The organism is Oceanidesulfovibrio marinus, from assembly GCF_013085545.1.
Classification (GTDB): Bacteria; Desulfobacterota; Desulfovibrionia; order Desulfovibrionales; family Desulfovibrionaceae; genus Oceanidesulfovibrio; species Oceanidesulfovibrio marinus.
The window spans coordinates 3,723,084-3,953,769 of record NZ_CP039543.1 but is presented as its reverse complement, the minus strand read 5'-3'; the positions used below and the strand labels follow the sequence as shown (position 1 = coordinate 3,953,769).

The 230,686-nt window shown below is 63.1% G+C and carries 188 protein-coding genes, 9 tRNA genes, 3 rRNA genes, 1 pseudogene and 1 riboswitch (1 of these 202 running past the window's edge); of the genes and pseudogenes, 89 read left to right on the top strand and 112 right to left on the bottom strand.

The genetic code is table 11. The features are described 5' to 3' along the window. Together E8L03_RS17405 and E8L03_RS17400 are read left to right on the top strand one after the other, a co-directional pair. Positions 1 to 90, top strand: the 3' portion of a protein-coding gene (locus tag E8L03_RS17405; RefSeq protein WP_171268038.1) for a 4Fe-4S binding protein. 1,938 nt of this gene lie to the left of the window's left edge; 90 of the gene's 2,028 nt are visible here — the last part of the coding sequence; its start codon lies beyond the left edge, outside the window; the stop codon is at positions 88 to 90. An 83-nt stretch (positions 91 to 173) separates the two neighbouring features. Further along, the gene (locus E8L03_RS17400; RefSeq protein WP_171268037.1) at positions 174 to 2,552 is read left to right on the top strand and encodes a tetratricopeptide repeat-containing diguanylate cyclase; all 2,379 of its coding nucleotides are present in this window, start codon (positions 174 to 176) and stop codon (positions 2,550 to 2,552) included. A gap of 364 nt (positions 2,553 to 2,916) precedes the next feature. On the opposite strand, the gene E8L03_RS17395 is transcribed toward E8L03_RS17400, so the two are convergent. From E8L03_RS17395 to E8L03_RS17360, 8 genes are all read right to left on the bottom strand, one after another. Then, entirely contained in the window at positions 2,917 to 3,255 is a 339-nt protein-coding gene (locus E8L03_RS17395) for a thioredoxin family protein (RefSeq protein WP_144305195.1), read from the bottom strand. 225 nt (positions 3,256 to 3,480) lie between these two features. Next, positions 3,481 to 5,193 (bottom strand): sigma-54 dependent transcriptional regulator, encoded by a 1,713-nt coding sequence (locus E8L03_RS17390; protein ID WP_171268036.1) that lies wholly within the window; start codon positions 5,191 to 5,193, stop codon positions 3,481 to 3,483. A gap of 20 nt (positions 5,194 to 5,213) precedes the next feature. Next, complete coding sequence (locus E8L03_RS17385) at positions 5,214 to 5,720, bottom strand: hypothetical protein (protein ID WP_144305197.1); 507 nt, start codon at positions 5,718 to 5,720, stop codon at positions 5,214 to 5,216. A 90-nt stretch (positions 5,721 to 5,810) separates the two neighbouring features. Beyond that, complete coding sequence (locus E8L03_RS17380; RefSeq protein ID WP_171268035.1) at positions 5,811 to 6,944, bottom strand: MFS transporter; 1,134 nt, start codon at positions 6,942 to 6,944, stop codon at positions 5,811 to 5,813. A 36-nt stretch (positions 6,945 to 6,980) separates the two neighbouring features. Then, the gene (gene amrA / locus E8L03_RS17375) at positions 6,981 to 7,547 is read right to left on the bottom strand and encodes an AmmeMemoRadiSam system protein A (protein ID WP_171268034.1); all 567 of its coding nucleotides are present in this window, start codon (positions 7,545 to 7,547) and stop codon (positions 6,981 to 6,983) included. A 159-nt stretch (positions 7,548 to 7,706) separates the two neighbouring features. Next, positions 7,707 to 8,387: a phosphoribosylglycinamide formyltransferase gene (gene purN / locus E8L03_RS17370; protein ID WP_144305199.1), complete on the bottom strand. Its 681-nt coding sequence runs from the start codon at positions 8,385 to 8,387 to the stop codon at positions 7,707 to 7,709. A gap of 16 nt (positions 8,388 to 8,403) precedes the next feature. Then, a complete protein-coding gene (gene cobA, locus E8L03_RS17365; RefSeq protein WP_171268033.1) occupies positions 8,404 to 9,921 on the bottom strand; it encodes a uroporphyrinogen-III C-methyltransferase in 1,518 nt (505 codons plus the stop codon). 8 nt (positions 9,922 to 9,929) lie between these two features. After that, a complete protein-coding gene (locus E8L03_RS17360) occupies positions 9,930 to 12,620 on the bottom strand; it encodes a valine--tRNA ligase (RefSeq protein WP_171268032.1) in 2,691 nt (896 codons plus the stop codon). Positions 12,621 to 12,760: 140 nt separating this feature from the next. On the opposite strand from E8L03_RS17360, the gene E8L03_RS17355 reads away from it, so the two are divergent. The 4 genes from E8L03_RS17355 to E8L03_RS17340 all read left to right on the top strand — a co-directional run bounded on the left by E8L03_RS17355 (position 12,761) and on the right by E8L03_RS17340 (position 18,545). Next, on the top strand, positions 12,761 to 14,032 hold the full coding sequence (locus E8L03_RS17355; RefSeq protein ID WP_171268031.1) for a BPL-N domain-containing protein: 1,272 nt from the start codon (positions 12,761 to 12,763) through the stop codon (positions 14,030 to 14,032). A gap of 11 nt (positions 14,033 to 14,043) precedes the next feature. After that, positions 14,044 to 15,138 carry a hypothetical protein gene (locus tag E8L03_RS17350; protein WP_171268030.1) on the top strand — a complete coding sequence of 365 codons (1,095 nt, stop codon included), beginning with the start codon at positions 14,044 to 14,046 and terminating at the stop codon, positions 15,136 to 15,138. Between the two features lie 144 nt (positions 15,139 to 15,282). Beyond that, complete coding sequence (gene tgt, locus E8L03_RS17345) at positions 15,283 to 16,428, top strand: tRNA guanosine(34) transglycosylase Tgt (RefSeq protein ID WP_171268029.1); 1,146 nt, start codon at positions 15,283 to 15,285, stop codon at positions 16,426 to 16,428. 26 nt (positions 16,429 to 16,454) lie between these two features. Beyond that, complete coding sequence (locus E8L03_RS17340) at positions 16,455 to 18,545, top strand: thioredoxin domain-containing protein (protein WP_171268028.1); 2,091 nt, start codon at positions 16,455 to 16,457, stop codon at positions 18,543 to 18,545. Between the two features lie 173 nt (positions 18,546 to 18,718). On the opposite strand, the gene E8L03_RS17335 is transcribed toward E8L03_RS17340, so the two are convergent. Continuing rightward, positions 18,719 to 18,934 (bottom strand): Trm112 family protein, encoded by a 216-nt coding sequence (locus E8L03_RS17335; protein ID WP_144305206.1) that lies wholly within the window; start codon positions 18,932 to 18,934, stop codon positions 18,719 to 18,721. A 131-nt stretch (positions 18,935 to 19,065) separates the two neighbouring features. Between E8L03_RS17335 and E8L03_RS17330 the strand changes: the two genes are divergently transcribed. After that, complete coding sequence (locus E8L03_RS17330; RefSeq protein ID WP_144305207.1) at positions 19,066 to 19,950, top strand: PHP domain-containing protein; 885 nt, start codon at positions 19,066 to 19,068, stop codon at positions 19,948 to 19,950. After that, positions 19,947 to 21,206, top strand: a complete 1,260-nt coding sequence (locus E8L03_RS17325; RefSeq protein ID WP_244963558.1) for a peptidase U32 family protein — start codon at positions 19,947 to 19,949, stop codon at positions 21,204 to 21,206. Before E8L03_RS17330 ends, E8L03_RS17325 begins: the two co-directional genes overlap by 4 nt. Before the next feature lie 190 nt (positions 21,207 to 21,396). On the opposite strand, the gene larC is transcribed toward E8L03_RS17325, so the two are convergent. Both larC and E8L03_RS17315 read right to left on the bottom strand, forming a co-directional pair. Then, entirely contained in the window at positions 21,397 to 22,542 is a 1,146-nt protein-coding gene (larC, locus tag E8L03_RS17320; protein WP_244963556.1) for a nickel pincer cofactor biosynthesis protein LarC, read from the bottom strand. Then, positions 22,542 to 23,399, bottom strand: coding sequence for a YitT family protein (locus E8L03_RS17315; protein ID WP_171268027.1), 858 nt, complete (start codon positions 23,397 to 23,399; stop codon positions 22,542 to 22,544). The genes larC and E8L03_RS17315 overlap by 1 nt, the downstream gene beginning before the upstream one ends. A gap of 172 nt (positions 23,400 to 23,571) precedes the next feature. On the opposite strand from E8L03_RS17315, the gene E8L03_RS17310 reads away from it, so the two are divergent. After that, a complete protein-coding gene (locus E8L03_RS17310; protein ID WP_144305209.1) occupies positions 23,572 to 24,246 on the top strand; it encodes a CBS and ACT domain-containing protein in 675 nt (224 codons plus the stop codon). A gap of 102 nt (positions 24,247 to 24,348) precedes the next feature. Here E8L03_RS17310 and E8L03_RS17305 read toward each other — a convergent pair whose 3' ends face one another. The 8 genes from E8L03_RS17305 to alr all read right to left on the bottom strand — a co-directional run bounded on the left by E8L03_RS17305 (position 24,349) and on the right by alr (position 31,480). Then, a complete protein-coding gene (locus tag E8L03_RS17305; RefSeq protein ID WP_144305210.1) occupies positions 24,349 to 25,113 on the bottom strand; it encodes an RNA methyltransferase in 765 nt (254 codons plus the stop codon). 179 nt (positions 25,114 to 25,292) lie between these two features. Next, positions 25,293 to 25,799 carry a DUF456 domain-containing protein gene (locus E8L03_RS17300; protein WP_171268026.1) on the bottom strand — a complete coding sequence of 169 codons (507 nt, stop codon included), beginning with the start codon at positions 25,797 to 25,799 and terminating at the stop codon, positions 25,293 to 25,295. Between the two features lie 105 nt (positions 25,800 to 25,904). Continuing rightward, positions 25,905 to 27,206, bottom strand: a complete 1,302-nt coding sequence (locus tag E8L03_RS17295; protein ID WP_171268025.1) for a phenylacetate--CoA ligase family protein — start codon at positions 27,204 to 27,206, stop codon at positions 25,905 to 25,907. Positions 27,207 to 27,259: 53 nt separating this feature from the next. Then, on the bottom strand, positions 27,260 to 28,693 hold the full coding sequence (gene dnaB, locus E8L03_RS17290; protein WP_144305213.1) for a replicative DNA helicase: 1,434 nt from the start codon (positions 28,691 to 28,693) through the stop codon (positions 27,260 to 27,262). Positions 28,694 to 28,964: 271 nt separating this feature from the next. After that, positions 28,965 to 29,615, bottom strand: coding sequence for a 50S ribosomal protein L9 (gene rplI, locus E8L03_RS17285; RefSeq protein WP_171268024.1), 651 nt, complete (start codon positions 29,613 to 29,615; stop codon positions 28,965 to 28,967). An 11-nt stretch (positions 29,616 to 29,626) separates the two neighbouring features. Then, on the bottom strand, positions 29,627 to 29,890 hold the full coding sequence (gene rpsR, locus E8L03_RS17280) for a 30S ribosomal protein S18 (protein WP_144305215.1): 264 nt from the start codon (positions 29,888 to 29,890) through the stop codon (positions 29,627 to 29,629). Between the two features lies 1 nt (position 29,891). Beyond that, positions 29,892 to 30,209, bottom strand: a complete 318-nt coding sequence (rpsF, locus tag E8L03_RS17275) for a 30S ribosomal protein S6 (protein WP_144305216.1) — start codon at positions 30,207 to 30,209, stop codon at positions 29,892 to 29,894. An 80-nt stretch (positions 30,210 to 30,289) separates the two neighbouring features. Then, complete coding sequence (gene alr, locus E8L03_RS17270) at positions 30,290 to 31,480, bottom strand: alanine racemase (protein WP_171268023.1); 1,191 nt, start codon at positions 31,478 to 31,480, stop codon at positions 30,290 to 30,292. A gap of 139 nt (positions 31,481 to 31,619) precedes the next feature. Here alr and E8L03_RS17265 point away from each other — a divergent pair, with 139 nt between their 5' ends. Both E8L03_RS17265 and E8L03_RS17260 read left to right on the top strand, forming a co-directional pair. Continuing rightward, a complete protein-coding gene (locus E8L03_RS17265; RefSeq protein WP_171268022.1) occupies positions 31,620 to 34,733 on the top strand; it encodes an NAD-glutamate dehydrogenase domain-containing protein in 3,114 nt (1,037 codons plus the stop codon). Between the two features lie 55 nt (positions 34,734 to 34,788). After that, complete coding sequence (locus E8L03_RS17260) at positions 34,789 to 35,868, top strand: VOC family protein (protein WP_171268021.1); 1,080 nt, start codon at positions 34,789 to 34,791, stop codon at positions 35,866 to 35,868. Between the two features lie 118 nt (positions 35,869 to 35,986). On the opposite strand, the gene E8L03_RS17255 is transcribed toward E8L03_RS17260, so the two are convergent. From E8L03_RS17255 to E8L03_RS17235, 5 genes are all read right to left on the bottom strand, one after another. Continuing rightward, the gene (locus tag E8L03_RS17255) at positions 35,987 to 38,647 is read right to left on the bottom strand and encodes a sensor histidine kinase (protein ID WP_171268020.1); all 2,661 of its coding nucleotides are present in this window, start codon (positions 38,645 to 38,647) and stop codon (positions 35,987 to 35,989) included. Between the two features lie 276 nt (positions 38,648 to 38,923). Then, the gene (locus E8L03_RS17250; protein WP_171268019.1) at positions 38,924 to 42,061 is read right to left on the bottom strand and encodes an efflux RND transporter permease subunit; all 3,138 of its coding nucleotides are present in this window, start codon (positions 42,059 to 42,061) and stop codon (positions 38,924 to 38,926) included. Between the two features lie 10 nt (positions 42,062 to 42,071). Further along, the gene (locus E8L03_RS17245) at positions 42,072 to 43,514 is read right to left on the bottom strand and encodes an efflux RND transporter periplasmic adaptor subunit (protein ID WP_171268018.1); all 1,443 of its coding nucleotides are present in this window, start codon (positions 43,512 to 43,514) and stop codon (positions 42,072 to 42,074) included. A 168-nt stretch (positions 43,515 to 43,682) separates the two neighbouring features. After that, entirely contained in the window at positions 43,683 to 44,528 is an 846-nt protein-coding gene (locus E8L03_RS17240; protein WP_171268017.1) for a hypothetical protein, read from the bottom strand. A 33-nt stretch (positions 44,529 to 44,561) separates the two neighbouring features. Beyond that, positions 44,562 to 45,407, bottom strand: a complete 846-nt coding sequence (locus E8L03_RS17235) for an MBL fold metallo-hydrolase (protein WP_144305224.1) — start codon at positions 45,405 to 45,407, stop codon at positions 44,562 to 44,564. 304 nt (positions 45,408 to 45,711) lie between these two features. Between E8L03_RS17235 and E8L03_RS17230 the strand changes: the two genes are divergently transcribed. From E8L03_RS17230 to E8L03_RS17220, 3 genes are all read left to right on the top strand, one after another. Next, positions 45,712 to 46,974 (top strand): OmpA family protein, encoded by a 1,263-nt coding sequence (locus E8L03_RS17230; RefSeq protein ID WP_171268016.1) that lies wholly within the window; start codon positions 45,712 to 45,714, stop codon positions 46,972 to 46,974. Positions 46,975 to 47,291: 317 nt separating this feature from the next. Continuing rightward, complete coding sequence (locus tag E8L03_RS17225; RefSeq protein WP_171268015.1) at positions 47,292 to 48,062, top strand: OmpA/MotB family protein; 771 nt, start codon at positions 47,292 to 47,294, stop codon at positions 48,060 to 48,062. A 167-nt stretch (positions 48,063 to 48,229) separates the two neighbouring features. After that, positions 48,230 to 49,456 (top strand): aminopeptidase, encoded by a 1,227-nt coding sequence (locus tag E8L03_RS17220; RefSeq protein WP_235896583.1) that lies wholly within the window; start codon positions 48,230 to 48,232, stop codon positions 49,454 to 49,456. Between the two features lie 137 nt (positions 49,457 to 49,593). Here the strand turns inward: E8L03_RS17220 and mutM are convergent, their stop codons facing one another. The 4 genes from mutM to E8L03_RS17200 all read right to left on the bottom strand — a co-directional run bounded on the left by mutM (position 49,594) and on the right by E8L03_RS17200 (position 54,531). Beyond that, positions 49,594 to 50,424: a bifunctional DNA-formamidopyrimidine glycosylase/DNA-(apurinic or apyrimidinic site) lyase gene (gene mutM, locus E8L03_RS17215; RefSeq protein WP_171268014.1), complete on the bottom strand. Its 831-nt coding sequence runs from the start codon at positions 50,422 to 50,424 to the stop codon at positions 49,594 to 49,596. A 72-nt stretch (positions 50,425 to 50,496) separates the two neighbouring features. Next, positions 50,497 to 51,786 carry a ChaN family lipoprotein gene (locus E8L03_RS17210; protein ID WP_171268013.1) on the bottom strand — a complete coding sequence of 430 codons (1,290 nt, stop codon included), beginning with the start codon at positions 51,784 to 51,786 and terminating at the stop codon, positions 50,497 to 50,499. Between the two features lie 183 nt (positions 51,787 to 51,969). Beyond that, positions 51,970 to 53,235 (bottom strand): phenylacetate--CoA ligase family protein, encoded by a 1,266-nt coding sequence (locus tag E8L03_RS17205; protein ID WP_144305229.1) that lies wholly within the window; start codon positions 53,233 to 53,235, stop codon positions 51,970 to 51,972. A 357-nt stretch (positions 53,236 to 53,592) separates the two neighbouring features. Further along, positions 53,593 to 54,531 (bottom strand): tRNA (adenine-N1)-methyltransferase, encoded by a 939-nt coding sequence (locus tag E8L03_RS17200; protein ID WP_144305230.1) that lies wholly within the window; start codon positions 54,529 to 54,531, stop codon positions 53,593 to 53,595. Positions 54,532 to 54,731: 200 nt separating this feature from the next. Here E8L03_RS17200 and E8L03_RS17195 point away from each other — a divergent pair, with 200 nt between their 5' ends. The 4 genes from E8L03_RS17195 to hemW all read left to right on the top strand — a co-directional run bounded on the left by E8L03_RS17195 (position 54,732) and on the right by hemW (position 59,076). Further along, on the top strand, positions 54,732 to 55,721 hold the full coding sequence (locus E8L03_RS17195) for a radical SAM protein (RefSeq protein ID WP_171268012.1): 990 nt from the start codon (positions 54,732 to 54,734) through the stop codon (positions 55,719 to 55,721). A gap of 80 nt (positions 55,722 to 55,801) precedes the next feature. Then, positions 55,802 to 57,265, top strand: a complete 1,464-nt coding sequence (locus E8L03_RS17190; RefSeq protein WP_171268011.1) for an Rne/Rng family ribonuclease — start codon at positions 55,802 to 55,804, stop codon at positions 57,263 to 57,265. Positions 57,266 to 57,277: 12 nt separating this feature from the next. After that, positions 57,278 to 57,841: an epoxyqueuosine reductase QueH gene (locus E8L03_RS17185; RefSeq protein ID WP_144305233.1), complete on the top strand. Its 564-nt coding sequence runs from the start codon at positions 57,278 to 57,280 to the stop codon at positions 57,839 to 57,841. Positions 57,842 to 57,903: 62 nt separating this feature from the next. Then, on the top strand, positions 57,904 to 59,076 hold the full coding sequence (gene hemW / locus E8L03_RS17180) for a radical SAM family heme chaperone HemW (protein WP_171268010.1): 1,173 nt from the start codon (positions 57,904 to 57,906) through the stop codon (positions 59,074 to 59,076). Between the two features lie 220 nt (positions 59,077 to 59,296). Here hemW and E8L03_RS17175 read toward each other — a convergent pair whose 3' ends face one another. The 38 genes from E8L03_RS17175 to rpmE all read right to left on the bottom strand — a co-directional run bounded on the left by E8L03_RS17175 (position 59,297) and on the right by rpmE (position 102,511). Continuing rightward, on the bottom strand, positions 59,297 to 60,340 hold the full coding sequence (locus tag E8L03_RS17175) for an IS481 family transposase (RefSeq protein WP_171268009.1): 1,044 nt from the start codon (positions 60,338 to 60,340) through the stop codon (positions 59,297 to 59,299). A gap of 674 nt (positions 60,341 to 61,014) precedes the next feature. Next, the gene (locus E8L03_RS17170; RefSeq protein WP_171268008.1) at positions 61,015 to 63,291 is read right to left on the bottom strand and encodes a methyl-accepting chemotaxis protein; all 2,277 of its coding nucleotides are present in this window, start codon (positions 63,289 to 63,291) and stop codon (positions 61,015 to 61,017) included. Between the two features lie 450 nt (positions 63,292 to 63,741). Next, positions 63,742 to 65,211 carry a signal recognition particle-docking protein FtsY gene (gene ftsY / locus E8L03_RS17165; protein ID WP_171268007.1) on the bottom strand — a complete coding sequence of 490 codons (1,470 nt, stop codon included), beginning with the start codon at positions 65,209 to 65,211 and terminating at the stop codon, positions 63,742 to 63,744. Between the two features lie 14 nt (positions 65,212 to 65,225). Continuing rightward, the gene (locus tag E8L03_RS17160; protein WP_171268006.1) at positions 65,226 to 66,071 is read right to left on the bottom strand and encodes a TatD family hydrolase; all 846 of its coding nucleotides are present in this window, start codon (positions 66,069 to 66,071) and stop codon (positions 65,226 to 65,228) included. Positions 66,072 to 66,089: 18 nt separating this feature from the next. Further along, positions 66,090 to 67,148 (bottom strand): glycosyltransferase, encoded by a 1,059-nt coding sequence (locus E8L03_RS17155; protein ID WP_171268005.1) that lies wholly within the window; start codon positions 67,146 to 67,148, stop codon positions 66,090 to 66,092. A 302-nt stretch (positions 67,149 to 67,450) separates the two neighbouring features. Continuing rightward, positions 67,451 to 68,062 (bottom strand): recombination mediator RecR, encoded by a 612-nt coding sequence (gene recR / locus E8L03_RS17150; protein ID WP_144305239.1) that lies wholly within the window; start codon positions 68,060 to 68,062, stop codon positions 67,451 to 67,453. Beyond that, on the bottom strand, positions 68,063 to 68,374 hold the full coding sequence (locus E8L03_RS17145) for a YbaB/EbfC family nucleoid-associated protein (RefSeq protein WP_144305240.1): 312 nt from the start codon (positions 68,372 to 68,374) through the stop codon (positions 68,063 to 68,065). Between the two features lie 37 nt (positions 68,375 to 68,411). Then, positions 68,412 to 70,520 carry a DNA polymerase III subunit gamma/tau gene (gene dnaX, locus E8L03_RS17140; protein ID WP_171268004.1) on the bottom strand — a complete coding sequence of 703 codons (2,109 nt, stop codon included), beginning with the start codon at positions 70,518 to 70,520 and terminating at the stop codon, positions 68,412 to 68,414. A gap of 337 nt (positions 70,521 to 70,857) precedes the next feature. After that, complete coding sequence (locus tag E8L03_RS17135; protein WP_144305242.1) at positions 70,858 to 71,778, bottom strand: branched-chain amino acid transaminase; 921 nt, start codon at positions 71,776 to 71,778, stop codon at positions 70,858 to 70,860. 110 nt (positions 71,779 to 71,888) lie between these two features. Beyond that, positions 71,889 to 73,334 (bottom strand): ribosome biogenesis GTPase Der, encoded by a 1,446-nt coding sequence (der, locus tag E8L03_RS17130; RefSeq protein ID WP_171268003.1) that lies wholly within the window; start codon positions 73,332 to 73,334, stop codon positions 71,889 to 71,891. A gap of 220 nt (positions 73,335 to 73,554) precedes the next feature. After that, positions 73,555 to 74,613 carry an S-methyl-5-thioribose-1-phosphate isomerase gene (gene mtnA, locus E8L03_RS17125; RefSeq protein WP_144305244.1) on the bottom strand — a complete coding sequence of 353 codons (1,059 nt, stop codon included), beginning with the start codon at positions 74,611 to 74,613 and terminating at the stop codon, positions 73,555 to 73,557. 346 nt (positions 74,614 to 74,959) lie between these two features. After that, positions 74,960 to 76,822: a carbamoyltransferase family protein gene (locus E8L03_RS17120; protein ID WP_171268002.1), complete on the bottom strand. Its 1,863-nt coding sequence runs from the start codon at positions 76,820 to 76,822 to the stop codon at positions 74,960 to 74,962. A 12-nt stretch (positions 76,823 to 76,834) separates the two neighbouring features. Continuing rightward, a complete protein-coding gene (locus tag E8L03_RS17115; RefSeq protein WP_167512438.1) occupies positions 76,835 to 76,984 on the bottom strand; it encodes a DUF5989 family protein in 150 nt (49 codons plus the stop codon). A 247-nt stretch (positions 76,985 to 77,231) separates the two neighbouring features. Beyond that, entirely contained in the window at positions 77,232 to 77,627 is a 396-nt protein-coding gene (locus E8L03_RS17110; protein WP_171268001.1) for an SxtJ family membrane protein, read from the bottom strand. 30 nt (positions 77,628 to 77,657) lie between these two features. Beyond that, positions 77,658 to 79,091 (bottom strand): Asp-tRNA(Asn)/Glu-tRNA(Gln) amidotransferase subunit GatB, encoded by a 1,434-nt coding sequence (gatB, locus tag E8L03_RS17105; protein ID WP_144305247.1) that lies wholly within the window; start codon positions 79,089 to 79,091, stop codon positions 77,658 to 77,660. A gap of 355 nt (positions 79,092 to 79,446) precedes the next feature. Further along, positions 79,447 to 81,204, bottom strand: coding sequence for an ARMT1-like domain-containing protein (locus E8L03_RS17100; RefSeq protein ID WP_144305248.1), 1,758 nt, complete (start codon positions 81,202 to 81,204; stop codon positions 79,447 to 79,449). Then, a complete protein-coding gene (locus tag E8L03_RS17095; protein ID WP_144305249.1) occupies positions 81,194 to 82,195 on the bottom strand; it encodes an NAD(+)/NADH kinase in 1,002 nt (333 codons plus the stop codon). The genes E8L03_RS17100 and E8L03_RS17095 overlap by 11 nt, the downstream gene beginning before the upstream one ends. 66 nt (positions 82,196 to 82,261) lie before the next feature. Further along, a complete protein-coding gene (locus E8L03_RS17090) occupies positions 82,262 to 83,641 on the bottom strand; it encodes an HD domain-containing phosphohydrolase (RefSeq protein ID WP_144305250.1) in 1,380 nt (459 codons plus the stop codon). A 186-nt stretch (positions 83,642 to 83,827) separates the two neighbouring features. Continuing rightward, positions 83,828 to 84,769 (bottom strand): TIGR01777 family oxidoreductase, encoded by a 942-nt coding sequence (locus E8L03_RS17085; RefSeq protein ID WP_171268000.1) that lies wholly within the window; start codon positions 84,767 to 84,769, stop codon positions 83,828 to 83,830. Between the two features lie 336 nt (positions 84,770 to 85,105). Continuing rightward, on the bottom strand, positions 85,106 to 89,260 hold the full coding sequence (rpoC, locus tag E8L03_RS17080; RefSeq protein ID WP_144305252.1) for a DNA-directed RNA polymerase subunit beta': 4,155 nt from the start codon (positions 89,258 to 89,260) through the stop codon (positions 85,106 to 85,108). Positions 89,261 to 89,320: 60 nt separating this feature from the next. Beyond that, positions 89,321 to 93,424 (bottom strand): DNA-directed RNA polymerase subunit beta, encoded by a 4,104-nt coding sequence (gene rpoB / locus E8L03_RS17075; protein ID WP_171267999.1) that lies wholly within the window; start codon positions 93,422 to 93,424, stop codon positions 89,321 to 89,323. A 315-nt stretch (positions 93,425 to 93,739) separates the two neighbouring features. Next, the gene (rplL, locus tag E8L03_RS17070; RefSeq protein ID WP_144305254.1) at positions 93,740 to 94,132 is read right to left on the bottom strand and encodes a 50S ribosomal protein L7/L12; all 393 of its coding nucleotides are present in this window, start codon (positions 94,130 to 94,132) and stop codon (positions 93,740 to 93,742) included. A 45-nt stretch (positions 94,133 to 94,177) separates the two neighbouring features. Continuing rightward, on the bottom strand, positions 94,178 to 94,699 hold the full coding sequence (rplJ, locus tag E8L03_RS17065; RefSeq protein ID WP_171267998.1) for a 50S ribosomal protein L10: 522 nt from the start codon (positions 94,697 to 94,699) through the stop codon (positions 94,178 to 94,180). A 205-nt stretch (positions 94,700 to 94,904) separates the two neighbouring features. Beyond that, on the bottom strand, positions 94,905 to 95,609 hold the full coding sequence (gene rplA / locus E8L03_RS17060) for a 50S ribosomal protein L1 (protein WP_144305256.1): 705 nt from the start codon (positions 95,607 to 95,609) through the stop codon (positions 94,905 to 94,907). Positions 95,610 to 95,627: 18 nt separating this feature from the next. Continuing rightward, positions 95,628 to 96,053, bottom strand: coding sequence for a 50S ribosomal protein L11 (rplK, locus tag E8L03_RS17055; RefSeq protein ID WP_144305257.1), 426 nt, complete (start codon positions 96,051 to 96,053; stop codon positions 95,628 to 95,630). Between the two features lie 64 nt (positions 96,054 to 96,117). Continuing rightward, on the bottom strand, positions 96,118 to 96,717 hold the full coding sequence (gene nusG / locus E8L03_RS17050; RefSeq protein WP_144305258.1) for a transcription termination/antitermination protein NusG: 600 nt from the start codon (positions 96,715 to 96,717) through the stop codon (positions 96,118 to 96,120). Positions 96,718 to 96,759: 42 nt separating this feature from the next. Beyond that, the gene (gene secE, locus E8L03_RS21160; RefSeq protein WP_144305259.1) at positions 96,760 to 97,092 is read right to left on the bottom strand and encodes a preprotein translocase subunit SecE; all 333 of its coding nucleotides are present in this window, start codon (positions 97,090 to 97,092) and stop codon (positions 96,760 to 96,762) included. Between the two features lie 22 nt (positions 97,093 to 97,114). Further along, positions 97,115 to 97,191, bottom strand: a tRNA-Trp gene (locus E8L03_RS17040). An 18-nt stretch (positions 97,192 to 97,209) separates the two neighbouring features. Continuing rightward, positions 97,210 to 97,359: a 50S ribosomal protein L33 gene (rpmG, locus tag E8L03_RS17035; protein ID WP_144302207.1), complete on the bottom strand. Its 150-nt coding sequence runs from the start codon at positions 97,357 to 97,359 to the stop codon at positions 97,210 to 97,212. 3 nt (positions 97,360 to 97,362) lie between these two features. After that, complete coding sequence (gene tuf / locus E8L03_RS17030; protein ID WP_171266355.1) at positions 97,363 to 98,556, bottom strand: elongation factor Tu; 1,194 nt, start codon at positions 98,554 to 98,556, stop codon at positions 97,363 to 97,365. Between the two features lie 126 nt (positions 98,557 to 98,682). After that, positions 98,683 to 98,758, bottom strand: a tRNA-Thr gene (locus E8L03_RS17025). Between the two features lie 47 nt (positions 98,759 to 98,805). Next, positions 98,806 to 98,882, bottom strand: a tRNA-Gly gene (locus E8L03_RS17020). A 60-nt stretch (positions 98,883 to 98,942) separates the two neighbouring features. Next, a tRNA-Tyr gene (locus tag E8L03_RS17015) sits at positions 98,943 to 99,028 on the bottom strand. A 10-nt stretch (positions 99,029 to 99,038) separates the two neighbouring features. Continuing rightward, positions 99,039 to 99,114, bottom strand: a tRNA-Thr gene (locus tag E8L03_RS17010). 92 nt (positions 99,115 to 99,206) lie between these two features. Continuing rightward, positions 99,207 to 100,103: a peptide chain release factor N(5)-glutamine methyltransferase gene (gene prmC / locus E8L03_RS17005; RefSeq protein ID WP_171267997.1), complete on the bottom strand. Its 897-nt coding sequence runs from the start codon at positions 100,101 to 100,103 to the stop codon at positions 99,207 to 99,209. A 34-nt stretch (positions 100,104 to 100,137) separates the two neighbouring features. Further along, positions 100,138 to 101,211: a peptide chain release factor 1 gene (gene prfA, locus E8L03_RS17000; protein ID WP_171267996.1), complete on the bottom strand. Its 1,074-nt coding sequence runs from the start codon at positions 101,209 to 101,211 to the stop codon at positions 100,138 to 100,140. A gap of 3 nt (positions 101,212 to 101,214) precedes the next feature. Further along, positions 101,215 to 102,279, bottom strand: a complete 1,065-nt coding sequence (locus E8L03_RS16995; protein WP_235896765.1) for a DUF1385 domain-containing protein — start codon at positions 102,277 to 102,279, stop codon at positions 101,215 to 101,217. A 7-nt stretch (positions 102,280 to 102,286) separates the two neighbouring features. Beyond that, complete coding sequence (rpmE, locus tag E8L03_RS16990) at positions 102,287 to 102,511, bottom strand: 50S ribosomal protein L31 (protein ID WP_144307502.1); 225 nt, start codon at positions 102,509 to 102,511, stop codon at positions 102,287 to 102,289. Between the two features lie 239 nt (positions 102,512 to 102,750). Here rpmE and thiC point away from each other — a divergent pair, with 239 nt between their 5' ends. The 4 genes from thiC to E8L03_RS16970 all read left to right on the top strand — a co-directional run bounded on the left by thiC (position 102,751) and on the right by E8L03_RS16970 (position 107,087). Next, positions 102,751 to 104,028 (top strand): phosphomethylpyrimidine synthase ThiC, encoded by a 1,278-nt coding sequence (thiC, locus tag E8L03_RS16985; RefSeq protein WP_171267995.1) that lies wholly within the window; start codon positions 102,751 to 102,753, stop codon positions 104,026 to 104,028. Between the two features lie 40 nt (positions 104,029 to 104,068). Further along, positions 104,069 to 104,812: a 2,3-diphosphoglycerate-dependent phosphoglycerate mutase gene (gene gpmA, locus E8L03_RS16980; RefSeq protein WP_144307500.1), complete on the top strand. Its 744-nt coding sequence runs from the start codon at positions 104,069 to 104,071 to the stop codon at positions 104,810 to 104,812. Positions 104,813 to 104,839: 27 nt separating this feature from the next. Further along, entirely contained in the window at positions 104,840 to 105,769 is a 930-nt protein-coding gene (locus E8L03_RS16975) for a mechanosensitive ion channel family protein (protein ID WP_171267994.1), read from the top strand. Between the two features lie 166 nt (positions 105,770 to 105,935). Then, the gene (locus E8L03_RS16970; protein ID WP_171267993.1) at positions 105,936 to 107,087 is read left to right on the top strand and encodes a mechanosensitive ion channel family protein; all 1,152 of its coding nucleotides are present in this window, start codon (positions 105,936 to 105,938) and stop codon (positions 107,085 to 107,087) included. 41 nt (positions 107,088 to 107,128) lie between these two features. Here the strand turns inward: E8L03_RS16970 and E8L03_RS16965 are convergent, their stop codons facing one another. From E8L03_RS16965 to flgB, 11 genes are all read right to left on the bottom strand, one after another. Beyond that, positions 107,129 to 108,604: a helicase HerA-like domain-containing protein gene (locus E8L03_RS16965; RefSeq protein WP_171267992.1), complete on the bottom strand. Its 1,476-nt coding sequence runs from the start codon at positions 108,602 to 108,604 to the stop codon at positions 107,129 to 107,131. A gap of 189 nt (positions 108,605 to 108,793) precedes the next feature. Then, positions 108,794 to 110,248, bottom strand: coding sequence for a cytochrome B6 (locus tag E8L03_RS16960; protein WP_235896761.1), 1,455 nt, complete (start codon positions 110,246 to 110,248; stop codon positions 108,794 to 108,796). A 358-nt stretch (positions 110,249 to 110,606) separates the two neighbouring features. Beyond that, positions 110,607 to 111,275 carry a thioredoxin-dependent peroxiredoxin gene (gene prxU, locus E8L03_RS21030; protein ID WP_171268521.1) on the bottom strand — a complete coding sequence of 223 codons (669 nt, stop codon included), beginning with the start codon at positions 111,273 to 111,275 and terminating at the stop codon, positions 110,607 to 110,609. A 351-nt stretch (positions 111,276 to 111,626) separates the two neighbouring features. Beyond that, positions 111,627 to 112,085 (bottom strand): EF-hand domain-containing protein, encoded by a 459-nt coding sequence (locus tag E8L03_RS16950; RefSeq protein ID WP_144307486.1) that lies wholly within the window; start codon positions 112,083 to 112,085, stop codon positions 111,627 to 111,629. A gap of 231 nt (positions 112,086 to 112,316) precedes the next feature. Beyond that, entirely contained in the window at positions 112,317 to 113,636 is a 1,320-nt protein-coding gene (locus tag E8L03_RS16945) for a FliI/YscN family ATPase (protein ID WP_144307474.1), read from the bottom strand. Beyond that, positions 113,633 to 114,607, bottom strand: coding sequence for a FliH/SctL family protein (locus tag E8L03_RS16940; RefSeq protein WP_171267991.1), 975 nt, complete (start codon positions 114,605 to 114,607; stop codon positions 113,633 to 113,635). Before E8L03_RS16940 ends, E8L03_RS16945 begins: the two co-directional genes overlap by 4 nt. Then, positions 114,594 to 115,553 (bottom strand): flagellar motor switch protein FliG, encoded by a 960-nt coding sequence (gene fliG, locus E8L03_RS16935; protein ID WP_235896763.1) that lies wholly within the window; start codon positions 115,551 to 115,553, stop codon positions 114,594 to 114,596. Before fliG ends, E8L03_RS16940 begins: the two co-directional genes overlap by 14 nt. A 34-nt stretch (positions 115,554 to 115,587) precedes the next feature. Further along, positions 115,588 to 117,204 carry a flagellar basal-body MS-ring/collar protein FliF gene (fliF, locus tag E8L03_RS16930; protein WP_144307477.1) on the bottom strand — a complete coding sequence of 539 codons (1,617 nt, stop codon included), beginning with the start codon at positions 117,202 to 117,204 and terminating at the stop codon, positions 115,588 to 115,590. A gap of 67 nt (positions 117,205 to 117,271) precedes the next feature. Further along, positions 117,272 to 117,601: a flagellar hook-basal body complex protein FliE gene (gene fliE, locus E8L03_RS16925; protein ID WP_144307478.1), complete on the bottom strand. Its 330-nt coding sequence runs from the start codon at positions 117,599 to 117,601 to the stop codon at positions 117,272 to 117,274. Positions 117,602 to 117,619: 18 nt separating this feature from the next. Beyond that, complete coding sequence (gene flgC / locus E8L03_RS16920) at positions 117,620 to 118,057, bottom strand: flagellar basal body rod protein FlgC (RefSeq protein ID WP_144307479.1); 438 nt, start codon at positions 118,055 to 118,057, stop codon at positions 117,620 to 117,622. Beyond that, positions 118,057 to 118,467 carry a flagellar basal body rod protein FlgB gene (gene flgB, locus E8L03_RS16915; RefSeq protein ID WP_144307480.1) on the bottom strand — a complete coding sequence of 137 codons (411 nt, stop codon included), beginning with the start codon at positions 118,465 to 118,467 and terminating at the stop codon, positions 118,057 to 118,059. Before flgB ends, flgC begins: the two co-directional genes overlap by 1 nt. Positions 118,468 to 118,915: 448 nt before the next feature. On the opposite strand from flgB, the gene E8L03_RS16910 reads away from it, so the two are divergent. The 4 genes from E8L03_RS16910 (at position 118,916) to E8L03_RS16895 (ending at position 123,602) form a co-directional block, all read left to right on the top strand. After that, positions 118,916 to 119,482: a tetratricopeptide repeat protein gene (locus E8L03_RS16910; RefSeq protein WP_144307481.1), complete on the top strand. Its 567-nt coding sequence runs from the start codon at positions 118,916 to 118,918 to the stop codon at positions 119,480 to 119,482. A 451-nt stretch (positions 119,483 to 119,933) separates the two neighbouring features. Further along, positions 119,934 to 120,530 carry an IMP cyclohydrolase gene (locus tag E8L03_RS16905; RefSeq protein ID WP_144307482.1) on the top strand — a complete coding sequence of 199 codons (597 nt, stop codon included), beginning with the start codon at positions 119,934 to 119,936 and terminating at the stop codon, positions 120,528 to 120,530. Positions 120,531 to 120,719: 189 nt separating this feature from the next. Further along, positions 120,720 to 122,429 (top strand): GTPase HflX, encoded by a 1,710-nt coding sequence (gene hflX / locus E8L03_RS16900; RefSeq protein WP_244963737.1) that lies wholly within the window; start codon positions 120,720 to 120,722, stop codon positions 122,427 to 122,429. A gap of 129 nt (positions 122,430 to 122,558) precedes the next feature. Continuing rightward, positions 122,559 to 123,602 carry an IS481 family transposase gene (locus E8L03_RS16895; protein ID WP_171266993.1) on the top strand — a complete coding sequence of 348 codons (1,044 nt, stop codon included), beginning with the start codon at positions 122,559 to 122,561 and terminating at the stop codon, positions 123,600 to 123,602. A gap of 135 nt (positions 123,603 to 123,737) precedes the next feature. On the opposite strand, the gene E8L03_RS16890 is transcribed toward E8L03_RS16895, so the two are convergent. The 3 genes from E8L03_RS16890 to E8L03_RS16880 all read right to left on the bottom strand — a co-directional run bounded on the left by E8L03_RS16890 (position 123,738) and on the right by E8L03_RS16880 (position 126,201). Continuing rightward, on the bottom strand, positions 123,738 to 124,307 hold the full coding sequence (locus tag E8L03_RS16890; RefSeq protein WP_144307514.1) for a hypothetical protein: 570 nt from the start codon (positions 124,305 to 124,307) through the stop codon (positions 123,738 to 123,740). A 144-nt stretch (positions 124,308 to 124,451) separates the two neighbouring features. Next, positions 124,452 to 125,462 (bottom strand): aldo/keto reductase, encoded by a 1,011-nt coding sequence (locus tag E8L03_RS16885; RefSeq protein ID WP_144307515.1) that lies wholly within the window; start codon positions 125,460 to 125,462, stop codon positions 124,452 to 124,454. A 301-nt stretch (positions 125,463 to 125,763) separates the two neighbouring features. Further along, the gene (locus tag E8L03_RS16880; protein ID WP_171267990.1) at positions 125,764 to 126,201 is read right to left on the bottom strand and encodes a lysozyme inhibitor LprI family protein; all 438 of its coding nucleotides are present in this window, start codon (positions 126,199 to 126,201) and stop codon (positions 125,764 to 125,766) included. Between the two features lie 397 nt (positions 126,202 to 126,598). Here E8L03_RS16880 and asnS point away from each other — a divergent pair, with 397 nt between their 5' ends. Both asnS and E8L03_RS16870 read left to right on the top strand, forming a co-directional pair. Beyond that, positions 126,599 to 127,987 carry an asparagine--tRNA ligase gene (asnS, locus tag E8L03_RS16875; protein WP_144307517.1) on the top strand — a complete coding sequence of 463 codons (1,389 nt, stop codon included), beginning with the start codon at positions 126,599 to 126,601 and terminating at the stop codon, positions 127,985 to 127,987. Between the two features lie 118 nt (positions 127,988 to 128,105). Further along, the gene (locus E8L03_RS16870; protein WP_144307518.1) at positions 128,106 to 128,666 is read left to right on the top strand and encodes a cysteine hydrolase family protein; all 561 of its coding nucleotides are present in this window, start codon (positions 128,106 to 128,108) and stop codon (positions 128,664 to 128,666) included. A 72-nt stretch (positions 128,667 to 128,738) separates the two neighbouring features. Here the strand turns inward: E8L03_RS16870 and E8L03_RS16865 are convergent, their stop codons facing one another. After that, a complete protein-coding gene (locus tag E8L03_RS16865; RefSeq protein WP_171267989.1) occupies positions 128,739 to 129,200 on the bottom strand; it encodes an AraC family transcriptional regulator in 462 nt (153 codons plus the stop codon). 733 nt (positions 129,201 to 129,933) lie between these two features. Between E8L03_RS16865 and E8L03_RS16860 the strand changes: the two genes are divergently transcribed. From E8L03_RS16860 to E8L03_RS16835, 6 genes are all read left to right on the top strand, one after another. Continuing rightward, a 16S ribosomal RNA gene (locus E8L03_RS16860) occupies positions 129,934 to 131,484 on the top strand. A gap of 152 nt (positions 131,485 to 131,636) precedes the next feature. Beyond that, a tRNA-Ile gene (locus E8L03_RS16855) sits at positions 131,637 to 131,713 on the top strand. A 37-nt stretch (positions 131,714 to 131,750) separates the two neighbouring features. Then, positions 131,751 to 131,826: transfer RNA gene (locus E8L03_RS16850), tRNA-Ala, on the top strand. A 165-nt stretch (positions 131,827 to 131,991) separates the two neighbouring features. Beyond that, positions 131,992 to 134,906, top strand: a 23S ribosomal RNA gene (locus E8L03_RS16845). A gap of 49 nt (positions 134,907 to 134,955) precedes the next feature. Further along, a 5S ribosomal RNA gene (gene rrf / locus E8L03_RS16840) occupies positions 134,956 to 135,070 on the top strand. Together the 16S, 23S and 5S rRNA genes with 2 tRNA genes alongside form the textbook arrangement of a ribosomal RNA operon. 257 nt (positions 135,071 to 135,327) lie before the next feature. Continuing rightward, on the top strand, positions 135,328 to 136,134 hold the full coding sequence (locus E8L03_RS16835) for a hypothetical protein (RefSeq protein WP_171267988.1): 807 nt from the start codon (positions 135,328 to 135,330) through the stop codon (positions 136,132 to 136,134). 62 nt (positions 136,135 to 136,196) lie between these two features. On the opposite strand, the gene E8L03_RS16830 is transcribed toward E8L03_RS16835, so the two are convergent. The 5 genes from E8L03_RS16830 to E8L03_RS16810 form a co-directional block, all read right to left on the bottom strand. Beyond that, positions 136,197 to 137,390: an FAD-dependent oxidoreductase gene (locus tag E8L03_RS16830; protein WP_171267987.1), complete on the bottom strand. Its 1,194-nt coding sequence runs from the start codon at positions 137,388 to 137,390 to the stop codon at positions 136,197 to 136,199. 35 nt (positions 137,391 to 137,425) lie between these two features. After that, a complete protein-coding gene (locus E8L03_RS16825; protein WP_171267986.1) occupies positions 137,426 to 138,337 on the bottom strand; it encodes a DNA-3-methyladenine glycosylase family protein in 912 nt (303 codons plus the stop codon). A 5-nt stretch (positions 138,338 to 138,342) separates the two neighbouring features. Continuing rightward, the gene (locus tag E8L03_RS16820) at positions 138,343 to 138,951 is read right to left on the bottom strand and encodes a DNA polymerase ligase N-terminal domain-containing protein (RefSeq protein ID WP_144307415.1); all 609 of its coding nucleotides are present in this window, start codon (positions 138,949 to 138,951) and stop codon (positions 138,343 to 138,345) included. Positions 138,952 to 139,162: 211 nt separating this feature from the next. After that, the gene (locus E8L03_RS16815; protein ID WP_171267985.1) at positions 139,163 to 139,480 is read right to left on the bottom strand and encodes a cupin domain-containing protein; all 318 of its coding nucleotides are present in this window, start codon (positions 139,478 to 139,480) and stop codon (positions 139,163 to 139,165) included. A 252-nt stretch (positions 139,481 to 139,732) separates the two neighbouring features. Next, entirely contained in the window at positions 139,733 to 140,722 is a 990-nt protein-coding gene (locus E8L03_RS16810; protein ID WP_244963736.1) for an acyltransferase family protein, read from the bottom strand. Here E8L03_RS16810 and E8L03_RS21025 point away from each other — a divergent pair. Next, complete coding sequence (locus E8L03_RS21025; protein WP_235896759.1) at positions 140,654 to 140,836, top strand: hypothetical protein; 183 nt, start codon at positions 140,654 to 140,656, stop codon at positions 140,834 to 140,836. The genes E8L03_RS16810 and E8L03_RS21025 overlap by 69 nt on opposite strands. Before the next feature lie 63 nt (positions 140,837 to 140,899). On the opposite strand, the gene E8L03_RS16805 is transcribed toward E8L03_RS21025, so the two are convergent. Next, on the bottom strand, positions 140,900 to 142,366 hold the full coding sequence (locus E8L03_RS16805) for an alpha/beta hydrolase family protein (RefSeq protein ID WP_171267983.1): 1,467 nt from the start codon (positions 142,364 to 142,366) through the stop codon (positions 140,900 to 140,902). A 653-nt stretch (positions 142,367 to 143,019) separates the two neighbouring features. On the opposite strand from E8L03_RS16805, the gene E8L03_RS16800 reads away from it, so the two are divergent. The 3 genes from E8L03_RS16800 to E8L03_RS20910 all read left to right on the top strand — a co-directional run bounded on the left by E8L03_RS16800 (position 143,020) and on the right by E8L03_RS20910 (position 145,211). Further along, on the top strand, positions 143,020 to 144,123 hold the full coding sequence (locus E8L03_RS16800) for a sulfite exporter TauE/SafE family protein (RefSeq protein WP_235896755.1): 1,104 nt from the start codon (positions 143,020 to 143,022) through the stop codon (positions 144,121 to 144,123). Between the two features lie 99 nt (positions 144,124 to 144,222). Next, positions 144,223 to 144,843 carry a hypothetical protein gene (locus E8L03_RS16795; RefSeq protein ID WP_144307420.1) on the top strand — a complete coding sequence of 207 codons (621 nt, stop codon included), beginning with the start codon at positions 144,223 to 144,225 and terminating at the stop codon, positions 144,841 to 144,843. A 185-nt stretch (positions 144,844 to 145,028) separates the two neighbouring features. Further along, positions 145,029 to 145,211 (top strand): hypothetical protein, encoded by a 183-nt coding sequence (locus tag E8L03_RS20910; RefSeq protein WP_216367911.1) that lies wholly within the window; start codon positions 145,029 to 145,031, stop codon positions 145,209 to 145,211. Positions 145,212 to 145,222: 11 nt separating this feature from the next. Here E8L03_RS20910 and E8L03_RS16790 read toward each other — a convergent pair whose 3' ends face one another. Continuing rightward, positions 145,223 to 145,765, bottom strand: coding sequence for a PH domain-containing protein (locus tag E8L03_RS16790; protein ID WP_144307422.1), 543 nt, complete (start codon positions 145,763 to 145,765; stop codon positions 145,223 to 145,225). A gap of 159 nt (positions 145,766 to 145,924) precedes the next feature. Here E8L03_RS16790 and E8L03_RS16785 point away from each other — a divergent pair, with 159 nt between their 5' ends. The 9 genes from E8L03_RS16785 to E8L03_RS16745 all read left to right on the top strand — a co-directional run bounded on the left by E8L03_RS16785 (position 145,925) and on the right by E8L03_RS16745 (position 157,224). After that, complete coding sequence (locus E8L03_RS16785) at positions 145,925 to 146,899, top strand: phosphate/phosphite/phosphonate ABC transporter substrate-binding protein (RefSeq protein ID WP_425325947.1); 975 nt, start codon at positions 145,925 to 145,927, stop codon at positions 146,897 to 146,899. Position 146,900: 1 nt separating this feature from the next. Further along, positions 146,901 to 149,087: a PAS domain-containing protein gene (locus E8L03_RS16780; protein WP_171267982.1), complete on the top strand. Its 2,187-nt coding sequence runs from the start codon at positions 146,901 to 146,903 to the stop codon at positions 149,085 to 149,087. A gap of 25 nt (positions 149,088 to 149,112) precedes the next feature. Next, entirely contained in the window at positions 149,113 to 149,472 is a 360-nt protein-coding gene (locus E8L03_RS16775) for a response regulator (RefSeq protein WP_144307423.1), read from the top strand. A gap of 51 nt (positions 149,473 to 149,523) precedes the next feature. Further along, positions 149,524 to 152,055 (top strand): PEP/pyruvate-binding domain-containing protein, encoded by a 2,532-nt coding sequence (locus E8L03_RS16770; RefSeq protein ID WP_171267981.1) that lies wholly within the window; start codon positions 149,524 to 149,526, stop codon positions 152,053 to 152,055. A gap of 8 nt (positions 152,056 to 152,063) precedes the next feature. Further along, positions 152,064 to 153,140: a protein-tyrosine phosphatase family protein gene (locus E8L03_RS16765; protein ID WP_144307425.1), complete on the top strand. Its 1,077-nt coding sequence runs from the start codon at positions 152,064 to 152,066 to the stop codon at positions 153,138 to 153,140. Positions 153,141 to 153,276: 136 nt separating this feature from the next. Then, positions 153,277 to 154,524 carry an APC family permease gene (locus E8L03_RS16760; RefSeq protein ID WP_171267980.1) on the top strand — a complete coding sequence of 416 codons (1,248 nt, stop codon included), beginning with the start codon at positions 153,277 to 153,279 and terminating at the stop codon, positions 154,522 to 154,524. Between the two features lie 81 nt (positions 154,525 to 154,605). Beyond that, complete coding sequence (locus E8L03_RS16755) at positions 154,606 to 155,010, top strand: rhodanese-related (seleno)protein (RefSeq protein ID WP_483406967.1); 405 nt, start codon at positions 154,606 to 154,608, stop codon at positions 155,008 to 155,010. 88 nt (positions 155,011 to 155,098) lie between these two features. Beyond that, a complete protein-coding gene (locus E8L03_RS16750) occupies positions 155,099 to 156,529 on the top strand; it encodes a response regulator (protein WP_171267979.1) in 1,431 nt (476 codons plus the stop codon). Further along, positions 156,526 to 157,224 carry a phosphoadenosine phosphosulfate reductase family protein gene (locus tag E8L03_RS16745; protein ID WP_171267978.1) on the top strand — a complete coding sequence of 233 codons (699 nt, stop codon included), beginning with the start codon at positions 156,526 to 156,528 and terminating at the stop codon, positions 157,222 to 157,224. Before E8L03_RS16750 ends, E8L03_RS16745 begins: the two co-directional genes overlap by 4 nt. 241 nt (positions 157,225 to 157,465) lie before the next feature. Here the strand turns inward: E8L03_RS16745 and E8L03_RS16740 are convergent, their stop codons facing one another. Then, entirely contained in the window at positions 157,466 to 159,118 is a 1,653-nt protein-coding gene (locus E8L03_RS16740) for an AMP-binding protein (protein ID WP_171267977.1), read from the bottom strand. Positions 159,119 to 159,128: 10 nt separating this feature from the next. Further along, positions 159,129 to 159,728, bottom strand: coding sequence for an XRE family transcriptional regulator (locus E8L03_RS16735; RefSeq protein WP_144307431.1), 600 nt, complete (start codon positions 159,726 to 159,728; stop codon positions 159,129 to 159,131). A 311-nt stretch (positions 159,729 to 160,039) separates the two neighbouring features. Here E8L03_RS16735 and E8L03_RS16730 point away from each other — a divergent pair, with 311 nt between their 5' ends. The 8 genes and pseudogenes from E8L03_RS16730 to E8L03_RS16700 all read left to right on the top strand — a co-directional run bounded on the left by E8L03_RS16730 (position 160,040) and on the right by E8L03_RS16700 (position 169,024). Next, entirely contained in the window at positions 160,040 to 160,597 is a 558-nt protein-coding gene (locus tag E8L03_RS16730; protein WP_235896756.1) for a helix-turn-helix domain-containing protein, read from the top strand. Positions 160,598 to 160,608: 11 nt separating this feature from the next. Beyond that, entirely contained in the window at positions 160,609 to 162,285 is a 1,677-nt protein-coding gene (locus E8L03_RS16725; protein WP_244963553.1) for an AMP-binding protein, read from the top strand. A gap of 182 nt (positions 162,286 to 162,467) precedes the next feature. Beyond that, positions 162,468 to 163,007, top strand: coding sequence for a YbhB/YbcL family Raf kinase inhibitor-like protein (locus E8L03_RS16720; protein ID WP_144307433.1), 540 nt, complete (start codon positions 162,468 to 162,470; stop codon positions 163,005 to 163,007). A 167-nt stretch (positions 163,008 to 163,174) separates the two neighbouring features. Then, positions 163,175 to 164,218: an IS481 family transposase gene (locus E8L03_RS16715; RefSeq protein WP_171267976.1), complete on the top strand. Its 1,044-nt coding sequence runs from the start codon at positions 163,175 to 163,177 to the stop codon at positions 164,216 to 164,218. A 375-nt stretch (positions 164,219 to 164,593) separates the two neighbouring features. Next, a riboswitch (FMN riboswitch) is annotated at positions 164,594 to 164,744 on the top strand. Positions 164,745 to 164,875: 131 nt separating this feature from the next. Continuing rightward, positions 164,876 to 165,562, top strand: a complete 687-nt coding sequence (gene ribB / locus E8L03_RS16710; protein WP_144307238.1) for a 3,4-dihydroxy-2-butanone-4-phosphate synthase — start codon at positions 164,876 to 164,878, stop codon at positions 165,560 to 165,562. Between the two features lie 387 nt (positions 165,563 to 165,949). After that, a pseudogene (locus E8L03_RS21215) lies at positions 165,950 to 166,528 on the top strand (PAS domain-containing protein); the annotation flags it as partial. 24 nt (positions 166,529 to 166,552) lie between these two features. Further along, positions 166,553 to 167,491, top strand: coding sequence for a methyl-accepting chemotaxis protein (locus E8L03_RS21210; RefSeq protein ID WP_412973815.1), 939 nt, complete (start codon positions 166,553 to 166,555; stop codon positions 167,489 to 167,491). Between the two features lie 195 nt (positions 167,492 to 167,686). Beyond that, positions 167,687 to 169,024 carry a bifunctional DedA family/phosphatase PAP2 family protein gene (locus E8L03_RS16700; protein ID WP_171267975.1) on the top strand — a complete coding sequence of 446 codons (1,338 nt, stop codon included), beginning with the start codon at positions 167,687 to 167,689 and terminating at the stop codon, positions 169,022 to 169,024. 133 nt (positions 169,025 to 169,157) lie between these two features. Here the strand turns inward: E8L03_RS16700 and E8L03_RS16695 are convergent, their stop codons facing one another. Continuing rightward, entirely contained in the window at positions 169,158 to 169,769 is a 612-nt protein-coding gene (locus E8L03_RS16695) for a methyltransferase domain-containing protein (protein ID WP_171267974.1), read from the bottom strand. Between the two features lie 217 nt (positions 169,770 to 169,986). Further along, positions 169,987 to 170,062 (bottom strand) — tRNA-Asn (locus E8L03_RS16690). Positions 170,063 to 170,342: 280 nt separating this feature from the next. Here E8L03_RS16690 and lysS point away from each other — a divergent pair. The 7 genes from lysS to E8L03_RS16655 all read left to right on the top strand — a co-directional run bounded on the left by lysS (position 170,343) and on the right by E8L03_RS16655 (position 178,533). Then, complete coding sequence (lysS, locus tag E8L03_RS16685; protein ID WP_171268517.1) at positions 170,343 to 171,854, top strand: lysine--tRNA ligase; 1,512 nt, start codon at positions 170,343 to 170,345, stop codon at positions 171,852 to 171,854. A 10-nt stretch (positions 171,855 to 171,864) separates the two neighbouring features. Then, positions 171,865 to 173,097, top strand: coding sequence for an ABC transporter permease (locus E8L03_RS16680; RefSeq protein WP_171267973.1), 1,233 nt, complete (start codon positions 171,865 to 171,867; stop codon positions 173,095 to 173,097). 55 nt (positions 173,098 to 173,152) lie between these two features. Further along, positions 173,153 to 173,842, top strand: a complete 690-nt coding sequence (locus E8L03_RS16675) for an ABC transporter ATP-binding protein (protein WP_412973814.1) — start codon at positions 173,153 to 173,155, stop codon at positions 173,840 to 173,842. Beyond that, positions 173,832 to 176,510 carry an outer membrane protein assembly factor BamA gene (gene bamA, locus E8L03_RS16670; RefSeq protein WP_144307232.1) on the top strand — a complete coding sequence of 893 codons (2,679 nt, stop codon included), beginning with the start codon at positions 173,832 to 173,834 and terminating at the stop codon, positions 176,508 to 176,510. The genes E8L03_RS16675 and bamA overlap by 11 nt, the downstream gene beginning before the upstream one ends. Positions 176,511 to 176,702: 192 nt before the next feature. After that, complete coding sequence (locus tag E8L03_RS16665) at positions 176,703 to 177,212, top strand: OmpH/Skp family outer membrane protein (protein ID WP_144307231.1); 510 nt, start codon at positions 176,703 to 176,705, stop codon at positions 177,210 to 177,212. Between the two features lie 203 nt (positions 177,213 to 177,415). Beyond that, complete coding sequence (gene fabZ / locus E8L03_RS16660) at positions 177,416 to 177,892, top strand: 3-hydroxyacyl-ACP dehydratase FabZ (RefSeq protein ID WP_144307230.1); 477 nt, start codon at positions 177,416 to 177,418, stop codon at positions 177,890 to 177,892. 20 nt (positions 177,893 to 177,912) lie between these two features. Next, positions 177,913 to 178,533, top strand: coding sequence for a hypothetical protein (locus E8L03_RS16655; protein WP_171267972.1), 621 nt, complete (start codon positions 177,913 to 177,915; stop codon positions 178,531 to 178,533). Here E8L03_RS16655 and E8L03_RS16650 read toward each other — a convergent pair. Further along, on the bottom strand, positions 178,530 to 179,627 hold the full coding sequence (locus E8L03_RS16650) for a DUF1786 domain-containing protein (protein WP_244963551.1): 1,098 nt from the start codon (positions 179,625 to 179,627) through the stop codon (positions 178,530 to 178,532). The genes E8L03_RS16655 and E8L03_RS16650 overlap by 4 nt on opposite strands. Positions 179,628 to 179,788: 161 nt before the next feature. On the opposite strand from E8L03_RS16650, the gene E8L03_RS16645 reads away from it, so the two are divergent. From E8L03_RS16645 to E8L03_RS16630, 4 genes are all read left to right on the top strand, one after another. Then, the gene (locus tag E8L03_RS16645) at positions 179,789 to 181,390 is read left to right on the top strand and encodes a hybrid sensor histidine kinase/response regulator (protein WP_167512646.1); all 1,602 of its coding nucleotides are present in this window, start codon (positions 179,789 to 179,791) and stop codon (positions 181,388 to 181,390) included. A 36-nt stretch (positions 181,391 to 181,426) separates the two neighbouring features. Further along, positions 181,427 to 184,138, top strand: coding sequence for a PAS domain S-box protein (locus E8L03_RS16640; protein ID WP_171267970.1), 2,712 nt, complete (start codon positions 181,427 to 181,429; stop codon positions 184,136 to 184,138). A gap of 19 nt (positions 184,139 to 184,157) precedes the next feature. Beyond that, positions 184,158 to 185,630 (top strand): sigma-54-dependent transcriptional regulator, encoded by a 1,473-nt coding sequence (locus tag E8L03_RS16635; RefSeq protein WP_144307226.1) that lies wholly within the window; start codon positions 184,158 to 184,160, stop codon positions 185,628 to 185,630. A gap of 186 nt (positions 185,631 to 185,816) precedes the next feature. Next, on the top strand, positions 185,817 to 186,215 hold the full coding sequence (locus E8L03_RS16630) for a response regulator (protein WP_144307225.1): 399 nt from the start codon (positions 185,817 to 185,819) through the stop codon (positions 186,213 to 186,215). A 391-nt stretch (positions 186,216 to 186,606) separates the two neighbouring features. On the opposite strand, the gene E8L03_RS16625 is transcribed toward E8L03_RS16630, so the two are convergent. The 5 genes from E8L03_RS16625 to E8L03_RS16605 all read right to left on the bottom strand — a co-directional run bounded on the left by E8L03_RS16625 (position 186,607) and on the right by E8L03_RS16605 (position 190,367). Continuing rightward, positions 186,607 to 187,494: a lytic murein transglycosylase gene (locus E8L03_RS16625; RefSeq protein WP_171267969.1), complete on the bottom strand. Its 888-nt coding sequence runs from the start codon at positions 187,492 to 187,494 to the stop codon at positions 186,607 to 186,609. 92 nt (positions 187,495 to 187,586) lie between these two features. Next, positions 187,587 to 188,321 carry a ComFC family protein gene (locus E8L03_RS16620; protein ID WP_144307223.1) on the bottom strand — a complete coding sequence of 245 codons (735 nt, stop codon included), beginning with the start codon at positions 188,319 to 188,321 and terminating at the stop codon, positions 187,587 to 187,589. A 10-nt stretch (positions 188,322 to 188,331) separates the two neighbouring features. Beyond that, on the bottom strand, positions 188,332 to 188,931 hold the full coding sequence (locus tag E8L03_RS16615) for a flavodoxin family protein (RefSeq protein WP_144307222.1): 600 nt from the start codon (positions 188,929 to 188,931) through the stop codon (positions 188,332 to 188,334). 264 nt (positions 188,932 to 189,195) lie between these two features. Further along, positions 189,196 to 189,822 carry an MBL fold metallo-hydrolase gene (locus E8L03_RS16610; RefSeq protein ID WP_171268516.1) on the bottom strand — a complete coding sequence of 209 codons (627 nt, stop codon included), beginning with the start codon at positions 189,820 to 189,822 and terminating at the stop codon, positions 189,196 to 189,198. 20 nt (positions 189,823 to 189,842) lie between these two features. Continuing rightward, on the bottom strand, positions 189,843 to 190,367 hold the full coding sequence (locus tag E8L03_RS16605; protein ID WP_171267968.1) for a nitroreductase family protein: 525 nt from the start codon (positions 190,365 to 190,367) through the stop codon (positions 189,843 to 189,845). Between the two features lie 198 nt (positions 190,368 to 190,565). Here E8L03_RS16605 and E8L03_RS16600 point away from each other — a divergent pair, with 198 nt between their 5' ends. Continuing rightward, positions 190,566 to 191,285, top strand: coding sequence for a molybdopterin-dependent oxidoreductase (locus E8L03_RS16600; RefSeq protein ID WP_171267967.1), 720 nt, complete (start codon positions 190,566 to 190,568; stop codon positions 191,283 to 191,285). A gap of 29 nt (positions 191,286 to 191,314) precedes the next feature. On the opposite strand, the gene E8L03_RS16595 is transcribed toward E8L03_RS16600, so the two are convergent. Then, positions 191,315 to 191,992 carry an SOS response-associated peptidase gene (locus tag E8L03_RS16595; protein WP_171267966.1) on the bottom strand — a complete coding sequence of 226 codons (678 nt, stop codon included), beginning with the start codon at positions 191,990 to 191,992 and terminating at the stop codon, positions 191,315 to 191,317. A gap of 194 nt (positions 191,993 to 192,186) precedes the next feature. Between E8L03_RS16595 and E8L03_RS16590 the strand changes: the two genes are divergently transcribed. Beyond that, on the top strand, positions 192,187 to 193,032 hold the full coding sequence (locus tag E8L03_RS16590) for a ribonuclease H-like domain-containing protein (protein ID WP_171267965.1): 846 nt from the start codon (positions 192,187 to 192,189) through the stop codon (positions 193,030 to 193,032). A 56-nt stretch (positions 193,033 to 193,088) separates the two neighbouring features. On the opposite strand, the gene E8L03_RS16585 is transcribed toward E8L03_RS16590, so the two are convergent. The 4 genes from E8L03_RS16585 to E8L03_RS16570 all read right to left on the bottom strand — a co-directional run bounded on the left by E8L03_RS16585 (position 193,089) and on the right by E8L03_RS16570 (position 195,675). Continuing rightward, entirely contained in the window at positions 193,089 to 194,111 is a 1,023-nt protein-coding gene (locus E8L03_RS16585; RefSeq protein WP_171267964.1) for a glycosyltransferase, read from the bottom strand. Continuing rightward, the gene (locus E8L03_RS16580) at positions 194,108 to 195,019 is read right to left on the bottom strand and encodes a TIGR00269 family protein (protein WP_144307217.1); all 912 of its coding nucleotides are present in this window, start codon (positions 195,017 to 195,019) and stop codon (positions 194,108 to 194,110) included. Before E8L03_RS16580 ends, E8L03_RS16585 begins: the two co-directional genes overlap by 4 nt. A 99-nt stretch (positions 195,020 to 195,118) precedes the next feature. Continuing rightward, entirely contained in the window at positions 195,119 to 195,379 is a 261-nt protein-coding gene (locus tag E8L03_RS16575) for a hypothetical protein (RefSeq protein WP_244963550.1), read from the bottom strand. Beyond that, entirely contained in the window at positions 195,376 to 195,675 is a 300-nt protein-coding gene (locus E8L03_RS16570) for an Hpt domain-containing protein (RefSeq protein ID WP_167512644.1), read from the bottom strand. Before E8L03_RS16570 ends, E8L03_RS16575 begins: the two co-directional genes overlap by 4 nt. A 325-nt stretch (positions 195,676 to 196,000) precedes the next feature. Here E8L03_RS16570 and E8L03_RS16565 point away from each other — a divergent pair, with 325 nt between their 5' ends. The 3 genes from E8L03_RS16565 (at position 196,001) to trpS (ending at position 198,184) form a co-directional block, all read left to right on the top strand. Next, complete coding sequence (locus E8L03_RS16565; RefSeq protein WP_144307215.1) at positions 196,001 to 196,378, top strand: response regulator; 378 nt, start codon at positions 196,001 to 196,003, stop codon at positions 196,376 to 196,378. Positions 196,379 to 196,479: 101 nt separating this feature from the next. Further along, the gene (locus E8L03_RS16560; RefSeq protein WP_144307214.1) at positions 196,480 to 197,151 is read left to right on the top strand and encodes a site-2 protease family protein; all 672 of its coding nucleotides are present in this window, start codon (positions 196,480 to 196,482) and stop codon (positions 197,149 to 197,151) included. A 40-nt stretch (positions 197,152 to 197,191) separates the two neighbouring features. Further along, positions 197,192 to 198,184 (top strand): tryptophan--tRNA ligase, encoded by a 993-nt coding sequence (gene trpS, locus E8L03_RS16555; RefSeq protein ID WP_144307213.1) that lies wholly within the window; start codon positions 197,192 to 197,194, stop codon positions 198,182 to 198,184. A gap of 100 nt (positions 198,185 to 198,284) precedes the next feature. Here the strand turns inward: trpS and E8L03_RS16550 are convergent, their stop codons facing one another. Then, positions 198,285 to 200,843 (bottom strand): DNA internalization-related competence protein ComEC/Rec2, encoded by a 2,559-nt coding sequence (locus E8L03_RS16550; protein WP_171267963.1) that lies wholly within the window; start codon positions 200,841 to 200,843, stop codon positions 198,285 to 198,287. Between the two features lie 24 nt (positions 200,844 to 200,867). Beyond that, on the bottom strand, positions 200,868 to 202,130 hold the full coding sequence (murA, locus tag E8L03_RS16545) for a UDP-N-acetylglucosamine 1-carboxyvinyltransferase (RefSeq protein ID WP_171267962.1): 1,263 nt from the start codon (positions 202,128 to 202,130) through the stop codon (positions 200,868 to 200,870). A 105-nt stretch (positions 202,131 to 202,235) separates the two neighbouring features. Here murA and E8L03_RS16540 point away from each other — a divergent pair. After that, positions 202,236 to 202,311, top strand: a tRNA-His gene (locus E8L03_RS16540). A gap of 105 nt (positions 202,312 to 202,416) precedes the next feature. On the opposite strand, the gene murJ is transcribed toward E8L03_RS16540, so the two are convergent. Further along, entirely contained in the window at positions 202,417 to 204,033 is a 1,617-nt protein-coding gene (gene murJ, locus E8L03_RS16535) for a murein biosynthesis integral membrane protein MurJ (protein WP_171267961.1), read from the bottom strand. Between the two features lie 58 nt (positions 204,034 to 204,091). On the opposite strand from murJ, the gene E8L03_RS16530 reads away from it, so the two are divergent. Next, a complete protein-coding gene (locus E8L03_RS16530; RefSeq protein WP_144307209.1) occupies positions 204,092 to 204,427 on the top strand; it encodes a hypothetical protein in 336 nt (111 codons plus the stop codon). Positions 204,428 to 204,514: 87 nt separating this feature from the next. Here the strand turns inward: E8L03_RS16530 and E8L03_RS16525 are convergent, their stop codons facing one another. Continuing rightward, on the bottom strand, positions 204,515 to 208,816 hold the full coding sequence (locus E8L03_RS16525; RefSeq protein ID WP_144307208.1) for an acyl-CoA dehydratase activase: 4,302 nt from the start codon (positions 208,814 to 208,816) through the stop codon (positions 204,515 to 204,517). A gap of 339 nt (positions 208,817 to 209,155) precedes the next feature. Between E8L03_RS16525 and E8L03_RS16520 the strand changes: the two genes are divergently transcribed. The 6 genes from E8L03_RS16520 to E8L03_RS16495 all read left to right on the top strand — a co-directional run bounded on the left by E8L03_RS16520 (position 209,156) and on the right by E8L03_RS16495 (position 214,806). Continuing rightward, positions 209,156 to 209,578, top strand: coding sequence for a hypothetical protein (locus tag E8L03_RS16520; protein ID WP_235896740.1), 423 nt, complete (start codon positions 209,156 to 209,158; stop codon positions 209,576 to 209,578). 326 nt (positions 209,579 to 209,904) lie between these two features. Beyond that, positions 209,905 to 210,156 (top strand): DUF6812 domain-containing protein, encoded by a 252-nt coding sequence (locus tag E8L03_RS16515; RefSeq protein ID WP_144307207.1) that lies wholly within the window; start codon positions 209,905 to 209,907, stop codon positions 210,154 to 210,156. Positions 210,157 to 210,317: 161 nt separating this feature from the next. Next, positions 210,318 to 211,388 carry an aminoglycoside phosphotransferase family protein gene (locus E8L03_RS16510; protein WP_171267960.1) on the top strand — a complete coding sequence of 357 codons (1,071 nt, stop codon included), beginning with the start codon at positions 210,318 to 210,320 and terminating at the stop codon, positions 211,386 to 211,388. Positions 211,389 to 211,601: 213 nt separating this feature from the next. Next, a complete protein-coding gene (locus E8L03_RS16505; protein ID WP_171267959.1) occupies positions 211,602 to 212,321 on the top strand; it encodes a superoxide dismutase in 720 nt (239 codons plus the stop codon). A gap of 205 nt (positions 212,322 to 212,526) precedes the next feature. Continuing rightward, positions 212,527 to 213,246, top strand: a complete 720-nt coding sequence (locus E8L03_RS16500; protein WP_171267958.1) for a structural protein — start codon at positions 212,527 to 212,529, stop codon at positions 213,244 to 213,246. Between the two features lie 1,101 nt (positions 213,247 to 214,347). Further along, on the top strand, positions 214,348 to 214,806 hold the full coding sequence (locus E8L03_RS16495; protein WP_144307203.1) for a response regulator: 459 nt from the start codon (positions 214,348 to 214,350) through the stop codon (positions 214,804 to 214,806). 6 nt (positions 214,807 to 214,812) lie between these two features. Here the strand turns inward: E8L03_RS16495 and E8L03_RS16490 are convergent, their stop codons facing one another. Together E8L03_RS16490 and E8L03_RS20905 are read right to left on the bottom strand one after the other, a co-directional pair. Beyond that, complete coding sequence (locus E8L03_RS16490; protein ID WP_171267957.1) at positions 214,813 to 215,613, bottom strand: glutaminyl-peptide cyclotransferase; 801 nt, start codon at positions 215,611 to 215,613, stop codon at positions 214,813 to 214,815. A gap of 36 nt (positions 215,614 to 215,649) precedes the next feature. Further along, a complete protein-coding gene (locus E8L03_RS20905) occupies positions 215,650 to 216,132 on the bottom strand; it encodes an ArsR/SmtB family transcription factor (RefSeq protein WP_208738286.1) in 483 nt (160 codons plus the stop codon). 282 nt (positions 216,133 to 216,414) lie between these two features. On the opposite strand from E8L03_RS20905, the gene E8L03_RS16480 reads away from it, so the two are divergent. The 3 genes from E8L03_RS16480 (at position 216,415) to E8L03_RS16470 (ending at position 217,642) form a co-directional block, all read left to right on the top strand. Then, a complete protein-coding gene (locus E8L03_RS16480; protein WP_171267956.1) occupies positions 216,415 to 216,816 on the top strand; it encodes an SH3 domain-containing protein in 402 nt (133 codons plus the stop codon). A gap of 165 nt (positions 216,817 to 216,981) precedes the next feature. Next, positions 216,982 to 217,326, top strand: coding sequence for a hypothetical protein (locus tag E8L03_RS16475; protein WP_171267955.1), 345 nt, complete (start codon positions 216,982 to 216,984; stop codon positions 217,324 to 217,326). 13 nt (positions 217,327 to 217,339) lie between these two features. Continuing rightward, entirely contained in the window at positions 217,340 to 217,642 is a 303-nt protein-coding gene (locus E8L03_RS16470) for a hypothetical protein (RefSeq protein ID WP_144307199.1), read from the top strand. Between the two features lie 138 nt (positions 217,643 to 217,780). On the opposite strand, the gene E8L03_RS16465 is transcribed toward E8L03_RS16470, so the two are convergent. Further along, on the bottom strand, positions 217,781 to 218,479 hold the full coding sequence (locus tag E8L03_RS16465; protein ID WP_171267954.1) for a metallophosphoesterase family protein: 699 nt from the start codon (positions 218,477 to 218,479) through the stop codon (positions 217,781 to 217,783). Between the two features lie 134 nt (positions 218,480 to 218,613). Here E8L03_RS16465 and E8L03_RS16460 point away from each other — a divergent pair, with 134 nt between their 5' ends. The 4 genes from E8L03_RS16460 (at position 218,614) to E8L03_RS16445 (ending at position 222,638) form a co-directional block, all read left to right on the top strand. After that, positions 218,614 to 219,243: a 5-formyltetrahydrofolate cyclo-ligase gene (locus tag E8L03_RS16460; protein ID WP_171267953.1), complete on the top strand. Its 630-nt coding sequence runs from the start codon at positions 218,614 to 218,616 to the stop codon at positions 219,241 to 219,243. Next, complete coding sequence (locus tag E8L03_RS16455) at positions 219,234 to 219,980, top strand: purine nucleoside phosphorylase YfiH/LACC1 family protein (RefSeq protein ID WP_171267952.1); 747 nt, start codon at positions 219,234 to 219,236, stop codon at positions 219,978 to 219,980. The genes E8L03_RS16460 and E8L03_RS16455 overlap by 10 nt, the downstream gene beginning before the upstream one ends. Before the next feature lie 131 nt (positions 219,981 to 220,111). After that, positions 220,112 to 221,281: an alcohol dehydrogenase-like regulatory protein ErcA gene (ercA, locus tag E8L03_RS16450; RefSeq protein WP_144307195.1), complete on the top strand. Its 1,170-nt coding sequence runs from the start codon at positions 220,112 to 220,114 to the stop codon at positions 221,279 to 221,281. Continuing rightward, entirely contained in the window at positions 221,265 to 222,638 is a 1,374-nt protein-coding gene (locus E8L03_RS16445; RefSeq protein ID WP_171267951.1) for a PAS domain-containing sensor histidine kinase, read from the top strand. Before ercA ends, E8L03_RS16445 begins: the two co-directional genes overlap by 17 nt. Positions 222,639 to 222,923: 285 nt before the next feature. Here the strand turns inward: E8L03_RS16445 and purF are convergent, their stop codons facing one another. Then, entirely contained in the window at positions 222,924 to 224,327 is a 1,404-nt protein-coding gene (gene purF / locus E8L03_RS16440) for an amidophosphoribosyltransferase (RefSeq protein WP_144307193.1), read from the bottom strand. 22 nt (positions 224,328 to 224,349) lie between these two features. Next, complete coding sequence (carB, locus tag E8L03_RS16435; RefSeq protein ID WP_171267950.1) at positions 224,350 to 227,637, bottom strand: carbamoyl-phosphate synthase large subunit; 3,288 nt, start codon at positions 227,635 to 227,637, stop codon at positions 224,350 to 224,352. A 274-nt stretch (positions 227,638 to 227,911) separates the two neighbouring features. Here carB and E8L03_RS16430 point away from each other — a divergent pair, with 274 nt between their 5' ends. From E8L03_RS16430 to E8L03_RS16420, 3 genes are all read left to right on the top strand, one after another. Beyond that, entirely contained in the window at positions 227,912 to 228,223 is a 312-nt protein-coding gene (locus E8L03_RS16430) for a hypothetical protein (protein ID WP_144307191.1), read from the top strand. Then, positions 228,220 to 229,068, top strand: coding sequence for a prepilin peptidase (locus E8L03_RS16425; protein ID WP_171267949.1), 849 nt, complete (start codon positions 228,220 to 228,222; stop codon positions 229,066 to 229,068). Before E8L03_RS16430 ends, E8L03_RS16425 begins: the two co-directional genes overlap by 4 nt. Positions 229,069 to 229,194: 126 nt before the next feature. Continuing rightward, positions 229,195 to 230,241 carry an IS481 family transposase gene (locus E8L03_RS16420; RefSeq protein ID WP_171267948.1) on the top strand — a complete coding sequence of 349 codons (1,047 nt, stop codon included), beginning with the start codon at positions 229,195 to 229,197 and terminating at the stop codon, positions 230,239 to 230,241. The last annotated feature ends 445 nt before the right edge of the window (positions 230,242 to 230,686 follow it).

The window sequence follows — 230,686 nt, the reverse complement described above, 5'->3', positions numbered from 1 at the left end:
GCACCGCCGCAGCCCCGTGGCGGCAGAGCCCCCGCCCCGTCCGGCTCCGGCAGCAATCTGCCTCCCGGATTCTCGGAGCCTAGCTCCTGAGCTGGTCCGCAACGTATTTCTTTGCGGCAAGCCATCTTAGAAATTATTGAGAGATTTTCTAATATGTGGTAACCGCGAGTTCCATGAACCACGTTTTCCCATGCACATGCCCGACCGCGGCCCGGCTCTCACGTCACGACCTTGTGGAAAACGAGGTCTTCGTGCGGGAATCCTTCGCCACCCTGCTCGCCTTCAAGTCCTCCTCCCTGTACTTCCCGCAGGCCATTCCTGCCGGGATGTCGCCAGAGGACGGCGGCAAGGCGCTGCACCTGCCGGACGAGCGCAAGCTGCTGGTGCCGCTGATCCACCAGGACGAGTTCCTGGGGGTCTTCGTGGCGCGTGGGGTGCGCTTCAAGGCGCCCAAGACCATGCTCGCCAAGGCGCCGGCCATTGCCGGCCTGGTGCTGGAAACGTTGCATCTGCGCAAGCTTTCCATGTGCGACCCGCTCACCGGGCTGCTGGAGCCGCACCACTTCTACGCCGCCCTGGAGCGCGAGGTGGACGCCGTGGTCTGCTCGCTCAAGCCGGAGTGCGGGGCCGGACGCCAGCTCAATGGCGACAATCACCGCGCCGGCCTGGGCGTGGTCACCATCCGGCTCACGGGCATGCGCCGGATCATCAGCCGGTTTGGCCACATCTTTGCCGACAAGCTGACCGCCGCGGCAGGCGAGGCCATACACGCCGCCGCGCCGCAGACATCCATAGCCTCGCGCACCGCACCATACGATTTTTCCATCCTCGTGCCGGAAGGCGGGTTCGGCGCCTGCCGCTCCCTGGCTGAAACGCTCATGGCCGATATCCGGGCGCAGGAGCTCACCCACGAGCTGACGGACACGGCCGTCTCCCCCACGGTCCGCGCAGGGTTCGCCCTCTTCCCGCAGGATATGGACGGGGCCGTGTTTGAGCGCGAGACCGCCGAGCAGGCGCGCATCCTTCAGGCAAAGGCTGCACGCGCCGCGCGTACCGCCATCCAGCTGGAGAGCGACGAGCCCATGCCCTTCAGCCGCATCCTGGAGCAAGGCGGCTGGGTCATGCACACCATGACCATGAACCGCCTCGTGGTCAGCCTGGGCCAGTCCGTGGGCGTCAAGGAGGGCCAGCGCTACCTGGCGTGGTCTGCGCCGCAGGACGGCAGCCAGCCCCGCTACAAGGGCGAGATCATCATCATGGAGGCGTCGCCCGAGGAGTCCCTGGCCGAGATCATGCACCAGGGCGACCCGAGCTGGGGCATCGAGCCCGGCGACCGGCTCACCCTGCTCAAGGGGCAGAACGCCGGCACAGGCGACGGCGACGAGGCCGGCGGCGAGAAGGACACCATCACCGGTCTCTACATGTATCGCGATTTCCTGCAGCGCATGCGCGCGGCCAGCGAGCGTCTCTCGCAGTTCAGCGTGGCGCTCGTGCGGCTCTCCGCCGTGGAGGATCAGGGCTCCGAGGCGTTCCACACCCACGCCGAGCAGGTGGTGGGCGAGGCCGCCGGCCTGGCGCGCGAGCTCTTCGGTCCGGAGGTCATCGGCGGCCGGTTCAGCATGAACAGCCTGGTCTTCTTCATCCCGGAACGCAGCGTGGAGCAGTCGCTGCCGCTCTTCCGCTCCTTCCACAAGCAGCTGGCGGACGCGCACGGCCTGGAAGCCGCTGTGGGCATCGCCGGCTACCCGTTCCTGACCTACCACAAGTCCGACATCGTGGAGAACAGCCGCAAGGCGCTGGACTTTGCGCTGCTGCTGGATGCGCCGCGGCTGGGCACCTTCGGCTCCCTGGCACTGACCATTGCCGCGGACAAGCTCTTCAGCAACGGCGATCTGTACGGCGCGCTGGAGGAGTACAAGCTGGCGCTCCTGGCCGACGAGTCCAACACGCTGGCGCTCAACTCCCTGGGTGTGTGCGAGGCGCGCATAGGCCGCCTGGCCGAGGCGCGGGACCGCTTCGACACGGTGCTGGCCCGCGAGCGCGGCAACCTCATGGCGCGCTACAACCTGGGCTACGTCTGCCAGAAGATGGGCGCGCTGGAAGCGGCCAAGGACGCCTACCGCCGCTGCCTGAAGAAAGACCCAAAGCACCTCTTCAGCCTGGTGCGACTGGGCCAGGTGGCCGAGGCCGAAGGCAAGCTGGGGCTGGCCAGGCGCTACTACAACCGCGCCACCCTGCTGGACGGCGGACGCGGCGTGACCCGCCGCCATCTGGCCCGGCTCTCCTTCAAGCAGAACCGGCTGGAGGAAGCGCGGGAGCTGTTGCACGAGGCGCTGGTGCACGACCCAAAAGACGCCTTCTCCCTGCACCTCATGGCGCGGCTCTACCTGGACAGCGGCGAGGACCCCGAGATCGCCAAGGTGCTGGCGAGTCAGAGCGTGGCCCTGCGACCGGACAAGAAGCCCTATTGGGTAGAGCTGGCGCGCGCCTTCGACAGCCTGGGCAAAACGCACGAGGCGCAGCGCTCCATGGCCCACGCCGCCAATCTGTAGGCCGTACCCACCCCATACACGCAATGAAGGCGCTCCGAATCCAGGGCGCCTTTTCTTTTGCATTATCGGGAGGCGGAGCACCGCAGCCAATTGCCGCCCCACGGAGTCCAGCCGACTCCATTCATGACCGGCAGGCCAGGCGTTGCCTCGATTTTCTCAGGTTTTCCACAGGAAGCGGCCTGCGCATCAAAAAAAGCCCGGAGACTTGGTCCCCGGGCTATCCAAAAAAAGAGCGGCCCATCATGAATCCCTGGCTTATCTGGGGGGCAATCCAAAGGAAAACGTGAGCCGCTCAATATCTACCGGAGAGTCTCCGGAAATGATGACGATGTGTATACTTAGTCTGGTCAGTCTACCTCGGCTGTCAGTCCAGGTTTCTGGAAACAAACTCCAGGAGCCCTTCGCAGCTCAGCTTGCCGAGCACTCTGTCCTTCTCGGCGCCGTTCTTGAACAGCAGGTACGTCGGAGTTCCCATAACACGGTGCTGCACATGAAATTTATCCTGTCCGTGGTCATCGAGAATCCAGACCTTGAGCTGCCCATCATACTGTCTGGCCACCTCGCGGAGCGAGTCTTCCTGGTCCCGCATCTCGTGCTCCTGACGGAGACAGGCAAGCAGAACGAATCCTGCTTCCCGCTTCAGGGCGACCTCGAAGCCGCTCCCCGTGAAATGCTCGAACGCTGACTCGACTTTCATACTCATTGACGACTCGCATACGCGCCGGCAGCGACATGGTTAGTGATAAGGCACATGAACTACAAATTCAAGTATCAAACTTCATACCAACAGCAAGAATCCACATGTTTTATTATTTAAGCCATCATTTTCGACTGTTATACACTATTTGCGCAGCAAAACGCACAACAAAAACTGTCACATGTCACGCCGGTGTGACGTAACAGTGACACTTTTTGCGCCACTAAAACGTTACGCGATCTCGAACTCGCGTATCTTTCTGTAAATGGTCTGCCTGCTGACACCCAGAATACGGGCCGCCTTGGCCTTGTTGCCGCCGGAGCGCTCCAGGGCGTTCTGCAGCGCAGCGCGGTCTACGCTGCGTTCGCCCGGGGATGCCACGCGGGAAAGGATGTCCAGGGGATGGAAGACCTCCGCCGGCAGGTGGTTGACCTCCAGGGTCTGGCCGCGGCAGAGGACAAAGGCGTGTTCGATGGCGTGTTTGAGCTCGCGGATGTTGCCCGGCCAGGGGTAGTTCATCAGGGCCGAGCGCGCTTCCTCGGTAAGGCCGCTGACGTGCCGGCCCATCTCCAGATTGAAGGCGCGCACAAAGTGGTCGATGAGCAGCGGGATGTCGTCGCGCCTTTCGCGCAGCGGCGGCAGCTGTATCTCCACCACCTTGAGCCGGTAGAAGAGGTCTTCGCGGAACTCCCCCAGCATGACTTTTTCGCGCAGATTCTGGTTGGTGGCGGCCACCACGCGCACGTCCACCTTCATGGTGGCGGTGTCGCCCACGCGCTCGATCTCCTTTTCCTGCAGCACCCGCAGAAGCTTGAGCTGGATGCGCGAGGAGATGTCGCCGATCTCGTCGAGGAAGATGGTGCCGCCGTGGGCCAGGCGGAACCGGCCGACCTTGTCGCGCACGGCTCCGGTGAAGGCGCCGCGAACATGGCCGAAGAGCTCGCTTTCAAGCAGATTTTCCGACAGGGCTGAGCAGTTGACCCGCACCATGGGTTTGCCAGCGCGGGGGCCGGAGTAGTGCAGCGCCTCGGCCACCAGCTCCTTGCCGGTACCAGAGTCGCCTGTCACGAGCACGGTGGTGTCCGTGCGGGAAAGGTCCTCCATCAGGGCGAAGATCTCGCGCATGCGGCTGCTCTTGCCCACGATGTTGCTGTAGCTGCGGCGCTGTTTCAGCTCGCGCTCCAGGCCGGCCATGCGGGAGATGTCGCGCACAACCAGGACCACGCCCAGGAAGTTGTCATCGCTGTCCACCAGGGGTGAGGCGTCGAGCACGGCCGTGCGTGGGTCCCCGCCGCCGTCCCGGAACTCGATGCGGAACTCCCGCACGTGCTTGCGCAGGCGCAGGGTCTCGCCCACCAGATGGGTGAAAGCCTCGTGGAAATGGCCGAGGGATTCCTTGTAGTCCGTACCCTCAAGCTCATCAGGTTGGAGATCGAAGACGTCGACAGTGCCGCGGTTGGCCTGGATGATCTTGCCCTGCAGATTGAGGGTGATGATCGCTTCCGGTACGGAGCGGAACACCGCTTCCAGATGGAGGCGCAGGGAGGTGCGCTCGGCCTGCAAGGCGCGCTTCTCGTCCTGCAGCTTCTTGAGCCGCAGCGCCTGCCGGGTCACATGCAGCAGGGATACCTTGTTGACCGGCTTCTGGAGGTAGTCGTAGGCGCCCAGACGCAGGGCCTGGGTCGCGGTTTCCAGGCTGGGCTCCCCGGTTACCAGGACCACAAGGCACAGCAGACCGCGGTCGCGGATATACCTGAGAATCTCCATGCCCGACAGGGAGTCGAGCAGGATGTCCACGAAGACGAGGTCGGGCTCTGCGTCCAGCAGGCTCAGGGCATCGTCATAGCCCCGGGCCATGAGCACCGTATGGCCTTCACGTTCCAGAAACGCGCTGAACGTGAGGCGTATGGATTCCTCGTCGTCAATGACCAGAATCTTGGACATACGATCCGCAACCGTCGAGTTTATTCAAAGAGATAGGAGTAGCGCGCGCCCACTTTCTCCGTGGCCGCGGCAATGGCTTCCGCCGTGCTCTCCAGCTCGCCCTCGTTGATCAGACCGATCTGCGTATCGAGAAAGTACTTCAGCGTGGCCTCACTCTCGGAGTACACCCAGACCAGGGAGTAAATGGAGCTGGAGTTGGGCCGTCCCTCGAACTCGCGCATGGTCTTGATGATGACCTTGAGCTTCTTCTCGTCCTTGTCGCTCACATCGAACAGCGAGGAGCTGTTCAACGTTTCCTTGAGCTTGAGGGCAAGACGCGCGCCCAGCTCGTCCTCGCCGTCATGCTGCACGGTAACCGGCGTGCCGCGCCGCGAGGTCTTGGTGGGGGCAGGCTTTTCCGTACCCTTGGAGGGTTGCTGTTGTGGTTCCAAGGGCTTGATCTCCTGCGCAAAAGCAGGCGCCGTGAACACGACGGCCGCGACGCAGAAGAAACCGAGGGCCAGGAGCAGGGAAAAATGGTAGCGCATATCCGTCCAGGGGCTATACGTTTATCCGATGTGACTGCTTGTAAGCGAAACGCATTCCGTGTTCAAGCACGCCTTGAAAACCTTCATTGATCACGTTTCCGATTCGGAGAACGGCTTTCCGTCCGCACCTGTGAGCTGCGCCAGGCAGAGCGAGACCACGGAGAGACAGGCCGCGCCGATGAACACCCAGCGGTAGTGGGTGAGCCACAGTATGCCGCCCAACACCGGGATGAGCACCGCTGCGATGTGGTTGATGGTGAAGCCCACGGCCATGGACGGCGCGATGTCCGCCGGGTCCGCGATCTTCTGGAAGTACGTGCGGATGGCCATGGAGAAGTTGAAGAGCAAGTGGTCCGCCACGTACATGGCCCCGGCCAGGATGGCGCTGTCAGTGAAGGCGTAGACCAGGAAGATCACGACCAGGCCGGAGTATTCGATGGTCAGCATCCGGCGTTCGCCGAAGCGGGATACCCAGCGGCCGATGGCCGGGCCGGCCCACATGAGCACCGCGTTGTTGATGAAAAACAGCGCCGTGACCCACTGCACCGAGTAATGGAACTTCTGCACCAGCAGGAACACCGCAAAGGCCGTGAATATCTGCCGCCGCGCGCCGGCAAAGAGGGTCAGCGCGTAGAACAGCCAGTAGCGCTTTTTGAAGACCATGGTCTTGCGCTGCGGCGTCAGCCCCTCGATGGTCGGGTTGAGCCGCAGGCAGTACAGGCCGATGGCGATGGCCACGCAGCCGATGGCCATGAAGAGCCAGGTAAAGTCCAGCATGTCCGCGAGCACGAAGATGACCGCGCCCACCACGAGGTTGCAGACTGAGGCCACGCCACGCAGCCGGCCGAACACCACCGCGGCCTTGGCCGGGCCGAAGTACTGCAGCGTCAGGGACTGGTTCAGGGTCTCGGCGATATGGAAGCCAATGGACATGACTGTCGTGGCCACGATGATGCCGGAGAACGACGGCATGTACCCCGTGGATACCACTCCAATGCCCAGAACAACCGCGGCGTAGGCCGCCAGCCTGTGCTCCCGGAAGAGGATGAGCAGGTAGATGACGAGCAGCGACAGGAAGCCCGGTATCTCGCGTATGGACTGCACCAGGCCGAACTGGAAGCCGTTCAGCCCCACTGTGTCCACGGCGAAGTTGTTGATGAGGGTGCGCCAACCTTGCAGACCTACCGCGCCGGCCACCGTAAGCAGCAGCAGGTAGAGATACATGGGCCGATTGGCGGCCCCTTTTTCCACGGACACTGATCAGTCGCCGAAAATAGCCGCTTCGAACCAGAAAATCCGGGTCTGCGGGTCGCGCCAGCAAGTGGCGGGCATGCCCGCCTTGCCGCAGGTTTGGGCCAAAAACTGCTCCCGGGTCCAGCCCCACTCCACAGGCACCTGGGGCAGCAGCAGGCCCTGATGCATGCCCTGCTGCATCAAAAGGCCGTGGCGTCCCACCACGATCTGCTCCGGATCGGGACACGGCGTCAGCTCGCTGAGCACGGAGATCTCAATGGACAACTCACGGTACTCGGACTCCGCAAGCGATGGAAAGCGCGGGTCCTCGAAGGCCGCCGAGTGGGCCATGCGGTAGATGGTCTCGTTGAGCGGCGCATCGCCGACGATGTGGCCGATGCAGCCACGCAGGGAGTTGCGCTTCTTCAGCGTCACGAAGGCGCCGAACTTCTCGGTAAGCCGCGCGCTGGGCGGCTCCGGAAGCCCCGCCCCCTGCTCCATGCCCAGGGAACGGCGGATGGACAGCCGGGCGACGTCAAGCAGGTACTGCTTCTCGTCGTCGCTGAGCTCGAAGGTAAAATGGCTATCAGTCATGGCAATTCCACTCCTTGCCAGTATCTCTTTACAGCAGTCGGGCGCACTACGCCCATGCGGCGAACAGGCCGCGGATGGACAGACTGGTCCGGCGCTCGGCCGGACAGTCTTCGCCAACACGTGCTTCATTCTACCACAGGCGCAGGCCGAACTGAACTCTTATGCAGCGAAGTCGTCTTCCAGGGGCGGGTTCACCAGATACGGCCCCACGCCGTCCGTATCGCACACCGGAACGCCGGAGCCCTCTATGTGCACGATGCGGCCGTCCAGCCGGATGCGGTCCTGCGCCATCCAGGCCAGGGCCTGCGGGTAGACGCGGTGCTCCAGCCGCAGAATCTGCCCGGCCAGGTCGTCGCCGGCGATTCCCGGCGTAACGGGCAGTGCTGCCTGGATGACCACCGGGCCGTGGTCCATCTTTTCATCCACAAAATGGACCGTGCAACCGGCCAGGCGCACGCCGAACGTCGCGGCGTCGTGCTGCCCGTGCGTTCCGGGAAAGCTGGGCAGCAGCGCGGGATGGATGTTGAGCACGCGCATGGGAAAGGCGTTCAGAAACACCGGCGTGAGCATGCGCATGAACCCGGCCAGGGCTACGGTGTCCGCGCCATGCTCCTGGAGCGCGCGGACCATGGCGGCGTCGAACGCCTCGCGGTCGGTGAACTCGGTGTGCTGGATCACGGCCGTGGGGATGCCGTGATTTCTGGCGCGGGTCAGGCCGTAGGCGTCCTCTTTGTTGGAAAAGACCACGGCGATCTCGGCCGCGATATGGCCGGCCTCCACATGGTCGATGATGGACTGGAGGTTCGACCCCGAGCCCGATACGAGCACTGCGAGCTTCATGACGTTCCTGAGTTCGTTATTTCTTGGGGCCGAGGGCCTGGGCCACGGCGTCCACCAGCGCGGGAATGGTGTAGTCCTCGGGCTGGATGTCGGGGGTGAAGCCGTATCCGGCCAGCGTCTTGGCCGTTACCGGGCCAATGCAGGCCAGCTTCACGCCGCCTTCGTACTTTTGCAGCGCTTCGGGCTTCACCAGCTTGAAGAAGTTGTCCACCGTGCTGCTGGAGGCGAAGGTGACGCAGTGAATGTCGCCGGCCTCCATGGCCTCCTCGATCTCCTCGGAGCCGCTTTCGGCCAGCACGGTCTCGTATACGGGCAGAATCTCCACCTCGGCGCCGGCCTTGCGCAGCTCATCCGGCAGCACCTCGCGCGCCTCTTTGGCGCGGGGAATGAGAATCTTCTTGCCGGCCGCGCCGCGGGCCAGCATGCCCTCCACCACGGACTCGGCCACGTACTTGTCGGGCACGAAGTCCGGGATAACGCCATACTCCTCCAGCGCCTCGGCCGTGGCCGGGCCGATGGCCGCCACCTGCACGCCGCCCAGGGCGCGGGTGTCCTTGTCCATGGCGTTGAGCTCGGCAAAGAAGTTCCAGACTCCGTTGACCGAGGTGAAAATGAGCCAGTCGTACTCGGGCAGCTTCTCGATGGCCGCCACCACGTGGGTCATGTCGGCCAGGGGCTCGATGGCGATGGTCGGGAACTCGTACACGCACGCGCCCAGCTCGGCCAGGTCCTCGGCAATGGAGCTGGCCTGGTGACGCGCGCGGGTAACCACCACGCCCTTGCCCAGCAGCGGCTTGCGCTCAAAGGTGTTCAGGGTGTCGCGGAGCTGGACCACCTCGCCCACCACGATGAGCGACGGCGCTTTGAACTGATGGGTCACGGCGTCCTCGGCCACAGTCTCCAGCGTGCTCACCAGGGAGCGGTGCCTGCAGGTGGTGCCCCAATGGACCAGGGCCACGGGCATGTCGGAGCGCATGCCCGCCGCGATGAGATTCCTGGAGATCATGGGCAGGTTCTTCATGCCCATGAAAAAGACCAGGGTGGACGCGGACTTGGCCAGCGCGTCCCAGTTCAGGGCGCTCTCGGCCTTGGTGGGGTCCTCGTGGCCGGTGATGAAGCTGACGGACGAGGCGTACTTGCGGTGGGTGATGGGAATGCCCGCGTAGGCCGGGCCGGCCACCGCCGAGGTCACGCCGGGCACGACCTCGAAGTCCACGCCTGCTTCCAACAGCTCCTCGGCCTCTTCCGCGCCGCGGCCAAAGACGTAGGGATCGCCGCCCTTGAGCCGGGCCACGATCTTGCCTTCTTTGGCCTTCTGTACCAGCAGCTCGTTGATCTTGTCCTGCGGCAGGGTGTGGTCGCCCCCCTTCTTGCCCACGTACAGAATCTCCGCATCCGGACGGCAGAGATCCAGCAGCTTGGGGCTCGCCAGATAGTCGTAGACAACCACGTCCGCCGTGGCGAGCACATCCTCGGCCTTGCGGGTCAGAAGGCCGGGATCGCCCGGGCCTGCTCCCAAGAGGTAGACCTTCATCGATACTCCTATTCCTGGCTGGCGGCGGCGAGCCGCTCCTTGAGATCAATAAGCTTGTCGCGCTTGTCGGAAAGGGTCTCGACCTTTTCCTTTTCCTTGGCGACCACCTCGGCCGGGGCCTTGGAAACAAAGCCCTCGTTGGCCAGCTTCTTGGCGCCCACGGCGAGCTCCTTTTCTATCTTGCCAAGCTCCTTGTCCAGTCGGGCCAGCTCGTCCTCGAAGTCGATGGCGCCGGCCAGGGGCACGTAGCACTCCGAGCCACGGACGACGGCCGAGGCCACGGCCTTGGGCGGCGTAATGTCCGCGTCCACGGTGAGGGAATCGAGACGCGCCAGGGTGGAGATCATGGAGCGGTTCTCCTCCAGAATCCGGGCGGCGTCCGCATCCGATGGCCGGACCATGAGCGCCAGCCCCTTGGACGGGGCGATGTTCAGCTCGCCGCGGATATTGCGCACGGCCACGATGGTCTCCTGCACCAGGACCATGGCCTTCTCGGCGGCCTCGTTCTTGGCGCCGGGGCGCGGGGCCGGGTACGGCGCATGGACGATGTCGTCGCCGGCCGTATCCGGCAGCACGGCCCAGATCTCGGCCGTAACGAACGGCATGATGGGGTGCAGCAGCACCAGGACCTCGGTAAAGGCGGTCCACACGGCCACCTGCGCGGCCTCGCGGGCGTTGTCGTCCTCGCCGTTGAACTCCGGCTTGAGCATCTCCAGGTACCAGTCGCAGAACTCGTGCCAGATGAACTGGTACAGGGCCTGGGCCGCGTCGTTGAAACGGTACTCGGTCAGGGCGGAGGCCACATCCTCCTTGACCTGCTCCAGCCGGTGGAAGATCCACTGATGGTGCACGCCCGGGGTCTTCTCCACCTCGCGCTCAGCGGCGTCGGCCGGCATGGACTCGGGCAGGTTCATCATCACGAAGCGCGCCGCGTTCCACAGCTTGTTCACGAAGTGGCGGTAGCCCTCGATGCGCTCCTCGGAGAGCTTGATGTCCCGGCCCATGGCGGCAAAAGCCGTGAGCGTGAAGCGCAGGGCGTCGCAGCCGTACTTGTCGATCATGATCAAGGGGTCGATGACGTTGCCCACGGACTTGGACATCTTCTTGCCCTCGGCGTCGCGCACCAGGGCGTGGATGTAGACGTCGGAGAACGGCGCCTTGCCCATGAAGTGGATGCCCATCATCATCATGCGGGCGACCCAGAAGAAGAGGATGTCGAAGGCGGTGACCAGCACGGACGTGGGGTAGAACACCTCCAGGTCCTTGGTCTTTTCCGGCCAGCCCATGGTGGAGAACGGCCACAGGGCCGAAGAGAACCAGGTATCCAGCACATCCTCGTCCTGCACCAGCTTAGCCGAGCCGCAGTGGGCGCAGGCCATGGGGTCCTCGCGGGAGACGGTCAGCTCGCCGCACTCCTCGCAGGTCCACGCCGGGATGCGGTGCCCCCACCAGAGCTGGCGGGAGATGCACCAGTCGCGGATGTTGTCCAGCCAGTTGTAGTAGACCTTGACCCACTGGTCCGGAAGAATTTTGGTCTCGCCGTCGGCCACGGCGGCGCGCGCCGCTTTGGCCAGGGGGCCCACCTTGACGAACCACTGGGTGGAGACGTGGGGCTCGATGACCGACTTGCAGCGGTAACACTGGCCCACGTTGTGGTCGTAGTCCTGGACCTCCACGAGGAAGCCGCGGGCCTTGAGCTCGGCCACAACCTTCTTGCGCGCCTCCTGGGTGGTCAGGCCGGCGAACTCCGGCCCGGCCGCATCGCTCATGATGCCGCGGGAAGTGATGACCTGGAGCGCCTCCAGGCCGTGCTTGCGGCCGATCTCGAAGTCGTTGGGATCGTGCGCCGGAGTGATCTTCAGACAGCCCGTGCCGAACTCCATGTCTACGTAGGAATCGCCGATCACCGGGATGGTCCGGTTCGTCAGCGGCAGGGCCACCTCCATACCGATGGCGTCCTTGTAGCGCTCATCCTCGGGGTTCACGGCCACGGCCGTGTCGCCCAGCATGGTCTCGGGCCGTGTGGTGGCCACCACCAGATCGGGCAGCCGCTCGCCGGAGCCGCCCTTGGCGGAGTATGGATAGCGGATGAGGTACAGCTTGCCGGCCTTGGCCGCGTACTCCACCTCGTCGTCGGCCAGGGCGGTGTGGCAGCGATTGCACCAGTTGATGATGTAGTCGCCCTTGTAGATCAGCCCTTCTTCGTAGAGCTGGACAAAGACCTCGCGCACGGCTTTGGAAAGATGCTCGTCGTAGGTGAAACGCTCGCGGGTCCAGTCCACGGAAGCGCCCAGCCGGCGAATCTGCTGCAGAATCGCGCCGCCGTACTCTTCCTTCCATTGCCAGACGCGCTCCACGAACTTCTCGCGGCCCAGGTCCTCGCGGCTCACACCTTCCGCTGCAAGCTGGCGCTCCACCACGTTCTGGGTGGCGATGCCGGCGTGGTCCATACCCGGCACCCAGAGCACGTTCTTGCCCTGCTGCCTGTTGAAACGGCAGAGGATGTCCTGCATGGTCATGTTCAGGGCATGGCCGATGTGCAGCTTGCCCGTCACGTTGGGCGGGGGGATCACGATGGAGTACGACTCTCGCTCGGGATCGGCCTCCGGGGTGAAGGCTTTGGTTTCTTCCCAGTGCTGATACCAGCGTTTCTCTACATCCGCGGGCTCGTAGCCCTTGGGCAGTGTCTTTTCTGCCATGATCTATTCTCCGAATCGAAGGAAATGGGCCGCGCGGCCACACGCGCCCTTTGCAAATCGAGTGTGTATTGCTAGGAAAAAAGTTTGCGATCCGCGTTCACGCGGTTCGGCTGACCATTACTCACAACCGGGACGACTCGATGGCCGAGTGTTACATTCTCTGGGATGAATCCTACCTCTGGGGTCTGCTCGCATGGCGAGCCGTGGACTCGTTCGGGATTCCATACCGGCTGGTCAAGGCGCAAGACATAGCCCAAGGGCTCTTATCAAGCAACCCGCCTGCCGTGCTTCTCGTACCGGGAGGCGTGGCCAGACGCAAGGCCGAACGTCTCGGAAAAACCGGCATGGCCGAGGTCCGCAACTACATTGAGAGCGGCGGCACGTACATCGGTTTTTGCGGCGGCTCCGGCCTTGGGCTCACGGGCCGCTACGGCCTGGGCATCTGCCCCTGGACGCGCGCGGCCATGCGTGACCGCATGCTGCACCTCATCAGCGGGCACATCCACGTTTCCCTGAGCAACGATGGCGCCGGCCTGTGCCACGGCGCTTTCGCCGACCTCATCCCGGCCGACCTGCCCGAGGAGCCCCTGCTGCCCGTGTGGTGGCCGGCGCGCTTCGCCAGCGAGCCTGCCACGAATGTGGGCGTGCTGGCCCACTACGACAAGCCCGGCGACGACTTCTGGATCGCCGATCTGCCCATCGCCTCCCTGCCCTCCGGCACGTTCCAGGACTGGGAGCAGGTCTACGGCCTCACGCTCAAGCCGGACTTCATCCGCGGCCAGCCGTGCATCGTGGCCGGCACCTTCGGCAAGGGCCGCTACGTGCTCAGCTACGCGCACCTAGAGACACCGGCCTCGCCTCAGGCCAACGGGTGGCTCGCGCACATCCTGGCCACGCTCACGGGCGAGACGCCCCTGGTCCGCGAGGTGCCGCCGTGGAACTTGTGCTCCATGCCGGCGCAGTGGGAGCATCCCCTGCTGGACAGAGCCGGAGCCGTAATGCGCGAGCTGCTGGACCTGGGCCGCGACCACTTTCTGCTCTTTGACCGCAACGACTGGCTCCTGGGCTGGCGAGCGGGCATTCCGGGCTCGCACCTCAACCACCTCTGCGCCATGCTCCAGCAGTGCCGGGCCATGGAGCCCTCGGACGAGGCCATCCGGGTGCTGGAGGAAGAGGCCACGGCCTTCGAACGCGCACTCACCGGCTTCCACGACGAGGTCTCCTCCTATCTGCTGGCGGAGCGCCTGGCCATGACCCTCTCGCGCACCTACCCGGACGCCGTGTCGCAAAAAGCGCTGCAGGAACGGCGCGAGGCCATCTTCGGCCAGGCCATGGAGCAAAGCGGCCTCTACGCCGACCTGCTGTCCACCCTGGACCGCGTGCTCTGGCGGCAGATGCGCACCGGGAGCTGACGACTCTTCTTATGGATACGACTCACGAACGGACCATGCTGCCGCTGGACGTGCCCCTGCTGCCGGACACGGAGTACTGCCGTCTGGTGCGCAACCTGGGCGATCGCATCGCCTCGGTTCACTTCAGCCTCTTTGACCCGGCCATCCCGGACGCGCGGCACGAGTCCCTCCACATCTCGGTGGACGAGCTCATCGGCTGGCTCGCATCCCTGCCCGGTGTGCGGCGCCTCGCCCTGCTGAACAGCCGCTTCCACGCGCCGGACGCCTACGCCCCCGAGGGGCTGGGCAACCTCATCGCCCGGCTGGGCCGTCTGACCGACGCCGGCGTGGTGGACGGCATTGTCTATGCCGACGTCTACATGCTCTTCGCCCTGGCCGAGGCCGCGCCGGAGCTCTGCGCCAGGCTGGAGGCCGTGCCCAGCGTGAACACCTGCATCGACTCCGCCGATAAGGCCTTCGCCCATTTCGACGCCATTGATGCGGCTGGTTTCCGCCAGCCGGGTCGGCTGGTGCTGGACCGTTCCCTGAACCGCCGGCTGCCCAAGCTGCGACGCACCGTGGCCGCCCTGCGCCAGGTCCGGCCCCGGCTCTCCATCGTGCTCATGGCCAACGAGGGCTGCCTGTACCAGTGCCCGTTCAAGCCGGCGCACGACGCGCATATCGCCCACGCGCGCATGGCCCCGGAGGCAGCCTCCGCCTTTGGCCGCAACGTGAAGCTGGGGTGCCAGCGGCTCTTCCACGACGATCCCGGCCGGCTGCTGGCCTCGCCCTTTATCCGGCCCGAGGACCAGAGCGGCTACGTGGGCCTGGCCGACGTAATCAAGCTCTGCGGCCGCAGCCGCGGCCCCGGCGTGATGCGCCGCATCGTGGAGGCTTACGCCCGCGGCTCGTTCTCCGGGAACCTGCTGCTGCTCAACGACTCCATGGAGCCCCTGGCCGGGGTGCTGCGCCTGCCCAACGAGGACATCCCGAGCGACTTCCTGCGCCGCGTGACCACCTGCGCCAAGGACTGCGCCCGTTGCGGCTGGTGCAGCGAGCTGGCCGAGTCGCTCCTCGTGCGCACCGGCCCGCAGATCGCGCCATTGGGACGGATGGAAGAGCCGTAGAACGCGCCGCCCACTCGCAACAAAACGCGCGTCCCGAACCCGGCCGCGCATCCCTTTCAGCGCCCCCGGAAATCCCCCTGCAACCGGCACGCGAAACCGTGTTTGCGCTTTGCCAAGATCGGGTAATCTGCGTATTCTGGGCGGATGACACGCCCCGGAACATTTCAAATCCTCGCACGCGACGGCGCCGCCCGCCGCGGCACACTGGAAACGGCTCACGGCACGGTGCAGACCCCGGTTTTCATGCCCGTGGGCACGCAAGCTTCAGTCAAGTCCATCGACCCACGCGATCTTGATGAAATCCGCGCGCAGATCGTGCTCGGCAACACATACCACCTCTACATGCGGCCCGGCGACGAGCTCGTGGCCCAAATGGGCGGCCTGCACGGCTTCGCGGCCTGGGACCGGCCCGTGCTCACCGACTCCGGCGGCTTCCAGGTCTTCAGCCTGGCCGGCCTGCGCGAGATCACCGAGAACGGCGTCACCTTCCGCTCGCACATCGACGGCTCCAGCCACATCTTCACCCCGGAGAAGGCCATCGCCATCCAGCAGAACCTCGGCTCGGACATCATGATGGTCCTGGACGAGTGCGTGGCCTACGGCACGGAGTATGACTACACGGCCAAGTCCCTGGAGATGACCACCCGCTGGGCGCAGCGCTGCCGCGACGCCCACCCCGAGGGCCAGAACGGCCGCCTCGTGTTCGGCATCGTCCAGGGCGGCTTCTTCGAGGACCTGCGCACCAGGTCCGCCCAGCAGCTCATGGAGATTCCCTTCGAAGGCTTCGCCATCGGCGGCCTGTCCGTGGGTGAATCGCCGGACGAGATGCGCCAGCTCCTGGCCCATACCGCGCCGCTGCTGCCCGACCAGAAGCCCCGCTACCTCATGGGCGTGGGCACGCCCATGGACATTCTGGACGGCGTGGCCCTGGGCGTGGACATGTTCGACTGCGTGCTGCCCACGCGCAACGCCCGCAACGGCACGTTGTTCACCTCTTTCGGCAAGATCAACATCAAGCAGGCCCGGTTCCGCGACGATCCCGAGCCCCTGGACCCGGAGTGCGACTGCTACGCCTGCCGCACCTTCAGCCGCGCCTACCTGCGCCACCTCTATATGGCGCGGGAGCTGCTCTCCTACCGCCTCAACACCCTGCACAACCTGCGCTTCTATTTGCGGATGATGGAAGAGGTCCGCGACGCCATCGGGCAGGGAACCTTCGAGCAGCTGCGCGCCAGATACCGCGCCGCCTACGAGCAATCCGAATCCGCAGCGGAGAACTGCCGCCCCTGAACCCCTTAGCCCACAGCGAGGCCGACATGACGCATGAGAACCGACTCGCCCGCGAGAAGAGCCCCTACCTGCTCCAGCACAAAAACAACCCGGTGGACTGGTGGCCGTGGTGCGAAGAGGCCTTCGAGACCGCCCGCCGCGAAAACAGGCCCGTGTTCCTCTCCATCGGCTACTCCACGTGCCACTGGTGCCATGTGATGGAAAAGGAGTCCTTCGAGGACGAGGCCGTGGCCGCGCTGATGAACGACACCTTCGTGTCCATAAAAGTAGACAGGGAAGAACGGCCGGACCTGGACAACCTCTACATGACGGTCTGCCACCTGATGACCGGCCAGGGCGGCTGGCCGCTCACGGTGCTGCTCACCCCGGAGAAGAAGCCCTTCTTCGCCGGCACGTACATCCCCAAGGAAACGCGGTACGGCCGCGCCGGCATGCTGGACCTGGTGCCCAAGGTCAATCTGATGTGGCAGGCCCAGCGCGCCGAGCTGGACAAGTCCGCCGAGCACGTCACCGCCCATCTCCAGGCGTTCATGACCGGGCAGATGGCCCGAGAGGCCGAAGGCGAAATCGGCGAGGCCGAAATGGAAAAGGCGTACGCCTCCCTGGCCGAGCGCTTCGACAACCACTGGGGCGGGTTCGGCGAAGCGCCCAAGTTCCCCACCCCGCACATCCTGCTTTTCCTGCTGCGCATGTGGGCGCGCCACGGCAAGGCGGACGGTCTGGCCATGGTGGAAAAGACCCTCATTGCCATGCGCGCCGGCGGCATGTTCGACCACGTGGGCTTCGGCTTCCACCGCTACTCCACGGATCGCGAGTGGCTGGTGCCCCACTTCGAGAAGATGCTCTACGACCAGGCCCTGCTCTCGCTGGTCTACACCGAGGCGTACCAGATCACCGGCAACCCGGCATTTCGCGGCACGGTCAAGGAGGTGCTCACCTACGTGCTGCGCGACATGCGCTCCGACACGGGCGGGTTCTACTCTGCCGAAGACGCCGACAGCGAAGGCGAGGAAGGCAAGTTCTACGTCTTCACCACGGCCGAGGTGGAGGAGATACTGGGGCCGGAGAACGCCGCCGTAGTCCAGAAGGCGTACGGCATGACGGCCGAGGGCAACTTCCTGGAGGAGGCCACGGGCAATCGCACCGGCGCCAACATCCTCCATCTGCCCAAGGGATTGGACGACGTGGCCGCCGAGCTTGGCATCGACGAGAAGTACTTGGCCGAGACCCTGCTGCATGCGCGCCAGCAGCTCTTTGCTGCGCGGAACCAGCGGGGGCGCCCCCTGCTGGACGACAAGATCCTCACCGACTGGAACGGGCTGATGATCGCGGCGTTGGCGCGCGCCGGCCGCGCTCTGGACCAGCCCGACTACACCCACGCCGCCGAGGCCGCCGCGAACTTCATCCTGCACGAGATGCGCGACGAGGACGGCCGCCTGCTGCACCGCTACCGCGAGGGCGAGGCCGGCCTTTCCGCCCATGCCGAGGACTACGCCTTCTTCCTGTGGGGGCTGGTGGAGCTCTACGAAGCCACATTCGACTCCACCTGGCTGGAGGCGGCCGCAGCCCTGGCCGGGGATTTTCTGGACCGCTTCCGCGACGCCGAGCGCGGCGGCTTCTACTTCACCGCGTCGGACGCGGAACAGCTGCTGGCCCGCTCCAAGGAAGGCCAGGACGCCGCCATCCCCTCGGCCAACTCTGTGGCCATGCTCGTGTTCACCAAGCTGGCCCGCCTCCTGGGCGTGCCGGATTACGAGGGCTATGCCGAGGAGGTCGCCCGCGCCTTCTATCCGGATGCCTCACAGCACCCGGCCGGCTATACGTTCATGCTTTGCGCCGTGGATCTGGCGCGCGGAAAATCCATGGAGATCGTCATTGCCGGGGAGGAGCGCGACGAAACGTGGCAGGCCATGCGCCGCGCCGTGGACTCCCGCTATCTGCCAGGAGCCGTGGCCCTTGCCACCCGGCCCGGCCTGGAGAAGATCGCGCCGTGGACGGCGCCTTTGACGCCAAAGGACGGACGCACCACGGCCTACGTCTGCGAAGAACGCGCGTGTAAAAGCCCGGTCACCGACACTGCGGCGCTGGAGTCCTTGCTGAAAGGATCGGCCTCGTAAGGGACCGCGCTGGAGAGATGTCGAAGAGCTCTCCCACGGCAGGCTGTTCAAAAATCACGCTGGCACGGCGCAAGAAAAGCTCAAAGGCAACGCGTAGATGCGACATGCGCGGCTTTGAACTCTGTACCGCAATGCAGCCAGCCGCAGGCCTTCAACAGCCTGTTCAAGCCGGGCTAGACCGCGCCGCGCTTGATGGCCTCGCGCTTGCCGCGCTGCCATTCGTCGAAGGAGACTGCCTCCTCCACGAGCATGATCGGAATGCCGTCCCGGATGGGGTAGACCATCCGTTCCTGCTCGCAGTACAGGCCCTCGCCGTCTTCGGTGGGGACCACGGGCGCCTTGGTCTTGGGGCTTACGAGTATGTCGAGAAGTTCTTTGTCGATTGCCATGCCCGCTCTGTATCCCCTTCCCGCGCGTCATTCAAGCACCTTTCGCCGCGCCCGATCACACCATCCGCCATTCGTTGACAGAACCACCCCCCTCCTCTAGCACTCACGGCAGAAGGAGCACGAGACAAACCATGCCTGAAATTGATCTGCATACCCATTCCTCCATCTCGGACGGCAGCATGAGCCCGGAGGAGCTCATGGCCGCGGCCAAGACCGCCGGGCTCAAAGCCATCGCCCTGACCGACCATGACACCCTGGACGGCCTGGAACGCGCCGCAACGGCCGCGAAGGAAATCGGGCTGGAGTTCATCCCCGGCTGCGAGCTCACCGTGACGCACGAGACCCTGCGCTTCCACATGCTGGCCCTGTGGCTGCCCCTCGATGCGCCGGACATCCAGAGCGCCCTGGACGAGATCATCCGCCACCGCAACGAGCGCAACCACATCATCATCCAGAAACTCAACGACCTGGGCATCAACCTCTCTTATGACGACGTGCTGGCCAAGGCTGGCGACGGCGCCGTGGGCCGGCCCCACTTTGCCGCCGCCATGATGGAAAAGGGCTTCGTCACTTCGGCGCAGGACGCCTTTGACCGCTACCTGGGCGCCAACGGCAAGGCCTACGAGCCCAAGAAGGTGCTCACCGCGGCGCACTCCCTGGAGCTGCTGCAGCGCCACGGCGCCACCCCGGTGCTGGCCCACCCCTGCCAGATCGGCCTGGGCAAGGACGAACTCGCCTCGCTCATCCTCACGCTCAAGGGCATGGGGCTCGACGCCATCGAGGCGTACTACAGCGACCACAGCCCGTCGCAGACGCGCTCTTTCCTGGAGCTGGCCAGACGGCTGGACCTCGGCGTAGCCGGCGGCTCGGACTTCCACGGTCCCATCAAGCCGGACATCAGGCTGGGCACAGGCCGCGGCAGGCTGGACATCCCCTACTCCGTGCTCGAAGACCTCAAAAAGCGCCGCCGGGACAAGGGCCTGCCCACCGAGACGACGCCTACCGTGCTCTTTTGATACCGGACGCCCCGCATATTCCCGAGCTGCTGGCCCCGGCCGGCACACCGGACAAACTGGCCACGGCCCTGCGCTACGGCGCAGACGCCGTGTACCTTGGCGGGCCAGACCTCTCCCTGCGCGCCAAGGCCGCCGGCTTCGATATCCCGGCCCTGAAAGACGCATGCACGTGTGCGCATACATTCGGGGCCCGCGTCTACTACACGCTCAACATTCTGCCGCGCGAGTCCGGTCTGCACGGCGTGCGCGAGCGGCTGGAAGCGCTGAACGACCTCGATCCCGCGGCCTCGCCCCACGCGCTCATCGTGGCCGACCCCGGCGTGGTCCGCCTGGCGCAACGCATCGCCCCGCGCTATCCCCTGCACCTCTCCACCCAGGCCAACACCTCCAACAGCGAGGCCCTGGCCTTCTGGGCCGATCAGGGCGTTGCGCGCGTCAACCTGGCGCGGGAGCTCACCGGCCCAGACATCGCCGCCATGGCCGCGGCCGGCCGTGAGCACGGCGTGGAGGTGGAGTGCTTTGTCCACGGCGCGCAGTGTCTGGCCATCTCCGGCCGCTGTCTGCTCGGCGCGGCCATCAACCGCCGCTCCGCCAACTTGGGCCTCTGCACCCAGCCCTGCCGCTTCGAGTACGCCGTTCGCGAGAGCATTGACCTCGAAGAAAAGACGCGCCCCGGCCACACCACTTGGCGCGCCGCCTGCGCCGACGGTTTTGGCGCCCTCTTCGCCCCGGAGGACCTCTGTCTGGTCCACCATCTCGGCTGGTTCGGCCGCGTCGGCGTGGCCGCCCTCAAGATCGAAGGTCGCATGCGCTCGGAGCAGGCCATTGCCCAGACCGTGGACGCCTACCGCGCCGCCCTGGACGGCCTCTGCGATGGTCGCATGCCCGGCCAAGCCGTCATGGACGAGCTGCGCCACGCCGCGGCCCGGCCCCTCGGCACCGGTTTTTTCTGCGAAACCCCGCGCCTCCTGTACGATCCCGAGGCCTCGCCCTTCATCCGCCGCCCCATGGCCGGCAAAATTATCGCCCCCGCCGGAGACCACCGCTGGAGCGTGGCCGTCAAAGGACGCTGGGACACTGCCGCAGCCATCGACATCCTCGTGCCCGGTCTGCAGCGTCCGCGCCTCGCGCCTGGCGACTATGCCCTGGAAAATGCGGCCGGCGAACGCATCACCCTCGCCCACTCCGGCATGGACGCCGTCCTTGTCTGCGATCATCCGGATTTGTCGGCCGGCTTTTTCCTGCGCTTGGCCTGATGCCGAGGGGCGCCGCCCCTCGGACACCCCCGCAAAGGGTCTTGAGGGCTTTGCCCTCAAACTCCCACCAGGGAGCTAAGCTCCCTGGACCCATATCTGGGGTCCAGGGGAATTGAATTCCCCTGGCAGGGGGTTTTGGGGGACAGCGTCCCCAAAAATCGTCCAAACTATCCTTAATAAATCAAGCCATTTATTTCGACATCAGCAGCCGGCGCAGGGCGGCGGTGGAGTGTCCGGTCTGGATAGCGAGCTCGGCCAGGGCGTCGTCCTCGGGCGCGATGAAGGTCTGTCCGGCCAGGGTGTACGCCTTGGCGCGGATATCGCCCCAGGGCGTGTGCATGGTGGTGGCAGTGCGAGGCAGGATGGTGCGTTCGGTGCGGGTGCGGCGGATGCCGAGGGTGAGGGTCTGAGCGAAAAACGCGGTCTCCACGGCCTGCAGGTGGGCGTCGTCGCAGACCACGCGCAGGGCCACGGCCGGGCGATTTTTCTTCATGATGCCGTGCAGGGCGAGCACGTCCAGAGCGCCGGCCGCCATGATGCCCTCGAAGGCCCGGCCCAGCTCCTCGCCGGAGAGGTGGTCGATGTGGCTTTCCAGAACCCAGACCGTATCGCTGGACGCGGGCTCCTCCTCCAGCAGGTAGAGACGCAGACCGCCGCCGGTGTCGCACATGCCGTAGCCCAGGCCGGCGGCGTGCAATCTGCCGCTGGGACCGGCCGCGCCATCGTGGTCAAAGCCGTCCACCAGCGTGTCCAGAAGCAGCGCGCCGGTGGGCGTGACCATCTCGCGGGTGAAGGACGAGGGCCGCACGGGCTTGTCCTCCAGCAGCCGGAGCACGGCCGGAGCCGGCAGGGAGATCTCGCCGTGGGCGCAGGTCACGGTGCCTGTAAACCAGGGAATGGCCGAGGCGCGCGCCTCGGTGACGCCCAGGACGTCGAACCCCCAGATCGCGCCCACCACGTCCACCAGGGTATCCACGGCGCCGACCTCGTGGAAGTGGATGGAGGCGACCTCGCAGCCGTGGACCGCGGCCTCGACCTCGGCCAGCCGGCGGAAGGCGTCCCTGCTGCGCTCGCGCACGCGGTCATTCAGGGGCAGGCGATCCAGCACGGCCTGGATGTCGGCCAGGGTGCGCAGGGGTTGGTCTTCGGCCTGCTCCAGAATGAGCCGTTTGCCGGCGATGCCTCTACGCGTTTCGGCCACGGCGGCCACGGCCGCGGTCAGTCCTGCTTCCTGAAACATTTCCTCAAGGGGAGCCAGGTCGAGCCCGGCGTCGGCCAGGGCGGCCAGGAGCATGTCCCCGCCGATGCCGTAGGAAAGATCGAGATAGAGCCGCATCAGTACACTTTCCTTCTGGAGAAGCCCTCGCCGAGGACGTTGAAGGTGTTTTCCACGATAACGAAGGCGTTGGGGTCCACGCTGAACACCGTTTCCTCCAGCCGCTTGAGCTGATAGTTGTTGACCACGACCATGAGCACCTGCTTGCGCTTGCCGGAGTAGATGCCCGTGCCTTCCAGAAAAGTGCCGCCGCGCTGGATGGTCTTGACCACGGTGCGGGCGATGGTCTCGGCCGAATCGGAAATGATGAAGGCGACTTTGCGCTGGTTGAACATGGAGAGCACGTAGTCGCAGACCGAGGCCGAGACAAAGACCATGGCCACGGAGTAGAGGATGAGGTCGTTCTCCATGGAGACAAAGGCCGTGGCGAAGATGAGCATGTTGGCGACAAAGCTCACTTGGCCCACGCGGATGTTCCACTTCTGGAACAGGATGATGGAGATGATGTCCAGGCCGCCGCAGCTGCCCAGAGAGCGCAGCACAATGCCCGAGCCGGCGCCGTAGAGCACGCCGCCCGTTACGGCGGCGAGCATTTTGTCGTGGATGGGAAACGTGGTGGTAATGAGCTCCGCGGCCAGGAAGATCGCGGCCACGCCGAACAGGGAGTAAATAAAAAACCGCCGGCTGACGAAGAACCAGCCGAGCAGGAAGATTGGCACGTTGATGATGGCGTACCAGATGCCCGGGGAGAGCCAGCCCGTTACGTACTTGAGGTACAGGCACAGGCCGAAGAGGCCGCCCACAAGAAAGTGGTGCGGCTGGGCCACGGCCACAGCCCCATACATGCACACCACAGACCCGAGGGCGATGAGAAAGACATTCCAGGGCACCCCCATGGTGGTCGAACGCCAAGTCATAATCGCAACTCCAGCCCCGCGCGATGGTGCGGGATGTTCACAAGCTTACGTATTTCGAGTACACGCCGACAAACGGATTGCCGGCTCTTTCCGGCGTCTCGTGGAAAAACGCAACGGATAGTAGCTCTGTTTTCAAGATTACGATATCATACCAACAAATCAGGAGGATGCCATGCTCGTACGCGACTGGATGACTTCCAACGTCATCACCGTTACTCAGGACACCCCCATGCCCGAGGCGTCCAAGATCATGAAGGAAAACAAGATAAGCCAACTCCCCGTGGTGGACAAGGGCGGCCGTCTCGTGGGCATCGTTTCAGACCGCGATATCAGGGCGGCCTCGCCCTCCAAGGCCACCACCCTCGACGTCCACGAGTTGTACTACCTCATCGCCTCCATCAAGATCAAAGACATCATGAGCTCCCCGGCGTTCAGCATCGCGCCGACGGACACGGTCGAATCAGCGGCTTTGTTCCTGGAGGAGAAGAACATCGGCTCGTTGCCCGTAACCGATGAAGACGGAAAAGTTGTGGGCATCATCTCGGACTCGGACATCTTCAAAGTCCTCATCGCCATCACCGGCGCCAAGTACGGCGGCGTGCAAATGGGCTTCGACCTGCCCACGGAATCCGGCTCTCTGCGCACCATTCTGGATGATCTCCGCGGCAAGGGCGCCCGCGTGGTCTCCATCCTCACCACCATGGAGCACTCCGATGAAGGCCGCCGCGAGGTCTACATCCGCCTCCAGCCCATGGACCGTTCCGACGAGAACACCATTGTCGAAGCCCTCAAGGTCAAATACAACATGGTCTACTGGGCGCGCGAGCGCGTTCATCCGCTGGTCTGATTCCAGCGCGCAATACCAGTCTGCACAGGCCGCGGCGTTTCGCTGCGGCCTTTTTTTCGTCAATGGGAGGACCGTCGCCGGGAAGCAGTGGCAGGACGGCGGCTACTCCGCGTCCTTCTCGTCCCGGTGCGGAGCCAGCCCCCGCTGCGAGCACATCCAGCGCACCTGCCGGCAGATGCCCATGAGCAGGTTGAACTCGCTCTTGCGCAGCTTGATGCGCGCCAGGAAGCGCCGCACCGGCAGCATCCAGTAGGAGGGGTTGTCGTCCTTGAGAAAGTCGATGGCCAGGAGGGTCTCCTGCAGCGTGGCGAAGAGCGACTCCTGCTCCGAATGCGTGGCCAGGCGCGAGGTGGGGGGGCCGGAAGGACGGAACGGCGCGCCCGGCGCGGAGGCGAACCACTGGTAGAGGACAACGAGCACGGCCTGGGCCAGGTTCAGCGAGCTGGCGTCGTCCACCGTGGGGATGGTCAGCAGCCGGCTGGCTATCTCCACCTCCTCGTTGGTCAGGCCGCGATCCTCCGGCCCGAAGACCACCGCGATCTTGCCTTCGCCCATGAACTCGTGCGCCTCGGCCGCCGCCTGGGCCGGGGTCTGGATGCCCTTGCGCCATCCACCGGTCCGCGCCGTGGTGGCGTAGACCTTCACGTAGTCGGCCAGGGCCGTTTCCAGATTGTCCACAACACGCGCCGTACGCACGATGGGCGCGCCCTTGGGCGTGGCCAGAGCCAACGCGCGATCCTCGTCCCAGCTCTGCGGCGAAACCAGCACGAGCTCGGATGCGCCCATGTTGGCCATGGCCCGGGCCGCGCTGCCTACATTTTCAGGAAACTTGGTTTTGACCAGAACAATGGCAAGATTTGAGAGCATGGAAGACTCGATAGTCTATTTTAACTGGGGGACGCTGTCCCCCACTGTGTGGCTTCAGACTGGCTCATCTGGGGGACTCTGTCCCCCAGGCCCTCTGCCGGGGAGCAATGTTCCCTGGCGGGTTCCAAGGGCAGAGCCCTTGGGCCAGAAAAACAAACATCGACTAAAAATATGGACAGTTAGCCCGGCCAGATGCGCGGCACGGTGAGCACCAGCATGGTGATGCCCAGGCCCAGCTTGGCCACTAGGCCGGCGAAGTTGCCCAGCATGGCGCCCATGGCCGCCTTGCGCGCCTCGGGCCAGCTGCGGTCCTGGCCCAGCTCGATGATCAGACAGCCGGCGTATGCGCCCAGGAGTGCACCCACCACGGCGCCGAAGCCGAAAAAGAACGGCGCGCCGGTGATGGCTCCGATGATGGCCCCGATGATGCCGCCCCAGCCGCCCTTCCTGGTGCCGCCGTACTTCTTGGTCCCGTAGTACTTGAACAGAAACTCGGCCAGCTCGCCCAGCAGGCAGATGCCCACGAGCAGCAGCATGAACGACAGCGAAATGGCCAGCTCCGGATGCGTCCAACGCCACACGAAGATGAGCCCCAGCGCCACCCAGTTCACCGGCAGGGCCAGCATGTGCAACGGCATCAGCGCCGCCAGCAGCACGATGAACAGTATAATCCACACGTGTTCCATGGAAATGATCCTGGTTGTGATTCTCGTATGTTGCCCAAGGGCTCTGCCCTTGGAACCCGCCAGGGCCTGGGGGACAGCGTTCCCCAGACAAAAACCAGGCCGTGCCTAGTCCTTGGTTTCGCGCAGGTCCACCACGCGGGAGGCTTTGCCTTCGCTGGTGGGCAGGCTTTTGGCTTCGACAAGCTCCACGCGCGGGGTGACGAGAAGCTCGTTGCGCAGGAGCCCGGCGATGCGTTTCTGAATGCCGCCGAGCACGCGCATGTCTTCGATAAAGAACTCTTCCTTGATCTCGACGCGCACCTTGATCTGGTCGATGTAGCCTTCGCGTTCCAGCACGATCTGGTAGTTCTGGGCCACCTCGGGCACGGCCAGGAGAATCTTCTCGATCTGCATGGGGTAGATGTTCACGCCCTTGATGATGAGCATGTCGTCGGCGCGGCCGGTAATACGGTCGATGCGGCGGTGCAACCGGCCGCAGGCGCACTCGCCGGGCAGGAACCGCGTGAGGTCGCGTGTGCGGTAGCGCAGCAGCGGCATGGCCTCGCGCGTCAGGGTGGTCATCACGAGCTCACCCACCTCGCCTTCGGCCACGGGCTCCTGAGTCTGGGGGTCCAGGATCTCGGCGATGTAGGAGTCCTCCCAGAGGTGCATGCCGTTCTGGTGCTCGCACTCGAAGGCCACGCCAGGCCCGTTCATTTCCGAGAGGCCGTAGGAGTTGTACGCCTTGAGCCCGAGCATCTCCTCGATGCGGCGGCGGGCCTCCTCGGAGTGCGGCTCGGCTCCGATCAGCGCGATGCGCGGCGGCAAGTCTCGCGGGTCGAGCCCCTGCTCGGCCACCACGCCGGCCAGATAGAGGGCGTACGAGGGAATGATGTGCACGGCCGAGACGTTGAAGTCGCGCAGCAGCTTGATCTGCCGGGCCGTGTTGCCGGCGCCGGCCGGGATGGTCAGGCAGCCCAGGCGCTCTGCGCCGTAGTGGATGCCGAGGCCGCCGGTGAACAGGCCGTAGCCAGCGATGTTCTGGAACACGTCTTCCTTGCGCATGCCGGCCATGTGCATGCAGCGCGCCATGAGGTCGGCCCAGGTCCGCAGGTCCTTTTCCGTGTGGTAGACCACGGTGGGTGCGCCGGTGGTGCCGCTGGAGGCGTGCAACCGTACGAGCTCGCGGTGCTCGTCGGCCAGCATGCCGAAGGGGTAGCTGGCGCGCAGGTCGTCTTTTGTGGTCAGGGGCAGCCGGGTCAGGTCATCCAGGCTGGTGATGGACTCGGGATCGACGCCCATCTCGTCCAGCTTGGCCTTGTAGAACGGCGACCTGGCGGCGCGTTTCACGACGCGTGCAAGCCGCCGCGTCTGCACGGCAGCTATTTCGTCGCGGCTCAGAATCTCTGCGGGGTGAAAGATTTCCATGCGTGTCCTCGAAAAAGTGAGTGATGGCGGGGAGGCGTGTGGTCCGGGATTACTCAGGCGGGAACGCCGCCCAACTCCATGGGCGGGGCGTAGTCCGTGAGCTCTTCAAAGGCGGTGCAGTAGCCCAGGTAGGCCAGGTGCACCTCGCCGGTGGGGCCGTTGCGCTGCTTGCCGATGATGATGTCCGCGGTGCCCTTTTTCGGGTTGTCGTCCTTCTTGTTGTAGACCTCATCGCGGTAGATGAAGATGATCACGTCGGCGTCCTGCTCGATGGCGCCGGACTCGCGCAGGTCGGAGAGCACCGGCTTCTTGTCGCTACGCTCCTCCACCTTGCGGTTGAGCTGCGAAAGCGCGATGACCGGCAGGTCCAGCTCTTTGGCCAGGGCCTTGAGGGAGCGGGAAATTTCCGAGATCTCCTGCTCGCGGGAGTCGATGTTCCGGCCGGCGCGCATGAGCTGCAGGTAGTCCACCACCACGAGGCCGAGGTTGTGCTCCATCTTGAGCCGCCGCGAGCGGCCGCGGATCTCCACCGTGGAGAGGGACGGCGTGTCGTCGATGAAGATGGGCGCGCGGGAGAGGTGGTCGGCCGCATCGTAGAGCCGCGACCAGTCGTCGTCGTTGATGTAGCCGCGCCGCAGACCGGCCAGGTCCACCTTGCCCCAGGCGCAGAGCATGCGCTGCATGAGCTGCTCCTTGGACATCTCCAGGGAGTAGATGGCCGTGGGCGTATCGTCCATGACGGCGGCGCGCATGGCCACGTTCAAGGCAAAGGCCGTCTTACCCATGGAAGGCCGCGCGGCAACGATGATGAGGTCCGAGGGCTGGAACCCGGCGGTCATCTCGTTGAGCTTCTGGTAGCCGGTGGGCACGCCGGTGACGAGCTCCTTGCGTTCCACGCGGGCCTGCAGGTCCTTGAAGACGTTGTCCACAAGCTGCTTGGACTGCGCGAACACCGAGCCGGAGGTGCGCTCCGCGATCTTGAAGACCGACTGCTCGGCCTCTTCCAGAATGGCCTCCACTTCCTTGCCGCCTTCAAAGCAGGAAGCAACGATGCCGGTGCCGGCCTCGATGAGTTCGCGCTGCACGGCTTTATCGCGCACGATCTTGGCGTGGTACTCTGCGTTGGACGCGGAGATGACGGACTGGGCCAGCTCGGCCAGGTACGGCGCGCCGCCGACCTGCTCCAGCTCGCTACGGCCCTTCAAGTACTCGGCCACGGTGACCAGGTCGATGGGCACGGACTTGGAGTAGAGATCGAGAAAAGCGCGATAAACGGCCTGGTGGGCGGGATAGTAGAAATCCTCTTCCGCCAGGATGTCTACCAGGGAGTGGAAGACGCTGGATTTGATGAAGATGCCGCCGAGGACTGCCTGCTCCGCCTCCAGGCTGTGGGGCGGAACCTTGCGCAACAGATCGGCGGTGCCGGCGTCCGAACGCTTGGACGGACGGCCGGACGGTCCGGCGGCGTTGTAGGACTGATCGCTCATGGCGTCGGAGCTTACCTTCTTCGCCCGCTAGTGGCAAAGGATGTGTGGAGCGGAACGGAATCGCGCCACCCGCTGAAATATAAGAAAAAGCGGGCCGGAACCGGACATTGCCGGCGCCGACCCGCAGACTGTTGAAACTCTCCCGCTGGTGGCGTTGCCGGGAAAAGTTCAAACCCTTACGTATTGCAGCTACGTATCGCTCTTGAACTTTTCCTGCGCCTTGCCAGCGTGATCTATGAACAGCCCTGGAGGTTGCTGTTGAAACAGCCTCTTAGGCGTTCTCGTCCGACTCTTCGGCGGCTTCCGGTGCGGCAGCTTCGGGAGCAGCGGCCTCGGCCGGAGCTTCCTCGCCTTCGGCGGCGGCTTCTTCGGCCACAGCCTCTTCCTCGCCGGCGGCGGCCAGAGTCTCACCGGCCTCTTCAGCGCGGCGCTGGGCTTCCAGCTCCTCGACTTCCTCCACGGTGCCGCCGTGGCGGATGACCTTGACGGTCACGGTCTCTTCCACGCCGGGGTACGGGCGGAAGGGAATCTCGTAGAAGCCGAGAGCGCGAATGGCCTCGTCCAGCAACAGCTTGCGGCGATCGATCTTCTCGTCCTCGATGCCGGCAGCCTTGGCGATGGCCGTTGCGATGTCGTTGGCGGTGACCGAACCGTAGAGACGGTTGTTCTCGCCCACGCGCACTTCGATGATGATGTCCGCGCCGGCGGCCTTGGTGGCGATGTCCTGGGCCTCGGCCTTGGCGGAGTCCATCTTGGCCTGCAGCTTCCTGCGCTCCAGCTCGAACACCTTGAGGTTCGCGTCGGACGCCGGCATGGCAAGGCCCTGGGGAATCAAGTAGTTGCGGCCATATCCGGGCTTCACCGTGACGATATCGCCAAGGGCGCCCAGGTTGTCCACATCGGCTCTGAGTATGAGCTTCATGGCATATCCTCCTACAGTCCCGTCTTCTTGAGCACCTCGCTCGAGTGCGTGGCCGTGTAGTACAGGAGGGCCATTTGCCGGGCGCGCTTGATTTCTGTGGTAAGCTGGCGCTGATGCTTCGCGCAGGTGCCTGTAATACGACGGGCAATGATCTTGCCCCGCTCCGTGGTGAAATCCTTCAGGATATCAGGACGCTTGTAGTCCAGAGGCAGCTCGGGATTCGCACAGAAGCGGCAGAACTTACGCCGGGGTGCAAAACGTTTCTTGAATGCCATGTTACGCTGCCTCCTCGCTGCTGGGCTCGTAGTTCGCATCGAGCTGTACGGTGACGAACTTGAAGATGCCCTCGGTGATCCGAATGATACGCTCCAGCTCCTGCACGGTCGCGCCGGGAGCAGCGTACTCCAGGCGAATGTAGTGGCCGCGCATGACCTTGCGCACGGGGTACGCGAGCTCGCGCATGCCCCAGTCGTCCTCGACGATCACGGAGCCGCCCTCGCGGTCGATCACGCCCTTGAGGGTGTCCATGACAGCCTGCATCTCCTCGCTCGAAAGCTCTGGGCTCAAGAGGAGGAGGGTCTCGTACTTACGCATGAATGCCTCCTTGCGGTCTATGGCCCTCCGCTCGCCCAGGCTGGGAAGGTACGGCGGAGAGCAAGGTGGAAACGCGTCTTTTAGTATGAGTCCTGGTGCATGTCAAGCCCTTGTGCGGCCTTGCCCACGTAGGTGCGCCGATTCATGCCCAGCAGGCAGAACGCCTCGTAGGTAATGGTGCCCCACCACGCGGCCAGCTCCTCGGCCGTTATGGCCTGCTCGCCGTCGCCGCCCAGCAGGCAGGCGTACTGGCCGGGCTCTACGCCAGGGATGCCGGTCACGTCCACGGCCGTCATCTGCATGCAGACCCGGCCCACGATGGGCGCGCGCTTGCCCAATATCTGCACCTGGGCCTTGTTGGAAAGCCCGCGGGAGTAGCCGTCCGCATAGCCAACGCCCAGCACGGCTACGGTCATGTCCTTGGGCGCGGTGAATGTCCGGCCGTAGCTGATGGACTCGCCGCGCTTGAGCGCGTGCACCTGGTACACCGGCGCTTCCACGCGCATCACCTGCTTGAGCCCGGCGCCCTTCTCCTCCCAACTCGTCCCGAGGAAGGGGTTGGCCCCGTACAGGGCGATGCCCACGCGCACGCCGTCCAGGGCGAACTCCGGGTAGCCCAGCATGCCGGCCGAGTTGGCCATGGTGGCGTAGACCTTGTGGCCGCAGGCGTGCAGCTTGGCCACGTTGTCTGCGAAACGCTCGGCCTGCTCGCGCACAAAGGGCTCGTCGTCCGGCGCATCGGCCGTGGCCAGGTGGGTCACGGCCCACACCGCCTCCACCCGGGGGCGGCTGTCCAGCGTTTTGCACAGGTCGGGGATGTCCGCGTCGGTCAGGCCCAGGCGCGCCATGCCGGTGTCGAACTTGATGGCGATGTCCACGCTTGTACCGACGATTTCCGCCGCCGCGGCCAGGGGCGAAATCTGCGCCACGCGCGAGAGCACCGGGGTCAGCCCGTGCTCCAGGCACAGCGTCGTATCCTCAGGGTTTTGAATGCCCAGCAGAAGCAGGATGCGCCCCGTGACGCCGGCCCGGCGCAGGTTCGCTCCCTCCTCGGCCGTGCCCACGGCGTACATGACGGGCTCGCCGCCCTCTTTTCCCTGGAGCGACTCCAGGGCATGAGCGCATGCTTCCAGACCGTGACCATAGGCGTCGGCCTTGACCACGGCAATAACTTGACTTGTTTCAGGAACCCGCGACCGCAGCAGCGTGTAGTTGTCGCACAACGCGTCCAGATCGATGATGCAGCGCAGGTGATTGTACTCGATGGTCATTTGCACAAACCTCCAGCTCTCCGACCTACCCCTGGCAGGCGTTGCCTGCAAGCGCCGAAATTACCGCGTGGCGTTGACCCGGCCGCCCGTCCGATGCACACTGTGTAATCGTCCGCCCTCCCAAGAAAAAGGAGCACGCATGCCCGACGACGCATCGACCTCGTCCCCCCGGCTTACACCGGACCTTGCCCTGGACCGCGTCAACGATTCCCTGGGCCGGGAGGCCGCGGCTGTGGTGCCGTGGTTCCTGGAGAACATGCCGCCCTACTACTTCCGCAGCCACTCCCAGGCCGAGGTGGTCCGCCACCTCATGGCCCTGGCCTCTGGCCGGATGCTCTACGAGACGCCGGAGAACCAGGCCGAGAGCGCCTTCGAGGCCATGACCCGCCGCGCCAGAAAAGGGCACGGCATCGCCCTGCACGACACGCGGCGCAACCTGGTCACGCACATCTCGCCCTCCACACCAGACAGCCTGGCCGCGGTCCTGGCCCGGCACGACGACGCCCAGCTCCACACGGCGCGGCTTTACGAGAGCCTGGACGGCGCCATCCGCCTGGACACGCTGCTCATGGCCCCGCAGGAGCAGAGCGACGCGGAGAACGCGGAGTTCGCCGCGGCCATGGAGTCCATGCGCGAGCGCGTGGCCGGCGATCCGGAAGGCGCCGGCATTCCGGCGGCCTATGCCACGGACTGGGAGGATCGCTTCCGGCGGATGCTGGCCGGCGCAAGCTGCGACTATGTGCAAAAGTTCGACCCGGAACGCGCCCTGCGCCACTTCACGGCCGCGCTCATCCTGGCCGATACCGACCTGGAAGGCGCGTTCACCCGCTGCCAGGAGCTGCCGGAGGACGGCGAGAGCCGGATCATGGTGGCCATGGCCGACCCGCCATCCACGGCCCTACTCTCCATGCTGGCGCGGGTGCTGCAACGCTTTGGCGCGGACATCCACCGCGGCTACCTGGACCACTTCGCAGCGGCCGGACCGGACTTCGAGCCTGTTCCTGGCCGCCGCGGCTTTGCCGCCATGAGCTTCTACGTGTGCAAGGACGGCGAGCCCTTCCCGGCATCGGGCGCGGAGTGGGACAAGCTCTCGGCCGAGCTGGCCAGCCTGAAGTGGCACGCGCCCCACGGTCTGGAAGCGCTGGCCGACGAGGACGGCTGGGATCTCGGGCAGGTCACGCTGCTCATGGCCGGGTGCGAGCTGGCCCACCAGTTCCTCATCGCCGAGAACCTCTGGGCCTTCACCGCGGACAACATCGTGGAGAGCGTGCTGCGCTGCCGTTCCGAGGCGCAGCTTGTGGTGCACTACTTCGAGGCGCGGTTCGACCCCAGCCACGCTGACGCGCCATTGCACGTGCAGGACGAGGCCGCGGCAGAGGCCCGCGAGGCCATCGCCCAACTGGACGACGAGGTGGGCCGCCGCACCCTGGAGACAATGCTCGACTTCTTCGCCTACACCCTGCGCACCAACTACTACCTGCCCGGCCACCACTGCCTGGCTTTCCGGTTCGATCCCCGGTTCCTGCGCGGCGTGGGGGCCGTGGCCGACAATCACGACCTGCCCTACGGCGTGTACTTCGTGCACGGACCGTACAGCCTGGGCTTCCACGTGCGCCACCGCATCACGGCGCGCGGCGGCCTGCGCATCGTGCCCACACGCAAGCAGGAGCAGTTCGAGCTGGAGTCGAACCGGCTGTACAACGAGGCCGCCTCCCTGGCCCGGGCCCAGCAGTTCAAGAACAAGGACATCCCGGAAGGCGGGGCCAAGGCCGTGGTTCTGCTGGGTCCCAAGGCGGACATGGACCTCTGCCTGCGCGGTTTTGTGGACGGCCTGCTGGACCTCATCGTGCACGAGCCGGACTCCGGCCGGCAGACCCTGCCCCAGGTGCGCGACTACATGGACCCGGAGCGCGAGGAGATCCTCTACATCGGGCCGGACGAGCACATTGCCGAGCACCACATCGTCTGGGCCGTGGACCGCGCCAAGAAGCGCGGCTACCCCTGGCCCCAGGCGTTCATGAGCTCCAAGCCCGGCGCCGGCATCAACCACAAGGAGTACGGCGTCACCAGCCTGGGAGTGGTGGTCTACGCCCACGAGATCTTGCGCGCGCTGGGCATCGATCCGGCCAGGGACGTATTCCGCGTCAAGCTCACTGGCGGGCCGGCCGGCGACGTGGCCGGCAACGCCATCCGGATTCTGACGCGGGACTACCCGGACACCGCACGCATTGTTGCCGTGTCCGACGGCCATGGCGCAGCCTTCGACCCGGACGGCCTGGACCACGCCGAGCTGCTGCGGCTGGTGGAGGAGGAGCTCTCCATCCCGGCCTTTGATTCTTCGAAGCTCAAGGGCGAGGGCGCATACGTTGCCGACACGAGCACGCCGGAGGGTCTGCGGGCTCGCAACACCCTGTTTGCCACGGCAGAGGCCGAGATGTTCATACCAGGCGGCGGCCGGCCCGACACCCTGAACGCCAAGAACTGGCGAATGTTCCTCAACGATCAGGGCAAGCCCACGGCGCGGGCCATTGTGGAGGGAGCCAACCTCTTCCTCTCGGCCGAGGCGCGCTCCCGGCTGGAGGGCTTCGGTGTGCTTGTGGCCCCCGGTCCCTCGGCCAACAAGACCGGCGTCATCTGCTCGTCCTACGAGATTCTGGGCGGCCTGGTGATGGACGAGGAGGAGTTTGTCGAAAACAAGAAGCGCTACGCCGCCGAGGTGCTGGAGATTCTGCAGGTCCGCGCACGGGACGAGGCCAGGCTGCTCCTGCGGGAGCGCCGGGCCTGCGGCGAGTGCATACCCATGTCCGAGCTCTCCTCGCGGCTTTCCATCGAGATCAATAACGCGAGCGACGCCCTGGACCACGCCCTGGTGGAAGGAGCGTTGCCCATCGAGGACGTGATGGAGGACTCGGCCTGGGCCCGGCTTCTGCGCGGCTACTGCCCGCCCCTGCTGGTGGAGAAGTTCGCCGACCGCATTCTGCAGCGGGTGCCGCGACGGCATCTGGTGGCGCTGCTGGCAGCGGCTGCGGCCTCGCGCATTGTCTACGCCGAGGGGCTTGGCTGGCTCTCCGGCCATGCGGAGCTCAGGGAGGTCGCCCGGCTGGCCGAGGCGTATCTGCAGCAGGAGGCGCGGCTTTCCGCCATCGTGGACCATCTGCGGCCCTGTGACGTGACCGAGAAGGAGACCATGCTGCGCATCCTGCAACGCAGCGGCCGCAAGGACCTGACAGACGAGGTTCTCGGACTTATCTGAGACAAAGGACGCCTGCGGGCGAAGCGCCCGACACTTCGAACGAGGAGCAGACGACATGACGTTTCGCAACGAGGACGCGCGGCTTCTGGAGCGCGTGGAGCAGAAGGCCAGGGAACGCAGCGACGCCGGGCTGGACGGCCTGGTGGGCGGGCTGGAATCGGTGGTCATCAACGTGGAGCCGGACCACCTGAAGCCCGCGGTGGAGGAGCTCTTGCGCTACACCGGGCTCGACTTCGCCGAGGCCTTCGAGACCCCGGAGCGGACCACCTGCGTGCTGGGCATCGAAGGCGGGGCCGACTTCCTGCTGACCAGCCGCAAGGCCGGGGAGAATCCCTTCCTCCCCTTCAACGACCGGCCCAAGTCCCACGACATGCCCAACGCGCGGCTGGAGACCTTCGTTTACAAGTGCCGCGACCTCGCCCGTTACGTGGATATCCAGAAAAGACGCGGCATCCGCTTCATGACCGAGGAGCCGGTGCGCACCTCCGAGTACCTGTTCATCCAGACGGCGCCGTCGCCGTACACGGGTAACTCCCTGGGCTTCGTGCAGTGGCTGCACGAGGAGGGCTCCTACTGCATGGAGCACGCGAAACCGCTGGAGTGGTTCTTCCAGAAGCCGGACCTTGCGCACCTGAAGAACATCTTCGAGCTGGACCACACGGCTACCCGCGTGAAGGCGGAGCACCGCGACGACGCCATCCTGGAGTTCATGGACCTGACCGACTACGACTTCGACTTCGCCGTGTACGTGAAGAGCCTCAACTCCATCACCAACGTGGCGCGGATGAGCCAGGAGGACTACGCCCAGGTCTTCACCTCTGGCATTGAGCCCTTTGTGGACCCGGCCTCCTCCGGCCCCACGGAGAAGTTCATCTACAACTACGGCCTGCGCGTGCACCACATGGCCTTCCGCACCGAGGACATCGACGCCACCTACAAGGCCCTGGGCGACGACGGCATGGAGTTTCTGGTGGAGCTTGTGGGCTCGCGCGAGGACGGGCTCAAGCAGACCTTCACCGTGGCCTCGCCCCACACCTACCTCGTCAACGAGTACATCCACCGCTACGGCGGCTTTGACGGCTTCTTCACCAAGTCCAACGTCACGGACCTGACGCGGGCCACCGACAAGCAGTAGGCGTTCGCAATCCGCAAAGAGAAAGGCCGGGATGGGCAAACCGTCCCGGCCTTTGTTGCGTTGTCGCGTTGTCGCGATATGTGTGGCGCCGCCTGGCCCGACCGAGCCGACCGGGCGCTTATTCCGAAGCCAGCTTGCGGAGCTCTTTCTCCGCCTCCACCGTGGGCAGACGCACGATAAAGGTGGAGCCCTTGCCGTTCTCCGACTCCACCCAGATGCGGCCGCCGTAGCGCTCCACGATGCGGCGGCAGATGGTCAGGCCGAGCCCCGTGCCAAGGGGCTTTTCCGAGAGGGAATCCAGGGACTGGGTCTGGTAGAACTTGTCGAAGATGGACTCCATCTCATCCTTGGCGATGCCCATGCCCGAGTCCTCCACGCGGATCTCCAGGATTCCGGTCACCTGCTCCTTTGCGCTGAGCACGATCTTGCCCTGGTGGGTGAACTTCACGGCGTTGTCCAGGAGGTTGTAGAGCAACTGGAAGAGGCGCAGGCGGTCCATGCGCACCGGGCTGAGCCTCCGCTGGTACGACGACACCAGGTGCACGAGCTCCTTCTTTGCCAGGGCGGGGGTTATGGCCTTGGCCGCCTCATCCAGCACGTCGGCCGGGTTGAACACCTCGTCGCGCCAGGCCATGGAGCCGGACTCGATGTTGTTCAGGTCCAGCAGGTCGTCGATGATCTGGGTCAGCCGCCTTCCTTCACGCTCGATGGTGGTGAAGTTGGTCTCCACCTCCTGAACGATGTGCTCCAGCTCTTCCTTGTGCTTGGCCAGGGGCCAGAAGTGGCGGCGGAGAGTCCTCTTAAGCAGCTTGGCGTAGCCCAGCACCGAGGTAAGTGGGGTGCGCAGCTCGTGGGAGGCCGAGGAAAGAAACGCCGACTTGAGCTGATCCATCTCCTTGAGCTCTTCCACGGCGTCGCGCAGATCCTTGGTGCGCAAGGACACTGTCTCTTCCAGCTCCTGCTGGATGGTGCGCAGGGCCTTCTCGGTCTGCTGCTGCTCGGTCAGGTCCTGCAGGGAGATGACACAGACATTGACGCCGGGAAGCTTCGCCAGCAGAGCGCGCACGTACCGTTCCTCCCCGGCCACGGTGCGGAAGGTGAGCATGGCGTGCTGGGCCCGTCCTTCCCGCTGGGCAACCTCCTGCAAGGCGAGCAATGCGCGCTGCGTTTCCTGCGGGAAGAAGTCCATCCAGAAGTAGCGCAGCTCCACCTCCTCGGCCTTGACCCCGGCCAGAACCTCGAACTGCTCGTTGGCCATGGTGATCATGCCGGCCATGTCCACAATGATGCTGGCGGCGCCGGTGTTGCGGAAGACGGTCCGGTACATCTCCTCGGAAAGCTTCAGGGCGTTTTCGGCGTCGCGGATATCTGTGATGTCGATGAAGGTTTCCAGCAACAGATCCTTGCCGTTGCGCTGCACCCGGTTCACGGACTTGAGGATGGGGATGGTGCGGCCGCCGGCGGCTATGAGCTCGCGCACGGAGTGATCCATCCTGTCGCCGAGATCCACCACCGGGCAGCGTCCGGCCTCGGCCGGGCAGACAACGCCGTGGCAGCGCATTCCGACAACCTCTTCGCGCGTACGCCCCATCAGGGTCAGGGCGAAGCTGTTGACGTCCTGGATGGTGAACTCCACCGGGTCCACCAGCATGATGCCGGCCTTGACCGCATCGAAGACCTGGGAGAGGAACAGCTCGCCGGAACGACGGGCGTCGAGCTCCCTGTACATGCTGTCCCTGGCCTCGGCGATCTTGTCGAGCATGGAGTTGATACCGCCGGCCAGCTCGGTGAGCTCGTCGTTGGAATCCAGCTGGATGCGGGTCTGCAGGTTCGGATTGGCGCTGAGCTTACCCACCTGGCGGTTCAGGCTGGCCATGCGCGAGAGCACGCGCGTCTCGATGAAGAGCAGCACAAGCGCGCTGAACAGCAGCATAGCCCCCACCATGGTGATGACGAAGTAGCGGATAGTGCGGTGGCTCTGCAGATGGATGTCGCGGTCAAGGAGCAGCTCGATGACAAGCCCCGGATTGCCGTAGAGATCCTTGATCTCCACATACCCTTTGGCCGCGTGGTGATCTGTGGTGTCCAGAATGGTGAGCGCGGGCGACTGCACAAGGGCCTTTGCCCAGGAAGGCATCTCCCTGTCCGGCCGGTAGACCGCCAGCGGAAGGCCCAGGCTCTCTTCCAAGCCGGCCGCTGTCTCCTGATTGACGAACTTGCCCATGACGAGCAAGCCGGCGGCCGGTCCTTCCCCGCTGCTTTTGACAATGGGACGGACCGCCACCAGGAACGGCCCTCCTTCGAGCAGCAACAGCCCCTTGACCGGTTGGAGCTCTCCGTCCTGCTCGGCCGGATACAGGATGCGACCCGGCTCCAGCTTCGCGAGCAGTCCTTCCGGGGACGGTGCCAGCTCCCCGGTGTCCGGGTCCACGCCCACGGCGTAGACCGGCGCGCCATCCAACGTGAACACGCCGATGAAGTCGAGACCCTGCTCCTCGAATGTGGCCGGAATGATGTTCTGATCGATGAACTTCTGATTATGGCTGGACACGAAGTCGTAGGCCGCGTCCCAGGCTGACCAGTCGAGAACGAGGGTGTCGATGCCGTCCACCTCGTTGTGCAGCAGCCGCACCGCGCGCTGGAGGTTCTGCTCGTCCCGTTCGACCTCGAGCTCGTCGAAGCCGGAGCCGATAATGAGCTCCGACGCCGCGGCCAGGATCAGCGCCAAGGCGACAATGGAGCCGATGAGCATCAGAATGGTGGCTTTTCTCAATCGCACTGTTCGGTTCCCGCTTTGATAACGCGCATCTGGACGCTCTTCCGGGATACGTGGAACCGGCCATGAGGGCAAGACCGACCACGGGGCTCGATTTCTATCCAATCGCGCAGACAAGCACAACAAAGAAGGGCGAGACCAGATTGCGGCCGGCCGGACTGCGGGCGTGGAAGGCCATTATGCCGTTACTGGACGCTCCCTGAACGGGCCCGCAGCCTGGCGGCACGACATCATGGCCGCCGTTGCCGGATAGCCGGGGGCTCCATGCGACACGCCCGGTTAGGGATCGGTGCGCGGCGTGGACGAGGCGGCGACGGCCCGCTCCGTGGTGGTCTTGCCCGTAACCATATAGGCAAGATCGTCCAGCACGGCGTACAGGCAGGGCACAATGAAGAGGGTGATGACTGTGGAGGACATGAGTCCGAAGAAGATGGCGATGGCCATGGGCGAGAGGAACCGGGCCTGGCCCGAGGCGAAGAAGGCCAGGAAGAACAGGCCGCCCATGGTGGTAACGGATGTGAGCACGATGGGCCGCAGCCGGACCATGCCCGCCTCCACCAGAGAGCTGCGGCGGGCCGAGCCCTCGCGCCGGCGCTGGTTCACGAAGTCCACGAGCACCAGGGAGTCGTTGACCACGATGCCCGACAGCGCAACAAGGCCGATCATGGAGAGCAGGCCCAGGTCCTGCCCCATGACGATGTGGCCCAGGAGCACGCCGTCTATGCCGAAGGGGATGGCGGCCATGACCACAAAGGGTTGCAGGTAGCTTTTGAACTGCGTGCCCAGGATAAAGTAGATGAGCAGCAGCCCGAGCATGAAGGCGCTGCCCAGCGCGGCCATGGACTCGTTGATGTCCTCCACCTCGCCGCGCTCGGTTTCGATGCTGTAGCCGGGGTAGCGCTGCGGAATGTTGGAGAACTTCTCCTTTACCGCCGCGGAGAGCACCTTGGACGTGGTGATGTCCTGGTTCAGCTCGCCGGTGATGATCACGGCGCGTTTCCTGTTCTCGCGCGTGATGGAGGAGATGCCCTTGGTCTTGGCCACGTTCGCGATCTCGGAAAGCTGCACCTTGCGGCCCGTCGGCAGCGTGACCTTGAAGTGCATCAGGGAGTCGAGTTGGCTGGCGCTGCTCTCTGGCAGCTTCACGCGGACATCGATGTCCTCGCGCGAGGTCTGGAACTTGGAGCTTTCCGAGCCGATAAAGGCGTCGCGAAGCTGGCCAGCCACCATGGAGTTGGTCAGGCCCAGGGCGAACGCATGGGGCTTGAGCTGCACCTGCAGCTCCGGCTTGCCGGCGTCCAGGTTGTCCTTCACGTCGCTGGCGGCCGGGAACTCCTGGATGAACGCCTTGACCTGGTTGGAGATGTTCTGCAGCACGTCCAGGTCGGCCCCGCTGATGAGCACGTAGATTGGGTCGCCGCCCGGCCCGGACTGCATGGCCTGGACCGTGACCGTGTTCCCGGCGGCGTACGGCTGCACGGCCTCGCGCACGTCGTCCATCACGGCCTTGAGCGGACGCAGCCGGCCCATGCCCAGGTCGTTGAGCTCCACGATGATCTGCGCAAGGTTCTCGCCCTGATCACCGCTTTTGCCACGGCCCATGAGGAAGCCCACGTTGGTCACCAGGGAGGCCAGCTCGCTCTGCGGAATCGCATTGTTCACCGACCGCTCCACCCGCTTCATCAGGTCCTCGGTCTCCTCCAGGGAGGATGCCGGCGGTGCCTCCACGCTCACGTAAAACTGGCTGCCCTCGAACTCCTGGAAGAGCCGGAACGGGATGTGGAGCACGGCAAAGGCGATGATCAGCGTGGACACGCCCAGCACGCCGGCGAGAAACACGTAGCGCCACTCCAGACAGCGGTCCAGCAGCTTGCCGTAGCGGGTAATGACGCCGTCGATAAAGGCGTTGATCTTTCTGCGCAATGCCGAGGGCTCCGGCGGCGTGGCCGGCAGGAACTCCGCCATGTGCGAAGGCAGCACCACCAGCGCCTCCAGCAGGGAGACGAGCAGCGCAAAGATGACCACCTTTGGGATGACGCCCAGGAACACGCCCATGGTGCCGGGGATGAGCAGCAGCGGCATGAACGCCGCCACCGTGGTGGCCACCGCGGCGATGACCGGCCAGCTCACCTCGCTCGCGCCCTTGATGGCCGCCTCCCGTGGCGAGAGCCCGGACTCGTAGTGGCGGTAGACGTTCTCGCCGATGACCACGGCGTCGTCCACCACCAGGCCCAGCACGACAATGAGCGCGAACATGGACATCATGTTCATGGTCATGCCGGCCCAGGCCATGATGATGATCGCGCCCAGGAACGATATGGGAATGCCCATGGTGACCATGGAGGCCACGCGCCAGTTGAGCATGAGCAGCAGGAAGATGAAGACCATGACCAGGCCCTGCAGGCCGGACGAGGACAGGGTCTGCAGCCGGTTCTTCACGTACACCGAGGTGTCGTTGAACACGCCGATGTCCACGGTGGGGGGCAGCCTTTTGCGGTAGTTGTCCACCAGGTCGCGCACGTCTTTGGAAACCTTGATGGCGTCGCCGGCGCGGGTCTTGGTCACGGTCAGGTTCACGGCCCGCTGCAGGTTGAAGCGGCCCAGGGAGCTTTCGTCCTTGAACCAGTCGCGGACCCGGGCCACCTCGCCCAGGCGGAGCTTGCCGCCCGTGGGCGTTGTCACCAGGGGGATGTCCTCCAGCCCTTTGGCCGTGGCCGACTTGCCCACGGTGCGGATCAGGAACTCGCCCTGAGCCGTGGGCAGGGTGCCGCCGGGCAGGTCGAAGTTGTGCTCGCGGATGACGTTGGAGATGGAGGAGAGGGTGAGGCCGTAGCGCTCCAGCATCTCGGGCTGCACCTCCACCCATATCTCGCGGTCCGGAAGGCCGGAGATGCGTACGTCGGAGACGCCGTTGATGGACTGGATCTCGCTTTCGAGATCATCCACTATGCCTTTGAGATACTTAAGATTGACCTCGCCATACAGGGAGACGGTGATGACCGGGATGTTCGGCTGCATCTCCTTGACGATGGGGTCGTCGGCGTCCTCGGGAAACTCGTCGATCTGGTCGATGGCCTGCTGTGCGTCGCTGACGAGCTTGGGCAGGTTCTTGGCTTCCGGCGAGATCTCGATGGTGACCTGGGAAAACCCTTCCTGCGTGGTGGAGGAGAGGTCTTCCACATAGTCGAGGTCGCTCACGGCTTCCTCGATCTTGAGGGTCACGTTCTTCTCGATCTCCTCGGCCGAGGCCCCCGGATAGACTGTGGTCACGATGATCTGGTTCTCGCTGAACTCCGGGAACACCTCCTTGGGCATGTGGAACTTGTACAGCACCACGCCCATCACCAGGATGGAGATCATGATCAGGTTCACGGTGACAGGGTTGTGCACCGAGAACTCGGCAAGCTTCTTCATCATGCCCACGCGGCTACTCCCCGGCGCTCACCGCGCATGCCGTGGCGTTGTCCCCGGCTGCGGCCGATACGGCGCCGTCCGGATAATCGGCGGCAATGGACATGCCCGTGCCCACGATATCCACCGGAGCGCCGTCCACCAGATCCTCCTGCCCGGAGACCACCAGGGTCGTTCCCGGCTCCAGACCTTGAATCACGGCGTTCTCGCCCTGCTCCCAGGCCACGTCCACATAGATCTTCCTGGCGTGTCGGGCCTTTTCCACCACAGGGGCCGCGCCGGCGGCGGTTTGGTTGGCTGCTTCTGCGTCTGCAGAAGCCGGTTGCCCGCCTGCCGCCGCAGCCTGTTCCACGGTGTAGACATAGAGGCCGCTGGAGTCCTGGGTCATGGCCGCATAGGGGATGACCACGGCCCGCTCCGGCGTGGTCTTCTGGATCACAGCCTCCACGAACTGGCCGGGCAGGATGGGCGACAGATCAGCCGGGTTGTCCACGTAGATCTCCGCGGCAAAGAGGCGCGTGTCGGACTCGGCCGACGGCGAAAGGTGGGCGAGCCTGCCCCGGCGGGAGATGCGGCCGTCGCGGGCGTTGACCGTCACCAGCACGTCGCTGCACACGCCGGAGTCCACGTCCTCGCGCACCACGCCCAGGTAGCGGCTGGGCACCTGGATATCCACGACCACGGTACTGAAGTCCACGGCCTCGAAGGCCACGGTGTTGGCGCTGATGTGGTTGCCCACGTCCACGGAGCGGTTGGCGATCTCGCCGTCGAACGGCGCGCACAACGTGGTCCGTTCCAGATCGAGCGCGGCCTTGTCGCGCTGGGCCTTGTTCATGGCCAGCTGCGCTTCCTTCTGCCTCAGCAGGGCCTTGGCCGAGTTCACGTTGGACAGCACGTCCAGGTAGGTCTTTTTCACCGTGGAAAAGCTGCTGCGCTGGGTGTCCAGCTCCGAAGCGGAGATCACGCCCTTCTTGAACAGCCGCTCCTTGCGCTCCAGCTCGTTCTGGGCCGCGTCCAGCTCGTCCTTGCTCTCTTCCAGCTTGGCTTCCTCGGTCTGGTTGGTAATCTCCTGCAGCCCCACGGCGGCTTCGGCCTCGGCATAGGACGCCTCGGCCTGATCCAGAGCGATGGCGTAGGGCCGCGGGTCGATGCGCACAAGGGCCTCGCCCCGGGCCACCTTGCGCCCGGGCTCGCAGTTTTCGCTGATCCAGACCACGTTGCCGCCGACCTCTGCCGCCGACTGGGCGCGGCTTCTGGCGCGGGCCGTGCCCAGCAGGGTGATGGTCCGGCGGATCGATGAGGTTTCCAGATCGATGGTGCGCACCGGAACGCGCGGATTGCGGACCGACTCCACCATGGGTTTTGCCGGCTTGGTGGCGTAGATGGCAACCACAAGCACGATGACCACGACGACTATGCCGCTGATATAAAGGACGCTGATGCGTTTTTTGGAACTCACGATAATTACGCCGTTTTTGGTGTGAATTGACGTTCGCAAACGGTACACTCCACTATGCGCGGCGTATGCGTTCGTCAAGCGACGTGATGATGACAAGCGAGCTGTTTACACCATATCCTGCTGATATTCCAGGGGGCGCTGCCGCTCGCAGAGAGTTATTAAGAAGCTTTAACGAAGGATGAAGTCCATGCCGAACCCGGCGCAGTCGCACTGCTCGCCGTTGGCTCCGATCGACAGCCTGGTGCGGGCGCAGCGCAGACGGCCGCCTTCAAACACGTACCAGATCCGGCCGTACTGAGCGCACAGGGCGTTGCCCCCGCCCACCAAGGCCGCCGGCTTGCCCAGCAGTCGGTCCGCCTCGTCCGGGGTCATTCCCTTGACGGCGACCTGGTCGGCCAGCCGGGTCATGCGCTGACGTTCCGCGGCCAGGGCGGCCGCCTCGTCGCGCACCATTGTTTCGGTCATGGCGTCGTTGCCCGACTCGGCCATTCCCGGCCCTCGTAGTGTACCCTTGCGTGTGGCGTCGCCGCGAACCTCGCCCCGCCACTCCCGGAACCGCTCCCGCGCGATGACCTGCTTGCCCTGCTCCACCATCAGCGTGCGCGCCTTGTCCAGATCGGCCTCGGCGGTCATGGTGCAGGTCAGGCTGACCACGGTGCCGTTCACCGTCCAGTTTTCATCCACCTTCTGCTCGGTGAGCATTGCCCCGGCAAAGGAGCGCACCTCGTCCTTGGTGAGCTGGAAGTCCTTGGTGGCGGAAAGACTTTCCGTATAGGTGCCGATGCGTTCGATAATCTGACGCCGCGATTCCTGGCGGCAGGCCTCGCGCGCATCGTTGCGGCTCTCGTCATCGCCCATGACATGGGTATGCGTGGCTGTAAAAACCTCGGCCCGAGCCACGGCCGGCGCGGTAATCAGAGCCAACACGGCGCACAGCGCCAGCAGGGTGGCGCTGAATCGGAGCCAAACCGTGCGATCGGGTCGCGGCATGTTCGTATGCGGATCGTTTTCCATGCCTGTCTCGAAGCAAGGAACGGACCAAAAAGGCTACAACGAAATATCCATATTCTGGGTAACGGCGAAGCAGCGTATGGGCTGGCCCGCATCGGCGGCTATCTTCCGACACGCCTCCACCATGGCGTCTACCTCGCTGTCCGTGCGGTCCTGGTTGTGGTGGAACAGGCCAAAGTGCTCCACCCCGGCGGCCAGGGCAAGCTGCATGGCCCCGGCGTATGTGGAGTGGCCCCACTTGCGCGCGCGCTGATAATCCGCGTCGGTGTACTCGGCGTCATGGATCAGAAAATCCGCGCCGCGGCAGAACTCAACATACTCCTCGAACGACCGGCCGCCCGGATGGACGTAACCGAGCTCATTGTCCGTGAGAAAGACAAAGGTCTTGCCCGCTTCCGTGAACTTGTACCCCAGTCCCAGGTTGGGATGGCTGAGCGGTATGGACTCCACCGTGAGGCCCAGGATGTCGTGGGCGCGGCCGGTCTCGCAACGGGGGTGGTAGTTAATCTGCGCGTGGATCTCGTCGTATGGCACAGGAAAATGCGGCGCCGACATGGTCTGGGCCAAAAGGGTCTGCATGTCGCCCGTTTCCATGGGGCAACCGTACACGTCGATGGACGACTCCTTGCGGTGCAAGGGCTTGAAGAACGGAAAGCCGAGGATGTGGTCCCAGTGCGCGTGGGTGAAAATCATGCTGAACTTATGCCGGCCTTCGGCGAGAAGGGAGTTGCCCAGGCGGCGGATGCCCGTGCCGGCATCCACGATGAGAATGTCGTCCGCAGACGTGCGGATCTCGATACAGGTGGTGTCGCCGCCGTAGCGGAGGTACTCTTCTCCTGACACGGCGATGGAGCCGCGGGCGCCCCAACAGCGTATGACCATTACTCCTCCTCGGCGCCGCATGCTTCATGCGGCCGGTCCGGTGCTCGGTGAATGCGTGCCCCCAACTCCGCCATCCCCCTGCGCGCAGCCATGCACGACCATAGCGTGAAAACATCGCTGGTGAAAAGGGGGCGCCCCGCACGTGAACAGGCAAAACCGGCTTGCCACGGCATTTGTCACCGCGTCGTAACCCGCAATCCATTGCCACTTCCGGCCACGTGTCGTACGCTGACCGGAATCGGTTTCGGCACAAGGCACGCTGCATCGCCGGCCGCGCCCCTGCCCCCCATCCACGGAGAGCTCCATGCCGGAGAACACGCCCAGGTCGTCCTTCCTGTCCATCACCATCATCGTCATCCTCCTGCTCGCAGCCGCCGTGCTCGGCTTTTTCTACATAAGCGCTCCCAGCAAAAGCCAGCTCGCCGAGGCGAACCGGACCATTGCCGACCTGAGCGGCCAGCTCGACCAGATGCAGGCCGATCTCGAACGCATGCGCTCCGAGACCGAGACATCCAAGGCGGACCTCGAACGCTTCATGGCCGAGAACAGCCGGCGGCAATCGCAGATACAAAGCGAGGCCGAGCAGGCCCTGGCCACCTGCCGGGAGCAGCTTGAACAGACCGAAACCAGGCTCCGGGACGCGCAGCAGCGTATTGCCGCGCTGGAAGCTTCCGCAGCCAACGCTACTGATAATGCGGCGGTTAATGCTACGCTCCAGGCGTCGCAGGCTGAGCTGGACGCCTGCCGCCAGGCTGCGGACAACGCCACCACTGCCCTGGACCAGGCCCGGTCCGAGATCGCCTCCCTGCGCGCGCAGCTCGATGCGGCCCGCGCCCAGTCCGCCGCATCGGCCGGAAACGCCACCCAAGAAGAGGACGCCGCCATGCAGGAGTGCAGCCAGGAGAAAGCCGCGCTGCAACAGAATGTCGGCGCGCTCCAATCCGAAAAGGACGCCATGGCCGGGCGAATTGCCACGTTGCAGCAGGAGAAGCAGGACGCTGCAGACCAGCTGGCTGCATGCCAGGAGGCCCGCACCGAGGCGGCACAGGGCCGCTCCGAGCTGCAGTCCACCCTGCGGGACATGAAATCCGAGTACCAGAACCTCGTGGACTCGCTGCGCAAGGAGATCGACGAGAAAAGCGTGGTCATCGAGCAGATTGAGGACCGCCTGTCCATCAACATCCTGGGCGAGATCCTTTTCAGCCTGGGCAGCCGGCGGCTGCGGCCCGAAGGCAGGCAGCTCCTGGAGAGCATCGCCCAGAACCTCTCCCCGGCCCCCGGCGACGTGGTCTACGTCATCGGCCATACCGACACCGTGCCCATCGGCGAGCAGTTCCGCGAGATATTCCCCTCCAACTGGGACCTTTCTGCGGCGCGAGCCGCATCGGTGGCGCGTTTCATTCTGGCCAAGAGCGAACTCGCGCCGGAGCGCGTGGCCGTGATGGGCATGGCCGAGAACCACCCCATTGCCGACAACGACACGGCCGAGGGCCGCGCCAAAAACCGCCGGGTGGAGATCCTTATCGGACCGGCACTGTACGGCGGCGCCCAGCCGGCCGCCGGCTGATATCTTTGCCGGAGCGGACCGGCCGCATCAGCCGCCCCCCTGTACCCGGGCCTACCCGCGCCGGGCTACGCCGCTGAACGCGCGTCTTCTTCTGCGGCCACTTCAAGATGCGCAATTCTCTACAAATCCACAGAGTTTTTCCGACAGCGCACAGGTCTTTGCCCCTCTGGCGGCTCTGATTTGTGTTGCCGCATAACCGCCTGTTCTTGCAGCATCTCCGCCGATGCCGTACGCTGCTTTCCAGCACCCGGTCCTGGACAGTCGCATCGCCGCTTCGCCGGTCGGTCCAACCTTCCAACGCCGACACGGAGTGTTTCATGCCGAAGAGCTCTCCCCCCGCCGCAACCCCGTATAAGGTTGTCATAGGTATTCTGCTGCTTGCGCTTGCTCTGCTCGGATATCTGTACGGCAGTGTTCTCTCCAAACAGGAGTCTTCCGAGTCGAGCCAACGCGCGGCCAAGCTGGAAAGCCGCCTGGATATCGTCAACGCCGAGCTCGAAGCATGCCGGCAACAACCCGGCGCCTCCTCCGACGTCCGGGACATGGCTCGGCACATGCAAGACATGAAAGCCAACTACCAGGGCATGCTGGACAATCTCCGGCAATCACTGGCGGAGATGCGGACCAGGTATCAGGCCCTGGCCAAGTCGGCGCCTGGAGAGCACAGCGATCAGGACATTATTATCACGGACAGCGAGGACCGCCTGTCCATCAACATCCTCGGCGAAATTCTCTTCGGCCCCGGCAGCAGCAGTCTCCGGCCCAAAGGCAGGCAGCTCCTCACCGAGCTGGCCCAGCACCTGACTCCTGTTCCCGGCCACACCGTGTACATCATCGGCCACACGGACAGCGTGCCCATCTCCACCGAGCACCACTCCCAATACCCGTCCAACTGGGAGCTCTCCGCTGCACGCGCCGCCGCCGTCGCCCGGTTCCTGCTGGCCCACAGCTCCATCGACCCCTCGCGCATCGCCGTGACCGGGCTGGCCGCGCACCACCCCATTGCGGGCAACGACACGGCCGAGGGACGGTCCAAGAACCGGCGTGTGGAAATCCTTATCGGGCCGGAGCTCTACGCCGCCCGATAGGCGGATTCCCCTGGCCTGGGGGAACCCCATGCTCTCCGGCGGCATGCATTCGGGGTCGGCTGCGTCCAATTCCGGAGATAATGCACCGGCTGATTTTCCCAACACGCATTTGCAAAATCCCGCGGCTTGGCGCAGATTGGTTGCTTCCTGCCAACCATGGAGACGAGATGACCATGCCCGCCTACTCCCCGTCCGTGTTCTCTGAGATCGAGCTTGAAAAGTACGCCGAGGTCCTGCTCTGGGGGCTTTCCGTCGCGCGTAAGGGAAAGTTCAAGAAGAGCGACCTTGTTCTGGTCCGCTACGACGTGGAAGCCCTGCCCCTGGCCGAGGCCGTGACAGGCCTGCTCCACGAGATGGGCCGCATCCCCGTTGTCCGCGCCAAACCCTCCTGCCGCATGGAGTACGACTTCTACAAGCACGCCAACAACAAGCGGATCACCTACGAGATTCCCGGCGAAAACGAGCTCTACTCACAGCTCAACGGCCTGGTCCACATCCTCGGCCCCAGCTCGCGCACCCACCTGTTCACCATCGATCCCGAGCAGATGACCATGCACACCAAGTCGCTGCGGCCCCTGCGGGTCATCCTCAACCGCCGCGAAGAGCTGGGCGACTTCGGCTCCACCCTGGGCATCTACCCCACCGAAGGGCTCGCTTCCCTGGCCGGGCTCAGCCTGGGCGAGTACACCGAGCAGGTGCGCAAGGCGTGCAAGCTGCCCGACGGCACGCCCGTGACCCAGTGGAAGCTCTTCCAGAAGGATGCGCGCGAAATCGTCAACTGGCTGAATGGCCTGGACATCCAGACCCTGCGCCTGCAGTCCAAACGCGCCGACCTGCTCCTGTCCCTGGGCGAGCGCCGCACCTGGGTCGCGCTCACCGGACGCAACATCCCCAGCTTCGAGTTCTACACTTCCCCGGACTGGCGCACCGTGGAAGGCGTGTACTACGCCGACCAGGCCACCTTTGCTGCCGGCGCACGCGTCCAGGGCGTCCGGCTGGAGTTCCGCATGGGCGAGGCCCTCGACATCACAGCCGCCGAAGGTCAGCCCAGCGCCCACAACCAGCTCGTCATGGATCAGGGCTCCAACAAGGTTGGCGAGTTCGCCCTGGTGGACAAACGCTTCTCTCCCATCAACCGCTTCATGGCCAATACCCTGTACGACGAAAACTACGGCGGCGAGCACGGCAGCTGCCACCTCGCTCTCGGCCAATCCTACTCCAATGCCTACGCCGGCGACCCGGCCAGCCTGGACGCCGACCGCAAACGCATTCTCGGCTTCAACTCCTCGGCCCTGCACTGGGACCTCGTCAACACCGAAGACAAACGCATCACCGCCACCCTGCCGGGCGGCGAGAAACGCACCCTCTACGAAAACGGCCAGTTCACGCTGTAAGACCTTTGTCAGCGGATGTATTGAGGGGCTCTGCCCCTCAAACTCCCCGCCAGGGAGCCATGCTCCCTGGACCCAACACTAGGGGTCCGGGGACCACTGGTCCCCGGCAGGGGGCGTGGGGGACGGCGTCCCCCGCATTACTTTTGCTGGCAGTGCGGACAGTAGACGGTGGTGCGGCCGGCGATGGTGGCTTTGACGAGGGGGGTGTTGCACACGGTGCAGGGTTGGCCGGCGCGGCCGTAGACGCGGAAGGAGTTCTGGAACGAGCCGGCGTTGCCGCGGCCGTCCACGTAGTCGCGGATGGAGGAGCCGCAGCCGGCGATGGCTTCCTGAAGGACCTCCTGAATGGCGTTGTGCAGACGCGCCACGCGTTTCCTGCTCAGGGAGGCGGGAATGGCGTCCGGCCGGATGCCGGCGCGGAACAGGGCCTCGTCCACGTAGATGTTGCCGAGCCCGGCAACGACCTTCTGGTCGAGGAGCACAGCCTTGATGCGGCCGCGCTTGTTCGCGAGGCGGGCGGCGAGGTCGGCGGCGGACATGGCCAGGGGCTCGGGCCCGAGGGTGGCGTAGAACGGCCAGCAGGCGAGCTCTTCCGGGGTGTGCACGCGGCAGGCTCCGAATTTGCGCACATCGCGGTAAAAAAGCGGGAAGGTCCGACCGTCGGGTCGGCGCAGGGTGAACACGAGGTGGGTGTGATTGTCCGGCGTGTCGTCCGGTTGGGGCACGTAAAGCCGGCCGGTCATGCGCAGGTGGCAGGCAAAGAGGTAGCCGCCGTCGAGCAGGAGCAGGAGCAGCTTGCCGCGGCGGCCCACGCTGAGGATGCGGCGGCCACGCAGGCGTTTCGCAAAACCTTCGGGCGGCTGCTCCAGGGCGCAGATGTGGCGCACCTCAATATTCTCGAACACGGCGCCTTCAAGGTCACCGGCCAGGGTCCGGGCAATGGTTTCGACTTCAGGAAGCTCAGGCATGATCGTTGCTGGCGGCAGGTTGCGGGGTTGCGGGGCGGAAGGTGTGGCTTGTCGCGTTGCCCATTGCCGGAGTCAGTTTCCGGATGACGGTGTCTGAGAGGGGGTCGCGGCCGGCGTCTGCTCATTCATTCCGGGTCCGGAACCCTCCGCATCGCCTGTTTCCGAATCATCGGTTGCGCCAGGGGGCGGGCCCATGGTCCGCGCGCCGGGCGGCAGCGGGCAGGAGAAGAACACATCGCCCAAAGCTTCGGGCGGCAGCTCCACGGCCGGGTCCGCGCGCCACGGCATGACAAGCAGCACCTTGGCCTCGGGGTCCAGCGACTGCAGCCGCAAGGCGATGCCCCAGCCGTTCTCCACGTGGCCGGAGCCGGCCAGCACCACCACGGGTGAGCCCTCCAGCTGGCGCACGCGCACGGCGTTCTCGGCCATCACGGTGTCCCACAACGACTGCACGGTGATGAACTGGTGGAACATGGCCTCGGGGTCTGGTCGATGCGCTGTTGCGTTGGCCTGCCCAGGGCCCGGAGATGCCGCTTCCGGAGCCGGCGTCTGCATGACTGGCGCCGTGCCGTTGCCCGCCGGGGCGGCCTCATCCATCTTGTCTTGCTTGGAAATGGTCGAAGAGTCTCGGATCGCATTCTGTGTCGCGTTCCCGGCCTCGGGCGCGCCAACCGTCGCATTATCCGTGTCGTCTGCGGTCGCATTCTGGCCGGGCCGTCGCGCTTTCATCATGGCCATGTGCCGCTCGAACACGCTGCGCAGATCCTCGCGCTGGGCCTCGCCGGCCGGGATGATGGCCCGCGGCAGGTACTGCCGGTGCAGCGGCGCCACGGCGTCCACACCGCCGCGGCCGTAGGCAAAGGCAGCACCCGGCGGCAGGTTCGCGGCATAGAGCGGCAGCTGATACTGCTCCGCCGTCGCAAACACCGGCCCGTAAGCGAAGAAGTCGTGTCCCCAGGTACGCTTCCAGTCCAGGGCCTCGCGCAGGTCGCCGGCGTTCAGTTCCCCGCGAAGGAAGGCGTCCAGGTCGCCCTGCCGGTCCAGGCCCACCATCTCCAATGCCACAGCCGGGCCGGACGTGAGCGACGCCGCCAGCCAGCGCATGATCGTGGCCTGGGCCTCGTGGTCGCAGCGGATGGGATGGCCCTCGCCGATGAGAATGTAGTCAGCGTCCTCGGCCAGCTTCAGAAAGGCGGCTTTGCCCAAAGCCACGGCGCGGCCCTGCTCCACGACAAAAAACTCACCCGGTGCGATAGACTCGGCAGCCGTGCGCTCCTCCGGCGTGCGGTACGACCCCTGCGCGGCGCAGCCTGCGAGGGTCAGTATGGCGAGGAAAAAAGGAAACAGCCCAGAATACTTCATATTATGAAAGCATCTTAGAGCTTGGGTGTAAGACTTGTAATCCATCATGATCGAGGGCTCCGCCCTCGCGCTCCCGCCAGGGAGCATGGCTCCCTGGACCCTATATTGGGGTCCGGGGACCAGTGGTCCCCGGCAGGGGGCATGGGGGACTCTGTCCCCCATGCAGGCCTGCTCGAAATGCCGTTAATCCCATTTACGCTTGTCCTCGATGGGCCGGATCTGCGGGGGCAGGGTGCCGGGGGCGAGGACCTGGAGGTCGGGACGCAGCTTGATCTTCTCGCGGAAGAGGTGCAGCAGCTCGTCCTCGCGCTTGAAGTTGCTGGCCTCCACGTAGAGGGTCATCTCGTCGATGCCACCGGGGTTGGTGACCTCGATCTGCCAGCGTTTGACCTCTTCGAAGCGGGCCATGACCTGCTCCACCTGGTGCGGGTAGACGAACATGCCCTTGATGCGGGCAGTGGTGTCCACGCGGCCCACGATGTTGCCCAGGCGCGGGCTGGTGCGGCCGCAGGCGCAGGGCTCGCGGTCGATGTAGGAAAGGTCGCCGGTAGCCAGGCGGATAAGCGGGTAGGTCTTGTTGAAGGCCGTGACCACGATCTCGCCCACCTCACCGTCCTTGAGCGGAATGCCGGTGTCGGGATGGCAGATTTCCACAAAGGTGCGGTTGGCCACGTGCAGTCCGTTCTTGTGGAAGCACTCGTAGCCGATGCAACCCACGTCGGCAGTGCCGTAGCCCTGGCGCATGATCAGGTCGAACTTCTTCTCCACCTGGTTGCGCATCTTCTCGGAGAACTTCTCGCCCGTGACAAAGGCGACCTCCAGGTAGATGTCCTTGCGCAGGTTCAGGCCGGACTCCTCGGCCTTCTGGGCCAGGTGCACCAAGTAGGAAGGCGTGCCGATGTAGCCGGTCACGCGCAGCTTCTGCATGATCTCGATCTGGGTGGCGGTGTTGCCGGGGCCGGAAGGCACCACGGAGCAGCCCAGGTTGCGCAGCGGCTCTTCGAACATCAGGCCGGCCGGCGTGAGATGGTAATTGAAGGTGACCTGCGAGATGTCGCCGGAACGGAAGCCCGCGGCGTAGAAGCCTTCAGTCCATCCCCAGTAGTCGTCGCTGCGGTCCTCGGGGTCGAAAATGGGACCCGGAGAAAGGAACACGCGCTTGAGCTCGCCGAGATCCTTGGTCAACAGGCCGCCCAGGCGAGGACCCATGGATTGCAGGAAGATGAGCTCTTTCTTCTTAAGGATGGGGATATGCTTGAGGTCCGAGAGCTGGCGGAACTTGTCCACCTGGAACTGCGCGCGGTCGAAGCGCTTTTTCACATCTTCGGAGTAACGGTAGGCGTACTGAAGCAGCTCTTTGAGCTGGATCAGATAATACTGCCGGCGCTCGCTGTCGTCGAGCACTTCGCGGCGGCTGTAGATGCCTTCGGTTCTGTCTTTACGTGTCATGAGGGTTCACTCCCTGTTGCTGAATACTTGCAGGGGACGGTTCGCAATGCGGCATGAAGCGGCAAGATTTAGACCAGATCAACCAGGATTGCAAGCTTTTTCATATAATATGGTGAAATATATGAATATATTTGGAGGCGGCTACTTTTCGGAGCACGGCCCGTTTCTGCGTGATCCCACCGCGTGAACGAGGAAGAATACGCCGGCAGGCCGTGCTCATGGCCAGCGCACAGGTGGCGACGCCCCGCGGAGGGGGCGCGACGATGCGTCCGGTGGGCAAAACGGCCCGCGGCTGCTCCGGAATCAGGAGAAGGCTACGCCCGTTATCGGAGGCGTGGATCGTCCATCCGGAACCTGCTACTCCGTGGGCTCGTCCCCGCCCTGCTCGCTCTCCGGCGCTGGCGTCTCGTCCGGGCGGGGCTCAACGGCGTCTTCGGGCATCCCTGCGGGCCCGGCAGCCGGCTGGTCTGCTCCGGCAGCTTCCTCGGAAACGGCCTCGGCCTCAACCGGCAGGATGGGCTCCTCCATGGCCAGGCTGCGGCGCGAAAAGACCAGAAAACCGGTGTGCGCTACCATGCGGTCGTCGGGCCGCATGCGCTCCGGGTTGGCTTTCCAGCGGCGGATGAGGATCTCCAGGACTTCCGGCTCCTCGAACTCGGCCTTCTCCAGCCCGGCCAGCAGCTCGCTCACCTGGTTCACCGTGGGCAGCAGAAAGCCGATGGGCGCGCCCGGAGCCAGCGCCGCGGCTGCCTGGTCCAGGTACTCCCAGGGCGTGCGCACATCCAGGAACAGCGCGTCCACGTCGGTTTGGTCAAAGCCCTCGGCGATGTCCTTGACGTGGCTCTCCACGTTCTGGCCCACGCCGGCCCACTCCAGGTTGCGGCGGCACAGCTTGGAGAACTCCTCGCGGCGGTCGTAGGTGTACACGCGGCCAGTATCTCCGCAGAACCAGGACAGCGCCACGGTGAGGCTGCCGGAGCCGGAGCCGGACTCGATGACCCGCACGCCAGGGCCGATGCCGAGGCGCATGCAGATGTAGCCGATCTCCTTGGGGTAGATGATCTGGGTCTGGCGCTTCACGCCCTTGACCAAATCGTGCAGCGTGGGCCGCACGATGCGGTAGACCTTGCCCTTATGCGTGGCCACGGACTTGCCATAGCCGGCGCGGGCCACCTCCTCCATGGGGATGACGCCGTCGTGGGTGTGTATTTCACCTTCCTCCAGAACGCGCTTGAGATAGCGCTTGCCCTTGGGATTGACGAGGATGGCGAGCTTGCCGGCGAGATTGGCGGCCATAGGCTGTGTTCTCCTTACAGTAATGATGGGATGTCCGGGTAAGTGCTGGAGCGCAGGAAGTCAAGCACGACGCGTGCGCGCCACCCCACCCTGCGGGTGTTTCGCAAATGCGTCATTCGTGTTATTGATACACGCATCAGCTTGGTATTGGGTCAGATTTATCGCACGCCGCATTGCGGCCAACCTCCATCCCGCACCTCATGACATTTCAGTATATATTCGGCCCCGTGGCATCCAGCCGGCTGGGGCGATCCCTTGGTCTCGATCTTCTTGGCTCCGCCATCTGCACCTTCGACTGCCTCTACTGCGAGGTAGGCCGTACGGAAAAGCTCACCCTGGAGCGCAAGCCCTATGTGCCGGCTGCGGACATCCTGGCCGAGCTCGAAGCCTGGAAGCGCGCCAACCAGGACCTGGCCCTGGACTACGTCACCCTCGGCGGCTCCGGCGAACCCACGCTGAACAGCGAGATGCCGGCAATCATCGACGGCGCGCGGCGTATTCTCCCCGGCGTGCCGGTTGCGGTGCTCACCAACTCGGCCTTGATGACCGATCCCGAGGTCCGGGCGGAGCTGGCCCACGCCGACGCCGTGCTGCCCTCGCTGGACTCCCTGCGGCCAGAGCCGTTGGCCACGCTCAACCGGCCGAACCCGCGCCTCTTTGCCGGCGGTCAGCAGGCCGTGGGCGAGCTGGCCGAGGCCCTGGTGACCTTCCGCAAGGAGTTCGCCGGCCGGCTCTTTCTGGAAATCTTTCTCGCACGCGGCCTGAACGACTCGGACGAGGACCTGGAGCTGTTCAGGGCCTATGTGCCGCGCCTTGCGCCGGACCGCGTGGACGTGGTCACCCTCTCGCGCCCCGGGGCCTATGCCGAGGCCCAGCCCGCCACGGCCGAGACCCTGCAACGCTGGCGCGAGGCCCTGTGCCCCCTGTGCGCCACGCCGCAGGACGCCGGCCCGCGCCTGGGAACCGCGCCCGCAACGCATTCCGCCACCCGCGCCGCCGACCCGCAGGCCGTGCAGGACGCGGTGCACGCCTCGCTGAAACGCCGCCCCCAGACGGCCACGCAGCTTTCCGGCGCGCTGGATATTTCCCGTAAACATATTGTCTCCGCGCTTGAAACCCTTGAGAAACAAGGGCATATCAAAAGGAGAACAGAGCAGGACGGCGAACCGTTTTACGGCGTCCGTCACTGATACACGAAATTTTTCGGGCAGCCCCGGAATCGGGCCAGCCCAATTTGTTTTTCTATATAATTTTTTCAAGAGGTTAGCATATGGCTCGATCAAAAAAAACTCGCCGCAAGATGTTTATCAGCGTCCTGCCCGGTGAGCAGGTAGAGGTTGTTCTCGCCGAAGATGGCAAGGTTCAGGAATTTTACGTGGAGATGCTCCACCAGCACCGCACCAAAGGCAACATTTATCGCGGCGTCATCCACAACATCGACCCCTCCCTGCAGGCAGCCTTTATCAACTACGGCGCCGGGAAAAACGGCTTCCTCCAGGTGGATGAGGTCCACCCCGAGTACTATAACCAGCCGCACGACTCCACCAAGGGTTACAAGTACCCGCTGTTGCAGAAAGTTCTGAAGCCCGGCCAGGAGCTGCTCGTCCAGGTGGTCAAGGAGCCGGCCGGCACCAAGGGCGCCTTCCTCACCACCTATCTGTCCATCCCCGGCCGCTATCTGGTCATCACCCCCGGCCGCGAGCAGATCGGCGTGTCCCGCAAGGTGGAGGACGACAAGGAGCGCGCCCGACTCAAGGAGATCATCGACAGCCTCAAGGTGGGCGAGGGACTGGGCTGCATCGTGCGCACCGCCAGCCTGGGCGCCAGCAAGACCAATCTTTCCAAGGACCTCCAGTTCCTCAAGCGGCTCTGGAAGGACGTGCGCAAGACCGGCCAGGAGTCCACAGCGCCGGAGCTCATCTACCAGGAACCGGACCTCGCTGCCCGCGCCATCCGCGATTACCTCACCGAGGACGTGGGCGAGGTCTGGGTGGACGACAAGGAAACGGCCGAGGAGGTCTCCAAGTTCGCCGCCCTTATCTTCCCCCGCCGCGGTAGTCTGGTCAAAGAGCACGACGCGGTCGAGCGCACGTTGTACGAGCGGTTCAACATCACCAAACAGATTGAGCAGATATACTCGCGCGAGGTAGTGCTGCCCTCCGGTGGCCGGCTGGTGTTCGACCAGGCCGAGGCGCTCATGGCCGTGGACATCAACTCCGGCAAGGTCAGCGGCAAGACCTCGTTTTCTGAAATGGCCTACCGCACCAACAAGGAGGCGGCCGAGGTCATTCCGCAGCAGCTCCGCCTGCGCGACGTGGGCGGCCAGATCGTCATCGATTTCATCGAGATGAAGGACCGCAAGCAGTGCCAGGACGTGGAAAAAACCCTGAAGCAGTCCATGAAAGTGGACAGAGCGCGCCACGACGTGGGCCGCATGACCAAGTTCGGCCTGCTCCAGGTGGTGCGCCAGCGCATCGGCTCCTCGGCCATCTCGGTCTCCACCGAGCCCTGCCCCTGCTGCGGCGGCTCCGGCATGCGCCGCAACATGGAGTGGCAGGCGCTCCAGGCCCTCAGGTCCATCTACCTGCAGCTTCGGGCGCAACCCCCGCGCGAGAGCGGCCTCATCTACAAGGCTCCGCAAGAGCTGGCCCTCTACCTGCTCAACACCAAGAAGGACAAGCTCACGCAATTGGAGCAGGACTTCCAGACAACGATCACTGTGGAGATCGCATAGGGCAGACGCACCATGCCATCCCGACGCATCCTTCTTCATGTGTGCTGCGGCCCCTGCGCCATCGTGCCGGCAGAGCGGCTGCTCGACGCCGGCTGGGAAGTCACGGCCCTTTTCTACAACCCGAATATCCACCCCCTCACGGAGTACCTGAAACGCCGCGAGGGGGTGCGGGAAGTAGCGGACAGGCTGGGTTTTCGCGTCATCTACAAGGACGACGAGTACGACCCGCAGCTCTACTTCCGCACCGTGGCCCAGCGCGAGGCCAATCGCTGCTTCCACTGCTACTCCCTGCGGCTGGAGCGCGCCCACGCCATCGCCAAGCGCGGCCGGTTCGACGCCTTCACCTCCACCCTGCTCTACTCCAAGCACCAGAAGCACGAGACCATCGCCGGCCTGGGCCGGGACATCGCCGGCGGCGGCGACCCTGTCTTCCATTACGAGGACTACCGCACCGGCTGGCAGCAGGGCATCGAGACCTCCAAAGAATGGGGCATCTACCGCCAGCAGTACTGTGGCTGCTTGTACAGTGAGTTCGAACGGTTCCGTAATGACCTCCGCAACGTGTCCTCCTCATGAGGCACCACGGCCGGACCACATGACCACAACCGGCGCTGCTTCCTGAACGCGCCAGCACCCCCATGCTGCTCTATATCCACGTCCCCTTCTGCCGCTCCAAGTGCGGCTACTGCGGCTTCCACTCCCACCAGCCGGGGCCGGGGCAGATGGAGTCCTACGTGGACGCCCTGCTCCTGGAGCTGGCCCACTGGGGCGACGTGTACGACCGCCCCTCGGTCTCCTCGGTCTACTTCGGCGGCGGCACCCCCTCGCTCCTGCCGCCCAACGTCATCAACGCCCTGGGCTCCTCCATCCGCCGCAACTTCGCGCTCAAGCCCGACGTGGAGATGACCTTCGAGGGCAACCCCGAGACCGTCGGCGCCATGGACACCCTCCAGGCGATCAAGGACATCGGCGTCACCCGGCTCTCCATGGGCGTGCAGAGCCTGGACAACGCGCAGCTCGCCGCCCTGGGACGCCGCCACCGCGTGCGCGACGTCTACCGCGCCATCGAGCAGGCCCACGTGATCGGCTTCGGCAACATCAACCTCGACCTCATCTTCGGCCTGCCCGGAACACGCCTCAAGATCTGGCTGGACACCATCCGCGCCGCGCTGGAGCTCTGCCCGCAGCACCTCTCGTGCTACGCCCTCACCGTGGAGCCCGACACCCCGCTGGAGCGCGCCTGTTTCGACCGCTCCATCACCCTGCCGGACGAGCAGGAGACCGCCAAGATGTTCCTCTACGGTGCCGACCTGCTCGAAGAGCACGGCTTCCTGCAGTACGAGATCTCAAACTTCTCCAAGCTTGGGTTCCAGAGCCGCCACAACCTGGGCTACTGGGAAGGTAAGAACTACCTGGGTCTGGGCCCCTCGGCCGTCTCCACCGTACGCGGCCGGCGCTGGGCCAACCCGGCGGATCTCGGCGTCTACGTCAACGCCGTCTCGTCCAAAAAGTTAGACGCCACAGCCGAGCAGCTCACGCCCGAGGAGCGCACCAAGGAAATGGTCATGCTGAGGCTGCGCACCACGCGGGGGCTCAACCTGCGCGGCTACCGCATGCTCACCGGCCGCGCCTTCATGGAGGTCCACCGGCCCCTGGTGGAAGCCCTCTCTCACAAGGACCTCGTGCGCATCAACAATGGCTACCTCCGCCTCACCCGCCACGGCATGCTCGTGTCCGACGCCATCCTCGCCCACATGTTCGAACGCGAAGAAGCGGCCGGGCAAGGCGAGCTACCCAGCACCTCTGGATAGAAGAGCTTGGGGAAAACCTTTCTGAAGAAAGGCTTTTCCCCAAACCCCTTTCCAAAGACTTTCAACTGGTTTTTCTCAAAAGAATAGGCTGCTTTTGTTCGCGAACGAGGGCACCCAGATAAAAAGTTTGGGAAGAGAGAGCAGCCTACAAAGAAGCCCGCACGGTCAATGTGTACAGAGATAGTATTCACCTGACACTCCGCCCCTGGCGGGGTGATGGCTACGCTGCTTCTTCTTTTTCTACCTCTGCTTCGTTGATTACGATGCCGTCCAGGAACGCTTGGTAGGGCACTCGGCCGTCCATGCCGCGGCCCTGATGGGTGCGTTCCCGGTTGTAGTGGTTCAGGTAACTGTCCAGATCCTCTTGCATTTCCTCCACCGATTCGTACCACTTCTCGCGGCCCTTGATGCGGAAATGCTCGTCGAGCAATGTCCGATGCAACCGCTCCACAAAGCCGTTGCTCTGCGGCCGGCGAACCTGCGTTGTCCGGTGCTCAATCCCTTCTAATTGCAAGAACAATTCGTACGGATGCTTGTCCGGGCGACCGCAGAACTCGCGACCGTTGTCCGAGAGAATCGTCGAAATGCGCGCGATGTGCTCCTCGAAGAACGGCAGCACGTCCTCATTGAGCACGTGAACCGCGGTAACCGGCAACTTGGTGGTGTAGAGTCGGCCCCAGGCATAGCGGCTGTGGCAGTCGATAACCGACTGCAAATACACGCGTCCAACGCCCTTGAGCGTGCCCACGAAGAAGGTGTCCACGGCCACAAGATCGCCGGTGTGACGCGTCTCGATGTGCCGGTCACGGAACTCGGGGCTGAAGCGCTCTAAAATGCGGATTTGCTCATCCGAGAGCTCAAGGCGTTGTTCCCGCACGCTCTTCTCCAGCCGCAGCAACCGCTCGTGGCGTGTGAGCAAGCCGTGCCGGCTCCAGACGCCGCGGACACCGCCGGAGCTGACCTGGACGCCTTGCAGGACAAGCTGTTGGGCGACGCGGAGCGGCCCGTGCGTGGGGTGAGCCAAGCAGTAGTCGAGAATGGCCTGCTCGACAGCCTCGTCAACGCGGTTGGGGTGCGGGCCTCGCGGCCCGGGCAGGCGGTCCAATAGACCTTCGGCGCCGAAGGTCTGGTAGTTGCGCCGGATCTCGTAGAACTGCTGCCTGGAATAGCCCATGATTTTGCACGCTTTGCTGACGTTGCCCAATTCAGTGGCCAGCTCTAGCAGACTCATCTTCCTTCGTGCTACTTTGCGTTTCGTGGTCATGGCGTTCTCCTCGAAAGGGTTCGTGAAGCTTCGCAACTCCATCGATACCCAGCCAGGGACGGCATGACCACAACCTTTTGGTGGCCCAGGTGTCAGGTTATATCCATCTCAGTTCAGTCAATGCAACAAGGTTTGTTCGCAGCGTATAAATTGAATCAATCTAGATAACTAGGCTTCAGATCAGGCCTTGTCTCGAATATCTCCATGCGGATTTCGAACAATAGCATCAATGACTCCGCTATCCTCCCAATATTCTTTTGAGAATTAAAATTCTTTTCGGATATTATTTGCGCGCATTCATCCAGCGCGGTTCCAGCCTCTTGTAGCATTCGATCTATCTCTTCGAGATACTCATCGGACATGACCCTCCTCCGGACACTTATGCGCTGGCAAGCTCGTGCCTGTCAGCCAATCGCAATCCTTCCGTCTCTCGCCTAAATCAAAGATAGCTACGACCACACCGCTTTTTACATAATACAATACGCCGGAGACAAGAAATGGTTCTTCCCCCAACCCCCTTTCCAAAGACTTTCAACTGGCTTTTCTCAAAAGAATAGGGTGCTCTTGTTCGCAAACAAGAGCACCCAGATAAAAAGTTTGGGAAGGGAGAGCGCGAGAGGGAGAACCCTTTTCAAAGGGTGTCCCTCTCGCCTCAAAAACTCCCGCAGCAATTATTAGCCTGCCGAGGCGGTGCTTTCGCTTTTCATCTGTTCGATCAGGTCTTTCAGGACCTGGGCCTGGTGGGCAAGCTCGGTAACGGCTAGTGCCGACTGGCGCATGGCGTCCGAGTTCTCGGCCGAGATCTGGTTGACCTCCTCGATGCTGCGATTGATCTCGTCGCTTGCCGCAGACTGCTCTTCCGAGGCCGCCGCGATCGCATTGACCTGGTCTGTGGTCAGATCAACGAGCTGGACAATCTCGCTGAGCGCCGACCCGGATTTCTGAGCCAGCCCGGTGGCGCTGTCGATTTTCGACACGGCCTGTTCCACGTTGTGGATATTCCGTTTGGTGCCGTTCTGGATACCATGGATCGCGTCGCCGACCTCCTTGGTCGCCGTCATGGTCTTTTCGGCCAGCTTGCGAACTTCATCGGCCACCACGGCGAAGCCCCGACCGGCCTCGCCAGCCCGGGCAGCTTCGATAGCGGCGTTCAGCGCCAGCAGGTTGGTCTGGTCGGCAATGTCGGAGATCACATCGAGAATCCGGCCAATGCTTTCGGCCTGCTCACCCAGGGATGTCATGTCGCTCTTCATGTCCAGGGCCTGGTCTTGCACTTCCCCAATGCCTTGGACTACCTGCGTCACGACGTCAGAGCCTTCCTGCGCCTTGCCTTTCGCGGAGTCTGCGGTGGACGCCGCCTCCGCCGCGCTCTTGGCGACCTCAAGAACCGTGGCGTTCATCTGCTCCATGGCTGATGCGGTCTCGCTGACACGCTGCGACTGGACATCCGAGCCTCGGCTCGACTGTTCGATCTGGGCGGACAGCTCTTCGGATGCGGAGGTAAGAACCTCGACCACCTCTTCGAGATGTTGCGCCGCCTGGAGCATGCCCTCGGCCTTGGCGCTTTCGGCGCGTTCCTTTGCTTCATGCGCCTCCTGCATCGCGACCTGTGCTTTGTCGGATTCTTCCTCGGCCACCCGTGTCTTCTCTCCGGCCTCGGCTATCATTGCCTTCAGATTGGTGGCCATTGTCCGCAGGGAGTTGGCCAGCACACCGATCTCATCCTTTTGATTGATCTCAAGCTTCTGCTCGAAATCGCCTTCGGCAATGCTTTCTGCAAAACGGACCGACTTGCGCACCGGCGTCACTATAGTTCCCGCGAGGAACCAGAGAATTGCACAGGCAAGCACGGCCACAGCGCCGGCAACGCCAACACCGATGAGAATGCTGCGGTTCAGATTCGCGTCCATATCGCGGTCGAGCTCATTCGCTTGAGCAAAAACAACAGAGTGCGGCACTTCGATGTACACGGACCACGGCATTTCCGTTCTGCCGGGAATGATGGGGGCCTGAACCTTGACGACGCCGCCTTCCTCTCCAAGGTCGACGAACGATTCAGCCGCCTTCGTCGCCTCCACAATCCTTTGCCAGTTTGCTTCCCCCACATCTTTCAGAGGCTTGCCGACCGTATCCGGATTTTTGCTGCTGGCGACAACCACCCCCAGATTACTGATGACCTGCACTGACGCCGCGCCATCATACAAATCTGCGGCCACTTTCTCGCAAAGCTGCTGGATGAAGTTCAGGCGCAGGTCTGTACCGGCGATACCCAGAAACTTGCCATCTTCCATGATGGGCGCCGACATGGTGGTAAGCCATTCCTGTTTGCCTTGAACAATATACGGGAACGGGTCGAGGATGTTTTCTTTGTGTTTCTCTTTTGGTCTGAGGTACCACCCACCCTTTTGCACGCCGTTTGGATGCAAGGATGAATCTTCATAACCAACAAGAGCCTGTCTTGCTATGTTGCCCTGCTCGTCTCTGTTCCAGTACGGCACGAATCGCCCTGTATCATCATGGCCGCTGCCTTGGTCCCCGGCGTACTGCATGTCATTTCCATCCAGGGCATTGGGTTCCCAGGCACTATACGTCCCAAGGAAATCAGAGTTATCCTTCAAGGTTGTAAGAAGTATGTCATTCAACAGCTCACGGATATCCATATCTGGATTATTGGAGTAATCCATCCGTATTGCCTTGAATGCCTCAGACAATGTTCTGGCGGCGTCCAGGTTGGTTGCCAGTTTTTCTTGTATCTGGCTTGCCTGATTCTTTGCCACAGAGAGCAGACCTCTTTTCGTCTGCGCCTCAATCAGATCATGGACCTTGTTGCTTACGAAACTCTGCGTATTCTTTTGTGCTGTGACATTGACAATCAACAGTACAGCTATCGTCGCGATCAAGCAGATGCCAGCCATGACGACAATTTTTGTTTTAATCGATTTGAACTGCATAATACCCCCTTCAAGTAGGCTGAATGGCTGACCGACGATTTTTCCCAGGAGCTATAACGTGCGACCCTTTGGGTAGCAGCGTACCTGATTGAGCGCCCAGGGTTTCTTAGGCCTGCAGGATACTGTGTAAATTTTCTCTATAAGAAAACAATTACAAAAGATCATAATTTACGTACACATTGTGCCTCCACTCCCTACAGCGGCTGCGATGCCATCCTATACCAATGTTGCTGAATTCAATCAATATCCCTGTGCTTGGGGACAGAGCAACCAGGCACCAGCGTTCTTGCGGCGGCGCACTTCTCTTCGGCTTTTCCTGAAAGCCGCTTCTGGTGTTGTGCAGGACTATTCGGTCCATCCAGGGGAAAACAATACCCACGCCGGACAAAAAAAGAGCAGGAGCCCCCTTCGAAGGAAGCTCCTGCCCACAGCGTCCGGATACGTGTTTGGTTATGTCAGCAATGCTTTCGCAAAGTCATGCCCGTCAAAGGGTCGGAGGTCTTCCATCTTTTCGCCCAGGCCCACGAATGTGATGGGCAGCTGGTACTGCAAGGCGATGGCCACGACCACGCCGCCCTTGGCCGTGCCGTCAAGCTTGGTGAGGATGACCTCGTCCACGCCCACGCCCTTGTTGAAGAGGTCGGCCTGGGACAGGGCGTTCTGGCCGGTGGTGGAGTCGAGCACGAGCACGGAGCGATGCGGCGCGCCGGGGTGCTTCTTGCCGAGCACCTGCTTGATCTTCTTGAGCTCGTCCATGAGGTTGACCTTGGTGTGCAGGCGGCCGGCCGTGTCCACAATGAGCAGATCAAACCGTTCGCTCACGGCCTTGTCCATGGCCTCGTAGGCCACGGCGGCCGGGTCGGCGTCCTGCCCTTTGGCGTAGAACCCCGCGCCCACGCGCTTGGACCAGATCTCCAACTGCTCCACGGCCGCGGCGCGGAAGGTGTCGCCCGCAGCGATGAGCACCTTGCGGCCCTGCATCTGGGCGCGATGGGCCAGCTTGGCGATGGTGGTGGTCTTGCCAACGCCGTTCACGCCGATGACGAGCACCACCTCCGGCGGGTTGACCACGGCGATGCGCTTCTTTTCCTTGAATATTTCTTCAAGCTCCTCGCGCATGAGGTCCTTGAACTGCGCGGGATCGGTGACGTTGTTCTTCTTGGCGCGGGCGCGCAGCCGGTCGGCCAGCTGGACGCTGGCCTCATAGCCCACGTCGGCCATGATCAGAATTTCCTCAAGCTCTTCCCAGAACGCCTCGTCGATGGTCTCGTGCGTGTCGAGCAGCGTGTCGATGCGCTTGGTGATGGTCTCCTTGGTCTTGGCCAGGCCTTCGGAGAGCTTGAGCATCAGCCGGTTCCGCTCGTCCTCCTCGTCTTCCAGGTCCAGGGCCAGGGCCAGGCGGTACTGCAGCTCGGAGCGGAACTCCGCCACGGCCTCGTACTCCATGTCGTCGAGCCACTTCTGGAACCGGGTGATGAAGTCCTCGGCCTCGCTGGCCGGCGCACCCAGCGCCTTGAACAGGAAGGAAAGCCGTTCCCATAGCGCCGGACCTTTTTCGCTGACACCTTCCAGGATGGCGTCGAGCCAGGCAGAGAGCCGCGGCTCGGCCTCGCGCAGGGCCAGGGCGAGATCCTTCTGCCAATCCTCCACGGCGGCCGGCGGCGCTTCTGAGGGCGCAGCAGCCGACGGTTCGGGCGCTGGGCCTTCCCCGGCAGGCGTCTCCACTATGGGCGGAGCCGGCGAGACAACCGGCTCACCCTCGGCCGGTATCCCGGCCTCCGGTTCGGCAGGCGGCTCCTCGGCTCCGGCTTCAGCAGCTTGCTCCGCCGCCTCGGCCTCCACCGCTTCTGCCTCTTCGGCAGCAGCCTGTTGTTCCTCGTCCTTGTTCTTCCAGAACTTGAGCTTGGAGAAGAATGCCATGGTATGTCTATCCTTTATGCATTGTCAGGCAGTGTGATGCCGAAGTACGCGGCGGCGTTCTGCGCCGTGGCGCGCCAGATTGCGGCCGGCTCCACGTCGCGGATGTGCGCAACCTCGGCCGCGGTAAAGGCCAGGTACGCCGGCTCGTTGGTCCTGCCGCGGTACGGGATGGGCGTGAGGTACGGGCAGTCCGTTTCCAGCACCATGGCGTGGAGCGGCAAGGCGGCCACGGCGCGGCGCATGGCCTCGTTCTTGGGAAAGGTCACCGTGCCGGGGATGGAGGCGAACCAGCCGCGGGAGACGATCTCCTGCCCAAGGTCCGGGCCGCCGCCAAAGCAGTGCCACAGCACCGGGCGGTCGGCAAAGCCCATGTCGTCCAGTATCTCCAGCGTCTCCTCGGCGGCGTCGCGGGAGTGTATAACTACGGAAATGTCCTTTTCCCGCGCCAGGGAAAGTTGCTCGCGGAAGGCTATGCGCTGCGCATCGAACGGCGACCAATCACGGTAGAAGTCCAGCCCGATCTCGCCCATTGCCTTGATGCGTGCGTCATCCGCAAAAGCCTGCGCCATGGCGTCGAGGCTCGCGCCGTTCACGCTCTCGGCATCGTGCGGATGGATGCCCATGATGAAGAAGACCTCGTCGCGGTTCTCGAACAGCTCCTTGCCGGCCTCGTACGCCTCGGGCCCCAGGAAGACCTGTCCCACGCGAGAGACGCCTGCCTCCGCGGCCCGGTCCAGCACCGCGTCCACTTCGGCGTCCAAAGGTTCCATATCCAGATGCGCGTGCGTCTCCACACCGCCTGCCGGCAGCCCCACGCTCTGGGGCGGTGGCGGCGGCGTTTTCTTTTTCTTTTTAGCCATGGAAATGCAAAATCCTTATCACGGTCCGGGGAACAGCTCGCCCTGCTCAGCCTTGCGCCACAAGGCCTTCACGGTGCGCGCCTGAGCCTCCCGGCCATAGTCCTGCGCCGTGTCGATGCCTGATTGGACAATCTGCCCAGCGCGGGGATCGTTTGATTCAATGAGCTCCAGCGCGTCGCACAGGGCGATGGCCGCGGCCGGCACGTCGGCGTCGGCCACGAAAAAGCCGTTGCCCTGCTGCTTCTTGGCCGGACCGGATGCGGCGCCGCACGTCTCGTCGGCCATGTAGGGCGCCTCGACGACGAACCCTTCGCGCTGCCAGGCCTGGCGCATGTAGTCCCAGCAGCCCACGCCGGCAAAGCCCACAACGAAGAGCCCGCTGGCCATGGCCTCCAGGGGCGGCAGAGCGCAGCCTTCCGGAAACCCCGTGGCCAGAAAGAGCCGGCACGAGCGCATGGCCTCGGCCACTTCCCACTGCGCCAGGCCGTCTATCTCCACCCAGCGGATCGGCTTTGCCGCCACCTTGGACCGTCTACTGTCCACGGCGACGCGTATCTGGTGCGCCAGGGCCTTGTTCTTGCGGGGCATCCAGGCGATGGCCGGCGGACCGGCCGGCGCGCTCTTGGCCGGATGGAAGATTTCAAGGTCGATGCCGGGCCAGAGCATGTGCGCATGCGCGCCTACCATCTCGTCGATGTACCAGGCCACGGGTCGGGACACGGCCAGGAACGAGACCGGGAGCTGCTTCCAGTGCACGCCCTCCGGCAGTCCGGAAAAAAGGTACGCCCAGTTCTGGCACCACACCACCACGCGGCAGCAGTCCAGGGCCGGGGCCATGGCGTTGGGCCAGCCTTCCGGCGCAAGCCAGATATCCTCGCGCTGCACCACGACCTCGTCCAGCGTCGTGCGCTCCACATCCAGCGAGGCGGCAGCGGCCAGGGCCGGCGCCGACCAGTCGCCGTGCGTGACAAGGCAGACGTCGAACCCCGCGTTGTCGAGGTGCGCGGCGACCTGGATAAGCTGCGCGGTGCCGCCTGTCTGCTTGCCGAGCGGTGGAAGGAAGATAAAGGTTCGCATGGCTACCCTGCCGGATGTCTGGAGCTGGTTCGGTGCGATCATCCACAAAAACCGCCGCCGGATCGCAAACGCGAGTCCGCGCGCCGGTGCGCGCAGGCGGACGCAATGAGGCCGTCCCGCCCGCAACGCGCGTTCATCATATTCCTGGAGCACAACGTTGTGAACCTCGTGCTCCCGCGGCATCCGCCGCGAAGCCCCGCTCAAGGCGAGGCCATTCTCATAACTGAAGAGCGAAAATACAGGTATTTCCTGCTCCCAGTCATAACACCATGCCGGCCCGGCTGCCACGCCGGCCCGCGGTGCTAGAGATTCTGCCGGTGGATGAGCGACTGCCGGAGCGTCTCCTTGTCCACGTGCTTTACCTCGGCCCCCAGGGGAATGCCCTGGGCCAAGCGCGTCACGCTCACGTTGGGATACTCCCGCACGATCATGTTCTTGATGTACGACGCCGTGTTCTCCGCCTCCAGGGTGGTGCCAAGGGCCAGGATGAGCTCGCGGACCTCGCCCTCGGCCAGCCGTTTCTTGAGCACGTCCGTGTTCAGGCCGGTGGCATCCACGCCGTCCAGCGGGGCCAGAAGCCCGCCCAGGATGAGGTAGAGCCCCTGGTAGAAGCCGCCTTCCTCTATGGCGAGCAGGCTGTCCCACTCCGCCACCAGGCAGAGGGTCTCGCGGCTGCGGCGCGCGTCCGAGCAGATGGCGCAGGGATTCGTGTCCGAGAGCCCCCGGCACTCGTCGCAGATACAGAGCCGGTCGCGAAGCTCGCCCACCGCCCGGCCCAGCTCCCGCGTACGGGCCTCCGGCCAGGCGAGCATGGTCAGAGCCATGCGCAGGGCGGACTTCGGCCCCAGCCCGGGCAAGCCGGCCAGCTGATCCACGAGGTCCTTGAGCGGCTCAGGAAGTCGCTCGTGAACCACCTAGAACATCCCCGGAATCTTCATCCCTCCGGTGAGGGCGCCCATCTCTTCCTCGGCCATGTCCTTGGACTTCTTCAGCGCCTCGTTCACCGCGGCAAGCACCAGGTCTTCGAGCATGGGCACGTCCTCGGGGTCCACGGCCTGCGGATCGATCTTCACGCTCTTGATCTCCTGGCTGCCGGTGGCGACCACGGTGACCATGCCGCCGCCCACAGAGGCCTCGACCTCTTTCTCGGCAAGCTCTTCCTGGGCCTTCTGAATCTTCTTCTGCATGACCTGCGCCTGGCGCACCAGATCGTTCATGCCGCGCATGTGGGTATCCTCCATTCAATCATGTTCATTCGGGATTTCAACCGTCGCTGGAGCCGTTTTCGGACCGGCCGCCCGGCTTCTGCGATGGCTTGACAGGATGACAGTTCACGAACTGGGCGTCGAGCTCCTCCATGATCCCCTGCACCAGGGGACGGGAGCGGACCTCGTCGCGCAGCTCTTTCTGGTGGACAAACTCACCGTTCTCGCTGACGACCTCGATGCGTACATCGGGCCCGTAGTGCAGGGCAACGAGCGGCGCCAGAAAACGCCAGTGCTGCTGCTCCTCCACCTGATCCTTGTGGAACGTCGATTTGCAATAAATGGTCAGCACGCCGCCGTCCAGCTCGCCGCGGGTGTGCATCAGCACCGTGGGGCCGTCCTCGCCGCCGGCGTCGCGGTAGCGGGCCATGAACCCAGTCCAGCCGGAGGGATACTCGCGTTCCTGACCTGCCTGCTCCGCATACTCGGGCGGAGTGGGCGGAGCCTCCCGCAACGGGGGCTCGCCGCCTGCCGCGGCCGGGTGTCCTGGCGGCGGGCCACCAAAGGAGTAATCATCCGCCGGGCCGTCGTCCACCCACGGCGGCGGCTCCTGCGCGTGAGAACCATTGTTCTGCGCAGATTGCGGAGCGCCAGCCGGAGTGTCTGAGGGATGGCTGGCCGGGGCGGTCTGCCGTGCGGGCTGGGGTGCCGGCGCAGGCCGGGGAGCATGTTGTTGCGCCGGTTGCTGCGGCGCGGCGCCGTTGCCGGCGTATCCGGGTCTGGGAGCTGCCGGAGCCGGACGCGGCCCGGAAGGCGCCTGGTGCGATCTGTTCTGCGGCGATGGGTGCGGAGGCTGCTGGTCTGCAGGCTGTGCAGGTGCAGAACGCGGTGCCGCCGGAGCAGCGTCGCGTGGAGCGCCCGGCGCGGGGTGGCCGCCTGATGGTGGCGCTCCCGCCGGGCCCTGTGGCCCGCTAAAATTTCCGGGGGAAGCTGCGCCTCCTGAGCCGCCGGACTGACCTGTTCCGCCCCCTGCTCCGCCGGCCGACGGCGCTGCGGGAAGATTCTCCAGCGGCACCAGCCGGGGCAGGAAGGCGAGGTTCACGAGCAACAGCTCCAGGGCGAGCGCGGGCTCCAGACTGGTGAGAACGCGGCGCTGGCCTTCGAGAGTCATCTGCCAGGCGGCGTGGATGTGCGCGAGCTCCAGCTTCTGCGCCCACTCCATCCAGCCGGCGGCCTCCTCCTCGGCCAGGTCCAGCAGCGGTATGGCGGCCTCGCCCGACTGCTTGAGCAGGAAAAGCGTGCGCCACACGGTGACCAGTTCGCGCAGGAAAAAGCCGAGGTCCAGGCCCTGGTCCAGTATCTGGCCGAGCACGCGGGAAACACCCACAGGGTCCTGCCCGTGGATGGATTCCAGCAGCTCGAAGTAGATCTCCTGCCCGGCCAGGCCCAGCACGGAGCGGACATCCTCGGACCGGAGCGGACCGGAGCCCAGGGCGATAACCTGGCCCATGAGGGACATGGAGTCGCGCACGCTGCCGGCCGCGCGCTTGGCGATGAGCGCCAGGGCGGCCTCCTCGTACTCCACGGACTCCTTGTCCAGGATGGCGCGCAGGTGATCCATGAGCCGCGGCGCTGGCAGCCGCTTGAACACGAAGTGCTGGCAGCGGCTGATGATGGTGGCCGGGAACTTGTGCGACTCGGTGGTGGCGAGAACAAAGGTGACGTTGGGCGGCGGCTCTTCCAAGGTTTTGAGCAGCGCGTTGAACGCCTCCTTGGTGAGCATGTGCGCCTCATCGATGATGAAGACCTTGTAGCGGCACTCCATGGGCGCGTAGCCGATGTCCTCGCGCAGGCGGCGGGCGTCGTCGATGCCGCGGTTGGAAGCGCCGTCGATCTCGATGACGTCCACGGCTGCGCCCTGGGTGATCTGGCGGCAGTGGACGCACTCGTTGCACGGCTCTGCCGTGGGCGCGTTCACGCAGTTCACCGCCTTGGCGAAGATGCGCGCCAGCGTGGTCTTGCCCACGCCGCGCGTGCCGCTAAAGAGATAGGCCGGAGCGATGCGGTCCTCCAGCGCGGCGCGGGAGAGCACGGCTTTCACCGTCTCCTGGCCTGCTACCTCGTCAAAGCGTTGGGGTCTGTATTTTGCGGTGAGCGATTGGCTCATGAGCACCTGGGTAGCGCGAATCAGGTCAAATGGAAAGAACCAGTTTAACGGGTTGAAATGGTTTAATCAATCAAGCTTTTAACTAACAGTTGTGAGACGTTGCGGCACCCTGTGCGCAAAAGAAGCCCGACCTGCCTTTTTCGGGCGAACCGGGCTTCGAAACTTATTCTTTCGTAGAGAACGAGACTGCTGTTGAAAAGTCCTCTCACGGCAGGCTGTTCAAAAATCACGCTGGCAAGGCGCAAGGAAAGTTCAAGGCTGACGCGTATACAGCATACGCGAAGGGTTGAACTTTTTGCAGCAACGCAGCCAGCGGGAGATTTTCAACAGCCTGCTGCTAGACCGCGTAGCGGTGCAGCCAGTGCTCATACTTGGGGTTCTCGCCGGCAACGACCTTGAAGAACTCGCCCTGCAGGTGCTTGGCCACTTTGAAGCCGCCCTTGCCGATGGCCCGGCGGTCCAGCTCGCGGATCGGGGTCAGCTCGGCCGCCGTGCCGCAGAAGAAGGCCTCGTCCGCGGTGTAGACCTCGTCGCGGGTGAACTGCTGCTCCACCACCTTGTAGCCCAGGTCCTCGGCCAGCTCCATCAGGCTGGCGCGGGTGATGCCGTCCAGGATGGAGGTGAGCGGCGTGGTCTTGATGACGCCCTTGCGCACGATGAAGATGTTCTCGCCGGTGGCCTCGGAAACGAAACCCGCCGTATCCAGCATCATGGCCTCGTCATAGCCGTCGGCCACGGCCTCGCGCTTTGCCAGCACGGAGTTCACGTAGTTGCCGCAGACCTTGCCCTTGGTCATCATCGCGTTCACGTGATGACGGCTGAAGGTGGAGGTCTTCACGCGGATGCCGTTCTCCAGGGCTTCCTCGCCCAGGTAGGCGCCCCAGGGCCACGTGGCGATGATGGTCTGAATGGGGTTGGAGCCGGGATGCACGCCCATGGCGCCGGCACCCACAAAGGACAGGGGCCGGATGTAGCCCTCCGGCATCTTGTTCGCCTTCAGAGTCTCCACAATGGCGTCGACAATCTCTTCCTCCGTGAAGGGAATCTCCATCTCCACGATGTGCGCAGAGTGGAAGAACCGCTCCACGTGCTCCTTGAGCCGGAAAACCGAAGAGCCGCCGTCCTTGAGCCTGTAGGCGCGGATGCCCTCGAAAACGCCCACGCCGTAGTGCAGCGTGTGGGTGAGAACGTGGACATTCGCCTCGTCCCAGGGAACAAGCTTGCCGTCGAACCATATGGAATCCATTTTCTGGACCATCATGACCCCCTGAAGGTATTTTTTAGGTAGGCGAAGCAGATTACGAGAGAGCGTGCACCGCGTCAAGGACGACGCGTGTTTTCCGCTGCTTCTCCCAATATTTCGCCGTGTTATTCTTTCCCGCCATGGCTGGGTCGGAAAAGCACCTTGAGGGGCGCATGCGGCAGGCCCAGGAGCTTGCGTAGCTGGTTCTCCAGGTACTTGGCGTAGGAGTCCTTCACACGTTCGGGATCATTGACGAAAAAGACGAACGTCGCCGGGTGCACGTCGGTCTGGGTCATGTAGTAGAACTTGGCGCGGCGGCGCTTGACCACCGGGGCCTGGTGGCGACTCAGGGCCTCGCTCATGGCGCGGTTGAGCACGCCGGTGGAGATGCGGGTGCCGGCCTCCTCGTGGATGCTGCGCGCCATGGTCAGTATCTCGTCCACATTGTAACCGGTGAGGGCCGAGCCGTTGATCTTGGGCACATGGGGGCAGATGGACAGCGCCGACTCCAGGTCCTGTACCACCTTCTTGCGCGCGGCCGGCTCCACCATGTCCATCTTGTTAAGGAAGACCAGGAAGGCGATCTTCTCGCGGTCCAGGTACGAGATGAGCTTCTTGTCCTGCTGGGCCACGCCGCCCAGGGCGTCGATGACCAGCACGGCCACGTCTGCCTTGCGCGCCGACTTGAGCGCGGCCTGCACCGTGAACTGCTCCACCTCGTCCGTGATCTTGGTGCGCCGGCGCACGCCGGCCGTATCCACAAAGGTGAAGCGCCACAGCTCCTCGGGCTCGCCGGGCTGGGCCACGGGCTTGCCGCGCTTTCTCTTGCGATGGCCGATGGGGATGTCCGCCACCACGTCCACGCTGTCGCGGGTGGTGCCGGCCAGCTCGCTTACGATCATGCGGTCCCCGCCCACAAAGCGGTTGACCAGCGAGGACTTGCCCGCATTGGGCCGGCCGAGCATGGCGATGCGCAGGCCCGTGCGCACGCCGGGCTCCTCACCCTCCTCCCCTGCTTCCTTCTCCTCGGGCAGCCTCTCGCGGATGGCGTCCAGCAGGCCGTTCATGTTCATGCCGTGGGCCGCGGACACCGCGATGGGCTCCAGCCCCAGGGCGTAGAACTCGGCCGTCAGCTCACTCTCCCGTTCCTCGCCGTCCACCTTGTTCACGGCCAGCAGCACGGGCTTGCCCGAGCCGCGCAGATGGTCGGCCAGGCGGGCGTCCAGCGGGGACATGCCCTCGCGGCCGTCCACCACCAGCACCAGCACGTCGGCCTCGTCCAGGGCGATGCGCGCCTGCTCATAGACCTCGGCCTCGAACCCCTTGAGCCCCTCCGGACCCTTGGCGTCCCAGCGCACGGACTCGCCGGCGTCGTCCAGGGCAAAGCCGCCCGTGTCCACGAGACCGAAGTCCCGTTCGCCCTTGCGGCGCACCTCGCCGTACATGCGGTCGCGGGTGACGCCGGGCCTGTCGTGCGTGATGGCGCGGTTGCGGCCGACCATGCGGTTGAACATGGTGGACTTGCCCACGTTGGGCCGGCCGATGAGCGCTACAAGTGGAAGCGTTTGCATGGGATATCCATATATCACAAACGCCGCCCCCCTGTCTGTCCTGTCAGAGGGACGGCGTCGGATTGAATTATTGAGTAATGCGAGGGCGCTGCCCTCGCGCTCCCGCCAGGGAACTTGGTTCCCTGGACCCTGATATATTGGGGTCCGGGGACCAGTGATCCACGGCAGGGGGCCGGGGGATAGAGTCCCCCGGACTTCGCCAGCGTGGTGGAGCTATCAGCTACAGCCCCGCTTCGTCAAAGGCTTTATTGATGGACTCGGTATACGGGGCTCGGAGCACGCCGCGTTCGGTGACGATGGCGGTGATGAGCTCGTTGGGCGTGGGGTCGAAGGCGAAGTTGTAGACCGGCACGTCCGTGGGGCAGATCTGCACGTCGCCCACGTGGGTAACCTCGCGGGGGGTACGGTCTTCGATGGGCACGTCGTCGCCCGTGGGGGTGTCGCGGTCAATGGTGGAAAGCGGCGCGGCCACATAGAACGGGATGCCGTGCTGCTTGGCGAGCACAGCCACGCCATAGGTACCAATCTTATTTACGGCATCGCCGTTGGCCGTAATGCGGTCGGCGCCAACCACCACGCCCTGGACCATGCCCTTCTTCATGAGCAGGGCGCAGGCGTTGTCGCAGGCAATGGTCACCGGAATGTTGTCCTTGTGCAGCTCGTAGGCCGTGAGCCGCGCGCCCTGCAGGAAGGGCCGGGTCTCATTGGCGATGACCTGGACGTGCTTGCCCTGGTCGATGGCCCCGCGGATGACACCGAGGGCCGTGCCGTAGCCGGCCGTGGCCAGGGCACCAGCGTTGCAGTGGGTCATGATCGTATCGCCGTCGTTGAAGAGCACGCCGCCGAATCGGCCGATGGCCATGCAGCTCTCGATGTCGTCCTGCTGGATGGTCCGGGCCAGCTCCAGCCAGGCCGCGGCCAGGTCGGGCAGGGAGACGTCGCCCCGGGCGTCCCAGGCGTCCTTGGCGCGGACAACGGCCCAGCGCAGGTTCACGGCCGTGGGCCGGGCCTCGGCAATGATCTCCAGCTTCTCCAGAAGTTTGGTCTTCCAGTCACCCTCGCCGCCGGTCTCGGCCAGAATCTCCAGGGCCGCGAGGTGGCACCCGTACGCCGCCGTCACGCCGATGGCCGGTGCGCCGCGCACGACCATGGTCTGCAGGGCGTACACGATGTCCTCGGTGGTGCGGCACACGAAGGTCTCCTCGGTGCAGGGCAAAAGTCGCTGGTCGAGCAGCTTCAGGGCCTTGGCCGCGTCGTCGTACTGGATGTGGTCAGTCATGGTCTCGCGTGGTGTTTGGTGGTGCATGTTGGTGTGGGGCTCCGCCCCACGCCCCGCCAGGGAGTACTGCTCCCTGGACCCGTTACTCGGCCGGTGTTCCGCGCGGTGCGCGAAATCCCGGCTGCCGGACCGGGCTACGCCCGGTGCGAAATGCCAGAGGCTACATGAGCCGCCGCACATTCCTGTGACAACGGATCAAGTATATCCCTGTGCTCATCCTGTGGGCCTGCGCCCCTATTTGCGGATGAGCTTGTGGGGTAGGCGGAAGAGAATCCGCCCCAATCAAGGTCAAGGGAGCCGTGCTCCCTTGCGGGGGCCGGGGCAGCGCCCCGGATTCTTTCAATAACTAATCGAGCTCGTACTCGTCGCGCCAGTCGCCGCTTTCCCGCCATTCGGGTTGGGCGGTTTTGTCCAGCAGGTAGCTGCCGAGCACGAGGCAGTCCATCTCCGTGCGCATGAAGCAGCGGTAGGCGTCTTCCGGCGTACAGACGATGGGTTCGCCGCGCACGTTGAACGAGGTATTGACCACCAGGGGGCAGCCCGTCAACTCGTGGAAGGCGCTGATGAGCGCGTAGTACTCGGGATTCGTCTCCTTGTGCACGGTCTGAATGCGCGCGGAGTAGTCCACGTGGGTCACGGCCGGGATGTCGGAGCGCTGGATGTAGAGGCGCTCGTAGAGCGACAGCTCGTTGTAGTTTTCGGGTAAGGGTTTGCGATGCGGCTCGGCCACGGGCGCGACCACGAGCATGTACGGCGAGGGCACGCCATCCAGCTCGAACCAGTCATCGGCGTGCTCGGCCAGCACCGAGGGCGCGAACGGCCGGAACCCTTCGCGATACTTGATCTTGAGGTTGAGCTTCTTCTGCGTATCCGGGTCGCGGGGATCGCCCAGGATGGAGCGGTTGCCCAGGGCGCGGGGTCCCCACTCCATGCGGCCGCGGTACCAGCCCACAGCGGCGCCGTCGGCGATCTTCTGTGCCACCACAGCGCACAGCTCGGAAAAGTCATTATACTTGGTCGCCGGGGCCGAGTGCTTGCGCAAGGTGCGCAGCACATACCCTTCGCCGTAGATGGGCCCCAGGTAGGAGCCCTGCATGAAGTCGGGCTGCTCCGGGGTCTTTCTTTCCGCACCAAACGCGATGTGCCAGGCAGCCAGGGCCGCGCCCAGAGCGCCGCCGGCATCGCCGGCAGCCGGCTGCACCCAGACGTTGTCGAATATCTTCTCGCGGATGAGCTTGCCGTTGGCCACGCAGTTGAGGGCCACGCCGCCGGCCATGACCAGGTTGGCGCTGCCGGTGAGCTCGCGCGCGGTCCTGGCGAGGCGGTCCATGACCTCCTCGGTGACCTGCTGGATGGCCAGGGCCATATCCATGTACTCCTGGGAGATCTCGCTTTCCGGTTGCCTTCTGGGCACGCCGAAGAGCTTTTCCCAGCTTCTGTCGCAGCACATGGTCAGGCCGGTGGCAAAGTCGAAGTAGCGCATGTTCAGCAGCATGGAGCCGTCCGGCCGGAGGTCGATGAGCTCGTCCAGGATGAGCTGCCGCCAGCGCTGCGTGCGTTCGGACTCCGGGTTGCCGTAGGGTGCGAGGCCCATCAGCTTGTACTCGCCGGAGTTGACCTTGAAGCCCGTGTAGTACGTGAACGCGGAGTACAAGAGGCCCAGCGAGTGTGGGAAGTCGAGCTGCTTTTCGATGGTGATGTTTTTGCCGCGGCCCGTGGCGATGGTGGTGGTGGCCCACTCGCCCACGCCGTCCACAGTAAGCACGGCCGCGTCCTCAAACGGCGAGGGGTAAAACGCGCTGGCCACGTGGGAGAGGTGATGCTCCGGAAACAGAAACGGCGCGCTGCCCGGCCCGATGTCCGCCAGCTCCTCGCGCAGCATCTTCTTCATGAAGAGCTTTTCCTTGATCCACACGGGCATGGAGGACAAAAAGCTCGTCAACCCCTTGGGCGCATAGGCGTGGTACGTCTCCAGCAGGCGCTCGAACTTGAGGTACGGCTTGTCGTAGAAAGCCACAGCCTTCAGATCGCCGGGGGTCAGGCCGGCCTCGGCCATGACATACTTCACGGCGTGGCGCGGGAACCGCTCGTCGTGCTTCTTGCGCGTGAAGCGCTCCTCGTGCGCCGCCGCGATGATCTCGCCGTCCAGCAGCAGCGCCGCGGCCGAGTCGTGGTAAAAGGCGGATATGCCCAGAATGGCGTCGGCCATCGCTGCCCTGCTCTAGAAAATCGTATAGATAAACGGCGCCACGGCAGAGCCTGACGTGAGCACAATGAGCACGCCGAACAGCAATAGCACCATGATGAGCGGGAGCAGCCAGAACTTCTTGCGCTGCCGCATGAACTGCCACAGATCCTTGAGGAAATCCATTTCACGCTACTCCTTGTTGAGGACGGGGCTCCGCCCCGTACCCCGCAAGGGGCCACCGGCCCCTTGACCCCTTTCTGACAGGTATCCGCGTCTCGCTTCGCGTCCCGCGAATTCCTGCGCCCCAGTGAATTCAGATCTATAATAAGGCCGGCGTCCTGGACGCGTAGCGGACAAGACGACGGCCAGCCCAGGGTCCAGGGACATCAGTCCCTGGCGGGGCCTGGGGCAGCGCCCCAGAAAAAACCATTTAAAACATCGTATCCAGATCGTCGGGGCCGAGGGCCTTGTGCACGGCGCGAAACACCGAGTCTGAGCTTTTCTTCCAGACTTTCTTCTGCATGGGGTCCTTGCCCAGCACGGCGCGCAGCAGGGCCACGGGCGTGACCACGGTAAAAAAGACGACGCCCAGGACGATCTTGGACATGACCGTGCCCAGGAGCTCGGAGAACCCCAGCCAGAGCGCGGCAAAGGGCCGCAGCACTGTGGGTTTGATCATGAGCAGGAGGACCACGATAAAAAGCACCGGCGTCAGCTCGGTCACATGGAACACATGGATTGCGATGAGCAGAATGAGCACCAGCGCAAGGCCGGCGTTCAGACAGGCTGTCTTGTCATGCCGGAAATGGAACATGTCGAAAGCCATGGATGCACTCGCTGCGGTCCGGGTCCGGGATCAGCCGCCCAGCTTGTCCTTGAGAATCTGGTTAACGAGGCCCGGGTTGGCCTGGCCCTTGGTAGCGCGCATAACCTGGCCCACGAAGAAGCCCATGAGCTTGGTCTTGCCGCCTTTGTAGGCCGCCACCTCGTCGGGGTTGGCCGCCAGCACCTCGTCCACTTGGGTCTCCAGGGCCGAGGAGTCGGAGATCTGGACCAGCCCCTTGGCCTCGACATAGCTCTTGGGGCTTTCGCCGGAGCCGAAGAGATCGGGGAAGATGTCCTTGGCGATCTTGCCGCTGATAACGCCCTCCTCCACCAGGGAGACGAGCTCGGCCAGCTGCGCCGGCCGCATAGCCGCGTCGGTTACGGCGGCGTGGGTCTGGTGCAGCTCGCGCAGGAAATCGCCCATCATCCAGTTGCCCACCTTCTTGGGCGCGCCGGAGAGCCTGGCCGCCTCCTCGAAGTAGTCGGCCAGATCGCGCTCCGAGGTCAGCAGGTCGGCGTCGCGCTCGGGCAGGTCGTATTCTTCGATGAAGCGGTTGCGCCGCGCCTCGGGCAGCTCGGGCAGCTCGGACTTGCAGCGCTCGATCCACGCCTCGTCCAGCATGACCGGGATGAGGTCCGGGTCCGGGAAGTAGCGGTAGTCGTGGGCCTCTTCCTTGCCGCGCATGGACATGGTCACGTTCTTGCCCGCGTCGTACAGGCGGGTTTCCTGGATGACAGCCTCGCCATCTTCCACCACGTCCTGCTGGCGCATGATCTCGTACTCGATGGCGCGCTGCACGTTGCGGAAGGAGTTGAGGTTCTTCAGCTCGGCGCGGGTGCCGAACTCCTCCTGCCCTTTGGGCCGGATGGAGACGTTGGCATCGCAGCGGAAGGAGCCCTCCTCCAGGTTGCCGTCGCAGATGCCCAGGTAGACCAGGATGGCGCGCAGGCTCTTGAGATAGGCCACGGCCTCCTCGGCGCTGCGGATGTCCGGCTCGCTCACGATCTCCAGCAGCGGCGTGCCCGTGCGGTTCAGGTCCACATAGCTGACGTTCTCGCCCGGGGAGTGGATGGACTTGCCGGCGTCCTCCTCCATGTGGATGCGGGTGATGCCTATGGTGGAGTCCCCGCTCTCCAGATGCACGGTGAGCTTGCCATGCTCGGCAATGGGCTCCTCGTACTGGGAAATCTGGTACGCCTTGGGCAGGTCCGGATAAAAGTAGTTCTTACGCGCAAACACCGAGCGCCGGTTCAGCGTGCAGTCCACGGCCATGGCCATCTTCATGGCGAACTCCACAGCGCGCCGGTTGAGCACCGGGAGCACGCCGGGCATGCCGTTGCAGACCTCGCAGACGTTCGTGTTGGGCTCGTCGCCGAATGTCGTGGGACAGGAACAGAACAACTTGGAGTTGGTGAGGAGCTGGGCGTGGACCTCCAGCCCGATGACCGCTTCGTACTCAGCCATGATGCACTTTCCAGTGGCCGGCGGGATCGCAACGAATCCCCCCGATGAATTGTCTCAAAAAATCGGCTTGGTTGGACGTCACCTCACCACGCCGACTGCGGGTACTCAATCACAAACGATTTCTCTACCCTGCCTTGCCCGGCTGGTCAAACCGCTTCGATGTGGGCTTTTTGTTCTGAGGGACGCTGTCCCTCAGACTCCCTGCAAGGGAGCAGTGCTCCCTTGACCCTTTCTGGGGCCCCGGGAAATTCAATTCCCCGTGCCGCCGGAGGCGTTCCCTGAACCCTGTATCAGGGGTCCGGGGACCACTGGTCCCCGGCAGGGGCCGGGGGACAGAGTCCCCCGTTTACACAGCCTACAGGTACTGAATCCCGGCGTCGAAGTACTTGCCCACGCCGTACTCGCGGCGGCGGAAGAACCGTTCCGGGTTGGGGCCGATGATCTGCATTTCCGGGTGGCGGCGTTGCATTTCCAGGGCGATTTTCATCTCCTTGGTGCAGCCGGTGGAGAAGGTGGCGTCCTTGCCGGTCCAGACCGGCGGCACCCGGCGGTCCATGAGCTCGAAGCTTTTTTCCACATCGGCCACGGACTGGAAGCGCCAGACATCGATGAGGCCGGAGCGCTGCACCCGTTCCCACATGTACATAAGGTCGTCGCCGTCCATGCCTTGTACGAAGTGTTCGGCCGGGTTGATGATGAACGCGCCTTCCAGCCGGAAACGCAGGTAGTCCACGAAGGTCTGCACCACTTCGATGGCAGTTTTGGTCTGTCCGGGGATGGAACCGATGATGGCGGAGTAGAACATGACCTGTTTGCCGGCCAGCTTGGCCTCGCGCATGGTGTGGATAATCTCGTCGGCCATGTCGTTGAGGTCGGACTCGGTGAACTTGTGGATGCCTTTGGCTTTGGGCTTGAAATGGAGCCGGAACGAGCCGTCCTCTTCGCGCTGGAAGCAGAGAATGTCGCGAGTGAACTTGTGGCCGGTGTGGATGAGCCGGCGCACCTGGGGGTCACCCTTGCCGATAATCAGGTCGGCCTCTTTCCAGGCGCGGGAGAAGGTCACGCTCACGCGGTAGAGGTTCAGCCGTTCGCGGGTGCCGTCGGTGATGACCACGAAACGGTGCTCGCGCAGGGCCCGGAGCAGGTCGTTCTTGGACACGGAGTTCTCGGGCATGATGCGCGCCGGCTCCAGCGCCTCGGCCAGCCTGGGGTCACACTCGATGTCCCAGAGGGTGGGCGTCTGGAAGTAGAAGCCGTTCTTGAGCGCGAGCATGACCTGGTGCCCCTGGCGCAGCAGGGCCTTGATGACGAGCACGTCGAAAAGGATGCCGCCCGAGGAGTTGGGGATGTAGAGGATCTTCTTGGCCTCCTCCCGCGGTCCCAGGGCGCGGGACAGGCTCTCCTGGTTGCCGGCGTCGCCGCAGGCCTGGTCCAGGCCCTTCTGCAGCGCCTCGGCGTCCGGCAGCGGACCTTCGTGCCAGAGGTCGGCCCAGGAAGAGAGCGCGAAGAGCCGCAGCATCTCCAGCCGGTCCAGCTCCCAGCGCAGGTCGCCTATACGCTTGCAGGCCAGGGAGCTCTCCGGGCAGTAGTGCAGCGCCTGATCCAGCGCCGGCGTGCCCATGAACTGCGCCACGCGCTCGTTGTAGCTCTTTTTGCGCTCGCGATAGGGATCGTCAATGCCGCTTTGGGTGAGGAAGATGCCCGAGAGCCGCTTGGTGAGCCGCGAGGGGATGAGGATGTGCTGCTCCACAGCCTGCCGGAAATGGTGCCGGGCAAAGGTGACGATCCTGCGCCGCGCGTAGTCGTCCTTGATGTGCTCGTGGATGAGCGCGGCGAACACCCGCCAAGCCGTGAGGTAGCCGCGGGTGAGGTACTGGGATTTTCTGTGCGTCACCAGCTCGCCGAACAGCTCGTCCGAACACGGCACGTAGACCTGGTCTTCTTCCAGAACCACCATGAAGCGAAGCTGCTCCGGCGTGGCGTTGTAGAGCGGCGTGAGCAGGTAGTCGAGGTTGTTCTCGTAGAGGAAGTGCAGCAGCCAGGCATCAAGGTACGGGTCCCGTCCATAGCGCAGCTCCGAGACGGACGAGACCTCGGGAAACTCACTCGGCATCGTCGCTCTCCGCATCCTCCGTCGTAAAGACACCGGTGCAGCTCGACCGGCCCGAGGTCGGATCGACGTTACCAAGGAAGCCCTTGCCTATGAGGCGCTGGAAGTAGGACTCCTCGCCCAGACGGACAAAGGCGAGGTCCGGCACGGCCCTGCTCACCACGATGCGGTCGCCCTCCTCCAGCGGCAGCCCTTCCTGCCCGTCCAGGGTCAGGTAGAGGTCGGCCGGGGATTGCCGCGGAATGATGGTGACGGTTGCGTCCGCCGGAAGCACCATGGGCGGGAAACGGTTGAGGAAAGCGCAGATGGCCGTGACAGTCAGGGACTCCACCCGGGGATGGACAAGCGGGCCGGCGGCGGAGACGGCGTAGCCCGTGGTGCCCTGCGGCGTGGAGACCATGACGCCGTCGGCGCGGACGCAGTCCAGAGAGAAGTCGTCCACGAGCACCTCGAGGTTAGCGAGCCGGGCGAGCTTGCCGCGGTTGATCACCACGTCGTTGACCACGCGGCCGGCCCAGACCTTTGTCTCGCCGTTGGCCGTGGACCGGAAGACCTCGACCATGAGCGCCATGGCGCAGAAGACGTCGTACTTCCCGGCCAGGAGCGCGCCGAGCCCATCCCGCCAGCTTTCCGGACACAGGTCCGTGAGGAAGCCGATCTTGCCGAAGTTGAGCCCGATAAGGGGAATCTGCTCCACCTCGGGCTGGCGCGCCACGCTGAGCATGGTGCCGTCGCCGCCAAGGACGATGATGCAGTCCGGCCTGGGGCCGTTGCGAAGCACGCGGGCCACGGGGCTTTCCAGGGTGGGGTCCGTGTGCTGGGAGTTTTCCACGCAGCTCGCCTCGACATGCTGCTCCATCAGGTACCGGCGGACCTTCTCGCCGAGCTGATGCGCATTGTCGTTACGTGCTTTGGTGACTATGAGCGCGCTGCGCACAGGTACTGGCCTCGCCGGAGTGACGTCGCAATTTTCGTTGGGGTCGGAATGGGGCATGGCCCTTTCCTAGACGAGAGCCGGTCGGGATTCAAGCGGCCAGTGACGCCAAGCGCAGGATATTTCTTACGCCTCGAAGCGGAAGCCGCTGCGAAACAGGTCCAGACAGTGCTCCACAACCAGGGGATCGTATCGCACGCCCTTGTTTTTGGCGATCTCCTCCAGCGCACGGTCAAGGCCCAGGGCCGCGCGGTACGGCCGGTGGGAGGACATGGCCTCCACTACGTCGGCGACCATGATGATGCGCGCTTCGCGGAGAATGTTTTCGCCGCTCAGGCCCATGGGGTAGCCCGAGCCGTCCAGCCGCTCGTGGTGCTGCAGAACGATGTCGGACACCGGCCAGGGAAAGGAAATGTTCTTGAGGATCTCGTGGCCCACCTCGGAGTGGGTCTTCATCATGCCCATCTCGATATCCGTCAGCATGGTTGGCTTGGAGAGTATTTCCGCCGGAATATAAATTTTTCCGATATCGTGGAGCAAGGAGGAAACGCGGATGCCCTCCACCTGCTCCTCTGTGAGGTCCATGGTCTCGGCTATGGCGCTGGCGAGCATGGCCACGCGCTGCTGATGTCCGGCGGTGTAGGGATCGCGCTTCTCCGTGGTCAGGGTCAGCGCGCCCACGGTCTCCTCCAGGGTGCGCCGCAAATCCTGCACGCTCTTGCGCAGGGCCCGATCCGCGCGCACGAACTCGGTCATGTCGTGGATCACCAGCACCACACCGGCGCGAGTGCCGTCGCCCAGTGTCCCCTGAATGGAGGAGGCCGACACTTCCACGGGGATGGCCCGCCCGTCGCGCGAGTAGAGCACGCCGGTTTCCTTGCGGCAGCCGTCACCGTTGGAGAGCACGCCGGCCATCATCTTCTCCAGGGAGCAGTCGTCCGACATCTCCTCAATGCTCACCACATCGTGCAGGGCCTTGCCCACGGCGTCCCTGCTTTGCACTGCGGCCAGCTTCTCGGCCATGGGGTTCACATAGCGCACCACGCCGGCACGGTCCGTGGAGACCACGGCGTCGCCGATGGAACGAAGTGTCGTGGCCAGCCAGCGCTCGTTCTCCAGAATGCGCTCATCCATCCTGTGCTTGTAGAGCGCCATCTGGATGCACGTCTTGAGCTCGCGATCCTCGAATGGTTTGATGATATAGCCAAACGGCTCGGTCACCTGTGCACGTTTCAGCGTTTCTTCGTCCGCATAGGCCGTGAGATAGATAACCGGAACGCTCTGCTGGCTGCGGATGACGGCCGCAGCGTCGATGCCGTCGAGCTCGCCGTCGAGCATAATATCCATGAGAATGATGTCCGGGCTCTGCTCGGCAGCCCTGAGCACGGCGTCTTCACCGGTCGTAACCGGGTGTAGCACCTCGTACCCCATGAACTTGAGCCGCCGTTCAATGTCCATGGCGACTATGGTTTCGTCTTCAACAATTAGAACTCTCGACTTGTCCATGCCCCGACCCCTCGGAAATGCCTCGCTGCGCCGCGGTGTCCCTTTTCCGGACGGCCAACATTGTCATGCTACAATGCCGCTGGCACTCCGTTCAGATTGTGCCGATCGCGATAAAAGTATGCGCCCGTCGACATATGTTGTAAAGATCAACCGTATTGTCATAGACTACACGCATATCAATAGCCATTATCCCAGAAGATCCTCCAGTGCTTTCCTCAACTTGGGAAAACGGAAGGTGTAGCCACTCTCCTGGAGCCGTTTGGGCAATACTCGCTGTCCGGACAGGATGAGCTCTTCGCCCATCTCGCCCAGCGCGGCCTTGATCGCGAACTCCGGCACGGGCAGCCACGCCGGCCGCTTGAGCACGCGTCCCAGGGTGCGTACGAAGTCCGTCATGTTCTCCGGCTCCGGCGCGCAGAGGTTAAAGGGTCCGGACAAGTCCTCGCGATCCAGCAGAAACTCGATGGCGCCCACCTCGTCGTCCATGTGCACCCAGGAGAGCCACTGCTTGCCGCTGCCGATAACGCCGCCGGCAAAAAACTTGAACGGCCGCACGAACTGCTCCAGCGCTCCGCCGTCGCGGCCCAGGACCACACCAGTGCGCACGATGACCCGGCGCACGCCCATGGCCTCGGCATCCTTTGTGGAGTCCTCCCACTGCCGAGCCGTATCCGCCAGGAAGCCTTCTCCGGGCGGCGCGCTTTCGTCCACGGGCTCGCGTCCCAGGCCGTAGTAGCCCACGGCCGAGCCCTGCACGAGCACTGCCGGCTTGCGCTCCGCCTTGCCCAGCGCCTCCATCACGGCCTCGCCGGCCTTCAGGCGGCTATCCACTATGCGCTTCTTCTGGCTCTCGCTCCAGCGCGCGCCGAAGATGGACGCGCCTGCCAGGTTGATCACAGCGTCCGCGCCGTCCACCCCGGTCGCCAGGTCGTCCCAGGAGATGACGCGCAGCGCGCCGCTCTCCAGAGCCTGCCGGGCCGTCTCCGTGCCTGAACGCGACCCGCCGAGCTCGCGTTTGCCGCGTTCCACGTCGCGGCTGACGATGGCAACCTCGCCGCCTCTGGCAAGGAGGCTGCGCGTCAGTGTGCTGCCGATAAATCCGCTTCCGCCCGTGATGACGATTTTCATGGCGTCACATCCAGAGTTCTTGTGCTGGAATCAACGAGTGCGATCGAATAAGAGTCTTTACCAAAACCGGTCGCCGCGCCGGGCACGAGCGGGGCGGGTTCGGGCAAGGACACCGAAGCAGACGCAGCGAGGCGAGCCCTACGTCAATGCTGGTTGACGAAGCCGGAACCCGAGCAAACCGTGCAAACGCAGACAAGGTTTTGTCAGCGGCTCTAAAGCCCTAATACCTACATATCTTGTGTCACAGGGCCACTACATTGGCAAGAACGCCAACGAAAAAGGCGGCCCCTCCCTGCTCGGGAAAGGCCGCCTTGGCGTATCGGGTATGGAGTCCGGCTACTCTTCGATGAGCAGCGGGTTGTCCTCAAGCTCTTCGAGGAACTTGTCGGGCTTCTCCGGCTGCTCGGGCACGTTGATCTCGCTGTCCACGTAGCGCCGGAAACCAGTGCCTGCCGGAATGAGCCGGCCCACGATGACGTTCTCCTTGAGACCGCGCAGCGGATCTTCCTTGCCCTGCAGGGCGGCTTCCGTGAGCACCTTGGTGGTCTCCTGGAAGGACGCCGCAGAGATGAAGGAGTCCGTGGTGAGCGAGGCCTGGGTGATGCCCAGAACCATGGGCTCGGCCGAGGCAGGCGTCTTGCCTTCCTTGATGCACGCCTCGTTCTCGTCCATGAAGCGGTGCTTGTCCACCTGCTCGCCGGCGAGGAAGGAGGTCTGGCCCGGATCGGTGATGTTCACCTTCTTGAGCATCTGGCGGACGATGACCTCGATGTGCTTGTCGTTGATGTTAACGCCCTGGAAGCGGTAGACGTCCTGGATCTCCTCGACAAGGTAGTTGGCCAGGAACTTCTCGCCCTTGATCTTCAGGATGTCGTGGAGCTCCGGATAGCCCTCGGTGAGCATCTCGCCGGCCTCGACAAAGTCGCCGTCGGACACGGTGATGTGCTTGCCCTTGGGGATCAGGTACTCCTTGGCGTCTCCGGTGTCGGGCGTGACGATGATCTTGCGCTTGCCCTTGGTCTCCTGGCCGTAGGACACGATGCCGTCGATCTCGGAGACAACGGCCATGTCCTTGGGCTTGCGGACCTCGAAGAGCTCGGCGACGCGCGGCAGACCACCGACGATGTCCTTGGTCTTGGACGTTTCGCGGGGCTTACGGGCGATGATGTCGCCGGCGTTGACCTTCTGTCCGTCGCGGATCATCAGGATGGCGCCCACCGGCAGCTGGTACACGGCCGGCACATGCGAATCGGGCCGCATCTTGGGGTTGCCGTCCTCGTCCACAACCGAGATGGAGGGCTTGTAGTTGGTGGTGCGGTACTCGATGATGGTCTGGGTGGCCATCTTCGTGGCTTCGTCCACCTTCTCCTGATAGGTCTTGCCTTCCACGATGTCGGTGAACTTCAGCTCGCCGTCCACGTCCGTGACAAAGGGCTCGTTGAAGGGGTCCCATTCGGCCAGCAGCTCGCCCTTCTTCACCTGCTGATCAGCGGCGACAAAGAGCTTGGCGCCCGTGGGCAGGACGTAGCGCTCGCGTTCACGGCCCTGCTCGTCCACAACGCCCACCTGGCCGGACTTGCCGAGCACCATGTACAGGCCCTCGGAGTTCTTGACCATCTTCACGCGGGACATGGACACGTGGCCATTGTGCTGCGCTGCGATGGAGGAGCGCTCGACCTCGCGGGAAGCCGTGCCGCCGATGTGGAACGTACGCATGGTGAGCTGCGTGCCGGGCTCGCCGATGGACTGCGCGGCGATGATGCCCACGGTCTCGCCCACGTTGACCATGTGCCCGCGGGCCAGGTCGCGGCCGTAGCACAGGCTGCAGACGCCCTGACGGCTCTGGCAGGTGAGCGGCGAACGGACCATGACCGAGGAGATGCCCTTGTCTTCCAGCATCCGGGCGGATTCCTCGTCGATGATCGCGTTGCCCGGCAGGAGCTCGTCCCCGGTCTCGGGATCGTACACCGGGAAGAGCAAGGCGCGGCCCAGGATGCGCTCGCTGAGAGGCACCTTCACCTCGCCACCCTTGATGTTGTGCGTCATTTCGAGGCCGTCCACGGTGCCGCAGTCGTTCTCGATGACGATGACGTCCTGCACCACGTCCACCAGACGACGGGTGAGATAGCCGGAGTTCGCGGTCTTGAGCGCGGTGTCGGCCAGGCCCTTTCGTGCGCCGTGGGTGGAGGTGAAGTACTGGAGCACCGTAAGACCTTCGCGGAAGCTCGACGTGATGGGCGTCTCGATGATCTCGCCGGAAGGCTTGGCCATCAGGCCGCGCATACCTGCGAGCTGACGCATCTGGTCCTGGTTACCACGAGAACCGGAGTGGCTCATCATGAAGATCGGGTTGAGGGAGATGTTCTCCTCCTTCTCGCCCGTCTCCGGGTTCTCCAGGATATCCTTGGATATCTCGCGCATCATCTCGTTGGACACGTCGTTGGTGACCTTGGTCCAGACGTCCACGACCTTGTTGTACTTCTCGGTCTTGGTGATGATGCCTTCGCGGTACTGGTGCTCGATCTCGTCCACCTCGTTGCGGGCCTTTTCCAGCATGGCCGGCTTGGTCGAGGGGATGGAGAGGTCCTTGACGCCGATGGTGACGCCGGCGCGGGTGGCGAACTCGTACCCCAGGTCCTTGAGCCTGTCGCAGAGGATGACCGTGGCCTTGGTCCCGGACTCGCGGTAGACCTCGCCCACCAGGCCGGCAATGGCCTTCTTGGTGAGCAGCTTGTTCACAGCCGAGAACGGCACGTCGTCCGGCAGCAGCTGGCCGGCGATGACGCGGCCGGGAGTGGTGTCCACCAGCTGGCCGTCAAGGCGCACCTTGATGCGCGCGTGCAGGTCCAGGGTGCCGGCGTCATACGCCGCGATGACCTCCCACGGCGCGGTGAACTTCTTGCCTTCGCCCTTGAGGAAGGAACGCTCCACGGTCATGTAGTAGAGACCGAGAACGATGTCCTGCGACGGGACGATGACCGGCGAGCCGTTGGCCGGGGAGAGGATGTTGTTGGAGCTCATCAGCAGCACGCGGCACTCGATCTGCGCCTCCACGGAGAGGGGCACGTGCACGGCCATCTGGTCGCCGTCGAAGTCCGCGTTGTAGGCGGAGCAGACCAGCGGGTGCAGCTGGATGGCCTTACCCTCAACCAGGGTGGGCTCGAATGCTTGGATGCCCAGACGGTGCAGCGTGGGAGCGCGGTTGAGGAGGATGGGGTACTCCCGCACCACCTCTTCCAGGATGTCCCACACCACCAGCTCTTCGCGCTCGACCATCTTCTTGGCAGACTTGATGGTGGAGGCGAGGTCGCGCTTCTCCAGCTCGGAGTAGATGAACGGCTTGAACAGCTCCAGGGCCATCTTCTTGGGCAGGCCGCACTGGTGCAGCTTCAGCTTGGGACCAACCACGATGACGGAGCGGCCGGAGTAGTCCACGCGTTTGCCCAGCAGGTTCTGGCGGAACCGGCCCTGCTTGCCCTTGATCATGTCCGAGAGGGACTTGAGCGGACGGCCGTTGGTGCCGGTGATGGCGCGGCCGCGGCGGCCGTTGTCAAAGAGCGCGTCCACGGCTTCCTGAAGCATGCGCTTTTCGTTGCGGATGATGATATCCGGCGCACCCAGCTCCATGAGCCGCTTCAGGCGGTTGTTACGGTTGATCACCCGGCGGTAGAGATCGTTGAGGTCGCTGGTGGCGAAACGGCCGCCGTCCAGAGGCACGAGAGGCCGCAGCTCCGGCGGAATCACGGGGACAACCTCCATGACGATCCACTCGGGCTTGTTGCCGGAATCGATGAACGCCTCAATGATCTTGAGCCGCTTCGTGATCTTCTTTTTCTTGGTCTGGGAACGGGTGGTCTGCGACTCCTCGCGCAGCTCGGCTCGGAGCTGCTCCAGGTTCAGCTCCTCAAGCAGGGAGCGGATCGCCTCGGCGCCCATTCCCACTACAATGGCGTCCTCGCCGTAGTAGTCGATGACCTGCAGGTACTGATCTTCGGAGATCACCTGCAGCTTGGTCAGGGTGGTGTTGCCGGGGTCGAGCACCACGTAGGAGTCGAAGTACAGCACCTTCTCCAGGTCGGCCATGGTCATGTCGAGCAGCGTGCCGATCTTGGACGGCAGCGTCTTGAGGAACCAGATGTGCGCTACCGGAGCGGCGAGCTCGATGTGGCCCATGCGCTCGCGACGCACCTTGGAGGCGATAACCTCGACGCCGCATTTCTCGCAGACAATGCCACGGTGCTTCATGCGCTTGTACTTGCCGCAGTTGCACTCGTAGTCCTTCACCGGCCCGAAGATCTTGGCGCAGAAGAGGCCGTCACGTTCGGGCTTGAAGGTCCGGTAGTTGATGGTTTCCGGCTTTTTGACCTCGCCGTACGACCATTCCCGGATGGACTCCGGGGAAGCGATGGAGATCTTGATGGCCTTCAGGGACCGGCTGGTGACACTGGTCGCCGAGGCGCCGCGGAACGAAAAGAGATCATCCAAGCTCATTATTAAAACCCCACTCGTTTGAGGGTTGACGTCTGTAACCAGGGGACCGCGAGGCGTGCGCTACTGGGCGCGCTTCGCCTTCTTGCGTTCCTCTTCGATAAGGTTCACGTCGAGGCCGAGGCTCATGAGCTCCTTGACCAGGACGTTGAACGACTCGGGCAGGCCTGCTTCCAGGAAGTTATCGCCCTTCACGATCTTCTCGTACATCTTGACGCGTCCGGTGACGTCGTCGGACTTGACCGTGAGGAACTCCTGCAGCAGGTGCGCCGCGCCATACGCTTCCAGGGCCCAGACCTCCATCTCACCGAGACGCTGGCCGCCGAACTGGGCCTTACCGCCCAGAGGCTGCTGCGTAACGAGAGAGTACGGGCCGGTGGAGCGGGCGTGGATTTTCTCATCCACGAGGTGGTGCAGCTTGAGCATGTACATGATGCCCACGGTGACACGGTTGTGGAACGGATCGCCGGTGCGGCCGTCGTAAAGCACGGACTTGCCGTCGTCGGGCAGGCCGGCCTGGGACAGAAGGCCCCAGATCTCGTCCTCGCTGGCGCCGTCAAAGACCGGCGTCTTGGTCAGGATGCCGCGCTCGACATTCTTGCACGCCGCAAGCAGATCCTCGTCGCTCATGGCATCGATGACCGGATCCATCTCCCGCGAGCCGAGCAGCTCCTTGACGTCCTTGCGCAGCACGTCCGGAGCGGTCAGCTCCTTGGCCTTTTCCGCAATCAACGCGCCGATCTCGCGCGCGCCGCGGCCCAGGTGGGTCTCCATGATCTGCCCGATGTTCATACGCGAAGGCACGCCCAGCGGGTTGAGCACGATGTCCATCGGCGTGCCGTCGGCGAAGAAGGGCATGTCCTCTTCCGGCAGAATGCAGGAGACGACGCCCTTGTTGCCGTGGCGGCCGGCCATCTTATCGCCCACGGAGAGCTTGCGCTTCACGGCGATGTGGACCTTGACCATCTTGATGACGCCGGGAGGCAGGTCGTCGCCCTCGGTCACCCGGGAGCGTTTCTGGTCGTACAGCGTCTTGATCACCTTCACCTGGCGGTCGTAATCGTCGATCAGGGTCTGCAGCTGCTCGTTCACTTCCTTGGACTTGAACATGCCGGCGAGCTTCTTGATCGGCACCTCGTCCAGCATCTCGCGGGTCATGGAGTGGCCGGCCTCGGCAAGGACCTGGCCCTTCTTCTTGCCCATGAGGTTGGTGCCCAGCTGCTTGTTCTCGATGAAGGTCCAGATCTTCTCGCGCAGGGTCTGGGTGATGGCGTAGACGTTTTTGGCTTCCACGCGGTCCATCTTGGCCAGCTCCATGTCCTCGATGGCGCGGGAGCGGTCGTCCTTCTCGCCGGAGCGGCGATTGAAGACCTTGACGTCGATGATGGTGCCCTCGATTCCCGGCGGAACCTTGAGGGAGGTGTTCTTCACGTCGCGGGCCTTGTCGCCGAAGATGGCGCGCAGCAGCTTCTCTTCCGGAGTGAGCTGGGTCTCGCCCTTGGGCGTGATCTTACCCACCAGGATGTCGTCCGCCTTCACGTTGGCGCCGATGCGGATGATGCCGCTCTCATCGAGGTTGCGGAGCATCTCTTCGCTGACGTTGGGGATGTCGCGGGTGACCTCCTCCGGTCCAAGCTTGGTGTCGCGGGCGACCACCTCGAACTCCTCGATGTGCACGGAGGTGTAGACGTCCTCCTTGACCACGCGCTCGGAGATGAGGATGGAGTCCTCGAAGTTGTAACCGCACCAGGGCATGAACGCCACGAGCAGGTTCTTGCCCAGAGCCAACTCGCCGTCCTTGATGCCCGGACCGTCGGCAAGGATCTCGCCCTTGTCCACGACCTGGCCGGTAACCACGCGCGGCTTCTGGCCGAAGCAGGAGTTCTGGTTCGACTTGTGGAACTTCTGCAGCTCGTAGGTCTTCACGCCGCCGGTCTTCTCATACTTGGGCGCGTTGTCGCCGTAGCCCATGATGATGCGGTCGGCGTCGGCGTAGTAGACCGTGCCGGCCTGCTCGGCGATGACGCAGGAACCGGAGTCCTGAGCCACGACGGCTTCCATGCCCGTGCCCACCAGTGGAATCTCGGTGCGCAGCAGCGGCACTGCCTGGCGCTGCATGTTGGAACCCATGAGTGCGCGGTTGGCGTCGTCGTGCTCCAGGAAGGGAATGAGCGCCGCGGACACGGAGACCATCTGCGACGGCGCGATGTCCATGAGCGTCACTTCTTCCTTGGGGCTCATGAGCACGTCGCCCTTCACGCGGGTAACGACCAGCGGATTGACGAAGCGCTTTTCGTCGTCCAGTGGCGCGTTGGCCTGGGCGATGACGTGGTCGGCTTCGCGGGTGGCGTCCAGGTAGAAGACCTCGTCGGTGACCTGGCTGTCCTTGACCACGCGGTACGGGGTCTCGATAAAGCCGTAGTCGTTGACGCGGGAGTATGTAGTCAGCGAGACGATGAGGCCGATGTTCGGACCTTCAGGAGTCTCGATGGGACAGATGCGGCCGTAGTGCGAGGTGTGCACGTCGCGCACTTCGAAGCCCGCGCGCTCGCGGGTGAGGCCGCCGGGGCCCAGTGCCGAGAGACGCCGCTTATGGGTGACCTCGGACAGGGAGTTGGTCTGGTCCATGAACTGCGAGAGCTGCGAAGTTCCGAAGAACTCCTTGAGCACGGCAGCCACGGGCTTGGGGTTGATGAGGTCGTGGGGCATCAGCGTGGCCACTTCCTGGAGGCTCATGCGCTCCTTGATGGCGCGCTCCATGCGCACCAGGCCGATGCGGTACTGGTTCTCCACGAGCTCGCCCACAGGCCGCACGCGGCGGTTGCCCAGGTGGTCGATATCGTCGGCCGGGCCGTGGGAGTCCTTCAGCTTGCAGAGCTGCTTGATGGACTCGAGAATATCGTCGTCCGACAGGGTGCGCTCTTCCAGCGGCCGGTCCAGACCGAGGCGACTGTTGAGCTTGTAGCGACCCACGGCGGAGAGGTCGTAGTAGTCCGGGTTGCGGAAGAGGTTGTCAAAGAAGGACTCCGCAATCTCCGGGGTAGGCGGCGAGGAAGGACGCAGCCTGCGGTATATTTCGATCCGCGCACTTTCGGCGTCGGTGGTCTTGTCGAGCATCAGGGTGTCGCGCATGGAGGGCGACACGTCCGAGCCGCGGGTATGCAGCACGGCGAAGCGATTGATCTCGGCCTCGCGCATGTTTTCCACGATCTCGCCGGTGATCTCGTCGCCGGCCTCGGCGATGACCTCGCCGGTGCTCGGGTCGACAATATCCTCGGAAAGGTACAGGCCGTCGAGCACGGAAGGATCGACCTGCATGGCCTCGGTGTTGTTCTTGAGCATCATCCGGAAGAGGCGCTTGTTGATGATCTGCCCTTCCTTGACGATAACCTCGCCTTCGGCGTTCTTGACCTCGGCCGCGGCCTTCTCCTTTCGGAAGAAGCCGTCCTCGATCTCCCAGAGCACGGCCTCGCCATCCAGACGGAAGTGTTCCTTCTGGTAGAAATAGTCGAGGATCTCCTGCTTGCCCATGCCCATTGCCTTGAACAGGATGGTGGCCGGCATCTTGCGACGGCGGTCGATGCGGACGTAGAGGATGTCCTTATGGTCGAAGTCGAAGTCGAGCCAGGAGCCGCGCATGGGAATGATCCGGCAGGAGTAGAGGACGCGGCGGCTGGAGTGGGAGCGGCCGGAGTCGTGCTCGAAGATGATGCCGGGCGAGCGCTGCAACTGGTTGACGATGACACGCTCGGTGCCATTGACAATGAAGGTCCCCTTATCTGTCATCAGGGGGATCTTCCCGAAATAGATGGGCTGCTCCTTGATGTCACGGATGGTGCGGTTGCCCGACTCCTCGTCCACATCGTAGACAACGAGGCGCACCATGATGCGAATAGGCGCCTCGAAGGTGAGGCCCTTGGACATGCACTCGGCTTCGTCATACTCTGGATCAAAGATCTCGTAGCTGACATACTCGAGGCTGGCGGTCTTGTTGAAATCCTCGATGGGGAAGACGGACCGGAAAACACCCTCGAGCCCCATGTCCGACTTGCGCTCAGCCGCGTCGTACTGCAAGAACTGCTTGTAGGACTCGACCTGCAAGTCGAGCAGGTGGGGGATGGGCAGGGTGTTTTCGATCTTACCGAATTTCTTGACAAGCTGGGTCATGACACCCTCGGCAGGATAGGTTGAGAGGAAAAAAATACGCACGAACCGGACAGACCGCTAGCCTCATAGAGGGCATTGGTACATCCGGACGCGCGGAAGGCACCCGTCAACGGGAAGTATTTGTCATAGATTGATATTCGAATTCCCGGGACGATGAGGATGGCACGTGAGAATACACATGTCATCAGAAGCTTCTGTAAATTCCCTGTATAAGGCTTCTCGGGCAACTGCGCAAGTACTTTTTTTCCAATTTAGACAAAAAAGCGGGGCGCCGCATTCCGGCGCCCCGCAAAACCTTCACGGTCCGAAACGGTCTTACTTGACCTCGACTTCGGCGCCGGCTTCTTCGAGCTGCTTCTTGGCTTCCTCGGCGTCGTCCTTGGAGACGGCTTCCTTGATCGCCTGGGGAGCCTCGTCCACCTTGGCCTTGGCTTCCTTGAGGCCCAGGCCGGTCAGGGCGCGGACAACCTTGATGACGGCGATCTTGTTGCCGCCGGCAGCCTTGAGAATGACGTCGAACTCGGTCTTCTCTTCCTCTTCAGCAGCAGCCTCGCCACCGCCGGCGCCAGGCATGGCGGCCACGGCAGCCACGGGAGCGGCAGCGGAGACACCGAACTTCTCCTCGAGCTCCTTGATGAGCTCGGCGAGGTCGAGGACGGTCATTTCGGAAATAAATTCGATCACTTGCTCTTTGGTGATATCGGCCATGGGAAGAACTCCTTCAATGATGATAAGCTTTGGCTTGGTTTCGGTTTACGCCGCTTCTTTCTGGTCCTTGATAGCGGTAAGGACGTTGAGGAAAGAGCGGGGGACGTTGGCGAGCAGCCCCACAAAGTTCTGAGGCACCGCATTCATGGTGCCCAAGAGCTTGGCGAGCAGCTCCGGTCTTCCGGGCAGCTTGGAGAGGTCTTCAATACCCTTCTCCTCGATGTACGAGCCCATCAGACTGGCGTAGCGAATCGAGAACTTCTTGTTGCCTTTGGCGAAGTCCACCAGAACTTTCGCAGCGACAACAGGATCCTCGTAACCGAAGGCAACGGCGCACGTTTCCTTGAGCTTGTCGTTCAAGACCTCGTGGGCGCCACCGGTGAAAGCGATCCGTGCCAGGGTGTTTTTGACGACTTGATAGTCGACGCCCGCTTCGCGGAGCTTGACCCTTAACGCGGTGGTCTCTTCCACCTTCATGCCCTTGAAGTCGGTCACGATGGCGATACGTGCTCCGTCCGCCTTCGCCTTGATGGCCTCTACGACTTCGGCCTTCTCGGCTCTGTTCACGTGCCTGGCTCCTTGTCAGGGTTGAGGTGGAAAGAGATGAGCCAAAGCCATGTCTCGGCAGGAGATTAAGGGTGCGCTGTGCGCCCCGCCTGCTTTCTTCGACTCTTCCCTTTCTGGTTCAATAACCAATACGTCATGTATCTATGAGTAAAGCTGGCGGCGGAAACGTCCGCCGCCAGCTCTTTGACTCGCTTCCGGTGAGGGCTTAGCCCTCGGAGAGCTTGCGAATGGTCAGGGGGTCCACCTTGATGCCGGGACCCATGGTGGTCGCAAGCGCCATGGTTTTCATGTACGTGCCCTTGGCCGCGGACGGCTTGAGCCGGTTCACGGAGTCCACCAGGGCGCGCAGGTTGTCGATGAGCTTTTCCTGCCCAAAGGAGACCTTGCCCAGGGGTGCGTGCAGCACGCCGGCCTTGTCCACCTTGAACTCCACGCGGCCGGCCTTCATCTCCTTGACGGCATTGCCGATCTCGAAGGTGACGGTGCCGGTCTTGGCGTTGGGCATCAGGCCACGGGGGCCGAGGATGCGGCCGATCTGACCGACCTTGGCCATCATGTCCGGGGTGGCCACGGCCTTGTCGAAGTCCAGGAAACCGCCCTTGACCTGTTCAATCAGGTCCTCGTCGCCCACAAAGTCGGCGCCGGCTTCCTTGGCTTCAGCCTGCTTGTCGCCCTTGCAGAACGCGGCCACGCGCACTTCCTTGCCCAGTCCGTGCGGCAGGGTCACGGCGCCGCGGACCATCTGGTCGGAGTACTTGGGATCAACGCCCAGATTGATCGCAACATCAACACTTTCGTCGAAGTTGGCATACGCAGACTGCACCGCAAGCTTCATGGCCTCGAAGATCTCGTGCCGGACGGTGGTGTCGATGCCATCGACTGCCTTTTTGAATTTCTTTCCCTTCGCCATCGCTAGTCGCCTCTCGTATTACCCTTTGACTTCAATACCCATGCTGCGCGCAGTGCCGAGAATGGAGCGCATGGCTGCCTCAGTGTCTTTGGCGGTCAGGTCGGGCGTCTTCAGCTCGGCGATCTCTTTCACCTGAGCCAAGGTCACGGAGCCGACCTTTTCCTTGTGGGGCTCGCCAGAGCCCTTGTCCACTTTCGCCGCCTTCTTCAAAAGCACAGCCGCGGGCGGAGTCTTGGTGATGAAGGTGAACGAGCGGTCGGCAAAGACCGTGATCTCCACCGGGATGACCATACCCTTCTGGTCCTGCGTCTTGGCGTTGAACGCCTTGCAGAACTCCATGATGTTCAAGCCGTGCTGACCCAGCGCCGGACCTACGGGCGGCGACGGATTGGCCGCGCCGGCAGGAATCTGCAGCTTGATCTTGGCGATCACTTTCTTGGCCATGGGAATCTATCCTCTTTGATCTTATTCGTCTCGCGCCGTCCGTGGTCGGGCGGCAGCGGTTCTTCTAGCCCTTGGTGACCTGAACGAAGTCGAGCTCGACCGGGGTCTGGCGTCCGAAGATGGAGACTTCCACCCGGAGCTTGCCCTTGTCGTAGTTCACGTCTTCGACCACGCCGTTGAACCCACCAAAAGGCCCATCAATTACGCGGACTTCGTCTCCCCGCTCGAAGTGGAACTTCGGCCGGGGCTGCTCCTGCCTGCTGACCATCATCGCAAGGATGCGTTCGGCTTCCGAGTCGCGCATGGGCGTGGGACGGTTTTTGCCGCCCACAAAGCCCGTTACCCGCGGAATGGATTGCACCAGGTGCCATGAAGCGTCGTTCATGATCATCCGCACCATGATGTAGCCCGGGTAGAACTTGCGCATGGAGGTCTTCTTCGCGCCCTTGACGAGCTCGATGACCTTCTCGGTTGGAACGACCACCTCCTTGATGTCACCGTTGTCCTGACCGGTGCGCATCATCTCTTTGATGGTCTGCTCCACACGCTGCTCGTATCCCGAGTAGGTGTGGACGATGTACCACCGCGCCTTGGGCCCGGCAGCGCCGTCAACGCCCGGTATGGGCTGTTCGGCCTGGCCGTTATTCTCAGGTGCGTCTGCCATGTATTCTATCGCCTTTGGGCGTACGGCTGTCCGGCGAACGTCCTAGGAGGAAAGGATGAGCTGAACAACTCTGGAGAGCACCAGGTCCACTCCCCACAGGAAGATGGACATGACCAGCACGAGGACGACCACGGCGATGCTCGTGGACACAGTCTCCTTGCGGCTCGGCCAGGTGACCTTCTTCAGCTCGACCTTCGATTGCTCGAAGAACTCCTTGAGCTGATTCACCTTGCCGGCAAGCCCTTTGGGCTCGGCATTCGCCTGGCCCTTGGCCTGACGGCCCTGATCCTTTCCTGAACGGCCCGACGCCTTTGCGCGGGAGGCTTTGCCGCCCTGCTCGTTCTTCGAGCCGTTTTTTGCGTTCTTATTGGCCATTCGTCGCCCTATGGAAAATGTATGGCAGGGCAGGAGGGATTCGAACCCCCAACATCCGGTTTTGGAGACCGGCGCTCTAGCCGTTAGAGCTACTGCCCTGCAGAGAAGATCACGTTGTTACTTGGTCTCGCGGTGCGTGGTGTGCTTCTTGTCCCACGGGCAGTACTTCATCACTTCGAGACGACCAGTCGTGTTCTTCTTGTTCTTCGTCGTGGCGTAGTTACGCCGTTTGCACTCAGTGCACGCAAGCTGAATATTAACGCGCATGTCTTACTCCGTGATCTCCGAGACAACGCCGGCGCCGACGGTGCGGCCGCCTTCGCGAATCGCGAAGCGCAGACCCTTCTCCATGGCGATGGGGACGATGAGCTCGACGTTGAAGGTCGCGTTGTCGCCGGGCATGACCATCTCCACACCCTCTTCCAGGGTGATCACGCCGGTCACGTCCGTGGTACGGAAGTAGAACTGCGGACGGTAGCCAGAGAAGAACGGCGTGTGACGGCCGCCCTCTTCCTTGGAGAGCACGTACACCTCGGCCTTGAACTTGCGGTGCGGGGTGATGGTGCCCGGACGCGCCAGAACCTGGCCGCGCTCCACATCCTCGCGCTTGATGCCGCGCAGCAGAACACCCACGTTGTCGCCGGCCTGACCCTGATCCAGGATCTTGCGGAACATCTCGACGCCCGTGCAGGTCGTCTTCACGGTGTCCTTCATGCCGACGATCTCGATCTCCTCGCCCACCTTGATGACGCCGCGGTCAACACGACCGGTCACCACGGTGCCGCGGCCGGAGATGGAGAACACGTCCTCGATGGGCATCAGGAACGGCTTGTCGATGTCGCGCTCGGGCTCGGGAATGTAGCTGTCCAGAGCTTCCATCAGCTCGAAGATCGGCTTGGCTGCCTCGTCGTCCGGGGTGTCGCACTCAAGAGCCTTGAGCGCGCTGCCCAGGACCACCGGAATGTCGTCGCCCGGGTACTCGTAGCTGGTGAGCAGCTCGCGGACTTCGAGCTCGACCAGCTCCAGAAGCTCGGGGTCGTCCACCAGGTCCACCTTGTTCAGGAAGACAACCAGGGACGGCACGCCGACCTGACGGGCGAGCAGGATGTGCTCACGAGTCTGCGGCATGGGGCCGTCGGTGGCGGCGACCACCAGGATGGCGCCGTCCATCTGCGCCGCACCGGTGATCATGTTCTTGATGTAGTCGGCGTGGCCGGGGCAGTCCACGTGTGCGTAGTGGCGCTTGTCGGTCTCATACTCCACGTGAGCGGTGGCGATGGTGATGCCGCGCTCCTTCTCCTCGGGGGCCTTGTCGATCTCGTCGAAGGCGATGTAGCTGCCACCGGCCTTCATGGAGAGGATCTTGGTAATGGCCGCCGTGAGGGTGGTCTTGCCGTGGTCGATGTGGCCGACTGTGCCCACGTTGACGTGCGGCTTACTGCGTTCGTACTTGGCTTTGCCCATGAGATACCCCCTGGAGCTCAAATTCCTTTCTCTGTTAAAGCTGCCGTCCGCATCGGACCCGGCAGCGCCTCGCGAAGAATGAGCCGACCGGAAACCTTCCGGCTACGGCGTACCTACCTTGAAATATGGAGCCCACGACCGGACTTGAACCGGTGACCTCTTCCTTACCAAGGAAGTGCTCTACCGACTGAGCTACGTGGGCCTATCTCTATCTGACTGGAGGAGGCGAGCGGCGCGCGACTGGTGGAATGGAGCGGGAAACGGGACTCGAACCCGCAACCCTCAGCTTGGAAGGCTGATGCTCTAGCCAATTGAGCTATTCCCGCATTTCACGCAGCCGTAGTTTTATGGCCTCCGGCCTCCTACAGCCTCGTCAAATTCAAATCTGGTGGAGGGGGGAGGATTTGAACCTCCGAAGGCTTACGCCGACAGATTTACAGTCTGTTCCCTTTGGCCACTCGGGAACCCCTCCATTTGTCTCTTGGAGCTGGCGATGGGACTCGAACCCGCAACCTGCTGATTACAAATCAGCTGCTCTGCCAATTGAGCTACGCCAGCGCGTCAAGAACGTGGAGCTATACCCCTGCTGTTTTCAAATTGCAAGGGTGGAAAGCCGTTTTTTTTCCGATCCGCTCAAAAAACTTCCGCGCTCATTCGGCGGCGGCCACCAGAACCCTGTCATGCCCGGCCAAATCCCTGGCAATACGGCATTCTGAAAACCGCCGTCCAGCCCCATCGCGAGTGGCTCGCGCCAACGCGAGGCTGCGGCTTCCCTGCTCCCAGCCGATCTCGTCGATCAACAAACCACCATTCTTAAGCGTCCGCAACGATTCTGGCAAGAGCGAAACGAGCGATTCCAGACCGCTGTCCCCGCCGCCTTCCTCGGGAACCAAGGCTGTACGCGGCTCGAACCCGCGCACCTCCAGCGACAATTCGTCATGTTCCTGCGCACTGACATAGGGCGGATTGGCCAGCACCAGATCCAGGCTGTGGTCCTTTACACACAGTGCGCCGAAGTCGCAGCGTACGAAAAAGAGCCTGTCCGCCACGCCGTGCCTGCGCGCGTTCTCCCTGGCAACCGCCAGCGCGGCGGCCGAGCGGTCCACCAGGATGCCGCGCGCGCCGGGTCTGTGCATGGCAAAGGATATGGCCAGACAGCCGGAACCCGTACCCAGATCCGCGAACCACAGCGGCGCCTCGGCGTCCGGAAAGGCCGCCAGCGCCTCTTCCACCAGGTGCTCGCTCTCGGGGCGCGGCACCAGCGTGGCCGGCGTCACGGCAAAGTCCAGGCCGTAGAACTCGCGCCGGCCCAGGATGTACGCAACAGGCTCCCCGAACGCGCGGCGATCCAGCAACGCCTCGAAGGACTGCAGCTCGCCGTCGGTCAGGACGCGGTGCGCATCGCGGACCAGGCCCATATCGTCCAGGCCCAGCGCCTCTGCCAGCAGCAGACGCGCCGAAAGCGCGGGCGAGTCCACCCCGGCGGCGGACAGCCGCCGTCCGGCGAGGACCAGAGTCTCGCGTACGGTGGTCGGCGCACACGCCATGAGCGTTCCGTCCAGAAAATGGTTGAGAGAGGGATCAGGCCGCGTCGGCCTGGGCCCGCAAGGCTTCGGTCTGGTAGTGCGTGGCCAGGGCGCGGATCATCTCTTCCAGGTCGCCTTCCATGAACGTCTCAAGCCTGTACAGCGTCAGGTTGATGCGGTGGTCGGTGACCCGGCCCTGGGGATAGTTGTAGGTGCGGATACGGCCGGAGCGGTCGCCCGTGCCCACCTGCTCGCGCCGGTTGGCGGCCTCTTCTTCCTGGCGCTTGTCCTCCTCCATCTGGAGGATGCGCGAGCGCAGGACCTTCATGGCCTTGACGCGGTTCTTTATCTGCGACTTCTCGTCCTGGCAGCTGACTACGATGCCGGAGGGGAGGTGCGTGATGCGCACGGCCGAGTCCGTGGTGTTCACGCTCTGCCCGCCGGGACCGGAGGAGCGGAAGACGTCCACGCGGATCTCGTCGGGCTTGATGTCCACGTCCACCTCTTCGGCCTCCGGCAGCACTGCCACGGTGACGGCCGAGGTGTGGATGCGGCCCTGGGACTCGGTGGCCGGCACGCGCTGTACGCGGTGGGTTCCGGCCTCGTACTTGAGCCAGCTGTAGACGCTGTCGCCCTGGATGAGCACGGCCACTTCCTTGTACCCGCCGGAGTCGGTCTCGTGCGAGTGCATGGTCTCCGTGCGCCAGCCCCGCGTCTCGGCAAAACGCATGTACATGCGGAAGAGGTCCGCGGCGAACAATGCCGCCTCCTCGCCGCCGGTGCCGGCGCGGATTTCAAGAATGGTGTTCTTCTCGTCCAACGGGTCCTTGGGCAGCAGCAGGATCTTGAGCTCCTCTTCCAGCCCGGGCAGCTTCTCGTTGATCATGCGCACTTCTTCTTCGGCCATGGCGCGGATCTCGGGGTCGTCGTCCTTGGCCAGCTCCCTGTTGTCCTCAAGCTCCTGGGACAACCGCTGGTGCTCGCGATAGACGTCCACGACCTCCTTGATCTCGGCGTGGGCCTTGGAGACGCGCTTGAACTTCTCCTGGTCGGAGTAGATATCCGGGTTGGAGAGCTCTTTTTCGAGCTGCTCGAACTTGGCTTCGATGCCGGCAAGCTTTGCGAACATGTATCAGGCGCTCCCTGCGACGTTGGCGCCCTGGGCGAGACACTCCGCATCTTCGTTGCGGAAAGCCTCCACCTCCACGGCGTCCTCGGCTGATGTGCCGAGGGCTGCTTCGAGCGCTGCCAGAGCGACTTCGAGCTGGGTCTCGTCGGGTTCGTGTGTGGTCAGATTCTGCAGCACCAGGCCGGGTCCGCTGAGCACACGGCAGAACGGGTTGCCCGGACGCGCTCCCGCGAACTTGATGAGCTCGTAGGCCACGCAGCTGATCGGCACCATCAGCAGAAGCTTGACGCTGAGAATGTACACGTGGCGCCAGATGCTGCCCCCTGGATCGTAGATCTGGAGAATGAGCGGCACCAGCACGGTGTGCAGCACGATGGACAGCGAAAGGACAAAGAGCAGGAACGTGGTGCCGCAGCGGGGATGCAGCCGGCTGAACGCCTTGGCCGAGCGCGGCGTCATCTCGCCGCCCTTCTCGTGCGCCCAGATCACCTTGTGCTCGGCGCCGTGGTACTGGAACACACGACGGATGTCCGGCACGAAGGAGATGGCCACGATGTAGCCCAGGAAGATGGCGAGCTTGAAGATGCCGTCCCAGATATGGAAGGAGATGCCGTCCATATCGCTGCCCAGCCCCAGGGCTTCCATGCCCAGGGAGAAGAGGTGCGGCACGACCACGAACAGGCCCAGCGCCAGCCCCACCGACATGACCAGGGTGAGCACGAGATGCCACGTCTTCAATCCGCCGTCGCCCTCGGCCTCGGGCTCATCCGCGGCCTGCACGGCCGAGAAGTTGAGCGCCTTGATGCCGTTGACCAGTGTCTCCACCAGGACCGGGAAGCCGCGCAGAAACGGCTTCTTGACCCACGGAATCCTGTCCGTAAGGGAAAACCACGGCCACTTCTCCACATAGATGGAGTTGTCGCACTTGCGCACGGCAATGGCCAGGGTGTCGGCATTGCGCATCATCACGCCTTCCATGACGGCCTGGCCGCCAACGGAGCTGGCTTGCGCAACAAGAGGGCCGAAAACCCGGCGCACTGAAGAGAGGAAGTTCGCCACGTGCAGCATACGGAAGCTACTTCTTGTCCGCGCCCTTTTCGAACTTCGCGTACTTCTTGCGGAAGCGATCGATGCGGCCGGCGGTGTCCACAAAGCGCTGCTTGCCCGTGAAGAAGGGGTGGCAGTTGGAGCAGATTTCGACCTCGATGTGCTCGCCCTTGGTGGAGAGCAGCTCGCTCTCGTAACCGCATGCACAGTGGATCTTGGCCTTGTAAACCTCAGGATGGATGTCGTTTTTCATGATGCTCTCTCCGTTTGGAGATTAGGTGAATTTCGCAAAAGAGTTTTCTCTTACAGAAAGCCGTCCCCCTTGGCAAGCAGGAACAGGCACGATTTTCCGGAATGGGGTTCTCCTATATTTAAGGATACGCCGCCGCCTGGCAAGTCCGGCCCACAATTTTTCTCAGCCCTCATTCTGGAAAGCGGGAGTTTTTGTGTGTAACGTGATTCTCCGTCACGAACCCTCTAATGGAGCAAATCATGTCCCTGATCAATAAAAATTCGGCTCTCAACGCCTTACTCGAAGCCTCACTCGGCACCGTCACCACGCAGGAAAATCTCGACGAAGCGACCATCCGCAACGGGGTGGACGCCGGCTCCATGGTCCTGCTCGGCAATCCCAACCACACCAACGTCCGCGCCACCCTCGTGGGCCGGCCGGCCACCATCAAGGTCAACGCCAACATAGGCACCTCCCCCATGCTGAACAACACCGAGCGCGAGATGAAGAAGCTCGCCTCGGCAGAGGAAGCCGGCGCGCACACCATCATGGACCTCTCCACGGCCGGCGACCTGGACGGAATCCGCACCGCCATGCTGACCAAGAGCCCCCTGCCCATGGGCACGGTGCCGCTGTACGCCCTGGCCAAGAAGCGCATGGACGCCGACTGCGACCCCACGGACTTCGAGCACCAGGAATTTCTGGACGAGATCGAGTCCCAGGCCAAGCAGGGCGTGGACTTCATGACTCTGCACGTGGGCGTCACCCGCCGCGCGGCAGAGCTGGCCGAGACCGGCGGCCGCGTGCTCGGCATAGTCTCCCGCGGCGGCTCCATCACCGCCCGCTGGATGGCCCGGCGCAAGGAAGAGAACCCCCTGCTCACCCATTGGGGCGAGGTCATCGAGATCTGCCGCGAGCACAACGTGACCCTGAGCCTGGGTGACGGCATGCGGCCCGGCGCCGGAGCCGACGCCGGCGACGCCGCCCAGTGGGAAGAGGTCATCGTGTTGGCAGACGCCGGCCGCCAGGCTCGCGAGGCCGGCTGCCAGGTAATGATCGAGGGTCCCGGCCACGTGCCCATGAACCTCGTGGCCGAGCACATCGCCACCATGAAGCGCATCGTGGACAACGCGCCGCTGTACGTGCTGGGCCCGCTGGTCACGGACGCCGCTCCGGGCTACGACCACATCACCGCGGCTATCGGCGGATCCATCGCGGCCATGTCCGGCGCCGACTTTTTGTGCTATGTTACTCCGGCCGAGCATCTGACGCTGCCCGACGCCGCCGACGTGCGCGAAGGCGTCATGGCCTCGCGCATCGCCGCGCAGGCCGCCGAGGTAGCCCTGGGCCGGCCCGAGGCCGTGGCGCGGGATCGCGAGATTTCCGCGGCGCGCAAGACCCTGGAGTGGGACCGCCTGACGGCTGCGGCCCTGGACCCGCTGATGGTGGAGCACCGCCGCGGCGAGCACAAGACCGAAAAGGAATGCGCCATGTGCGGCAAGTTCTGCGCCATCAGGATGCTCGACGGCACCCTGTAACCGGTTAATAGATAAGACGAAACGTCAAGGAGCGCCTCCCATGTATACCCTCGTCCTGCTGCGGCACGGCCAATCCACCTGGAACCTGGAAAACCGCTTTACGGGTTGGACCGACGTGGATCTGACACCCCAGGGCGCCCAGGAAGCCGAGGAAGGCGCCAAGCTACTCCGCGACGGCGGCTACGACTTCGACATCTGCTACACGTCAGTGCTCAAGCGTGCCGTCCGCACTCTGGACATTGCCCTGGACGTGATGGACCGCATGTGGCTGCCGGTGGTCAAGCACTGGCGGCTCAACGAGCGCCACTACGGCGCCCTGCAGGGCTTGAACAAGTCGGAGATGCGCGAGAAGTACGGCGAGGAACAAGTCTTCGCATGGAGGCGCTCCTATGACACCCCGCCGCCGGCCCTGGAGCCGGACGATGAACGGTACCCCGGCCACGACCGGCGGTACGCCGACCTGACCGACGAGGAGCTCCCGCGCTGCGAGAGCCTCAAGAACACGGTGGCCCGCGCCGTGCCCTACTGGGAAAAGGTGATCTCCCCGGTGGTGCAGTCCGGGCAGCGCGTGCTCATCTCGGCCCATGGCAACAGCCTTCGCGCCCTGGTCAAGTACCTGGACAAGATGGGTGACGACGAGATCTCGCAGCTCAACATCCCCACGGGCGTGCCCCTGATCTACGAGCTCGACGCGGACCTCAAGCCGAAAAAAAGCTTCTACCTGGGCGACCCGGACGAGATAGCCGCGCGGGCAAAGGCCGTGGCCAACCAGGCCAAGCAGTAGCGGCCGGCTGCCGCGCCGGACACGGCCATGCAGGAATCGCCGTTCGAGCCATCCTTCGTCTGGGAGCAGATCGACAAGACGCTGCGTTCCATCTGGACGGATTTCCTTAACTATCTTCCGTTCATCATCGCCGGCGTCGTTGTCCTACTGGTGGTGGTCCTTTTCGAGCGCATCGCCATTCGGGTGCTGCACCGCAGCCTGTCCACCTCCAAGCTGCGCGGCTCCCTGAAGCAGCTCATCGAGCGGATGGTGAGCATCAGCCTGTGGGGCCTGGGCCTGTTGCTCACGGCCATGGTCGTCTTCCCCGGCCTCACGCCCACCCGCGCCCTGGGCGCATTGGGCGTGGTCTCCATCGCCGTGGGCTTTGCCTTCCGCGACATCTTCGAGAACTTCTTCGCCGGGTTCCTCATCCTCTGGCAGTTCCCCTTTGAGCAGGGCGACTACATCGAGTGCCAGGGCATTACGGGCAAGGTGGTGGACGTCACCGTGCGCATGACCATCATCCGCACCATGGACGACGAGCTGATCATCATGCCCAACGCCACGATCTTCAAGAACCCGCTGAACGTCCTCACCTATGAGCGCACCCGCCGCGTGAAGTTGATGACCGGAATCGCCTACGGCGAGGACGTGGCCACGGCCGTGCAGGTCATCAAGGACGCGCTCAAGAAGTGCCGCACCATCGACGCGGCCAAGCCGGTGCAGGTCTTTCCCCACGGCTTCGGCTCCAGCAGCATCGATATCGAGGTGACCTGGTGGACCGGCTCCAAACCTCTGGACGTCCGGCGTTCGCGCGGCGAGGTGGTCACGGCCGTCAAGTCCGCCCTGGACCAGGCTGGCATCGAGATCCCCTTCCCCTACCGCACCCTCACCTTCAAGCATCCGCTGCAAGTGGTGCAGGACGAGGGTGCGCAAGGCGAGGAAGTTCAGGATGAGAAAATGCCGGACAGAGAGTAGCCGCCGGACCCTCTCCCTGCCCCTTCCCCCGCGCCCCCGATTCATCCCCTGCATCCTTATATATAGGAAGCTCCGCGCGGCGGCTTTTTCGTGTGGACTGCGGCAGTCCGCCCTTCATTCCGCCGCAACCTTGCGCCTACGCCCGCGGTCTGTGTAGAATTGATGGATGGACCTCCATCTTGCCGCCACCACCTGGCTTGTCCCGCCCCTTGTGCTCCTGGCCGGAGCCGTGGCCGGGCTCATCGCGCACAAGGTACTGCACGCCGTGGGCAAACGCGCCGCCAGCTCCACGCCGTTTGCGATCGACAACCTCCTGATGACCCACTTCCGCCTGCCGGCGCGGCTGGTGCTCATCCTGCTGGGCATGCTCGTGGCCAGGCAGCTCGCCCCGCTGCCGCAGGGAATCCGGGTGGATGTGGACCACGCCTTCACCATCTGCTGGATCGGTGCCCTGGCCTGGGTGGTGATCGCGGCCGTGGACCTGGGCGAGTCGCTGCTGCTCTCGCGCTTTGACCTGGACAAGCGCGACAACCTCCGCGCCCGGCAGATCGTCACCAAGCTCAAAGTCTTCAAGCGCATCGCCGTGGTCATCATCATTATTCTGGCCCTGGCCGGGGCGCTGATGACCTTCCAGTCGGTCCGCGCCGTGGGCGCGAGCCTGCTCGCCTCGGCCGGCGTGGCCGGCATCATGCTGGGCTTCTCGGCGCAGAAGACCATCGCCACCATTTTTGCCGGCGTGCAGATCGCCCTGACCCAGCCCATCCGCATCGACGACGTGGTCGTGGTGGAGGGCGAGTGGGGCCGCATCGAGGAGATCACCTTCACCTACGTGGTGGTGGCCATCTGGGACCAGCGACGGCTCATCCTGCCCATCACCTACTTCATCGACCATCCCTTCCAGAACTGGACGCGCACGCGGGCCGACATCCTGGGTACGGTCTTTCTGTACACGGACTATGCAGTGGACATCGACGGCCTGCGCGCCGAGCTGACGCGCATCGTGCAGGAGGAGGCCGAAAATTTGTGGGACGGCCGGCTGGCCATCCTGCAGGTGACGGACGCGCGGGAGCGGGACCTGGAGCTTCGCGCCCTGGTCAGCGCCTCTGACGGCTCCAAGGCCTGGGACCTGCGCTGCCTGGTGCGGGAACGGCTCATCGAGTACCTGCGCCGCGAGCAACCCGAGGCGTTACCGAGAGTGCGGATTGAGGAGGGGCCGTTGGAGATGAAGGAAGAAACCGATTCAATGAAGTCCGAATCGTCGCAACAGAGTGATGCTACGACCGCCCCGGCTGAAACAAAGAAAGCCGGCCCAGAGTAACCCCGGACCGGCTTCGAACATGCCTACAAAAGAATCTTCCCCTACTTCCCCATGAGCGAGCCCAGTATCCCCCGCGCGATCTTGCGGCCGATGCTGTAGCCGATGGAGCGGAGGGTGCTTTTGGCGAACGCCTCCACATAGCTCTGGCGGTTGCTGGGCCGCGGCCGGTTCTGCCGGGCCTCGCGCTCCGCCTTTTCCAAGGCCAGCTGCTCCTCGCGCTTCTGCTCCCGCGCCTCCTGCCGCTTGTTGAGCATTTCGTAGGCCGACTCCCGATCCTCCACCTTCTCGTAGTATCCGTACAAGACTGACTGGCGGATGATCCGGCCGCGCTCCTGCGGGTCCAGCGTGCCCAGCAGGCTCATGGGCGGCGCGATCAGTGCCCGCTCTGCCATTTGCGGCGCGCCGTGCTCGTCCAGCATGGAAACCAGTGCCTCGCCCACCTTGAGCTCGGGAATCACCGTAGCCGGATCGAATGCCGGGTTCTGGCGGAAGGTCTCGGCCACGGCGCGAACCACCCGCTGCTCCCGCGGCGTGAACGCGCGCAAGGCGTGCAGCACGCGGTGGCCAAGCTGCGCCAACACGGAGTCTGGCAGGTCCAGCGGGTTCTGGGTGACAAAGAACACGCCCGCGCCCTTGGAGCGGATCAGCCGGACCACGAGCTCGATCTTTTCCACCAGCGCCTTGGGCGCGTCGGCGAACAGCAGGTGCGCCTCATCAAAGAAGAAGACCAGCCGCGGCTTGTCCGCATCGCCCACCTCGGGCAGGGTTTCGAAAAGCTCGGACAACAGGTAGAGCAGGAAGGCGGCGTAGGCGCGCGGGGCCATGAGCAGCCGCTGCGCATCCAGAATATTAACCACGCCGCGGCCCTCGTTGTCGGTCTGGAGAAAATCGTCCAGGTTCAGGGCCGGCTCACCAAAGATGTGCTCTCCGCCCTGCTCTTCCAGCTCCAGCAACTTGCGTTGGATGGCGCCCACGCTGGCGGCCGAGACATTGCCGTACTCGTTGCGGAACTCCCTGGCGTTCTCGCCCACGAAGGCGATCATGGCGCGCAGGTCCTTGAAGTCCAGGAGGAGCAGGCCCTGGTCGTCGGCGATGCGGAAGGCCAGGCTGAGCACGCCGGCCTGGGTCTCGTTGAGGTTCAGCAGCCGGGACAGGAGCAGCGGCCCCATCTCCGAGACTGTGGTGCGCACTGGGTGGCCCTGCTCGCCAAACACGTCCCAGAACATAACCGGAAAGCCCTGCGGCGCGAAATCCGTGAGCCCCAGGAGCTCAACGCGCTTCTGAATGCCGCCCTGCACCACGCCGGGTTGGCAGATGGAGGCGAGGTCGCCCTTCACGTCAGCCATGAACACGGGAACGCCACTGGCGCTGAGCTGCTCGGCGATCACGCGCAGGGTCACGGTCTTGCCCGTGCCCGTGGCGCCGGCGATGAGCCCGTGCCGGTTCATCATCTCCAGCCGCATGACGATCTCTTCGGCCTCGCTCTTGCCGATCCGCACCGTGGAATCGCCAGCCATGTCGCCCTCCTCGCCTGCAATGTCCGACGCGCGGACGCAGTTGCGTTATGGTTTGCCCAGCTTTTGCAAAAAATCACAGGCTGCGGGGAGAGTCCAGCACAAAAGAGGCCGGACCGGAATGTTTCCGGCCCGGCTTCATAATCCCCCACCTCACGCTGACGCGAAGCGCGTCAATGTTTTTCGGTCATGCTAGAGTGCTAGCATGAACGCCGTGAGGTCCGCCTTCTGCTGCTCGTTCATCTTCACGCCCGTCACCAGGCAGAAGAACTCCACCGTGTCCTCCAGCGTCAACAACCTGCCGTCGTGCAGGTACGGCGGCGAATCCTTGATGCCGCGCAGGGTGAATGACTTGATGGGGCCTTCGGCGATGATGTACTCGCCGTTGATCATCTGGAACTTATAGAACCGCTCCACCTGCAGGTTGTGCATATTGTTGTCCAGGTAGAACGGTGCCGGGTGGCACTCGCCGCACTTGGCGTCGCCAAAGAACAACTCCTGCCCGCGGAGCTCGCTTTCTGAGGCCTTCTCCGGAATGAGCTTGCCGAAGACGTCCAGCTTGGGCGCGGGCGGGAAGTCGAACATGTTCTGCATCTGCGCCATCAGCACCACTTGGCTGCCGCGGTCGGGCAGGTTCACGCCCTTCTTGGCGGCGATGACGTGGTCGCCGTCAAAGTAGGCGGAGCGCTGCTCGAACTCGGTGAAGTCCTCGATGGAGCGCAGGGAGCGCTTGGAGCCATGGATCTGTTGGTTGTAGACGCCGCGCAGGCTCACGGTGTCCAGACGCAGACGCGTTACCTGCGGCCGGGTGTCCGGGTTCAGGTGGAAGGCGCCGTTGGTGTGGCCGTTGGCGTGGCAATCCAGGCAGGAAACGCCCATGCTGGGCTTCTCCACCTTGCGGTCCTCGGTTTCGTTGAACTGCTGCTGCGGGAACGGCGTGAGCAGGAGCCGCAGACCTTCCATCTGCACGGGGGTCAGGATGCCCTTCATCATCTCATAGTAGTTGTCGAGGGAAAGGAGCTTGCCCTGGGAGACGTCGCCGAGATCGGGCCGCGTCTGCAGATAGATGGGCGGCGGGAACTCGGGAATGAAGCGGTCCGGCAGATCGAAGTCCACGTCGAAACGCTCCAGGGAGCGATTCTCCAGCTTCTGGATTTCTTCGATCTGCGTGGCCGGAAAGACCTGGCCGCCAGTGGCATGCTTCACATGCGGCAGGGGCAGGAATCCCTTGGGGAAGAGCCCCTTCTCCTTGATCTCCTCCGGCGACATGTTGGCGAGCTTGTCCCAGGTCATGCCCTCGGGCAGCTTGACGCGCACGCCCTTTTGCACGGCCTTGCGCCCGGCGGACATCATCACGTCCGAAGGGTTGTCCGAGAGGTCGTAGCGCTCCTCCAGCAGGGCCTGCTGCCGCTTCATCACCTCCGGCTTTTCGGCCACGTCCTTATCCATGATGGACTTGAAGCTTTCGTGAATGACCACGGGCATGTACGTCTCCAGGATGGGATCCACATCGTCAGGGATGCCCATCTGCTTGTGGCTCACATCGGACATCATCTTCTTGTCCTGGGCATGGGCCGCAAGCACCGTCAAAGCCGTCAGCGCGAAGATGCAACCGACGATGGTTAAGATTCGTGTACACCTGTGCATACCTTTTTCCTCCTTCTTATTGCGTTCCGCCGCTGGACCACTGGTGCGCGGCCCTTATGGCTGTAGTTGCGAAGAAGCCAGAGATGCAGGACAGCACATTCTGGCGGTGTTACGAATCAAGGCTCATGTCATTCATCAGGACTACGGAAAATCATTATCCACACAATATACCGCTCAATTGTGCGGGGATAGAGGATGCTCCGAGTATGTCAGCACCCCGAAAAACACCCGGAGCCCGACAGAGGCCAGCAATACCGCTGTCCCCGCGGGACAAAGGCCGGACAGGGATGGCCCCGATCCGGCCTTGGTACACCTCGCGCCTGGTTGCCCGGGAGGCGAGGATAATTGTGTCGTCGTGCTACTGCTTGCGCTCCATTGCCTTTTCCGGATTCCAGACCTCGTACACCTTGCCCACGAGTTCCGGACCGGGAGTGAGGACCGTGTCACCAGGTTCCCACGCCGACGGCGTGGCCACGCCTTTTTCGCGCACAAGCTGGAAGGCGTGCAGTTGACGGATGAGTTCATTGGGGTTGCGGCCCACGCTGGGCGTAAGTACTTCCATGGCTTGGATCACGCCGTCCGGGTCGATGATGAACCGACCGCGGATATCCACGCCCGAGGCATCGTCATACACACCGTAGACTCTGCCTATCTTGCCGCCGGCGTCGGAAAGCATGGGGTACGGCACCCCGCCCTTGACCATCTTCGAAAGCTCGTCCTGCTGCCACATCTTGTGTGTGAACCGGCTGTCCGTGGATACGGAGAGGACCTCCGCGTTCATCTTCTGCAGCTCGGGGTATTTCACGGCGACCGCCGTGAGCTCCGTGGGTCATACAAAGGTGTAGTCGCCCGGGTAGAAGCAGAGAACGACCCAGCTTCCCTTGTAGTCCGAGAGCTTGACCCGCTTGAATCCGCCATCCTGGTAGGCCAGGGCCTCGAAGTCCGGGGCCTCGTGCCCGACACGCGCCATGACCGGCGCCTGCGGAGCCGTGGCCGGGTTCGAAACGGCCTGCGCCTGTGCCTGCATCGCTGCGCCGGTCGGTCCCTTGGCCGGCTCCAGACAGGAGCTCCCTGCTTCCTCGGCAGCGGGCGCCTGCCCCACCGCACACACCGAAAACGCAGCCACGGCGAGGCACAAGAGCGTCGCTCGCAGCCACTTCCAACATGTTGTTTTCATGATGACCTCCTCGAAGATCGCCAGGGTAATGAAGTGAACTCATCCTCGCTATATGTTGTCAGAAATCGCCCAATACATGTCAAGATTGTATCCATAAGATACCTGATCTATTAAAGAATGATTCTCATTTGCATTGTGAACAACAAAAAAAGGCGCCCCCAGCAATTGGGAGCGCCTTGAAGCAGCATCTATGAAATAGGTCTAGCGGTTCTGCCACTCGTCGTGGCCAATCATGCCGTCCCCGTTCTGGTCCATGTGCATGAACTGCTCATGGGTCATGTCGGAAAAGCCACGGTGGAACTCGCCCATGTCCATCATGCCGTCGCCATTCATGTCGGCCGCGCCGAACGCCTGGTCGCCCATGTGGTTCTGGCCGGAACCCATCTGATTTTGGGTGGTGCCCATGTGATCCTGATAATGGTTCTGGCTGCCGCCGGACATCATATGCTGGGCCAGGCCGTCGCTGCCCATGTGGCTGCCGCGGCTGCCGCCGCCGTACCCGTTGCCGCCTGAGCTGTGGCTGCCGCTATGGCCGCCGCCGTGGCCACCACCGTGGCCGCCTCCGCCCATGCCGCCGCCTCCGCCCATCATGGCGTAAGCCGGCAGGGTGATCGCGAACAGGGCGAGGACAACGAGTGCTGTGGTGATATGTCTGGTCATGAAACTCCTCCTTCTTGTGTTTCATCCTGATTTGGTCTGGTATAAAGCACGACGCGTGCCAACGCAACCTGTGCAAGAAAACATGCTTATATGTCAGACAGATGCACCATAACGAAGTGAGAACGGTCGTGGGCGCTACACACGCTGCATGTATAAAAACCATACAACATGTGCAGCATGTATACAGGTGGGAAAAAAGGGGAGGCGTAGCCGGAGCTCCCGGCGTGTGGATCAGGAGGCCGCGAAGGCCGTAAGCTTCGTGAAGCTGTCGGAGAGGACGGACTGCTCGCCCACGGGCTGGCGCAGGTACTCGTTGAGCGGGCCCACCATCTGCAGCGCTTTGTCGATCTCGGGGTTGGAGCCCTGGGAGTACGCGCCGATGTTGACCATGTCCTCCACCCGCTTGAAGGTGGCGAGATGGCGCAACGCGTCGCGGCCGGCGTCCTTCACGTCGTCCGGCGTCACGTCGGAACGCAGACGGCTGATGGAGCGGAGCACGTCGATGGCCGGGAAGTGGCCCTTGTCGGCCAGGTCCCGCGTGAGCACGATGTGCCCGTCCAGGATGGAGCGCGTGGAGTCTGCAATGGGCTCGTTGAAGTCGTCGCCGTCCACCAGAACCGTGTAGATGCCGGTGATGGTGCCCTTCTCGCTGCGGCCGGCGCGCTCCAGAAGCTTGGGCAGATGCGCGAAGACCGAAGGCGTGTACCCGCGGGAGGTCGGCGGCTCGCCCACGGCCAGACCCACCTCGCGGGCGGCCATGGCGAAACGGGTCACCGAGTCCATCATCAGCAGCACGTCCTTGCCCTGGTCACGGAAGTACTCGGCCACGCTGGTGGCGGCGTAGGCCGCGCGCATGCGCACCAGGGGTGACTGGTCCGACGTGGCGACCACGAGCACGGAGCGGGCCATGCCCTCGGGCCCCAGGTCCTTTTCGATGAACTCCACCACCTCGCGGCCGCGCTCGCCCACCAGGGCGATGACGTTGACGTCGGCCTTGGTGTAGCGGGCCATCATGCCCATGAGCGTGGACTTGCCCACGCCGCTGCCGGCCATGATGCCCACGCGCTGGCCCTTGCCCAGAGTGAGCAGGCCGTTGATGGCGCGCACGCCCACGTCCAACGGGTCGGAAATGCGGGGCCGGGAGAGCGGGTTGGGCGGATCGGCGAACAGGGGGTAGCGGTCGTCGCCGGCAATGGGCCCGGAGTTGCCGTCCAGCGGCCTGCCAAAGGCGTCCACGGCGCGGCCCAGAAAGGCGTCACCCACGGGCATGAGGGGCGCGGCGCCGTCGCTGCGGATGAGCGAACCGGGCTGGATGCCGCGCATGTCGCCGTATGGCATGAAGAGCACGGCGTCGTTCTTGAATCCCACTATCTCGGCCGCGATCTCGGCATTGCAGGCGCCCTCGCCGTCCGGGATGAGCGCGCAGACCGTGCCCAGGGGGGCGCGTATGCCGCATCCTTCTGCGATCATGCCCACTACCTTGCAGACCTTGCCGTAGGTGCGGCAGGGCGAAGCGGTATCGAGCATCCGGGCGGCGGCTGCCGGGTTCATGCCTGAGCCCCGCCGTCCTGCTCCGGAGCGGGCTGCCCGGCGTCTTCGTTCATGTCGGCAGAAACATTTGCGGAAGTGTTTGCGGACACTTCGGGGGAAGCTTCTACGAGATCATCTGCGGAAGCGGCTGTGGAAGCCTCTGTGGGGTCATCTGCGGACGCTTCGGGGGAAATTTCTTCAGTGGCGGCTTCGGCAAGCTGCGCCGCGCGGGCCTCGGCCTCCTCGCGGGTCTGCTTCTCAGCCGGGGTCTCGGGCAGCTCCAGGGAGTCAAGCACCTCCTGCACCACCTGCCGGCGGCTTTCCAGGGAGTTGTCCACCAGCCCCAGGGAGCTTTCCACCTTGAGCCCGCCGGGCGTCATGGAACCGTCGCCCTCGATGCGCCAGTTGCGCAGTGAATGGTAGCGGTCGCCGAAGGCTTCGAGGATGGAGCGCAGGATTTCCGCGTCGTCCGGGTGCACGCGCAGCACAAGGCCCTGGGCCGCTTCCAGCCTGGCGGCCGCCTCGTCCAGCAGCGCCTCGATCACCTCGCGGCGGCTTGCGTCCAGGGTGATGCCGATAATTTTTTCCACGGCAAGTTGCACGAGCAGCAGAAGGTCCTCGCGATAGGCGCGCCACACGGCAATGGAGCCGTCGCTCACCGCGGCCAGGGAGCTGGCCAGGGACTCGGCCATCTCCTGGTGGGCCTGCACCAGCTCTTCCTGAGCCTGGCGCACGCCCTCGTCGTAGCCCTCGTCGGAGGCCTGCTGACGGATCTGATGCGCTTCCTCGCGGGCGGCCAGCAACACCTCGCGGGCCTTGTCCGCCGCGCGCGCCTTGACGCGGGCCATATACTCGGCCTCGGCCGCCTCGTCCCAGATGGAGTGGTTGTGGTGCGTATCGCCCACCGGAGCACCGGCCAGGTTCCGCACCACGCCGCCCATGATGACCTTGCCGGTCCGGGCGGTCTGGCTTCCTGCATCAGACGAAGACATCGCCGGAACCCCTTGAGATCTGGATGCGGTTCTCCACCTCCAGACGGCGGACGGTCTTGACTATGGACTGCTGCGCGCCTTCCACATCGGAGAGCCGCACCGGCCCCATAATCTCCAGATCCTCGCGGATCATGGTCGCGGCGCGTTCCGACAGGTTGGAGAAGAACTTCTCCTGCAGATCTTCGGACGCGCCCTTGAGCGCCATGGTGAGGTCCTCGTTGGAGATTTCCTTGAGCAGCTCGCGGATGTGGCGGTCGTCCAGCCCCTTGATGTCGTCGAACACGAACATGAGGTTCCGGATTTCCTCGGCCATCTGCGCAGACTCCTCCTCGATCTCGGAGAGAACTTCCTCTTCGGTGGCGCGGTCCACGGCGTTGAGGATCTCGGCCACGGCCTGCACGCCGCCCACTTTCTTGCCTTCTTTTCCGCCCATGGCGATAAGCTGGGATTGAAGCACCTTGTCCACTTCCATAAGTGTGTCCTCGGGCACGGCTTCCAGCCTGGCCAGGCGCATCAGAATCTCCGGCCGCACGCCGGAGGGCAGGTTCTGCAGCAGCTCGGCCGCCTGGTCCGGATGGAGATGGCCCAGGATGAGCGCCAGGGTCTGGGGGTGCTCGTTTCTGAGAATCTGCGACAGGATGCGCGGGCTGACGTTGCCGAGCTCGCGGAACGGCGCCGGCCCGTGGTCCAGGTTGAGCGCATCCATAATATACTTGGCTGTCTCGGGGTCCAGGTTCTTGGTCAGCAGCCGCTTGACCGCGTCGCCGCCGCCCTGGATCATGTCCTGACCGGTGACAAGGGCCTTGTGGTAGTCGCGCACCACCTCTTCCACCGTTTCCTGCGGCACGGTGTCGAGATCGACCATGGCGCGGGAGACCGCGGTGATCTCGGTGCGATCCATGCGCTTGAACATCTCGGAGGTGAACTTGTCACCCATGGCCAGCATGAGAATGGCCGTCTTCTGGTGTCCGCTGAGCTTATCAGGCACGAGCTGCCGCCTCCGGGGCTTTCATCCAGGTTCTGAGTATGGCCACGGCCTGGTCGAGGTTCTGCTCGCTCATCTGCAGGGCATGGGCCTTGATGTCCTCGATCTTGCGCAGGGCGTCGATGGCTTCCGCCTCTTCTGCGTCGCCTTCCATGAGCGCCAGGCGTTCCTCGCCCTCGGGCAGGCCTTCCAGCCCTTCCACCATCTCCGTTTCCACGCGGGGCCGGATAAGGGCCATGATGACTGGCCGCGCGACCACGATGAGGAAGACGATGATGGTGAGGAAGATGAGTATGGGCCGCAGGGAGCTGCGCAAGGAGTCGAGCAGCTTGTCCAGCAGGCTGCGGTCCAGCGACGTGTCCGGTCCGCCAAAGGAGATGGAGGACACCTCGATGGTGTCGCCGCGGGACGACTCGTAGCCCACAGCGCTGCGCACCAGCTGGGTCAGGCGCTCAATCTCTTCCTGCTTGCGCGGCACGAACACATACTCTTCCGTCTCCGCATTCTTCTCATACGTCCCGTCCACGATAACGGCCACGGACAGGCGTTGCAACTCGCCCAGCGGCTCGATGATCTGATGCTCTTCCTTGTTGATCTCGAAGTTGGTGGTACGCGTCTCGCGAGAGGACTGCTGGGTGGAGAGCGCGCCCTGCATGCCGTCGCCGCGGAAGTTGGCGTCCGGCACGCCGGAGTTGGTGTTGGCCTGGCCCTGGGTGGCCTCTTCGCTGCGCTGCTCGCTGCGGACCACGGCGCTGTCCGGGTCGTACAGCTCTTTGTGGATAGTCTCCTGGCTGAAGTCGAGGTCGGCGTTGACCTTGGCGATTACCTTGCCCGCGCCGATGACCGGGTAGAGCATCTCCTCGATGCGGCGCTCGATGCCCGTCTCGATCTGCTTCTTGTACTCCAGCTGGGAGGTGGTCAGCCCTTCCAGGGTGCCCTCTTCCTCAGGTGCGTACAGCACCTTGCCGCGGGTGTCGGCCACGGTGATGCGGTCCTTGGAGAGATTCTCCACACTCATGGCCACAAGGTTGACGATGGCCATGAGCTGCTTGTTGTCCAGGTCCCTGCCCTTGGCCAGGGAAAGCACGATGGACGCGGAGGTGTCGGCCTGCTCCTCGATAAACAAGCTCTTGCGGGGAATGACCAGATGGACTCTGGCCTTCTCCACCTCGGGAAACTCGGTGATGGTCCGCGAGAGTTCGCCCTGCAGAGCACGCTGGTAGTTGATCTTCTGCACGAAGTCTGTCTGGCCCACCTTGAGCTGGTCGAAGATCTCGAACCCGACGCCCTGGCCCACCAGGCCGCCTTCGCCGGCGATCTTGAGCCGCAGATCATACACGCGGGGCTCGGGAACCTGGATGGTGGAGCCGTTGTCCGAGAGCTTGTAGTCCACCTTTTCCTTCTTCAGGATCTCCACCACGCGGGAGGCGTCCTCCGCACCGAGGTTGGAGTACAGGACCTTGTAGGTCGGGGTGTTCAGCCACATGAGCATGAGCACGAACGCAACGACGACGGCCGCGCTGAGGCCGACGATGAAGGTGCGCTGCGCCACATTGGTGCTGCCCCAGAAAAGCTTTGCCCTATCGAGCCCTGATTGCAGAAGGTTTGCCATGACTTCGCTCCGGTCAACTGCTTGACGTGTGAATTCGTAGTATCAGCGTTAGATGCGTCGTTTCTGTTTAGAACTGCATGCGCATGACTTCCCTGTACGCCTCCATAACCTTGCCGCGGACGGCCGAGGTCATGGACATGGCGATGGAAGCCTTTTGCAGTGAAATCATCAGCTCGTGCACGTTCTGGTTCTCGCCGGAGGCAAAGGACTCGATCAAGCCCGCCTTCTGCTCTTCCAGGCCGTTCACCTTGGCCAGGGAGTCCTTGATGGTGTTGGCGAAAGTGTTGTGGCTGCCGCCGGGCTCGTCCGACTTTTCAAACGACTTCTGACCGACAATCTTATTTGCATCCTGCAGCGCGCTCTTGTAGGCGTTCATGGCAATGTTGTTGATAGCCATTTCGAAATCTCCCTAAGTTTAGGTGCCCAACATCAGGGCTTTGTTGAACATGTTTTTGACTGTCTCGATGGAAGTGACGCTCGCCTCGTAGCTGCGCGAGCTGGTCATCATGTTGGTCATTTCCTCCACCACGTTGATGTCCGGGAAGAGCACGTAGCCCTCCTCATTGGCATCAGGATGGCTGGGGTCGTACACTTCCTTGAAGGGCCGCTCGTCCGTGGTGATGTCCATGACACGTACGCCTTTGAGCTCGCGGTCCAGCGCGGACTTCATGTGCACGCTGAATGGCGAGTCCACAGGCGAGGTGGCCAGGGTCACGGCCTTGCGACGGTACGGGCCGCCTTCCGGCGTGCGCGTGGTTTTCGCGTTGGCCAGGTTCATGGCGGTGACATTGAGCTGCTTGCGCTCTGCGGAGAGCGCGGACGAACCGATGTCGAATGCAGTCATGAAGTCCATTACTTCTGACCCTCCTGAATCACTTTGCTGAGCTCCGAGGCCTCTTTCTTCACCACCGTGGCCAAGGCGTTGTACATCATACTGTTCTTGCTCATGATGCCGACCTCCTTGTCGAGGTCGACCTCGTCCTGGCCGTGCTCATGGTGGGGTTGAAAGGCGCGTTCGAACTCGGGGCCGAAGCCGTTGGCGTTGAACACGGCCGGAAGGTGATCGCCCTGCGTGCGGGACATCTTGCCCCGAGCGTCCCGGCCCAACGCGGCCTGCAGCTCCTTCTCGAACTCCAGCCGTAGCGGCCGGTAGCCGGGCGTCCGAATGTTCGCCAGATTGCTCATGACGACATTTTGACGTTCCAGCCGCATGTCCATGACCTTGCCGGTCAATTGTACGAATGATGGGAAGAGGCTTTTCATGACATATTTCCTTGGGCTGCGCCCTGTTTTCTCTGGAACCGTGCGCCCGGCGCCGGGCCGGATGCGTCACGGGTTCGCGATCCAGGAAGCAAATCCCGTTCCACACTCTCAATTACTTGATTTTACAGTATTTATTTGTAGTACCTCCTAGTGCATGGCGCATAAACTCAAGATTTCGGCACCCCTACCGATACAATCCGTCTCATGAAGATACATTCGCCCAGCTGGCGTTTTGGCATGCTGCCTGCATATCATGCGCAAGGCGTCCGATCCCCGGAATTCCCTGCCGTCCGCACCAGGCAGTGAAACAGGGCTCGGGACCAGCTGACATTGGCACGGCGATTGCTTTGCCACTGACCATCAGATGCGACACGATTCGCGATGGATCGCGAACTCGATCCGAATCCGGCAGAAGGCCGGCAACGGACATTCCCAATGGAGGGGAATCATGAGCGAGAACCTGGATTACGAAATCAACCAAGAATTGGGCGAATGCTACCTCTTCATGGGCGACCTGGAAAAAGCCCAGGAGTACTACGAGAAAGCCGCCACCTCCAACGGCGTCCACGCCGCTCCCTATATGGGTCTGGCCACCATCGCCGTGCAGCGTGGCAGCCTGGACGAGGCCCTGGGCCTGTACCAGCGCGCCGCCTCCGTGGAGCAGAGCGACAAGGCTCTGGCCGGCATCGGCCTGGTGCGCATGGAACAGGGAAGCAACGATGAGGCGTACGAGAAGTTCGCCGAATCCCTTGCCATCAATCCCGAGAATCACGTGGCGCTGTTTGGCATTGTCCAGACCGGCTACACGATGGATCGCCTCGAATCGGTCATCCCGTACCTTGAGAAGTGCCTGGCCGTGGACCCCATGAAGAGCGACGTGCGCTACACCCTGGCGGGTTGCCTCGTCAGCCTGGGCCAGACCACGGACGCAGGCCGCCATCTCGAGATCCTCATAGAACACGAGCCCGGCCACACGGCTGCGCGCGAGCTTTATGAGCAAGTGACGGCCCTCTAGGACGCTGCCGAAAAAGTTTTGCACGCCAGGTTGTTCAACAACAACGCAGGCAAGGCGCAAGAAACGTGTAGGGCTGACGCGTATGCAAGATACGCGATGGCTTGAACTTTTCACGGCACCCTAGCCAGCGGGAACAACCTGTTTAGGACCGCACCCGCCCACGCGATCCCCCTCCACGGTTCTCCGGCTCCCTCACTGGCGCGAGGGGGCCGGAGACCTGTTCTTCGAGCACCGGGACCCGCCCTGCCCTTGCAACCTGCAAGGGTTCGTGGCAGTCCTGTGGTGCGTTTCGTCGTTTATTCACGTATTACCTGGAGCACCAGGTTGTTAGCTTCGTGCTCCCGCGGCATTTGCCGCGAGGCCGGCCCGAGGCGCGGCCGCTCTTACAACTGAAAAGCGAAAATACAAATATTTTCTGCTCTCAGTAATATCCTGCAAATCGGAGAACATCATGGATCGTCTCGTCATCAAGCGCGCCATTCTCAGCGTCACCGACAAGTCCGGGCTGCCCGAGTTCGCGCGCGCCCTGGCCGCCAACGGCGTGGAGCTCGTCTCCACCGGCGGCACCGCAAAGCTTCTTTCCGGCGAGGGCCTTGGCGTGACCGAGGTCAGCCAGGTCACCGGCTTTCCGGAGATCATGGGCGGCCGCGTCAAAACTCTGCACCCCGCCATCCACGCCGGCGTGCTTGCGGACAAGGACAACCCCGAGCACATGGCCACCCTGACCGAGCTGTGCATCAAGCCCTTCGACCTCGTCTGCGTGAACCTCTACAACTTCGCCGAGGCCGCCAAGAAAGAACTGCCGCTCAAGGACGCCGTGGAGCAGATCGACATCGGCGGGCCCACCCTGCTGCGCGCCGCGGCCAAGAACTTCCATTCCATGCTCGTCGTGCCCGGCCCGGACCACTATGCCGCCATTCTTGACGAAATTCAGACAGACGGTGCCGTTTCCTTGACGCTGCGCAAAAAGCTGGCGGCCGAGACCTTTGCCGCCGTGTCCGCCTACGACGCGATGATCGCCGCATATCTCAAGGACCACGACGCGTAAGTCCATGGAGTAACGGATTATTCCGGCAGGCTGTTCAGAAGCCGCGCAGGCTCGGTGCATGACATGTTCAAGCTTCATGCGTATATATGGAATACGTGAAGGCTTGAGCATGCAACGCAATGCAGCTGGCAAAGACGCCTCAACGGCCTGCATCGTCTCATATCACCATCCTTTCAGGAGGGTTGGAGCATAGCATCCAAGGTTCAGGGCAACACCCAGGGGCTCAAGCCCAGTCAACTCAAGGCCCTGTCGCGTCTCTACCACCGCCGCTACCCCAATGACGGCGGGTATACGCTCGACCAGGCGCGGGAGCTCGCCGCGCTCTCGGCCTCCACAGGCCGGCAGCTCGGCCTGCTCATCGATCGCCAGGGACGGCCCCGCCACGTGCTCGTTGGCGGACCGGACTCCATCCTCATCCCGGAGCTTGCCCGTAGCCGTCTGGGCGCCGGCCGTCTGCGCGGCCTGCGTTTTCTGCACACCCATGTCCACGGCGAACCGCTGACCCGCGAGGACCTCATGGACCTCGTGTTTCTGCGTCTCGACTCCCTGGCCTGCCTGCGCATCGGCGCGCACGGCATGCCGGAACAACTGCAGGTGGCGCACCTTCTGCCCGGCCTGCCGGAGCTGCCCGAGAGCGGCACGCCGTCGGTTTCCGAGGCAGGCGCTCCGCCTGGCGAGGATGAGCCTTACCGCGTGCTCGATTTTTCGTGGGACCGGGTGGACGTGGACTTTTCCTCCCTCACCGAGGCCCTGGAGGACGAGTGGTCCCGCAGCGAGGAGGCCGAGACCCGCGCCACGGCTAAAGAGGAAAGCCGAGCCCTGCTGGTGCACGTCTCCAACCTGCCCAAGTCGGCGCAGGAGGCGTCTCTGCGGGAGCTCACCGCTCTGGCCGAGACAGCCGGGGTGCAGGTGGCCGGCATGGTCTCCCAGCGCATGGCCAAGCCCAACCCCAAGACCGTGCTCGGCAAGGGCAAGCTCGCCGACCTGGAGGTCGCGGCGCTCAACGCCCGGGCCGGCCTCGTGCTCTTCGACCGCGAGCTCACCGCGGCGCAGATGCGCAACCTCGCCGACATCACCGAGCGCAAGGTCCTGGACCGCACCCAGCTCATCCTCGACATTTTTGCCCAGCACGCCACATCCCGCGCCGGCAAGCTCCAGGTGGAAAAGGCGCAGATGGAGTACACCCTGCCTCGGCTGGTGGGCCGCAACAAGGCGCTCTCCCGCCTCACCGGCGGCATTGGCGGCCGGGGACCGGGCGAAACAAAGCTGGAGCTGGATCGACGCAAGATCCGCGACCGCATGACGCGCATCAAGGACGAGTTGAAGAAGCTGCGCAAGCAGCGCGGGGCAATCCGCGCCCGTCGCGCCAAGGCCGGCGTGCCCGTGGTGGCCTTGGTGGGCTACACCAATGCGGGCAAGTCCACCCTGCTCAACGCGTTGACCCAGTCAGAGGTCATTGCCGAGAACAAGCTCTTCGCCACCCTGGACCCAACCACCCGTCGGCTGCGCGTGCCGGAAGAGCGCGAGCTCATCCTGACCGACACCGTGGGCTTTATCCGCGAGCTGCCCGAGGAGCTGAAAGAGGCGTTCCAGGCCACCCTGGAGGAGCTGGAGTCGGCCGACCTGCTGGTGCACGTGACCGACGCCGGCCACCCCGAGCTGGAGGAGCAGGTGGAGGCTGTGGAGGACATTCTGCAGGACATGGACCTGCACGAAATCCCGCGCCTCACCGTGCTCAACAAGTGGGATACGGTGGATGACGAGACCAAGGACATGCGACGCAACCGCTTTCCCGAGGCCATCCCGGTCTCGGCCAAGAACGGCTCAGGACTGGATTACCTTTCCGCCGAGATCGCCTCGCGGGTGGATTGGCAGGACCTGTTAAAGCTTACAACGTAACAAGTCCTTCTCTTGAACTGAGATGGATATAACCTGACACCTGGGCCACCAAAAGGTTGTGGTCATGCCGTCCCTGGCTGGGTATCGATGGAGTTGCGAAGCTTCACGAACCCTTTCGAGGAGAACGCCATGACCACGAAACGCAAAGTAGCACGAAGGAAGATGAGTCTGCTAGAGCTGGCCACTGAATTGGGCAACGTCAGCAAAGCGTGCAAAATCATGGGCTATTCCAGGCAGCAGTTCTACGAGATCCGGCGCAACTACCAGACCTTCGGCGCCGAAGGTCTATTGGACCGCCTGCCCGGGCCGCGAGGCCCGCACCCCAACCGCGTCGACGAGGCTGTCGAGCAGGCCATCCTCGACTACTGCTTGGCTCACCCCACGCACGGGCCGCTCCGCGTCGCCCAACAGCTTGTCCTGCAAGGCGTCCAGGTCAGCTCCGGCGGTGTCCGCGGCGTCTGGAGCCGGCACGGCTTGCTCACACGCCACGAGCGGTTGCTGCGGCTGGAGAAGAGCGTGCGAGAGCAGCGTTTGGAGCTCTCGGACGAACAAATCCGCGTCCTGGAGCGCTTCAGTCCCGAGTTTCGCGACCGGCACATCGAGACGCGTCACACCGGCGACCTCGTGGCCGTGGACACCTTCTTCGTGGGCACGCTCAAGGGCGTTGGACGCGTGTATTTGCAGTCGGTTATCGACTGCCACAGCCGCTATGCCTGGGGCCGACTCTACACCACCAAGTTGCCGGTTACCGCGGTTCACGTGCTCAATGAGGACGTGCTGCCGTTCTTCGAGGAGCACATCGCGCGCATTTCGACGATTCTCTCGGACAACGGTCGCGAGTTCTGCGGTCGCCCGGACAAGCATCCGTACGAATTGTTCTTGCAATTAGAAGGGATTGAGCACCGGACAACGCAGGTTCGCCGGCCGCAGAGCAACGGCTTTGTGGAGCGGTTGCATCGGACATTGCTCGACGAGCATTTCCGCATCAAGGGCCGCGAGAAGTGGTACGAATCGGTGGAGGAAATGCAAGAGGATCTGGACAGTTACCTGAACCACTACAACCGGGAACGCACCCATCAGGGCCGCGGCATGGACGGCCGAGTGCCCTACCAAGCGTTCCTGGACGGCATCGTAATCGACGAAGCAGAGGTAGAAAAAGAAGAAGCAGCGTAGCCATCACCCCGCCAGGGGCGGAGTGTCAGGTGAATACTATCTCTGTACACTTCTCTAACAATTCTTTTTGGTAATATTTGACAGCGGCAATATCGTCTGGCTCGACCACAGCTATTATCCTGGTCATTGAAAATACTATTCATCGAGCCATGCCTTTTTGTTTTTACATAGGAAATCAGTAACCTGACTTTTCCTGGGGTTAAAGTCGACAGCTTCAATCGTACCGATCTCAATATATACATCCGAATCAATCCTACCGAAATCATCAACAGTCTGAAGCATAACTACGCCATCTTCTACTGATCTCACATAGCCAATTGATGCATACTCTTCATCTTCAGTCCATATATATACAATTGCATCACTCCTGAGCATTTCTTCCAAGCACATAGTTACGAAATCTTTTTTCTCGTCATCGATGACATGTAAATCTACGGCTCTGAACGTCTCCAAATAATGTTTTCTGAGGAAATCAATTTTCTTTTCATATGGACCTTGGACATCAACGCGATACAGGTGCTCAATTTTCCGTAACTCAAATCCGTCATCAGCACCTATTGTGTCAAATGATTTTAGTACATACCAATCGGTATCCACATGGTGAACAAGCCCAACAGAGCAACTGGTCTGATCACTTGGATCGACATACATTGCGACAAGTTTACGTTCCTTTTGCGCCTCGATCAAAATGCTCCTGATGCTCATATCAGTTCCCTTAGTTTATTTTCCAATCAAAGCACCACTCGACACAACTCTCCCCACAGCATCTTATATGCTACGAAGAAGTATACCTGCCACACAGAATAAAGCAACAGCCACGCCAACCCAAGGCGCTGATTTAAAATAAGCCTACTCCTCGCTCTGCACCTTGATCATCCAGCCAGGGTACTCCGGCGGCAGCGCGCTGACCGTATCAAGCGTTTCCATCTCCTCATCGGACAACTGAATCTCGGCCGCGGCGAGGTTGTCCTCCAGCTGTGCCACGTTCTTGGCTCCGGTGATGATGGATGTAACGAACGGCTTGGCCAGGACATAGGCCAGGGCGATGCGGGCCACCGAGACATCGCGGGCCTCGGCCATGGGGCGCATGGCGTCGATGCAGTTGAAGGCTCGATCCCGGTCCACCGGCGGAAAGTCGAACTCGATGCGGCGTGAGCCGGCGGGCGCTTTGCCATCGCGGGAGTACTTGCCGGAAAGCAGGCCCCCGGCCAGCGGGCTCCAGACCATGAGCCCCACCTTTTCCGAGAGCAGCAACGGCGCAATCTCCCGCTCCAGGTCGCGGCCGGCGATGGAGTAGTAGGCCTGCAGCGTGGCGGGCCGGGCCCAGCCGTAGCGGTCGGCCACGCCCAGCGCCTTCATCACGTTCCACGCCCTCCAGTTGGACACCCCCACGTAGCGCACGTGGCCCTGGCGCACGAGGTCGTCCAGAGCGCGCACCGTTTCCTCCACCGGCGTTATCTGGTCGAGGCCGTGGACCTGGTAGAGGTCGATGTAGTCGGTGCCCAGCCGTTTCAGGCTGGCCTGGATGCCGTCCATGATGTGGGCACGGGAGGCGCCGCGGTCATTGGGCCCATCTCCCACTGTTCCGAAGATCTTGGTGGCGAGCACCACGTCGGTGCGTTGGAAGCCTGAGTTCCTGATGGCCTGCCCGGTTATCTGCTCGGCAAGACCTTCGGAGTAAATATCGGCGGTGTCGATGAAGTTGACGCCGGCATCGAGCGCGCTGGCCACGATGCCGTCCGCCACCGACTGTTCCAGGCTGCCGATGGCGGTCCAGAGGCCCCTGCCGCCGAATGTCATCGTACCGAGACAGAACTCGGAAACCATCAGCCCGGTATTGCCGAGTGGTGTATAGCGCATGTGTGACTCCTCCGTGCACAGGGTTGTTTGCCCAAACGCTGTACCATAGGAGAATTACACAACTGTGACCAGACGCCGGATGGAAAGCGCTCCTGGATAGCCTAAATATCCCCAGGCCGGATGTTCCCTGAACGCGCGGAGACATCCGGCCTGCTCTCCATTTTTCCCAAAGAATTGCTGCACCCATCCTACTCAACAAGTAGCACGATGAACGACGGCGGCAGTACCTTGAGGCGCATCCGCTGCTCCGCGCCACCACCCTCTCGATACAGACAGGCTCTGACAGCGGGAGAGGAATTTTCTACTTGGAATCCTGCAGCGCACCCAGATAGCTTTCCAGTGTCAGGGCTCGCTCGCGGGTTCGCTCATACTCGGCCTGCGCCGCCAATACCTGGCGGATTGTTCCGTCGATCAGCCCCGCAGCCAGGCGGATGTCCGCATCCCTGTAGGCCATCCACTTTTGTTGTACTTCCTTGAGGTCTTGCGCGCTCTCCGAATCAAGCTGCTCCCGCAATGACTTGTACGCATCGTTGAGGGCAGCGTCCCAAACCTCGGTGGCACTCATATAGCACTGCACCGTCGCCTGTGTACTGGTTGCTCCCTCCCCTTCCAGACATTTTTCCAATGGTTCGTCCAAGGGATGATCATCACCCGCCAGGGAATCCTCGCCCCAGGCCATTCCAGACGTCATGACGCACAGCACCAGACCAATGAGCAATGCCAACCAAACCTTGCGCATATTCAGCTCCTGAGTTTTTCCACGAGTACGGATCATCAATTGTTTTCTCGATGGACCCCGGGCATTCAGACACAGCCGCCATGCTCGTATCCATCCCCTCACGCCTGCCTGCTGTTCCTCCAGCGGATGTATCAACCAGGGTTTGAGCCGGAAAAGATAGACTCACACCAGTTCGAACTTCCTACATCCTATATCGCCGCTGGCGGACAACGGCAATCACTCTGGCTCAAAACCTCTTCGTCTGCTCGATGAGATTCCAGCAAACGGGGGTCCCGGCTATCTGCATAGAGACTTCTCTCGTCAAAACACTCCCCCCTTTACTCCCCCCTGATCCGCCCCTATTGTATCCGCGTTCCGACCCGACCAACCTCAAAACGCACTATATAATGATACGACCATGATCGACCTGACCGTAAAAAACGCCCTGCATGCCCAGGGACCGCTGGAAGATGTGCGCATCCGCGGCTGGGTGCGGACCCGTCGCGACTCCAAGGGATTCTCCTTCCTGGAGATCAACGACGGCTCCTGCCTGAAGAACCTCCAGGCCGTGCTCGACGCCGACGCGCCGGGCTACAGCGCTATTGAGGACGCCGCCACCGGCGCGGCCGTGGCTCTGACCGGCGAGCTGGTGGAGTCCCCCGGCAAGGGCCAGACCTGGGAGCTCAAGGCCCGCGAGCTGACCATCATCGGCACGGCGCCGGATGACTACCCGCTGCAGAAGAAGCGCCACAGCGACGAGTACCTGCGCACCATCGCGCATCTGCGGCCCCGCACCAACAAGTACTCGGCCATCACGCGCATCCGCTCCGAGGCGGCCTACGCCACGCACCGCTTCTTCCACGATCGCGGCTTCCACTACATCCACACGCCCATCATCACCGGCTCGGACTGCGAGGGCGCGGGCGAGATGTTCCGCGTGACCACTCTGCCGCCGTGCATGCCGGCCCCCAAGGACGGCGATGTGCACGCCGAGGACTTCTTTGGCAGCGCCGCGAACCTGACTGTGTCCGGCCAGCTGGAGGCCGAGCCGTACGCCCTGGCCCTGTCAAAAGTATATACGTTCGGCCCCACGTTCCGCGCCGAGAACTCCAACACCCCGCGCCACGCCGCCGAGTTCTGGATGATCGAGCCGGAGATGGCGTTCTATGATCTGAGCATGAACATGGATCTGGCCGAGGAGTTCACCAAGAACCTCGTGGGCTCGGTGCTGGATGCCTCGGCCGAGGACATCGAGCTCTTCGCCAGGTTTGTGGACAAGGAGCTGATGCCCACGCTGGAGAACATCGTTTCCCAGCCCTTTGAGCGCCTGCCCTACCGCGAGGCCGTGGACATCCTGAAAAGCGCGAAGCAGAAGTTCGACTTCCCGGTGGAGTTCGGCACCGATCTGCAGACCGAGCACGAGCGCTACCTGGCCGAGGTGCACTTCAAGAAGCCGGTCATCGTGTACAACTACCCGCGCTCCATCAAGCCGTTCTACATGCGCCTGAACGACGATGCGGGCGATGCCGAGACCGTGGCGGCCATGGACCTGCTTGTGCCGCGCATCGGCGAGCTCATCGGCGGCTCCCAGCGTGAGGAGCGCCTGGACGTGCTCGAAGCGCGCATGGACGAATGCTCCATGGATAAGGCGCCGTACTGGTGGTACCTGGAGCTCAGACGGTTCGGCTCGGCCCCGCACGCCGGCTTCGGTCTGGGCTTCGAGCGGCTGCTCATGCTGGTCACGGGCGTCACCAACATCCGGGACGTCATCTCCTTCCCGCGCACGCCCAAGCACCTGGAGTTCTAGAGCATGTGAACCCTGGACAGGTTCAGTGCGTGTATGCAGTTACTTGATCCACACGGCGGCAGCATCAGCGCCATCACCGTCACCCTCACCGTGCCCGTCAGGACACAGGAGATACCATATGTCACCGACCCCACAGGACGTGCTGCTGCTCATCGACGTGCAGAACGACTACTTTCCCGGTGGAACCATGGAGCTGGAAGGCCAGGACGCCGCAGCGGCAAACTGCGCAAGGCTGCTCGCCCGCTTCCGGGAGCGCGAGCTTCCCGTGGTCCATATCCGCCACGAGTCCATCCGGCCCGGCTCCACGTTCTTCCTGCCCGGAACCGAGGGCGCGGAGATTCATGAAAGCGTGGCTCCGCTGCCCAGCGAGCCCGTCATCACCAAGCACTACCCCAACGCCTTCCGCGGCACGGGCCTGAGCATGGTGCTGCTGCCCCTGCACAGCAAGCGGCTGATCGTGGCCGGCTCAATGAGCCACATGTGCATAGACGCCACGGTGCGCGCGGCGTTCGACCTGGGCCACTCCTGCACCGTTGCGCACGACGCCTGCGCAACGCGCACCCTTTCCTTCAATGGCGCGGACATCCCGGCCGCCCAGGTGCACGGCTCGTTCATGGCCGCCCTGGGCCAGGCGTTCGCCGAGGTCGTGGACACCGAGACCATCCTGGGGGAAGTCTGAGACCGGACGGATTCTGCAGTTGCGCTCTATATTATGATAAGGGCGGCCCGGATGTTCCGAGCCGCCCTTTTTCTATTTCAGCGGGATGTGAACTTCGGTCAGCAGCTCTTCCGGCGGGGTCGAATGCGGATCGTTCAGGCACTTCTCGAAGGGCGGTTCCGGGCGAGGCTCCCTGCCCGAAGCTGGCAGCCATTTGGTGTAGAGGTCATAATACACCTGCTTCAGGCCATCGTACGGTCCTTTGTGGAGGTACTTGCCATACGTGCCCCCGGCAAAGTGGCGTACCTGGACCTCCCCTTCTCCCTCAACGTCATCAGCAACCGTCAAACACGCGTCGTAACGCAGCTCACTGGCCGGAACGGTTCCCGGGTCGTCATGGCTGAAGCCGAGATATTCGGTGTCCGGCAGGAACACCCCCTTGGGGCAGGCCCAGGCGCTTAATTTCTCCCAGGCAACACCCGCTTCCTCATATGGCCCCACGTGGCGCACACACGCCAGCCGCTTCGGACCCACATCAACGATTTGAACATCCATGACCGTTTCTTCCTTTGGTTATGGGTTGATTCGATCTGCGCACGGCGACTGCCCCGGCAACCTGCCAGAAAGCACATGCTCTTGCTTCGGGTATATCCAGGATCGCGGCATGACTTTCAGCGCACAAAGTGTATAGAGTGTATTTACCGCAATGTCCCCTGTGAGGATTTTGCGGTTGATTTCGAGTTCGCGAGTCGAGTTCGAGCGCCAAGTGTATTTTCCCACAGACGACTTTGGGGGATCATGGCGATCATGTGACGGACGATTTGCTCCGTGACGATGGTTTTATGGCCACGATGAAAACGGTGCGAAAAGGGGGTACCTGCCCCCCTGCCCTGAAAACGGCCTGAAACAGGGCTTTCAGTACCCCGTGAATCGTTAATGATTTCGGGCAATAAAAAAAATTTAAAAAAGGTGTTGACGATGAGGGGTCACTTCCGTAGACACCCTCTTCGCGGCAACGAGGTGACGCCTCAACGCCGCAAAGAAAATTCACCGAAAACGAAATTTTTCCTTGACGAGCAAATGAAACGTCCCTAAAAGAGGGAGTTCTGCCGGAGGGAAAAACGACGGTGGAAGGGAGCGAGTCTCCCAGAGCGACATTAGTAGTAGTTGCTCTTTGACAAGTGAATAGCGAGTCGGGCAAGGAAGCATTTGCCTAATGCAGCAGGTTAATACTTGTTGTTTGGGTGGGTGCTCCGTTCAGATTCTAATTCAGCTTTATCGACTCTTTTAACTGGAGAGTTTGATTCTGGCTCAGATTGAACGCTGGCGGCGTGCTTAACACATGCAAGTCGAGCGAGAAAGTCCGCTTCGGTGGATGAGTACAGCGGCGCACGGGTGAGTAACGCGTGGATGATCTGCCCTCAAGATCGGGATAACAGTGGGAAACCGCTGCTAATACCGGATACGCTTTACGTTTATCGTAAGGGAAAGGTGGCCTCTCAGTGAAGCTACCACTTGGGGATGAGTCCGCGTCTCATTAGCTAGACGGTGGGGTAACGGCCCACCGTGGCTACGATGAGTAGCCGGCCTGAGAGGGTGGCCGGCCACACTGGGACTGGAACACGGCCCAGACTCCTACGGGAGGCAGCAGTGGGGAATATTGCGCAATGGGCGAAAGCCTGACGCAGCGACGCCGCGTGAGGGAAGAAGGCCTTCGGGTCGTAAACCTCTGTCAGGAGGGAAGAACCCCGAGGATGCGAATAGTGTCTTCGGCTGACGGTACCTCCAGAGGAAGCACCGGCTAACTCCGTGCCAGCAGCCGCGGTAATACGGAGGGTGCAAGCGTTAATCGGAATCACTGGGCGTAAAGCGTACGTAGGCGGCTTTGCAAGTCAGACGTGAAAGCCCTCGGCTCAACCGAGGAATTGCGTTTGAAACTGCAAGGCTCTGAGTTCGGGAGAGGGTAGCGGAATTCCCGGTGTAGGAGTGAAATCCGTAGATATCGGGAGGAACACCAGTGGCGAAGGCGGCTACCTGGACCGATACTGACGCTGAGGTACGAAAGCGTGGGGAGCAAACAGGATTAGATACCCTGGTAGTCCACGCTGTAAACGATGGACGTTAGGTGTCGGGGGCTTGACCCTCGGTGCCGCAGCTAACGCGTTAAACGTCCCGCCTGGGGAGTACGGTCGCAAGGCTGAAACTCAAAGAAATTGACGGGGGCCCGCACAAGCGGTGGAGTATGTGGTTTAATTCGATGCAACGCGAAGAACCTTACCTGGGCTTGACATCCCGCGAACCCTCCCGAAACGGAGGGGTGCCCTTCGGGGAGCGCGGTGACAGGTGCTGCATGGCTGTCGTCAGCTCGTGCCGTGAGGTGTTGGGTTAAGTCCCGCAACGAGCGCAACCCCTATTCTTAGTTGCCAGCGATTAAAGTCGGGCACTCTAAGGAGACTGCCTCGGTCAACGGGGAGGAAGGTGGGGATGACGTCAAGTCATCATGGCCCTTACGCCCAGGGCTACACACGTACTACAATGGCGGATACAAAGGGTTGCTAAACCGCGAGGTCACGCCAATCCCAAAAAATCCGTCCCAGTCCGGATTGCAGTCTGCAACTCGACTGTATGAAGTCGGAATCGCTAGTAATCCCGGATCAGCATGCCGGGGTGAATACGTTCCCGGGCCTTGTACACACCGCCCGTCACACCACGAAAGCTGGTTCTACCCGAAGTCGCCGAGCTAACCCTCGGGAGGCAGGCGCCGACGGTAGGGCTGGTGATTGGGGTGAAGTCGTAACAAGGTAGCCGTAGGGGAACCTGCGGCTGGATCACCTCCTTTAAGAAAAAAGCCCGACTCGCTGTTCACTTGCAAGGAGCAGCTTCGATGCTCGAAGTGTTCTTTCACAAGCGAGAGGAAAACCGCGAAGCCCTTTGAAGGCCCACCGGACCCTCGGGCCGCACGGCCGGGTCGCGACAAGCGAAACGCATCGTGGGCCTATAGCTCAGCTGGCTAGAGCGCACGCCTGATAAGCGTGAGGTCGGTAGTTCAAGTCTACCTAGGCCCACCACGTACGCCCCGGATCGGGGTCCACGAGACGAAATCGTGGGGGTGTAGCTCAGCTGGGAGAGCACCTGCCTTGCAAGCAGGGGGTCATCGGTTCGAATCCGTTCACCTCCACCATTTGATTCGGGTGGTCACGACGGATACGGTTTTTCCTCAGATTGGTTCAACAGTCGTCTTCCGACTGCGCCGGGAAATCTTCTACTGGAAGGTTGTCCGACGCCGGGTGGCGACACCCGGACCAACGCTCTTTGACAGGTAAATAGGGAATGGATGAGAACGGGTAGAAAAGATAGAAAGGGCAAACGGTGGATGCCTTGGCGCCGGCAGGCGATGAAGGACGTGGTAGGCTGCGATAAGCCTCGGGGAGCCGCCAAGCAGGCTTTGAACCGAGGATTTCCGAATGGGGCAACCCAGCCGGAGTTATCCGGTTATCCTTTGGCTGAATGCATAGGCCTTAGGAAGCGAACCCAGGGAAGTGAAACATCTCAGTACCTGGAGGAGAAGAAATCAAGCGAGATTCCCTCAGTAGCGGCGAGCGAACGGGGATTAGCCCAAACCGTCGGCTTTCGAGCAGGCGGGGTTGTAGGACCTCCATACGAGATCCGTATGCGATAATGGAAGCAGCTGGGAAGCTGTGCCATAGAGAGTGATAGCCTCGTACATGAAATCGTACGCGGCTCAGGAGGCTCCTGAGTACCGCGGGGCACGTGAAACCCCGTGGGAATCTGGGTGGACCATCATCCAAGGCTAAATACTCGCCGGCGACCGATAGTGCACCAGTACCGTGAGGGAAAGGTGAAAAGAACCCCTGATAGGGGAGTGAAATAGAACCTGAAACCGTTTGCCTACAAGCAGTTCGAGCATCTTTATGGTGTGAGAGCGTGCCTTTTGCATAATGAGTCAGCGAGTTACTCTCTCGTGCAAGGTTAAGCGTGAGCGGAGCCGAAGCGAAAGCGAGTCTGAATAGGGCGATCAGTACGAGGGAGTAGACCCGAAACCCGGTGATCTATCCATGGGCAGGTTGAAGCTCGGGTAAAACCGAGTGGAGGACCGAACCGTTGAAGGTTGAAAACTTCTCGGATGACCTGTGGATAGGGGTGAAAGGCCAATCAAACCGGGTGATAGCTGGTTCTCCCCGAAATATATTGAGGTATAGCCTCAGGTGATGACTGACGGAGGTAGAGCACTGAAAGGGCTAGGGGCCCCACCAGGTTACCAAACCCTATCAAACTCCGAATGCCGTCAGTTTCCAGCCTGGGAGTCAGACTCTGGGTGCGAAGGTCCAGGGTCGAAAGGGAAACAGCCCAGACCGACAGCTAAGGTCCCAAAATCCATGCTCAGTGGGAAAGGAAGTGGGAGCGTATAGACAGCCAGGAGGTTGGCTTAGAAGCAGCCATCCTTTAAAGAAAGCGTAATAGCTCACTGGTCTAATGCTCCTGCGCCGAAAATGTAACGGGGCTAAGCATGGTACCGAAGCTTCGGGCGCGAACTTTGTTCGCGCGGTAGGGGAGCGTTCCCATCGGGACGAAGGTGAATCGTAAGGTTTGCTGGACTGATGGGAAGTGATTATGCTGACATGAGTAACGATAAAACAGGTGAGAAACCTGTTCGCCGTAAGCCCAAGGTTTCCTGGGTAAAGGTAATCTTCCCAGGGTTAGTCGGTCCCTAAGGCGAGGCCGAAAGGCGTAGCCGATGGAAAACGGATTAATATTTCCGTACCACGCATAACGCGCGATGAGGGGACGCAGAAGGGTAGACCATCCATCTGTTGGAATAGATGGTGTAAGCGTGTAGGCTTGAGGGTAGGCAAATCCGCCCTCTGGACGGCCGAGACGCGATGCCGTGACTTAACGTCTGAAGTGGTTAAGCCCATGCTGCCAAGAAAAGCCTCTAAGTATAGTTGTGCGTGACCGTACCGCAAACCAACTCAGGTGGGCGGGGAGAGCATCCCAAGGCGCTTGAGAGAACTCTAGCTAAGGAACTCGGCAAAATGACCCCGTAACTTCGGGATAAGGGGTGCTTCTGATGGTGAGAGAATTTACTTCTTCAGCTGTCGGAAGCCGCAGAGAAATGGCGGTGGCGACTGTTTACTAAAAACATAGGACTCTGCTAAGTCGCAAGACGACGTATAGGGTCTGACGCCTGCCCGGTGCCGGAAGGTTAAGGGGTGGGGTTAGCGTAAGCGAAGCTCTAAACCGAAGCCCCGGTAAACGGCGGCCGTAACTATAACGGTCCTAAGGTAGCGAAATTCCTTGTCGGGTAAGTTCCGACCTGCACGAATGGCGTAACGATCTCCGCGCTGTCTCAGCTAGAGACTCAGTGAAATTGAATTGGCGGTGAAAATGCCGTCTACCCGCGGAAAGACGGAAAGACCCTGTGCACCTTTACTGCAGCTTGACATTGGGTTTTGGGCTAGCATGTGTAGGATAGGTGGGAGACTGTGAATCGGGCACGCCAGTGTTCGTGGAGTCACCCTTGAAATACCACCCTTGCTAGTCTAAGGCTCTAATCCGATACCGTTATCCGGTTCGGAAACAGTGTCTGGCGGGTAGTTTGACTGGGGCGGTCGCCTCCCAAAAAGTAACGGAGGCATGCAAAGGTTCCCTCAGGCTGATTGGAAACCAGCCGTTGAGTGCAAAGGCATAAGGGAGCTTGACTGTAAGAGAGACATCTCGAGCAGGAACGAAAGTTGGCCTTAGTGATCCGGTGGTCCCGCATGGAAGGGCCATCGCTCATTGGATAAAAGGTACGCCGGGGATAACAGGCTGATCGCGTCCAAGAGTTCACATCGACGACGCGGTTTGGCACCTCGATGTCGGCTCATCACATCCTGGGGCTGAAGCAGGTCCCAAGGGTTCGGCTGTTCGCCGATTAAAGTGGTACGCGAGCTGGGTTTAAAACGTCGTGAGACAGTTTGGTCCCTATCTTCCGTGGGCGCAGGAGACTTGAGAGGGGTTGCCCCTAGTACGAGAGGACCGGGGTGAACGATCCGCTGGTGGACCTGTTGTCGTGCCAACGGCACAGCAGGGTAGCCATGATCGGAAAGGATAACCGCTGAAGGCATCTAAGCGGGAAGCCTGCCTCAAGATAAGGTCTCCCCGAAGGACCCATGTAGACTACATGGTTGATAGGCCGGGTGTGTAAGCACAGCGATGTGTTCAGCAAACCGGTACTAATAGTCCGTTCGTCTTTTTTACTCATCATTCTCATCCATCCCTATTTTTCCTTATATTTCGCCAAATTTGTCCTGGCGGCCAGGGAGGAGGGGCCACACCCGTTCCCATTCCGAACACGGAAGTTAAGCCCTCCATCGCCGATGATACTGCGGAGGAGTTCGTGGGAAAGTAGGTCGCTGCCAGGGCACATTCCTCAAACAGAAAGGTCCGAATCGATTTTCGATTCGGACCTTTCTGCGTTCGGGAGGATGGATCTGCCCTGCCCCTCCTCCTGCACGCAATCTGCACTGACTTTGCGCACCCTTCCCCAATAGTCCTCATACGGACCACACAGAACTCATCCATACTCCGGGCCAATGGGATGGAATCACGGTCTGATTGAACTCACGCGCTTTCATCAGGCTTCTCACCACGCCATAAACCTCATACCCGGAGCTTTCCCATGCATACCAGGGGCGAGAAGATAATTGGTGTGGCCTTACTCTTCATGGTCATATGCGCCATCGCTTTACTGAGTTTAGTGACTGGAAACCTTGCGGATGGATTGAGTATCTTCCAGACACTAAACGCCTGCGTCCATCTGGTTGATGCAATTATTCTGGCATTCATTGTCAGCGTAGTGCCCTCTGTTGTTGCCTTGTCGCTAATTACGCTGATTGTGTTGATGCTGCAGTATACAATTCCTTCCCTGCGACACTATCTTGCCCAACGGTCGCGTTTAGATTTCTTCGTATTCTCAGGTGCCATTGTAGGGTGCATTGCCACTTTGGAGCTATGCACCCCAACTCAACTATCTTTATCAACATTCATTTACGTTGGTGGATTCCTCGTTTCATGTTCGTTTCTTTTTGTGCAGTTTATTCGAACGGTCTTGCAGCCAAAGAAAAAAACACGTTATGTAGTATTTGCGCCATATTTACTTGTTGCGTTGCTGCTCTTCTTAATCATCGAAACCAATGCCAAAATTTACTACAACTTTGCAGTAAACAAGACATGGCGAGAGCAATATATTCAGCAAGTCAAAACAGGCACTTATCATAGATGTGAAAACGTCCTCGTTGCCACCAGCGGTCCGGCAGCTATCCTTTTCAGATATGACGATCTTGGTGGCGACCCTTGGATGGGAGGCTGTGGGTATCTCTATTCTGAAACTCCTCCGGATGAACTACCCCATTTATACTGGCTGGAGATAACAGAACAAATGCAACTTGACGAGAACTGGTGGTGGGTCAAGTTGTATATGAATTGATCCTGCCTGCTCGCAATACTTCCGGTATCATGCCCGCCTACCGCCCTTTCCAATCAACGCCCTCACTCCCCCTCCATGACCTTGGAGATGTCACGCATCAGTCGTTCGAGGCTGTAGAAGCGCATGAACTGGTCGCGCGCCCAGGCCATGGGCCCGGAATTGACGAACATGTAGCGGGCCAGGTTGCGCGAGTTCTTCTGGGCCAGCTCCACCCGGCGGCGCTGGCGTTTTTCATAAAGCTGCAGCGCATAGTCCATGTGGCCGACATCGGCGCGGGAGAGCTCGTCCGCCAGGGCGGCGGCTGAGTCCATGGCCGCAGAGGCGCCGACACCCGCCGTGGGCAGAAACGCGGCGGCCGCATCGCCTAACAACAGCGTCCGGCCACGCGACCAGGTGCGCGCACGGCAGTCGGCCATCTTCCAGTAAAAGGCCGGCGTCGAGCGATCCCGGTTCGCCACGGCGTTGCGGAACGGCCCTGCCGGCAAACGCTTCTCGATGGTATCGCCGTACTCCTGGGCCTCACGCTCCTTCAGCTCCTGATGGAGGCCCGCAAGAAAAATCCCGCACCTGCCCGGGACCGGATAAATGCCTACGCCCCACCCTGCCGACCACAGCTCGCGGTAGGTATCGGCCTCCTGTGGATCGAGCGTGCTCCAGACCACGAAACCGCCCCACCCCGTGTCGAAATCCTCAACTTCGTCTTGCGCGAGAATCAGACCGCGTGTGGCGGAGTGGATGCCATCAGCGCCGACAATCAGGTCGAACGTGGCCTTGGAGCCGTCATGGAAAGTCGCGGTCGCTCCTTCAGCATCCTCATCAATGGCCTCGACTACGGTGCCGTACTCGATGGGTCCTGCGGCCTGACGCAGCATGCGCAGGAGCACGCCGCGCTCGATACCGCGCCAGCTGCCAAAACGGTCCACCAACGGGGCGAGCGGATACCGTCGTATCTTTTGCCCGTGCCTGTCGTGCAGGATGTAAAACCGCACCGGCAGGCTCCCGGCTTCGTACTCCTGCGCCAAACCCAAGCCGTTGAGCACCCGGCCGCCCAGCGGCATGAGCCCCAGCATGTAGCCGCCGTCTTCCTCGCCGTCGCTGCGTTCAATGATTGCTGCAGGCTCTCCGCGACGGCGCAACAAAGCCCCGAGAGTGGCCCCGGCAATGCCCGCCCCGATGATCAGGACGCGCAACCGCGCACCAGCCAGCTGCCGCTCAATGCGCTCGGCGGTTGTTCCGCCTGTGGAGTTGGAATCCATCGCGACTCTCCTACTTCTATGTGCTGCACATCCCCCTACCCGCCCAGTATCGCGTCTATCATCATCAGGTAGCAGCCCCAGGTACGCAGGGGCCGCCAGCCATCGCTGATCTGGTGGATGGCGTGCATATCCGAGGGCTCCACACCGTAGCGCGCGCCCATGGCCTCGTGGATGCGCGTCTCGTGCTCCAGGAACACATCCCGGTGGCCCACGCCGAAAGCGCTGACCAGGTCCGCAAAGTACGGGCCGATGCCCTTCACCTTTTTCAGCTCCTTCTTGATCTGCTCCAGCTCCATCTCCCGCAGGCGATTGCGGTTCAGATGGCCGGACAGTGCGGCCCGCGCCACATCTTCCAGGTACTTCCACTTCTGCCGGCGCAGGCCCGGCAGCTCATGCCCTTCCAGAAAAAACGCCGGCGGGGGAAAGGTTCTGTACGTTCGCCCGGCTATGGTCACGGGCAGGCCGTGCTCCTCGGAGTATTTCCGCCACAGAGAGCGCGCCTGGCGCATGGAGGACCGCGCCGTGAAGATGGACCAGACGCACGTCTGATACACCGTGACAAAGAGCACGGGCAGCATCCCGGCCCGCCGCGCATGCACGGTGGCGAGCACATCGTCCCGCGCCAGTATGTCCTCGAAGGTCGCGACCTCCTCCGCCGTCACGTCCAGGTAGAGAATCTGCTCCACCTGCGCAGCCGCACGCGAGGCCGTGTCCTCGTCCACATCCTCGCAACGCACCAGCACGCCGCCATTGCCTTTCTCGTCCTCGTCCCAGGAAAGATGCACCCCGACTGGCGCAAAGGTTTCTTCGAGCAGCAGAGGCATGGCCAGGGAGCCATCATCGAGCGGCTGCACAGTGATGGAGTCGCGGATACGGGCCAGCTCCACGCAACGCTCCCAGGAGAACAGGCCGTGTGTGGTCAGGCGGTGGGTCAGTGAGTTGGCCATCTCCCCTACTCCTCCTCGGCCGGCGGCACAGCCTCGCCCATCTCTTTGATGGTCTTGCCGCTGATGATGGAATTGGGTTCGGTGGAAGTGGGGTTGCGCCGGGCGTCGGCGCCGTCGTCGTCCTCCTTGATGAGCAGCCAGTTCTTCTCGTCCCCGCGCATTTTGGTGTGGATCAGAGAGTAGCCGCCCGAGAGCTTGGAGCCGTCGAGCTTCACCCGGATGTGGCCTTTTGTGATGGCCGCGTCCATGTCGATGGGCTTGTCGTCCTTCTCGCTGATGTTCTCGTAGGTGCCGGCGTCCCAGACGATAACCACGCCGCCGCCGTACTCCTTTTCCGGAATGCGGCCCTCGAAGCGGGCGTAGTCCAGGGGGTGATCCTCGGTGCGCACTGCCAGGCGCTTGTCCTTGGGATTGGTGGACGGCCCCTTGGGCACGGCCCAGGAGAGCAGCACGCCGTCGTGCTCCAGCCGGAAGTCGTAATGCATGGAGCTGGCGTCGTGCTGCTGAATCACGAAGATCGGCTTGCCGCCGGAGCCCTTGCCGCCGCTTGGTTCCGGCGTCTTGGAGAAATCACGCTTGCCCTTATACTCCTGAAGCTTGTCCGTGCTGCCCATTGTCGGCTTCCTCGGTTGTCTGTGGGTTAAGCACCGGCGCGCTGCCGGCATCTATTCATCCATTCTACACCCTCCGCCCCTCCCTGTGTAGGGCAGGTCCCCATCATCCAGAACAAAAGACGGCCGGCGCGGAAGTTCCGCACCGGCCGACATGGCTGGGGGAGTGTGTGACGCTGCCTCCCCTATTCAACAAAAGTTTCAGAGCTGGCTGCTAGATGGGCGGGGCGATGTGCGCGATGACCCGCATATCACCATTGGTCGCGCGCACGCCGTGGGGCTCGCGGATCTCGCAGACCACCACGTCGCCGGCCTTGGCAGGCTGCTCGCCGTCCTTTTTCAGGAACACCCCCTCCCCTTCCAGCACCAGGAGCGAGGCATAGCCTTCGTCGTCGTGGCTGTGCAGGGGCAGCTCCTGGCCCTCGTGCAGCGAAAAGACGAGGATCTTCACATAGGGCGAATCGTGCACCAGAAACTTGCCGGGACCGTTGTCGCGAAATTGTGCTTCTTCGGGCAGATGCATGTATTTCATGGGGTATCCTCCGATTGTTTTATCGGGCTCGCCATCACGGCCGCCCGTCATCGTCGCCCCACATGTAACAATACTACGACCGGATGAAATTGACCCGTGTCAAAAAGGGTGGAATACGGTGAGATTTTTTTCCGAATGGGGATGGCCAAGAGGGAGAACAATCCACCTCGCGATACGGCGGGAGACGAAAAGAGCCCGCCCCGCTGGAGATGCGGGACGGGCTCTGGAGTCATTCAGGGATCGTAGGCTGCCCTATCCTTCTCCAGCCAGCCGCTCGCGGGAGCGGGACGGCTTCATATGCAGAATCTGCTTCACCAGCACTCCTGTCAGCTTGGTGAGCAGGTAGCCGACGCCGTAAATAGCTATGATGAGCACCATGCCGTACAGGAAAAAGCCGCCCAGAGTCTGCGGTGCAATGCCGTACCGCGGGAGATAGAACTGCAGGAAGTAGTGGTGGAAGAGGAACGCGCCGTACGAGTACAGACTGGTCCAGAAGAAGAAGTTGCGGATAACCGCGCTCTTTTCCAGATAGCGCGAGACCCAGGAAATGACCGAGAACCAGAGTATGCCCATGACCACGTTCAGCGGAAAATTCCATGGCCCGTTGGGAACATTGTAGAGAAGGGCGAGCAGAACAGCAGCGACCACACCCTGCTTGGCGGACACGCCGTCCTCGTAGTGCATGATGAACAGCATACCGAAAGCGAACTCGAACAGCCGGGCCATGGGAGAGGTATACAGGCTCATACCCAGGCGCGCCGGCTCGTACAGCGCGGGAATGCAGGCCACCAGGAAGGCGAAGATCATCATGCCTGCCGGGCTCCGGCGGTAGATCGCCAGCAGCAGCGGGAAAAGGCAGTACAGAATGATGATGAAGCCGAGAAACCACTCGCCGATCATGTATGGTGTTTGTTGAATGGGCAGAAGCCAACCGTCAAAGGCCGTGACCGTATAGATGTAGCGCCACGTGTGTATACCTCTGAAGGGCGTATGGCCCTTGTATACGGTCATGAAGACAAAAAGAATTATATATGTAACCCAAAACAGTGGATAAATTGAAAGAATACGCTTCTTCGCATATTCACCCAAGTGGATGCTTTTTTCGCGCTTTCCATACACGAGCATGAGCGCGGCGCCGGACAAAATCACGAAGAGCGACTGCACGATGGCGCCATGACCGTTCAGCTGGGTGATGAATGGAATCCTCGCCGCCGTGTCGAGGTTATGGATGGTCATATTCAAATTATAGTGGATAGCAATGACCATCGTGAGAGCGATGCTCCGCACGACATCCAGGTAAAAAATGCGCTTTCTCATGAGGTGTATAGTACTGACAACGTAGCAAAAGAGGTTTGAAAAGAAAAAATCATCTACCCCTTTTACCTCACTTTGTCCATGAAGATGCAGGGTCTGTTACGATCAGGAATCACCTTGACCGGCGGGATGTTCTATCCCCTGCCACTTTAAGACATCGGCGGCGTAGACAGGACCGATGAGCTTCAGACGGTCGATGTCCGCATCCGGGTCGGAGCGGGTGTCGTAGGTACGCGGCGGCGTTATGGCGCGCACTTCCACATCCCTGCCGGACAACCGTTTGGTCATGGCCGTGGACCACGTGTTGTCGCCCACAAGGAACCACAGGCTGCGAACGTCCCGTGGCGCGTGTATCTGCGCCGTGCTCAGGGCGTCTTCGTCCACCTTTTCCTGTATGGTGATGAGGAAGGTGGGGCCTCCGGGCTGCTCGAAGGTGTCCAGGGCTGGGCCGAGGCCGGCGTTGCGCGCCCACACGCCCACCTGCCTGGCGTCCACGCCCGGCAGGTTGCGCAGGAAAGCGAGGCCCTGGCGGATGTGCTCGGCCGTGACCACAGGCCGCAGGTCGTCCGGGGGATCGGGGCACTCAGGGGCGGTCAGGCTGAGCATCGCCATGCCGTTGAGGGCCAGCTCGCGAGCCACAACACGGTAGGAGAAGTGGGAGCGGCAGCCGGCGTCCGCGGCCCAGACCACGGCCGGATAGGGGCCCTTGCCCGGCGGGGCCGTGAGGAAGCCGCGCAGACCGGCCGCCACCTGCACCTCGCGTTCGTCGAAGCGGATCTTCTCGCCGTACTTGCTGGGCGGATCGGGCGGCAGCCAGAGGATGCGGCTGGGAATCTCGGTGTCGCCGCTTTCGGCGTGATGCTTGATCGGCAGGAAGGTGATGGACCCGACCACTGGCTCCTCGGCCTCGAAGGTGGGGCCGTAGGTGAAAATCTTGTCGCCGAACTGGGTTAGCTGGCGCAGCTCGCCGGTCTGCTCGTCCAGGAAGAGCAGCTTGCCGTACTTCTTGCGGCCATCGATGATCCGGATAATGCGGTCCTCACCGCGGATCTTGTAGTTCCCCAGGTAGTCGTCCAGGGTGTAGGCCTCGGCGGCCAGCGCCCGCAATGACCAGCGTATCTCGTTCCCCTGCTTGAGCACGCCGCCGAAGAACATGTCGTGCGGATGGATGACGGCCTCGTCGGACTTGTTGGCGCTGATGAGCTTGGCGTTGTCCTTTGCCGGGGCCTGCACCACCATACCTTCCGGCGGCGCCGCCTCCTCGGGCGGCTCAACCTCTTCCGGGGACCGCCTGGCCTCCTCCTCAGGCATGTCCTCCAGGGTCACGCTGACGACCAGGGGCTCCAGCTCCGTGGAGGGCATGGCCCAGTGGAGGTTCACAAGGGCGAAAACGATGAGCAGGGAGTGCAGGACAAGGGACGCGGCAACGCCCGTGCGCTTGAGCGAGAGGTAGGCGATATCAAGATGGTGGCGTGGCCGGGCGCCGGAAAACGGTATGAGTTTCCGCGATGCGTGCTGCTCGGAAGCGCCGTGCTGCGGCGCCGTGGTGATGTCCGCATCGGCCTCGGACATGAACCTTCCCCCTTGCACAAGTAATTTCGATAGTTTTCAGGCGGAATAAGTATCACCCCTTGAACCGGACAGGTCAATAGGCCCCGGGACGGCGAGCCACGGGATTGAATCACAGAATTAAACCACGAGATTGAACAGCTGCACCAGTGCTCCTGACGCGAAGCCGATTCCTTGTGCGGCAGAGCGGACCGCCGGCACGTTCCCCGTACGGGAAATCACCATGCGCTCCCTATAAAGGATAATGCCGCGGCAGGTCATTCCGTCCATTACGCCAGGTGGTCCCATGGACTGGCGCCGCGGCTGCCTGAGGCGTTCTAAAAAGTATCTGTCGGGGATAGCGCAATTCGCGGGGGATATGTTATGGATATTGAATGGGCTCAGTATCGTCGACCGAACTTTGTGAACTTTGTCACAATCGAGAGCGGGTAAAAAGTCGCGCAGCGGCGAGCTGCGAAGGTTGAGCTTGTTCTTTTTTTCACTATCCGGATTATCTTTTGTTTATCCTCGCTTCCCGCTGCTAGCAAAAATCAAAGGTCGTCATGTCCCGGCGCATGAAGAGTGCGGACGCTGATCGCGCGGTCCGGCATCTCGAACGCGAACAGACCGCCGGGTGTCCGTATATCCCAAATATTGTCACGAAAGGAGGTTTCACCGTGCGCAAACTCACCATTGGTCTCTGTCTCGGTCTTCTCGGCCTGGCAGTGTTGGCGCAGCCGGCATTTGCCGACCGTCTCGCCGACGCCATCGCATCGAGCAACGTACAGGGCGAGCCCGGCTACCTGGGCATCCCCGGCGCGCCCACGCTCAACATCTACGTCGGTCTCATCTGGGCTATCTGGGTGGGCTGGATCTTCTCCACCGTCGGCGCATTCGGCGGCATCATGGCCGGCGTGGGCCACATCACCATCTACGGCCTGGGCGACTACGCCAAGGGCCTGGGCAAGAACGACCTGAACAAGGTCGTCACCGACTCCATCCGCGTGTCCAACCAGTGGCTCGTGGGCTGCTCGGCCGCCCTGTCGTCCTTCAACTACTACCGCATGGGCCGCCTCGTGGCGCCGCTGGGCGTCTCCCTGGCCGTCGGCTCCGTAGCCGGTTCCTGGCTGGTGCCGATCATCACCGCGGGCAAGATCAACCTCTCGTCCTACCTGGGTTACTTCGGCCTCTTCGTTCTGTTCCTGGGCTGCTACCTCTTCTATGAGACCACCCCGGCCGGCCAGAACAAGAAGAAGAAAGCCAAGGAAGCCGCCAAGGCTTTCCAGGATTCCGTGAAGTCCCACTCCGACACCACGGCCCAGGGCGTGAAGCTGCAGTCCTTCACCCTGACCAAGTGCATCTTCACCTTCTTCGGCGTGGAGTTCTCCTTCAACCCCATCGTGCCGCTCATCGGCGGCTTCATCATCGCCTCCCTGGCCTCCTTCCTGGGCGTCGGCGGCGGCTTCCTGCTCGTGCCCTTCCTCACCTCCGTTGCGGGCCTGCCCATGTACCTCGTGGCCGGCACCTCCGCACTGGCGGTGTTCATCGGCATGCTCAACTCCATCGTTTCCTACATGGTGGCCAAGAGCACTCCGGTGGCCTGGGGCCTGATCGGCGCCGAGCTCATCGGCATCGTCATCGGTTCGCTCATCGGACCGCGGACCTCCAAGTACATCCCGGACGTCTGGCTCAAGCGCCTCTTCGTCGTCCTGGCCCTGTACGTGGGTATCCGCTACACGTCCAAGGGCTTCCTGGGCTACAGCCTGGTGCCGCCCTTCTAAAGAGCACGCTGCATCCAATCCGGACCCGGCCTTCTCCCCTGGTCGGGTCCGGTTTCCAACAACCCTAACAGCCAGAGCATTCAGCCCAGAGCAACCACCATGGACAGCCAAGCAATCTACCATTTCCTCGACCCGATCTTCATCTGGGTCTTTCGCATTCCGGGTGACGCAACGCTCGGATTCGCCTTGGGCCTTGCCTGGATCGCACTGATCACCTCCGCCGTGGGCGAGCTGGCCATCGCCGGGGTCTACTACATAAACCGCAGCTACTTCCGGCAGAACCGCACGGACATGGTCAGCAACCACAACCTGTCCATCCGCGCGCTCATGGCCAAGGACAAAGGCACCTACAAAGCGTGCAACGACCTGGCCAACGACGCCTTCGGCAAAACATTCTTCTCCAACATCGCGCTGTTCGCCGCCTCCCTCTGGCCGGCGTTCTTCGCGCTGGGCTGGCTGGGATACCGCTTTGGCGACGTGAACTTCACCCTGCCGCTCGCCGGCGCCGTCGGCCCCAACTTCTTCTTCGTGCCCACGTACATCGTGGTCCGCGTCCTTTTCTCGAACTCCAAGAAGTACCTGCCCGTGTTCCGCAAGGCGCACGCCATCCTGCGCGACGAGAACCCGGACGCCGAGCAGCTCATCAACTATCTGGACTACATGGACGTGCCGCAACGCGACTCCAAGAAGGAGCGCGGCGAGACCGCCACGGCGTCATAGCTTTCGTAACATCCTGCACGACACGAAGAAGCCGCCACCGGAACAGCTCCGGAGGCGGCTTTTTTTGCGTGCTCACGTTGCGGCAGCTTCGCCGCATTCCCCACCCATTGTGTGATGAAACTCTGCACGGACAATACCCTCGCAGCCGCCTGAAACCGGACACCGTACGCTGCGACTCCAACCGCATGCGCTCCCATCCGGAGCTCTACAGGAATGCGCAGCAACCCGCGCTACGCCGCAAGCGCACCGCTTCGCCCTTCGTGCAAAACAGCATAGCGGCGCGATCAACGGACGCACGGAACGCGCGGAACCGGCGCACCTCGCCCGTTTCGGGCAAGGATGCGTGCGCGGCCATGGAGATGGTGTAGGGAAGCCCGGATCAGGAAACGCCGTAGGCGGCGAGCATCTCGCGGAAGTGCTGCATCCGCGACGGACTGACGAAGATGAAGCCTTCGGAGGTGCGCAAGCCGATGGCGTTCTTTCTGGACACGGCAAAGAGCGCTTCCTTGCCGCTAGCGATCTTGAAGATGCCGGCGCGATAGCTGCCCACCTTGAGGCCGCGTTTGGACTTGCCCGGCTTGAGGGATTCGTTCTCCGGCGCCGGGTTCTTCAGGTCGATCTCGAAGACGCGCTCGATTTCGGCATAGGGCACCACGCGGACGGCAAAGGGCGCCGCCGCCACGGTCAGGCTGGTCTCGCCCATGCCCAGGTAGATGCGCGACGGCGCATAAAAGATCATGTACCAGTACAACGCGCCCAGGGGGATGCCCACCACGAGCAGGCAGATGGCCGACCAGGTGAAGCCCACCTTGAAGCTCCAGGCCACGGCCCCGGCTGTTGCGGCAACGCCCAGTAGATAAAGCACCTGCCACAGGCGCGACATGGGCACTGCATATAACTCGAGATTCGATTCGTCTGTCATGATGTATCGTCCTTTTCACGCCTCTCGTTGGGGGAACGCCCGTGTACCATGCTTTGCATCCCGCGCCTAGTGCCGGAAATCGCCCACGTATCCGGAGCGATATAGCACCGTTTTGCGTGTGGAATGTGCGGGGGGGTCCGTGTTATGGTCAGTAAGCTTATGACGAAAACACGATTTTTCCATACTGCAGCCGCGCGGCTGTTCCTGTGCCTGCTTCTGATCTGCGCCGCCCTGGCCGGCTGCGACGACCTACCCGGCGAGATGTCCGACACCCCGATCAAAAAGGTGGACCTCTCCAAGCGCGCTGAGATCATCATCCCTTCCCCTGCCGGGGCTATCACCTACGCCTACCTGCCGCAGTACTCGCACACCACGTCCTACTCCCGCCACCGGCTGCTCATCGAGTACCTCAGCCGGGAGACCGGCCTGGAGCTGCGCCAGGTCTTTCCAGACACTTTCGACGAGCACGTGAAGATGGTCGCCCGCGGCGAGATCGACATCTCCTTCTCCAACCCCATGGTCTACGTCCGCCTGGCCAACCTGGGGGCCCACGCCTTTGCCCGCGTGGTGGAGGCGTCCGGCAGCCCGTCCTTCCGCGGCCAGATCATCACCCGCGCCGACAGCGGCATCCGCACGCTCCAGGACTGCGTGGGCAAGCACTGGTTCGCCGTGGACCCCAACTCCGCCGGCGGCTACCTCTTCGTCCTCGGCCACTTCATGATGCACGGCATCGAGCCCAGGGACTTCGCCTCCATCGACTTCGCCCCCGGCCCGGGCGGCAAGCAGGAGAAGGTGGCCATGGCCGTGTACGCCGGCACGTACGACTTCGGCTCCATCCGCGAGGGCACCCTGGACGTGGTGGCGGACAAGATAGACATCTCCCGCCTGCGCATCGTGGACCAGACGCGCTCCTACCCCGGATGGGTCTACGCCGCACGCAGGGGGCTGAACCCGGAGGTCGTCCAGAAAATCGCCGACGCCATGTTCGCCCTCGACAAGGCCAAGGCCCAGGACGCGCTCATTCTGGAGGCGGCGGAGATAGAGGACATCATCCCGGCAGAGGATGCGGACTACCAACCGGTGCGGGAGCTCATGGCCCGCCTGGGCATGCTCGGCCAAAACGCCACGGACTGATATGCCTGACTTCAAAGCCCCTTCGAGACGCATAGGCTTCCGCCCCTTCGCCGGGGTGCTGCGCGCCGTGGAGCGCATGAAGTTCCGCACCAAGATCGCCCTGGGCATCTCGGGCATCGTTATAGCCATGGCCATCATCTTCGCCGTCACCCTGGGCGAGATGGCCTCCCGCGCCGTGCTCTCCGAGGGCAGGAAGCGCGGCCGCACCGTGGCCGAGAACCTGGCCATGCGCGCCGCCGAGCCGCTCATCGCCGACGACCTGCTGCGGCTCAAGAACCTCGTGGACGAGCTCAAGAAGGTCTCGCCGGACATCGTCTACGCCTTCATCATGGACGAGAGCGGCAATGTTCTGGCCCACACTTTCCAGAACGGCTTCCCGGTGGAGCTGACCGAAGCCAACCCCATCTCCGACGACAACTTCTCCCTGGTCATCGTGGATACGAGCGCCGGATACATCTACGACTTCGCCGCGCCTGTCCGCCTGGCCGGCTCCAACCTCGGCACCGTGCGCCTGGGCCTCTCCCGCGAGCAGCTTCTGGAGCCCGTGTCCCGGCTCAACGTGGCGGTGCTGGCCATCTCCTCGGTTTCGCTGCTCATCGCGCTCATTGCCGGGCTGGCCTTCGCCCACCGCGTCACCCGGCGCATCAACCTGCTCAAGAAGCACGCCGAGAGCGTGGTCATGGGCAACCTGGACGTGCAGTCCGCGCCGCTGCCCACCCGGCACTGCTGGGAGTGCATGAACTGCAACCTCACCACCTGCCCGGCGTATGGCGACCCCCTGCGGCGGTGCTGGTACATGGCCGGCCACCTGGACGACAACGTGCCCGACTCCTGCGTGGAGTCCTGCCGCGACTGCGTCATCTACCGCCAGAACGCCGGCGACGAGATTCAGAACCTGGCCGAGGCCTTTGACGTCATGTCCGTGACCCTGAACACGCACATCAAGGAATTGCGCGAGGCCGAGGCCAACCTGCGGCGCCAGCAGGAGCTGCTGCGCACCATCATGACCGTCACGCCGGACTTCATCGCCCTGTTCGACAACAACCTCCGCTACATGTCCGCGAACAAGGCCTTTACCGACTTCGTCCACATGCCGGAGGAGGAGATCATCGGTAAAACCGACGAGGACCTCTTTGCTCCGGAGAACGCCAGGCGCAGAGCCATCGAAGCCCGCGCCGCCCTGGAAACCGACCAGGTGCGCAAGGCCGAAATATCCGACACGAGCAACGGCGGCGAGCGCTGGTTCCACGTGGTCTGGACGCCTGTGCGCGACTCCGAGGGCCGCACCGTGGGTCTCTTGCGCACCAGCCGCGACATGACCGAGGTGCGCGAGTACCAGGAGCAGCTCCTCCACTCCCAGAAGATGGAGTCCCTGGGCAAGCTCGCCGGCGGCGTGGCCCACGAGATCAACACGCCCCTCGGCGTCATCCTCGGCTATGCCCAGCTTCTGCAGGACGATGTGGACCACGACTCGCAGATATACAAGGATCTCAGGACGATCGAAAAGCAAGCCAAGGTCTGCCGGCAGATCGTCAGCGACCTCCTGGGCTTTTCCCGCCGCGCGGAAAGCACCAAGCGCGAGATGTGCCTCAACAACTCGGTCATGGAGGTCGTCACCCTGGTCTCCCACACGTTCTACCTCGATCATGTGGAGATCATCACGGACATGGACGACCGCATGCCCATCATTTTCGGCGACCCGGAAAAGCTCAAGCAGGTCTGGATAAACCTCCTGAACAACGCCCGCGACGCAATGCACGAGACAGGCGGCGCCATCATCGTCAAGACGCGGCTCTATACCCCGCTGCAAAAGGTCACCATCTGGGTGGCGGACACCGGCCCCGGCATACCACCGGACGCCATGCCCAAAATTTTCGACCCGTTCTTCTCCACCAAGGCCGTGGGCGAAGGCACGGGCCTCGGGCTTTCGGTCTCTTTCGGCATCATCGAGGACCACGACGGCTCCATAGAAGCCACAAGCCCGCTGCCGAACTCGTTTTTCGAAAGTCTCACTCCGCAGACGCAACAGAAGCTGCCGCCGCCGAATGATCGCGGTCCGGGCACGGTGTTCGTAGTGGACCTGCCCCTGGACCACGAGGAATCCATCGACACGCCCGTATCCAGCTCCATCTGCAAGCAGGAACAGCAGGAGTTGGATACCGAACCCGCGGACACGCCCGCGGCGTAAGCATAAAGCACGATACGGAGGATACATGGCACGCATCATCGTACTGGACGATGTGAGCGACCAGGGCACCCTGGTCAAACGCATTCTGGAGCGCAAGGGGCACGAGGTGACCGCCTTCACCGAAGAGGAGGAGGCCATCAACGCCGCGGCCAAGACCGCGCCGGACCTCGCCATCCTGGACATCAAGCTGAAAAAGATGACAGGAGTGGAGGTGTTGGAGGAGATCAAGAAGGTCGCCCCCAGCGTCAAGGTCATCATGCTGACCGGCTACCCCACCCTGGAGACGGCCCGGGAGTCCGTGCGGCTCGGCGCATCGGACTACTGCGTCAAACCCATCGACAAGGACGAGCTCGAAAGCAAGGTCGAGGAAGTGCTCGCGATGTAGCCCCTCGGCTTGCGTTCCCTCCCCCACTTCTGCGATACGGCACCTCATACCATGTCCATCGGCCAACTCTTCAAGCACTGGACCTACCAGGTCTTTGCGCCCGGCAGCCTGCTGCGCGCCAAGTATACGGCGTTCAAGTCCCTGCTGGAGCACGACGATATGTCCATGCAGCGCATCGCCGACCTGGAGGGCATCCACTACGGCGGCCGCCTGGTGGACTGGGCCATGATCCAACGGCTCTGCGACGACCTCTCCGCCTCCGTGGAGCGCTGCGTGCAAGGCCTCATGGAGATGAGCCCCAGCCGCTACATGGGCCTCATGGAGTTCTACCGCAAGATCGACTTTTACGTGAGCATGGGCGTGGACCTGCCCGAGCCGGACCTGGCCCCGCCCCACATCATCCCCCTGGCCAAGGCGGCCGGAAATATCAAGCTGGCCGGCGGCAAGGCCGCCTCCCTGGCCGGCGCCGCGGCTCTGGTCCCCACGCCGCCGGGCTTTGTGCTCACCATCCGCGCCTACAACTACTTTCTGGAGTCCGCCGCCCTGCGCGAGCCCATCCGCGCGGCCCTTTCCCATGTGGATCTCGACGATCCGGATTCGGTGCGCGCCGCCTCGCAGAAGCTCATGCCACTGGTGGCCAAGGCCGAGCTGCCCGAGACCATCGCGACCGAGCTGGCCCAGGCCGTCCCGGCCCTGGAGCAGGAGACCCGCGAAGCCGGCCTGGTCTCCGATGATGCCGAAGTCCGGTTCGCCGTGCGCTCCTCCGGCCTGTTCGAGGACGGCAGCCGCTCCTTTGCCGGGCAGTTCGAGTCCGTGCTCAACGTGGCCGCTGCCGATGTGCCCGAGGCGTGCAAGACAGTCCTCGCCTCGCGCTACGCCGAGTCTGCCATCGCCTACCGCGTCATGTCCGGCCTGGCCGACGAGGAGACGCCCATGGCCGTCCTGATCATGCCCATGGTGGAGGCGCGCAACGCCGGCGTGGTGCTCAGCCGCGACGCATCCCGCGGCGGCGCCCGGCGCGCCGGCATCTACGTGGTGGAAGGCGGCGGCGAAAGCCTGGTCAACGGCTCTCGCAGCGGCCTCTCCTTCCAGGTGGAACGCGACGAGAACGACGCCCTGTCCCTGGCGCCCACCACATCCCCGCCGCCCCTGATGCGTACGGGCGAAGGGCTGCTGGAGCTGGCCCGCCACGCCGTGCGGCTGGAACGCGACGCAGAGAAGCACGCCGGAGAAAGCGCCGGTGCGGAGCAGGCTCCGGAAGCGCGGGAAATCGAGTGGGTGGAGGACCCGGGCGGCTCTTTGTGGATCTTGCAGTCCCGTCCCCACGCCGGCCTGGAAGAGGTGGACACCCGCCCCCTGGAGGAGCCCGAGGACGTGGACGACGTGCCCGTGCTGGCGGACCTGGAGGTTGCCGCGCCCGGAGCCGGCAGTGGCCCCGTGGTCCATGCCACGAGCATGGCCGCGGCCGACATCCCCGAAGGCGCCGTGCTCGTCAGCCTGACCCTGCCCCCGCAGCTCTCCACCATCGCGCACAAGCTCTCCGGCGTGGTCGCCCGAGCCGGCAGCCGCGCCAGCCACTTCGCCTCCGTGGCGCGGGAGCAGGGCCTGCCCGTGTTTGTCTGCGCAGACCCCGACCCCTTCGAGGCCCTGGCCGAGGGCGCAATCGTCACCCTTTCCCACCGCCGCGGCCTGGGCAGGGTGCACGCCGGCCGCATCGAGCTTCTTGCCGGCGAAGAGCGACCCGCCCTGCGCCTGGCCGGAACCCCTGCAGGCGACAGGCTGGCCGCCGTCATCCCCAAGATTTCGCCCCTCAACCTGACCGATCCGGACTCCCCGGAGTTCAGTCCGGAGCACTGCCGCTCCTTCCACGACCTCGTCCGCTTCGTGCACGAGAAATCCGTGGCTGAGATGTTCTCCCTGGTGGACAAGGGCGGCCGCTCCATGACCCGCGCCAAGCGGCTGAAGACCGACCTGCCCATCGTGCTCTACGTGCTCGACCTGGAGAACGGCCTGTTCCCTGCCGCGGCGCAGAAGACCGAGATAACCCAGGACGACATCGCCAGCGAGCCGCTGTGGGCCGTGTGGTGGGGGCTCTCCGACCAGGACGCCGACTGGTCCCAGGGCATGACCCACGTGGACTGGGAGGAGTTCGACCGCGTGAGCGCCGGCATCTTCCCCAAGCACGCCAAGTTCCTGGCCAGCTACGCCGTCATCTCCGCGCAGTACATGCACATGATGATCCGCTTCGGCTACCACTTCTCCGTGCTGGATACAGTCTGCGGTCCGGAGGACAAGAACAACTACATCAACTTCCGCTTCCAGGGGGGCGGCGCAGCCTATGACCAGCGCCGGCGCAGGCTGGAGTTCATCCGCCGCATCCTGGAGCACTACGACTTCGAAATCGAGATCCGCGGCGACATGCTGGACGCGCACCTGAGGCGCTGCGACGCGGGCCTGATCCAGCGGCGGCTCGCCATGCTCGGCTATCTCATGGCTGTTACCCGGCTGCTGGACATGGCCCTGGTGGATGACGCCAGCCTCGATTCCGCCCTTGCCACGTTCCTCGAAAAAACGGACCGCTGAGCTTCGCCATGCTCCGCAAGAAAGACGCCCCCGCCTACACCCTGCACTGGGTCACAGACCAGCTCGCCGTGGGCCAGGCTCCCATGTCCTATGATCAGCTGGACGCCATCAAGGAGCAGGGCGTTACCGCAATCCTCAATCTCTGCGCCGAGTTCTGCGACCTGCACGACATCGAGGCCAACCACGGGTTCGACGTCTACTACCTGCCCATACCGGACGAGGAAGCCCCGGACATGCCGGCCATGGAAGAGGCCCTGGCCTGGCTGGACGAGGCCATCTACCTGGGCAAAAAGGTGCTCATCCACTGCCGCCACGGCATCGGCCGCACGGGCACGGTGCTCAACGCCTACCTCTTGCGCCGCGGCCTGGGCCACAAGCTGGCCGGCAAGAAGCTCAAGGGCCTGAAGTCGCAGCCCGCCAGCTTCAACCAGTGGTGGACCCTGCGCAAGTACGGCCGCCGCGCCGGCAAGCTCACGGTGCGGGAGCCCTCCCTGGAGTACAAACACCTCGTGGATCTCTCCCCGTTCTTCGGCGATTACGAGGCCCTGGTGCAACGCGCCGAGGATCGCGTGCTGGACGAAGAGGATGAATCCGTGCCCCGCTGCGGCATGGGCCACGTGCGCTGCTGCACCCGGCCCATCCGGCTCAGCTTTGCCGAGGCCGTGTACCTGAGCCATCAGATGAACGTGTCCCTGTCCAGCGAGAAGCGCCAGGAGCTCATTGCCCGCGCCATGGAGACGGCGCGCACCGAGGCCACCACCACCCGCGGCCTGGAAAGCGCCACGGACGAGTGGTGTCTGGCCGAGTCCGGCGCGGTCTGCCCGCTGCTGGAGGAGGAGCATTGCCTGCTGTTTGACTCCCGACCCTTGCAGTGCCGCACCTTTGAGCTGCCCGAGGGGGCGCAGGAGGAGCTGTGGAATAACGAGCTGGAGCCTGTGCTGGGCAAGCTCTCGCAGGACATCTTCCTGGCCTTCACCGGCTTCTTTCCGGACCAGTCGCCCCCGCGGCTCACCCTGCCCGACGTGGTCTCCGGCCGCTACGTGCAGCGGTTCTTCAAGTATCTGCTGGAGCACCAGAGCCGCTGAGTCCGGCGCTTTTTTCGCCACACCCTTCCCTTCTGGAATCGACGTGGTATGCTGTCGCGACCCGGCCGTAATTCGGCCGGCAAATGCGTGCCGCACCGCTCAACCGCATACACAAGATTCCCGGAGGTATCGCTACATGGGTTCCGGACAGCCCGTCCCGCCGCTCCGCTCCCTCGCCGCCGCGCTCATCGTCTCCCTCGGCTTTGTGCTCAACGTACGCGCGCTGGCCGCCTTCGGCGCCCTGGCCGGCCACAGCGGCTGGATCGTCTTCATCATCACGGCGCTGCTCGCCGCGCTGTACGGCCTCACCGCCGCAGCCTACGTCCGGCTGCCTGCACGAGGCAGCGAGCCGGAGTCCATCGCCCTGGGCCTCTCGCCCGTCTGCGGAGAGGACCCCACGCCCCGCGTCATCGTCCGCTTGGCCCTGGTGCCGCTGGCCGCCCGCGTGGGCGTGTTCCTGTTCATGGGCACCTCGCTGCTGGCCCTGGCCGGCTACATCTTCAACGAGGTTTTCTGGCGGCAGTTCCCCAACCTCGGCTTCTCCTTCCTGCTGCTGGCCGTGCTGGCCGGCTTCGCCGCCCTGGGTGAAAAACCGCTGCGGCAACTGGTGGCCGTCTCGGGCATGCTGGCCGTTCTCACGCTGCTCATCTTCTTCACCGCCGCCCTGGGTGCGCCGGCCGGGGAGAACGCCGGCGTGGACCAGCTACCTGCGTTCTCGCTCTCCGGGCTGCTCCTGGCCACCACGCTGCTTATCGGCTTTGAGATCGGCCCTCTGCTGGCGGAGCCCGAGCCCGACGTCTCGGCCCGGCGCAGCGCCTACATGCTGACCGTCATCGCCGGAGCCGTGCTGCTGGCCATGTTCGGGGCCGCGGCTCTGCATGTGGTGGATGCAGGCCGCCTTGCCGACACCACCGTGCCGCACATGCTCCTGGCTCGCCGCGCCTTGGGCTCCACAGGTCGGATGCTCATGGGCGGCGCGTGCATCCTGACGACGATCACGGCCCTGGGCGGCCTGCTGCTGGCCATCCGCGCCACCTCCGTGCCCCTGTTCCCGGCCTCGCGGCGTCCGTTCCTGGCCGCCATGCCCATGCTCCTGCCCTGCGCCGCCGTGGCCGGCCTGCTGGGTCTGGGCTATGCCGGCAAGCCTGTGCTGGAGGCATACGCCGCCGGAGCCTTCGGTCTGTGGCTGGCCGGCTACGCCGTGGTCAACGTCGCTGCCTCCAACTGCGTGCTGCGCAACTCCCGCATCGCGCACCGCGCTGCAGCCGGCATATACCTGATCATGGCCGCTGCCCTGGTTGGCGGCTCGGACCGCCCCTGGGTCAGCTTGTTCGTCGCCTGCGTGCTTCTGGCCGCGGCCGTATCCTTCCCTCGCAAACGCTGAGCGGTTGCAGGCCGTCACGTCTGTCGGTATAGAATGGAACGAGGACCATTTTTTCCATTCCAACCGCAGACGGAGAAACTTATGACGCACCGCGCAGTTTTGCTGATCCTGACACTGGCCCTCGTCTTCGGCCTGGCCGCCACGGCGACCGCTGCAGACACAGTGCCCCGCATGGACAAGGACACCCTGAAGTCCAGGCTGGGCGACCCGAACCTGACCATCTTTGACGTCCGCTCCAACTCCGACTGGAAGGGCAGCGAGTACAAGCTTCCCGGCGCCAGGCATCTCGATCCCAACGCCGTGGACGCCGCCATCGGCTCGCTCGATCCCGAGGCCGAGTACGTTCTGTACTGCGCCTGACCCAACGAACACACCAGCGCCCGGGTGGCGCAGGAACTCATGGGGCACGGCTTCACCAACGTGCAGGTGCTCCTCGGCGGCTGGCACGAATGGTTCCGCAGCAACTACCCTGTCGAAGAAAAGTAGCAATTCCTGTCTGTTCCATGCCTTTCCAGGCCGCGAAGCGCCAAATGAGCCCTCGTGTTCCATCCCGGCGTTGTGGTACTGGGAAGGCATGGCACAGATACTCGTAGTGGACGACGAAGAGTCCATCCAAGAGACGTTTTCCTTTTTTCTGCGCAAGGCCTCGTACGACGTCACCACCGTGGGCTCGGTAAAGGACGCGTCCCTGGCCCTTGCCAGGAAGCGCTTCGACATCGTGATCACGGACATCCTCATGCCCGGCGACATGGGCGATACGCTCATCGAGCACATCACAGCCATCAACGAGCCGCCGGTGGTCATCATGGTCACGGGCAAGCCGGACCTGGAGGCCATGACCGAAATGATGCGCCGCGGCGCGTACGACTACCTGGCCAAGCCGGTGCGCAAGCAGACCCTACTCAGCACGGTGTCCCGCGCCCTGGAGCACAGGCGGCTGGCCCTTTCGGCCGAACGCCTGGCCCGCGAGAACGAACGCTACCGCAAGCATCTTGAACGCCTTGTGGAGAAGCGCACCCAGGCCCTGGATATGACCAACCGGCGGCTGATGCGCGAGATCGAGGAACGCATGGCCGCCGAGACGCTGATAGAGCGCCAGCGCGATCTGGCCCTGGCCCTGAGCCGCGCGTCCACACAGGACGAGACACTCGACGCCATCCTCGACTCGGTCCAGGCCCTTGATGGTGTCGATTCGAGCTGCATCCACGTCTGCGTGGAGAATCGCGAGGGAAACCCCCTGGAGCTCTTCACCTCCCGCAACCTGTCCCCGGAGTTCTCCAACTACTACCACGCAATCACACCAGCCCTCCCCATGTACCACAAGCTCATGACCAACCAGCCCATCCACTCCGACGAGGCGACCGACGAGATGAAGGCGGTCTTGCGGTCCCCCAACCCGGAGCTCGTGGCTGCATATAAGAACATTTCCATAATTCCGGTTCGTTACAACGGAAAAACCATCGCCGCCCTCAACGCCGGATCATTCGACGTCATCCCCGATGTCTCGAAGCGCGCCCTGGAGGCTGTTGCCGAGTGCCTGGGCGGCGTGCTCAACCGGGTCCTGATCTGCAACGTCTTTGACGAGTACGGCGTGCCGGCAGCCGGCAGCACCGAGGACCCCGATTTCTCGCCCCTGCATTCCTGGGGCGTATGGGAGTGGGACCCGGTCAGCGATACCTTCTTCTGGTCCTACGCGCTGTGCCGGCTGCTGCTCGTCACCAACCGCACGCGCCTCACGCCCCTCGCCGATTTCCTCGATCACGTGCAGGCCGACCAGGCCGCTCTCCTGCGCGACATGTTGCACAGCATGTCCCAACCGGGCGCCTCTCCCCTGGACGAATGCTCCCTGACACTGCGAGACAACAACGGCCACGCCTTTCCGGCCACGTTCATCTGCCGGGGCCCCGATGCCGAACGCCCCTTCTGCATGGGCCTGATCATCCCACCCGATCGCGGCGTACGCAACTCCGGCCTGCGCATCACCCTTCTCCAGGACAACGCATGACCTCCCGTTCCCAGCTTCCAACCAAGATCGAAACCGCTCTCGCGCTCCTCGAATCCGCGCGTGCACGCCACCACGGCTCCATGGCCGTGGCCTTCTCCGGCGGCAAGGACTCCCTCGTGGCCCTCCACCTGGTGCGCACCATGTACGGCGGCAGCGTGCCCCTGCCCGTGCTCTCCATCGACACCGGCGTCAAGTTTCCGGAGGTCACCGCCTTTCGCGACCGCCTGGCCGCCGACTGGGGCCTGGACCTGCGCATCGTGCAGGACGCCGACTGGGCCGCCATGGCCGCCGACGGCGCCATGCCCTCCACCAACCGGCTGGAATGCTGCCGCGTGCTCAAGGTGGCGCCCCTGCGCGCAGCCATCACCGAGCTCGGCCTCACCGCCCTGATCTCCGGCATCCGCCGGGACGAGCACGAAACCCGCGCCGGCGAAACAGCCGTCTCCCCGCGCGAGCACCCGCCCCACGAGCGCATCCACCCCCTGCTCGACTTCAGCGAAACCGATGTCTGGGACTACATCCGCACCTTCGACCTGCCCTACGCCCCGCCCTACGACCAGGGCTACCGTTCCCTGAGCTGCATCCCCTGCACCACAGCCCCTGGTAAAGAAGGACAGGCCGCCTCCGAACGCGCCAGCCGCAACCCCGACAAGGAAGCCGTCATGGCGCAGCTGCGGGCGCTGGGATACTTCTAAGAATAATTAAAGAAAAGCCTCCGGCGGCTGCGTTTTTTTGCCTCCGGCGGCCAGGGGAATGTTCCCCTGGACCCCTGAACGGGATCATATGGACCCAGCAGGGGGCTTGGGGGACAGCGTCCCCCATACAAATGCGCTTGGCATGAAAAGAAACGGCCCGGTCCCCACGCTGTGGGAACCGGGCCATTTTGCCAGTCTATTATTCTGGACGATTATTTATCCAACTTTCTAACAGAAACTCCTACTTCATGGCTTCCGGGAACAGACGGGCGGCGTCTTCGCGCAGCTTGTACTTCTGCACCTTGCCGGAGGCAGTGAGCGGATAGGAGTCCACGAAGGCGATGTACTTGGGGATCTTGTGCCAGGCGATCTGGCCGCGGCAGAAGTCCTTAACGTCTTCGGCTTCAATATCCGAGCCTTTCTTGCGGATAATGAAGGCGCCGACCTCCTCGCCGTACTTGCGGCTGGGCACGCCAGCCACCTGCACGTCGCTCACGCCCTCCATGGTATAGAGGAACTCTTCGATCTCGCGGGGATAGATGTTCTCGCCGCCGCGGATGATCATATCTTTGAGCCGGCCGTTGATGGTCACGTAGCCGTCGTCGTCCATCACGCCGAGGTCGCCGGAGTGGAGCCAACCGGTTTCCTCAATGGTCTTGGCCGTGGCTTCCGGGTTGTTGTAGTAGCCTTTCATGCTGTTGTAGCCCCGGCAGCAGACCTCGCCCTGCACGCCGTGCGGGACCTCCTGGTTGGTCTCCGGGTCCACGATGCGCACTTCGATCTCGGGCATGGCGCGGCCCACGGTTTCCACGCGGTGGCGTACCGAGTCGTCCGGCAGGGTCTGGGTCATCACCGGCGAGGACTCGGTCAGCCCGTAGCAGATGGTGATCTCGGTCATGTTCATCTTTTCCATGACCTGGCGCATGACGTGCACCGGGCAGGGCGATCCGGCCATGATGCCGGTGCGCAGGCTGGAGTAGTCGAAGCGGTCGAAGAGCTTGTGCTCCAGCACGGCGATGAACATGGTGGGCACGCCGTAAACCGCGGTGCACTTTTCCTGGTCCACGGAGGCCATGACCTGGATGGGGTTGAAGGCCTCCAGCACAACGAGGCAGCTGCCGTGGCTCACTGCGGCAAGCACGCCGAGCACGCAGCCGAAGCAGTGGAACAGCGGCACGGGCAGGCAGAGGCGGTCCTTCTCGGTAAAGCGCTGGTTCTCGCCGATCCAGTAGCCGTTGTTGCCAATGTTGTAGTGGGTAAGCATGACGCCCTTGGGAAAGCCCGTGGTGCCGGACGTGTACTGCATGTTGACCACGTCGTGCGGGTCGCAGGCGTCCTGCCTGGCCTGGTACTCCTCGTCGGAGACCATGCGCGCCAGGCCCAGGATCTCGGGCAGGGAGTACATGCCGCGGTGCTTCGCGTGTCCAAGAAAGCAGACGCGCTTGAGGTGCGGCAGCTTGGGGCTTTTGAGCGACTCGCGCTGGGAGTGCTTGAGCTCCGGCGCCACGTCGTAGAGGATCTGCACGTAGTCGGAGTCGCGGTACCCGTCGATGATGAAGAGGTTTTCGCACTCCGAGTGGGTCAGCAGGTACTCCAGCTCGGAGCGTTTGTAGCTCGTGTTCACGGTGAGCAGGATGGCGCCGATCTTGGCCGTGGCAAACTGCAGGGCGATCCAGTACGGCACGTTGGTGGCCCAGACGGCCACCTTCTCGCCGTGCTCCACGCCCAGGGCCATCAGCCCTTTGGCCAGCGTGTCCACGAGCTCGCCGAACTGACGGTAGGTCAGCCGGAAGTCGCGGTCCACGTACACCAGTGCGTCGTTGTCAGGATAGAGCTCGATGATCTCGTCGAGCATCTGCCCCAATGTGATTTCGCGCAGTGCGGGACGGGTCATATCCGCCCCCTTAGCACGGCAGGTAGAGCACGGCGTGGATGGTCGCCGTCTCGCTGCCGCCCGAGCCCACGTAGTGGGGAACGATGGAGTTGTAGTAGATGGAGTCGCCCTCTTCGAGCAGGTAGCGGTCCTTGCCGTGGACAAAGAGCACTTTGCCCGAGAGCACGGCGATGAACTCCTCGCCCTCATGGGAGGACAGGGGCTCGGCGCCCTCGGCGTAGGGCTCGTCCATGGGGTTAATCTCGATGAAAAACGGCTCCATATGGCGGTCGGTCTTGGCCGCGCCCAGGGAGTGGAACACAAGCCCCTTGCCCTTGACGTTCCGTGTGGGGGATACGGTGGTGGTGTGGATGGAGGCCAGGTTCTGGCGCTCCGCCTTGCGGGTAATGCACAGGTCATGGCAGGCGTCGTCGTCCATGAATGTGCCGAGGCGTACGCCGAGCGCCCGTGCGACGCGGATCAACGGGCCCAGCGAAGGCGCGATGTTGTCCTCTTCAAGCGCGGCGATAAACAGCTCGTCGAGCTCCGCACGTTGCGCCAGCTCGGCGCGGCTCAGTTCTTGATTCTCGCGATACGTACGAATCCGCGTTCCCAGCTTTTCTGGATGCATTCGTTAGCCTCCCCTGGCTTGGAGCGTTTTTTCCCATCCCGGTTTACCAAGTATGGTTCGCCTGTAAACCGAGCAACCTCCGGTCGCATCTGCTACCCGAAATCCATACAATCCGCCACCCCTTTTCCTACCGCTGATATCGGGGAACTGCCGCGCGTCTTCGCTGTTGCAGCCGTCACTCTATGGTAATGAGTGTTTGACATGACATGTTTTTTCGACAACACGAAAGCGGATTGCACCCGCACAACCCCAGGCGCGATCCGGTACATCCAACAGCGCCCCCCAGGCGCGAACAGCCCAAAGGAGGAACCGTGCCCCCGGACAACCATACCAGGGAGATCGCCGCGCGATTGAAGGGTCTGCGCGACGCCCTCGACTTCACCATTGAGGATTTTGCTGCCCGCGCCCATGTGAGCGTGGATGAAGTGCGTTCTTACGAGGAAGGCGACACCGAGGTCCCGGTCAGCTACCTGTTCGAGGTGGCCAAGGCGTTCGACGTGGACCTGACAGCCCTGCTCACGGGCGACAATGCCCACCTGCGCGGCTACAGCCTGGTCCGCGCTGGCAAGGGCCTGTCCGTGGACCGCCGCAAGGCATACAAGTACAAGTCCCTTGCCTACCGCTTCTTCCGGCCCTCCATGGAGCCCTTCATCGTCACCGTGCCCTTTGCCGAAGATGCCGAGCTGTCATTCAACAGCCACCCCGGCGAGGAGTTCATCTACATGCTCGAAGGCCGGCTCGAAATCACCCTGGAGAACGATGTCCTGGTCATGGAACCGCACGACAGCCTGTACTTCTCCTCGAAGACGGCACACGCCCTGCGCGCCCTGGACGGGCAGGACGCCACCTTCCTCGACGTCATCATATAAAGGAGAGACCAGTGCTGCTCGATACCGTGCACCCCTCCGGCAAGCTCAAGCCGGGCTCCTACGAGGAGTTTCTCGAACAATTCTCCGTCACCGTCCCTGAGAACTTCAACTTCGCCTACGACTTTCTGGACGCCGAAGCCGCCCAGGACCCCACCCGGCCGGCCATGGTCCACGTGGATGACGCCGGCAACCGCCGCGACCTGGACCTCGCCTTCTTCAGCAACGAGTCCTCCCGCCTGGCCGAGGGCCTGGCCAAGCGTGGCATCGGCCCCGGCGACACCGTGTTGATCATGCTCTACCGCCGCGTGGAGTGGTGGATCACCGTGCTGGCCCTGCACAAGCTGGGCGCCGCGGCCATTCCCGGCCCCCATCTGCTCACGCCCAAGGACATCGAGTTCCGCGTGGAGTGCGCCAAGGCCAAGGCCATCATCTGCGAGGACGGTCTGGCGGCCAAGGCGGACGAGGCCCGGCCCAACAGCCCATCCCTCTCCCTACTGGTGAGCGTGGGCGAGGCCGAGCCCCCGGCGGGCTGGACCCGCTACGACGATGTCCGCGCCGACGGCACGGACGACTTCGTGTACACCCGGCCGGACGGCCGGCGGCCCGGCGGTTCCGACCTGCTCTACATCTTCTTCACCTCCGGCACCACGGGCATGCCCAAGATGGTGACCCACACGCACACCTATCCCCTGGGCCACCTCACCACCGGCATGTACTGGCACGATCTCAGGCCCGGCGACCTGCACCTGACCCTGTCCGACACGGGCTGGGGCAAGTCCGTGTGGGGCAAGTTCTACGGCCAGCTCCTGGCCGGCGCCTGCATCTTCACCTGGGACTTCCGCGGCAAGTTCACCCCGGACGCGCTGCTGGAGATCCTGGCTGCGCACAAGATCACCTCGTTCTGCGCGCCGCCCACGGTGTACCGCTTCCTCGTGCGCGAGGAGGTCACCAGCTACGACCTCTCGTCCCTGCGCCACTGCACCACGGCCGGCGAGCTGCTGAACTCCAGCGTGTTCGAGTCCTGGAAGCTGTCCACAGGCATGGACATCTACGAGGGCTACGGCCAGACCGAAACCTGTCTCCAGCTCGTGACTTTCCCCTTCATGGAGCCCAAGCCCGGCTCCATCGGCAAGCCGGCCCCGGGCTGGGATATCGTGCTGCTGGACGACAACTGCGACCCCTGCCCCCCCGGCGTGGAAGGCGAGATCTGCATCCGCCTGGGCGAGGGCAGAAACCTCGGCCTGTTCACCGGCTACCTGAACGAGCCGGAAAAGACCGCGACCGTGGTGCACGACGGCTTCTACCACACGGGCGACAAGGCCTGGGCCGACGAGGACGGCTACTACTGGTTCATGGGCCGCAACGACGACCTCATCAAAAGCTCGGGCTACCGCATCGGGCCGTTCGAGGTGGAGACGGCGCTGGTCTCCCACCCGGCCGTTGTTGAGGCTGCGGTGACAGGCGTGCCGGACCCGGTGCGCGGCCAGGCCGTGAAGGCCACACTGGTCCTCGCCCAGGGCTACGAGCCCTCGGAGGAGCTGACCAAGGACATCCAGGACCACGTAAAAAAGGTCACCGCGCCGTACAAGTACCCGCGCGTGGTGGACTACGTAGATGAGCTGCCCAAGACCATCAGCGGCAAGATCAAACGCGCCGAGATCCGCGAGCGGGACGAGCAGGCGGGCTGACGCCCGCCACACGCTGACCTGAAAACAAACCGGCCCGGATCGAAATGATTCGGGCCGGTTTTATGTTGAGCTGCAGATCTTTTCCCAGACCGCCGTGTGCACTATTCCTTCCAGGCATTCTTTGGCCGGGCCGTGACAGCGGGTTCCAAACCACGCATGATACACACCGCAAGGAGGACGCCATGCGCGCAATCATCACGCTGATTCTGGTTATCTGCCTCGCCGTTCCGGCCTGGGCTGGCGGCTTCACCCTGAAAAGCCCGGACATCAGCGAGGGCCAGCCCCTGCCCAACGCCCAGGTGCTCAACAACTTCGGCTGCACGGGCGAGAACATCTCCCCGGCGCTGGAGTGGTCCGACCCACCGGAAGGCGCCAAGAGCTTTGCCGTTACGGTGTTCGATCCGGACGCGCCCAGGGACGGCGGCTGGTGGCACTGGGTGGTGTTCAATATCCCGGCCACGGCGCGCTCTTTCCCGGCCGGCGCCGGCAGCGGCCAGGGATTGCCCAAAGGCGCGGTGCAGGCGCGCAACGACTACGGCAGCACCGGATACGGCGGGGCCTGCCCGCCACCCGGCCCGGCGCACCGCTACGTCTTCACGGTTCACGCCCTGGACATGGAAAAGCTCGACCTCGCGCCTGACAGCTCGGCAGCCATGGTGGGCTTCATGATGAAGGACCACACCCTGGCCAAGGCGAGCATCACGACGACGTACGGAAGATGACGGTATGACTGGAAAATTGAAGCGGCCCGGATCGAGATGATTCGGGCCGGTTGAACTGAGATGGATATAACCTGACACTGACCACCAAAAGGTTGTGGTCATGCCGTCCCTGGCTGGGTATCGATGGAGTTGCGAAGCTTCATCCAACCCGCAGCGAGGAGAACGCCATGACCACGAAACGCAAAGTAGCACGAAGGAAGATGAGTCTGCTAGAGCTGGCTACCGAGCTGGGAAACGTCAGCAAAGCCTGCAAAATCATGGGCTATTCCAGGCAGCAATTCTACGAAATCCGGCGCAATTACCAGACCTTCGGCGCTGAAGGCCTGCTGGATCGTCTGCCCGGGCCGCGAGGCCCGCATCCCAACCGCGTTGACGAGGCTGTCGAGCAGGCAATCCTCGACTACTGCTTGGCCCACCCCACGTACGGCCCGCTCCGCGTCGCCCAACAGCTTGTCCTGCAGGGCGTTCAGGTCAGCTCCGGCGGCGTCCGCGGCGTCTGGAGCCGGCACGGCTTGCTCACCCGACACGAGCGACTGCTACGGCTGGAGAAGAGCGTGCGGGCGCAGCGCCTCGAACTCTCGGACGAGCAGATTCGCGTTCTGGAGCGCTTCAGCCCCGAGTTCCGCGACCGACACATCGAGACGCGCCACACCGGCGACCTCGTGGCCGTGGACACCTTCTTCGTGGGCACGCTCAAAGGCGTTGGACGCGTGTATTTACAGTCTGTTATCGACTGCCACAGCCGCTACGCCTGGGGCCGACTCTACACCACCAAGCTGCCGGTCACCGCGGTTCACGTGCTGAATGAAGACGTGCTGCCGTTCTTCGAGGAGCACGCCGCGCGCATCTCCACGATTCTGTCGGACAATGGTCGCGAGTTTTGCGGTCGACCGGACAGGCATCCGTACGAATTGTTCCTGCAATTAGAAGGTATTGAACATCGCACGACACAGGTTCGGAGGCCGCAAAGCAACGGTTTCGTGGAGCGGCTGCATCGGACGCTGCTCGACGAACATTTCCGCATCAAGGGCCGCGAGAAGTGGTACGAATCGGTGGAGGAAATGCAAGAGGATTTGGATAGTTACCTGAACCACTATAACCGGGAACGCACCCATCAGGGCCGCGGCATGGACGGCCGAGTGCCCTACCAAGCGTTCCTGGACGGCATCGTAATCAACGAAGCAGAGGTAGAAAAAGAAGAAGCAGCGTAGCCATCACCCCGCCAGGGGCGGAGTGTCAGGTGAATACTATCTCTGTACACATAATCTTTATTACATCTACATCAATTTGAAATTTCAAATTAATTTTGAATTTCATATTCTTACCTCTTAATAATTTATTTGTTTTATACTTTATGGTATTATAATATATTACCATTGCAAGCGGCTACGAGTCACCTCCTTCATTTATACAATTATATTTTTAACGACTATATTGCATTCATGTTGATTTGTAAACAAACATCAGATTTTTTATTTTTTACTTGCGGTTCTTATTTTAAAAAGAATTTCAGCTTCACAGTATTGCATTATTCCTCACGGGCTCTCCCCTTGACACCACCCCCCTCCTGGGTGCACGACAACTCCACGTATTCTCAGGGCGGGGTGGAATTCCCCACCGGCGGTATCCCGAGTAATCGGGGAGCCCGCGAGCGCCTCCGTCATCGTGACGGAGGGTCAAGCAGATCTGGTGCGACGCCAGAGCCGACGGTTACAGTCCGGATGGAAGAGGATGACGCAGAGCTTGCCCGTGTGCGCTGTTCATGCGCCACGCGCAGCCCCGGACCGTGTGGCGATCGCCGCGCGCGTCTTGGGCCGTATCACCCTACGCCCTGATTCTGGTACATCAATCTTCGAAGGAGCGTACCCATGAATCAGTCGCTATTGGACCGTTTCGGCACCCCCCAGCAACGTATCGACAATGCCCTTGCCAACCTGGCGGCAGGCGGCGGCGTGCTCGTGGTGGACGACGAGAACCGCGAGAACGAGGGCGACCTCATCTTTCCGGCCGAAACACTCACCGAACCCCAAATGGCCATGCTCATCCGCGAGTGCAGCGGCATTGTCTGCCTCTGCCTGACGGACGAGAAGGTCCGGTCCCTGGGCCTGCCCATGATGGTCCTGGACAACCAGAGCCCCTACCAGACCGCCTTCACCATAAGCATCGAGGCATCCAAGGGCGTAACTACCGGCGTCTCCGCCGCGGACCGGGTTTGCACCATCCACGCGGCCGCAGCAGACGGCGCCCTGCCGGAGGACATCCGCAGCCCGGGCCACGTCTTTCCTCTGCGCGCCAAGCCCGGCGGCGTGCTGGAACGGGCCGGCCATACCGAGGCCACCGTGGACCTGATGCGCCTGGCCGGCTACTCCCCCTGCGGCGTGCTCTGCGAGCTGACCAACCCGGACGGCACTATGGCGCGGCTGCCTGAGATCATGAAGTTCGGCGAGAAGCACGGCCTGCCGGTGCTCACCGTACAGGACATCATTGCCCACAGACTGGCACGCGGTGGCGAGGCGACGAACGCCCTCCTCAAGATGCACACCGCTGCGGCGTAATCATTTCTGAGACTTACACGACCAGGGCCGGGCGTATCGTCCGGCCCTTTTCTTTTTGATCCCGTCCCTGCTGGCTTTCACGCCTTCCTGCCGGACCGATCGGCGGTTTCTCCGATCCTAGCGCGAAACACCGGCCGCGCGCGAAAGAGGCGTAGCGCCGGACAACGCTTTCTGTCCGCACATGTTTTCCACAATTTTTGTCAGGCACAGGGATTGAATGCCACTAATTTATATTCTCGTAGCAAATTTTACATACTGGAAGCCTGGTTAATAACACGCACTGCACATCACCAAATCATCAAATTTCAGTATTGTACAACAGCAATGAGAGTGCTACAGGCAGGGTTCGGGAAACTAGAGTCCCCCCTCTAACGTTGCGAGATACTGATGAAAACGAAACTTTTACTCACCGGCGCCGCAATCATTGTCCTTCTGGGAATCCTGGCCTGGCACCTCCACAATACGCCATACTTGCTCGCCTTTTGCGGCCTGACCATCGCCCTTGTCATCGTCTTGCTCTTCTTCTCCATCCTCCATCTCATCTCACCGCTGGAAACCATATCCAGAAGCCTGAAGACGGCAGCCGAAGGCGACCTCACCGTGGATATCAAAGTGGCTGGCCCCCCGGAAATCCGGAATCTCCAGCAATCCATGCGCTCTCTTCTGAATCTTCTCAGGGACAAAATCACCCTGAACGAATCGCTTCTGAAAAATATCATTACGCCTATGGCGCTCATCAATACGGACGGAACGATTCAATGGATGAACGAATCCATGGTCAAGCTGACCGAACAATCCGCCGATCCATCAGAATTCTACGGCAAGCCATTTTCCGAATTTTTCTATGGAGACGTCCGCGAAACCGTCTCCGACAAGGCGCTTCACGAAAAGTCCAAGCAGTTTGTGAAGTCGCAGTTCGACTCCAGAAAGGGGAACACCAAATACGTTTCCATCGCCGCTTCTCCTATATGGAACTCTGCAGGTGAGATTATGGCGTGCTTCACAACGGTTATGGACTTCACCAACATCAAGCTGAAGGAAGACCACATTACGGCGCAGAACAAGGCAATTGCGCGCGGTGTTTCGGAAGCGACGAATGTGTCCGAGGATGTCTCGGCTTCGGCGCAGCAGCTGACCGAGCAGATACTCCGGGCGAACCAGGGCGCGGACGAGCAGCGGTCCCGCACCACCGAGGTGGCCACGGCCGTGGAGGAAATGAACGCAACCATCCTGGAGGTGGCGCGCAATGCCGGCGCTGCTTCGGAGACGGCCCACTCGGCCCAGGAGACAGCCAAGGTCGGCGCCGACCAGGTGCACGACGTCATCGCCGTGATGGACACGGTAAGCGCCAAGGCCGGCGACCTCAAAAACGAGATGAACGGCCTGGGCACACAGGCCGAGGGCATCGGCCGCATCATGGTGGTCATCAACGACATCGCCGACCAGACCAACCTGCTGGCGCTGAACGCGGCCATCGAGGCGGCGCGCGCAGGCGAGGCCGGCCGCGGCTTCGCCGTGGTGGCGGACGAGGTTCGCAAACTGGCCGAAAAGACCATGCAGGCCACCAACGAGGTGAACTCCTACATTGGAGCCATTCAGGACAGCGCCCGCAGGAACATGACCGCCACCGAGGAGACGACCTCCGTCATCTCCAAGGCCGCCACCATGTCCCACGAGGCCGGCGAGTCCCTGGAAAAGATTCTGCGCCTTGTGGAGAGCACGGATGACCAGATCCGCTCCATCGCCTCGGCCTCGGAGCAGCAATCCGCGGCCAGCGAGGAGATCAACCTCTCCACCGGAGAGATCAACCGCATCGCCGTCGAGACCGTGGAGGCCATGGCCATGGCCTCGGGAGGCATCGACAAGATTGCCCAGATGGCGGCAGATCTGCGCGAGTTCATGCGCACGATGCAGGAAGAGGCCTCGTAGACAGCTCGGCCTGAAATCCGATCCAACGCAAGGCCCGGACCGGCGCGGAACCTTTTCTGCATCGGCCGGGCCTTTTTCATGGCGTGTTCCCTGCCGCAACGTGAAAGGCGGCCGCCGCGTGCTCTGCCGGCCCGAACATGGTATGGTGCGGTTTGAGCCGGGCCCCGCTTGTATCCGGGCCGCGGGAGTCTCGCCATGGAACAGGAAATAACCGCGCTGCTCACAGGCCACACCCAGCTCGGGTACCTCGTGCTCTTCCTCGGCGCGTTTCTGGAGACCTCCGCCTTCGTGGGTCTGCTGGTGCCGGGCGAAACGCTCATCGTCGTGGCCGGGCTCCTGGCCTCGCAAGGCATTCTCCGCATCGAGTACGTGCTGCTCTGCGCGGCAATCGGCGCCGTCTGTGGCGACTCGGTGAGCTACGTCATCGGCGCGGTGTACGGCGAGCGGCTCCTGACCAAGGCGTCGGGCCGCTTTTTCATCAAGAAATCGTACCTGAGCGAGGCCAAATCATTCTACACGCGGCACGGCGGCAAGGCCGTGTTCTTTGGCCGTTTCGTGGGCTGGCTGCGCGCCGTGGTGCCGCTGCTGGCCGGCATCTCGCACATGCGCTACCCGCGCTTCCTGTTCTTCGATGTCTACGGCTGCGCGCTGTGGGCGCTGCTCTTCTCCATGCTCGGCTTCGTGCTGGGCAGCGGCTGGCGCACCATCCTCGCGGCCATGCACCGCCTGGGCCTTGAAGGGGCCATCGTCATTGGCCTGCTGGTCCTGGCTTGGTACCTGCTCCACAAGCGCCGCCTGGGCCGCCACGCCGTCAGCCGGTTCGACGCCGCGCTTTCAGCGCAGTTCCCCAGCTCCTGGCGGTTCCTCAAGGCGCGGTTCGAGGCCGGCTCGGCCTACGGCCTCAGCCTGACCTTCTCACTCATCGTGCTGGCCCTGGCCATTGCCGGCTTCGGCCAGATCGCCGACCAGTGGCGGGAGCACGAGTACCTCTACCACCTGGACCACACGGTCCATGCGTACATGGCCGCGCATGCCGCGGCCGGCGCAACCAGCCTGGCTGCGTGGGTTTCCAGGCTCGGCTCCGCCTACGTGCTGCTGGCCATGGCCGTGGGCCTGGCCGTGTACCTGGTGCGCAAGCAAGAGCTGTGGATGGCCTTCAAGCTCTCCCACGCCTTCCTGTTCGGCGAGGCGTTCCTCTATCTGGCCAAGTTTTTTTTCGAGCGCGGCCGGCCCGCCGGTGCGCTCATCGAGGCGTCGGCCATGAGCTTTCCCAGCGGCCACGCCTTCAACGCCATGCTCGCCTTCGGCTTTCTCACCTATGTGGTCATCACTCTGGCTAAAGGGGAAATCGCGCGCTTCTTCGTGCCGTCCGTCTCAGTCCTCGTCATCCTGGGCGTGGGGCTGAGCCGGCTCTACCTGGGCACCCACTGGTTCACGGACGTCATCGGCGGCTATGCCGCGGCCCTGGCCTGGCTGACGCTGAGCATCGTGGTGGGGAGCCTGCTGCAGAACGTACTGGCCCGATCGCCGTAGGAAAAGGGAGAAGGAATACACCTCTGGCGGCCAGGGGAACAGGTTGCCGAGGGGCGGCGCCCCTCGGGCACCCCGCCAGGGAGCTTAGCTCCCTGGACCCAAATATTGGGTACACAGCGTCCCCCGCGTTTTCTCAGGAAGCGGCGTCGAACAGGACCATGTAGTTGAAGCCCAGGTCCAGCTCATCCCGCGGAGTGAAGCCGAGAGGCGTAAAGATATCCCGCACTGCATCGGGGCCCAGACGCATGTGCGCCGGCGGTCCGAAGCTGAGATCGTGCTTGGGGCATTCGATGACCGCCAGCCGGCCGCCCGGCCGCAGCACCCGTTTGATCTCGGCTGCCAGCTCGGCCGCGCGCGCCGTGACGGGCGGGATGTGCAGCACCGTGGAGAGCAGGCAGACGTCGAAGCCATCCGTGTCCGCCGGCAGCGGCTGCGTGGCGTCCGCGGCCAGCGCCGAGAGGTTGTGCAGCCCCTGCGACGCCGCCGTGCCGATCAGCGCGTCTATGAGCGTCTCGTTGCGATCCAGAGCCAGCACGCTGCCGGTCTCTCCCACGATGCCCGCGGCGTGGAGCGAGTACTCGCCGGGGCCGCAGCCGATATCCAGAAAGCGCTGGCCCGGCTCCAGGCCGATGGCTGCAAACAGCTCGTCCGGGTCGTGCATCCAGAAGCTGGTGCCCCGCCGCGGCGTCTTGTCGGCGAACTTCGGGTGGTGCCGTTTGCCGCCGCCCTCGTGTGCGTCATGCATTGGTGTTGTTCCTTGTAAGCTGCGACTCCGGCGGCCAGGGGAACGATGTTCCCCTGGACCCCAGAACTGGTTGTCAGGGGCGCCTTGGTTCGAACCGTCATCACCAGTGAACCACATCTGCATAGTTTTGGGAAACGCTGCCCGCATCGCTGAGCGACCGCCAACATACACAAAACAAAAAACCCCCGGAGGCTTTCGCCGCCGGGGGATTGCTTGCTGGCTCCTCGGGGGTGACTCGAACACCCAACCTAGTGGTTAACAGCCACCCGCTCTGCCGATTGAGCTACCGAGGAACGCGCTTGAGGAGTGGCTATATACAAACGTGGGCCGGGGTCGTCAAGAGTATCGGCGAAAAAATTTTTTCAGACCCCAGCTTCTCACCTTTCCCGCACGTTTCTTGACGCTTTCACACCTTTGCCGTAGTTCTCTGCGTTTACATTACGACGCGAACATTTCCGCGCCCCACGTATATTCTCGCAACACGGAGTCCCTGCTTTGAGCCAGAAAAAGGCCAAGGCCGCCAAAGAAATCAAGCTCGCGGTCAAGTCACCTCATGTCGCGATGTTCCAGCCCATGCTCCAGAGCCTGGCTGCGCGCGACGAACTCAACCAGGTTATCAAGAACCGGGTGGAAAAGGCGTGCACGTTGCTCGACAACGGCGTACCGCTGTTTCCCAATACATTTCGCAAGAACGCCGAAGTCAAAGACATCCTGGCCGCCTATGCGGAAGCCCCGGATGAAAAACTCGAGGAAGCAGGCGAGGAGATCACCCTTGCCGGGCGCATCGTCTCCCTGCGCTCCTTCGGCAAGCTCGCGTTCTTCCATATCCAGGACGATACCGGACGCATGCAGGTTTCGGCACAACGCGACGTGCTGGGCACGGAAGCCTACCAGACGTTCAAGAAGCTCGACATCGGCGACATCGTCGGCGTGGTCGGCTCCCTGTTCCGCACCAAAACGGGCGAGCTCACCGTCAACGCGACCAGCGTGGCCCTGATCACCAAGTGCATGCGGCCCCTGCCCGAAAAATACCACGGTCTCAAGGATGTGGAGCTGCGCTACCGCCAGCGCTACGTGGACCTCATCGTCAACCCGAGGGCCAAAGAGATCTTCAAGGCGCGCCGCACCATCGTGCGCGAGATACGCAACTTCCTGGACGAGCGCGGCTTCATGGAGGTGGAGACCCCCATGATGCAGCCCATTCCCGGAGGCGCAACAGCGCGGCCGTTCATCACCCACCACAACGCCCTGGATATGCAGCTCTACATGCGCATCGCGCCGGAGCTCTACCTCAAGCGGCTGCTGGTGGGCGGGTTCGAGAAGGTCTACGAGATCAACCGCAACTTCCGCAACGAAGGCATCTCGGTCCGCCACAATCCCGAGTTCACCATGCTCGAGTTCTACTGGGCTTACGCGGACTACCACAACCTCATGGACCTCACCGAGGAGATGTTCGCGCGCGTGGCCAAGGCCGTGACCGGCGACACCAAGGTGACCTACCAGGGCGAGGTCATCGACCTCTCCCCCGGCGCCTGGACCCGGCTGACCTTCCACGACTCGCTGGAGCAGGTCGGCGGGATCGAACCCGAGCTCTACAACAACTACGAAAAGCTGGCGGCCTTCATCCGCGAAAACGGCGAGAAGGTCATCGAGGGCGAGAAGCTGGCCAAGCTTCAGGCCAAGGCCTTCGACCTCGTGGTGGAGCCCAAGCTCATCCAGCCGCATTTCATCCACGGCTACCCCACGGACATCTCTCCCCTGTCGCGCCGCAACGAACAGAACCCCGAGATCACGGACCGCTTCGAGCTCTTCATCACCGGCCGGGAGATTGCCAACGCCTTCTCCGAGCTCAACGACCCCGTGGACCAGCGCATGCGCTTCGAAGACCAGGTCCGCGAAAAGGAAGCCGGCGACGACGAAGCCCACGGCATGGACGAGGATTATCTGCGTGCGCTGGAGTACGGCATGCCCCCGGCCGCCGGCCAGGGCGTGGGCATCGACCGCCTGGTCATGCTCATGACCGACTCCGCTTCCATCCGCGAGGTCATCCTCTTCCCGCTCCTGCGGCCGGAGTCCGAGTCGTAGACGGAACCCGATGCGCTTTCCGCTCTTCATCGCCCTGCGCTACCTGACCACCTGGAGAGGACGCTCCTTCCTCTCGATCATTTCTTTTGTCTCCGTGGCCGGCGTAGCGCTGGGCGTGGCCGCGCTCATCGTGGTCACCGGGGTGATGAACGGCTTCTCCTCCGAGCTGCGCGACAAGATGCTCGGCATCACCGCGCACATCATCGTCACGCACAAGAACGGCGGGTTCGACGACTACGCCCCGGCACTGGACACAATCCGCCAGACGCCAGGCGTGGAAGCGGCCACACCGTTCATCAAGGCCGAGGTCATGCTTTCCAGCGGCCGCGGGGTGAAGGGCGTGGGCCTGCGCGGCGTGGACCCCGCCTCCGCCGCCGGCGTGCTCTCCGTGGACAACAACATCGTTGCCGGCAAGGGATTGTCCTCGCTCTCGCACGACGAGTTCGGCGAGCCGCCCCTGATCATGGGCCGGGAGCTGGCCCAGCGATTGCGCATCGGCCTGGGCAGCACGCTCACGCTGCTCTCGCCGTCGGGCCGCCTCTCCTCGGCCGGGTTCGCGCCCAAGGAGGAGCAGTTCGCGCTGGCCGGGGCGTTCAAGACCGGCATGTACGAGTACGACTCAGCCCTGGTCTACGTGTCGCTGGATGCGGCGCGCCAGCTGCTGGGCTTCCAGAAGTTCGCCGCCACGGGCATCGAGGCGCGCTGCACGGACGTCTTTGCCGCGGACGCGGTGGCCGCGAACATCGCCAGCAAGCTGGGCCCGGACTTCGAGGTGCGCAACTGGAAGGAGATGAACGCGAACCTCTTTGCCGCGCTGGAGCTGGAGAAGACCGGCCTGTCCATCATCCTGGCCATGATCGTCATCGTGGGCTCTTTCTCCATTGTGGCTACGCTGGTAATGCTGGTGATGGAGAAAACGCGCGACATCGCCATCCTGGTGGCCATGGGTGCGCGGCGCAGCCAGATTAAACAGATTTTCATGCTGCTGGGCATGCTGGTGGGCGGCGCCGGAGCCTCGGTGGGGCTGGGCCTGGGCCTGGCTGCAAGCTGGGTGGTGAAGCGCTACAAGATCATCAAGCTGCCGGAGGACGTCTACCCCTTGTCGCACCTGCCCATCCGGATCGAAGGGTGGGACCTGGTCGTGATTATGGCGGCCGCCTTCGCCTTGTGTTATCTGGCCACAGTGTACCCGTCGCGGCATGCCGCCCGTCTGGATCCGGCCGAGGCACTTCGTTTTGAATGACGCTGGTCTAAAATTTCTTTAGACAAAAAAGGGTTTTCAACGACCATAAATCGAGATATCTGTGGCCGAGTCTCAACTCTATGAACTGCGTGGTGTGGGCAAGTCCTTCCGGGGGCCCCGGGAGGAGCTAACCATATTGGACGGCATCAACCTTTGTGTGGACGCCGGAGAGTCGGTGGCCATACTCGGCTCGTCCGGTTCGGGAAAGACGACGCTTCTGCATCTCATGGGCGGACTCGATGTGGCGTCTCGGGGCGAGATCAAATTCCGCGGGCGCGACATCGGCGCCATGGATGATTCGGCCAAAGCCTCCATGCGCAACCGAGACCTTGGTTTCGTTTTTCAATTTCATCACCTGCTTCCCGAGTTCACGACACTGGAAAACGTTGCAATGCAGGGACTCATAGCCGGCATGAACAAGGGCGAGGCGTACGACCGCGCCGCCGCGAATCTGCGCCGGATGGGTCTTGGCGATCGCCTGGACCACCGCGTGACCACTCTTTCCGGCGGTGAGCAGCAACGCGCCGCCATCGCCCGCGCCATGCTTCTGCAACCCAAAGCCCTGCTTGCCGACGAGCCCACCGGCAACCTCGACGAACGCACCGGCGAGCTCGTCACCGATCTGCTCGTCAGCCTGAACGAGGAAACCGGCGCCACCCTCGTGGTGGTGACCCACAACCGTGATCTTGCAAACCGCATGCACCGGCGGTTGGAACTCTACTCTGGAGTGCTCCATGAAGTGTAGATTGTTGCGCACTGCCCTGCTCACCGTGGCTGCGTTCACCTTCGTCCTGCTCCACGGCCTGCCCGTGTGGGCGCAAAGCGACGTTTCCGTCATCGTTCTTCCGTTCCAAATCAATGCGGAGCCCAAGTACGACTACCTGAACGCCTCGCTGCCGGAACTGCTGACCCAGAGCCTGGGCGAGCAAGGGTTCAAAACCGTGTCGCAGGATCGTGTCCGCCAGCTCATCAAGGAGCAGAGCGTCACCTTCCTCGATCTCTCCACGGCGCGCAGCCTGGCCACGGCGGCCAACGCCAATTACGCCGTCTACGGCAGCTTCAGCCAAATCGGCGAGTCCATCAGCCTGGACGTACGGCTGGTGAGCGTGGAGGGCGACAAGCCGGCCACGCCGCTGTATGTGAGCCAGACCGGCATGGGCAACCTGGGCATGGCCGTGGGAGAGCTCACCAACAAGCTCTCCGACGAGCTCTATGCCGAGGACACCATCGCCGAGATCGACGTCCGCGGTCTGAAGTTCCTGGATGACGACGTGGTTCGCTCCCGCCTGTCCATCCGCGAAGGCGACCCCTTCAACCCCAAGGCCATGAACGACGAGATCAAGCGCATCTTCGACCTCGGTTACTTCGAGGATGTGCGCGTCAGCGTGGAGGACATTCCCAAGGGCAAGAAGGTCATCTTCGACCTGGTGGAGAAACCTCGCATCCTCGCCATCGGCGTGCTTGGCAACGACGCCATCGACGAGGACGAGATCATCGAGGCCATGAACACCAAGACCAACTCGGTGCTCAACCCGAAAATCCTGGCCGACGACCTCGAAAAGATCCGCGGCCTTTATCGCGACAAGGGCTACTACCTTGCCGAGATCTCCTACGAGCTGGAGGACAACAAGGACGGCTCCGCCCGGCTCAACATCGTGGTCAAGGAGACCAAGCGCCTCTACGTGACCGAGATCACTCTCAACGGCGTCGAGTCGCTGAGCGAGTCCGACGTGCGCGGCGAGATGGAGCTCTCCACGCGCAACATCATCTCCTGGATCACCGGCTCCGGCGTTCTCAAGGAAGAGCTCCTCGAACATGACGCCGCGGCCATTGAGCAGTACTACGCCAACCACGGCTTCGTGGACGTGAAGGTCTCTCCGGCCAAGGTGGACTACACCGAGGACGGCATCCACGTGAGCTACGATATCGTGGAAGGCCCGCGCTACCGGGTCGGCTCGGTGACCTTTGCCGGCGACCTGCTGGTGCCCAACAGCGATCTGCGCCAGATCACCAAGATCGACGACCTGGCCGAGGATCACGCATGGTTCGACCGCTCGGTGCTGCGTGATGACTCCGAGAGCCTCACCATCCTCTACAACGACCTCGGCTACGCCTATGCGGAGACCAACGTCCGCTTCGACGAAGCCCCGGACACCGAGGAGAAGGCTCTGGACGTGACCTTCTCGATGACCAAGAACCAGAAGGTCTACATCCGCCGCGTGACCATCGAGGGCAACACCAAGACCCGCGACAACGTCATCCGCCGCGAGCTTGAGCTTACCGACGGCAACCTCTTCAGCGGCACGCTACTCAAGCGCTCCAATGCGCGGCTCGAAAACCTCGACCTGTTCGAGAGCTTCGACATCGAAACCGTGCCCACGGACGATCCCAAGGAGCTGGACCTCAAGGTCTCCGTCAAGGAGAAGTCCACGGGCATGATCTCCGGCGGCCTGGGCTACGGCAGTTATGACGGCGTCTTCATCACCGCCAAGATCAACGAGCGCAACCTCTTTGGCCGCGGCTACTTCATCGGCCTCACCGGCTCCTTCAGCGGCAAGAAGACGCGCTTCGACTTCAGCTTCACCAACCCCCGCGTCTACGACACCTACCTCGGGTTTGGCCTCAACGCGTTCTACAACGAAGAGGAGTACCCGGACTTCGACAGGGAGTCCGTCGGCGGGTCCCTCAACTTCTCGCATCCCGTGGGCCACTACTCGACGCTGTCCTGGGGCTACACCCTGGAGCGGTACAAGATCACCGACCAGGAGTACTACTACGCCTACAGCGACGGCGGCCCGTTCTGGTCGAGCATAGTCAACGTGGGCCTTACTCGCTCCACCCTGAACTCGGGCATCAACCCCACCGCCGGCTGGAAGAACGCCGTCAACGTGTCCGCTGCCGGTGGCATCTTCGGCGGCGACGACGAGTTCATCAAGCTCATCACCGACCACAACTACTACTACCTGCTGCCCTGGGGTAACGAGCACATCTTCCACTGGCACGCCCAGGCCGGAGCCCTGCTCGAAACGCCTGGCGGCGACGATGTGCCTTCCTACCAGCGCTTCTACCTGGGTGGCATGAACTCCATCCGCGGCTACGAAGGCATGGCCATCGCACCGCGCGACCCCTTTGGCCAGATCCGCGGCGGTACCTACGAGTTCTTCACGAACTTCGAGTACCTCTTCCGCCTGTCCGAGGAGTTCGGTCTGCAGGGCGTTGCCTTCTTCGACGCCGGCGACAGCTGGGGCGGCTTCGGCTACGACAGCATCGACCTCAAGTCGAGCATCGGCGCCGGCATCCGCTGGGCTTCCCCCTTCGGCCTGCTGCGCATCGAGTACGGCTACGCGCTCCAGGATATCCCCGACCAGGGCAGCCACGGCCGCCTGGAGTTCTCCATGGGGCAGTCTTTCTAAACCGACCAACCCTAAATATTTGTTAGGATATCATCCGGGCGGGCCTTCTATGCTTGAAGTGCCCGCCCGTTTTTACTACAGAAAGAAATTCGGTCATTTTGGATCGACATCAAGACACCACTTCCGCATAGCCTGTCGTGCATATGCCGGCGGCGCAGGGCGCTGCGGAAAGAACTCTCGGGAGCTTTCGACATGCGAAAAATTACCGCCTTTGTTTTCATTTTTTGCCTGCTCTTCGCGGCCACGGCACATGCCCAAGCCAAGGTCGGCGTGGTCTCTCTCACTCATGTGCTGATGCAGTCCGAGCCGGGCAAGAAGGCCAACGCCGAGCTGCGGCGGATTCTCAAGCCTGAGCGCGACAAGCTCTCGCAGGAAGAGCAGGGACTGCAGACGGAGATGGAGGAGCTCAAGAAACAGGCGGCCGTCCTTTCCCAGGACGCCAAAAAGGAAAAGCTCACCGCCTACCAGCGCAAGGTCTATGACCACTCCACCAAGATGCAGCAGTTCCAGGAGAAGATCGGCAAGGAAGAGGAACGCATCATGGGCCCCATCAAGAAGAAGCTGGTGGAGGTCATCCAGAAGTACGCCCAGGAGAACCAGTTCGACCTCATCCTCACCGACATCAACGGCGGCGTTGTCTGGGCCTCCAAGCGCATCGACATCACGCCCGACGTGCTCAAGCTGTTCAACGCCGCGTTCTAGACCGCAGCGAATATCGTCCGTGCGCCCCTGGCGCACCATATAAAAAGGCCCGTCCGGCAGAGCCGCGCACACCGCTGCGGCTCTGCCAGGCGGGCCTTCGTGCTTTACGATACGCCTAATTAAGGCTAATTTATCCCCGTTCGGTTCCTTGCCGACATATCAATACGACGATCAGACCAGACCATACATTTCATGGAGCGACAATGACCGATACCACGCAAGAAACCTCGACCGTGGGCCCGCTGCAGATCCGCAGGATTCTCGACCTTCTGCCGCACCGTTACCCGTTCCTGCTCATTGACCGTGTGTTGGGCTACGTGCCAAGGACGAGCCTCACAGCGCTGAAGAACGTGACCATGAACGAGCCGTTCTTCCAGGGTCACTTCCCGGAGAACCCGGTCATGCCCGGCGTGCTCGTGCTCGAAGCCCTGGCCCAGGCCGGCGCCCTGCTCATCAGCCTGAACCTGGAAGAGAACGACAACTCCCTGTTCATCTTTACTGGCATCGACAAGGCCCGCTTCCGCAGGCCCGTGGTGCCCGGCGACCAGCTTATCCTCAACTGCTGGGACATCCGCCACCGCCGCAACTTCTTCAAGATGACCTGCGACGCCCGCGTGGGCGACCAGGTTGTTGCCCAGGCCGGCCTCGCCGCCGCTCTGGTCTCGCCCGACGAAATCTGATTCAAACCATCGATTCAGCCATGCAGTTCGACCAACAGCATTTCAAGATACTGAAAGATATCAACGCCTTTTCCGGCATCAAGCGCTACCGTGGCATGCTGCCCGCAAAGCTGGCGATCTTCCACGATGCCGGCAAGGTGGAGGAGCTTGTGGACGAGGAGTGCGTGGAGCGCATCGTCATCACGTTCGCCTGCGGTTCGGAGCGCGTCATGCTCAAGCTCACCGAGCGCGGGCACGACCTGCTCGAAGAGCTCCTGCCCGTGTATGAAGAGGCGGCCAAAGAGGCCGACCTGGGCGAGGTCTGCTCCGAAGGCGAGGACTCCCAGGTTGTGGAGGTGAAGCGCACACCCACCTCAAGCCTCTCCAAAACCCAGTGCATCCTCCTGTCCGACGTCTACCACTACTCCAAGATCCACTCCTATGGCGGGCTCATGCCCAGCGACATCCTGGAGACATACAGCCCCAAGGACATCAGCTCCCTCTCGGGCAACGGCTATCTCATCCACGTGAAAGCCGAGGTGGGCAAGGGCAAGAAGCGCAAGGGCGTCATCCTTTCGGACAAGGCCCTGCGCCTGCTGCAGGGCTTCAACATGGTGCCGGCCAACAGCATGGTGCCGGCCTGGAGAACTCCCTGCGGCTAGTCTCCGGTTTCCCCGTTCCGCCTCGTCATGTAGTAGCCGCTCACCAGCCCGAAGCACCCGGCGATCATCATATCGCCGCCCGGCGCGGGATGCATGATGCCCGCGTATCGCCCGGCGTCCTGCCGTAGGGCCTCGTTGGCCAGCCTGCGCCTCGGCCCCATCACGCATATGTGGCCGAAGCCCACGCCGCCGCCCGGCAGCTCCACCGTGTGCACGCCGTGGCCGCCGCTTTCCAGCACCTCTTCGTTGGCGATCTCGCCCCGGCGGAACCTGTCGAGGTCGCTGGCGATGGCCTCGGGCTTCTGCATGCCGGTATGGTGCTCGTACACGCCGTAAATCCGCTGCCGGTACACGAGGAACGCCAGGAAATGGCTGTTTCCCGCATTCACAACCATCACGCCGGTCCTTTCGGAAAGCGCCGCCACCTGCGGATCGAACAGCGCGCCCAGCACGGCGGCTGCGCCGGTGTCCGCCACAGGGCCGCCGCCGATGGCGCGTTGCAGTGTCACCAGGCGGGTCAGGGATTCGGGAGCCTGCTCATAGAACAGCGAGTCCAGCCGCCCGCCATCGCATGAGAGCAGGTTGCGCCAGATCACGAACCGGCCGAGCCGGTTGCTGCCCGTGGGGTGGTAGCCGTGGTCCTGGGCCGAGGCAAGAATCATATCCGGCGGCTCCAGACCGCACATGGCCAGCAGGCCGTTCCAGTAGCCGGGCTCGTAGTCGGCGGTGTGCACCGGGATGAAACCGGCGGGCGGCGCCGTGGTTATCTCGATGCCCATGGACTCGAGCCGGACCGGATCATCGGAAAGCGCCCAGGCCGCGTCCGGGTGCGCAGCCGCCGGAAGGCCAGCCTTCAGATGGGCGGACACGCTGCGAAAAAATCCGCCGCCCATGTTCTCGCCGTGCAGATAGATGCCCTTTCCGGCCGCCGTCAGCTCCCGCACGCGCGCGGCCACGCGTTGCGCCGGCGAGGGCAGCACGAACTTGGGCAGGTTCTCCGGCTCGGCGCAGGGGCCGCCGTCCTCCGCCGTCACGTAATACAGCACGTCCACCGTGCCGCTCCCTATGTCCAGGCTCAAGATGCGTTTGGCCACAATGATTCCTCCTTGAATCAGGATATCCATCCGGCCGGAACGACGCAACTCCGGCGCTTGCCGAACAGGCTTCTTGAAGTATTCCGGGATATGGGGCAACGTGCATTTCTGGCCGCCGCAAAGGCTTTCTCCTTGCTGCCAATATGGTCAAAGACGCACCCATGAATGATGTCAAAATAATGGTCGTGGACGATGAACGCATCGTCGCCCTCGATATTCGCAGGACTCTGGAACGGCTCGGTTACTCCGTGCCCGCTGTCTGTTCGAGCGGGGAGGAGGCCGTGCGTACGACGGGTGAGGTGCGTCCGGACCTGGTGCTCATGGATATTCGCCTCCACGGCGATATGGACGGCGTGCAGGCAGCCGACGAGATCTACCGCCAGTACTCCATACCGGTCATCTTCCTCACCGCCTACTCGGACGAGGAAACCCTCCAGCGAGCCAAGCGCTCGGAGCCGTTCGGCTATCTCATCAAGCCCTTTGCCGAGCGCGAGCTCAACTCCACCATCGAGATCGCCCTCTACAAGTTCCATTCCGAGTCCAAGCTGCGCAGCGCCGTGCAGACGGCCGAGAACGCCAACCTCACCAAGAGCGCCTTTCTGGCCAACATGAGCCACGAGATCCGCACGCCCATGAACGGCATCATCGGCATGTCCGACCTGGCCCTGGATACGGATCTGGACGACGAGCAGCGCGACTACATCACCACCATCAAGCAGTCGGCCGAGACCCTGCTCGGCATCATCAACGACATCCTCGACTTCTCCAAGATCGAGGCCGGCAAGCTCCACCTGCTGGACGTGGAGTTCGAGATCAAGGAGATCATGGACCGCTCGGTCAAGGCCATCTCGACCATGGCCCGCAAGAAGGGCCTGGCCGTCAACACGCGCGTCCATCCGAACATCCCCGCCACCCTGCGCGGCGATCCGGTCCGCCTGGGCCAGGTCCTGTCCAACCTGCTCAGCAACGCCGTCAAGTTCACGGAAACAGGCTCCGTAGCCGTGGAAGCAAACCTCGTCGCCATCCCCCCCGGCCGGCGGGACGCCTCGGGCCGGAACGACGCCCTCAAGCTCATCTTCTCCGTGCGCGACACGGGCATAGGCATAGAGCCGGACCAGCAGGACAAGGTGTTCGAAAGCTATCTGCAGGCTGCCTCTACCCGCTCCTACGGCGGCACGGGCCTTGGTCTGGCCATCTCGCGCCAGCTCGTGCAGATGATGGACGGCGCGCTCTGGCTGCGCAGCCGCGTTGGATACGGCACCACCTTCTTCTTCACCGTCAGCCTCTCGCCGGCGCTTCCGCAGACGGCCGAGGCTGTTAACGGCAGCGAGGTAGACTGCGCCAAGACGTGCACCGCGCGCGTGCTCGTGGCCGACGACAACCCCGTGAGCCTCACCCTGGCCTGCCGGCTGCTCACCAACGCCGGCCACGTGGCCGCCAGCGTCTCCAACGGCGCCGAGGCCCTGGACCGCCTGACCCGCGAGCCCTTCGACCTGCTCATCACGAACATCGACATGCCCGTGATGGACGGCCAGGAGCTGCTGCGGACGATCCGCGCCGGCAAGGCCGACTCCCTGCCGGCTGATTTCCCGGTCATCGCCATGACAGCCCACGCGCTCAAGGGCGACAAGGAGCGCTTCCTCAACGCCGGCATGGACGGCTACGTGCCCAAGCCGCTCCAGAAACGCGCGCTGCTCAACGAGGTCGAGGACATTCTGGCCTCCAGATCGGAGGCGCGATCCACCCAAGCGAAGCGCGGCTAGCCCCGGGGCTCGCCCCTCCGGACGAACCTTCCTTCGATGAACAAAGCGAGCACTGCACCCTTCCGCGCCGGACGACCCGGCCAGCTTGCGCAGTTCCTCGCAGCCGACCTGGCGGACAGTGCGTTGCCCGCGGCGTTTCTGCAGGACGGCGTCGTGAACGCGTCTCCTGTGCCGGACTGCCTGCGCTACGCCGCCGGAGTCCTTGGCGCGGCGCTGGGCTGCGCTCCGGATGCCGGCTTGAAGGCGCTCCTGGAGCAGGCCGGCCAGGAGCCCAATGCCGGGACCATAGCCACGGCCCTGGAAAAACGATCCGCAGGCATCCATGCGCCGTACCGCCTTGTGGTGGAGACCGGACACGATGCCGTGTGGTTCATGATCCACACCCGCCCGGCCTTTGGCGGCGGGACCGATCTCTACGATCCGGCGTCCGCCATCGCCGTCATCGAACCGCTCGATCCGGACCAGGCTCCAGACCAGCCCGCGCAGCAGCCCAAGGCCTCCGGCCGGAACCTCGCCGTGCTGCGCGAGAAGCACCGCGTGCTCTACGACATCCTGCCCATCGGTCTGACCATCACGGACGAAGACGGCATCATCATCGAGGTGAACTCGGTTTCCGAGAAAGTTCTGGCCCATCCCGCCGAGGCCCTCATCGGCAAGTCCGTGTACGACGATTCCTGGCAGATGATCCGGCCGGACGGCAGCCCCCTGCCTCCGGATGAGTACGCCTGCGTCCGCGCCCTGCGCACCGGAGAGACGCTGCTGGGCCAGGAGGTGGGCATCATCAGGGAGAACGGCGAGGTCATCTGGCTTTCCATCTACGTCGCGCCCATCGACCTGGAAGGGTACGGCATCGCCATCATCTACGTGGACGTGACCAAGTCCCGGATCATCGAGAACAACCTGCGCAAGCGAGAGCATCGCTACCGCATGGCCGTGGAGGCCGGACATATCGGCGTCTGGGAGTGGGAGCTGAACACGGGCAACATGTACCTGGACCCCAACCTGAAGCACATGCTGGGCTACGAGGATTGGGAGATCGAATCGAACATCGACGACTGGTCCCAGCATGTCCACGCGGCCGACCAGAACGCGTTGCAGGAGAGCATCCAACAGCACCTGAGCGGGCAGACGCCGTACTTCGACTTCGAGCACCGCATGCTGCACAAGAACGGCTCCCAGGTCTGGGTGTTGGCCCGGGGCGTGGCCAGCTTCGATGCGGATGGCAACCCCGTGTCCATGACCGGCACCGACCTCGACATTACGGACCGCAAGCTGGCCGAGGAGGCCCTGGAGGTGGAGCGCAAGCGGCTCTTCTCCCTTCTGGACCGGCTGCCCGCCTTTGTCTGCCTCATCGCCACGGACAGAACCCTGCGTTTCAAGAACCGCTACTTCGTGGAACAGTTCAGCGAGGACGCCGGCCCGCCCTGCACGACAGCCTGCGCCGCTTCTTGCCCCACCTTCGAGGTCTTCGACACCCGCAGCCTGGCCGTGTGGGAGTGGACGTCGGAAAGGACAGGCCAGGTCTTCCAGATCTACGACTACCCTTTCGAAGACGTGGACGGCTCCCCCCTGGTGCTGGAGCTCGGCATCGACGTCACCGTCTCCCGCCGCGCCCAGGATGCGCTCCAGGCCAGCGAGCAGCGCTACCGCTCCATCACGGACAACCTCGCCATGGGCATCGCCATGGTGGACGAGAACTACCGCGTGGTGGCCGCCAACCCCAAGCTGCGCGAGTGGTACTCCCACGTGGACTTCGACTCCCCGCCGCCGTGCAAGGTGCTCTTCCCGTCCTGCGCCGAGGATACGCACTGCAAGAGCCCGTGCACGCGCGTCCTGGCGGAGCGCATGGAGACGGAAATTCTGGAGGATATGACCCTGGCCGGCGGTACGCGCACCATGCGCTTCAACTTCTACCCGGTCCGGCGCAACGACGGCAGCATCCGCTCGCTCATCGTCATGATCGAGGACGTGACCGACCGCCTGCGCGACCAGGCCCGCCTCCAGAGGGCGCAGAAGCTGGAGGCCATGGGCACCCTTGCCGGCGGCATCGCCCACGAGATCAACCAGCCGCTCAATGCCCTCCGGCTGTATGTCAGTGGCCTCGACATGGTCATCGACCAGCAGGAGATCATCAGCCGCGAGCTGGTCAAGGAGCGGCTCGGCCTGATCATGAACGAATGCCGGAAGATCAGCGACATCATCGTCCACATGCGCTCCCTGGTGCGGCAGGAAACCCGTGGCCTGGGCAGCGTGGACCTGAACCACGCCCTGGAGAGCGCGCTCTCGCTGGTCACGGCGCAGCTCCGTTCCCACGACATCACCCTGCGCCTGAACCTGCAGAGCGACCTGCCCAAGGTCCACGCCAACCCCGTGCAGGTGGAGCAGGTGGTCATCAACCTCGTGGTCAACGCCATGAACGCTCTGGAGTCCGTCACGCCGGCCGCAAGTAAACGTCCGGTAAAACCAGCCTCTTCAGATATGGAGCTACCTGAAAAGTTCGTGTATATACGGACGGAAAGCGAATCGGACCATGTCATTCTGAGCGTCCATGACAACGGTCCCGGCTTCAAGGGTATGGAAGACAGGCTCTTTGACCCATTTTTCACCACCAAGGACCCCGGAAAGGGCATGGGCCTTGGGTTGTCCATCGTACACACCATGGTGCGCTCCTGGGATGCCGAAATATCCGCAGGACAAAGCCCCTGGGGCGGCGCAACATTCACGGTCCGGATGCGGCCTGCCGAATAACCTTCAGAGATAAAACAACATGCGTGTACTCATCGTTGACGACAATGAAGACAGCCTGAAAAGTCTTGCGCTTGTCCTTACAGACCTGGGCCACGAGCCCGTTGCCCTGACCAACGCCGAGGACGCCCTCGCCGCGGTGGCCAAGGAGTACTTTCCGCTCATTGTCACGGATATCCGCATGCCCGGCATGGACGGGCTCGAGCTGCTCACCAAGCTGCGCTCCCAGCAGAACTCCCTCAGCTCCGACGTGGTGCTGATCACAGGCCACGGCGACAGGGACACGGCCATCGAGGCTCTTCGCAAAGGCGCCTACGACTATCTGAGCAAGCCCCTCTCGGCCCAGGAGCTCGCCGCCGTGGTGGAGCGCTGCACCGAGCACCAGGCCCTGCTGCTGGAAAACCAGTCCTGGCGGACCCAGTTCCACTCCCGGCTGGAGGAGGCTACCCAGAGCCTGCGCCAGCATCTCTCCCTGGCCCAGGAGCGGCTGCGCGACACCACCGGCATGACCGAGGTGGTGGCCGAGTCCCCTGCCATGGTCAAGCTGCTGCGCGAATGCCTCATCTACCACGAGGACCCCGAGGTCCCGGTGCTGCTGGAGGGCGAGACCGGCACGGGCAAGGAGGTCCTGGCCAGACTCATCCACTACGGCAAGGAGGGCAACGAGGACCCCTTCGTGGCCATCAACTGCTCCGCCATCCCGGCCGAGCTGTTCGAGAGCGAACTGTTCGGCCACGAGCCCGGCGCCTACACCGGCAGCGCCCGCCAGGGCGCCAAGGGCAAGCTGGAGCTGGCCGGCAAGGGCACTGTCTTCCTGGACGAAATCGCCGAGATGCCGCTGTCCATGCAGCCCAAGCTGCTGCGCGTGCTGGAGGAGCGTAGCTACTACCGCCTGGGCGGCAGCAAAGAGCACCCCTTCCGCGCCCGCGTTATCTGCGCGGCCAACCGCAAGCTCGGCCAGCTCGTGGACTCCGGCGCATTCCGCCGCGACCTCTACCACCGGCTCAAGGTCGGCCACATGGTCATTCCGCCGCTACGCGAACGGCCCCAGGACATCGACCTGTTGGCCATGCATTTTCTGCTGCGCCAGGCCGCGCGCAAAAAGAAACGCTTCCGCGAGATCCACTCCACCACGCGGGAAATCCTGCTCTCCTACAGCTGGCCCGGCAACGTACGCGAGCTGGAAAACGCCATCGAACGCGCCGTGCTCACCAGCGACGGCGAGACCCTGCTGCCCGGCCACGTCTACTTCCTCTTCAGCGAGGACCAGAACCGCCGCCGCGTTACCTTTGAGGGTGCGGAGCAGCTGGCGGACGGCGCCGTGAGCCTGCACGACATCGACAAGCTCATCCTGCCGGACGACGGCCTGGACCTCGAAGAGCTCAACCAGGCCATTATCCGCAAGACCCTGGACAAGTTCGGCGGCAACAAATCCCGCGCCGCAAAGTACCTGGGTCTGTCCCGCTACGCCCTGCACAGACGGGTGCAGAAGTAGGACTGGTCGATTTCGCGCACTTAGTGTGCGCACATGCACATTCGCACATTTTCCGCACAGCGCGCCCCAGGGCGCGCTTGTTTTATTTTTCATTCTATTCCAGACTGTTACGTGCATTTCGCAAAACATCATCGTTCTGGCACATCCTTTGTATTGTCTTGGTGACTGTACGAGGGAAGAGCAGCCATGAATGTCAAGTTTTTGCATGACAACCCCGCCGCGTTGCAGCAATGCCGCCAACAGCTGGAGCAACTCGGCATTTCCGTCAGGGCATACTCTTCCGCAGTAACGGGCATTTTCGCACTCGCGTTCGAAGGCCCGTCCGTGGCGGCCGTCGTCAGCCATTGCCCCATGCCGGGCATGCGCGGCGAAGAGCTGCTGCGACTTTGCAACCATGTGGCTCCCGGTGTACCGGTCATCCTCGTTGCGGATGACCACCGCATGGACCTTGCTTCGCAGGGAGACCTCAGCGCCGCGTTCGCCGTTATCCGAGGCGCGCTTACGGCAGAGAGTCTTGCACCGCTGCTTATGCAGGTCATGACGTTACGGCCGAGGCAGCACCCCGACTTTCTGTATGTTGTCTGAGTTTTCGGAGCCGTAACCCGGCTCCTGAGAAATCGTGCAGCACTGCTGCACCTGTTGTTGTTACCAATCCGGTGGACCCTTCCCCCCCGTCCGCCGGATTGAGCAACAAGTGGAGCGGAGGCGCATGCGCCTCCACCATGTTCGGGGAACGAGTCCCCCCACTCGATCTCCGAACGGAAGTTGCGCTGCAGCGGCATCCCCCCCATTCTGCAGCAGCGTCGCTTCCTTCCCTCTTTACGAGGGACTCTCCTCTTCCCCTCATCGGGGAATTCAAGGCGGCCGGTCCCCCCCCCGGCCGCTTCTGGAAACCAAAACGGGCGGTCCCGCACAGGAGCCGCCCGTTTTTTATTTGCGCAGGAGCCCACGCCCTGCAAACATCCGCGCGCCGGCCCTACAGCCGCGTGGCAATGCGCAGCACGGTGCGGGCGTAGAACTCGTCGTTGTTGTATCGGCGGATGACCTTCACCCGCTTTTTCTGGGAAAGCCCGCTCTTCCAGCCGGCCCGTTTGAGGAAGAATCCTACGGAGTGCACGGCGTCGGCCGGATCGTACAGGTCCACGCGGCCGTCGCCGTCGCCGTCCACGCCGCACTCCAGCGCCGTGGCGGGCATGAACTGGCACAGGCCTATGGCTCCGTAGATGGAGCCGGGCATGGACACGGGGTCGAGCTTGTTCGTCGTTGCAAAGCGGATAAGCGCTTTCAGCTGCTTGAGCGCCCAGTCCGACTTGTCGTCCATCCGCTCGGTCAGATACTTCTTCTGCTCCGGGGTGAGCGAGTCGGGCACGAACCCGCCGATGTCGTCCAGCGATCGGGCCGCAGCCATGCTCGCCAGCGCATTGAAGGCGCTCTGCACGCCCAGGTACTCACCCAGCCGCGTTTCCACCACAAGTATGGCCATGACCAGCTCCGGCGGCGTGCCGTACTGCTTCTCCACGTGTTGCAACGCGCCCTGGTACTCCACGCAGAACAGCCGGATGGCGGCCAGGCGATCCGGCGTCAGATGCACATCGTAGATCGTCCGCTTGTCGCGCCTGCCGGGCCGTTCCTGCGCGCGCGCCGGCGGCTTGTGCTTGTCGTACTTGATGCGGTAGAGGGCGCGGATCTTCTTGCCCATGTACTCGGACTTGTAGATCACGTCGCTGCGGGAAAAGAGCGCCATCACCAGCTCGTTCGAAATGCCCTCGTCAACCAGTCGCTGGGCCAGGGGCTGCCAGCGCGGCGGCACGTTGCCCGCGGCCTGCGCATGCTGCGGCGTCAGAACGAGCGTGATAAGAAGCAAGCCCGCTACGGCCGCGGCCGTCCATCCCGATCCATGTCTCGCCGTGTGCGTCACGATACGTCCTTACGTCATTAGGCTAGTGTTGATGAATGTCAGGCCCTGGCCGCAATGCAGAGGACCACGCTCTTTGCGCCGGCCTTGTCCAGCGTCCGGCAGGCCTCGCGCAGCGTGGCGCCCGTCGTCATGATGTCGTCCACCAGCAGAACCCGGCGGCCGGACACGAGCTCCTCATTCGCGATAAAGGCGCCCTTGATGTTCTTCTGCCGCGCCTTGCGGGGCAGGCTCACCTGAGGCGGCGTATCCCGCACCCGCCGCAACCCGGTTGATGCATACGCCGCGCCAATTTTCCGCGCCAGTGGCCGGGCCAGCACCGCGCTCTGGTTGAATCCCCGCATCCGCAGCCGCTTGGGGTGCAGCGGCACCGGCGCAACCACATCCACAGCCACGCCGGCTTTCTGACACGCCGCGGCCATGCAGCCGGTAATAATCGCCGCCCTGCTGAGCCGGCGGCCGTACTTGAGCTCCAGGACAAGCTCGCCCAGGGCGCTGGGGTAGACGCTGTGAAACACCACGCCGGACCATGGCGGGGGCGATTTCCGGCACGCGGCGCAACGCGATACAGGCGCGCTCTCCTCGGCAAAGATCGCGCCGCAGTCCGGACAGTACCCGCCGGTGCGCGGCTGCAGCGCCTGGCCGCACGCATCGCACAGCACGCCGCCCGATTCCGGCGCGGCGCCGCACCGCCGGCAGCGGCCGCCGAATATGCCCAGAGCATGTGCCAGGCCGAGCACGCCAGCCTGAATCCTGATCGCGGCCGCCCTCTGCATTCTCCTGCGCCTATGGTGTGGATTCCGAAAGACGCCGCGCCACGGAAGCCGCGTACTCGCGCACGGCCTGCCGGGCGTTCTCGTTGCCGGCGAGGTCCCCTCTGGCGTCGATGCCGCGCAGGGTCAAGGGGTCGGCCAGGGTCACGTTGAACGGCTCCAGGAAGTACTTCAGCGTGAGCATCGCGCCCTCGAAGAGCTTCTCCCCCTGCGGCCGGCCGGCCACGAACATGGCGAACGCCTCCCGCCGCGGCAGATTGAGCAGGGTCTCGTCCCCGTGCAGCCGGCGCATGTAGTAGGCCTGGGCCCGGTCGATGAACGCCTTGAACCCGGCAGGCACGTGGTAGAAGAAGATGGGCGAGGAAAAGAGCACCGGTCCGGAGCCCAGCAGCGGCGCGAACAGCGCATCCGCCTCGTCCTTGCCGGCCAGGGTGCAGCAGCCTTTTTCCCCGCACAGGCCGCACCCCTTGCACGGCAGCAGCGGATGCTCCCGCACCCAGAGCGCGTCCGTGGCCACGCCAGCCTCGTCCATGGCATCGCGAAACAGCTCCAGCGCCGTATCGCTGTTGCCGCCGTGGCGCGGGCTGCAGCCGTACAGGGTCAGACGGTCCATGCGCATCGCCTCCGTATGCTCAACGCTTCCTGCGATGATAGATTGCGTGCAGCAAGCCGTCGCCGGCCTCTTGCACATCGAGGTCCCAGTACGGCTCCAGGGTCAGCACGTCGTACAGCAGCTCCCGTGCGGACTGCTGGACAGTAAACGAAACAGGCTCGCTCTTGCCAAAACGGAGATACCACCCGATCTCCAGTGCAAGCCCTCAACACTTCTGCGACAGGTCGATATACGTCTGCGTCTCGGTCATGGTCGTCTCATCCATTAGAAGGAAAAATCCGTAAAGAACGGGTTGTGCCGCATCTCGTCGCCCACCGTGGTCGGATCGCCGTGGCCGGAGTAGACTACGGTCTCCGGCGGCAGGGTGAATATCTGCCCGACCACGGAGTTCTTGAGCACGTCGAGGTCACCGCCCGGGAAGTCCGTGCGGCCGATGGAGCGGTTGAACAAAAGATCGCCCACAAAAACCGCGGCCGCGTCCGGGAAGTGGAAGGACACGCTGCCCGGCGAGTGGCCCGGCGTGGGCAGCACGGCGCAGTCCAGCCCCAGGAAGGACGTTGCACCGGGCTCGATGTTTTCGTACTCGAAGAGCTCGATGGCGGGCAGGCCCATGAACCCGCCGCGGCCCAGCTCCGTCTCCAGAAGGTAGGCGTCCTTTTCATCGGCCAGGATGGGCGCGCCCGTCTCCTGGGCCAGCTTCCTGTTGCCGCCCACGTGGTCGAAGTGGAAGTGGGTGTTCAAGATGTGCGTCAGGGTGAGCCCTTCGTTCCTGAGCACGTTCAGCACGGCGGACGGATCGCCGCCCGGATCCACCACTACGGCGTCGCCGTTGCGGATAAGCAGGTAGCAGTTGGTCTGCAGCGGCCCCAGGGCAAATGTCCGAATCTGCATCACATCTTCCGATCGTCCCATCAAAACGCCTCCAGCATGTACTCGGACAGCTCGTTGCGTACGGCCTTGCCCGGCTGGTCCGGATGGCCCACGGCCAGCACGGCCTGGAGCTCGTAGCGCTCGCCGTCCACGCCGAGCACGGCGTTCACGTCCGCGGCCTGGTTGATAATCTCGCCCACCCAGACAGCGCCCAGGCCCAGGGCGTGTATGGCCAGCAGCATGTTCTCGATGCATGCGCCGGCGCTCTGGTGGTCCTTGCGCTCGTCGTAGCACGCCTCTTTGTCCAGGTAGATGCAGATAAGAATGGCGGCGCCGTTGATGAGTTGCGGGTACTTGGTGCAGTCGCTCAGGCTGCCCTGGCGCTCGTCGCCGGAGCGCAGGACCAGAAAACGGCAGGGCTGGTTGTTCTTGCCGGAGGGCGCCCAGCGGCCGGCGTCCAGAATGGTATGCACATCCTCGCGGCTCACGGGCGCGGCCGTGAACTTGCGGATGCTGCGCCGTTCGTGCAGCGCCGTGAGCACCGCGTTTTTCATTGTCTCGTCCATCGCTGTTCTCCTCGATCGCTTCGCATGCGGCATTGACCCGGTGCATGGCCACCATGCAGAGCCGCCGCACGGTATATCGAATACCTTCCGCGGCAAGCGTTATCAAGGCCGTGTTTTTTGGCGGCGGCCGTTGCCGCATGTCCCGACCTGCGTTAGTATGGAATAATCCTTCACCATTTTTTATGCGAGGACAGCCGCATGCCGTACACACTGAACCGCCGCCGCGCCCTGCAGCTTTTTGGCTGCGCCGCGGCAATCGCCGTCTCGGCCCCGCGCCGCGTCTGGGCCTTTGTCGTACAGGCCTTCCGCACGCGCACCGTGGAGCATGGCACCTTCACCTTCGATCCGGCGGCCGGAAAGGTCCGCTACGGCGACGGCCGCGAGGAGGACTACGCCCTGACCATCGGCGGCCTTGTGGACGAGCCGGTCACCCTGACCTACGCCCAGCTTCTGGCCCTGCCGCAGACCAGGCAGACCTCGGACTTCCACTGCGTGGAGGGCTGGTCCGTGTTGGACGTGCACTGGTCCGGCGTGACCTTCAAGGACCTGCTCGCCACGGTATCCCCCAAGCCCGAAGCGCGCTACGTCGTGTTCCACTCCCTGGGCGAGACCGGCTACAACAGCAGCGGAGTCGATCACTACATGGAGTCCTTCCCCATCGACTGGCTGCTGAACCGCGAGCTGGGCTATCTTTTTGCGCTGGGGCTGGATGGAGCGCCTCTGCCGCAGGACCGCGGCGCGCCGGCGCGGGTGGTCTGCCCGTATGATCTGGCCTATAAATCCATCAAGTTCGTCACGCGCATGGAGCTGACCGCCGAGAAGCAGCCCGGCTGGTGGACCCTGGCCAACCCCATCTACCCCTGGCGTGCGCCTGTGCCGGCACGCAGGCTGCGCACGGCCATGCCGCCGCGCAGCTGATCGTGTCCAAAACATTAGACGCAATCTGTCTACGTCAGTAGACACTGCTCCGGGCCGATATCCTGGTTCTTCGGATCATTCACCCGCGTGCTCACCTGCACCAGGGCCATGCCTTCGGCCGGGTACGGCCGGATGAGTTCACGCAGGGATTCCGGGTCCGCGTCCGGAGCCAGCCAACGGCCGTAGTCTTCGGGCGCCAGAATGACCGGCATGCGGTCGTGTACGTGCGCCACCAGCTCGTTGGCCTCGGTGGTCAGGATGATGGCTGAGAAGAGCTCCTCGCCGTCCTGTTTTGTCCAGTGCTCCCACAGGCCGGCCATGGCGAATGGCGAATGATCGGCCATGGTTATGGCGTACGGCTGCTTCGTACCGTCTGGGCGCTTCTCCCACTCGTAGAAGCGGTCCGCCGGGATGAGGCAGCGCCGCCGCGCAAAGGCGTTGCGGAAGGCGGGCTTGTCCGGGGCGGTCCCGCCGCGGGCGTTGATGAGCTTGTAGCCGATCTTCGGGTCGTCGGCCCAGCTCGGCACAAGCCCCCAGTGGAAGAAACGCAGCACCCGCCGGGACGGATCGTCGTCATCCAGCACGATGACCGGGATGTCCGTGCCGGGCGGGATGTTCCGCCGAATCTCGGAGCCGTGCATGTCGGCCAGTTGAAAATACTCCCAGGCCCGCCGCGGCGGGATGGAGAATCCGAATCGTCCGCACATGATTTCGCCTTGCGTTTGGTTCGATATCCTCTGGAAAACCGGCCCTCTGCACCGGGGCTTGCCCGCCGATCCAAAGCCCAGTACCTTCCGTCGCAGCCGGAGCAATCGAGGTGGCCGCATTCCCTTTTCGGCCACGCCCGCACCAGGCATCGTCTCCGCCCTTCCCTCGCTTAACACATCAGGACGTACACAGCATGCTCGAAAACACCTTCTGCCATTTTCCCGGCATCGGCCTCAAGACCGAAGCCAAGCTCTGGAACGCCGGCGTCCTCACCTGGGACGACCTGGAAAAGGACGCCCCGGCCGGCGGCTCCTGGCCCGTGGGACCTGGTCGCCTGGCCACGGCGCGTTCCCTGCTGGACGCCTGCCGCACAGCCCTGGACGCAGGCGACGCCCGTGTCTTCTACCGCGACCTGCCGCCCCAGGAGCAGTGGCGCATATTCCCCCACTTCCGCCACAGCGCCGCCTACGTGGACATCGAGACAACCGGCACCGGCTGCGGCATGGACCACATCACCACCATCGCACTCTACGACGGCCGCGAGGTCAAGACCTATGTCCACGGCCGCAACCTCGAAGACTTTGTCGACGACATCGCCGCCTACGACCTGCTCGTTACCTTCAACGGCAAGTGCTTCGACGTGCCCTTTATCGAACGGGAGTTCAACTGCACCCTGGACCAGGCCCACATCGACCTGCGCTTCGTGCTCAAGGCGGCCGGCATCGGCGGCGGGCTCAAGAAAGTGGAGCATCAGCTCGGCCTCTCCCGCGGCGACCTGGACGGGGTGGACGGCTACTGGGCCGTGCTCTTGTGGAAAGAGTTCGAGGCCACGCGCGACGAAACCGTGCTCGAAACACTTATCGCCTACAACGTGGAGGACGTCATCGCCCTGGAGCTGCTGGCCGCCACGGCCTTCAACCTCCACCTGGAACGCACGCCCTTTGCCCACCGCCGCCTCGATCCCCCCCTGCCCGGCCTCAACCCCTTTGCCGCCAGCACCGCCGTGCTCGACACCATCCGGCGACGGTATTTTTATTAAGAAGCAGGCTTGAGGGACGCTGTCCTCCAAATGCAAGAGCCGATTGTCCTCAGCAATTACGCCGCAAGAATATAGTCCTTGCCGGCGCCCCAGCCATGGGCGTGGAGGAACTCTTCGATCTCGCCGGCCGCGCCGCGGCTGGCCACGTAGCTGACGGCGAAGCGCTTGCCGGGGCCGTCCAATTCGTCCCGGTGGATGACAGGCCGGCCGTGCACGGTCTTGCCCACCTTGCGGGGGTCGATGTCCACGTAGGCTTCGATGGTGACGCCGTGCGCCTCCAGCATATCCGCGCGCTTGCGGCTGATGCGGCCGGCGCCGATAATGGTGACGTTGGGATGGAAGGGATTTTCCTGTTCGAGCCAACGCGCCAGGTACTGCGCCTTGACGGCGTAGAAGGCGTCCACATCGTAGCGCGAATCGACCCGCGAAAGCCGCTCCGGCGGATCGCTCCAGGTGAGCAGATACTCCGGCACCTTAGCGATGCGCACGCCGCGGTCCATGAGCCTCAGCCACAGCTCGTAGTCCTCTGGAAAAGCGCCGTCGCGATAGCCGCCAGCGTCTAAAATTATGGACGTGCGAAACATAACCGAGGGGTGGGGCAGCGGCGACTCCTGGAAGCGGTGCAGGGCGATGTCCTGCTCGGCGACGTGGCGGTTGCACCAGTCCACATGGTAGGCGTACCCAGCCGCGGCCTCGGCGTCGCCGCCGAAGTGCACGAGACACCCGGCCACGCCCAGCTCCGGCCTGGCGTCGAGCAGTTCTTTCTGCCTGAGAAGCCGGTCCGGATGGCAGATGTCGTCGCCGTCCATGCGCGCCACGAGATCGCTGCGGCACAGGTCCAGCCCGCGATTCAGGGCCGGGACCAGGCCGAGGGGCGGCGTGGACTCCACGATGATGCGCGGATCACGGGACGCGTAGGCGCGCAGGATGTCCAGGGTCGCATCGCCGGAGCCGTCATCCACGGCAATGATCTCGAAGCTGTCCAGGGTCTGGCAGAGCACGCTGTCCAGGGCGCGCTCCAGGGTTGCGGCGGCGTTGCGTACAGGCAGCAGCACGCTCACCGCAGGGGCGTTGCTCACGCGGCCGGCTCCTGCCCCAGGGCGTCACGCACGCGGCACACGCCGCAGAGCTCGGCGCTGGTAGGGTAGCCGCACTGGGCGCAGGGGGTCAGCTCCGGGCCGTGCTCGGCCTCGCTGGCCGCGAAGGCTGGCCTGCCGGACTCCAGGAAGCTCTGGTAGAAGGAGAGCTTCTGGCCAGGGGATGCCTCTTCCAGGTCGGCCAGCAGCTTCTTGTGCCGGGTGAAGCTCGCGCCTTCGGAGTACGGGCAGGCAGCCATATGGTACTCGATGCCCGTAAAGAAGCAGTACGCCGCGGTCTCGTACTCGGAGATGCGCCACAGGGGCTTGACCTTGCGCGCAAACCCGCCCTCGGCAGGCAGCAGCGGCCCCTGGTCCGAAAGGTAAGCGGCGTCCCAGCGCAGGGTGTTGGCGAAGAGCCGAGCCACCTCGTCGTCCAGGTTGTGGCCTGTGGCCAGCACGGTGAAGCCGCGGTCCTGCGCCAGCTTGTTGAAGTAGTAGCGCTTCACCTTGCCGCACACGGAGCAGATGGGCCGGTGGATGCGGCGCTTAACCTCTGGGATGGGGATGCCCTCCTCCTCCAGCGCGACCACCACGAGGGGTATGTCGTGCGCCTGGCAGAACGCCTCCACCACGGCGCGCGCCTTTTCCGAGGAGCCCGGTATGCCCAGGTCCACGTGCAGGCCCGTGAGGTCGTATTCCATGGCCTTGAGCTCTCGTGCCAGGGCCAGGGAGTCCTTGCCGCCGGAGATGGCCAGCAGGATGGAGTCGGAATGGTCGAAAAGCTTCTGCTTGCGGATGCCGCGCTCCAGCTGGCGGCGGAAGAACTCGAGAAAGCACGGCTCGCAGAACCCCGCGTGGTGACTGGGCAGGGCGATCTGCGCCGGCTCCTTGCAACGGCTACATTTCATAGTATTTTGGTCTGATATGTTGCGGTTTGACGATTCCCGCGCCAATGCTGCGATAGAGGCTGCGGCTCGAACACTATTGCGTGAGTCGGGTGCGGACGTCTAGCCCCGGGAGGTAACCCGGCGCAGGGAAATGATCTCGTTGTTGCGAAGATGCAGGTCCGGCGTGAGCAGCCGGCGCTTGCCATCGTCGTCCTGCCGCTGCGGCTCGCGGATGACGAGCACGGAGCCCGGCCGCTCGCCCAGGCGGTTGAGCAGCTGCAGCACGGTGTTGGGCTTGGGGATCACCTGCTCCTCGCCATCCGGCTCGAAACGGATGGTGATGGTGCTAGCGGGTGTGCGTTCGATTTCAGGATGTATCACTTGTTTGCTGCTTCCACGGCTTTGTCCATGGCCGCGAAAGCGACCTGGAGTTCGATGACGAGCTCGGCGCGCAGAGCCTCGGACTCTTGCGCCGGCAAATTGTTGACTCCCTTTTCCAAGCGTTCGGCAAGCTGCCGGGAGGCCAGAGCGCCTACGGTGGCGGCGGCGCCCTTGATGGAGTGCGCCTGCTTGCGCGCTTCCACAAGCTCTCCGTCGGCCATGGCCTTGGCAAGTTTATCGAGCTTGAGCGGGGCGTCCAGCCGGAATGCGGCGTAGAGTTCCCCCAGCAGCTCCATATCGCCACCTAGCCTCGCAAGTGTCTCGGTAATTTCCAAATGTTCCATAACAATAATGATGGCGGCGGAAGAATTGGTCAACAATACGCCTACATAAATTTACCGACCATACGATTTTGCGCTGTTTGAAGCAAGTCGCGAATAGGGGTGCTCTCTGCACAGTCTCCATGGAATCCTGAAAACGCCTTGTCATCATTTCCCCCTTCTACTATAGTTCGCAATATAGGTAGTTCCGCCGCCCGCCATGCGGCATGAGGGTCCTGGCGGCTTCTGCATGGCATGGAGCACAAAGACACGTCTGGATACGGCACAAGGAGCTTGGGCTATGGCCGATGAGAAAAAAGTACTGGTTGTCGACGACGAGAAGCATATCCGCATGCTGTACCGCGAGGAACTTGAAAGCGAAGGATACGACATTGCCACCTCCGACGGTCAGGAAGAAATTCTCGATGTCATCGCTCGCGAGAATCCCAGAGTCGTCATCCTCGACATCAAGCTGGGCGCCAACCGCTCCGGGCTCGACCTGCTGCAGGAAATCCGCGACAAGGACCCAGACATCCCGGTCATCCTCTCCACCGCCTACGACTCCTTCCAGCACGATCTCAAGTCCGTCTCCGCCGACTACTACGTGGTAAAATCCGTGGACCTTTCCGAGCTCAAGAGCAAGGTCGCCCTGGCCATGGCCAAGGCGGCGAAACAATAAGCTGCACAACCCGAAGTACGCATCGCGCCCCGCCGTGCCCAGCATGCAGGCGGGGCGTTTGTCTTGCCCATATCGGGGCTTCGTGGTAGCCCTGCCTTCCCATGCCTGACATTGCAACTGCGATCCAATCGGTCGCCATCAGCTTCGTCCCCTTTTTCCTGGGGGTCATCTGCCACGAGGTCGCTCACGGCTATGTGGCCTATCGTCTTGGCGACCCCACGGCCAAAATGGCCGGCCGCCTGACGCTGAATCCCATCCCCCATCTGGACACCATGGGCACGCTCGTGTTCGTGCTCACTGCGCTTTTGCCCAGCCCCATCGTCTTTGGCTGGGCCAAACCCGTGCCTGTTGATCCCCGGCACTTCAAGAATCCCATGAAGGGGATGATGCTCTGCTCCGCGGCCGGGCCCGGCACCAACATCCTGCTGGCCATCATCTTTGCCCTTGCCCTGAAGTTCGTCACCCTCAGCGTGGACTCCGTAGAGGCGTTGCGCGCCAGCGCCGTGCTCTACCCGCTCTTCCTGATCTGCCGAACCGGCTTGTACCTCAACCTTATTCTCGCGTTCCTCAACCTCATCCCCATACCGCCGCTGGACGGCTCCAAGATCCTCATGGGCTTCCTGCCCCGCGATCTGGCCATCAAGTACATGAGCATCGATCGCTACGGACTCTTGATCCTGATCCTTCTGCTCGCCACCGGCGCGTTGGGCTACGTGCTCTGGCCGCTCGTTACGGGCTCGGCGCAGCTCATCCTCACCCTCGTGGGTCTGTAAGAGGCGCAGAAACGCACCCATCGTTTTTTCTGGAGGAAGCATGACTGCTTTGAATCGGCGTATTGTCTCCGGCATGCGGCCCACGGGACCGCTCCACCTCGGCCACTACTTTGGCGTACTCAAGAACTGGGTTGATCTGACCAAGGACTTCGAGTGCTTCTTTTTCGTCGCCGACTGGCACGCCATGACCACGGAGTACGCCAACCCGCAGCGCATCAAGGGCTTCGTGCCCGAGCTGGTCAAGGACTGGGTCGCTGCCGGCCTCGATCCTGCCCGCTGCACCATGTTCCAGCAGTCCAAGGTGCCCACCCACGCCGAGCTCAACATGATCTTCTCCATGATCACCCCCCTGGGCTGGCTGGAGCGCTGCCCCACCTACAAGGAGCAGAAGCAGCAGCTCATGGAGAAGGACCTGAACACCTACGGCTTTCTGGGCTACCCGGTGCTCATGGCCGTGGACATCCTGCTGTACCGGCCGGGCTCCGTGCCCGTGGGCCAGGACCAGCTGCCGCACCTGGAGCTCACCCGCGAGATCGCCCGCCGCTTCAACCACCTCTACGGCGACTTCTTCCCGGAACCCCAGGCCCAGCTCACCGAGCAGGCCAAGCTCCCGGGCCTGGACGGCCGCAAGATGAGCAAGAGCTACGGCAACTCCATCTACCTCCGGGAGTCCATGGACGAGATCCGGCCCAAGGTCATGAAGATGCTCACGGACGAGAACCGCAAGCGCAAGAGCGACCCCGGCGATCCGGACATCTGCAACCTCTTCCCCTACCACGAGGTCATGACGGACAAGGAGAAGCAGGCCGAGATCCGCGAAGGCTGCACCAAGGCCACCTGGGGCTGCGTGGACTGCAAGAAGCTGCTGCTGGAGTCCATGGAGTCCTTCCTGGGCCCCATCCAGACGCGCCGCGCCGAGCTGGACAAGGACCCGGACGCCATCTGGGAAATCCTCCGGAAGGGCGACGCCCACGCCATGGAGGAGTCCACCCGCACCATGGACGAGATCCGCGGGATTCTGAACTTTACCTAGAGCCGCACCGGCCTTTGTACCGTTCCACACACGCGGAAGGGAGCTGCCACCGAGCGCCCCTTCCGCGTTTTTTTGTTCGCGCGACCGCTGTTTCCCTGCCTTACTCCCGCGCAGCCTGTACGGCCGGATCCCTGCCCGGCGCCTGCCATGTCATCCGCACGGCTCCGTGGCTGGAAGTGACGATGAGCGGAATGTCCAGCTTCTGCATGGCGCTACGCAACTTCATGCTCGGCAGCCTCCACTGGTTGAGGTACCCGGCGCTGGCCACGGCGATGCGCGGCCCCACTGCGCGGTAGAACTCCATGTTCACGCTGGATGCACCGCCGTGATGCGGCGCGATCAGCACCTCGGCGGTGATGTCACGACCGGAGTCCAGGATGGCGCGCACGGCCTTGGCTTCTATATCTCCGGGCAGCAGAGCCAGCGGGTGGCCCCGCCACACCAGGCGTAGCACCAGGGAGGAGTCGTTGAGTTCGCCGGCCTCGAACTCCGGCGACGGATGCACCACCTCGAAGGAGAGGCCCTCGGCCAGGGGGAGGCTGTCTCCGGCAAAGGCAACACGCACCGGCAGCTTCCGCCGGGCCAAAATGGCCGCCAGCTCTTCACGCTCCTCCTGCGCCGCCACTGGCTCGCTGTTGCGCACGAACGCGCCCACATCATAAAGCCGCAGCGGGAAGAGCAGGCCCTTGAGGTGGTCGGTATGGCCATGGCTGACCACAGCGTACGCAAGCCGCGGCAGGCGATTGCGCGTCAGGTACGGCGAGACCACATCCTCGCCAGCGTCGAAGAAATCGGAGCGGAACCCACCGCCATCCACCAGGGCGCGCACCCCACCCGGCCCCTCCACCAGGACGGACTGCCCCTGCCCCACGTCCAGGATAGTGAGCGAGACGGCCTCCGAGCGCATGGCCTGGATGCCGGCCAGGGCCGGCGGCGCGACCATGAGCGCGACCCCCACACAGGCCAGCGCCTGCCAGCCGCGCGGCAAGTGGTCCCGGCCGGAACGCCGCCGCTCCAGCCAGAGCAGCGCCAGCACCAGCAGCAACCACCAGCCAACCCACGACGGCCACGTGGGCCGCAGTGTGACCACTGTGCCGAAAAACCCGTGCCCGTCCAGCCAGCGCAGCCCGGCCGCCATGCCGTCCAGCAGCGTTGCCCCGAACCCCAGCACGTGCGCCGCGGCGTACTGCGCCGCACCCCAAGACCACGGCAGCGCGGCCAGGGCGAGCCCCAGAACGAGCACCGGCATGATCAGACCGCCCAGCAGAGGCAGCCAGATGATGTTGGCTAAAGGATTGAGCGGCAGGTTGCCGAAGTACCAGACGCGCAGCGGCAGCGTGGCCAGGTGCACGGCCAGCGTGACCAGCAGGAAGCCGAGGAGATAGCGCCAGCTCCGGTCAACCCAACGCCGCCAGCGGGGTTTTGGGGAGCCGTCGCCGGAGGGCTTTGGTCCGGGCAGGAACGGTACGACGCAGGCGATGCCGGCTACGCTGGCGGCGGAGAGCACCAGCCGCAGGTCGCCGGTCAGCTCCGGCGTGGTGAAGCAGATGACGGCCAGGGCCAGAAAGAGTCCGTCGATGATCACGGACCGCCGGCCCATCCACAGCAGGATGCCGAAGAATATGAACATCACGGCGGCGCGGACCAGCGAGGGCGAGCCGCCGCCCAGCCAGACGTAGACCAGCGCCAGCACACACGCCAGAAGCGCGGCCAGCCGCGCCCTGGGAACGCGCAGATAGATCCCCGGCCACAGCCAGCCGGCCAGGAACGCCAGCCCCGCGCCGATTAGCGCCATGCAGGCCACATGCAGCCCGGACAGGGCCACGGAGTGGGCGAGGTCGGCCCGCTTCATGAGCGTCATGGAGCCGGCGTCCAGGAAATAGCGTTCTCCCAGGAGCAGCGCCGCGGCCATGGCTCCGCCGGGTGAAACCGCCGCGCCGTCCTGCGACTGCCACGTGTCTGCGGCCGGAGCCCACGTCCAGGGCGCGCCGCGGGCAATGAGATGGCGAAAGACCTTTTCCCGCACGGCCAGCCGCGCCTCCCACAGCGCGTCACCGCGCGACAGCAGCATGGCCTCGGCCTTGTCGCCCACGGAGAACGCCGTGTAGAGCACGCCGCGACTCCGCCAGTACTGCTCGTAGCCATCGCCGCCCGGCTGGTTGGCCAATCCGTGCAGGGGGCGCAGCCTGAGGGTTGCCACGATGCGCGCGCCTTCGGCCGGGATCACCGGCGGATCGAGCCACGTCCACCTGAGCGCGCCGGGCATGGCCTCGGCGGAGCCGTCCTGATGAATCCGCTCCAGATCGTCCAGCACGATGCGCAGCCGGCGTCCGGGCCGGGTCACTGCCTCGGCGATGCGGCCGCGCAGGCGCACCTTCGGCCCCTGCTCCACCCATGCCGGGGCGGCGGCTGCCTCTGCCTGGCGCGCTTGCTCAGTATGGAAGGACCATGCCCAGCCCAGGCCGAACACCGCCACGGCGGCCACGGCCAAGGCTACACGATGCCTGAGTGGAGCCGCCCGGCTGCCGATGATAAACCACAGTAGCAGAACCAGCCCGAGCCCGGCGGCCCACGGCGCGGCAGCGGCCAGGAACCCGGCCAGCGCCGCGAGCAAGAGCTGTTGCCAGCCTAGAAGCGGAACGAGCGCCGGGCGGTCCATGAATTGTGCCAGAGTAAGGCGGATTTATTCCTGTTCCCGCCGCACCTTCGCGCCCAGGGCGTTCAGCTTGGCGTCGATGTTTTCGTAGCCGCGATCCAGATGGTAGATGCGGCGGATGGCCGTCACCCCGTGCGCAGCAAGGGCCGCCACCACCAGGGAAGCGCTGGCCCGCAGGTCCGAGGCCATCACCGGCGCGCCGGTGAGCGCTTCCACCCCGCGCACCACGGCTGTGCGGCCGGAGAGCTTGATCCGCGCCCCCATGCGCACGAGCTCCTGCACGTGCATGAAGCGGTTCTCGAAGATGGTCTCCTCGATGACGCCGGACCCTTCGGCCAGGGTCATCACAGCCATGATCTGCGCCTGCATGTCCGTGGGGAAGCCGGGGTACGGCAGCGTCTTCACATCCACGCACTTGAGCCTGTCGGCCGCGGAGACGAAGAGGCCGTCCTCGCGCTCCTCCAGCTTCGCGCCCATCTCCTCGAACGGCGCGAGCACCGCCTCCATGCTGTCCACCGGACAGTTTTGTATGAGCACCTCGCCACGTGTGATGCACGCCGCTGCGAGGTAGGTGCCGGCCTCGATGCGGTCGGACATAATGCGGTACGAGGCGCCCTTGGGCTGGCGAAGCTCGGAAACGCCCTCGATGGTGATCTCGCTGGTGCCGTGGCCGGTGATTTTAGCTCCGCCCTGGATGAGGAACTCGGCCAGGTCGCAGACCTCGGGTTCGCGGGCCGCGTTCTCCAAAATCGTGGTGCCCTCGGCCAGGCTGGCGGCCATCAGCAGGTTCTCGGTGCCGCCCACGGTGGGGAAGGGGAAGGCAATGTGCGCGCCCTTGAGGCCGTCGGTAACGCCCTCGATGTAGCCGGCGTCCAGATTGAAGGTCGCGCCCATCTTCTCCAGGGCGGTCAGATGCATGTCCACCGGCCGGGCGCCGATGGCGCATCCGCCGGGCAAGGCCACGGAGGCTCGTCCCAGGCGCGCCAGCAGCGGCCCCAGACACAGGGCCGAGGCGCGCATGGTCCGCACCAGTTCGTAGGGCGCCTGGTAGGCGATCTCGCAGGGGTTGGCGGTGACGTTGCCGGCGTCGTCCATCTCCGCCGGGCAGCCCAGCACCTCCAGCAGCTTGAGAGTGGTGCCGATGTCCCGCAGCCTGGGCACGTTGGTGTAGTTGACAGACCCGTCCATGAGCAGGGAGGCGATGAGAATGGGCAGGGCCGCGTTTTTCGAACCGCTGATGGGCACCGTGCCGGACAGGGGTCCGTTGCCTTCCACAATGAGTATGTCCATGAATGATCCCGATTAGTTGCGTGTAATTGGTTACAGAAGCGCGTCGCTCACGTTTCAGGTCTTGACCGCGAGGCTCCTCTTGGTTAGTTTACCTTCTTCTTTACGGCGGGAGTAGCTCAGTTGGTAGAGCACACGGTTGTGGCCCGTGTGGCCGTGGGTTCAAGTCCCATCTCTCGCCCCATTCGAAGATCCAAGGCCGTGGCGCATGCCGCGGCCTTTTTCTTTGTCCGGTCTATAGAATCCAATGGCGGCCCGCAAGGGAACCACCCTTCTGTTTGCACAATCTTCACGCGCGCCGTCCCCCCTTGCGCAATGACTGCATCAGGGCCCTGGACTCGGCCACGCCCAGCCGCAGCGACGCCGCCATGTACCCAGCCCCGCACAGCGGAATGATCGCGATGACCGACCACCGCCGCCATGACGGCGGCAGCACGCCGCACATGGCCCACGCTGCGAGGAAGACCCCCACCGAAAGCACGGCCGGAACAAAAGCCCGGCGGACAATGGCCCGCCAGACTGGAGCGTGAGCCTGCTCGCCGCTCGTGCGGGACACGGCGCGCGCCTGCACCAGGAAGACGAACCACGACGCCAGGGCTCCGGCGCCGGCCAGACCGGCCGCTCCCTGCCAGGCCATGGCCGGCCAAGCCAGCACGGCAAAGCAGAGCATGCCGGCCACCGAGGCCACCACCGCCTGCCGGATCATGGCCGCAGCAAAGAGCACCGCCACCAGCGCACGGCTGGCGGCCAGCGCCGGCAGGCCGATGACGAACCCGCGCAGGGTGCCCGCCGTCATGCCCGCGGCGTGGGCGTCGAAGGCGCCGTGCTCGAACAGCAGCGAGGTGATGGGCCCGCTCAGGGCCAGGAGCCCGGCCATGGCGGGCAGCGTGAGGAAAAGCGAGAGCGCCACGCCGTCCTCCCAGACCTGGCGGAAATCGCTGTGCCGTTTCTCCGCATGGTGCGCGGAAAGCCGCGGCAGAGTCGCCGTGGCCACGGCCACGCCCACAATGCCCAGGGGGAAATGGATGAGCCGGTCCGCAAAGTAGATGGCCCCGACCGATCCGGACGTCATGGCCGTTGCCAGGATGGTGGCCGCTACGATCATGGCTTGGAAGGAGGACGAGCCCACGAGCACCGGACCCAGCCGGCGGAGCATGGCCTTGGCCTGCGGATCACGAAGATCGGCCGGCCCGAGGACGGAGAAGCCGAGCCGCCGCACCGCCGGGGCCAGGATGACAAGCTGCGCCACGCCGGCGATGCTGACGCAGGCCGCGATGACCAGCGCCGTATCCCAGCCGGCAAGCACGGCCAGCACGCCGCCGGTAATGATGCAGAGGTTGAACACGGCCGGAATGGCGGCCGGCAGGAAAAAGCGGTCCCGAAAGTTGCACACCGCGGCAAGCAGCGCCACGGCTGCTATGCAGACCAGGTACGGCATCATCAACCGCATGAGCGCGGCCATGCGGTCGAGCTGCGCCGCCTCGAAACCGGGTGCGACCAGCTCGGCCAGGGGCCGCGCCGCAATAAGGATGACCACGACGGCGGGCACGAACCACAGCCCGATGCGCAAGAGGAACGAGCGCGCCAGGTGTTGCGCGCCATCCCAGCCGTCCCGGGCCTGGCGCTCTGCCAGCGCCGGCATGACGCTCAGGCTGAGGGCTCCCTCGGAGAAGAAGCGCCGCACCACCAGGGGGAAGCGGAAGGCCGCGAAAAAAGCGTCGGCCAGCGGCCCCACGCCCAGCACGGAGGCGATGATGATATCCCGCACAAAGCCGAGCAGCCGGCTGGCCATGGTGGCAGCGGCCACGCTGGAGGCCCGCACCGCAATCGCCTCGGCGCCGTCCTGTTTTACCGCGCCTCCGGCTCCGGCCGCCGTCGTCTCTGTCTGCTGAATGCCTTCATCCATGTGGGATCGCACCGGAAAAGATATGTACTCCCGTGGGTGATTGTCGTAAATTACAAGTATGTCCCACGAAGAAATCCGCGTCTACGGTTATGTGAAAGGCCTGCCCTCGGAAGGGTACATCGCCCTGCTCAACGGCCTGGAGGGCTCCATGTTCCAGATGGACTGTCTGGAGCACGAGGGCGACACCCTGAACGTGGAGTACGAGGGCCCGTTCTTCCTCATCGACGACTTTCTGGAAGCCCTGCTCCCGCTGCTGCCGGACACGGCCGAGGGCAGGATAGACTACATCGACCACCACGCCTGGGAGATGGTGCGCTACACCATCGAGGGCCGCGAGGTACGGCCCAAGAATATCAACCTGAACTCGGTGCTCGAAAAGTACCACCAGGAGTAAACCGCCGCCGGGCTACTGCCGGATTGCATTGAGGCAACAAAAAAGGGGGCGATTCCCGCAGGAACCGCCCCCTTTCTCATTGTGTGGTTACTTCCCGCCCTGGCGTTCGTGGCGTTGCCAGGCCTGGTCCATGAAGGCTTCCAGCTGAAGCTGCATGGTGGGCGACGCCGTGCCGTCAAAGGGAATGGACATGGTGGGCGCGCCGGTCCTGGAGGTAATGGTCCGCAGGATGCCGGTGACCACCGTGCCGGGCATGCAGCCAAAGGGAATGGCGTTGACCACGCCAGCCGCGTTGCGCTCGATCATGTCCAGCGCCTTGCCCACGGAGAGCACTGCCTCACCGCGGAAGGAGTGGTGCAGATACGGCATTGCGTAGTCCAGCACGACCCGGATGTCCGGCTCGTAGATGTGCTCGGCATAGGATGAGACCTGGTGCTCGATCTTCTTGCCGATGCGCTTCTGGAAGAAGTCCTTGAGGGTGAGCTTGGCGTAGCGCCCGAACTCCCGCATGCGGTGGGCATCCTCCTGGGCGCACCAGTTGAGGTAGAGCACCCACTCGTCGATGGGGGTCAGCCAGATCTCGGCGCCCAGACGCTCCAGGCTGCGCACGAGGTCCTCGTTGGCATAACGGTTGGAGCGCACGTAGATCTCGCCGAGCACGCCCACGACAGGCTTCTTGGGTGCGGTGGTGTCGCGCAGGTCCGAGAACTCCTCGCCGATACGCTTCATCAGGCCGGGGAAGTCGGGCTTCTCGGCCTTCATGGCGTCCACCACCCAGCTCATTATATGGGTGTGGAGCTCGTCTGCCGAGCCTTCCACCTTCTCGTACGCCCGCGTGGCCAGGTGGACCTTGGTCAGCAGGTCCATGAGCACGAGGCCCTGCCAGCAGCGCAGCGAGAAGTCCTTGCCCACGGCGCCCAGCTCCGAGTAGAGCGAGCTGTCCTGCACGGGCGAGAACAGCGGCACGTCCTCCAGACCGTTGCGGTTCATTATGAGCCGCTGCATGAGGTTGTACTGGCCAAAGCGGCAGGGACCAGTGCCGCCCCACATCAGGAAGGCGGACTTGTCCGGTTTGAAGTCCGGGCTGGATGCCTTGGTGAGGATGTCGCCGGTGGTGAGGGCGAAGGGGTAGCACTCCTTGCCTGTCACGTGCTTGCGGCCCAGGGAGAGGGAGGCGTCGGAGGTCTCGGGCAGCACCTCGGCGTCCATGCCGCAGTAGGCGAAGGCCGCCTTGAGCGCCACGGCGTGGTCGCACATGCGGGGTATGAACACCGTGCGGCCGCGGCCGGACTGGGCCACAACGCGAGAGCCCGCCGCCTTCAGCGGATCGTGCAGCAATGGCCTGCTGTCGGCCACAGGCTCGGCCTCGGCTTCCATACGCGCTTGCATCTCCAGGCTGTCCAGAAACGCCTCGCAGCGGGTGATGACGCCTGCGTCTGCCGAGTGCTCGTCGATCTCGATATGCAGGTACGGCTTGCCGGCCATCTCCTGGTCGAAGTACGGCTGGATAAAGGAGTCCGGTCCGCAGGAGAAGTTGCCGATGAACAGGGCGTTGAGGTGCGGCGTCTTGTGCACGAACCGGCCGGCGCGCAGAATCCGCTGGCCGCTACGCCAGTACATGCCCGGCCAGTCGTCGTAGATCTCCTCGTCCGGCAGGAAGTCCATGGGGATGGCCTGGACGTTCAGCGTTGCCAGTTTCTTGGGAATCTCCAGGTTCATGCCCATGTCGAAGGCGTTGTAGGGACGGCCCACCACTACGAGGCTGCGCACACCCTTGGCGGCGTCCTCATCCACGTGGGACAGCACCTCGCGGCCCTTGTCCTGGATGGACTGGCGGAAGGCGTCCTGCGCGGCCTGGGCCTTGCCCATGGCGCGCTTGAGCTCGGACGATGCAACGCCGAGCGGCCCCAGCGCCTTGAAGAGCTCCTGATGGAGATGTCCGGTGCCGTACTTGTGGCGCACAACCGGGGTGACGATGCGGTTCGCGATCTCGGGGTCGAGGGTCTCGCTCAACCCGGCGCGCACCTGGTAGGGGAAGGACTGGGTCAGCGGGCAGGCGTGGCCATAAGGGTACGGCTCTTCCGGCGTGGCCATGTTGGTGAAGCTCGGCAGGAAGATGGTGTTCACGCCCTGCTCGACCAGCGAGACCACATGGCCCAGCGCAGCCTTCACCGGGAAGCACGTGTCGGCCAGGGTGGCCTTGACGCCGAGGCCCACCACGGGCGGGCTGGTGAGCGGGGAGATGACGACCTCGAATCCCAGCTCCCACAGCAGCGTCGTGTAGTAGGGCATGAAGTCGTGGAAGAAGAAGACCCGCGGAATGCCGATGACGCCCCGCCGCGCCGGCGCGTTCAGCGCCTTGTGGCGGGCGGCGTACTCCTCTTGGGGCTTATGCAGCGCATCCACGCGGAAGGCGAAGAGATCCTCGATATCATTGCCCGCGCCGCGGCGGATGTCGTACTTTTCGCAGCGGCCGCCGTAGAAGAGGAAGTTTTTCTCCCCCTCGATGCGGATGCGGTTGATCTCGCAGTGGTTCTCGCAGCCCTTGCACTCGAAGGACGACTGCGAGTACTCCCGCTCCGCCATGGACAGGCCCTTGAACCGCGAGTCCGATCCCGGATTTTCGCGCATCACGTCGCGGGCGATGAGGCCCATGCCGATGGCGCCGGTGTTGTCGTGGTGCGGCGGCACCGTGACCTGCAGCCCCAGGAACTTCTCGAACGCGGCGACAACGGCCTTGTTGAAGGCGGTGCCGCCCTGGAAGAAGACGTTCTCGCCGATGGCCCGGCCCGAGACCACGCGGTTGATGTAGTTCTCGACAATGGAGTAGGCGAGGCCGGCCAGCACCTCGTCCTTGTTGGCGCCCTGCTGCAGCGAGGAGCGCAGGGAGTTCTCCATGAACACGGTGCAGCGCTCGCCCAGACGGCAGGGGGACTCCGCCGCCAGAGCCAGCTCGGCGAACTCGTCCTTGATATGGATGTCGAGCTTCTCGGCCTGCTCCTCCAGGAAGGAGCCCGTGCCGGCGGCGCACGCCTTGTTCATCTCGAAGTCGGTGATGATGCCGTCACGCAGCTGGATGTATTTGGAGTCCTGGCCGCCGATCTCGAAGATGGTGTCCACCTTGGGGTCCATATGCACGGCGCCCATGGCCTGGGCCGTGATCTCGTTCTTGACCACGTCCGCGCCCACGAAGTCGGCGATCATGTAGCGGCCGGAGCCAGTGGTGCCCACGCCGCTGATGCGCACGGTGGCCGGCATGTTGGCGATTTCCTCGCCGATCTCCCGGAGGCCCTGGCGCACGGCCTCGATGGGCCGCCCGGCAGTGCGCAGATAGCGCTTGGCCAGCAGGTTGCCTTTCTCGTCGATAAGGGCGAGGCAGGTGGAGATGGAGCCGATGTCGATGCCCAGGTAGGCATCCACCTCGCCGTCCTCCGCAGTGAGCTCGCGGATGCGCTCCAGGCGCTCGCGCGCCTCCTCGGAAAGATGGCGCTTGGCAAAGTCGTCGCTCTTGCCCACCAGGGGCTCCAGACCGTTGCGCGACCAGATGTACTTCTCCTTCAGGGCGCGCAGCTTCTCATCGTCCACGCGCACGGCCGTGCCTTCTTCCATGGCTTTCATGGCCGAACCGATGGCGCCCATGGCGGTGACGTGCTCGGGAATGAGCAGGTCTTCCTCGCCCAGCACCTCGGAGAACGCCGTGACCATGCCCTTGTTGCGGGCCACGCCGCCCATGAAGGCCACGCGCGGCCGCAGCTTGCGGTTGCGCACGATGGAGCCCTGGAAGTTCCGCGCCACGGAGAAGCACAGACCGGCCACGATGGCTTCCACGCCGGTGGCGATCTGCTGCAGGTGGATCATGTCCGACTTGGCGAACACGGAGCAGCGGCCGGCAATGCGCGGCGGCGGAGCCGCGTCCTCGCCGCGGTTGGTCAGATACTCGTAGGCGAGGTCGGAGAACTCCTCGATGGTCAGGCGCAGGCGCTCGGCCTGCTGATCCAGGAAGGAGCCTGTGCCGGCGGCGCACACGGAGTTGAGCGCGAAGTCGTCAATAGCCCCATCCTTGATAAAGATGCACTTGGAGTCCTCGCCGCCCATCTCCACGATGGTCTCCACCTCGGGGTAGAGGGCCATGGTGGCCGCGGCGTGTGCCAGGAGCTCGTTGACGTGGGGCGCGTGCAGACGCGAGGCGACGTACTTGCCGGATGTTCCGGTAAAGGCAAGCTCGGCATCGGGATAACGGGACAGCAGGTCGGGGAGTATCTCAAGAAACTTCTCGAGCGGCCTGCCGAAATGGCGTTCGTACGACGTTTCAACAATTGCGCCTTCAGAGTCCAGGACAGCTACCTTGACACTGACAGAACCGGCATCGAGACCGATGACGTGCGACATGAATCCTATCCTTCGACCCCTGTGAGACGTCTCGCGCGCCTTCGGGGTGCAGTGAATTTTGTAGTGACCGTCCAGAAAGAAATACTTTAACGGAGGCGCGCCACAATAACCGTATAGGGAGGACGTGGCAACCCGCACGGGGAATTGCCGTCGTCATTTCTTCGATGCCGTCGATAGTAAGTTTCAGCGACTTTGCACCGAAAGCCATCTGGTCCCCGCCCGTATCTGCACACTTGGCAAGGCCTTTGCATCTGTTCTCGCAAGCCATGCCGTGGCTGAGATCCGCATGGGCGAGGCCCATGTACACAGATAAACCAAACGGCGCAGGAGGCAAGACCCATGCTCTTTCTGTTGGGCAATTCCGAGAAGAAGCAGCGCAAATCGCTTGAAAACAACGAACATTATCAACGTGTTAAAGAGCTGTTCAGCAACGGCAGATTTCCTGTGGTGACCACGGAAACTATTGAGGACAAGGACATCGAACGGGTGCTCGGCCTTGTCGCCTGCCGAGGCTATGACTCCGAAGAGGCCTTTTTCGGCATGGCGATGCGCGCCGTGAACAAGGGCGCCCAGGGAATCGTGGGCTATCAGGAGAATGTCGCCTTCCATCCGGACGGTTCCCGTTACTTTTCCTGCTATGGCACCGCTGTCCAATTTGTCAAAGAAGCAAAGGCTGTTGCGCGTAAGAATCTTGAGCTGCCCCAGTCCAAAAACGCACAGACAAAAGGTGCCGCCAAGTCCACGATTCGCGCACGAGCCTGAGTTTTGACACCCTGTTGGAGCCTGTCTAACCGTAGTGGTTCAAGCCTCAAAATCTTGAAACTCTTTATCGACAGCGACGAGCTCTTATAACACTTTTTTTGATCTTCTGAAATCCTTTATCGATAGGATTAAATATGCTTGCCTTGGCAATCCCGGCATCCCGGTTTTCAGCAGTATTTCCTATCGATAAAGGGTTTCGTTGATTTATTGACCCTCACGGCGCCCTCCAACTACTCATCCGCCTCGAAGTGTGTTAAATTTTAGACAGTGACGCCCTTCCGCTCCTTGCGAAAACGAACCCGCAATGAACGCCAAAGGAGGATAGCATGCCCCAGGAAAATCAGACTCGGATCATCATGTCCCTGCGCGACGGCACTGTGGTCAAGGGCCAGGTGAACCTCAAGGTGTACAGCCCCATGGGTCGTCTTTCCGATGGCCTGAACCGCGCCGAAGATTTCATCGTGCTCACGGACTACATCTTCCTGTATCCGCCGAATCATTGCGCCGAGGAAATCGCCAACAAGGAAGCCCTGTTCATCAACAGGATGCAGATCGTCTGGGCCACGCCGCTGGACTGACGCCACCCTTGGCAGACCTGCTGCCACACGGTAGACCACTCCGAATTGCCAGATTGTTTTGATGGCCCGATTCACCCGGCCCGACTGGCGGTCCGGCGTGCTTTTTTGCGCGGCTCTGAGCGCCGCGGCGACACGGCAGGAAACCCGACGCGAATCATCCCATGAACAAAGACACCGCCGTGACCGTTGCGCGCTTTTTGAAAGAGGCGCGCTGGCTTCCCGACACGCCCGAACCGATCGTCGCCTTCCTTGCCGCCGGCGAGTACAACGAGAACTACCGCATATCCGCGTCCGGCGGCGAGTACGTCTTCCGCATCAACCACGGCAGCCAGATCGGCCAGACGCGTCAGATCGAGTACGAGTACACCGTGCTCCGGTTGCTGGAGCCCTCCGGCGTCACGCCCCGGCCCTGTTACTGCCGGCCGGACGCCCCGGGGCTTGGCGGCGTCCTGCTCATGGAGTACCTGCCCGGCGGCCCGCTGAACTATGAACGCGACGCCCAGGACGCGGCGCGGCTCTTTGCGCGGCTCCACGCCCTGCCCTCCCCGGCCTGCGACATGCAACGCCTTGGACCGGCCGCCCTGCCCGCCGTCCGCCTGGGTCCTGATGGCCCGGAGCACGCGCCCCCGGCCCTGGTCATCCAGCAGACGCCAGTGGCCGACATTGCCGCCGAGTCCTATGGTTTGCTCACGCGTTTTCCAGACCACGCACGCAGAAACGACGTGGGCCGACGTATTTTTGACTACCACGCCGCAGTTCTTGCACTGGCCAGAGAGGCTGACCATCTCTTTGCCGCGGAGCCGCTCATCCTCGTCAACACCGAGGTCAACTCCGGCAACTTCCTCGTGCACAACGGCGCCGTACGCCTGGTGGACTGGGAAAAGGCCGTGCTCTCCTGCCGCTACCAGGACCTCGGCCACTTTCTGGTGCCCACCACGACCCAGTGGAAGACCGACTACGTCTTCTCGCCCGATGCGCGGCGGGCCTTCCTCAAGGCCTACCTGGACGCCCTCCACGAGTACGGCGGCGTTCCCGAGGGCGGGCTCTCCCTGGACGAGCTGGACGAACGGACCCGCATCATGGAGCGCACCATCCTGCTGCGCGCCCTGTCCTGGTGCTACATGGCGTGGCACGAGTACACGAGCCGCGACCGCTCTCTGACCAACGAGCATACCTTCCGCACCATAGAGCGCTATCTGGATCAGACCGACGCCATCCTCGGTGCGGCGTAGCTCCCAACTCCACGCAAGCGTAGCGCAGCTTGATCCCTGCTGCGTTGCGAATATTCCGGATCCGGCGCAGCTGCTCACCGAATTATCACCTCGTCGTATTCCCATCTTCCTGCGAAATCGTGTACAGTTGTAGTAGACCTGTCCCGTTGGCGGCGCCCGATGCGCCGTTGCAGCGGCGTATGCACTCGTTTCCATTAACAAGGAGGACCCCCCATGTTGTCGCCATACCAGACGAACCACGATCGCCGTCATTTTCTGAAAACCATGGCTGCAGCCGGTGTGGTTGCCGCCGGCGCCGGGCTGGGCGTGACCGCCATGCCCTTTACGGCGCGCGCCGCCGAGATCGAGCTGCCGAAGCTGCCCTTTGCCGAGAACGCGCTGGAGCCCGTCATCTCCGCACGCACCATCAGCTTCCACTATGGCAAGCACCACGCCGGCTACGTGAAGAAGACCAACGCCGCCATCAAGGGCACCCCGCTGGAAAGCAAGAGCCTTGAAGAGATCATCATGGAGACGTCCAAGAACCCGGACCAGCAGGGGATATTCAACAACGCCGCCCAGGTCTGGAACCACACCTTCTACTGGAACTCCATCACGCCCGGCGGCGGCAAGCCTGACGGCGCGCTGCTGGAAAAGGTCAACGCGGACTTCGGCAGCCTGGACGACTGCAAGAAAGCCCTGGCCGATGCAGCGGCGAGCCGGTTCGCCAGCGGCTGGGCCTGGTTGGTCATCGACGGCGGCACGCTCAAGGCCATCAACACCATGAACGCCGACACGCCCATGGTGCACGACATGACGCCACTGCTTACCATCGATGTGTGGGAGCACGCCTACTATCTGGATTATCAGAACCGCCGCGGCGATTACGTGTCCGGCCTTCTGGACAAGCTGATCAACTGGGATTTCGCGTCCAAAAACCTGGAAATGTCGTAAAAATCAATCCAGCAGCTATGCGCGTCCAACGCGCTAGCTTTTTGACATGTCGCACACCGGGGCCGCCTTCATGGCGGCCCTTTTTTATGTGATGGCGGCAGACCAGATACGTTCGCCGGAACTGTTTCACCGCGGTGCTCGCTGAAGGTCGCGGATAATGTTGGGCTGCAACGAAGCAGCTCAACGCTATCCAAAGGAGCGAATCATGGCCGCGATACGCTTAACCACACCACTGTTGACCGATAAAGATGAAAAGATCTATACTAAGAATCCGTTTACGAAATGGCGCTGGAAAGCCAACCCTGGCGCATGCGCGACTTGCCGCGATCGTGATGGCCATACATACTATTACCACGACGTTCCAAAGCGGCCGCACCCCAACTGCAAGTGCCGGGTGGAGGTGGTAGAGGAAGAGCAAACTATACAGCAGTATGAGCCTCTCGACAGAATCCCTTGGCCGAATTATTCGGTAAATATCAGAGGAACTGCTACAATGATGACAGTTGGAGACGTCGCCACTGCTTGTTTTCTGATGTGTAATATCTCAACAGCATGCATCCCTGAAAAGCGTGTGGCAGATGATCTTATTAAGGGGAGGCAATATAACGGCGTTTATAAAGCCACGTTGTCTGGGCCAGCATTCGCAACCCCAATCGGGATTACGAATTTCAAAATAGAGCTATATCCGACATGTACATCGTGTAGCTATAAAACACCACTCCATGCTATGGAAGGATGGGCAAATGTACTTGCAGTAGGGGGAGCGTTCAGTGGTGCTGGGTATAGTGCCAGTATATTTACCCTGGGAGCTACAAAAAGCACATCATGGAATGGGCACCAAGAAGGGCTGGATGCAAGTGTAGGATGGTACGGCGGTTGGGGCTATATTGAATCTTACACTTCGTTTGAGTGCGGATACCAATGACACATAGAGGTAAAAAATATAACATGGCTGTTGTAATTGTAATTGGACTACTTATTAGCCTGCAGATACTTGACAAAAGATGGATCTGTCTTTTTGGACCTCTTGTAGTCATGTGTATAGGTGTTCTCTGGGCTACAGCATCCCGATATTGTGAAGACTCGAAGGCGGCTGAATTTATTGTTAATATGTCATTTATGTCTAGACTCTTGGGATTCAGAAGGTACCTTCTGTACGCCGGAATCTCTGGGGTGTGCTTTGGTGCTGTTTTCCTCTGTTTAAACTTTCCAGACATTGTTGGCCTTGCCGCGATATATAATTTGCATTGGAGTATATTATATTTTTTTGCTTCTATTGTATTTGGTTGCTTTCTGACCGTATTGATTCTTTGAGGTCTTCAGTTGAAATCATGTTCCCCATGCTTGTGTAATATGTCGCGGCGGCATACGTTATCATGTTTGTAATTCTTATTAACCATGAGCAACATAACAAATCAAGAGTACACTGGGTTACATGGACAAGAAAGTAATCAATGCTCCTAATTCATTCTTTCTGATTTTCGGAGCACTTTCCTTGCTATAAGGTATTTGGTTATTTTGTGCCCCGTTATATGCTACATGGAAGTATCATCACACGGTCTTTCCCTCCCCTCAGTGCGAGTGTTTTTGCGATCCTATGTATGTCAGCGGGATCACTAAGCCTCTGGTCTTATTTCAGAAGACGCAAAAAACACATTTCCACAGCCAAAGACATGATCTGTATCCGATGTCAAACCGTGTATCTCCCCGATGGAACAGAACGCCTCACCTGCCCCAAGTGTGGTGGCAAACTCGAACCTATCGAAGGTTTCTACGAGCGCCATCCCGAGCTCAAGGATGAGTAGCTGTGTTGGGATGCGATGGTCACCCTGTTGGATAGCTCCTTTTTTCGTGACGTTATCGTGTCTTTTTGTCCGGGTTCCTACCGCTGCCGTTGACCCTGCCGACGTAATTCCGTATACTTTCCTGATTCAGAAAGTATTCATGTTTCCAGTGTGTTAGCAATCTGCAGGCATTGCGCGGTGTGTACGGTCTTCTCCTCCGCGCCCATGCTCGGGGGGAGACCATGGTCTTGCAGCAGTATACGCGCTTTGGCGCGCTCACCTTTCTTGTGGTTGATGACTCCATCACCATGCGCCGATTCATCAAGCGCTGCCTGCGCGAGTTCGGCGCCGTGAGCATTCACGAGTCCGAAAGCGCAAACGCCGCCTGGGGCGCGGTGTGCGCCGGCGGCGTGGACTTCATCCTCTGCGACTGGAACATGCCCGGAACGAGCGGCATCGACCTGCTGGCCCGCGTACGCGAGGACCCGCGGCACAGCTCGCTCCCCTTTCTTATGGTCTCGGCGGAGTCCAAGCTCGAAAACATCATGGAGGCGATTCAGAACGGCGTCTCCAACTACCTGACCAAGCCCTTCACCAAGGACTCCCTGGCGCGCAAGATTATCGCCATCCTCGACGCCTCGGCCGCCGACACGAGACCCGATTCCTGTCAGCGGGACGCATACTCCAGCGCGTCGTCCTGAGCAGATCTAGATTCGAACAGCGTACAGCAGCGGCCAGTTTTTGCCCGTCACCAGCAGTTGCCCTGCGGCGCCGTCCCAGGCCAAACCATTGGCCACGCCGTGGCTCGCTCCTTTTTTGGCCAGGTCCTCGCGCAGGGGCGTAAGGTCCAGCCACGAGAGCAGCCGGCCCGTCTGCGGCTCGATGTACGCCACCTGCCATGTCTGCCAGACATTGGCCAAAAGCGCTCCGGGCACGAGCTCCAGCTCGTTCAGCTCCTGGACCGGGCCGCTTGCGCCGCGAGCGGTCACGCTTTTTTGCAACGCAAAGTCCCTGCTCCGGGTGGCGATGTCGGCGCTGCCGTCGCTCATGTAGAACTGGCGGCCGTCCCAGACCAGGCCCCAGCCCTCGCCGCGGTAGGAAAGCTGCCCGGTGGGCCGCAGCGTTGCAACATCATACAGAAAGGCCGTGCCCTCCTGCCAGGTGAGCTGGTAGAGGGTCTTCCCGGCCAGGGCCAGCCCTTCGCCAAAGTACTCATCCGGCAAAGGCCGCCGGTCCAGAACACGACCCGTTTTCCAGTCCACCCGCCGCACGTCCGATTGTCCGTAGCGCCCTGTTGACTCAAAGAGCACGCCGTCCTGGAGCAGGAGCCCCTGCGTGAACGCCTCGGGGTCGTGGTCATGCACGGAAAGGACGCGCACGCTCCGCACAGGCACCGTTCCGGCGCACCACGCCCTCGCGGACATCCCCAGGCTCGCCATGCCAAAAGCCGCCCCGCCGGCCATGGCCATAAACCGCCGCCGGCTGATCCGGCCGCTTTGACTATGCATTGTCTTTCGGTTCTCTCGGCGCGTACATGCGCCAGCTCATTGTTGTCCCGGCCGGATAAGGCAGACGAGGGCGTCGTCGGCCATGCTGTACCAGGCGTTTTTGCCCTCACGCCGCACAGCCACCACCCGGGCCGCGCGGAGAACGCGCAGCTGGTGGGAAACGGCGGATTGGCTCATGCCTACGGCCTCGGCCAGCTCGCTCACCCGCAGCTCGGCAATGGCCAGGGCGTTGAGAATGGCCAGGCGTGAGGGATCGGCCAGCGCCTTGAGCCGCTCGCTCAGACGGTGCAGCCCGGCGTCATCCGGCATGGACTGGCGGACGCTCTGGACGCGCTCCCGCGCCTCCTCCAGACTGGGAAACGGCGCGGCGTCAAACGGCCGGACCTCGTCCCCGGCGTGGAGCAGCGTGCTGGCCGAAGCTCCGTGCGCCCCTTCTGCAAAGCCGCCGGCCTCACCCGTCTGCCTGGGCTCTTCATCATCTCCCACGCCGTAGGCCAGCGTGGCGCGCTTCGTGTTCATGCTCTCCGCCCCCTCGTGTTCGGTTGGCAACCTGTGGCCTGATGCGAGCAGCCGTCTGTTTTCCGGTCAAAAAAAGTGTCGGTCATTTCGACGGGTTTTTCAACGGGCCGTGCGCATTGTTGCGCATTTCCCCGGAGCCCCGCATGTCTTGTTCACCTTCCCTGCGTGCAATTGCGCTGGAAACGTTGTATATTCGGACTCTGCGCCATTTCCGCGACAGCAGCCCAGGAAGCTGCTGCGGCTTCCCTGCGGCGCTGCAATTCTTCGCAAAGGAGATCCGCCATGCACACGCGTTCCCGTCTTCCGCTCCGTCTCTTGCTGGCATGCGCTTTTGCGTCGTGCCTCGTCGCCCTGGGTTGCGCCTCCAACACCGGGGGGAGCAGCTATATCAGCCGGACCAGCACCGTTACCGCATACCGGCTCAATGTCCGCGCCGATCCGTCCATCAACGCCCCTGTCCTGGATGTCATCAGCCGCGGCCAGAGCGTGGATGTGCTGAGCCGCCGCTACAACTGGATCAAGATCCGCACGCCCAACCACCATGTGGGCTGGTCGTATGGCGCGTTCCTCTCCGGGTTCAACATCCCCAAGCCGGAGTCCAAGGCGCCCGAGTACAAGGAAGCGCAACCAGAGAAGAAAGAGTCGGAGGAGCCCAAGAGCGAGCAGCCGCCCGTGGTGCTCTAGGCCCCCCCAGGCCGTTTATTTTTTGACGACTCGGCTCTCAGGCACAGAACGATCCCGGTCAACATGCCGGGATCGTTTCTTTTCTTTGCATGGTCCGCATCTTGCTTGCATTCCAGCAGGAATTCCAAGGATGCAACGCACAGAAAGGAAGTCTGGGAGGAGCCCATGAAATCCAAGGCATATGCACTACTCAACGAACGCGGCTCCGGCCGCATGAACCACGACCTGCGCTCCGCCGTGCTGGCCGGCGTCAAGGAAGCCGGGCTGCGGGACAAGCTGCTCAACGAGTACCGCGAGCTCGCCGGCGGGCTGCGCAAGCTCGTGGCCTTCGCAGAACGTTACAACCTCCCCGCGTCCATGACCGAGGAGGACCGCGCGGCGTACGCCGAGCTCATGGCGTCGTTTCACCATGCTGGCACGCGCGGCTGCATTCTGGCAGAGGAATGCCGCACCGCCGACGGCGTCACCTATCTCGCCACGGCTTTGGGCGAAGACGGCCCTGTCCAGTAGCGAGGAGAACGCCATGAACACTATCGATCAGATCAACGGCCCTGCCGGGTTGAACCGGCCGGACAAGAGCACCGAGCAGACGCAGGCCGCCAACAAAGCGGAACGCGACGCGGAAACCAAACAGACCGCTACCGCAGGAACCACGGACTCCGTGCACCTGCGCTACTCCATGACTCCGCCCACCGAAACGCTGGACGAAGAAAGCGCCAAGGCCATGGTGCAGCGCGTCCAGGCTGCCGGAGCCGAAGAGCTCACCGCTGCACACGGAGGCCTGGACCCGGAGCGGGTCTACAAGCTGCTCGGCCTATTGGGATGATCCCCGGCCGCAGCCGTCCAGAAATCAATCGGAAACCGCCCGGCTTCTGCAACTCAGGAGCCGGGCGGTTTTTTGCGTGGTGCCTTCTTTCGGTGAGCGCGGCAGGCGGCAGCACCACTGGACAGGTAGAAAGCGTACTCAGCGCACCTGCTTCAATTCGGCCTCGATGCCGTTGCCCGAGACAGTGATGAGCACGTAACCGCCGCCGCGGAGCGCGCCCGGATTGATGACCTTGGTCTTGCCCACGAAGTCCTCGGCCATGGACTCGTGGATGTGCCCGGTCAGGCAGACCGGCGGCTGCGTCCGCTCCAGAAAGGCGCGTACGGTCTGGCTGCCCACGTGGCCGCCGCCGGCCACGTCCGTTTTGGTGTTGACCGGCGGATTGTGCACCACCAGCAGCAAGGGGTCGAAGCCGTCGGCCTTGGCGTAAGCCGCGTCCAGCCATTCGCCGAGCTGCGCGTCCGAAACCTCGGACGGCGTGCCGAACGGCGTGTAGTTGGACATGCCTACGCCGAGAATGCCGGGCCGTGTTCCGGCCGGCGCATCACCGTCCTTCAACAGGGGCCGCGCCTGGGCATGGATGTTCACGCCCTGCTTCTCCAGAAAGCCGTTTACCTCCGGCTTGTCCATGTTGCCGAGCTGCGCAAAGACGTAGGGGTTGGCCGAACGCACGGCGTTCAGCACGTTGCCGGCCTGGGCCGGTCCGCCGCCGTTGGTCAGGTCGCCGCTGACGATGATCCCGTAGGCGTCTTTCAGCTCCGGGATGCGCGCCAGCATGTCCACATTGTCGTGCACGTCTCCCACTCCAACGAATATGTACTCGCTCGTGCCGCTCATGCCTCGCTCCTTGTGCGATTCCGGTTCAGGGGCCGGATTGTTGTCGGACCATTCTTGATTTTCCCAAAGCGCCGGCAACTTGGCAAGGATTCGGCCCGGTTTTCTCCTGCGCCACACCGTGCTACACAGGGTGCATGGCATCGCGCAGCTTCGGTCCCCCCGGCGCACACGCGTCCTCTGTTTCCGGCACGATCGGCAAGGATGAGCTGCGTCAGCGATTCCGGGCCATGCGCGCCTCCCTGCCAGCAGAGCAGTCCGCAGCCAAGAGCCGGCGCGCCCAGGAGCACATCCTGGACCTGCGGCACTGGCGCGAGGCCCAGACCGTGCTGCTCTATGTGGGCTGCCGCGGCGAGACGGCCACGGACCTGCTGCTGCAATCAGCCTGGCAGGAGCAAAAAACCGTGCTGCTGCCGCGCTGCCTGCCTGCAACTCCCGGCGAAATGGAGCTGGCCTGCGTTCGCTCGCAGCACGACCTCGCGCCTGGGCTCTACTCCATCCCGGAGCCCGACCCCACGACCTGCAGCCCGGTGGAGCCGGAGCGCGTGGACCTCATCGTGGTCCCGGCCCTGGCCTTCGACCGCCGCGGCTTCCGCCTGGGCCAGGGCGGCGGCTACTACGACCGCCTGCTCGTCTCCCAACCGTACACGAAAAGCCTCGCCATCGGCCTCGCCTTCGACTTCCAGGTAGTCCGCTCCCTGCCCGTGGACGGCTGGGACCGGCCCGTAGCCGCCGTTGCGAGCGACAAGGAACTGATATGGACGTGACCGGCATTCCGTTTGCCTTTCCGGGACTCGCGGACCGGGTGGGCTGCTTCTTCCAGACGCGCGAAGGCGGCGCGAGCATGGACCCCTTTGACGCGGGCAACATCTCCTTCACCGTGGGGGACGATCCGGCGGCCGTGCGCGCCAACCGCATGGCCCTGCAAAAACGACTCGGCTTCACCCACTGGGTCGAGGCAAAGCAGGTGCACGGGGTGGATATCCTGCTGGACCCGCCGCCCGGCGACATCGAGGCGGACGGCGAGGCCGAGGCCGACGGCCTGACCACGGCGGAGCCGGGCCGCGCCCTGGTCATCAAGACCGCAGACTGCCAGCCCGTGCTCATCGCCCACCGCGGCGGCGCCTTCGTGGCCGCGCTCCACGTGGGCTGGCGCGGCAACGCCCAGGAGCTCCCGCTCTCGGCCGTGGCCGCCCTGTGCGACCACTACGGCGTCTCCCCGGACAGCCTTGCCGCGGTCAGAGGACCGTCCCTGGGGCCCTCGGCCAGCGAGTTCACCAACTTTGACGCAGAGTTCGGCCCCGCATTCGAGCCCTATGTGGATCGCAACACCATGCGTGTGAACCTATGGAAGCTGACGCACGACCAGCTTGTGACAGCGGGAGTCCCGGCCGACAACATCTACGCCATCGACCTCTGCACCTTTTCCCTGCCACGTACTTTCTTTTCCTATAGAGCAGCGCGCACCAGCGGCCGGCACGCAAATCTGATCTGGCTGTCGTAATACATGGCAGGAGTGACAAAGGGCATCTGATTATTCGAACTTTGCTTTTCCAGAATGAATTGGTACAGTTTTTTTGTATGGAGACTGTCGTCCGATAATCCAGCCAGCCTCACCTCACAAGGAAGGACGCCATGGTCGCCGAAACACTGCTTGACCTGCGCAAGTTCGTTGCTCCGGAGTTCATCTTCGGCCACGGAGCCGCTTCCCTGGCCGGGCGATACGTTCACAACCTCAGCGCCAGAAAGTCCCTCGTCATCAGCGACCCGGGCGTCATGTCCAGCGGTTGGACAGACCATGTCTGCAAGAGCCTTGAGGAGTACGGCCTCGGGTACTCGATGTTCGTGGACGTCTCCCCCAACCCGCGCGACACGCAGGTGATGGCCGGAGCGGCCCGCTACGAGCAGGAGGGCTGCGACTCCATCGTAGCCGTGGGCGGCGGCAGCGTCCTCGACCTGGCCAAAGGGGTGGGCATTGTCCATTCCAACCAGCAGCACATTCTCGATTTCGAAGGCGTGGACGCCGTGCCTAATCCCGGCCCACCCATGGTCTGCATCCCCACCACGGCGGGCAGTTCGGCCGACGTCTCCCAGTTCGCCATCATCACGGACAGCGCGCACAACGCGAAGATCGCCATCGTCTCCAAAAGCGTGGTGCCGGACGTGGCGCTCATCGATCCCGCCCTGACCATGACCATGGACAGAAATCTGACGGCGCACACCGGCATGGACGCCCTGACACACGCCATCGAGGCGTACGTGTCCAACGCCAACTCGCCCATCACGGACCTCTTCGCCCTGGAGGCGGTGCGACGCATCACGCACTCCCTGCCCGCGGCCCTGGAACGCGGCAGCGACCTGGAGGCCCGCGCCGGCATGATGCTCGGCTCCCTCTACGCAGGCATCGCCTTTTCCAACGCCATCCTTGGCGCCGTGCACGCCATGGCCCACAGCCTGGGCGGCCTTCTGGACCTGCCCCACGGGGTCTGCAACGCCGTGCTGCTGGACTACGTCATCGACTTCAACTTCTCCTCGGCGCAGATGCGATACATTGAGGTCGGCAAGGCCATGGGCGCCGCAATCACCGACGACATGGAGCCCGACGCGAAGAAAGAGGCCGTGCTGGAGGCCGTGCAGCGGCTCAAACGCAAGGCCGGCATCACACAGCGCCTTGCGGACCTCGGCGTGAAGGCCGAGGACCTCACCTCCCTGGCCCAGCACGCATTCCATGATCCCTGCCTGGCGACCAACCCGGTCGCGGTGACCCCTGAAGAGCTCGAGGCGATCTATGCACAGGCGCTCTGACGGCAAATCTCCTCCAGACTCACCGGATGCGCTACGGGACAAGCTTATCGGGCTGGGCGAACGTTCCATCCGCAAGAGCTACTACCCCGAGCTGCAGAGCCGCATCTTCGAGCTCGAACGGTTCCGCGCGCTGCTGGACCAGACCAACGAGGCCATTTTCCTCGCCTCGGCCGAAGACGGCCTGGTGGTGGACTGCAACGTCTCGGCCTCCCAGCTGCTGCAACGGCCCGAGGAGGAGATCACGGGCAGCCCGTTCTCATCCATCCTGCAGCCCATCACCGAAGAGCAGATAGACGCGCGCCTGGCCAAGGCCGGAGACACAAGCCGGCTGCTGGACGCCATCGAGACAGAGCTGGAGCGCGGGGGCGAGATCATCCCGGTGGAGTTCTCCCTGCGCATCGTGCGCATGGGCGACGAAACATACGTGGTCGCCGTGGCCAGGGACATCACCGACCGCAAGCGCACGGAAGACGAGCTGGCTGCCATGAACCGCCGTCTGGAAGAGCTTGTGGAGGAGCGCACCCTGGATCTGGAGGCCAAGGCCAGGGAACTGGAGGAGGCCAACCGGCGGCTCACCCAGCTCGACGCCCTGAAGTCCAACTTCCTCTCGGCCGTGTCGCACGACCTGCGCACCCCCCTGACCGCCATTCAGGGCTTTGCCAAGATCATCGACAGGGACTTCAAGCGATCCTTCCTGGGCAACGCCGCCGAGTCCGCCAAGACCAACCTGCGGGCGAAACGCATCAGCGAGAACCTCGGCATCATCCACGAGGAGACCAGGCGGCTCACGCGGCTCATCTCCGACCTCCTGGACATCTCCAAGATCGAGTCCGGCACCACCGTGTGGAAGGACGAGGTATTCGACTTCGCCACCCTGGCGGAGCGGGCAGAGGAGGCTGTGCGCTTCCGAGCCAAGGCCAAACGATGCCGTGTGGAGCTGGATATCAACCTCAACACGCCGCTGATCGAGGCCGATCCGGACAGGATCATGCAGGTGCTCATCAACCTGCTCGACAACGCCGTAAAGTTCTCGCCGGGCGGCACGGTGCGGCTGCGGACGCGGGAGGAGCACAACGGCGGCGCCGTTCGGCTTTCTGTTGCGGATACCGGCCCCGGCATCCCGAAGCACGAGCTCTCCGCCATCTTCGATACCTTCCACCAAGCCAAGCGTGACGACACCCTGCCCGACGGCGTGGAGCGCGGGACCGGCCTGGGGTTGTCCATCTGCCGGGAGATCGTGGAGCACTACGGCGGGTCCATCTGGGCGGAGTCCGAGCTCGGACACGGCGCCACCTTCCATGTGGTGCTGCCAGCGGTCGCCAACGGAAGCCGCAAGGCTGGCGACATGACCGCCTAGGGCGCGGCAAACATCCGGGCCATCTCCCTACGCAACACAAGAGCACACGCGGCCAGGCTTCGGCGATGTCCATCACGCGCCGTGACCCGGCCGAATCGTCCATCCCCAGCCCTGGCGCGACAGCCGCCTCGGGCATCTTCCTTCCCATACATGGATGCCGGGCCGCCGGACGCAAAACAGCCGGCGCACCCTGCGCACAATCCGCCTTGCAACCTGTTGCATCTGGCGGACCGCGCTTCTGGATACGCCGGCCGTGTGTACTTGTATTTGATGAGGTTCGAGCGCCTACCAGGACAGGGCGACGTCGTTCTCCAGGCACATCTTGCCCTGGCCCTTGCACGGCGGCACCGGGTACTCGCCGGTGAAGCACGCCAGGCAGTAGTCGTCCGGCTTGGCGACCGAACCGAGAAGACCTTCGATGGACAGATAGTGCAGGCTGTCCAGACCGATGAAGCGGGCGATCTCGTCGATGTCGTTATAGGCGGCGATGAGCTCGCCTTTGGACGAGAAGTCGATGCCGTAGAAGCAGGGGAAGCGGATGGGCGGGCAGGAGACGCGCATGTGGATCTCGGTCGCGCCCAGCTCCCGCAGCTTCTTCACGCGGGTGCGGATGGTGGTGCCGCGCACGATGGAGTCGTCCACGATAAGGATCTTCTTACCCTTGATGAGCGACTTCACCGGGTTGATCTTCACGCGCACGCTGAAATCGCGCATGTCCTGCGAGGGCTGGATAAAGGTACGGCCCACGTAGTGGTTGCGAATCATCGCCGTCTCGTAGGGGATGCCGGACTCCTGGGCGTAGCCCACAGCCGCGTACATACCCGAGTCCGGGAAGGGCATCACGTAGTCGGCCTCCACAGGCGCTTCCCGCGCCAGGGCCTTGCCCATCTTCTTGCGGCAGTCGTACACGGTCTCCTGGAAAACGATGGAGTCCGGACGGGCAAAGTAGACGAGCTCGAAGATGCACTGCCGTCTGGGAGCCAGCTCGGCAAGCTGGTAGGACTTCACGCACTTATCCTCGATGACCAGCATCTCGCCGGGCTCGATGGCGCGGAGCATCTCGGCTTCCAGCAGATCAAAGGCGCAGGTCTCGGAGGCGATGACGTAGGAGTCGCCCACACGGCCCAGGGCCAGCGGCCGGAAGCCGTGGGGGTCCTTCACCGCGATGAGCTTGTTGTTGCACAGCAGGATGAGACTGTAGGCGCCCTTGACCTCGGCGCAGGCCGCGCTGACCGCCTCCTCGATGCTCATCTTCCCGTAGTTCTTGGCTATGAGATGGGTGAACAGCTCGGAGTCGATGGTGGTCTGGAAGATGGAACCCTCGGCCTCCATCCGCTGGCGCAGCTCCACGGTGTTGGTCAGGTTGCCGTTGTGCGCCACGGCGAGCTGCATGTCGCCGAAGCGGACGAGGAAGGGCTGGGCGTTGCGGATAAGCGACGCGCCCGTGGTGGAGTAGCGGATGTGGCCCACGGCGATACGGCCCTTGAGTTCCTTGCCCAGATGGCGCTCGTTGAAGACCTCGGGCACGAGGCCCATGCCCTTCTGCTCGCGGATGGTCTCGCCGTCCCAGGTGACGATGCCGGCCGATTCCTGGCCGCGGTGCTGCTGCGCATACAGGCCGAAGTAGGCCATGCGCGCAGCTTCTTGGTGGTCGTGGATGGCAAAGAGGCCGCAGTATTCCTTCTTCATGACGTCGTTTCTCTCGTAGTGGCTAGGACCCGGCCTGTCCGTAATGCTCCTGCAGGCTGGTGACCGTGTATCCCCTGCCCTGGCGTTCCTGCACGGCGTGGGCCATGGCCCGCGCGCCGGCCACCGTGGTGGCGTAGGGGATGTTGTAGAGCAGCGTTGCCCGGCGCAGGACCACGGAGTCGTGGACCGTCTTCCGGCCAGACGCGGTATTGATGACGAGTGCAATCTCGTTGTTCTTGATCTGGTCCACGATGTTGGGGCGTCCCTCGTGCACCTTGAGCACCGTCTCGGCTTCCACGCCGTTCTCGTTGAGGAACGCGGCCGTACCCCGGGTTGCGATGAGCTCGAAGCCCAGGCCGGCGAACATCCGCACCACCTCTACAGCGGCCGGCGTCTTGTCGCGCTCGTTGACCGAGACGAAAACCTTGCCGCGCTCCGGCAGGGTGTACCCGGCGGCGAGCTGGCTCTTGAGGAAGGCCAGACCGAATGTCTCGTCCACGCCCATGACCTCGCCGGTGGAGCGCATCTCGGGTCCGAGCAGCACATCCACGCCCGGGAAGCGGTTGAACGGCAGCACCGACTCCTTGACCGAGACGTAGCCGCCGCGGCGCATGGACCAGGGGTCCAGATCCTTGAGCTTCTCGCCCAGCATGATGCGCGTGGCCAGACGCGGCAGGGGCACGTTGGTGGCCTTGGAGACGAACGGCGCCGTGCGGCTGGCGCGGGGGTTGACCTCGATGATGTAAATCTCGCCGTCTTTGATGGCGAACTGGATGTTCATCAGCCCCACCACCCGCAGCTCCTCGGCCAGGGCCGCGGTCTGGCGCTCGATCTCCTTGACCAGATGGTCCGGGATGGTGTGCGGCGGCAGCACGCAGGCCGAGTCGCCGGAGTGGATGCCGGCTTCCTCGATGTGTTCCATAATGCCTGCCACATAGGTGTCAACGCCGTCGGACAGGGCGTCCACGTCGATCTCGATGGCGTTCTCCAGGAACTTGTCCACCAGGATGGGGTTGTCCTTCTTGGCGAGGCCGCCGGAGACGTGCAGCGCCTCCTCGAAGTAACGGTCCAGCTCGCTGTCGGAGTAGACGATCTCCATGGCGCGGCCGCCGAGCACGTAGCCGGGCCGGACCACCACGGGGTAGCCAATCTCCTTGGCAATGGCGCGCGCGCCCTCCACGCTGTAGGCCAGGCCGTTGGGCGGCTGGCGCAGCCCCAGCTTCTTGATCAGCGCCTGGAAACGCTCGCGATCCTCGGCGCGGTCAATGGAGTCCGGCGAGGTGCCGATGATGGGCACGCCGGCGCGCATGAGCGGCACGGCGAGGTTCAGCGGAGTCTGACCGCCGAACTGAACGATGACGCCGTCCGGCTGCTCGTTCTCGATGATGTTCATCACATCTTCGTAGGTCAGCGGCTCGAAGTAGAGGCGGTCCGAGGTGTCGTAGTCCGTGGACACGGTCTCCGGATTGGAGTTGACCATGACGGAGTCCACGCCCATGTCCTTGAGCGCGAAGGAGGCGTGGCAGCAGCAGTAGTCGAACTCGATGCCCTGGCCGATGCGGTTGGGGCCGCCGCCCAGGATGACGATCTTCTTGTTCGCGCCGGTGTTCAGTTCCTCGCCCGACTCGTACGTGGAGTAGTAGTACGGGGTGTAGGCCTCGAACTCCGCGGCGCAGGTGTCCACAAGGTAGTAGGTGGGCTCGATGCCCATCTCCTTGCGCAGGTCGCGGATATCGCCTGACTTGCGCCGCCAGAGCGAAGCGAGCTGGCGGTCGGAGAAGCCCATCTCCTTGGCCTTGCGCAGGATGGGGGCGAGCTCGGCGTCTTCCGGCGAAATCAGCTTGTTCAGCCCGAACTGACGCAGCTCTTCCTCGAACTGCACGATCTCCTCGATCTGGCGCAGAAACCACGGATCGATCCAGGTGCTTGCGTAGATCTCCTCCACGCTGGCGCCTGTGATCAAGGCCTCGCGGATCTGGTAGAGGCGCCTGGAGTTGGGCGTGCGGATGGCGGTAAGCAGCTCGTCCTTCCTGGCGGCGCGTTCCTCATCCGTCATCTCGCGGCCAAGGATGTCGAACTCCTTGCCCAGGCCGGGCATGCCGGTCTCCAGGGAGCGCAGGCCCTTCTGCAGCGATTCCTTGAATGTCCGGCCGATGGACATGGCCTCGCCCACACTCTTCATGGAGGTGGTGAGCACATCCTGTGCGCCGGGGAACTTCTCGAAGGTGAAGCGCGGGATCTTGGTGACCACGTAGTCGATGGTCGGCTCGAAGGAGGCCATGGTCTCCCGCGTGATGTCGTTGGGAATCTCGTCCAGGGTGTAACCCACGGCGAGCTTGGCTGCGATCTTGGCGATGGGGAAGCCCGTGGCCTTGGAGGCCAGGGCCGAGGAGCGCGACACGCGGGGGTTCATCTCGATGACCACCATGTCGCCGTTGTCCGGGTTGATGGCGAACTGGACGTTGGACCCGCCGGTCTCCACGCCGATGATGCCCATGATCGCGATAGATGCATCGCGCATCATCTGGTACTCGCGGTCGGACAGGGTCTGGGCCGGGGCCACGGTGATGGAGTCGCCCGTGTGCACGCCCATTGGGTCCAGGTTCTCGATGGAGCAGATGATGACGCAGTTGTTGTTCTTGTCGCGCATCACCTCCAGCTCGTACTCCTTCCAGCCCAGCCTGGACTCCTCCAGCATGACCTCGTGGGTCAGCGAGGCGGCAAGGCCCTGGGAGGCGATGAGCTCCAGATCTTCCTGGTTGTAGGCTACGCCGCCGCCGGTGCCGCCCAGGGTGAAGGCGGGCCGGATGATGATGGGGAAGGGTATTTCCCGACCGGCGCGTTTCACGTCGTCCATGTTGCGGGCAAAAATGGACTTGGGCACGGCCAGGCCGATGTCGGCCATGGCGGCGCGGAACTGCTCGCGGCTCTCGGCGCGCTGGATGGCCTGGAGGTCGGCGCCGATGAGCTCCACCCCGAACTTGTCGAGAACGCCGGCTTCGGCCACGGCCACGGCCGTGTTCAGGCCGGTCTGTCCGCCCAGGGTGGGCAGCAGTGCGTCCGGTCGCTCTTTTTCTATGATCTGGGCGACCACCTCGGGCGTGATCGGCTCCACGTAGGTGCGGTCCGCCGTTCCCGGGTCCGTCATGATGGTCGCCGGGTTGGAGTTGACGAGGATGACCTCGTACCCCTCCTCCCGAAGGGCCTTGCAGGCCTGAGTGCCGGAGTAGTCGAACTCACAGGCCTGTCCGATGACAATGGGCCCTGAGCCAATGAGCATAATCTTGTGGATGTCGGTGCGCTTGGGCATAGGCTGTACAAAAATGGGAAAAAGTCTTGCGGTTGAGGGCGTCGTTAAGGAATTTCACTGGATACGTCATCCGGCCGCGGCGGGCAAGCGGTTCGAAAAGCCCCGTGTCACGGCTGTTCCCGGCGGTCCTGAGGCTGCCCGCACCGCTGTGAAGTCGGACGTCCCCGATGTATACCGCCGTGCTCCGGCTGGCAACCGAATTCCCTTGCCAGCCCGCGGTCCTTGTGCCACCACTAGGTGCGACGACGCAACCCATTCTGGATATGGAGCAAATGTGACCACGCCTTCGTCGAATCGCTACCGCATCACCGAGAACATCGTGTCCGGCGCATTGCTCATCGCCATGCTCGTCGCGATCATCGTCTACGTCTGGCTGGCCTATCGGCTGACCATCCTCATTGTGCTCGTCACGGGAATCCGCGGCCAGATGGAGTACGCCGTCCTCGCCGTGGTCGGCGGCGTGGCCTTCCTGCTCTGGTGGCTGGTGGGGCTCAAGCTCTGGCGGCGGGGCATCAAGCTGCTTGACAAAATTGGCGACTACTACGACGCGAAACGCGCCGCCAACCAGGGAGACGACACGGCATGAGCCCTGCGACTCTGGAGATACTGGACCACGTCTACCCGGGCCTGGCCTTCTTCCTCGGCCTGCTGCTCGGATCGTTCTACAACGTCTGCGTGCACCGCTACCTGAGCGGCGAGTCTATTGTCTTTCCCGGCTCCAAATGCCCCAAATGCGACCACCCGCTCGCCTGGTGGGAGAACATCCCCGTCGTTTCCTTCCTTATTCTGCGTGGCAGGTGCCGCGCCTGCGCCAAGCCCATCAGCTGGCGCTACCCCCTGGTGGAGCTCGTCTCCGGGCTCTGGGCCTTTGGCCTGGCCCTGAAGTTCCCCCTGCACCTGACCACCGCCGCCTACTCCACCGGCTGGGAATGGTCCCTGGGCGTCTTCGGCGTGCACATGGTCATCGGCGGCATCCTCATCGTGGCCAGCTTCATCGACTTCGACTCCTATATCCTGCCCGATATCCTGACCCTGCCGGGCGCCGTGCTGGCCCTGGCCGGGGCGTACTTCGTGCTGCGGCCGGCCCTGGGCTGGCCCACCCTCACGGAGTCGCTCGTCGGCGCAGCCATCGGCGGCGGCCTCTTCTGGCTGCTGCAGTTCCTCTACCGTAAGCTGAAGGGCATGGAAGGCCTGGGCACGGGCGACATTAAGCTCATGCTCCTGCTTGGCGCGTGGAGCGGCTGGGCCTCGCTGCCCTTCGTCCTGCTCGCCGCCGGCGTCACCGCCATCTTCGGCTACATCGTGTACAACCGGATGAACCAGTCCGAAGAACCGACCATGGTGCCCTTCGGCCCGTTCCTGAGCCTGGGCGGCATGCTCTACGTGCTGTTCGGGGATTGGTACTGGGCGTACCTGGGTGGGGGGATGTAAGCGAACTTACTGAACTGAGATGGATATAACCTGACACCTGGGCCACCAAAAGGTTGTGGTCATGCCGTCCCTGGCTGGGTATCGATGGAGTTGCGAAGCTTCACGAACCCTTTCGAGGAGAACGCCATGACCACGAAACGCAAAGTAGCACGAAGGAAGATGAGTCTGCTAGAGCTGGCCACTGAATTGGGCAACGTCAGCAAAGCGTGCAAAATCATGGGCTATTCCAGGCAGCAGTTCTACGAGATCCGGCGCAACTACCAGACCTTCGGCGCCGAAGGTCTATTGGACCGCCTGCCCGGGCCGCGAGGCCCGCACCCCAACCGCGTCGACGAGGCTGTCGAGCAGGCCATCCTCGACTACTGCTTGGCTCACCCCACGCACGGGCCGCTCCGCGTCGCCCAACAGCTTGTCCTGCAAGGCGTCCAGGTCAGCTCCGGCGGTGTCCGCGGCGTCTGGAGCCGGCACGGCTTGCTCACACGCCACGAGCGGTTGCTGCGGCTGGAGAAGAGCGTGCGAGAGCAGCGTTTGGAGCTCTCGGACGAACAAATCCGCGTCCTGGAGCGCTTCAGTCCCGAGTTTCGCGACCGGCACATCGAGACGCGTCACACCGGCGACCTCGTGGCCGTGGACACCTTCTTCGTGGGCACGCTCAAGGGCGTTGGACGCGTGTATTTGCAGTCGGTTATCGACTGCCACAGCCGCTATGCCTGGGGCCGACTCTACACCACCAAGTTGCCGGTTACCGCGGTTCACGTGCTCAATGAGGACGTGCTGCCGTTCTTCGAGGAGCACATCGCGCGCATTTCGACGATTCTCTCGGACAACGGTCGCGAGTTCTGCGGTCGCCCGGACAAGCATCCGTACGAATTGTTCTTGCAATTAGAAGGGATTGAGCACCGGACAACGCAGGTTCGCCGGCCGCAGAGCAACGGCTTTGTGGAGCGGTTGCATCGGACATTGCTCGACGAGCATTTCCGCATCAAGGGCCGCGAGAAGTGGTACGAATCGGTGGAGGAAATGCAAGAGGATCTGGACAGTTACCTGAACCACTACAACCGGGAACGCACCCATCAGGGCCGCGGCATGGACGGCCGAGTGCCCTACCAAGCGTTCCTGGACGGCATCGTAACCGGCGAGGCAGAGGCAGAAGTAATCGAAGAAGCAGCGTAACCATCACCCCGCCAGGGGCGGAGTGTCAGGTGAATACTATCTCTGTACAAACTTACCAACTTTCCCTTCAACCTCGCGAACTATCGTTCCTCTATCTTTATACTGCCCGCGATAAAATGCACTGCCCCGTGTCGTTTTCCAACTAAATTTCATCGTGAGCTTGCTTTTTCTATCCTCCCTAGTATATTGATAACATAAAGTAACGTGTGGGGGAAGTATGAAACCTCTTAAGCTCTTCATTTTCTTCTACTTTATTATTTTGCTTTCGGCATGCCTATATTTAACTGGTCCATTCCTCGGACTTTGCGAAAACTCAGTACTTAAGGAATCCTACAGCATCGCCTTTGACACTATCGTCCCGCTGTTAGTAACTGATCAAGAATACCTTTGGTCTAACTGGGATACGTTTATAAGCATACTCATACCGCTATATCTAAGCATGTAC

Bases quoted from the DNA above. Each gene is read 5' to 3' on its own strand.
- E8L03_RS17310 (WP_144305209.1), top strand. From the start codon at position 23,572: ATGCTCGTACGCGACTGGATGACTTCCAACGTCATCACCGTTACTCAG.
- E8L03_RS17265 (WP_171268022.1), top strand. From the start codon at position 31,620: ATGCCCGACGACGCATCGACCTCGTCCCCCCGGCTTACACCGGACCTT.
- E8L03_RS17155 (WP_171268005.1), bottom strand. From the start codon at position 67,148: ATGCGAACCTTTATCTTCCTTCCACCGCTCGGCAAGCAGACAGGCGGC.
- E8L03_RS16960 (WP_235896761.1), bottom strand. From the start codon at position 110,248: ATGCACAGGTGTACACGAATCTTAACCATCGTCGGTTGCATCTTCGCG.
- E8L03_RS16590 (WP_171267965.1), top strand. From the start codon at position 192,187: ATGCTCGAAAACACCTTCTGCCATTTTCCCGGCATCGGCCTCAAGACC.
- E8L03_RS17385 (WP_144305197.1), bottom strand. From the start codon at position 5,720: ATGCGCTACCATTTTTCCCTGCTCCTGGCCCTCGGTTTCTTCTGCGTC.
- rpmE (WP_144307502.1), bottom strand. From the start codon at position 102,511: ATGAAAAACGACATCCATCCTGAGGTTTACAAGGCCAAGATCCACTGT.
- E8L03_RS17250 (WP_171268019.1), bottom strand. From the start codon at position 42,061: ATGATGAAGAAGCTTGCCGAGTTCTCGGTGCACAACCCTGTCACCGTG.
- E8L03_RS16945 (WP_144307474.1), bottom strand. From the start codon at position 113,636: ATGAACCCGGCAGCCGCCGCCCGGATGCTCGATACCGCTTCGCCCTGC.
- E8L03_RS16805 (WP_171267983.1), bottom strand. From the start codon at position 142,366: ATGTCCGAGGCCGATGCGGACATCACCACGGCGCCGCAGCACGGCGCT.
- nusG (WP_144305258.1), bottom strand. From the start codon at position 96,717: ATGGCAGACGCACCTGAGAATAACGGCCAGGCCGAACAGCCCATACCG.
- E8L03_RS17190 (WP_171268011.1), top strand. From the start codon at position 55,802: ATGGCTCGATCAAAAAAAACTCGCCGCAAGATGTTTATCAGCGTCCTG.
- prfA (WP_171267996.1), bottom strand. From the start codon at position 101,211: ATGTTCGCAAAGCTTGCCGGCATCGAAGCCAAGTTCGAGCAGCTCGAA.
- E8L03_RS16460 (WP_171267953.1), top strand. From the start codon at position 218,614: ATGGCATCGCGCAGCTTCGGTCCCCCCGGCGCACACGCGTCCTCTGTT.
- fliF (WP_144307477.1), bottom strand. From the start codon at position 117,204: ATGGCAAACCTTCTGCAATCAGGGCTCGATAGGGCAAAGCTTTTCTGG.
- E8L03_RS17240 (WP_171268017.1), bottom strand. From the start codon at position 44,528: ATGGAAAACGATCCGCATACGAACATGCCGCGACCCGATCGCACGGTT.
- E8L03_RS17395 (WP_144305195.1), bottom strand. From the start codon at position 3,255: ATGAGTATGAAAGTCGAGTCAGCGTTCGAGCATTTCACGGGGAGCGGC.
- E8L03_RS16520 (WP_235896740.1), top strand. From the start codon at position 209,156: ATGCTCTTTCTGTTGGGCAATTCCGAGAAGAAGCAGCGCAAATCGCTT.
- gpmA (WP_144307500.1), top strand. From the start codon at position 104,069: ATGTATACCCTCGTCCTGCTGCGGCACGGCCAATCCACCTGGAACCTG.
- E8L03_RS16825 (WP_171267986.1), bottom strand. From the start codon at position 138,337: ATGGCCAACTCACTGACCCACCGCCTGACCACACACGGCCTGTTCTCC.
- fliE (WP_144307478.1), bottom strand. From the start codon at position 117,601: ATGGCTATCAACAACATTGCCATGAACGCCTACAAGAGCGCGCTGCAG.
- E8L03_RS17135 (WP_144305242.1), bottom strand. From the start codon at position 71,778: ATGGTCCAGAAAATGGATTCCATATGGTTCGACGGCAAGCTTGTTCCC.
- E8L03_RS16620 (WP_144307223.1), bottom strand. From the start codon at position 188,321: ATGCAGAGGGCGGCCGCGATCAGGATTCAGGCTGGCGTGCTCGGCCTG.
- E8L03_RS16735 (WP_144307431.1), bottom strand. From the start codon at position 159,728: ATGCATCCAGAAAAGCTGGGAACGCGGATTCGTACGTATCGCGAGAAT.
- asnS (WP_144307517.1), top strand. From the start codon at position 126,599: ATGATCGACCTGACCGTAAAAAACGCCCTGCATGCCCAGGGACCGCTG.
- E8L03_RS16950 (WP_144307486.1), bottom strand. From the start codon at position 112,085: ATGACCAGACATATCACCACAGCACTCGTTGTCCTCGCCCTGTTCGCG.
- E8L03_RS17350 (WP_171268030.1), top strand. From the start codon at position 14,044: ATGGATACGACTCACGAACGGACCATGCTGCCGCTGGACGTGCCCCTG.
- E8L03_RS16715 (WP_171267976.1), top strand. From the start codon at position 163,175: ATGACCACGAAACGCAAAGTAGCACGAAGGAAGATGAGTCTGCTAGAG.
- lysS (WP_171268517.1), top strand. From the start codon at position 170,343: ATGCTCCAGAGCCTGGCTGCGCGCGACGAACTCAACCAGGTTATCAAG.
- E8L03_RS17145 (WP_144305240.1), bottom strand. From the start codon at position 68,374: ATGCGCGGCATGAACGATCTGGTGCGCCAGGCGCAGGTCATGCAGAAG.
- E8L03_RS17090 (WP_144305250.1), bottom strand. From the start codon at position 83,641: ATGGACAAGTCGAGAGTTCTAATTGTTGAAGACGAAACCATAGTCGCC.
- E8L03_RS16965 (WP_171267992.1), bottom strand. From the start codon at position 108,604: ATGGCTGGCGATTCCACGGTGCGGATCGGCAAGAGCGAGGCCGAAGAG.
- E8L03_RS16870 (WP_144307518.1), top strand. From the start codon at position 128,106: ATGTCACCGACCCCACAGGACGTGCTGCTGCTCATCGACGTGCAGAAC.
- E8L03_RS17360 (WP_171268032.1), bottom strand. From the start codon at position 12,620: ATGGCAGAAAAGACACTGCCCAAGGGCTACGAGCCCGCGGATGTAGAG.
- E8L03_RS16510 (WP_171267960.1), top strand. From the start codon at position 210,318: ATGAACAAAGACACCGCCGTGACCGTTGCGCGCTTTTTGAAAGAGGCG.
- rpoC (WP_144305252.1), bottom strand. From the start codon at position 89,260: ATGAGCTTGGATGATCTCTTTTCGTTCCGCGGCGCCTCGGCGACCAGT.
- E8L03_RS17235 (WP_144305224.1), bottom strand. From the start codon at position 45,407: ATGGTCATACGCTGTTGGGGCGCCCGCGGCTCCATCGCCGTGTCAGGA.
- E8L03_RS16785 (WP_425325947.1), top strand. From the start codon at position 145,925: ATGACGAAAACACGATTTTTCCATACTGCAGCCGCGCGGCTGTTCCTG.
- bamA (WP_144307232.1), top strand. From the start codon at position 173,832: ATGAAGTGTAGATTGTTGCGCACTGCCCTGCTCACCGTGGCTGCGTTC.
- E8L03_RS16880 (WP_171267990.1), bottom strand. From the start codon at position 126,201: ATGCGCAAGGTTTGGTTGGCATTGCTCATTGGTCTGGTGCTGTGCGTC.
- ercA (WP_144307195.1), top strand. From the start codon at position 220,112: ATGGTCGCCGAAACACTGCTTGACCTGCGCAAGTTCGTTGCTCCGGAG.
- E8L03_RS17230 (WP_171268016.1), top strand. From the start codon at position 45,712: ATGCCGGAGAACACGCCCAGGTCGTCCTTCCTGTCCATCACCATCATC.
- hemW (WP_171268010.1), top strand. From the start codon at position 57,904: ATGCTGCTCTATATCCACGTCCCCTTCTGCCGCTCCAAGTGCGGCTAC.
- dnaX (WP_171268004.1), bottom strand. From the start codon at position 70,520: ATGAGCCAATCGCTCACCGCAAAATACAGACCCCAACGCTTTGACGAG.
- E8L03_RS16490 (WP_171267957.1), bottom strand. From the start codon at position 215,613: ATGCATAGTCAAAGCGGCCGGATCAGCCGGCGGCGGTTTATGGCCATG.
- E8L03_RS16795 (WP_144307420.1), top strand. From the start codon at position 144,223: ATGGACAGCCAAGCAATCTACCATTTCCTCGACCCGATCTTCATCTGG.
- E8L03_RS16885 (WP_144307515.1), bottom strand. From the start codon at position 125,462: ATGCGCTATACACCACTCGGCAATACCGGGCTGATGGTTTCCGAGTTC.
- E8L03_RS16975 (WP_171267994.1), top strand. From the start codon at position 104,840: ATGCAGGAATCGCCGTTCGAGCCATCCTTCGTCTGGGAGCAGATCGAC.
- alr (WP_171268023.1), bottom strand. From the start codon at position 31,480: ATGACCATCGAGTACAATCACCTGCGCTGCATCATCGATCTGGACGCG.
- secE (WP_144305259.1), bottom strand. From the start codon at position 97,092: ATGGCCAATAAGAACGCAAAAAACGGCTCGAAGAACGAGCAGGGCGGC.
- E8L03_RS21210 (WP_412973815.1), top strand. From the start codon at position 166,553: ATGGCGTGCTTCACAACGGTTATGGACTTCACCAACATCAAGCTGAAG.
- flgB (WP_144307480.1), bottom strand. From the start codon at position 118,467: ATGAAAAGCCTCTTCCCATCATTCGTACAATTGACCGGCAAGGTCATG.
- E8L03_RS17295 (WP_171268025.1), bottom strand. From the start codon at position 27,206: ATGGAAATCTTTCACCCCGCAGAGATTCTGAGCCGCGACGAAATAGCT.
- E8L03_RS16495 (WP_144307203.1), top strand. From the start codon at position 214,348: ATGGTCTTGCAGCAGTATACGCGCTTTGGCGCGCTCACCTTTCTTGTG.
- E8L03_RS16740 (WP_171267977.1), bottom strand. From the start codon at position 159,118: ATGACCCGTCCCGCACTGCGCGAAATCACATTGGGGCAGATGCTCGAC.
- mtnA (WP_144305244.1), bottom strand. From the start codon at position 74,613: ATGACTGACCACATCCAGTACGACGACGCGGCCAAGGCCCTGAAGCTG.
- E8L03_RS17160 (WP_171268006.1), bottom strand. From the start codon at position 66,071: ATGGCTAAAAAGAAAAAGAAAACGCCGCCGCCACCGCCCCAGAGCGTG.
- rplA (WP_144305256.1), bottom strand. From the start codon at position 95,609: ATGGCGAAGGGAAAGAAATTCAAAAAGGCAGTCGATGGCATCGACACC.
- tuf (WP_171266355.1), bottom strand. From the start codon at position 98,556: ATGGGCAAAGCCAAGTACGAACGCAGTAAGCCGCACGTCAACGTGGGC.
- E8L03_RS16565 (WP_144307215.1), top strand. From the start codon at position 196,001: ATGGCCGATGAGAAAAAAGTACTGGTTGTCGACGACGAGAAGCATATC.
- E8L03_RS17315 (WP_171268027.1), bottom strand. From the start codon at position 23,399: ATGACTTGGCGTTCGACCACCATGGGGGTGCCCTGGAATGTCTTTCTC.
- rpsF (WP_144305216.1), bottom strand. From the start codon at position 30,209: ATGCGTAAGTACGAGACCCTCCTCCTCTTGAGCCCAGAGCTTTCGAGC.
- rplI (WP_171268024.1), bottom strand. From the start codon at position 29,615: ATGAAGCTCATACTCAGAGCCGATGTGGACAACCTGGGCGCCCTTGGC.
- rplK (WP_144305257.1), bottom strand. From the start codon at position 96,053: ATGGCCAAGAAAGTGATCGCCAAGATCAAGCTGCAGATTCCTGCCGGC.
- E8L03_RS17335 (WP_144305206.1), bottom strand. From the start codon at position 18,934: ATGGCAATCGACAAAGAACTTCTCGACATACTCGTAAGCCCCAAGACC.
- E8L03_RS17305 (WP_144305210.1), bottom strand. From the start codon at position 25,113: ATGCTCTCAAATCTTGCCATTGTTCTGGTCAAAACCAAGTTTCCTGAA.
- E8L03_RS16770 (WP_171267981.1), top strand. From the start codon at position 149,524: ATGTCCATCGGCCAACTCTTCAAGCACTGGACCTACCAGGTCTTTGCG.
- E8L03_RS16820 (WP_144307415.1), bottom strand. From the start codon at position 138,951: ATGGGCAGCACGGACAAGCTTCAGGAGTATAAGGGCAAGCGTGATTTC.
- E8L03_RS17110 (WP_171268001.1), bottom strand. From the start codon at position 77,627: ATGGCTTTCGACATGTTCCATTTCCGGCATGACAAGACAGCCTGTCTG.
- E8L03_RS16530 (WP_144307209.1), top strand. From the start codon at position 204,092: ATGTCCCACGAAGAAATCCGCGTCTACGGTTATGTGAAAGGCCTGCCC.
- E8L03_RS17225 (WP_171268015.1), top strand. From the start codon at position 47,292: ATGCCGAAGAGCTCTCCCCCCGCCGCAACCCCGTATAAGGTTGTCATA.
- E8L03_RS16655 (WP_171267972.1), top strand. From the start codon at position 177,913: ATGCAGTTCGACCAACAGCATTTCAAGATACTGAAAGATATCAACGCC.
- E8L03_RS16630 (WP_144307225.1), top strand. From the start codon at position 185,817: ATGAATGTCAAGTTTTTGCATGACAACCCCGCCGCGTTGCAGCAATGC.
- E8L03_RS17200 (WP_144305230.1), bottom strand. From the start codon at position 54,531: ATGGCCGCCAATCTCGCCGGCAAGCTCGCCATCCTCGTCAATCCCAAG.
- E8L03_RS17185 (WP_144305233.1), top strand. From the start codon at position 57,278: ATGCCATCCCGACGCATCCTTCTTCATGTGTGCTGCGGCCCCTGCGCC.
- amrA (WP_171268034.1), bottom strand. From the start codon at position 7,547: ATGACTGATAGCCATTTTACCTTCGAGCTCAGCGACGACGAGAAGCAG.
- E8L03_RS16420 (WP_171267948.1), top strand. From the start codon at position 229,195: ATGACCACGAAACGCAAAGTAGCACGAAGGAAGATGAGTCTGCTAGAG.
- E8L03_RS17355 (WP_171268031.1), top strand. From the start codon at position 12,761: ATGGCCGAGTGTTACATTCTCTGGGATGAATCCTACCTCTGGGGTCTG.
- E8L03_RS16890 (WP_144307514.1), bottom strand. From the start codon at position 124,307: ATGAGCATCAGGAGCATTTTGATCGAGGCGCAAAAGGAACGTAAACTT.
- E8L03_RS16830 (WP_171267987.1), bottom strand. From the start codon at position 137,390: ATGGATTCCAACTCCACAGGCGGAACAACCGCCGAGCGCATTGAGCGG.
- E8L03_RS16500 (WP_171267958.1), top strand. From the start codon at position 212,527: ATGGCCGCGATACGCTTAACCACACCACTGTTGACCGATAAAGATGAA.
- E8L03_RS16910 (WP_144307481.1), top strand. From the start codon at position 118,916: ATGAGCGAGAACCTGGATTACGAAATCAACCAAGAATTGGGCGAATGC.
- E8L03_RS17195 (WP_171268012.1), top strand. From the start codon at position 54,732: ATGACATTTCAGTATATATTCGGCCCCGTGGCATCCAGCCGGCTGGGG.
- E8L03_RS17205 (WP_144305229.1), bottom strand. From the start codon at position 53,235: ATGACACGTAAAGACAGAACCGAAGGCATCTACAGCCGCCGCGAAGTG.
- E8L03_RS16895 (WP_171266993.1), top strand. From the start codon at position 122,559: ATGACCACGAAACGCAAAGTAGCACGAAGGAAGATGAGTCTGCTAGAG.
- E8L03_RS16580 (WP_144307217.1), bottom strand. From the start codon at position 195,019: ATGAAATGTAGCCGTTGCAAGGAGCCGGCGCAGATCGCCCTGCCCAGT.
- dnaB (WP_144305213.1), bottom strand. From the start codon at position 28,693: ATGAGCGATCAGTCCTACAACGCCGCCGGACCGTCCGGCCGTCCGTCC.
- E8L03_RS16815 (WP_171267985.1), bottom strand. From the start codon at position 139,480: ATGAAATACATGCATCTGCCCGAAGAAGCACAATTTCGCGACAACGGT.
- tgt (WP_171268029.1), top strand. From the start codon at position 15,283: ATGACACGCCCCGGAACATTTCAAATCCTCGCACGCGACGGCGCCGCC.
- ribB (WP_144307238.1), top strand. From the start codon at position 164,876: ATGAATCAGTCGCTATTGGACCGTTTCGGCACCCCCCAGCAACGTATC.
- E8L03_RS16615 (WP_144307222.1), bottom strand. From the start codon at position 188,931: ATGGACCGTCTGACCCTGTACGGCTGCAGCCCGCGCCACGGCGGCAAC.
- flgC (WP_144307479.1), bottom strand. From the start codon at position 118,057: ATGGACTTCATGACTGCATTCGACATCGGTTCGTCCGCGCTCTCCGCA.
- E8L03_RS16645 (WP_167512646.1), top strand. From the start codon at position 179,789: ATGAATGATGTCAAAATAATGGTCGTGGACGATGAACGCATCGTCGCC.
- E8L03_RS16835 (WP_171267988.1), top strand. From the start codon at position 135,328: ATGCATACCAGGGGCGAGAAGATAATTGGTGTGGCCTTACTCTTCATG.
- trpS (WP_144307213.1), top strand. From the start codon at position 197,192: ATGACTGCTTTGAATCGGCGTATTGTCTCCGGCATGCGGCCCACGGGA.
- E8L03_RS17085 (WP_171268000.1), bottom strand. From the start codon at position 84,769: ATGAAAATCGTCATCACGGGCGGAAGCGGATTTATCGGCAGCACACTG.
- purN (WP_144305199.1), bottom strand. From the start codon at position 8,387: ATGAAGCTCGCAGTGCTCGTATCGGGCTCGGGGTCGAACCTCCAGTCC.
- E8L03_RS16465 (WP_171267954.1), bottom strand. From the start codon at position 218,479: ATGAGCGGCACGAGCGAGTACATATTCGTTGGAGTGGGAGACGTGCAC.
- E8L03_RS16480 (WP_171267956.1), top strand. From the start codon at position 216,415: ATGCACACGCGTTCCCGTCTTCCGCTCCGTCTCTTGCTGGCATGCGCT.
- E8L03_RS17390 (WP_171268036.1), bottom strand. From the start codon at position 5,193: ATGTCCAAGATTCTGGTCATTGACGACGAGGAATCCATACGCCTCACG.
- E8L03_RS17330 (WP_144305207.1), top strand. From the start codon at position 19,066: ATGCCTGAAATTGATCTGCATACCCATTCCTCCATCTCGGACGGCAGC.
- der (WP_171268003.1), bottom strand. From the start codon at position 73,334: ATGCAAACGCTTCCACTTGTAGCGCTCATCGGCCGGCCCAACGTGGGC.
- E8L03_RS16640 (WP_171267970.1), top strand. From the start codon at position 181,427: ATGAACAAAGCGAGCACTGCACCCTTCCGCGCCGGACGACCCGGCCAG.
- E8L03_RS16455 (WP_171267952.1), top strand. From the start codon at position 219,234: ATGGACGTGACCGGCATTCCGTTTGCCTTTCCGGGACTCGCGGACCGG.
- E8L03_RS16765 (WP_144307425.1), top strand. From the start codon at position 152,064: ATGCTCCGCAAGAAAGACGCCCCCGCCTACACCCTGCACTGGGTCACA.
- rpoB (WP_171267999.1), bottom strand. From the start codon at position 93,424: ATGACCCAGCTTGTCAAGAAATTCGGTAAGATCGAAAACACCCTGCCC.
- E8L03_RS16750 (WP_171267979.1), top strand. From the start codon at position 155,099: ATGGCACAGATACTCGTAGTGGACGACGAAGAGTCCATCCAAGAGACG.
- E8L03_RS16425 (WP_171267949.1), top strand. From the start codon at position 228,220: ATGAGCCCTGCGACTCTGGAGATACTGGACCACGTCTACCCGGGCCTG.
- cobA (WP_171268033.1), bottom strand. From the start codon at position 9,921: ATGAAGGTCTACCTCTTGGGAGCAGGCCCGGGCGATCCCGGCCTTCTG.
- E8L03_RS16865 (WP_171267989.1), bottom strand. From the start codon at position 129,200: ATGGATGTTCAAATCGTTGATGTGGGTCCGAAGCGGCTGGCGTGTGTG.
- E8L03_RS16610 (WP_171268516.1), bottom strand. From the start codon at position 189,822: ATGCAGATTCGGACATTTGCCCTGGGGCCGCTGCAGACCAACTGCTAC.
- E8L03_RS16695 (WP_171267974.1), bottom strand. From the start codon at position 169,769: ATGCATGACGCACACGAGGGCGGCGGCAAACGGCACCACCCGAAGTTC.
- E8L03_RS16745 (WP_171267978.1), top strand. From the start codon at position 156,526: ATGACCTCCCGTTCCCAGCTTCCAACCAAGATCGAAACCGCTCTCGCG.
- E8L03_RS16940 (WP_171267991.1), bottom strand. From the start codon at position 114,607: ATGTCTTCGTCTGATGCAGGAAGCCAGACCGCCCGGACCGGCAAGGTC.
- E8L03_RS16775 (WP_144307423.1), top strand. From the start codon at position 149,113: ATGGCACGCATCATCGTACTGGACGATGTGAGCGACCAGGGCACCCTG.
- E8L03_RS17095 (WP_144305249.1), bottom strand. From the start codon at position 82,195: ATGCCCCATTCCGACCCCAACGAAAATTGCGACGTCACTCCGGCGAGG.
- larC (WP_244963556.1), bottom strand. From the start codon at position 22,542: ATGCGGCTCTATCTCGATCTTTCCTACGGCATCGGCGGGGACATGCTC.
- carB (WP_171267950.1), bottom strand. From the start codon at position 227,637: ATGCCCAAGCGCACCGACATCCACAAGATTATGCTCATTGGCTCAGGG.
- mutM (WP_171268014.1), bottom strand. From the start codon at position 50,424: ATGCCTGAGCTTCCTGAAGTCGAAACCATTGCCCGGACCCTGGCCGGT.
- rpmG (WP_144302207.1), bottom strand. From the start codon at position 97,359: ATGCGCGTTAATATTCAGCTTGCGTGCACTGAGTGCAAACGGCGTAAC.
- E8L03_RS17210 (WP_171268013.1), bottom strand. From the start codon at position 51,786: ATGAAGTATTCTGGGCTGTTTCCTTTTTTCCTCGCCATACTGACCCTC.
- E8L03_RS21025 (WP_235896759.1), top strand. From the start codon at position 140,654: ATGACCGTTCAGCTGGGTGATGAATGGAATCCTCGCCGCCGTGTCGAG.
- E8L03_RS16505 (WP_171267959.1), top strand. From the start codon at position 211,602: ATGTTGTCGCCATACCAGACGAACCACGATCGCCGTCATTTTCTGAAA.
- E8L03_RS16995 (WP_235896765.1), bottom strand. From the start codon at position 102,279: ATGCTGCACGTGGCGAACTTCCTCTCTTCAGTGCGCCGGGTTTTCGGC.
- E8L03_RS16635 (WP_144307226.1), top strand. From the start codon at position 184,158: ATGCGTGTACTCATCGTTGACGACAATGAAGACAGCCTGAAAAGTCTT.
- E8L03_RS16780 (WP_171267982.1), top strand. From the start codon at position 146,901: ATGCCTGACTTCAAAGCCCCTTCGAGACGCATAGGCTTCCGCCCCTTC.
- E8L03_RS17175 (WP_171268009.1), bottom strand. From the start codon at position 60,340: ATGACCACGAAACGCAAAGTAGCACGAAGGAAGATGAGTCTGCTAGAG.
- E8L03_RS17220 (WP_235896583.1), top strand. From the start codon at position 48,230: ATGACCATGCCCGCCTACTCCCCGTCCGTGTTCTCTGAGATCGAGCTT.
- rpsR (WP_144305215.1), bottom strand. From the start codon at position 29,890: ATGGCATTCAAGAAACGTTTTGCACCCCGGCGTAAGTTCTGCCGCTTC.
- gatB (WP_144305247.1), bottom strand. From the start codon at position 79,091: ATGGCTGAGTACGAAGCGGTCATCGGGCTGGAGGTCCACGCCCAGCTC.
- E8L03_RS20905 (WP_208738286.1), bottom strand. From the start codon at position 216,132: ATGAACACGAAGCGCGCCACGCTGGCCTACGGCGTGGGAGATGATGAA.
- E8L03_RS16600 (WP_171267967.1), top strand. From the start codon at position 190,566: ATGCCGTACACACTGAACCGCCGCCGCGCCCTGCAGCTTTTTGGCTGC.
- E8L03_RS16905 (WP_144307482.1), top strand. From the start codon at position 119,934: ATGGATCGTCTCGTCATCAAGCGCGCCATTCTCAGCGTCACCGACAAG.
- murA (WP_171267962.1), bottom strand. From the start codon at position 202,130: ATGGACATACTCATTGTGGAAGGCAACGGACCCCTGTCCGGCACGGTG.
- E8L03_RS17340 (WP_171268028.1), top strand. From the start codon at position 16,455: ATGACGCATGAGAACCGACTCGCCCGCGAGAAGAGCCCCTACCTGCTC.
- E8L03_RS16680 (WP_171267973.1), top strand. From the start codon at position 171,865: ATGCGCTTTCCGCTCTTCATCGCCCTGCGCTACCTGACCACCTGGAGA.
- murJ (WP_171267961.1), bottom strand. From the start codon at position 204,033: ATGGATGAAGGCATTCAGCAGACAGAGACGACGGCGGCCGGAGCCGGA.
- E8L03_RS16475 (WP_171267955.1), top strand. From the start codon at position 216,982: ATGAAATCCAAGGCATATGCACTACTCAACGAACGCGGCTCCGGCCGC.
- E8L03_RS17170 (WP_171268008.1), bottom strand. From the start codon at position 63,291: ATGCAGTTCAAATCGATTAAAACAAAAATTGTCGTCATGGCTGGCATC.
- E8L03_RS16560 (WP_144307214.1), top strand. From the start codon at position 196,480: ATGCCTGACATTGCAACTGCGATCCAATCGGTCGCCATCAGCTTCGTC.
- rplL (WP_144305254.1), bottom strand. From the start codon at position 94,132: ATGGCCGATATCACCAAAGAGCAAGTGATCGAATTTATTTCCGAAATG.
- E8L03_RS16525 (WP_144307208.1), bottom strand. From the start codon at position 208,816: ATGTCGCACGTCATCGGTCTCGATGCCGGTTCTGTCAGTGTCAAGGTA.
- E8L03_RS16700 (WP_171267975.1), top strand. From the start codon at position 167,687: ATGGAACAGGAAATAACCGCGCTGCTCACAGGCCACACCCAGCTCGGG.
- E8L03_RS17120 (WP_171268002.1), bottom strand. From the start codon at position 76,822: ATGGCCGACGCCATTCTGGGCATATCCGCCTTTTACCACGACTCGGCC.
- E8L03_RS17400 (WP_171268037.1), top strand. From the start codon at position 174: ATGAACCACGTTTTCCCATGCACATGCCCGACCGCGGCCCGGCTCTCA.
- E8L03_RS16605 (WP_171267968.1), bottom strand. From the start codon at position 190,367: ATGGACGAGACAATGAAAAACGCGGTGCTCACGGCGCTGCACGAACGG.
- E8L03_RS16470 (WP_144307199.1), top strand. From the start codon at position 217,340: ATGAACACTATCGATCAGATCAACGGCCCTGCCGGGTTGAACCGGCCG.
- E8L03_RS16570 (WP_167512644.1), bottom strand. From the start codon at position 195,675: ATGGAGCTGCTGGGGGAACTCTACGCCGCATTCCGGCTGGACGCCCCG.
- purF (WP_144307193.1), bottom strand. From the start codon at position 224,327: ATGAAGAAGGAATACTGCGGCCTCTTTGCCATCCACGACCACCAAGAA.
- E8L03_RS16790 (WP_144307422.1), bottom strand. From the start codon at position 145,765: ATGACAGACGAATCGAATCTCGAGTTATATGCAGTGCCCATGTCGCGC.
- E8L03_RS16970 (WP_171267993.1), top strand. From the start codon at position 105,936: ATGGACCTCCATCTTGCCGCCACCACCTGGCTTGTCCCGCCCCTTGTG.
- E8L03_RS16720 (WP_144307433.1), top strand. From the start codon at position 162,468: ATGCGCGCAATCATCACGCTGATTCTGGTTATCTGCCTCGCCGTTCCG.
- E8L03_RS16550 (WP_171267963.1), bottom strand. From the start codon at position 200,843: ATGGACCGCCCGGCGCTCGTTCCGCTTCTAGGCTGGCAACAGCTCTTG.
- E8L03_RS16595 (WP_171267966.1), bottom strand. From the start codon at position 191,992: ATGTGCGGACGATTCGGATTCTCCATCCCGCCGCGGCGGGCCTGGGAG.
- E8L03_RS17100 (WP_144305248.1), bottom strand. From the start codon at position 81,204: ATGCCGAGTGAGTTTCCCGAGGTCTCGTCCGTCTCGGAGCTGCGCTAT.
- fliG (WP_235896763.1), bottom strand. From the start codon at position 115,553: ATGCTGGCCATGGGTGACAAGTTCACCTCCGAGATGTTCAAGCGCATG.
- E8L03_RS17300 (WP_171268026.1), bottom strand. From the start codon at position 25,799: ATGGAACACGTGTGGATTATACTGTTCATCGTGCTGCTGGCGGCGCTG.
- E8L03_RS17260 (WP_171268021.1), top strand. From the start codon at position 34,789: ATGACGTTTCGCAACGAGGACGCGCGGCTTCTGGAGCGCGTGGAGCAG.
- E8L03_RS16760 (WP_171267980.1), top strand. From the start codon at position 153,277: ATGGGTTCCGGACAGCCCGTCCCGCCGCTCCGCTCCCTCGCCGCCGCG.
- thiC (WP_171267995.1), top strand. From the start codon at position 102,751: ATGTCCCTGATCAATAAAAATTCGGCTCTCAACGCCTTACTCGAAGCC.
- E8L03_RS17115 (WP_167512438.1), bottom strand. From the start codon at position 76,984: ATGGATTTCCTCAAGGATCTGTGGCAGTTCATGCGGCAGCGCAAGAAG.
- E8L03_RS16665 (WP_144307231.1), top strand. From the start codon at position 176,703: ATGCGAAAAATTACCGCCTTTGTTTTCATTTTTTGCCTGCTCTTCGCG.
- E8L03_RS20910 (WP_216367911.1), top strand. From the start codon at position 145,029: ATGCGCTCCCATCCGGAGCTCTACAGGAATGCGCAGCAACCCGCGCTA.
- ftsY (WP_171268007.1), bottom strand. From the start codon at position 65,211: ATGGCATTCTTCTCCAAGCTCAAGTTCTGGAAGAACAAGGACGAGGAA.
- prmC (WP_171267997.1), bottom strand. From the start codon at position 100,103: ATGGCGTGTGCGCCGACCACCGTACGCGAGACTCTGGTCCTCGCCGGA.
- E8L03_RS17380 (WP_171268035.1), bottom strand. From the start codon at position 6,944: ATGTATCTCTACCTGCTGCTGCTTACGGTGGCCGGCGCGGTAGGTCTG.
- fabZ (WP_144307230.1), top strand. From the start codon at position 177,416: ATGACCGATACCACGCAAGAAACCTCGACCGTGGGCCCGCTGCAGATC.
- E8L03_RS16515 (WP_144307207.1), top strand. From the start codon at position 209,905: ATGCCCCAGGAAAATCAGACTCGGATCATCATGTCCCTGCGCGACGGC.
- E8L03_RS16445 (WP_171267951.1), top strand. From the start codon at position 221,265: ATGCACAGGCGCTCTGACGGCAAATCTCCTCCAGACTCACCGGATGCG.